Here is a 227,575-nt window from a genome sequence, read left to right on the forward strand (position 1 = left end):
GCGCACTACACGTTCGACGCGGCCTGAGCCCCGTAGGGCCCCTCAGGCCTCCGCGGTACGGCACTCCGGGTGACCCCAGCCCTGGGGGTTCTTGGCGATGGGCTCGCCCGCCGCATAGCCGCGTCCGCAGACGCAGCGGCCGGGGAACTTGGCCTTGATGGTGCGCGAGGAGCTGCCGTTCTTCCGGGGCGCCGCCGCCTTGCGGCGCGGGGCCTTGGCCGAGGGGGTGTCCGGGGAGGGCGGCGGCTGCGGGGAGCCGAGGCCGCTGCCCGCGGGCTCCTGCACGACGGCGGCCTGGCTGGCGGCGCGGTCGGCGAAGTCGTTGAGCGGGTCGCCGTCGACCTGATGGGCGGGGACGTAGCGGAACTCGACGGTGCGGCCGGCGAGCAGTTCATCGATGCGCACGACCAGGTCCTGGTTGGCGACCGGCTTGCCGGCCGACGTCTTCCAGCCGTTGCGCTTCCAGCCGGGCAGCCAGGTGGTGACGGCCTTCATGGCGTACTGCGAGTCCATGCGGATCTCCAGCGGTACGCCGGGGTCGGTCGCCGCCAGCAGGCGCTCCAGCGCGGTGAGTTCCGCGACGTTGTTGGTGGCCTTGCCGAGCGGTCCCGCCTCCCAGCGGGCCGGGGTCTCCGTCTCGTCGGCGATGACCCAGGCCCAGGCCGCGGGCCCGGGGTTTCCCTTCGAAGCCCCGTCGCACGCGGCCACAACACGTTCAAGCATGTGCCGATCATGCCATGGGCGGGCCGGGCGCCCGGCCGCGGTGTCGGTCAGGAGACGTCGGTGAGCTGCGGCATGTCGCCCTCGGTGGTGTTGGTGTCGATCACCGAGAAGTTGGCGCCCTGGGGGTCGCTCAGCGCGGCGAACCGGCCGAACGGGCTGCTCATCGGGCCGAAGCGCAGGACCGCGCCGAGCTTGGTGGCCTTGGCGACGGCGTCGTCGCAGTCGGGGACGTTGAAGTAGACGTTGATGTAGGGCGGGACCTCGGGCGGGAAGTCGTCGGTCATCCTCATCCGGCCCAGGGCCATGGTCTCGCCGCCGAGGGTGTAGAGCCGGAAGTCGATCGCGTCGTCCTGCATCTGCCGCTGGCCGTAGCCGAAGACGGCGGGGAAGAAGGTGTCGGACTTCTCCGGCGCGCGGGTGAAGATCTCCGCCCAGCAGAAGGCGCCTGGTTCCCGCATGTCCGCGTCGAAGCCCTCATGGGTGCCGCCCTGCCACACGCCGAAGACGACGCCGCCGGGGTCGCGGGCCAGGCACATGCTGCCGAAGTCGCCGACCGCCATCGGCTCCATCAGGATCTCGCCACCGTTCTCACGGATCCTGGTGGCGGTGGCGGCGGCGTCGGGGGAGGCGAAGTAGAGGCACCACTGCGAGTGGCCTTCCTGGCCCGGCATGGGCGGGACGACCGCGGCCGCCGCCTTGCCGCCCGCGTAGGCCTGCGTGTAGTTGCCGTATTCCGACGACTCCTCGCCGAACGTCCAGCCGAGGACGTCGCCGTAGAAGCTCTTGGCCCCCTCTAGGTCGGTGAACATCGCGTCGGCCCAGACGGGGGTTCCTTCAGGTTTCACGGCCATGGCTGCGGCCCTCTCCCGGCTCGGTGGGTTGTCCGGATTCTTACGCTAGTCACCAGGGAGTCGGGTCGCGCGCCGAATGCCCGGTTGCGTTCCTGGACTGGGGGTGGACGCGACCGGCCGGCGGACGGGACTCGGTATGGCGGGCGGGACGACGCGCGCGTGGTCGGTGGTCGAGCCGGGCCGGTCGGGGCGGGGCGGGGCCGCTGCGGCTGGCGGAGAAGCCGGTTCCGGTGCGGGGGGACGACGAGCTGCGGGTGCGGGTGCGGACGTGCGGGGTGTGCCGTACGGATCTGCGTGGCACCGAGGGTGATCTGCCGGTGCGGCGGGCGGGGGTGACGCCCGGGCACGAGGGCGTCGGCGTGGTCGCGGGGTACAGGTGGCCTCGCGGGCCCTCGACCGGGGCGGAACGCCGGCGGTCGCCGGCATCCATCTCACCGACGTCCCCGCGCTGCGCCACGAGAGCGAGCTCTTCTACGAGGAGCAGTTGCGCGGCGTCACCTCAAACACCCGCGAGGACGGCCGGGAGTTCCTGGCGCTCGCCGCCGAGCACGCCGTGCGGCAGGGCGTTTCGACGGGGCCGCCGTGCTGGTGACCGACCTGTCCTGAGGCTCGCGCGCGCCCCTCGCGCCCGCACGTCGAGGCGAACGCGACCGGCGTGCGGGCACGGGCGCGTGTGCCCTCTGCCTCCAGGGAGTGTTTGCACCACCCAGGTGATCAAACCGCCCCCTTCGCGCCGTACCGGGCCCACCACCTGCGCTGTTTGGCTTGTCCCTGCGGCGCGTACGGCTCACCCGTGCCAGAAGGCACACCCCGTCACGCGCCCGGAGGTAGTCGTCGTCATCACCCGTCAGTCCACTCGTCGTCATCGATCACTTTGCTCACTCCTGATCACCCTCCAGGGAGAGATACGTGTCCGTACCCGAGAGCGTCACCGGACCCGCAGCCGAGGACCCGGCCCCCGCAGCCGACGGACAACTCACCAGTCTCAGCACCCACGCGGCACGCCAGCTCACGACGACCACCAAGTCCGAACCGCAGATGCAGGCCATCTCCTCGCGATGGCTGCTCAAGATGCTGCCGTGGGTGGACGTCAAAGGCGGCACCTACCGGGTCAACCGACGTCTCCAGCTGCGCGTGGGACGCGGCCGGGTGCAGTTCGAGCAGAACGGCGCCTACGACATCAAGGTCATCCCGCAGACGCTCACCGAACTCCCGGTGCTGCGCGGCTACTCCGACCTCGACGTCCTGAAGGAGATCGCCACCCGGTTCCGGGTGCGTGAGGTCCGGGCCGGCCAGGTCCTCGTGGAGGCCGGGCAGCCAGTCACGGAGGCCTACCTCGTCGTGCACGGCCGGTTCACCCGCTTCGCCGAGGGCAAGTACGGCGAGGAGGAGATCCTCGGGGTCGTCACCGACGGCGACCAGCTCGGCGACGAGGGCATCGGCCAGCCGGACCCGCTGTGGCTCAGCTCGGTGCGGGCCGAGACGGCGGGCGTGCTCCTGGCCCTCCCCTGGGCCGTGGTCACGGAGTTCACCGACCGGGTGCCGTCCCTGGCAGCGCACCTGGAGGCGTACGCCGAACGCCAGAACCTGCCCATGAACCGCAAGGGCGAGGCCGACGTCCCGGTCCAGGCGGGCCATGTCGGTGAGCCGACCATCAACGGGGGCTATGTCGACTACGAACTCGCGCCGCGCGAGTACGAGTTGTCCCTCACCCAGACCGTGCTGCGGGTCCACACAAGGGTCGCCGACCTCTTCAACGACCCGATGAACCAGACCGAGCAACAGCTCCGTCTGATCGTCGAGGAGATCCGCGAACGCCAGGAGTGGGAGCTGGTCAACAACCGGGAGTTCGGGCTGCTGCACAACGCCGACTACGGGCAGCGCATCCCCACCTTCGCGGGCCCGCCGACCCCGGACGACATGGACGAACTGCTCTCCATGCGCCGCAAGACCAAGCTGTTCATCGCCCATCCGAAGGCCATCGCGGCCTTCTTCCGGCAGTGCAACCGGCGCGGTCTGGTGCCCGGCACCGCGAATGTCGACGGGCACGAGATCCCCGCCTGGCGCGGTGTCCCCATCTTCCCGTGCAACAAGATCCCGATCAGTGCGCAGCACACCAGCAGCATCATCGCGCTGCGCACCGGCGAGGGCGACCAGGGCGCCATCGGGCTGTACCAGACGGGGATCCCGGAGGAGTACCAGCCGGGCCTGAACGTGCGGTTCATGGGCATCGACACCAACTCGATCATCCGCTACCTCGTCACCGCCTACTACTCGATGGCGATCCTCGTCCCCGACGCGGTCGGGATCCTGGAGAACGCCCAGATCGGCCGGACGGCCGAGTGACCGCGTGGAGCACCCGATGAGCACGTCCTCCGCCGGCTTCACCATGCCGGGACCGCCGAACATCGCGAGCACGCTCCGCACCCAGCGGCGCGGCGGGGCGATCCCCGGCCTGCGGTACCGGCAGGTCGCGCCCGCCGACCCCGAGAAGGCCGCGGAGGTCGACCGCAGGCTGGAGGACTGGGCCCGGCGCCTCGATCTGTTCCCCGAGGCGTGGCAGGGCGACTTCTCGGGGTTCCAGTTCGGGCGGGCCGTGGTGCTGCAGCATCCTCAGGCACTGGATCTGGAGCGTCTGACGGTCGCCGGCGAGTTGCTGCTCGCCGAGAACGTCGTCGACTCCTGCTACTGCGAGGAGGACGAGGGCCGCGGCGGATCGCGCCGGGGCCTCGGGGGTCCGCTGATCCTGGCCCAGTCGGCGCTCGACCCGTTCCACGGGATCCCCGAGCTGGAGGAGGAGTGGCGGGAGGGCGTACGGGCCGACGGGCCCTTGCGTTCGTACCACTTCGCCCTCCAGGACTACGCCGCCTTCGCCACGCCGAGCCAGACCGACCGTTTCGTCCACGACATCGCCCGGCTGCATCTGGGCTATCTCGCGGAGGCGGCCTGGATGGAGACCCGATATCTCCCGCGGGTCTGGGAGTACCTGGTGATGCGGCAGTTCAACAACTTCCGGCCCTGTCTGTCGATCGTGGACTGCGTGGACGGCTACGAGCTGCCCGAGCCGGTGTACGCCCGCCCCGAGATCCAGCGGGTCACGGCACTCGCCTGCAACGCCACCACGATCGTCAACGACCTCTACTCCTTCACCAAGGAACTCGCGAGCGACCCCGACCATCTGAACCTGCCCCAGGTCATCGCCCGCAACGAGCGCTGCGGTCTCAAGGCGGCCTATCTGAAGGCCGTCGAGATCCACAACCAGATCATGGAGGCGTTCGAGGAGGAGTCGGCCGAGCTGTCGGCCACCTCGCCGCTCGTCGAACGCTACGTCCGCAGCCTGTCCGACTGGGTGGCCGGCAACCACGAGTGGCACGCCACCAACAGCCACCGCTACCACCTGCCCAACTACTGGTAAAGCGCGATCGAATGACAGAGCGTCACACGTACCAGCACGAGGAGTCACAGTTGACCATCGCCCCCGAAGCCGGCACCAAGGCGGTCCAGGTGCCGACCCAGTCGACGTACCAGACCCGTGTCGCGGACTACTGGAACGCCGAGGAGAACCCGGTCAACCTCGAACTCGGAAAGCTCGACGATCTCTACCACCATCACTACGGCATCGGCGCCGCCGACCGGTCCGTGCTCGACGAACCCGACCCCGAGCTGCGGCGGGAGCGCATCACCACCGAACTGCACCGGCTGGAGCACGCCCAGGCCGAGCTCCTCGCCGATCATCTCGGCCCCCTCTCCCCCGCCGACCGTGTCTTCGACGCCGGCTGCGGGCGCGGCGGCGGCAGTGTCACGGCGCATCTGCGGTACGGCTGCCACGCCGACGGCGTGACCATCTCGGAGAAGCAGGCCGAGTTCGCCAACGCGCAGGCCCGCAAGCGGGGCATCGACGGCCGGGTGCGCTACCACCACCGCAACATGCTGGACACCGGGCTGACGTCCGGGGCGTACGCGGCGTCCTGGAACAACGAGTCGACGATGTACGTCGAGCTCGACCTGCTCTTCGCCGAGCACGCCCGGCTGCTGCGCCGCGGGGGCCGCTATGTGACGATCACCGGCTGCTACAACGACACCTACGGGCAGGCCTCTCGCGAGGTGTCCCTCATCAACGCGCACTACATCTGCGACATCCACCCGCGCTCGGAGTACTTCCGCGCCATGGCCCGCAACCGGCTCGTCCCGGTCCATGTGGAGGACCTCACCGAAGCGACCATCCCCTACTGGGAGTTGCGCAGTGAGGCCGAGCACCTGGTGACGGGCATCGAGGAGACGTTCCTGAACGCGTACCGCAACGGCAGCTTCCAGTATCTGCTGATCGCGGCGGACCGCGTCTGAGCGACGGTCGAGCCGGCGTCGGCCACGGTCTTCCGTGGCCGACGCGTGTCTTCCCCCTTGGTCCCGGCTGTGCTTGCCTGGGGAACCGTTTTCCGGTGCCCGGGGCGGGAGTCGCCGTATGCGCAAGCCGTGGATCGTGGGAGTGGGAGCACTGCTTGCCGCCGTGCTGCTCGGCGCGTGCGGGGACCCGGCGTCGGGGCCCGAGGCCGCGCCGCCCCCGGAGGTGCCGCGGTCGGCGGTGACCACCCATCAGCGGGCGCCGGCCTCACCGGGCACAGGCGCCCGTACGAGCGCCCCTGCGAAGGCGCCCAGGGTGCTGTACCTGGGTGACTCGCTCGCCATGGAGGCGCAGAAGGTGCTCGGCCGGGAGCTGCGCCGCGACCTTCGGGCGACGTACACCAGCGCCCCGTACTCGGGCACCACCCTGTGCGACTACCTGGAGGGCACGGGCGAGCGATCCCTCGTGCCGGTCGCGGACAAGGCGGCCACCCTGGTGCGCCGGCTGCGGCCCGACTTCGTGGTGCTCCAGTTCTGGGGCAACGCTTGGGGCTATACGCCGTGCATGGACGGGATCACCTACGACGCCTCGCCCGAGAAGTACTTCGAGCGGTACGCGGCCGACATGGAGCGGCTCGCCGACCAGATCGCCGCCGCCGGTGACGCCAGGATCGTCTGGGTGCTCCAGGGTCCGGACCCGATCACTCCCGACCGGGTCCGGCGCGTCAACGCCCTCTACGAGAAGCGGGCCGCCGCCTCGGGCGGACTGGTCGCCGACGCGGGCAAGGCGGTGAGTGCGGCCGGGGCGCGCTACTCCTGGGTGCGGGACCTGCCGTGCACGGCGTACGAGCGCGCCCACGACGGGTACTGCACCCAGCCGGGCCGCGACCGTACGGCCCTGCACCGCGACGACGACTATCTGCACTTCTGTCTGGCGCCCACGACGTCCACGCCGAAGCCCTGCCCGGCCCGCTCCCCCGGGATCCTGCGGATCGCCCTGGAGATCACCCGGGCGATCCGCGAGAACCCGTAGGGCACGGGTCACTCGCCCGCGTAGGCCTTGTCCAGGGCGGCGATGTCGAACTTGTGCATCGCCATGAACGCCTTGGTCACGCGGGCCGCCTTCTGCGGGTCCGGGTCGGTGACCATCGCGTCGAGCCGGTCCGGGACGACCTGCCAGGAGACGCCGAACCGGTCCTTGAGCCAGCCGCACGGGCCCGGCTCGCCGCCGTTCTCGGTGAGCTTGGCCCAGTAGTAGTCGATCTCCTCCTGGTTCTCGCAGAAGATCATGAAGGAGGTCGCCTCGGTGAACTTGAACTGGGGACCGCCGTTGAGCCCGAGGAACTTGTGGCCGTTGGCCGTGAACTCGACGGTCATCACGCTGCCGGCGGGCTGCATCGCGCCCTCGGGGGTAGCGCGCCACCTTGCCCACGCTGGAGTTCTTGAAGATCGAGACGTAGAAATGGGCGGCCTCCTCCGCCTGGCCGTCGAACCAGAGACACGTGGTGAAACCGTCGGATGCCATGAGTACCTCCTGGGCGAGCGGAACGCTGTCACCACTGTCGACCGGTCCTCGCCCCGGAACTCATCGCTCTGCCCGTGGCGAATCTGCCACGGGCAGAGAAACCGTCTTTCGGCGGCGTCCGCGGTCAAGAGTGGAGTCGACGGCATCCCCGCCACGACGAGGAGAACCGATGACACCCCTGACCACGCTCGCTCCACGGGCGGAGGAGGGCGACACCCCGCCCACCCGCTTCGACGACCAGCTCGCGTCCCAGCTGCTGGCCCAGCGCATCGTCCTGCTGGGCACCCAGGTCGACGAGGTCTCCGCGAACCGGGTCTGCGCCCAGCTGCTGATCCTGTCCGCGGAGGACCCGCGCACCGACATCGCCCTGTACATCAACAGCCCCGGCGGCTCGGTGCACGCGGGGCTCGCCATCTACGACACGATGCGGCTGATCCCGAACGACGTCTCCACGCTCGCCATGGGCTTCGCGGCGAGCATGGGCCAGTTCCTGCTGAGCGTCGGCGCCGAGGGCAAGCGGTACGCGCTGCCGAACGCGCGGATCATGATGCACCAGCCGTCGGCGGGTATCGGCGGCACCACCGCGGACATCGAGATCCAGGCGGACAACCTGGAGTTCACGAAGCGGACCATCGAGCGGATCACCGCCGAGCACACCGGCCAGAGTACGGAGACCATCTCCCGGGACGGGGACCGCGACCGCTGGTTCACGGCCGAGGAGGCCAGGGAGTACGGCATGGTGGACCGGGTGGTGGAGTCCCTCACGGACGTCCGCCCGGCTTCCTCCCGGCGACGGATGGGGCTGTGACATGGGGACCTACACGATTCCGAACGTCGTCGAGCGCACCCCGCAGGGCGAGCGGTCCTACGACGTGTTCAGCCGGCTGCTGTCGGAGCGGATCATCTTCCTCGGCACGGAGATCGACGACGGCGTCGCCAACGTCGTCATCGCGCAACTGCTCCATCTGGAGTCGGCGTCACCGGAGAGCGAGGTCGCGATCTACATCAACTCCCCCGGCGGCTCGTTCACTTCGCTCATGGCGATCTACGACACCATGACGTACGTGCAGGCGCCGATCTCCACGTTCTGCGTGGGCCAGGCGGCGTCCACCGCGGCCGTACTGCTGGCCGGAGGGGATCCGGGGCGGCGGTTCGTGCTGGAGCACGCGCGCGTGCTGCTCGGTCAGCCGGCCAGCGGCGGGCGCCAGGGCACGGTCTCCGATCTCGCCCTCCAGGCCAAGGAGATGGTCCGGATCCGCTCCCAGGTCGAGGAGGTGCTGGCCCGGCACACGCAGCACGACATCGCGACGCTGCGCGCGGACATGGACCGCGACAAGGTGTTCACCGCACAGGAGGCGGTGGCGTACGGGCTGGCCGACGAGGTGGTGAGCCGGCGCCTCGCGCGGGTCTGAGGCGCCGGCGCGGCCTCACGCCGCCAGGCACATCCCGTCGTAGGACGAAACGGTCCTGGCGCGGCCGGTGCGCCCGGCGCCCGGCATCTGGCGGCTGGTGAGCCGGACCAACTCGCCCTGCGCCAGCGACAGCAGGTCGCCGAGGCCGAGGCCGAGAGCGTGGGCGGCGGCCGCGAGGACCTCCGAGGAGGCCTCCTTGCGGCCGCGCTCGACCTCCGAGAGGTACGGCATCGAGATCCGGGCGGCGTCGGCCACGTCCTTGAGGGTGCGTTCCTGGGCGAGCCGTTCACGGCGCAGGACGTCGCCGACGAGGTCGCGCCAGAGGGGTTCCCTGGCCGCGGGGCCCGGCGGTGGGACGGCGGGCGGCGCGGGCGTGGCCACGGGGGTGATCGGCGCGTGGGCGGCCGGTGGGCGGGCGGCCGGTGGGCGCAACGGAATGACGCGGGCTTCGTTCGGCGCTTGATTGCTCACTCGCCCAGCCTATGAGCGGGGGACGCGAGGGGAAGGGATCCGCGTTCCGCCCTGGGGGAAATCGCGGTCCCGCCCGGCCCGTCACGCGTCGGTCAGCGCCAGCACCGCGCGCACCAGCTTGCCGACCGGCACGCGCTCGACGACGACGTCGGCGGCGAGGGCGTGGACTATCTCCAGGCCGTGCCTGCCGACGCGTTCGGGATCCTTGGGGTAACGGCGGGGCAGGGCGGAGCTGCTGTCGTACACGCAGACCGTCACCGCGTCGTCGGTGCCCTCCAGGTCCAGGATGTACGGGCCGTTGCTGTGCCGGTCGGCGTTGGTGACCAGCTCGCTGACCACGAGGAGGACCTTGTCCTCGGCGGGCTGTGCGATCGTGGCGCACCATTCGGTCCTGAGCCTGCCGAGGAAGCGCGCGGCGAAGGACCGTGCCTCGGCGATGCATCCCGGTTCGCCGCTGTAGTGCGCCGCCCGCCGTAGCGGTTCCACGGGCACGTCGAAACCAGTCGGAATCACTGCCCCGTCCACGTGCTCGATCATGCGTTTCTCTCTCGGAAGCCGGACTGGCCGGACACTGCTGCACCAGTCCTCGTACCCAGAGCGGAGCCGCGCAGTCACCGTGCAGGTGGCGCCGTACGTCACAGCGGCGGGGAGGACTCCGGCGTACCGCCGGACGTCGACTGTGACTCCGTGGTCATCTCCTCGTCCGGCGGCTCCTGGGACGACGTGGTGGTCTCGGGCGACTCGGGCTCCGTCGTCGGCTCTTCGGACGTGGGTTCGTCGGTCGTGGGCTCGTCCTTGGTCGTCTCGTCCTTCGTCGTCTCGTCCTTGGTCGTCTCGTCCTTCGTGGTCTCGTCCTTCGTGGTCTCGTCCTTCGGCGTCTTGTCCTTCGGCGTCTTGTCCTTCGGCGTCTTGTCCTTCGTCGGTTCGTCCTTCGTCGACGGCGTGGTCGGGGTGGTCGACGTGGAGGAGCTCGGCGAGGTGGGCTTCGACACGCTCACCGACGGGGACGGCTTCACGGGGCGCTTGGTCTTCTTGTCCTTGTGGGCGTCGTCGCCGCGGTGCCGGGCGACCCACTCGTCGTGGTCGTGGTCGTAGATGACGAACTCTTTGACGACCTTCGGCGCGGGGGTGACCACCACGACGTTCGAGGGGCGGTACGCGGGCCAGGAGTCGCCCTTCTGCTTGAGGGTGCCCTGCCGGGCGACCGGCTCGGTCAGCGGGTTGCCGCAGGCGCAGCGCACCCGGGGCACGCCGTGGTCGTCCACGAGGACCGCAGTGCCGGTCTGGAGGACGGCCTGGTAGCCGTCGGCGGCGCCGTCGCGGTAGCCGTGGTTGGTGACGCGGGTGTCCATGCGGAGCTGCACGGGGGTGAGCGAGCGGAGATAGGAGGGGACGTCGGAGGCCTCGACGCCGGCGACCGACGCGAACGCCCTGTTCTTCTCCGGGGCCTGCTGGAGGTACTTGATCTGCTTCTCCACGTCGCAGCTGGCGACGTTGCGGGTACCGCCGTAGAGGCCCGGCGCGCCGCCGTCGACGCCGATCACCGCGTTCGAGGGGGCCGACTCGGTGGCCGGGGACGGGGTGACGGGCGGGGCGGAGCTGTCCGTGGCCGTGGACTCGGTGAACGGATCGGGGCCGGTGCTCCCCGCGGCCTGGAGGAAGACCTCACCCTGGGCGCTGTCGCCGGTGCCGCCGGTGCCGCGGGAGAGGACGACGGCGAGGACCACCGCGGCCACGACCACGGTGGAGAGGATGGCGATGCGGGGTACGGACTTCCACCAGGGCTGGTGGGGTTCGGGGCTCGGCGCGCCCGCGCCGCTGCCGGACGGGGGCGGCGCGGGCGGGCCCGAGGGCGGCTGGGAGGGGCCCGACAGGGGTCCCGAGGGCGGTCCTGAGGGCGGTCCTGAGGGACGGCCGGACGGCGGAGGTTCGACGCTCACGAGGCCTTCTTCCCGACGCAGGATCCGTGCGGGATGCCCGGCGTGGAATTCCTGCGACGCCTATGCCTTCTGCCATTTTCGTCTTGCCGCTTTTGCTACTTCTGTCATCTTTTGGCAGCTCTCCCATTCTGTGCTCCGGTGGCCGTCCGTACGCAAGCCGACGCGGACGGACCTCTCGGCGGGCGAGCGGCCGGGGCGCTGCTTAGCGTGGTCAGGGTGAGCGTGCTGACCCCGTCCCGTCCGGCCGTGGCCGCCCATGGCTGGGTGCGGGCCTTCGTCACGGTGCTGGCCGGGCTGGTCGCGATGGGCGTGGTCGCCGCGCTGGGGCTGTGGGCGGCGGGGGCGGCCGACCTCCCCGACAACGCCTTCCCGCGGGTCGTCGCGGCGACCGTGGTCACGGCGGTGGGCGGCACGATCGAGCTGTCGGGGGACGCCGGGGTGCTGGCCGATCCCGACGCCGGGCTGACCGTGATCCCGCTGTCCGTCACGCTCACCGGCGCGCTCGTCCTGGCCGCCGGGTTCCTGCGGCCGCTGCGGCACCGGGCGGTCGCGGGCGCCGGGGAGCTGGCCGGGTGGGCCGCCCGGATCGCCGTGCTGTGGCTGGCCGCGCTGCTGGGGCTGTCCTTCACCGCTCGCCAGAGCTTCTCCCTCTCCCTCGACGAGCTCGGGCAGGACGTGCTCGCCGACATCGGCGACCTGTTCGGCATCTCCCCGGAGGTCGGTTTCACCACGGACGTCGTGTCGAGCGTCCTGTTCGGACTGCTGTGGCTGGCGGGCGTGCTGGTCCTGGCCCTGCTGGTCTCGCGCGGGGCTCCGCTGCCGGGCCGGCTGCTGCGCTTCCAGGAGTCGGTGCGGCCGGCCGCGTACGCCATGGTGGCGCTGCTGCTGGCGTATGTCGTGCTCGGTGTGGTCATCGGCGTGATCGTCGCGGCGACCCGGGGGCATCCGGCCGAGACGTTCGCGGCGATGCTGCTCGGCCTGCCGAACCTGGTGTGGCTCGCCCTGACGATCGGGCTCGGCGCCACGTGGGACGGCAGGGTGGACGGGCCCTTCGGGCTGCCCATGCCGCATGCGCTCGACGAGGTGCTGCGCGGCGGCGAGGTCTCCGAGCTGAACCTGAGCACCCTCTCGGAGCACGACGGCCGGGTGTGGTGGCTGATCGCCGTCGACGCGGTCCTGCTGCTGGCCGCGGCCTTCGTCATGGCGCGGCGCTCACCGGCCCGGATCCGCCCCTGGCAGCACGCCGTGCACATGGCCGTGGCGCTGGCCCTCACGGTCCTGACGATCTGCCTCCTCGCCCGCACCTCCGCCCACTACGGCCTCTCGATCCTCGGCATCGGCGAACTGGGCGGCGACCTGGCCGGCGAACTCCTCCTGAGACCCCACATCTGGCCCGCCATCGGCCTGGCCCTGCTCTGGGGGCTGGTCACGGGGTTCCTCGGCGCGCTGCTGGCCCGGCCCCTACGGCATCGGGGCGAGGTCGCGGAGCGCGGGGAAGGCTGAGCGGCGCGGCGTTCACCGAAGGGCGAGGGGCCGCCGCGCGGCAGACCGGGCCGAGAGACGGCTGCGCCCAGCGCGTCGGGACTTCCGCACGTCCTTCGCTGACTCCTCCGGGGCTCCTGCGGCCCCGTGGCCCGTGGCCCGTGGCCGCGCAGTCGGCCGGCGCCCCCACAGCCGGGCCGGCCGCCCGGACGAGCGACCGAGGTTCACTGCCGGAATACCGGTTCCGCCCAGCGTGGCGGTGGCTTCGGCGGGTTCTTCGCGGGGGCTTCGGGGGCCGGTACGACCTTGTGGTCCACCGCCGTCGCCGGGCGGCCGCCCGCGGGGCCTCCGGTGACCGCGGCGCGCAGGTCGGTGACGAAGGCGAGGCAGGAGTCGTGGCGGTCGTCGGGGCTCTTGGCCAGGGCGTCGGCGAAGACGGCGTCCACGGGCGGGGCGAGGTCGGGGCGGGCCTCGGTCAGGGGCGGGGGGTCGTCGTACTGGTGGGCCCAGAGCAGGGCCATGTCCTCGTCCCGGCGGAACGGCGGGTGGCCCGTCAGGCACTCGTAGACCACGCAGGCGAAACCGTAGACGTCGCAGCGGGCGTCGACCGGCTTGCCCGAGATCTGCTCGGGGGCCACGTAGTCGAGGGTGCCGACGAACTGGCCGACGGTGGTGAAGCCGGTCAGGGACAGGGACTTCTTCGTCAGGCCGAAGTCGGTGAGGTAGGCGTGCTCGGGGTGGTCGCTGTCGGTGCCGCGGGCGACGAGGATGTTGCCGGGTTTCACGTCCCGGTGGACCAGGCCGTTCTCGTGCGCCGCGTCGAGCGCGGAGGCGATCTGCGCGGCGATCCGCAGGGCCGTCGCGGGCGTCAGCGGACCCTGGCTGTCGAGCAGATGACGCAGGTCGCTGCCGGAGACGTAGCGCATGGCGATGTAGAGGACGCCGTCCGTCTCGCCGGCCTCGAAGACGGGCACGATGTGCGGATGGTCGATCGCTGCGGCCGCCCGGGACTCGTGGGTGAAGCGGCGGCGGAAGGTGTCGTTGCGGGCGAGTTCGGGCGCGAGGAGCTTCAGCGCGACCGTGCGTTCCAGGCGCAGGTCCTTCGCGCGGTAGACCACGGCCATGCCGCCCCGGCCGATCTCGCGCTCGATGCGGTAGCCCGCGACCTGGCGGCCGATCAGCTCGGAGGGCCGGCCGGAGAAGAGGCTGGTGTCACGGGCCATCGGGTGTCACGACCCTGGTCGGGGCATGGCCGGGGTCGTCGGCGGCCGCGCGGGGGCCGTCGTCCGTGGCGTAGGTGGTCAGCCGGGCGCCGTCCACGTACTCCCACCGCCCCTCCTCGGCGTCGTACAGCCACATGGACTCCCCGTCGACGACCGCCCCGATCCGCAGCCCCGAGGTACGGGCGCGGAACGACTCGCCGTCCAGGCCGCCGGACACCAGGTCCTCCACCACGGACCGGTAGTCGGCCAGCACCCGCTCGACGCGGGTGAGCAGCGGGCGCGGATCGGCCGTCCGGGTGACCGGGCCTCCGTCGGCGGTGGGCGGGTCGCGGGGGACGGCGACCAGGAAGCGGCCGTCGACCCAGGCCGACCAGCCGTTGGCGCACAGGACGTGCCCCCAGTCGCCGCGCCGTTCGACGAGCTGGACCGGCAGGAACGCGTCGAGGGGCACGGTGGGCCGGGCGGGGTCGGGCTCCTCCCAGGCGGGCATGCCGCGCTGCGGGACGACGTGGGTGGGCCGGAAGCCGGGGGATGTCATCGTCCGCGCCTACTTCCGCATCACGACGGGTTCACGCCGGCGCAGCAGCCGGGAGACGAGGTAGCCGAAGAGGAGCGAGAGCACGACGAGCATGCCGACGTTGAGCAGCCACACCCCGGCCGAGTGCTCGAACAGCGGATCGCCGGTGAGGTCACCGGGCACGATCCGGGCCAGGTCGACGGTGCCGGCCATCGCGGCGAACGCCCACCGCGAGGGCACCAGCCAGGCCAGTTGCTCCAGCACGGGGACGCCGTCGAGCTTCAGCTGAGCGCCGCAGAAGACCACCTGGACGATGGCGAGCAGCACCAGCAGCGGCATGGTCACCTCCTCCTTGGACACCAGCGCGGAGACGACCAGGCCGAGCATCATCGCGGTGAAGGCAAGCAGCGCGACGACGATGGTGATCTCGACAAGGGGCGGCATCAGCACGCCTTCGCCACCGGGGGCGCCAAGGTCGACGCCGAGCAGCGCGACCAGGGTCAGCACGACCGCCTGCAGCACGGTGATCGTCCCCAGGACCACCACCTTGGACAGCACGTACGCCCATCTGGACAGGCCGACGGCCCGCTCGCGCTGGTAGATGACGCGTTCCTTGACGAGTTCGCGCACGGCGTTCGCCGCGCCCGTGAGGACGGCGCCGACGCACAGGACGAGCAGCGCGGCGGACGCCTTGTCCGCGGTCAGCCTGCCGCCCGCCAGGAGTCGGGTCATCACCCCCATCACGAAGGGCAGGGCGATCATGACGACGAGGAAGGTGCGGTCGGCGCTGAGCACCGAGGCGTAGCGCCGGATGAGGGTGCCGAGCTGGGCGCGCCTGCTGCGCGGCCGGGGCGGCCGGGTGATGAGGACCGGGCCGGTGCGCGGCTGCCGGGGCTGTGCGGTGGCGTCGGCGATGTACTGCCGGTGGTAGATCGAGGCGCGGTAGTCGCCCGCCCAGTCCCGTTCCTGGTCGCGTTCGAAGGCCTCGAAGGCCTCCGGCCAGTGCTCGAAGCCGAAGAAGAGCAGGGCCTCCTCGGGCGGGCCGTAGTAGGCGATCCGTCCGCCCGGCGCGAGGACGAGGAGGCGGTCGCAGATGTCGAGGCTGAGCACGCTGTGGGTGACGACGATGACGGTGCGGCCGTCGTCGGCCAGGCCGCGCAGCATGTGCATCACCGAGCGGTCCATGCCGGGGTCGAGGCCGGAGGTCGGTTCGTCGAGGAACAGCAGCGACGGCTTGGTCAGCAGCTCCAGGGCGACGCTGACGCGTTTGCGCTGGCCGCCCGACAGACTGTGCACGGGCTGGTCGGCGCGCTGCTCCAGGCCCAGCTCGTGGATGACCTCGTCGACCCGGGCCCGGCGCTCGGCCTTGGCGGTGTCCTGGGGGAAGCGCAGCTCGGCGGCGTAGGACAGGGCGCCGCGGACGGTGAGCTGGGCGTGCAGGATGTCGTCCTGCGGGACCAGGCCGATGCGCTGACGGAGCTCGGCGTAGTCGTGGTAGAGGTCGCGGCCGTCGTAGAGGACGGTGCCGTGGTCGGCGGGGCGCAGGCCGGTGAGGGCGTTGAGCAGGGTGGACTTGCCGGCGCCGCTCGGGCCTACGACGGCGAGCAGGCACTTCTCCCCGACCGGGAAGGAGACGTTGTCGAGGAGGAGCTTGCGGCCGTGGTCGACGGCGACCGCGAGGTCCTGCACCTCCAGGGAGACCTCCCCGGTGTCGACGTACTCCTGGAGTTCCTCCCCGACCAGGCAGAACGCGGAGTGGCCGATGCCGACGATGTCACCGACACCGACCGGGGCGCTGGTGACGGAACTGCCGTTGAGGTAGGTGCCGTTGTGGCTGCCCAGGTCGACGATCTCGTACGTGTCGTCGGGCAGTGCGCGCAGTTCGGCGTGGTGGCGGGAGACGATCAGGTCGTCGATGACCAGGTCGTTGTCGGTGGCGCGGCCGATGCGGACGGCGCGGGCGGGTAGCGGCCGGACGTTCGTGGGCCGGCGGAAGGTGCCCGTCAGGCTCGGCATGGAGACGGCCGAGGGTCGGTCCGCCGAGCCGACCGGCGGGGTGCGGTCGAGCAGGACCGCGCGGGGGCCATCGGACGGGTTGCCGAAGCGGATGACGGTGCCGGGGCCGACGTCCCACTCGCGGATGCGGTGGCCCTCGGTGTAGGTGCCGTTGGTGCTGTTCTCGTCGGCGAGGGTCCAGTGGTCGGCGTCGGGGCGCAGCACCGCGTGGTGCCACGAGACGCGGGCGTCGTCGATGAAGATGTCGCTGAGGGGGTCGCGTCCGACGTGGTAGTCGCGGCCCGGGGTCATCACGGTGGATCCCGACTCGGTCTCCAGGACGAGTACAGGCGCGGTCGGTGCGGCCGGTCGCTCCGCCATGCCATGATTCTATCGATCTGTTCGGATATGCGCCTGCTTGAGCGGGTTCCGCCCATCAGGGCTAGCCGACGGGGACGAACAGGGCCGGGATGGTCCGCTGCATCCGCAGGGCGTCCACCGACTCGGCGAGCAGTTCGTACTCGGTGGTCTCGTCGCTCACGGCGATCCGCACCAGCCGTCCGGCCGCCAACTCATCGGCCACCAGCTCCTGTTGACCCAGGTCACCGCACCAGGTCCGGAGCACGGCCGGCACGTCGGGCACATTGTCGGCGACCGGGACGAGGGCACTCGGCGGGAAGTGCTCGGCGTCCGGTCGCGGGTCTAATCGCTCGGCGATCCAGGAGGCCCGGTCCCGTAGCCACCACAGCGCGAGGGCCAGGGTGGGCGCCCGGTACGTTCCCAGGGGTACTCCGATGCGCCGGCCGCCGCAGACGCCGTATGCGGTGACATGGCACAGGAACTCGTCGTGCACGTGACCTCCCCCGTGTTGCCGTGTTCGCCTGTCGGCGGACCTCGCTTTCCCTGCGGCTCGTGAGCGGTGCGTAAGGGCGCCGTCGCCCCATGTGAGGCACCCTCGTAGTGAGTATGTTCACTACTGAAACACTGTCACCACGACTTTCCGGCCAGTCTCCTGGCATATTCACAGCCCGTGTTGGCTGAAATACGGCGGGTACACGTCAACAGGGGTCGTGACCGGGCATTACCTCGGGAGGACCGATGAGTTCCGTACGTCGCGGCGGTCTGACCGTTGAAGGCCTGGACCAGTGAAGGCCGCCGAGGGGACCGCCGCGAACGGAGCGCACCATGACCACGAACACGCGAGTGGACGCGGAATTCACCGCCGTCCTGCTCAAGAGCCCCAGCGAGGGCGGCTGGACCTATGTCGTCTGGCCGGAGTCCGCCGACTTCTTCGGTACCCGCGGACTGGTCAAGGTCCGTGGGACGGTCGACGGACATCCGTTCCGGAGTTCGTTCATGGCCCTCGGGGACGGCACCCACAAGCTTCCCGTGAAGGCCGAGGTGCGCGAGGCCATCGGGAAGCAGGAGGGCGACTCGGTGACCGTGCGCCTGACGGAGCGGATCAGCCCTTGAGGATCTCGTCGATCCGGGCCAGCTCCTCCGCGTCGAAGTCCAGGTTGCGGATGGCGGCGACGCTGTCCTCGATCTGCTGCGCGCTGCTGACGCCGACGAGCGCCGAGGTCACCCGGCCGCCGCGCAGGACCCAGGCCAGGGCCAGCTGGGCCAGCGTCTGGCCGCGGGACCCCGCGATCTCGTTCAGGGCACGCAGCTTGCCCAGCAGCTCCTCGGTGATCGCGTCGGCGTTCAGGAACGGGCTGCCGCTCGCGGCCCGCGAGTCCTTCGGGATGCCGTCGAGGTAGCGGGAGGTCAGCTGGCCCTGCGCCAGCGGGGAGAAGACGATCGAGCCGACCTGCAGCTCGTCCAGGGCGTCGAGGAGCCCCTCGTCCTCGGGGCGGCGGTTCAGCATCGAGTAGGCGGGCTGGTGGATGAGCAGCGGGGTGCCCAGCTCGCCCAGGATGCAGGCGGCCTCGCGGGTCTGCTCGGCCGAGTAGTTGGAGATGCCGACGTACAGCGCCTTGCCCTGCTGCACCGCCGAGTGCAGGGCGCCCATCGTCTCCTCCAGCGGAGTGTCCGGGTCGGGGCGGTGCGAGTAGAAGATGTCGACGTACTCCAGGCCCATCCGCTTCAGGCTCTGGTCGAGGGAGGACAGCAGGTACTTGCGGGAGCCCCACTCGCCGTACGGGCCGGGCCACATCAGATAGCCGGCCTTGGTCGAGATGATCAGCTCGTCGCGGTACGGCGCGAAGTCCGCCTTCAGCGCCTCGCCGAACGCCGACTCGGCGGCGCCGGGCGGCGGGCCGTAGTTGTTGGCCAGGTCGAAGTGGGTGACGCCGAGGTCGAAGGCGCGGCGCAGGATGGCCCGCTGGTGCTCGACCGAGCGGTCCGCCGGGCCGAAGTTGTGCCACAGGCCGAGGGACAGCGCGGGGAGCTTGAGGCCGCTGCGTCCGGTGCGCCGGTAGGGCATGTCCGCGTAGCGGTCGGTGTGTGCGGTGTACAACGCGACTCCAGAGGGGTTGGCACAGGGAGGCCGGCTTCGATGAGCCGGTGTTCCAGTCGCCCTCCACTCTGTCGTGACCTGCTGGCAGTGGTCCAACAGGTAAATCAGATGGGATTCAGCGGCTACGCTGCTCAATCATGGAACTGCGCCATCTCCAGCATTTCGTGGCGGTCGCCGAGGACCAGCACTTCACCCGGGCGGCCGAACGGCTCATGGTGTCCCAGTCGGGTCTGTCGGCCTCGATCCGGGCCCTGGAACGGGAGTTGCAGACCCCGCTGTTCGTGCGCACGACCCGCAGGGTGACCCTCACCCCGGCCGGGCGGGCGCTGCTGTGCGAGGCGGAACGGATCCTCGCGCAGGTGCGGGCCGCCCACGAGGCGGTGGCCGCGGTGCAGGGCGTGCTGCGCGGGATGCTGGCGCTCGGGTCCGAGCAGTGCATCGCCGGGGTGCATGTGGCCGGGCTGCTCGCGGCCTTCCGTCGGCAGCATCCGGACGTGGAGATCTGCCTGCGCCAGGCGGGCTCGGGCGCGCTCGCGGAGGAGGTCGCGGCCGGGCGCCTCGATCTGGCCTTCGCCGTGCGGGCCGCGCAGGAGGACACCGACCAGCTGCGGGTCGTACCGCTCACCGGCGAGCCGATGACCGTCCTGTGCCACCCCAGCCACCGGCTCGCGGAGGCCGGCGCCGCCGTCACCCCGGAGGAGCTGGGCGGGGAGGTCTTCGTCGACTTCCACCCGGACTGGGGGCCGCGCCGCACCACCGACGCCGTGTTCGCGGCGGCGGGCGTACGGCGGACCGTCGCCCTGGAGGTCAACGACGTGCACAGCCTCCTGGACCTGGTCGACGAGGACCTCGGCATCGCGGTCGTACCGCGCCACTTCCGGCACAAGCGCGGCTCACTGACCGCGCTGCCGGTGAAGGACACCGGCGAGACCGTCTACGAGACGGTCGCCCTGCTGCCGCCCCCGCAGGCCACGAGCCCGGCGGCGCGGGCGCTGATGGCGCTGCTGGAGACGGAGGGCAGCGCGTGACGGACGGCTCATGGGGCGCGCGGCGGACGACCACCGCCGACGCCCAGCGGGGCGGTCGGTCAGGTCCGCGCCGCCCATCAACACATCCGCGGTACGACGGCCGAGGGCGCGCGGGAACACATGCCGGACGGCCCAGGGGCGCGTGACGGACGGCTTTGCGCGATGGTGGAGCCATGCATGCGAAGGACATCCTCATCGACGGGTACAACCGCATCAAGGAAGAAGTCCACGCCGCGGTCGAGGGCCTGGACCCGGACGAACTCGTCGCCCGCCCCTCCCCCGACGCCAACTCCGTCGCCTGGCTGATCTGGCATCTCACCCGCGTCCAGGACGACCACATCGCCGACGCCTTCGATCTCGACCAGGTGTGGCTCACCCAGGACTTCCAGAAGACCTTCGGCCTCGACCTGCCCCGCCACGACACCGGCTACGGCCACACCGCGGCGAAGGTCGCCAAGGTGCGGGTCGACTCCGGCGACCTGCTGACCGGCTACTACGACGCCGTGCACGCCCAGACCCTGGGAGCGCTGCGCGAGGTGGCCGCCAAGGATCTGGAGCGGGTCGTGGACGACCGCTGGGATCCACCGGTCACCCTGGGCGTACGGCTGGTCAGCGTCCTGTCCGACGATCTTCAGCACGTCGGACAGGCCGCCTACGTGCGCGGGCTGCTTCAGAGCGCGTAGCCGGGGAGGACGACGTCCTCGATGAGGGCCTTGCGCTCGTCGAACGGGATGAACGCGCTCTTCAGGGCGTTCACGGTGACGGTGCGCAGGTCCTCGACGGTCCAGCCGGCCTCCTCGACCAGCAGGGACATCTCGCGCGTCATCGTCGTCCCCGACACCAGGCGGTTGTCGGTGTTGAGGGTGACACGGAAGCCGAGGTCCTTCAGCGCGGTGATCGGGTGCTCGGCGATGGAGGTGGCGGCGCCGGTCTGGAGGTTGGAGGTCGGGCACATCTCCAGTGCGACACGGCGGTCCCGCACCCAGCCCGCGAGGCGGCCGAGCTTGCCGTCCACGATGTCGTCGGTGATGCGCACGCCGTGGCCGATGCGCTGGGCGCCGCAGATCTGGAGGGCCTGGTGGATGCTGGACAGGCCGTCGGCCTCACCGGCGTGGATGGTGAACGGCACGCTCTCGCGGCGCAGGTGCTCGAAGGCGGCCAGGTGGTCGGCGGCGGGGAAGCCGGCCTCGGCACCGGCTATGTCGAAGCCGACGACACCGGCGTCCCGGAAGGCCACGGCGAGGTCGGCGGCCTCACGCACCCGGTCGAACATCCGCATCCCGCACAGCAGGGTGCCGACGCGCACCGGGGTACCGGCGGCCGCGGCCTTCGCCATACCGGCCGCGAGCCCCTCCTGGACCGTCTCGACGACCTCGGCGAGGCTCAGCCCGCCGTTGGTGTTCAGCTCGGGGGCGTACCGCACCTCGCCGTACACGACACCGTCGGCCGCCAGGTCGAGGACGTACTCCTCGGCGGTGCGCAGCAGGCCCTCGCGGGTCTGCATCACGGCGAGGGTGTGCTCGAAGGTGGCGATGTAGCGGACCAGGTCACCGGAGTTCGCGGCCTCGAAGTACCAGGCGGCGAGCTCGTCCGGGTCGGTGGTGGGCAGGGTGTGGCCGACCTCGGCCGCGAGCTCGACCACGGTGGCGGGGCGCAGGCCGCCGTCGAGGTGGTCGTGCAGGACGGCCTTGGGGAGGCGGCGGATCACATCGGCGTCTACGCGCGTAGCAGTCATGGCGGGGTCTTTCTTTGAGCCTTGAGCGGGGTGGTTCCGGGAGCGGGGGGAGGGTCAGTCGGCGGGCTGGAGCAGGTCCCAGCGATTGCCGTACAGGTCCTGGAAGACGGCGACCGAGCCGTACGCCTCGTGCCGGGGCTCCTCCAGGAAGGTCACGCCGGCGGCGAGCATCCGGGCATGGTCGCGGGCGAAGTCGTCGGTGTGCAGGAAGAACCCGACGCGCCCGCCGGTCTGGTCGCCGACCCGGGCGCGCTGCTCGTCACCCTTGGCCCGGGCCAGCAGCAGCGCGGTGCCCTGCTCGTCGGCCGCGACGACGACCCAGCGGGAACCGTCCGGACGCGGGGTGTCCTCGACGAGCCGGAAGCCGAGGGCTTCGGTGTAGAAGCGGATCGCCTCGTCGTAGTCGTCGACGACGAGGGTGACCAGGGCGATGCGTCTCATCGGGGCCTTCCGGGAGGTGCGATTGACGGGTGAGGTTATACGTAAAACGTCGTGGGCGCCAGTCGCGTGCGCGAGGGACCCTCGACCGCACCGGGGACGGGACCTAGGCCTCAAGCCCGAACCCGGGCGGGCCCTGGGCCCGATCCGTACCGCGGACTCCCCCGGTACGGTCCGGCCCATGAAGATCACCAAGCCGCCCCGTGCCCCCGAGCAGCGCAAGCGCGATCTCCTGGTCCGCCTGGAGGAGGAGATGGACGTCTGGGTGGCCACGGCCGACGCCGACGGGGTGCCGTGTCTGGTGCCGCTCTGGTTCGTGTGGCACGGCGAGTCCCTGTGGCTCGCGACCCGGCCGACCACCCCGACCGGCCGCAATCTGCGCGACGGCCGACGGGCCCGGCTGGCGCTCGGGGACACGCTGGACGTCGTCCTCGTCGACGGAGACGCGGAGATGTACGCCGCCGACGAGGTTCCGGCCGCGGCGGCCGGGGCGTTTCTCGCGAAGACGGGCTGGGATCCCCGGGCGGACGAGGCGCCGTACGTCTACTTCCGGGTGCGTCCGCGCGTGGTGCAGGCGCGCAACGGCGAGCACGAGATGCGCGGCCGGTATCTCCTGCGGGACGGGGCGTGGGTGGTCTGAGCCGGGAGTACAGCCGGGCGTACCGCCGGCCGACATTCTTTCCACGCACGGGAGTTACCTGGGAGTAATCGCCGGTGGTTTGATGTGCGGCGCCACTCAACCCCCCTCACCCTCAGGGAGATCCAGTGACGCTCTTCGCACCGCGCCGCACCCCGGGCGCAGCCGTGCTCGCCCTCGCGCTCGCCACCAGCGGGCTCGCGGGTGCGGCGCCCGCTGCCTCAGCGGCCTCGACCGCCTCGACCGCCGAGCAGGTAACGCCGCTGCGGGTGCTGTCGTACAACGTGTTTCTGTTCAGCAGGTCGCTGTACCCGAACTGGGGCCAGGCCCACCGGGCCGCTGAGATCGCGAAGGCGTCGTTCTTCCGCGGGAACGACGTCGTGGTGGTGCAGGAGGCGTTCGACAACGCGTCGTCGGACGCGCTGAAGGCCTCGGTGGCGGGCGAGTACCTCTACCAGACGCCGGTGGTGGGGCGGAGCAGGAGCGGCTGGGACGCCACCGGCGGCGCGTACTCGGCGACGACGCCCGAGGACGGCGGGGTCGCGGTCCTCAGCAAGTGGCCGGTGCTGCGCAAGGAGCAGTGGGTCTACAAGGACGCGTGCGGGGCGGACTGGTGGTCCAACAAGGGCTTCGCGTACGTGGTGTTGGACGTGAACGGCACGAAGGTGCACGTCGTCGGCACGCACGCGCAGTCCACCGACCCGGGCTGTGACGCCGGTGAGGCGGCCGCGATGCGCAGCCGGCAGTTCAAGGCGATCGACGCGTTCCTGGACGCCAAGAACATCCCGGCGGGCGAACAGGTCCTGGTCGCCGGTGACATGAACGTCGACTCGCGTACGTCCGAGTACGCCTCGATGCTCGCCGACGGCGGGCTGGTGGGCGCCGACGCGCGCGCCGGGCACGCGTACTCGTTCGACACCCAGGACAACTCCGTCGCCCGTGACCGCTACCCGGACGACCCGCGCGAGGACCTGGACTACGTCCTGCACCGCGCGGGTCACGTGCGTCCGGCGGTCTGGAAGAACGAGGTCGTCAAGGAGCAGAGCGCGCCCTGGACGGTGTCGAGCTGGGGGACGGACTACACGTACACGAACCTCTCCGACCACTATCCGGTGACCGGATACACGGGCTGAGCGAGACCGGCGAGGTGATCGGTTTGGCTCAACCGGCTTGCTGCCGCACCGAGTTGAGCCGAGCCAGCTCGTCGGCGGTCAGGCGGAGGGCGCCCGCGGCCACGTTCTCGGCCAGGTGGCCGGGGTTGCCGGTGCCGGGGATGGCGAGGACGTTCGGGCCCTGGTGCAGGGTCCAGGCGATGCGCACCTGGGCGGGGCTCGCGCCGTGCGCCCGGGCGACGGCGAGAACCTCGTCGTCGTGGGCGGTGGTCGCGCCCCGCTCCCCCGTGTCACCGGCCACGGCGTAGAACGGCACGAAGGCGATGCCCTGTTCGCCGCACCGGCGCAGGAGTTCGTCGGCCTGGGGATCGGGCCGGTCGAGCGCGTACCGGTTCTGCACGCTCACCACGGGCGCGATGGCCTGCGCCTCGGCGAGGTGCCGTGGCTCCACGCTGGAGACGCCGAGGTGGCGGACGAGGCCCGCTTCACGCAGCTCGGCCAGCGCGCCGAAGTGCTCGGCGATGGAGTCCTGCCCCATGCGGCGCAGGTACACGAGGTCCAGGTGGTCGCGGCCGAGCTGGCGCAGGTTCTCCTCGACGTGGCCACGGAGTTGGTCAGGGCGGGCCGAGGTGCCCCAGTCGCCGTCGTACTCGCGGTGGGGGCCGACCTTGGTGGCGATGACCAGGTCGTCGCCGTACGGCGCCAGCGCGGTGTTGATGAGTTCGTTGGCGGAACGCAGGGCGGAGAAGTAGAAGGCGGCCGTGTCGATGTGGTCGACGCCCAGGTCGACCGCCTCGCGCAGGACGGCGATCGAACGGTCCCGGTCGCTCGGCGTCCCGTGGTGGAAGGCGGCGCTGCCCGTGAGCCGCATCGCGCCGAAGCCGACGCGGCTCACGGACAGGTCGCCGAGAGTGAAGGTGCCCGAGGCCTTCGCGGTGATCGTTTCGGAGGTCATCGGCGGAGTCTCGCACACCTCCCGGACACCCGGGTGGCGTCAGCAGTAGAGGTTGCCGCCCGGGGAGACGCCGAGGACCTGTGTGAAGCGCTGGTAGGCGCTGACGCGGCTCTGCACCTGGGCCGGGTTCTTTCCGTCGCATTCCAGGGAGCCGTTGATGGAGCGGATCGTCTGGCCGAAGCCGGCCTGGTTGACCATGGCGTTGTGGGGGGTCATGGTGCCGGGGCCGCTCTGGGTGTTCCAGTACCACAGGCCGGTCTTCCAGGCGACGGCCGACTCGTTCTGCACCCGCCAGGGGTTGCCCAGCAGGTCGATGCCGAGGGCGTCACCGGCCGCCTTGTAGTTGAAGTTCCAGCTGAGCTGGATGGGGCCGCGTCCGTAGTAGGCGTCCTGGCCGGCGGGGCAGCCGTAGGGCTGGCTGCGGTCGCAGTAGTGGGGGTAGTTGGCGGTGTTCTGCTCGACGACGTGGACCAGGCCGCCGGTCTCGTGGTTGACGTTGGCGAGGAAGGCGGCCGCCTCCTGCTTCTTCACCGTGTCGCTGCCGGTGTTGGCGAAGCCGGGGTAGGCGCTGAGGGCGGCGGTGAGGCCGCTGTACGTGTAGAAGGGATTCCGGTTCGGGAACATCTGGTTGAACTGCGACTCGCTGACGACGAACCCGGCGGCGGACGCGGTGGGGGCCGGCTGGAGGAGCAGGGCGGCGCTGCCCAGGGCGAGGGAGGACAGCAGAGCGGCTATGCGGCGCCTCGACACAGGATCAACTCCTTTGCGGAGCACGGCCGCACCCGGCCAAGGGCAGGGCGAAGCAGAGCCTTGTGCGCACGCGCCGACGGGGTCGGCCACGGCGTGGGGGCGGCCGTGGTGGGGGGTATGGAGACACACTCAACCGCTTTGGTCTGTACCAGTCAATGGTGCAGACCAACCAAACTCCAAGTTGACTTCGGTGTGTTGGGAGCGGAGGGGGCTTCGGTTCACCGCGCCGCCCGGCCCGCGTACGCGCGGACATCGGCGTCGGCGTCGTCGACCGCGCTCGCCAGCGCCGTGCGGGCGTCGTCGTGCTCGGCATGGCGCAACAGACCGAGTACGGCGGCCTTGCGCACATCGGCGTTGGTGTCCTTCAGCAACTCGGCGAGAGCGGGGACGCCGGGGTCAGGCGCGGCGCCGCCGAGGGCGGTCGCGGCCCCCGTGCGGACCTGCCAGGCCGGGTCGGTGAGTGCCGCCGTGACGGTGGCGAGGAGTTGGCCGGGGACGCCGAGGACACCCAGGGCCTCCAGGCCGGCGGCGCGTACCAGGACGTCGACATCCAGGATCAGGCCGGTCAGGGCGACCGCCGCGCCCTCGCCCTGTGCCAGGGACCGCTCCAGGTCGATGTGCGGGGCCAGGGCCGCGAACCCGCGCGCCACGGCCACCCGTACCTCACGCGCGGTGTCCGCGGCCGCGGCCGACAGGGCGGCGACCGCGTCCACCGAGACCAGGGCGCGTACGGCGGCCAGGCGCACGTCGACGTCCGGGGCGGCCAGATGTCCGGCGAACAGGGCGGCGTCGCCGAGGCGCAGGGCACGCAGCAGGTCCAGGGCGGTGCTGCGAGCCGTCGGATCCGCGACCGTCAGGGCGGCCACCAGCGTGTCCCGCAACTCCGGTTCCGCCGGGAGGACTTCGGCCAGCTCACGCAGCGAGGAGGCGGCGGCGGCCCGTACGTGTCCGTCGCCGTCGGCCAGGGCGGTGGCGAGGGCCGGGCCCGCTCCGGGCGGGGCCGTCTCGGTCAGCACCCTGACGGCTTCCAGGCGTACGACGGCGTCCGGGTCCTTCAAGTAGGGCTCCAGCGCCCGGAGTTCGGGCTCCTCCTCGGTGAGAGCGACGAGTTCGAGGAGCCGTTCCCGGCTGGATTCCGAGGCACCGTACGTCGCGCCGACGGTCGGGGCGGCGCCGCCCTGCTCCGCTCCGGCCGCCGCCGGCGGTGCCTCCCGGCGCCCCGCCGTGGCCGTCGGCAGCGGATCCACCTCGCCGAGGTGGCGCGAGGGGCCGCCGACGGGGGTGAACTCCGTCACGGGCACCAGGTAGGGGGCGACGGGACGTGCCGTGAACTCCATGGCGCCGGTCGGACTCTTGCGCAGGTCCAGGTGGTGCAGCCAGTCCGAGTCGTCCCGCTGGGGGTGGTCCAGACGCTCGTGGTAGAGGCCCCAGCGGGACTCGGTGCGGGCGAGGGAGGAACGGGCCGCCATCTCCGCGCAGTCACGGATGAACGAGACCTCGGCGCAGCGCATCAGCTCGTGCGGCGTCCGCGCCCCCATCTCGGCGATCTCGTCCCGCATCCGCTCGAAGTGCTCCAGCGCCAGGGACAGCCGGGCGCCGCTCTTGGGCGGGGCGACATAGTCGTTGACGAAGCGGCGCAGCTTGTACTCCACCTGCGGCTGCGCGGGGCCGTCGGGGTTGCGCAGCGGGCGGTAGATCAACTCGTGGGCCTCGGCGAGCTGTTCGCGCGGCAGCTCGCCCTGGTACGCCGTGTACTGGGCGGCGTCCTCGCCCGCCAGGTCGCCGTAGACGAACGCCCCGATCATGTAGTTGTGCGGGACGCAGGCCAGGTCGCCGGCCGCGTACAGCCGGGGCACGGTGGTGCGGGCGTGGTCGTCGACCCGTACCCCCGAGGCGGAGTGACCGCCGCACAGGCCGATCTCGGAGATGTGCATCTCCACGTCGTGGGTGCGGTAGTCGTGGCCGCGTCCGGAGTGGAAGGTGCCGCGGGTGGGACGCTCGGTGGAGTGCAGGATGGACTCCAGGGCCGAGATCGACTCCTCGGGCAGATGGCTGAGCTTGAGGTAGACCGGGCCCCGGTCGGAGGCGACCTCGGCGGCGAACTCCGCCATCATCTGCCCGGACCAGTAGTCGGAGTCGACGAAGCGCTGCCCGTGCCGGTTGACCTGGTAGCCGCCGAACGGGTTGGCGACGTACGCGCAGGCCGGGCCGTTGTAGTCCTTGATGAGCGGGTTGATCTGGAAGCACTCGATGCCGGTGAGCTCGGCGCCCGCGTGGTACGCCATCGCGTAGCCGTCGCCCGCGTTGGTCGGGTTCTCGTACGTGCCGTACAGATAGCCGCTCGCTGGCAGCCCCAGCCGTCCGCAGGCACCCGTCGCGAGGATCACGGCCCCCGCGCGCACGGTCACGAATTCCCCGGTACGCGTGTTGAAGGCGGCGGCGCCGACCGCCTGGCCGTCGGCGGTCAGCACCCGCACCGGCATCAGCCGGTTCTCGATCCGGATCCGCTCGCGGTTCTCCCGCCTGCGCAACTGCCGGTAGAGGACCTTCTTGACGTCCTTGCCCTCCGGCATCGGCAGCACGTACGAGCCCGAACGGTGCACCTGGCGCACCGCGTACTCACCGTGCTCGTCCTTCTCGAACTTCACGCCGTACGACTCCAGGCGCCGCACCATCTCGAAGCCCCGGGTGGCGGTCTGACGGACCGTCGACTGGTCGACGATGCCGTCGTTGGCGCGGGTGATCTCGGCGACGTAGTCGTCCGGTTCGGCCCGGCCGGGGATGACGGCGTTGTTGACGCCGTCCATGCCCATGGCGAGTGCTCCGGAGTGCCGTACGTGTGCCTTCTCCAGCAGCAGCACCGACGCGCCGCGTCCGGCGGCGGTCAGCGCGGCCATGGTGCCCGCGGTACCGCCCCCGATCACGAGGACGTCGCAGGTCAGCTCCTCGGCAGAGTCGAGGGCGGGGATCTGAGTCAGGGTCGCGGGAGTCATGGTGGGTGGCCTTTCGGAGCTTGCGGGGGGGCGCGGGGCTGGGGCGTGGCGAAGAGGTGCGGGCCGAGTGTGGCTGGTCGCGCAGTTCCCCGCGCCCCTGGGTTGGCGGCCGCGAGGCCAACTCAGGGGCGCGGGGAACTGCGCGAACGGCCCCCACCGCCCCGCAGTCGCCGACAGATCCGAGCGCCCGAGCTCATGAGCGGTGACCAATCAGACGGGACTGACATGTCGTCAGAGCACCTTGGTACCGAGAGAATCCAGAACCTGACGGCGCAGGGCCGTCGTCGCGGGGTCGTCGTGGGCGGCGCGGTCGCGGGGCCGTGGCACCTGCCGGATCCCGGTGAGCCCGCCGTCGGCAAGCAGCGCGACCCGGTCGCCGAGGAACAGGGCCTCGTCCACGTCGTGGGTGACGAAGAGGACGGTGGCGCCCGTGCCCCGCAACACTTCCACGAGCAACTGCTGCATGCCGGCCCGGGTCTGGGCGTCCAGGGCGCCGAACGGTTCGTCCATGAGGACGGCGCGCGGCTGTCCGGCGAGGGCGCGGGCGAGCTGGACCCGTTGCCGTTGTCCTCCGGAGAGCCGGTGCGGCAACTGGCGCTCCAGGCCGGCCAGGCCGACCCGGTCCAGCCACTCCTTTGCCCGGGCCCTGCGTTCGGCGCGGCCCAGTCCTCTGATGGCCAGCGGCAGTTCGACGTTCGCGCGTGCCGTGCGCCAGGGCAGCAGCGCGTCCTCCTGGAAGACGAGGGCACGGTCCGCGCCGGGGCCCGTGACGGGCCGTCCGTCCTGGGTGACCTGCCCGGCGAGCGCGGGCAGCAGACCGGCCAGCGTCCGCAGCAGGGTGGACTTGCCGCACCCGGACGGGCCGACGACGGTGAGGATCTCGCCGGGGGCCGCTTCCAGGTCCACCCCGTGCAGCACGGCGGCACCCGGCCGTCCGAGTTCCGCGTCGGTGAGCCCGATCCGGGCGCCGGCGGCGGGGGCGTCGGCCCGGGAGCCGGTCGAAGCGACACGTGTGTGCGTGCTCATGATGTGGCACTCCCCTCGCGCCGCAGCAGCCAGTGCGTCAGCCGGCGTCCGAGAACCTCCACCAGGGTGGAGGTCAGCCAGCCCAGCAGGCCGATGCTGACGATGCCGGTGAAGACACCCGGGTAGTCGATGACGGTGTAGTCCTGCCAGGTGCGGTAGCCGATGCCGTACTCGCCGGAGATCATCTCCGCGGAGATCACACAGATCCACGAGACGCCGATCCCGACCGACAGCCCGCCGAAGATCCCCGGCAGGGCGCCCGGCAGCACCACGGAGGCGAGCACCCGCCACCGTCCGCCGCCCATGGTGAGCACCGCTTCCTCCCACACCGGGGCCAGTGCGCGCACCGCGTGCCGGGTGGCGACCAGCACCGGGAAGAACGCGGCGGTGAAGGTGATGAACACGATGCCCTGCTCGTTGCTGGGGAAGAGCAGGATCGCCACGGGGACGAGTGCGATGGCGGGGACGGGCCGCAGCACCTCCAGGACCGGGCCGATCAGGTCCGCGGTCCAGCGGGAGCGGCCCACGGCGACGCCCGCGGCGACGCCGAGCACCGCCGCGAGCAGGAAGCCGGTCACGATCCTGCGCAGACTGTCGCTCACGTCCTGCCAGTACGCGCCGTCGCCGAGCCGCTGCCCGAACTCCCGGGCCACGTCGGTGACGGACGGGAACTGGTCGAAACGCAGCCACAGTTGGACGTCGAGCGTGGTCAGCAGCTGCCACAGCGCGAGCGCGGCCAGCAGTGACAGGAGGCGTACCACCGGCCGGAACCCGGCGGTGCGCCGGCCCGCGGCGGGTGGCGGCCCCGCGGACGCCTTCTTCGGCGGGGCGGTCACCGCGGTCATGACGCCTGCTCCAGCGCGGTGGCGTAGGAGACGGTGCGGGCGCCGGGGTGCGCCTGGGTGTACGCGCGGGCGCCGGAGGGCGTGACGAAGGGCCGCAGTTCCTTGCCGTCCTGGACCCAGACGGCCCGGTCCGCGTACCAGCGGGTGCCGTTGCCGGCGTCCGGCACATAGGCGGCGCGTACGTCGCCCTTGTGTCCGGCGACGAACTTCAGCAGGGCGGTGGGCGAGTCGAAGGGACGGGTGCGCTCCTCGCCCTTGAGCCACACCTCGGCGCGCGAGGGCTCGGGGGTGGCGGCGAGCCGCTCGGCGTACTCCTTGCCGTACACCCTCTTGATGGGGCCGTCGTCGACGAAGGAGTCGACGTCCACGTCGCCGACGAGCTTCGCGGAGCGCAGCACCGGTACGTCCTTCTTCAGCGCGGCGACGAGCTGCGGCTTGAGAGCCGGGTCGAAGGTGGCGATGCCGCCGCTGCCGTTGTAGAGGTAGACGGCCTCCGGGGGCAGGTCGGTGGCCTCGGCGACCTTCTCGGCGGCCTGCACGGGGTGGTCGTTCAGATAGCGCGTCGCCTCGATCTGCGCGGTGAGGAAGGCGTCGAGGACCTTCGGCCGCTGCTCGGCGAAGTCCTCGCGGACCGTCACCCCGTGGAAGGTGGGCAGGTTGAGTTCCGCCCCGTCGTACAGGGCCTTCGCCTTGCCCTGGAAGGCGAGCAGTCCGGGCCAGGCCACGAACTGCGACAGGGCGTCGACGCTGCCCGCCTGGAGCGCCGAAGCGCCCACCGCCGGCTGCTGGTTGAGTTTGCGGATGTCCTTCTCCGGGTCGAGCCCGGCCTGCTGCAACGCCCGTACGAGGGTTCCGTCGGCGGCCGAACCGACGCTGGTGGAGACGTTCTTGCCCTTCAGGTCCCGCAGCGAGGCCAGCTTCGACTGCGGGGCGGTCACCACGGTGTTGAGGGCGCCGCGCAGGTTGTAGCCGGTGACCGACACGAGCCGGGTGGGGCGGTTCAGCTGCTTGCCGCGGGCGGCGTTGATGAGCAGCGGGAAGTCGCCCATCGACCCGATGTCGATCTTCCCCGCGGTCATCTGCGCGGTGATGGGCGCGCCCGTGGCGTAGTCCTGCCACTCGACCTTGTAGGAGATGCCGTCCCGTTTGCCCTGCGCGGCGAGTTCGCGCTCGAAGTAGCCGAGGGAGCGCAGCAGGGTGCCCGCGGTGACGGTGTTGATGGTCTTGGACTGGTAGCCGACGGTCACGGTGACGTGGGTGGCGTCGCCGGCCGACGCGTCGCCGCCGCAGCCGGTGACGAGGGTGCCGAGGAGGGCGGCCGCGAGCAGGGCTGCGGTCGTCGTGCCTTTGCGTTTCATCGGGAGTGGGCCTTTCACCGCAGCAGGTAGGGCATGTTGACCGTGACGGCCCCGGTGGGGCAGCGGGCGGCGCACGGGCCGCAGTACCAGCACTCGTCGACGTGCATGTACGCCTTGCCGCTGTCGGGGTTGATCGCCAGGGAGTCCAGCGGACACATGTCGACACAGAGCGTGCAGCCGTCGATGCACTTCGACTCGTCGACGGTCACGGGCACGTCGGCCCGCTGGGGCACCAAGGGCATGGCTGTCTCCAGGGAGGTACTGCACGGGGTGAAAGGAACGGCGCGCGGATCGCGGGCGTTGTCAGGGGGAGCGGCGCGGCGATGCGCTCATACGGAACGGCGCAGCAGCCCGCTCATCGCGATCCGGTCCCCGCGGAACCGGATGAACTCCAGGTCCACGGGCCTGCCGTCGCACAGGTGGGTGAGGCGCTCCAGCATCAGCACGGCGGTGCCGCGCGGCGCCTGGAGCACGGTGGCGGAGTGCGCGTCGGCGTTGACGGCCTCCAGGGTGATCTCGGCGTGTCCGAGCGGCTGCCCGGTGATCTGCTCCAGCAGCCGGAAGACGTCGGTGTTCTCCAGGTCGGCGCCGATCAGCTCGCTGCCGATGTCCATCGGTAGATAGGTGAGGTCGAGGGAGAGCGGCAGCCCGTTCAGCTTGCGGAGCCGCTCGACGTAGAGGACGTCGGTGCCGGTGGGCAGCCGCAGTCGCTCGGCCACGGGTGCGGGCGCGGCGACCGGCCCCATGGTGCGTACCTCGTTGGTGACCCGGCCGTGTTCCCGCAGGGTTTCCGCGAGTCCCATCAGCCGGTCGAGTCCGTGCGAGTACTTCTCGGCGACGACGACGGTGCCGACGCCGGGCAGCCGCTGGACGAGCTGCTCGGCGCGCAGCAGGTCGAGTGCGTGCCGGACGGTGTTGCGTGACACCTGGTACTCGGCCGCGAGGACGTCCTCGTGGGGCAGGGCGCCCCCGGGAAACCCTCTGGTCAGGACGAGGTGCCGCAGCAGGTCCGCGAGCTGCCGCGCCCGGTCGGCACGCAGGCGCCGGCGGCGGGCTGCGGCGAGCGGGGCGGTGTGCTCGCGGGTTCGTTCGGCTGGCATGCGGTGACCATACCGAGGGTTCCCGCTCAGTGGTGTTGCTGAATCATTGCGCCACCTGAGTCCCCTTCACCCGGCCGCTGACCTGCTGTTTCCAGGGGAGCCGAGCAGGTTTCGCCACTAGGCCCACAGCTGGCCCAGCCCTACACATAAAGAGAAAATAAGCGCAGAATGGGGCTAGGCGGCGCTTACCGCACACCGCACCAGACGCGGTCAGGCCTGCGAGTCAAAGGAGACGAGTCATGGCCAACGTCTCGCCCACCCGGGGTGACATAACCAGCCACCCCGATGCACCAGAAATGCGGGATCGCTACGCCCGCATGCTCGGCGGTCGTGATGTGGCGCTCGTGGACGGACCGGTGTTCCTGCTCGGTCTGTACTGCGCCGTATCCCCCTGGATACTCCACTACACGACGAGCCAGCCCGCCCTCGTGACCCACAACCTGATCATGGGCATCGCGATCGGCCTGCTGGCCCTCGGATTCACCCGGGCTCCGGACCGCATGTACGGCCTGAGCTGGGCCTTCTGCGCGATGGGTGTCTGGATGATCATCGCGCCGTGGATCGTCGGGGACAGCCCGGACGCCGGCGTCGTCGTGAACAACATCATCATCGGCGCGCTGGCCGTGTGCCTGGGGATGCTGTGCGCCGGTACGGCGGCGAAGAGCGCCCCGAGGCCGTAGCGGCACACCCGAGAGGAGACCCGTCGGCCGGTCCGCACGCGCGGGCCGGCCTTCCTCTGCGTCCGGCGCCACCCCGACGGGGCGGTTTTTCCCTTTTGGTTCATATGTGCCGAAAGGCTGTTACATGACGTACGGGAACCCTTGACGGGCGATCCGTAGCTTCGAAGCCGTCGGAACGAACCCCATCGAAGGAACGACTCACTGATGCCTGCCCCCCGCCTCCTGCGTACCGCCCTCGTAGCCGCCGTCGTCACCGCCGCGCTGGGCTCCTCGGCCGCCGGCGCCCTCGCCGTGGACGCCTCCGCCGCCACGACCGGCACGTCCACGGGCGGGCAGGGCCGTCAGTCCACCGCCGAGCGCGTCCATGTGCAGACGGTGGAGCTCGCTGACGACGTCAGCCGGGCGAAGGTCTACAAGGCCGGCAAGGACCGCTACGAGGCGGAGATCTGGGCCGAGGGCCGGCAATACGGGGCCCTGTACACCCAAGGCATGGCCGCGCACGCCCAGAACAACGGGCTGCACATCACCCTCCACCCGGACGGCAAGGTCACCTCCTGGGTCGAGCCGGCCAAGCCGCGGCCCAAGGCCGTCGTCAACCGCGTCCTGGTCGGCGCACCGACCCTCGCGGACGGGAGGACGACGGCGAAGCTCTACCGGGTGGCCGCCGACCACTACGAGGCCGACCTCCTCGCGGACGGCGTACGGTTCGACACCCTCGTCGCCGACGGCCACGCCGCGCACAGCGAGCACAACGGACTGCGCGTCGCCCTCCAGCCCGACGGCCGGTTGACGTCCTGGGTCGACGCGGCCGGGTGACCTGGCCGCCGGCCCGCCCGCCCGCACGCGTCAGCGCAGGAAGATCTCCAACCCGGCCCGGTGCTCGGCCACCCAGGCGTAGGCGCCGCGCACCTCGTCCACGACGCCGCGTTCCCGCAACCGCACCATGGCCGGCTCACCGCGCCCGGCGCCGGCCTCGATGCCGCGCAGGCACCGGTCCTGCCACCACAGGATCACGTCGACGAGCTCCGCACCGCCGACGACCGGCCCGTACGCGTCGCGGACGAGCGCGATCCGCCGGGCCGTCTCGAGCACATCGGTGACGCCCGGTCCCAGATCGAGGTACTGCCAGCAGACATGGGCGAGGTCGTGGACACGCTCGCCCGGTGCGGCCATGTCCCAGTCGATGAAGGCGGTCGCCCACCAGTCGGCGCCGTCGATCGCGTGGACGGTGTTCTTCGGCGCGAGATCGTTGTGGCACACGACGTCCTGGTCACCAGCCAACGGCGTGCCGTGCGTCAGGTCGTGGAAGGCGCGGACCATTTGGGCCACCCGCACGAGCCCCGCGTCCGTGCGCGCCGCGACCCGCTCCCGAGGGGTGACGGCCGCACGCCCCTCCAGGTATCCGAACACCTCGCGGCCCTGCTTGTCGTACCCGATGTACGTCGGAGCCCCTTCCCACCCCCGGCGCTCGAAGTGCGTGAGCAACTCCCGCACATACGCGGACCGTTCATGGGGCCTACGCCGAACGGTCGTCCCGACCCGCACGACCTCGTTGACGGCTCCGCCGCCGAGCACCTGCTCCTCCACCCGCACCTCCACGATCGATCGGCCCCCGCCGAAACCACTCGCCAAGCATGCCCCCACCCAGGCAGGCTTTCCGCATGGATCACGCGGAGGATCATGCGGAGGTACTGCTCATCGGAGGACGGGCCGGGGTCGGCAAGACCACCGTCGGCTGGGAGGTCTCGGCCCAACTGCGGGCCGTTCAGGTCACGCACGCGGTGATCGACGGCGACTTCATGGGCGCCGCCCATCCCGCACCGCCCGGCGATCCGCACCGAGCCGGCATCACGGAGCGAAACCTGACCGCCGTGTGGGGAAACTACGCCGCGCTCGGATACCGGCGCCTCGTCTACACCAACACCGTGAGCGTGCTCGACGACGCCGCCCCCATGTTCCGCCGGGCCATGGGGGACGGCGTCCGGCTCGTACGCGTCCTGCTCACCGCCACCGACGAGACGGCCGAGCAGCGCCTGACCGGGCGCGAGCTCGGCTCCGAGCTGGAGCAGGAGGTGCGCGGCAGTGCGCGCAAGGCGCGGCTCCTTGAGGAGCGGGCGCCCGCGAACGTGGTGCGCGTGGTGACCGACGGACGCAAGATGATCGACATCGCCAAGGAGGTGCTGTCCGCCACCGGGTGGGCCACAGATTGAACCGGAACGGACTGTCCCTCCCTCCAGGGGGAACTCGAACCTGTGCGGGGACAGGAGGAAGAGGGGCGAAATGGAGATCTCCGGCATCATCAGTGCCATAGTGATCGGCATCGTCATCGGTGTGCTCGGACGTCTCGTGGTTCCGGGTCGTCAGCGCATCGGCGTTCTGTGGACCATCCTCGTCGGCATCGTGGCCGCGCTCATCGGTTCGGCCATCGCCGCCGGGCTCGACGTGGGCGACACCGACGGCGTCGACTGGATCGAGTGGCTCATCCAGATCGGTCTCGCCGCGGTCGGCGTCGCCGCACTGGACCGGGCCAAGGCGCGTCGCTGACGCGTTGAAGTGAGGACATGAGAGGACGGCGCGACCATCAGGTGAGTCCCGCGGCGGCCCGCATCGCGGCGAGGCCGTCGCGGACCGTCGGGCGGGCGGGCGTCCAGCCGAGCTCCCGCTCCGCCTTCGCCGTGGAGACCCGCAGCGCCGACGTCATCATGGTGTGCGCGTACGACATGGGCCGCATCAGCCACAGCGGTACGGGCAGCGGCTTCGGCAGCCCGAACTCCTCGGCCACACAACGGAGATGGGCACCGAAGCCCATCGGGACGCGGTCGGCGACGTTGTACGCCTGACCGGGGCGCCCGCGTTCGACGGCGGCGACGACCGCGCGGGCCGCGTCGGTGAGCTCGATCCAGGGCAGGACCCGGCCGTGGTCGGCGGGGACGGGCAGCTGCCGCCTGCGCAGCATGAGCAGGATCGCGTCCGTGCCGCCAGGACCGTAGAACAGTCCGAAGCGCAGCGAGATCCCCTCCAACCCCGCGGTTCCCAGGGCGAGTTGTTCCTTGACGCGCATCCCGGCAAGGTGCCGCTCCAGCTCCGGGGTGCGGCCGCGCGGGCCGAAGGGGGCGTCCTCGGTGATCGCCCGGGTGCCGTGGTCGCCGTAGCCGTACCCGAAGACCATCGACTCGGCGACGAAGCGTCGGGCGCCGGTGGCCTGAGCGGCCTCGATCAAGTGAGCGGTGCCCTCGGTGCGCAGCGCGTCGGTGGCGTACATGTCGCGGTGGCGCATGGGTGCCTTGCGCAGGGCGGTCGCGGCGTGGATCACCGTGTCGAAGCGGTGCCCTTCGACGGCGCGCAGCAGGGCGTCCCGGTTCATCAGGTCGGCCCGGATGTCGTTGCGCGCGCCGCGCCCGAGCCCGGTGACCTTGTGCCCCGCCTCGGTCAGGGCACGGGCGATGTGCCCACCGAGGACGCCTCCGGCGCCCGCGAGGAGGACGCGGTGGCTCTGGCTGCTCTCATGACTCTGGTTCGTCGTCATACCCTTGCGACGAATCGGGAGGGCGCGGATGTGACATCGCGGTCGGGGTCCCTCGATTCTCGCCGCTCACCCGGCAAGCTGCGGCGTGAACACGTACGGCGTCGTCGTGGTCAGGGGCGCGAAGCCGAGGCGCTCCAGGATCGGACGGCTGGTGCTCATGGCGTCGACCTGGAGGTAGCGGTATCCGCGGTCCGCCGCGACGCGGGCGCGGTGGGCGACCAGGGCGCGGTAGATGCCCCGGCCGCGCCAGCCCTCGACGGTCCCGCCGCCCCACAGCCCGGCGAACCGCGTCCCCGGCACGAGTTCCATCCGGGCGGCGCTCACCGGAGTGTCACCGGCCATGGCGACGACCGCGACCACCGTGTCCGGGGCGGCCGTGAGCTGGGCCAGCAGCTGGTGCCGCCACCGGGTGCCGTCCGTGCCGAAGGCCTTCTCGTGCACCTCCGCCACGAGGTCGACGCCCGCCCTGTCGGTCACCGGGAGGATGCGGACACCGCCCGGAAGCTCGACGTCCAGGGTCAGGTCGGCCACCTCGCCGATCATGAGCGTCTCCTCGGGCTCGGCCGTGAAACCGGCGTCCCGGAGCCGCCGTCCGAGGTCCACCGGCAGGTCATGGCCGTACAGCTTCCACTCGAACTCGCGTCCCAGCCGCGAGAAATGGGCGATCTGCTCGGTGATCGCCGCGTCGGCGTCCGCCTCGTCCAGGCCGGACCACACGACGCCGTTCCAGCCGTGCGAGGAGGACACCTGGCGGACGACGCCGCCCACCCGCTCCACCCGCGCGCCGGGGCCGTCCGGCCGCGCGCCTTCACGTATGTCCCGGTCGAAGAGGTCGAGCACAGCGGCATGATCCATGGGAGCACCCCACCATCGCCCCACCCGCACGACAAGCTATTTACGACCGGCCCGCATCCTCCTCGCCCTCGGGGCGCACCGCCGCCAGATATCCGCGCAGCCGGTCGCGGTTGCGTGCCAGACAGTCGATGCGGGCCTGGATCCGGTCGATGTGGCCCTGGAGCAGGGCCGCCGTCTCCGGGGTGAGGTGCTCGGCGGGCAGGAGGAGCTCGTCGGGGCCGGACAGGTACGGCAGGATCGCGCGGATCATCTCCGTGGTCAGGCCGGAGTCGAGGAGTCCCCGGATCTGCTGGACGTCCTGCACGGCCGAGGGTTCGAGCATGGTCGCATGTCCACCACCTCCCTGGCCAAGGGCACAGCCCTGCCCACCGCCCTGCCGTGGTCCGGGCTGCTCGCCCTGTCCGCGGCCGCCTTCACGGCCGTCCTGACCGAGCTGCTCCCGGCCGGCCTACTGCCGCTCATGGCACGGGGGCCGGCGGTGTCCGAGGCGCGGGTCGGCTATCTGGTCACCGGGTACGCGATCGCGTCGTTCGCGGGCGCGATCCCGCTGACGGTCCTGCTGCGCGGTCTGCCCCACCGACCCGTGCTCATCGGCACCCTGACGAACTTGGCGGCGAGCAACGCGGTCGTCGCGCCTCGTCGTCGTACGGCCTGACCTTCGCCGCGCGTCTCGTGGCCGGGCTGATGGGCGGCACGCTGTGGGCGATGCTCGTCGGGTACGCGGCCCGGATGGTGCCGGCCGAGCGGCGTGGCCGGGCCATCGCGATCGTGCTCGCCGGGATCACGCTGGCGCTGTCCCTGGGTGTGCCCGCGGGGACAGCGCTCGCCGGGGCGGTCGGCTGGCGCTCGGCGTTCGGCGCGCTGAGCGGGCTGGCGGTGCTCCTGGTGGGCTGGGTGTGGTGGCGGGTGCCCGGCTTCCCGGGCGAACCGCCGGGTGCGGGACTGCCGCTCCGCGCCGTGGCCGTGCTGCCGGGGATCCCGGCCGTCCTGTCCGTGACGCTGTTCCTGCTGCTGGGCCACCAGGTGATGTACACGTACGTCGCCCCGTTCGCGGCGCAGGCCGGGTTCGGGCGTACGGATCTGCTCCTGCTGGTGTTCGGGGCCGCCACGGTCGCCGGGATCTGGCTGACCGGCGTGCTGGTGGACCGGCGGCGCCGGGCGACCCTGCTGGGCGCGCTCGCCCTGTGCGCGGCGGCCATGCCCGCCCTCGGCCTGGGCGCCGCAACGCACGCCGTACTGCTCGTCTCCGTCGCGCCGTGGGGCGTCGCCTTCGGCGGGGCGCCCACGCTGATCCAGACCGCGCTGGTCGACGCCTCGGGTCCCGCGCACGCGGGCCTGGCCACGTCCTTGCAGACCACGGTCTACAACGCCGGCATCGCGGCGGGCTCCCTCACCGGCGGTCTGGCGCTGGAACGCCTGGGCGCGGGGGCCCTGCCGTGGATCGCCCTCCCGCTCGTCGCGGCCGCGTTCGTCACCGTGGCCGTCGGCCGCGTCCACGCCTTTCCCGCCGTACGTCGGAGAACCTAGGGTGCGTGGGGAAGATCGCGCGCGAGGAGGGCCGTACGCCATGGTCGTGAAGGACGTCGAACTGCAATACCTGCGCCGCTGTGTCGCGCTCGCGGCCGAGGCGCTGGAGGCCGGGGACGAGCCGTTCGGGTCGGTGCTGGTGGGGGCGGACGGGGAGGTCCTCGCCGAGGACCACAACCGGGTGGCCTCGGGCGACCGCACCAGGCATCCCGAGTTCGAGCTGGCCCGCTGGTCGGCCGCCCGGCTGACGCCCGGGGAGCGGGCTGCCGCGACGGTGTACACCTCCGGAGAGCACTGCCCGATGTGCGCGGCCGCGCACGCCTGGGTGGGCCTCGGACGCGTCGTGTACGTCGCCTCGTCGGAGCAGCTGACCGGATGGCTGGCCGAGCTGGGCGTGCCGGCCGCGCCGGTGCGGCCGCTGCCGATCCAGGAGGTCGCGCCGGACGTGGTCGTGGAGGGCCCGGTGCCCGAGCTGACGCAGGAGGTCCGCGCGCTGCACTTCCGGTTCCACCGGCGCACGGACCGACCGGCCGGCCCGCAGGCGCTCGCTCCCCGCTAACCGAGTTCCAGCGTGGTGACGCCGAAGACCCGTTCCCGGGCGTACTGCCGCACCGGACCCGTGTACATACGGGCGGTTTCGAAGGAGGGGGTGAACCCGGCCTCCTCCGCGAGCGCGACGCCCGCCGGGTTGTTCTCCGGCACGTCGACGGCGACCTGGCGGCCGGCCGCGTCCGCGGTCAGGGCGGCGACCAGGGCCCGGGCGTCGTCGGCGGTGTCGGCGAAGAGCGGGCCGATGCGCGGGCAGTCATGGCCGGGGCGGATCACGCCGTAGCCGGTCACGCGGTCGCCGCTGCGGCGGACCACGGCGTGGTGTCCGGGGCCGGTGAGCCAGTGCGCGACGAAGCGGGGGCGGTCGGCGGGCGTGCAGATGGCGTCGTACGCGGTGATGTCCGCGACGTCCTCGGGCCGTACGACGCGGATGTCCCGCGGCGTCCCGGCGGCGGGCGCGGTTCCGGTGAACCGGACGGTCCGGTGGGCGGACTCGAAGCCTGAGCGGCGGTAGTTGTCCTGCTGGGCGACGACTCCGTCGAGGCCGACCGTGCGGTTCCCGGCGTGGGCCAGGACGGTCTTCCAGGTGGTGAGGCCGTGGCCGCGGCCGCGCAGGTCGGGGCGGACCAGGTAGTGGCCGAGGAAGGCGTAGTCGGTGCCGTGGTTGACGACCGAGATCGCCGAGACCACTTCGCCGTCGATCCGGCCGAGGAAGAACCCGTCGGGATCCTGCGCGAAGAACGGCCCGGCGTCGGCGAGCCCCGGGTTCCAGCCCTCGTCGGCAGCCCATCCCTTGACGACCGCCCAGTCGTCGAGGCCGGCGCGAGTGACGACGAGGTCTTCGGGGGCCGGAGAGGCCATGGGTGAGCTCCATTCCGTTGGGGGGGCCGCGTGCGCACGGTGATCGACCGTGCACGCAGCATCCTTTCGGATCACCGGGGCGGGCGTCACGGCGTGATCAAGCCGTTGGGGTCCTCGCCGGGTGAACGGGTGGACGGGTGGACGGGTGGACGGGTGGACGGGTGGACGGATGTCCGCATGCCGAAGGCCCCACCGGCCGGTCGATGGGGCCTTCCTACCGCGCGGAGCGCGGGTCAGCGCACCGCCTGAGGGCGGAAGCGCCGGTACAGGACGGCCCCGCCCAGCACGAGCACCGTGCCGCCCGCGGCGGCGACGAGGGCCTGGTCGGCCCCCGTATATGCGAGCGAGGCCTCGGGTCCGCCCTGCGGGACGAACGCGCGCGGCACCGGGCGGGGGTGTGCCCGGGGCGGCGTGGACGGCTTCGGCGCCGGCTTCGTGGTGTGGGAAGGGCCACCGGAGTCGTTGACCGACTCGTTGCCGGTCGCCGGGTTGCCGACACCGACGACGTTCACGCTGTTGCCGCTGACGTTCACCGGCAGGTGGACCGGTAGCTGTACGACGTTGCCGGACGCGAGGCCGGGCGAATCCTTTCCGCTCCCTTCGGCGGACGCCCCGCCGTGCGAGGCGGCGCCCGCCTTGTGGCCACCGTCCTCGTTGACGCAGCTGTTGCCCACCGCCGGGTTGAGCAGCCCCACCACGTTCACGGTGTTGCCGCACACGTTCACGGGGACGTGCACCGGGAGCTGAACAGTGTTGCCGGAGAGCAGCCCCGGCGAGTCGGCCGCGGCACCGTCCGCCGCGGAGTCGGCGAACACCGGCATCGTCACAGCCATCGCGCCCGAGGCGGCGACGGCGATCACACCGTATCGGGTAACCCGTCTCATAGGTTCCCTGCCTTCCAGACATGGTCGCGGGCACTCACCCGCACCGGATAAAACGCAGGCGAACCATCCGAGTTATGGCTTATCGGCCATTCACCCCATCGAGCGTCAGGGTTGTCGAACTAGCGGTAAAAACTTCCGACGGCGACGCGAGGGGCGAAGGGTAGGGCAGGCCGGGCGATTGCGCACGTCGGGCGGCCCGTGAGCTCCGGAGGCGTGCGTTCCGGGGCCCGCTTATCGTGAGCGGGAGCCGTATCCCGGTCCGCGACGGGCGTCCCTGGAGGCAACGATGCTGGCCCATCTGTCCACGCTGCCCACCCTGCGGCGCTGCGCCGTCGCCGGCGCGGTCGGACTGGCCGTGCTCGGCACCGGGCTCACGGCAGGCGAGGACAGCGCCGAGCCCGACCTGAGCCGCTTCTACCAGCAGAAGGTCAGCTGGGCGAAGTGCCCGGGCGAGGGCATGCCGAAGGATCTCCAGTGCGGCAAGGTCACCGTGCCCCTCGACTACTCCCACCCCCGGGCAGGGACGCTCGACCTGGCACTCGCCCGCTACCGGGCCACCGGCGACAAGCGGGGTTCGGTGCTGTTGAACTTCGGCGGGCCGGGCGGCGCAGGCGTCCCCCAATTCGCCACCGGGGGCAAGGAATTCATGGAGCTGACGGACGGCTACGACATCGTGACCTTCGATCCGCGCGGCGTCGGCAGGTCCTCGCCGGTCAGCTGCGGGGACGCCACCCTGCAGAACGACAGCACGGAGATCGACCGCGATCCGCAGTCCGTCCTCGCGGACTTCAAGAAGGCGGCCGACACCTGCGCCCGCAACTCCGGGCCGGTGCTCCCCCACATAGGCACGGTCAACGCCTCGCGCGACATGGACGTGATGCGCGCGGCCGTCGGCGACAAGAAGCTCAACTACCTGGGGTTCTCCTACGGGACGCGGCTCGGCGCCGTGTACGCCGCGCAGTTCCCCGACAAGGTCGGGCGGATGGTCCTCGACGGCGTGGACACCCTGACCGAGCCGCTGACGAAGCAGGAACTGGTGGGCGCCCAGGGGCAGCAGAAGGCGCTGGACGAGTTCGTCAACTGGTGCGTGAAGGACATCGGGTGCCCGTTCGGGCAGGACGCCCGCGAGGCCCGCAAGAATGTCGTACGACTGGTCGACTCGCTGGACGCGGATCCGGTGCCGTCGGCCTTCGGTGAGCCGTTCACCGGGCAGGACCTGGTCGGCGCCATCGGACAGGCCCTCTACAGCGAGGACTTGTGGCCCTCCCTGGAACGCGCCCTGGCCTCACTGGTCAACGACGGCGACACCCACGCCATCGAGGCCTTCGCCATGGGAGGGGCCTCCCCTTCGAGGCGCGACGAGACCGAGGACCCGGACGGCGGTCTCGTCGACGAGCAGGACATCCCGCTCGACAACCTCTCCGCGGCGCTGATGGCGATCAACTGCGCGGACGACCCCGACCGCCCCAGCGCGGGCCAGATCATCGGCGGCCTCGACCGGCTGCGCGCCCGGTACGAGGAGGCGTCGCCGATCTTCGGGCCCTACCGGCTCACCGGGGTGCTGCTGTGCTACGGCCGCCCCAAGGGCACGGACTTCATCCGTGACGAGGTGAAGGACGTGGACACGCCGAAGATGCTGCTGGTGGGCACGCGCGGCGACCCGGCGACGCCGTACCGCTGGACCGAGGAGACGGCGAAGCGGCTCGGCTCGTCGGCCGTGGTCCTCGACAACAAGGGCAGCGGGCACACCGGGTACGCCTCGTCCAAGTGCGTGCACCGCAAGGTCGACGCCTTCCTGCTGTACGGCACGCTCCCCGCCGACGGAAGCTCCTGCGGGCCCGAGGACGACCGCGCGTAGGGCCCGGACCATGAACGGGATTGCCCCTAATGCCCGATCGGTGAATCAGTCCTATCGTGCTGTTATGGAGCACGCACTCAGTCCCACCACCCTCACCGAGCTGCGGCGCCCGCGCCCCTATCCGGCCGTGTCCGTGCTGACGCCCACGCATCGCCGAGAGCCCTACCGGGCCCAGGACCAGGTCCGGCTGCGCAATGTCGTGGCCGAGGCCAAGAAGCAGCTGGAAGCCGATCCCTCTGTCACCCGCGAACGACGGGCGGACGTCGAGCGCCAGCTCGACCAGGCCCTCTCCGAGGTCGATCTCACCTACGCCGAGGACGGACTGGTGATCTTCGCCGCCCCTGGTGAACACCAGGTGTGGTCGCTCGCCCGGTCCGTGCCCGAGCGCGTGGTGCTCTCGGACACGTTCCTGACCCGCAACCTCGTCTCGGCGCAGGCCGCCGAGCGGCCCTACTGGGTGCTGTCGGTCTCGGCCGACCGCGTCACCCTGTGGAACGGCAGCCTGGACCGTGTCGCCGCGGCCCGCGTGGGCGGCTTCCCGCTGACCCGGGCCGCCGAGAACTTCGACCCGGAGCGCCGGGAACAGATCGGCGACAGTCCGAGCAAGTTCCGCGACGAGGACACCCGCCACTTCCTCAAGGACGCGGACTCCGCCATGAGCGCGATCCTGCGGGGCAATCCGCGGCCGCTGTACGTCACCGGCGAACCGGCGGCCCTGTCGCTGCTGGACGAGATCGGCGGTGTCACCAAGGACGCGGTGCACATCCCGCACGGCGGACTCGCGCACGGCACGCGTGAGGCGGTGTGGCAGGCGATCCAGCCGCTGATCACCGCCGAGGACCGCAGGAACACCGACGCCGTGGCACGGGAACTGGAATCCGCCCGTGGCCGCAAGGCGTTCGCGGCCGGCGTCGACGAGGTCTGGCGCAGCGCCCGTGAGGGCCGGGTACGGCTGCTGGCGGTGGAGGAGAACTACCGCATCGCCGTGCGCGGCGAGGACGGCGACCATCTGATCCCGGCCGAGAGCGGCGAGCTCGACGCCCGCGAGGACATCGTGGACGAGATCGTCGAACAGTGCCTGGAGACCGGCGCCGAGGTCCGCTTCGTACCGGACGGCACACTGAACGACGCCCAGGGCATCGCCGGAGTCCTGCGCTACTGAGGCCGGGAGCGACGAGGAGGCACAGCGGCGGCCCGCCCTGTCGCCTCCTCTCCTCACACGCCGCCGAACAGCGCGCTCAGCCCTCGCTCCACGACCGCGCCGAGGTCCTCCTCACCGGCCGCGACGACCGCGTACGTGCGCAGCAGGAAGCGGTGCAGACAGGCGGTGTCGAACTGGAGCAGGGCCATGCCGTGGGGCGAGTGCAGCTCCACGACCGTGCGCTCCTCGCCGCAGGGCCAGATGTGCACGTCCCCGTCCCCGGCCGGCCCGCGCAGGCCCGCCTCCAGCAGGGTGCGCGCGAAGGTCCAGGTGGCCCCTTCGCCGTCGAGGGAGACATCGCCCGGGAAGTCGATGTACACCGCCAGCGGGTCCGTTGAGGCATAGCGGAGCGTGGCGGGAACGGAGAGTTCACGCTCCTCCCCGGTGATGAGCCGGGCACTGGCGGGCTGCTCGAGGGCGATGTCCATGGGCGGTCTCTCCCCTGCGGGTCGACGGGCGGACGGATTTTTTGCCGCTGTGCCTTTACGAGCCCTCAGACGCCGATTGCATTACTCCGAAGCGGACATCATTTTTGTGATCTGCATCACTGTCGACGAACGAAACCCCGCGGGCACCGCCACCCGCCGCGCCACCCTTGGAACACCTGGCCGTCGAACACGCGAATGGCTGCCGCGCAACCGCCCCCACCGACCACCAAATCGCGTACGCCGCCTACGACTTGACCCGTTTTCCGACGTACGTCATTCGCACCGGACGCGCCCTCCGTGGAGACTCTGGCATATGCCGGACGCACCACCGTATCGGGTGTTGCCAAATCCCTTACAGGGAGTCGCGGGCTGTGCGACAGTCGTAACGGTCCTTCCGTCAGCCTTGGTCGTACCGTCCCCGCATCGGAGTGCGTCATGCCGCCCCATCTCTCTGCGGACCGCCCCGCCGCCCAGCCGCCCGGACGCGGCTCGGTCGACGCGCTCATCACGCAGACGCGACGGCTCAAAGGCGACGTCGACGCCGTACGGCAGGACACCCAGAGCGACGGTGCGGACCCTCGGGAACGGTGGCAGCGGGCGCTGTGCGACCTCGCGCTGCACCAGCTCAACGACCTTGACGAGCACCTGGCGCAGCTGCGGGACGGCCCGCCCGCCGCCGCCCCAAAACCGTCGGCCACACCCGCCGACCCAGCCGTGCCGCCCGCTCCCCGGCGCGGCTCGCTGCTCAGCCGGGTCGGCAGCGCCGAGTGGAACCTGCTGACGGACGAGGCCAGTTGGTCCGGCGAGCTCTTCGAGATCCTGGGGCGCGACCCCGCCACTCCCCCGCTCACCCTCGACGAGCTGCCGTCCCTGGTGCTCGACGACGACCGGCGGCAGCTGACGGCGATGGTCACCGACTGTCTCATCGACGCCAAGCCCATCGACGGCGAGTTCCGGATCGTACGGCCGGACGGCGAGGTCCGGACCGTGCACATGATGGGCGAGCCCGTGCTCGACACTGACGGCAGCACCGCCTCGATGTGGGCCGTGCTGCGCGACGTCAGCGAACTGCGCCGCAGCCAGCGCACCGTGAGCGAGACCCGTGACTCGCTCCAGCGCCACCGGCACCACGCGCAGAGCGAGCACCGGCTCGCGGTCGAGCTGCAGGAGGCCGTGCTGCCGCCGTGGCGCGGCTCCCTGCGGCTCCCACACCAGGGCCCGAAGACACTGGATCTCGCGGCCCACCGTCTGCCGTCGTCCACGAGCACGCTGATCGGCGGCGACTGGTACGACGCGCTGGAACTGACCGACGGCGCAACGCTGTTGAGCGTCGGCGACCTCACCGGTCACGGCGTCGCCGTGGCCTCGGGCATGGCGACCCTGCTGGGCGCCGTACGTGGCATGGCGATGGCCGGCACCCAGCCGGGGCAACTGATGTCCTGGCTCAACCAGTTGCTCGACGCCACCGTCCAGCCGGCCCTCGGCAGCGCCGTCTGCTGCCGCTACCTGCCCGAGACTCGCATGCTGACCTGGGCGCAGGCCGGACACCCCGCCCCGCTGCTGTTCCGCGACGGGACGGGGCGCAGGCTGAGCGCGCCGGACGGAGTCCTGCTCGGTGCCACCTCGGGTGCCGTCTACGCACAGGCCGAGGAGACCCTCGAAGTGGGCGACCTGCTCCTGCTGCACACCGACGGACTGGTGCCGGGGCACAGCGGAGCGGACTCCGCGAACCGTCTCCTCGACCTGGCCCCCCGCTTCGGCGGGGCACACAGCGCACAGGACTGCGTACGGCTGGTCGTGGAGGAGTTCGGTGAGAGCGAGCGCGAGGACAATGCCTGTGTGCTCGTGGCCAGGGTGACGTCCTAGTACTTCCGCGTATCGGTCAGGCGCACAGTCCCCCTATGCCTGCGCGCTGTTGCCGCCGCCCGACTTCCTCGGCTTGGGCAGCGCCGACCGGATCTCCTCCCGCAGTTCGTTGATCCTCGGGTAGCTGGAGTACTCGGCGGTGAGCCGGTACATCTGGCGCAGCCGGTCCCAGGTACGGCCGGACGAATTCGAGCCCATCGCCATCAGGGCCAGTCGCGCGTACCGGTCGGCCTGTTCGGGGTCGTCCGCGATGAAGCAGGCGGACGCCATGGACAGGTTGTCGAAGATCCTCGAGCGCTCCTGTGCGTCGACGCGCAGCGCGAGGGCCTTCTCCGCGTAGTGCTGGGCGTGGGCCGCCGCTCCCGGCTCGAACTCCGCCAGCGTCCGGTAGGACAGAGCCTGCATGCCGTACAGGTCCGCCTCGTTGAACAGTTGCATCCAGCTCGGCGGCGGGACGTCGCTCTTGTCGGAGACGAACAGGTCCTCCGCCTGTCCCAGGGTGCGGCGCATGGCCTGGCCCCTGCCCATCGACGCCTGTGCCCAGGCCTCGATCGTGTGGAACATGGCCCGGGTGCGCGGCAGCACCTCGTCACCGGAGCCCGACTGGGCGAGTTTCATGAGGTCGAGTGCGTCGTCGGGCCGGCCGAGGTGCACCATCTGGCGAGCCGCCCGGGAGAGCGCCTCCCCGGCGCGGGGCCGGTCGCCACCCTCTCGGGCCGCGTGGGCGGCGATGACGAAGTACTTCTGTGCCGTGGGTTCCAGGCCGACGTCGTGCGACATCCAGCCCGCGAGGACGGCGAGGTTGGCGGCGACGCCCCACAGGCGCCGCTGCAGATGTTCGGGGTGTCGGTAGGCGAGCATGCCGCCCACCTCGTTGAGTTGGCCTACGACGGCCTTGCGCTGCAGCCCGCCGCCGCGGGCCGCGTCCCAGGCCCGGAACACTTCTACCGAGCGCTCCAGTTCCTCAATCTCCTGCGACCCGATCGGGGCCGCCTCGTACCGGTCGAACCCGGCGGGGTCGGCGTGCAGAGGGTCGTCGAACTGGGGGGCGTCGGCCTTGAGGGCCGGGTCGGTGTGCAGCCAGTCGTGCATGGCGCTGCTGAGTGCGGATCCCGCGGCGAGCGCGGCACCCGCGCCCACCAAGCCGCGTCGGTTGAGCATGAGGTCCATTCCCGTGAATTCGGTGAGGACCGCGGCAGTCCGTTCGGGCGCCCACGGCACACCGTCGGGATGCTCCACACTCCCGGCGTCCTGCCGTTTCCCCGCACGCCCGTGCCGGACCAGACCGAGGTCCTCGATGGTCACGACACGGCCGAGACGCTCGGTGAACAGGGCTGCCAGCACCCGCGGCACCGGATCGCGCGGGATCTCTCCCATGTCGATCCACCGCCGCACCCGCGAGGTGTCGGTCGACAGCTGGGGGTGGCCCATGGCCGCCGCCTGCCGGTTGACCAGCCTCGCGAGCTCGCCCTTGGACCAGCCGGCCAGGCCGAACAGGTCCGCCAGGCGGGTGTTGGGTTCTCCGCTCACGTCAAGCCCCCAGGTTCTCGGCTGAGTTGACAGTAGCCCGGTGGGAGGTGCCTCGGGACTATTCGCCAGGGTTCGCCAGGGTGCGCCAGATGGTGTGCCACTGGGCATCGGGTGTCAGGTAGGAAAGCGCCACCCCGACCCGGTTCGCCGAGGGACATTCCCCAGGGTGCACCCGGGCGACCGGATCGGGCAGCGCTTTGTCGTCGCAGGCACACGAAGGGATCTGTCTCTCCCATGTACGCAGCATCGTCCTCCGTGTCCGCCCCGCCCCGGTCGCTGCGTGCCCGCCCGGCGGGCAGCGGCCCTTACCTCGACCCCGCGCGGCCGACGGCCGCCCCCGTGCTCGGCGCGGGCCGGCCGCTGCGCGCCGCGGGGCCCGGCACCCAACCGCTCAGCGGGAGACTCGACTTGTCCGGCCCTCAGGGCACCCAGCTGCGCACCGCCATCGCGTCGGTGCACCGGATCTGCCCGGAGTTCGCGCCGGTGCAGGTGCTGCGCCGCAGCGGGCGGTCCGTCCTTCTGGTCGGCACGACCGGGCGCAGCACGGCCGTCGCCAAGTGTTTACTGGACCACTCCCCAGTGTGGGCCGAGCGGATCCGGCACGAAATAGCGGCATACCGCTCGTTCGTCCGGCACCGCCCTCCGGTGCGCGTGCCGAGGCTGATCGCGGCGGATCCGGACAACTGCACACTCGTCATCGAGCGGATGCCCGGCCGGGTGGCGGCACTGCAGCGCCACCCGTTGGAGACGCCCCCGCGCGCGGACATCAGGGCGGCACTCGGCGCGATCTGCCGGCTCAACACCTGGCGGCCGCCGGCGGGCACGTTCGGCGCACCGCTGGACTACGCGACCCGGATCTCCCGGTACCACGAGCTGGGGTTGCTCACCGACCGGGACATGGGCGATCTCCAGAAGCTGCTGCACGGCATCGCGGCTTCCGCGGGCCGGCAGGGCATGGGCCAGTTCTGTCACGGCGACGCACTGCTCTCGAACATCCTGCTCTCACCGGCCGGTCCAGTGCTGGTGGACTGGGAGCACGCGGGCTGGTACCTGCCGGGTTACGACCTGGCGACGCTGTGGTCGGTGCTCGGGGACGCGCCGGTCGCCCGCCGCCAGATCAGTCAGATCGCCCAGTCGGCGGGCCCGGCTTCCCGGGACGCGTTCCTGGTGAACCTGATGCTCGTCCTGACCCGGGAGATCCGTACCTATGAGACGGCCGTGCAGCGTTCGATGCACGACACGACCCCGGCGGCACCGGGAGTGGCCCACCCGGGTGCTGCGCCGTCCGGCGAGGAACAGCGGCTGCTGCTGAGGCGGCTGCACGACGACTGCCAACTGGCCCGACGGGCCGTGCGCGCGGCGGTCGGCACTCGCTGACGGGGACGGTGGTCCGCGGTTCGCCCTGGAGACAGCGGCGTACCGCGGACCTTCGTGTGTCCGGCGGGGGTGAGGTCGCCCGCATGGGCGTACCGCATCCCATCGGTGTACGCCACTGACGCCCCGCAGGCCCGGAGGCCGTGGCCACGAAACTCCCGGGAACCCCGGTTGACAAGGGAATTAGCCTCGCCCTTGGCATGATTGACGGATCGTCGGACAGCGGGTACCACAGAGTCACGTCCGGCCCGCACGGCTCTGCGCGCACGACCGTCCCAGGAGGCTGCATTGCGAGGATCCGTCACCGCCCTGGCCGCCGCGGCTCTGCTGTTCCCGCTGCTGGGCGCGGCCCCGTCCGATGCCGGGGGCTCGGGGGGCGGCCTTCAGTCGGCCTTCGCCTCCGCGGCCGCCGAGTACCACGTGCCGCAGAGCGTCCTGCTGGGCGTCTCCTACCTCCAGTCCCGCTGGGACTCGCACGCCGGGGCGCCCAGCGTGACCGGCGGCTACGGCCCGATGCACCTCACGGATGCCCGCACCGCCCTCGCCGGGGCGGCGCCGCACCACAGCGACGGCTCGGAGGACCCGCGCGGCGACAGCGCCCGCCCGGCTCTGCTCCCCACGGCGAAACTGCCGCGGACCTCCGCGATCCCGGCCCGCCTGAGGACGTTGCCGAAGGCGGCCGGACTGACCGGGCTGAGCGCCAAGCGGCTGCGTACGGACCCGGCGGCGAACGTGGCCGGCGGTGCCGCCCTGCTCGCCGCCGCGCAGAAGGAGCTGGGCGAACCGCTCAGCTCGGATCCCGCAGACTGGTACGGCGCGGTGGCCCGCTTCTCCGGCGCCGACGACACCGCCACGGCGGCGGCGTACGCGAACGACGTCTACGACGTACTGCGCACCGGCCAGGAGCGGCACACGGACGCGGGCGAACTGGTCGCCCTGTCCGCCCAGCCGGGCCTGACCCCCGACACCGCGCAGTTGCGGCAGGCGGGGCTGCGCACGCTCAGGGCGAGCGAGACCGAGTGTCCGCCGACGGTGGCCTGCGAGTGGATCCCGGCGCCGTACAAGGAGTTCGGGGACAACGACTACGGCAACCACGACCTGGGCGACCGGCCGGCCTCCTCGGACATCGACTACATCGTCGTCCATGACACGGAGGGCGCCTGGGAGGGTGTCCTCACCATGGTGCAGGACCCCACCTATGTGTCGTGGCAGTACACCCTGCGCTCCACGGACGGGCACATCGCCCAGCATGTGAAGGCCAAGGACGTGGCCTGGCACGCGGGCAACTGGTACGTCAACGCCAAGTCGATCGGCTTGGAGCACGAGGGCTTCCTGGCGAAGCCGGACGCCTGGTACACGGAGGCGATGTACCGCTCCTCGGCCCGTCTGGTGACCTACCTCGCGAAGAAGCACGGCATCCCGCTGGACCGGCAGCACATCCTCGGCCATGACACCGTGCCGGGACCGACCGCGTCGACGATCGGCGGGATGCACACCGACCCCGGCCCGTACTGGGACTGGCGGCACTACTTCGAGCTGCTCGGCCGTCCCCTCGTGCCGAGCGCCGGGGCGAACGGCGGCCTGGTGACGATCCGGCCCGACTACGCGACCAACCGGCCCCGCTACACGGGCTGTGTCTCCGCGGGCCAGGCCTGCGCGGACCATGGATCGAGCGCGGTACGGCTGTACTCCGGGCCCGGTGAGTCGTATCCGCTGATCAAGGACATCGGCCTGGGTTCGGCCCCGACCACCGGTGTGAACGACCTCTCGTCGCGGGTCTCGACCGGCCAGCAGTACGCGGTCGCCGGCCGGGACGGTGACTGGACGGCGATCTGGTACCTGGGCCAGAAGGCGTGGTTCAAGAACCCGAAGAAGAGCCCGACGGCGGTGGACGCGGCCGGGCGGGTGGTCACGCCGAAGGACGGTCTGAAGAGCGTCCCGGTGTACGGGCGTGCCTACCCCGAGGCCTCCGCCTATCCGGCGGGCGTTCCCGCGCAGGCCGTGTCGCCGCTGCCGTACACCTTGCCGGCCGGCCAGCGGTACGTGGTCGGCGGCAAGGTGCCGGGCGAGTACTACTACGCGGTGGCCTTCGACGAGGCCTCGCACCGGGTCGTCGTCGGCAAGGACCAGTACTACGAGATCCAGTTCGGTCACCGGGTGGCGTATGTGCGGGCTGCCGATGTGCGGGAGCTGGCCTCGGGGTCGTAGCGCGTCAGCCCTGTCTGCTCCAGGTGTAGCGCCGCCCGGCGACCGCTCTGAAGGTCAGCTGCCCGTCCTCGAACAGGTCGCTGCGTACGGTGAGTTCACGTGTGCGTGCCGCCTTCAGGGCGATGCGGGTCGCCCGGCCCTGCGCCCACTCGACGTCGACGGTGGCGCCGCCGCGGGCGCGCAGGCCGCGCACCGCGCCGGTTTCCCAGGCGGCGGGGAGGGCGGGCAGTACCTCGACGACGTCGTACTGGCTCTGCAGGAGCATCTCCACGACGCCGGAGGTGGCGCCGAAGTTGCCGTCGATCTGGAACGGCGGGTGGGTGTCCCAGAGGTTGGGCAGGGTCGAGGACTTGAGCTGTTCGCCGAGCATCTTGTGGGCGTGGTCGCCGTCGCGCAGCCGCGCCCAGAAGTTGATCTTCCAGGCCTTGGACCAGCCCGTGCCGCCGTCGCCGCGTGCGGTGAGGGAGACCCTGGCGGCCTCGGCCCACTCGCTGCCGGGTTCGATCTGCCGGCCGGGGTGGAGGGCGAACAGGTGGGAGACGTGCCGGTGGGTGTCGGTCGGGTCGTCCAAGTCCTCCTTCCATTCCTGGAGTTGGCCCCAGGATCCGATGTGCAGGCCGGGGTCGAGCCGGTTCAGGACCTGCTCGACGCGGCGGCGGAAGTCGGGTGTGTCGCCCAGGATCCGGGCGGCTTCGAGGGTGTTGGTGAACAGGTCGTGGACGATCTGCTGCGACATGGCGGCGCCGGCGGTGAAGTCGCCGTGCTCGGGCGAGTAGCTGGGGGTGACGACGAGGGTGCCGTCGCGTGGGTCGGTGCGCAGGTTGTCGAGCCAGAACTCGGCGGCCTCCTTCATCGCGGGGTACGCGGTGGTGCGGAGGTAGTCGGTGGAGCCGCCGAATCTGTAGTGCTCGTACATCTGTTGGGTGAGCCAGGCCGCCGCCTCGGGGAACCAGAACGCGGTCGCCCAGTCGTGCACGCCGGTGAAGCCGTACGGGTTGGTCTCGTTGTGCACCACCCAGCCGCGCGAGCCGAACATCTCCTTCGCCGTACGGCGTCCGGGCGCGCGCAGCGCCTCGACGAAGCGGTCGTACGGTGCCGTCGTCTCGGCGAGGTTGGCAGCCTCGGTGGGCCAGTAGTTCATCTGGATGTTGATGTTGGTGTGGTAGTCCGCGGACCACGGCGGCGTGGTGCTGTTGTTCCAGACGCCCTGGAGGTTGGCGGGCAGGGAGCCCGGGCGTGAGGAGGCGATGAGCAGGTAGCGGCCGTACTGGAAGTAGAGGGCTTCCAGGGCGCGGTCCGCCGCGCTGGTGCCGTCGGTGTACGCGGCCAGCAGCCGGTCGGTGGGGATGTCGGCGGGCAGGGACTGGCCGATGTCGAGGGCGACGCGGCCGAACAGGGCCCGGTGGTCGCGGACGTGCCGGGCCAGCAGCGCCTCGTAGCGGTCACCGGCTCGCTCCACGGCGCGGCTGACGGCGGCGTGCGGGTCCGGGCCTCGGTAGTCAGGGTAGGTGTCGGCGTAGTCCGTGCCCGCGGCCAGGACGAACCAGGCGCTGTCGGCGCCGGTCACGGTGATGGTGCCGTCGGTGTGGGAGGTGACGGTGCCGCCTTGTGCGCGCACCCTGACCTGGGCTTCGAAGCGCAGTCCGTTGTCGGCGAGCGCGCCCCGTACGGTCAGGGTGGCGGCGGCCGCGGTGGCGGTGAAGTCGGCGCGGGGCGAGGTGTGGCGCAGGGTGAAGGTGACGCTGCCGGGGCGGTCGGCGCCGAGGCGTCCCACGATCACGCCGTCAGGGTGGGAGGCGAAGAACTCCCTTTGGTGGCGGACACCTTGGTGGGTGTAGGCGACCGAGGCGACGGCGTTGTCGAGGTCGAGTGCGCGCCGGTAGTCCGCCGGGGGCGTCGTCGGCGCGCCGGGCAGGTCGAGGTGGAGGTCGCCGAAGGTCTGGTGGGCGCCGTAGCCGGTCCGTGGCTGGCCGAGCCGGTCGGCGACGGACTCGGGGTCGAGGGTGGTGCGCGCGTCGAGGTCGTCCTGTACGGCGGTGATCGCGCCGGGGCGGGGTGCGCGCCAGTTGCCGTGGTCGTAGCCCTGGGCGGAGCCGGGGCCGCCGGTCCAGAGGGTCTTCTCGTTGAACTGCAGCCGTTCGGTGGCGAGGGTGCCGAAGACCATGGCGCCGAGTGCGCCATTGCCGATGGGCAGGGCCTCACGCTCCCAGTCGGCGGCGGGAGCGGCGTACCAGAGCACTGACAGCTCCCTCGATACATCGGAGGAATCGTCGGCGGCAGCCTCGGTGGCACCCTCACCGAGAACGAGTGCGCCGACCCCCGCACCGGCGGCTGCGGCCGCAGCCTTCAGCGTCGTCCTTCGAGTGATCTCATGCGGCTCATGCGACTCATACGACATGACCCCTGACGCTAGAGGTCCGATGACTCCGGCGACAAGGGTCATGACAACATGTACGGAACCCCGAACAAAACCGGGTTCCGGACGGGAGGACGAGGACTCAGCCCTGCTGGAAGAGCTCCGCGGGCAGCGGCTTGAGCAGGGCGTACAGATCGTCGGTGATGGGGCGGTCCCAGGCGGCGATGGTGACCAGGACGCTGTCGCTGCGGTCGAACTGCACGCAGGAGATCCGGCTCTCGGAGAGCTTCAGACGGCGCACGATCAGGAGGTTGTCGCCCTGCATCACAGGCACGTCCTCGCTGCCCACGACGGTGACCTCCTCGTCGTTCTCCAGGGCCAGCAGCAGCTGAGCGACCTCGAACGGGATCTCGCCCTCGTCGACCTCGCGGGCCGGGGAGCCCTCCGGCAGATTGCCGATGATCATCGCGGGGCCACGGCCGCCGAAGAGGTCGTAGCGCAGGAAGACACCCTGGCAGCTGCCGTCGGGGGCGGGCAGCAGCCCGGCGCCCAGATTGCCGGGCCAGTCGCCCGGGTCCATGGCCAGTACGTCGAAGTCGGGCCCGGCGGGCGTGGCGCTGCGGCGGCGGAGGAACGACATGTCGCCATGGTACGTGGCCGGGCGTGTTGCATGACGTGCGGGCATGGGTTCGAGAAGTGCTCCCCGGCGGCGGCGAAACTCCGTTGCCCTCCCGCGAAGGACCTCCTACGGTCCCGATCATGCTGCCCCCCGTGGAGACCGACGAGGAATGGGACGCCGTCGTTCCCGACGAGAGCGTGATGCGGCCCGGAGCGCACGACCTGTGTGCCCGCCTCGGTCTGAGCGGCCGCCCGCTGACCCGCTTCCCGGACGGGCTCAGCCGGTCTACGCCGTGGGTGACGAGCATGTCCTCAAGCTCTTCCCCGGCGCCGCGGCCCGGGACGGCGACGCCGAGGGCCGTGTCCTGTCCCATGTCCAGGGGCGCCTGCCCGTACCGACTCCGCGGATGCACGACGCCGGCGCGTACGAGAACGGCTGGCGGTACGTCCTGATGTCCCGGTTGCGCGGCGAGAACCTGGCCGGCACCTGGCCCCGCGTGCCACAGGCCGACCGTGAGCGGCTGGTCGAGGAGATCGGCGCGGCCCTCGCCGCGCTCCACTCGCTCAATCCCGGTCCGCTCGGGGACTTCCTCGGGCCCGGGGACTGGGGCGCTTTCGTGGACCGGCAGCGGGCCGGGGCGGTGGAGCGGCAGCGCGGGCACGAGTTGTCCGCCGGGTGGCTGGAGCAGGTCCCCGAGTTCCTCGACTCGGTGCCGCTGCCGCGCACGCCGCGCCCCGCCCTGCTGCACACCGAGGTCATGCGGCAGCACCTCCTCGTCGATCCCGACGGCTGGCGGCTGACCGGGCTCTTCGACTTCGAGCCGGCCATGACCGGCGACCGGGCGTACGAATTCGTCGGCGTGGGCCTGTTCGTCACCCGCGGCGACCCGCGCCTCCTGGCCCGCCTCACCGAGGCGTACGGCACCGCCTTCGACCCGGCGCAGCTCCTCGCGTACACACTGCTGCACGTCTACAGCAACATGCCTTGGTACCTACGGGAGTTGGGCGCGCCCGCCGAGGGCACGCTGCCGTCCCTGGCCGAGGCCTGGTTCGGCACCGTCTGACAGGGCTCGGACGCCTACTCCTCCATCGGCGTGGCCGGCACCACCGCCACCGGGCTCGCGGCATGCAGCAGCACGGCGTGGGTCACGGAACCCATCATCCGGGCGGGGGCCAGGAGACGGCGTCTGTGGCGGCCCACGACGACCAGGTGCGCGTCCCTGGAAGCGGCGACGAGATGACCGGCGGCGTCGCCCGGGGCCACGTAGGGATCGGCGCGCACGTCCGGGTGGCGCTCGCGGTGCGGGGCGAGGATGCCTTCCGCGAGGGTGCGGGTCTCGGCCTCGACGGCGTCCTGGTCGTGGGACGGCGGCACGATCTGGGCGGTGGCGGCCGTCCAGATGTGCAGGGGCCAGGTGTAGGCGGCGACGACCTGGAGCCGGGCGCCGCGCAGGGCGGCCTCGGCGAAGGCGAAGGACAGTGTGGCGTCGTCGGGGCTGTCGACCTGAAGGCCGACGACGACCCTCAGCCCCGGTTCGATCGGCGTGTCGTCGTGGACCTCGCGGCCGGGCTTGGGCACCACGACGACCGGGCACCCGGTGTCCCGTGCGACGGCCATGCCGGTGGAGCCGAGCAGGAGACTGGCGAAGCCGCCGCGGCCCCGGGAACCGAGCACCAACAGCTGGGCGCTGCTTCCCAGTTCGGGCAGTGCTGTGGAGGCCGCTCCCGCGAGGGCGGCGTACTCCGTCTGCGGCCGCTCGGCCCGCCCGTCCATGTAGCGCCGGACCCGGTCGAGCACCGGGTCGTCCTCCGGTACCGGCCGCCCGGCGGGCAGGACGTCGGGCTTGGCCCATGCGGCGTACTGCTGCACATGGACCACCCGCAGCGGCGCCTCGCGCACCAGGGCGGCGTCGAAGGCCCAGTCCAGCGCGACCAGGCTGTCGTCCGAACCGTCGACCGCCGCGATGACCGGCAGGGTGCTCATGGGTTCTCGCCTTTCCGGAATACGACCTTCCCCCCTCCCGGGGCCAGCCTGGCTCAGGCGTGGGCCCCAGGGGGGTTCTCAAGGTCGCGTGTCCGGAAAAACGGGCGGAACACACCCGGATCGGCCCGAAGGCGCGGTCAGGTCGGTCGCTGTCAGGTCGGGCGCTGTCAGGTCGGGCGCTGTCAGGTCGGGCGCTGTCAGGTCGGTCGCTGTCAGGTCAGGTCGAACTCGCCCTCCCTCGCGCCCGACACGAACGCCCCCCATTCGGCGGGTGTGAAGATCAGGGAGGGACTCTCCGGACTGCCGCTGTTGCGCATCGCGATGAACCCCTCGACAAAGGCGATCTGGACATCCCCCAGGCCACGGCTGCTCGAGTGCCAATCGGCGTTGCGGAGGTCCAGCTCCGGCTTCTCCCAGCCCGTGAACGGCTGCTGCTGGATGGTGCTCTCGGCCACGTCCGTGCTCCTCCCGATTCGTCGTCCGCGGGCCAGCCTAGCGATCGGTCCGGGGTGCCGACAGGCCACGTGAGGGGGACCTTTGCGGAGCCGTCTCCACCGGCGTACGGGAGTGCTCTCAGGCGTCCGGGGGCTCGGAGCCCACGAGCCACATCGAGAAGAACTGCGATCCGCCGCCGTAGGCGTGCCCGAGTGCCCTGCGGGCCCCGTCCACCTGGTGTTCCCCGGCCTGGCCGCGCACCTGGAGGGCCGCCTCCGCGAAGCGGATCATGCCGGAGGCGCCGATGGGGTTGGCGGACAGGACACCGCCCGACATGTTGACGGGCAGGTCGCCGTCCAGTTCGGTGACCCCGGCCTCGGTGAGCTTCCAGCCCTCGCCCTCGGCGGCGAAGCCGAGGTTCTCCAGCCACATGGGCTCGTACCAGGAGAACGGCACGTACATCTCGACGGCGTCGATGTCCCGGCGCGGATCGGCGATGCCGGCCTGCCGGTACACGTCGGCCGCGCAGTCCTTGCCGGCCTGCGGGGACACGGCGTCCTTGCCGGCGAAGAGGGTCGGCTCGCTGCGCATGGCGCCGCCCAGCATCCAGGCGGGCGGGCGGGGTGCCCGTGCGGCCCCGGCACGGTCGGTGAGGATCATCGCGCACGCGCCGTCGGAGGAGGGGCAGGTCTCCGAGTAGCGGATGGGGTCCCACAGCATGGGCGAGGCCTGGACCTTCTCCAGGGTGATGTCGTGCTCGTGGAGGTGGGCGTAGGGGTTCTTCAGCGCGTTGCGGCGGTCCTTGTACGCCACCAGCGAGCCGATCGTGTCGGGCGCGCCGCTGCGCCGCATGTACGCGCGCACGTGCGGGGCGAAGAAGCCGCCGGCTCCGGCGAGCAGGGGCTGCTGGAAGGGGATCGGCAGGGACAGGCCCCACATGGCGTTCGACTCGGACTGCTTTTCGAAGGCGAGCGTCAGGACGGTGCCGTGGACGCGGGCCGCGACCATGCCCGCGGCGACGAGGGCGGTGGATCCGCCGACCGAGCCGGCCGTGTGCACCCGGAGCATCGGCTTGCCCACGGCGCCGAGCGCGTCCGCGAGATAGAGCTCGGGCATCATCACGCCCTCGAAGAAGTCGGGCGCCTTGCCGATGACCACGGCGTCGACGTCCGCCCAGGTCAGCTCGGCGTCGTCGAGGGCCCTTCGGGCGGCCTCCCGGACGAGCCCCGCGATCGACACGTCCCGGCGCGCCGCGACGTGCTTGGTCTGGCCGATGCCTACGACGGCCACGGGCTCCTTGCTCATCGCGGATCCCCTTCGAGTACGGCGACCAGGTTCTGTTGGAGGCACGGGCCGGACGTGGCGTGTGCGAGCGCCCGGTCGGCCTCGCCCCGGTGGATGCGGGCGGCGGCCTCTCCGACGCGGATGAGCCCGGCGGCCATGACGGGGTTGGCGGCGAGCGCGCCGCCGGAGGGGTTGACGCGCACGCCGTCGTCGAGCTTCAGCGCCTTGCGCAGGACGACCTCCTGCGAGGTGAACGGCGCGTGCAACTCGGCGGTGTCAACGGGCCGTTGGAACGCGCCGGCCTTCTCGGCGGCGAGGCGGGTCGAGGGCGAGTCGGTCAGGTCGCGCACGCCGAGTCCGTGGGCCTCGATGCGGTGGTCGATACCGCGGATCCAGGCGGGCCGCTCGCACAGCTCGCGGGCCCGGTCCCCCGCCGCGAGGATCACGGCGGCGGCCCCGTCGCCGATGGGCGGGCAGTCACCGGTACGCAACGGACGTACGAGGTACTCGCCCTGCGGCACCGAACCGGTCAGCTGGGCGTGGGAGTTGGCGGTGGCGTCGGCGCGGCTGCGGGCGGCGACGGCGGCGAGCGCGGGTTCGTCCGTGTCGCCGGCGTCGACAAGGGCCTGGGCCTGGAGGGCGGCGAGGGCGACGGAGTCGGGCCAGAGGGGGGCGACGTAGTACGGGTCGAGCTGGCGGGTGAGGACGTCGCGCAGCGGCCCCGGTGAGGACTTGCCGTAGGAGTACACGAGCGCTGTGTCGGCGTCCCCGGTCAGCAGTTTGGTCCACGCCTCGTACAGGGCCCAGGCGCCGTCCATCTCGACGTGCGACTCGGAGATCGGCGGCCAGGCGCCCACGCCGTCGAGGGCGAGGGTGAAGGAGAAGGCGCGGCCGGCGAGGTAGTCGCTGGAGCCGGAGCAGGTGAAGCCGATGTCGGCGGTCTTGAGGCCGGTCCGGGCCAGCACTTCGTGGAGCACGGGCATCAGCATCTCCACCTCGGAGATGTCCTCGCTGGTGCGCCGGTGGTCGGTCTGTGCGAAGGCGACGACGGCGATCTCGCGGTTCACAGCAGCTCCCTGTAGGTGTCGTAGTCCGCGTCGGGCTCGCCCGTCGGCCGGTAGTGGTCGGGATAGCGGGCACCTGCCGTCCACACCGGTTCCACCCGCAGGCCCATCCGCACCTCGTCGTACGGGATGCCGCCGATCCGGCCGTGCAGGGCGAGGCCGGCGCCGTCGAGGGCGATGTGGGCGTAGACGTACGGCACTTCGATGTCGAGGTTCTTCGCCTTGATGTTGACGATGCAGAACGTGGTGACTGTGCCGTGGGGACCTACCTCGACCTGTTCCAATGTGGCCACCCCACATGTGGGGCACGCACCCCTCGGCGGGACGTACACCTTGCGACAGGACGGGCAGCGTTCGCCGACGTTGCGCTGTTCGGCCAGGGCGTTGATGTAGGCGGTCTGGGCGCGGCCCGGCGAGTAGGTGTAGTCGAGTCGGGCGGGAGCGACGATGCCGGTGACCGGGTCCTCGAACCCGCCGGTTCGGCCGGTGAGTTCGGCCTGCCCACCGGTGTACGGCTCGAAGCAGGCGATGTCCGTGATCGCGCCGGTGCGCTCCTCGGCCCAGCGGATGCGGACCCGCATGCCGGTGTGCACGGCGTCGGGCCCGGGCGCGTCGAGGGCGTGCAGCAGGGCGGTGTCGGCCCCGTCGAGACGTACCAGGACCCAGGCGAAGGGGGTGTCCAGGGGCTGGTCTCGGCGGGGGGCGTGGTTCCAGGCCCAGGTGGTCACCGTGCCGGTGGGGGCGACTTCGACCAGGTCCCGGATCTCCTCGGCGGTGACGGGGTCGTACTCGACAGGCGGGACGAGGGTGCGGCCGTCTCCGGTCCGGACGCCCAGCACGACACGCTCGCGCAGGCCGGTGAGAAAGGCGCTCTGGACGGGCCCGAGGGAACGGGTGAAGGGAAACTCGACGACGAGGGGAGCTTTGAGGACTTCGGGCATCGGGGGCGTACCTCCTTGGGAGATCGGGATGCGTGGGGGCACAGCAACTGACCAGGTTCGGTACGGCAGACGCCCCAGGGGCGCGGGGCTGTGCCATGTGCGGCTCCGCCGCGTGGGCGCGACCAGCCACATTCGGCCCGCAGCTGCCAACCGGTCCAAGCCGGCGCAGCGCCTACGTCCGCTTGAAGAGAGGCGGCCGCTTCTCCGCAAAGGCACGCGCCCCCTCCTTCGCATCCGCGGTGTCGAAGATCGGCCAGCCCCGCTTGAGTTCGGCGGCGAGCCCCTCCGTCTCGGTCAGCTCGGCGGTCTCGTACACCGACGCCTTCACGGCCTCGACGGCCAGCGGACCGCAGGCGTTGATCTGTTCGGCGATCTCCAGGGCCTTGGTCAGTGCCGTGCCGTCGGGGACGACATGCCCGATCAGGCCGATGCCGGCTGCCTCGCGAGCGCTGTACGGGCGGCCGGTGAGCAGCATCTCCAGGGCGTGGGTGCGCGGGATCTGCCGTTGCAGACGGACCGTGGAGCCGCCGATCGGGAACAGGCCGCGCTTCACCTCGAACAGCCCGAAGGTGGCCGACTCGCCCGCGACACGGATGTCCGTGCCCTGGAGCATCTCGGTGCCGCCGGCGACGCAGTACCCCTCGACGGCGGCGATCACCGGTTTGCGCGGGCGATGATGGCGGAGCATCGCCTTCCAGTGCAGGTCGGGATCGGCCTTGAGGCGGTCGCGGTAGTGCTCGCCCGCCATGCCGTTCCCGGCGAGGGCCTTGAGATCCATGCCGGCGCAGAAGCAGCCCCCCGCTCCCGTGAACACGATGGAGCGGATCGAGTCGTCGGCGTCGGCCTCGACCCAGCCGTCGTGGAGGCCGACCAGCATCGGCAACGAGAGCGCGTTCTTCGCCTCGGGCCTGTTGAGCGTGAGCACCAGTGTGGCGCCCTCGCGCCGCACGGCGAGGTGTTCGGTGCCACCCATGACCAGTCTCCCCTCTGACAGAACGAGAACAGGTTGCAGGAGGGGCGAAGGCACTTCAAGGGTTTTCTGACAGACAGTCAGATTCTTTTGCGCGCAGGCTTCACACTTGTGCCGCCCTTTGCTCTGATGACCGGCGAACCGTTGGTGAACCGTGCCCTGTCGAGGTCAGGAGGAACGGTGGAGTACAACCTTGCCGACCTGTTCGAGTCGGTCGTCGACGCGGTTCCCGACCGCGAGGCGCTCGTGTACATCGACCACCCGGGCACGGGCGCGGAGCGCCGTCTGACGTACGCGCAGCTGGACGCGGCCGCCAACCGGATCGCCCACCATCTGATCGACAGCGGGATCCGCCCCGGCGAACACCTCGGGCTCCACCTGTACAACGGCATCGAGTACCTCCAGACGGTGCTGGCCTGCCTGAAGGCGCGGATCGTGCCGGTCAACGTCAACTACCGCTATGTGGAAGAGGAGTTGGTGTATCTCTACCAGGACGCCGATCTGGCGGCCCTGGTCTTCGAGGCCGAGTTCACGGACCGGGTGGCGGCGGCGCTGCCGCGGGTGGCGGGGCTACGGCATCTGGTGCGCGTGGGCACCGTGAGCCCCGGTGCGGTGCACGCGCCGGTCGTGCCCGCCGTGGCCTTCGCCGACGCCGAGGCCACCGGGTCGCCCGAGCGCGGGTTTCCCGAGCGGTCGGGCGACGACCAGTTCATCATCTACACCGGCGGCACCACCGGGATGCCCAAGGGTGTGATGTGGCGCCAGGAGGATCTGTTCTTCTCGGGGCTGGGCGGGGGTGCGCCGACCGGTGAGCCGGTGAAGAAGCCGGAGGAGCTCGCTGAGCGGGTGGCCGCGGGCGGCGACGGGATCACCTTCTTCCCCACCGCCCCGCTGATGCACGGCACGTCCACCCTGACCGCCTTCATCGGCTTCAACTTCGGCCAACGCATCGTGATCCACCGCAAGTTCGCCCCGCAGGAGGTCCTGCGGACGATCGAGAAGGAGCGGGTCACCAGTGTGTCGCTGGTGGGGGACGCCATGCTGCGCCCGCTCGTCGACGCGCTGAACGGGCCGATGAAGGGCACCGACTGCTCGTCGATGTTCAGCGTGTCGTCGTCCGGGGCGATCATGTCCGACACGGTGCGCCGGCAGTTCCAGGAGCTGGTGCCGAACGTCATGCTGCTGAACAACTTCGGCTCCTCGGAGTCCGGCTTCAACGGCACGGCGACCGAGGACTCCGGCCCCGAACGCGGCTTCCGCATCCGCGTCAACTCCCGTACGCGGGTGGTGGATCCGGCGACCCACGAGGCGGTCGCCGTCGGCGAGGTGGGCCGTGTCGCGCAGTGCGGCCATGTGCCCCTCGGCTACTACAACGACCCGGGGAAAACCGCCGAGACCTTCTTCGAGAAGGACGGCCGGCGGTGGGTGCTGCTGGGCGACATGGCCACGGTCGACGAGGACGGCGTCGTCACGGTGCTGGGCCGTGGCTCGCAGTGCATCAACACCGGGGGCGAGAAGGTGTACCCGGAGGAGGTCGAGCAGGCGCTCAAGTCCCATCCCGACGTGTACGACGCGCTGGTGGCCGGGGTGCCGGACGCGAAGTGGGGACACCATGTGGCGGCCGTGGTGCAGTTGCGGGCGGGCGCGGTGCGGCCGTCGCTGGCGGACATCCAGACCCACTGCCGGTCCCACCTGGCGGGCTACAAGATCCCCCGCCAGCTGGTCATCACCGACTCGATCCGGCGTTCGCCCAGCGGCAAGGCGGACTACCGCTGGGCGCGTGAGGCGGCGACGACTGCGGACGGGGGAATTCCGGACAGGAACGATTGAACCTAAGGTGACGTGCGGACGTACTCGTGGTGGCAGGCTCGGTCATCGGGCGCTGTTTGCCATGCCATCGCAAGACCGCACGGGAGGACCTCCGGGTGTCGCAGGAGGCAGCAGAGCAGGTAACACCGGACACGACGGAAGAGACGGGGCCGGAAGAGACGGGGCCGGCAGAAACGGGGCCGGCAGAGACGGCCTCGGCGGCCGGAAAGTCCGAAGAGGCCGAGGCGGTCGAGGCAGCCGAGGCGACCGAAGGGAGTGCGACGGCGGCCGAGGATGCCGAGGCGGCCCGCCTCGCGGGGCCGTCCGACTCCTCCCCCTCCCTCGGCTGGTTCGGCTGGCGTCGCCGCTACCCCCGTACGGCACGCGGCGTCACCATCGGGACGTCCGTCCTGGCCGGAGCCCTCCTGCTCTTCGCGCTCCTCGTGCCGAACCAGTTGGAGCGGCTCACCCCCGAGGCGTTCTTCCGTCTCCCCGCCGAGGGGATCCTGCTCGCGGGCCTGCTGCTGGCACTGCCGCCGCGGTCACGCCGGCTGGCGGCCGTGGTCTCGGGTGCGCTGCTCGGGCTGCTCACCGTGCTGAAGTTCGTCGACATGGGCTTCTACCAGGTGCTGGCCCGGCCCTTCGACCTGGTCCTGGACTGGATCCTGCTCGACGACGCGGCGGAGTTCGTGCGGGAGTCCTTCGGCCGGACCGGTCAGGTGCTCGCGGTGGTCGGGGTGATCGTCCTGATCGTCGCCGTGCTCGTCCTCATCACGCTCGCGATGGTGCGGGTGACGAACCTGATGGTCAGCCACCGTGCCGTCGCCGCCCGTACGACGCTGATCCTCGGCACCACGTGGATCACCTGCATGACGCTGGGCATCCAGCTCACCGGCGTCCCGCTGGCCACCAAGGGCAACGCCGACCTGGTCAACAACCGGGTCGAGCAGGTACGGGCGGGCCTGGCGGACGGACGCGTCTTCCAGAAGCAGGCCGCCGTGGACGCCTTCGCGAAGACACCGCCGGACCAGTTGCTCACCGGGCTGCGCGGCAAGGACGTCCTGTTCACGTTCATCGAGAGCTACGGCCGTGTCGCGATCGACGACCCGGCGATGGCACCGCAGGTCGACGCGGCCCTCAGGGAAGGGACGAGCAGCCTCAAGGCGGCCGGGTTCCAGTCGCGCAGCGGCTGGCTGCGGTCGCCGGTGACGGGAGCCGGCAGCTGGCTGGCCCACTCCACCTTCCTCTCCGGGCTGTGGATCAAGAACCAGCAGCGGTACCGGAGCCTGACCACCAGCGACCGCGCGACGCTCAACAGCTACTTCCGCAAGACCGGCGCCTGGCGCACGGTCGGCGTCGTGCCCGGGGTACGGCGGGCCTGGCCGGAGGGCAAGTACTTCGCGCTCGACCACATCTACGACTCCGAGCACCTGGGCTACCAGGGCCCCTACTTCAGCTGGACGCCCGTGCCCGACCAGTTCAGTCTGGAGGCCTTCCAGCGTCTGGAGCACGGCAAGAAGGACCGCGAGCCGATCATGGCGGAGATCATCCTGGCCTCCAGCCACAACCCCTGGTCCCCCATCGCCCGCATGGTCGACTGGGACGACCTCGGCGACGGCTCCGTCTTCCATCAGATCAAGAAGGAGGGCACCGACCCCAAGGAGGTCTGGAAGGACCCCGAGCGCGTCCGCACCGAGTACCGCCGCGCCATCGAGTACTCGATCCACAGCCTCACCGCGTGGGTCGAGCGCTACGGCACGGACGACACGGTCCTCGTCTTCCTCGGCGACCACCAGCCCGTCCCCACGGTCACCGCGGGCAACACGAGCAAGGACGTCCCCGTCACGATCGTCGCCCGCGACCAGAAAATCCTCGACCGGATCGCCGACTGGCACTGGACGGACGGCCTCAAGCCCGCCGAGAACGCTCCGACCTGGGGCATGGACAAGTTCCGCGACCGCTTCCTGACGGCGTACGGGCCCGGGAAGGACTGAGACCGGCGGCGGTCGGGCTGTGCCGCCCCGGGAGACGCAGGGCGGGCAGAAAGTCCGGCCCGCCCCCTTGCCTGATCAATCCGTGCCTGGATTACTGATCCCGAACACCCGGACCGAATGATCGGTCGTCCGGATTGGCGCGGTTGGCGAGGGAGAAGTCCCCATGGCGGATGCGACGGAGCTGCTGGACTCGGGGGAACGGCTCGCGCCGGAGGCGCTGCGGGCGTTGCAACTGGAGCGGCTGCGGACCTCGCTGCGGCACGCCTACGACAACGTGCCCTTCTACCGTGACTCCTTCGACAAGGCCGGCGTACGGCCCGAGGACTGCCGCTCGCTCGCCGACCTGGCCCGTTTCCCGTTCACGACCAAGGCCGACCTTCGGGAGAACTACCCGTACGGGATGTTCGCCGTGCCCCAGGACCGGATCCGCCGTATCCACGCCTCCAGCGGCACCACCGGACGCCCCACGGTCGTCGGCTACACCGACGCCGACCTCTCCCTGTGGTCCGACATGGTGGCGAGATCCATCCGGGCGGCGGGCGGGCGGCCCGGCGACAAGGTACATGTGGCGTACGGCTATGGGTTGTTCACCGGTGGGCTGGGGGCGCACTACGGGGCCGAACGGCTGGGCTGTACGGTCATCCCCGCGTCCGGCGGCATGACGGCCCGCCAGGTCCAGCTGATCCAGGACCTCAGGCCCGAGATCATCATGGTGACGCCGTCCTACATGCTCACCCTCCTGGACGAGTTCGAACGGCAGGGCGTCGATCCCCGCGGCACCTCTCTGCGCGTGGGCGTCTTCGGCGCCGAACCCTGGACCGAGCGGATGCGCCAGGAGATCGAGGAGCGGTTCGCGATCGACGCCGTCGACATATACGGGTTGTCCGAGGTGATCGGGCCCGGGGTCGCGCAGGAGTGCGTGGAGACCAAGGACGGGCTGCACGTGTGGGAGGACCACTTCCTCCCCGAGATCGTCGACCCGATCACGGGCGAGGTGCTGCCCGCCGGCGAGGAGGGCGAACTGGTCTTCACCTCGCTCACCAAGGAGGCCATGCCCGTCATCCGGTACCGCACCCGGGACCTGACACGGCTGCTGCCGGGGACCGCCCGGGTGTTCCGGCGGATGGAGAAGATCACCGGGCGAAGTGACGACATGGTCATCCTGCGCGGGGTGAACCTCTTCCCCACCCAGATCGAGGAGATCGTGCTCCGGACCCCGGGCGTGGCACCCCACTTCCAGCTGCGTCTCACGAGGGAGGGCCGTCTCGACGCCCTCACCGTGCGCGCGGAGGCCCGCCCCGACGCGTCACCCGAGGTCCGGGACGCCGCGGCGCAGGCCATCGCCGCGGCCGTGAAGGACGGCATCGGGGTGTCGGTCGCCGTGGAGATCGTCGAGCCGGAGTCACTGGCACGGTCCGTGGGCAAGATCCGGCGGATCGAGGACCTACGGCCCCGTTAGCCCTGCCAGCCCTGCTAGCCCCGCTGACCTGCTGACCTGCTGACCGCTCACCTCCTCACCTCCTCACCTCCTCACCTCCTCACCTCCTCACCTCCTCACCTCCTCACCTACTCACCTACTCACCTACTCACCTACTCACCAGCGAACCGGTCCCGCAGCTCCCGCTTGAGGATCTTCCCGCTGGCGTTGCGCGGCAGCTCGGTCACGAACACCACCCGCTTCGGTGCCTTGAAGTGGGCGAGCTTTTCGCGGGCGTGCTCGATCAGTTCGGCCTCGCTCACCTCGCCGCGCGGCACGACGACCGCGGTGACGGCCTCGATCCACCGCTCGTCGGGCAGGCCGATCACAGCGACCTCGGCGACGCCCTCGTGCGTGTACAGCGCGTCCTCGACCGCGCGGGAGGCGATGAGTACGCCGCCGGAGTTGATGGCGTCCTTCACCCGGTCGACGATCGTGAAGTAGCCGTGCGCGTCGCGCACCGCGAGATCGCCTGAGCGGAACCAGCCGTCGCGGAAGGCCTCGGCGGTCTCCTCGGGCTTGTCCCAGTAGCCCTCGCACAGCTGCGGGGAGCGGTAGACGATCTCGCCGGAGGTGTCCTCGGGCACGTCCTCGCCGTTCTCGTCGACCACGCGCGCGTCGACGAAGAGGACGGGACGGCCGCAGGAGTCCATCCGGCCCTTGTGTTCGTCCGGGGCCAGCACCATGGCCAGCGGGCCGATCTCGCTCTGGCCGAAGCAGTTGTAGAAGGCCAGGCCGGGCCAGCGCTCACGCAGTCGTTCCAGGACGGGCACGGGCATGATCGAGGCGCCGTAGTACGCCTTGCGCAGTCCGTCGAGCTCGCGGGTCGCGAAGTCGGGGCGGTTGGCCAGGCCGATCCACACCGTGGGCGGGGCGAACAGGCTGTCCGCGCGTCCCGTCTCGATCAGCTCGAAGAGCCGGTCGCCGTCGGGCGACTCGAGGATGACGTTGGTGGCGCCGACGGCCAGGTACGGCATGAGGAACACGTGCATCTGCGCCGAGTGGTACAGCGGCAGTGAGTGGACGGGCCGGTCCCCGGCGCTCAGGTCGAGGGCGGCGATGGCGCTCAAGTACTCGTGGACCAAGGCGCGGTGGGTCATCATCGCGCCCTTCGGCAGGGCCGTGGTGCCGGAGGTGTAGAGCAGTTGCACCAGGTCCTCGCTGTGTGCCTCCGGGCCGTCGTACGGGGGTGCCGTGGCCTGCCGCGCCTGCAGGGAGTCGTCGGCGCCGCGCAGCGGCATCGTGGGGACGCCGTCGGGGAGCCGGCCGGTGAGGGCGGGGTCGGCGAGGACCAGGGAGCTGCCGGATTGGCCGAGGAGGTAGGAGAGGTCGTCGCCGGTGAGGTGGTGGTTGACGGGGACGTGGACGAGGCTCGCGCGGGCGCACGCCAGGAAGGCGATGAGGTACGCGCAGGAGTTGTGGCCGTAGGCGGCCACCCGGTCGCCGGGGGTAAGGCCCTGGTCGAGCAGGACGCTCGCCGCGCGGGAGACGGCGTCGTCGAGTTCCGCGTAGGTCCACGCGCGTTCGCGGTCCTCGACCGCGGTGCGTTCCGGGGTGCGTCTGGCGCTGCGGCGCAGTACTCCGTCAACCGTGCTGCCGTGTGCTGGCGTCATGACACATGATCCTCGGTGTCTCGCAGAGACGGGTCAAGGCGCCAGGCCTGAGGCCCGACCGGGGACCCGTACCCGATTGGCATGCCAACGGGTCCTTCCCTCAATGACGTTGGGAGGCACGATGCGCACCCGCCCCAGACGGCTCGTCGTCGCGGCCGTCGCCCTGCTCGCCACCACGGCCGGGCTGCCCGCGACCGCGGCCGAGCGGCAGGATTCACACGACCGGCACGAACAGCTCTCGCACGGTGGTCTGTCCGCCGTCGTCCGCTACACCGAGTACGGCATTCCGCACATCGTCGCCAAGGACTACAAGTCCCTGGGCTTCGGCACCGGTTGGGCGCAGGCCGCCGACCAGGTGTGCACGCTCGCCGACGGCTTCGTGACCGTGCGCGGCGAGCGTTCGCGGTTCTTCGGGCCGGACGCGGCGACCGACTTCTCCCTCTCCTCGGCGACCGGGAATCTCTCCAGCGACCTGTACTTCCGCGGGGTACGGCAGACCCGCACGGTGGAGAAGCTCCTCGCCCAGCCGGCACCGCGCGGCCCGAGCCGTCAGGTCAGGGACCTCATGCGGGGCTTCGCGTCCGGGTACAACACCTGGCTGAAGCAGAACCGGATCACCGACCCCGCCTGCGAGGGCGCCGCCTGGGTGCGCCCGGTCACCCAGTTGGACGTGGCCGCCCGCTTCTACGCCATCGCCGTACTCGGCGGCCAGGGCGGCTCGGTGGACGAGATCACCGGCGCCCAGCCGCCCACCGCCGGCTCCGCCCGCGCCGAGGGCAGCGGGCCGCCCCGGACGCGGGGGCGCTGATACGGGCGGTGCGCGAGCGGACCGCCGACGCGGACATGGGCTCGAACGCGGTCGCCTTCCACGGCGACACCACGGCCGACGGCCGCGGCCTGCTGCTGGGCAACCCGCACTACCCGTGGCACGGCGGACGCCGCTTCTGGCAGGCACAGCAGACGATCCCCGGTGAGCTGAACGTCGCCGGCGCCTCCCTGCTCGGCTCGCCGACGATCTCCATCGGCTACAACGCCCGTGTGGCGTGGAGCCACACCGTTTCGACCGGAGTCCCGTTCAGTCTGCACCGACTGACGCTGGACCCCGCCGACCCCACGGTCTACGTCGTGGACGGCGAGCGCGAGCGGATGAAGAAGCGGACGGTGACCGTCGCGGTCAAGGGCGGCGCCCCGGTGACCCGTACCCAGTGGTGGACCCGGTACGGCCCGGTCGTGGCCTCCACCGACGGAGAACTGCCGCTGCCCTGGACCAGCACCGCGGCGTACGCGCTCAACGACCCCAACGCGGCCAACCTGCGTTTCGCCGACACCTCCCTGGGCTTCAGCAAGGCGCGCGGCACGGCCGACGTCCTCGGATCCCTCGCCCGGTACCAGGGGCTCCCGTGGGTGAACACCGTCGCGGCTGACTCCTCGGGGCACTCGCTGTACACCCAGTCCCAGGTGCTGCCACGGGTCACCGACGACCTCGCGGCGCGCTGCTCCACGGACCTCGGCAAGGCCGTCTATCCGGCGGCGGGCCTCGCGGTCCTGGACGGCTCCCGCGGCGACTGCGCGTTCGGCCGCGACGCCGACGCCCTCCAGCCCGGGATCTTCGGGCCCGCACGCATGCCGACGCTGAGGGACGCGCCGTACGCGGAGAACTCCAACGACAGCGCCTGGCTGGCCAACGCGGACCGGCCGCTCACCGGGTACGAGCGGGTTTTCGGCACCATCGGCACCCAGCGCTCGCCGCGCACGCGAGGCGCGATCGAGGACGTGGCGGCGATGGCGCGGCGGGGCGATCTGACCGTCCGCGACCTGGAGCGCCGGCAGTTCACGAACCGGGCGCCCGTGGCCGACCTGGCGGCGGCCGACGCGGCGAAGGCCTGTGCCGCGCTGCCGGGTGGCACGGCGAAGGGCAGCGACGGCAAGGCTGTCGACGTGGCCGAGGCCTGCTCGGTGCTCGCGGCCTGGGACCGCACCATGGACACCGGCAGCCGGGGTGCCCTGCTGTTCGACCGGACCTGGCGGAAGCTGACGGCGAAGGTGCCGGCGGCCCAGCGGTGGAAGGTGCCGTTCTCGGCGTCGGACCCGGTGCGCACGCCGAACACCCTCGACACGGACGCCCCCGGCTTCGCCACGGCCCTGGCGGACGCGGTCGCCGAACTCCGGGCGACGGGCATCGCCCTCGACTCCCGGCTCGGCGAGCACCAGTTCGTCGTACGGAACGGTCAGCGCGTCCCCGTGCCGGGCGGCACGGAGGGGCTGGGCGTGTGGAACAAGATCGAGCCGGTGTGGAACACGCCGCAGGGCGGCTACACCGAGGTGACGACCGGCTCCAGCCACATCCAGGCGGTCGGCTGGGACGACAGCCGCTGCCCGGTGGCCCGAACACTGCTGACGTACTCCCAGTCCTCGAACCCGAACTCGCCCCACTTCGGTGACCAGACCCGGTTGTTCTCGGGTGAGAAGTGGGTGACGGCGCGGTTCTGCGAGAAGGACATCCTGGCGTCCCCGGTATTGAAGACCGTCCACATACGCGAACGCTGAGTCCATGTGGTCCCGTTCCACATGGGGCGGGACCACATATGAGTGCCCCATGGGATGCGCGGAGTATGCGCCACGCGTCAACGGTCATTCACCGAATGCTTCTTTTGCTTCCCCGTGCTCCCGTGCGCCCCTTTGGAGAAAGGTTTCGGGAAACCAAGAGCCACTGGGATTGGGCAGGACTTGTCTCAAGTGTTCAAGTCCGTGGCACGTTCACCAATTTCGCGTGCCGCGTAAGGCAGGAGGTTTTCATGAGCCGTGCCGTGCCCGAACAAAAGCGCACATGGCGGACAGGAACTGCTCCAGGCATATTCCCAATCCTCGGCCACGGTATCGCGTTATACCGACAACCGCTGGCGTTTCTGAATTCTTTGCCCGCGTACGGCGATCTGGTCGAGATACGGCTGGGCCCCCAGCGCGCCTGGATGGTGTGCCATCCCGAGCTGACCCACGAGGTGCTCATGGATCCGCACACCTTCGACAAGGGGGGCCCGCTGTACGACAGGCTCGGGAAGCTGATGGGCGACGGCCTCGTCACCTGCCGTCAGCCGACGCATCGGGACAAACGCAGGCTGTTGCAGCCTGCGTTCCGTCCTTCCCATGTCGCCGAGTACACGGACCTGGTCACCGAGGAGGCCGCGGCGGTGTGCCGCGCGTGGCCGGTCGGTCAGGACGTTGCCGTGACCGAGGCGATGATGGCCCTCACGACACGGGTGACCAGCCGTGTCCTCCTCTCCGATTCCCTGGACGACCGGACGACCGCAGAGGTGCGGGACTGTCTCGGCGCGGTCGTGCGCGGGCTGTTCGTCCGCACGGTCGTACCGATCGACGCCCTGTTCCGCCTCCCCACCCCCGCCAACCGCCGCTATCGCCGCGCGCTCTCCCGCCTGCACGAGATCATCGACGCGGCGATCAGGGAGCGTCGGCGGGGCGACGACCGCGACGACGTGCTGGGCACGCTGCTGAAGGCCGCCAAGGGCGACGCCTCGACGGCCGCCGACGGCGGACGCCCGACGGCCTTGGTCACCGACCAGGAGGTCCATGATCACCTGATCACGCTCCTGCTGACGGGCGTCGAGACCCAGGCACTGGCCCTGACGAGCGCCTTCAGCCTGCTGGCCCGCCATCCGCAGGCGGAGCGGCGTCTGCACGCCGAGCTCGACTCCGTCCTCGCCGGGGGTCGGCGGCCCACTCCCGAGGATCTGCCGCACCTCGTCTACACCCGGTGCGTCGTCTCCGAGACGCTGCGGCACTCGTCGCCCGGCTGGCTCTTCACCCGCGTCGCCACCAAGGAGACCGAGCTCGCCGGATGCCGGCTGCCCGAGGGGGCCACCGTCCTGTACAGCCCCCACCTCCTGCACCACGACCCCTCGTCGTTCCCCGACCCCGGGCGTTTCGACCCCGACCGCTGGTTGCCGGGGCGGCCCACCGCCGAAGAGCGCCGCGCGATGATGCCGTTCTCGGCGGGCAACCGCAAATGCCTCGGTGACGAGTTCGCGATGGTGGAGGCCACCCTGGCGCTCGCGACCATCGCCGGCCGCCGGCGCCTGCGTCATCTGCCCGGGTACGTCGACCGGAAACCGCGCCCCGGGATCACGATGGGGCCGCGTTCCCTGGTCATGACGTGCGCGCCCCGATCACCCATGCCCTCAGCCGCCTCGCTCGCGCACCGAACGACCGCCGCCCCGTGCACATCGGACAGCCGAACGGCAGGTGACCACGTTGTCGACGACGCATGAGGAAATCACCCTCGGCCTGCCGGACGGAATGCCGGCCGCCAACCTCCGGGACCTGATCGACACCAACCTCCACATGCCTTTCCCGTTCCAGCGGAACCCTCATGAAGCGGAAGCCGCCGTCGGCGTCGACGCATGGCTGACGGTGTGGGGACTGACCGACGAACCCGATGTGGCGGCGATGATCGCCCGCACCCGCCCCGCCGAACTCGCGAGCTACACCAGCCCCACCGTGGATCTCGGTGTCCTGCAGATCGTGGCCCACCAGATCGCCTACCAGTTCGTCTTCGACGACCTCGCCGAGGAGCTCGGCCGACATTCTCCGGGCAAGCTGCTGCCGATGCTGTGCGAGAGTGTCGCGATCCTGCGCGACGGCCGCCGGCCCAGCACTCCCCTCGGAGCCGCCCTGGCCGACCTCCACCGCCAGGTCCGGGAACAGTGCACACCCGCACAGGCCGCGCGATGGGCCTGGCAGAGCTGTGAGTACGTGCACGGCCTGTTGTACGAAGCCGTGGCCCAGACCCACCCGGTCCTCCTGCACACCGGGGACTGCACCTCCATCCGGTCGCTGACCGCGGGCGTCGAGCCGTTCTACCCGCTCTACGAGGGCGCCCGGGCACGGGAGCTGACCGCGGCCGAGGTGCATCATCCCGTCGTACGGCGACTTAGCCGGCTGTCGGCCGACGCGGCGGTGTGGACGGCCGACCTGTTCTCCGCGGTGAAGGAACAACGCGCCGGCGACATGATCAACCTGGCCCTGGCCCACCAGCGCGAACAACGGTGCTCGCTGCCGGCCGCCGTGCTGCTGGCCATCGAGGAGATCAACAGCACGATCGAGGAGTTCCAAAGGCTCCACGACGGGATCAAACCGGAGTTGAGCCCCGCGGGCATCCGCTATGTGGAGGGCATGATCGGCTGGATCCGCGGGTGCTACGACTGGGCCCGCGCCGTGCCTCGGTACGCGGATGTGACGTCGGTGCCCGCCGTGCCGTAGACGTCCTGGCGCGTACCGGCATCACCCCGCCCGGGAGACGTCCATCCGTGTCCACTACCCAGCGGATGGGCGTTCTCCCACGTACCGTTCACCATTCACCCTATGGTGCTCAATTCGTCCTGTCACATCGCCACGAGGCGTACGCTCGGCTTCCTCCGAGCCGAACGACAGAAGGCGGTACGGCACATGGCGATGGAGCCTCGGCACCCGGTCACGGAACAGCGGACGTTGATCGAGCGCCGACGGGAACTTCAGGCCCTCGATGCCGCGTTCAAGGAACTGCGAGGCACCACGGCCGGTGTGCCGCAAGCGAGGCGCAGGGGACTGCTCGCCTTCAGCGGACCGGCCGGACTGGGCAAGACGGCGCTCATCACCGAAGCACGTCAGCGGGCCACGGCCTCGGGATTCACCGTGCTGTCGGGGAGAGGCGGGGAGAACGAACAGGGGTCGGCGTTCCGCGTGGTCCGCCAGCTCGTGCAGCCCTTGCTGGCAAGGATGGGGGGAGCCGAACTCCGGGCTTTCCTGGGCAGCTGGTACGACGTCATGGCCGCTGTGCTCGGTCTCGAGGCGACAGGCCCCGCCCCCGCACCCGACCCGACCGGCGTCCGCGAAGGTCTCGACTGGGTCATGACCTGCCTGACCATCAAGAAGGCGCCCGTCGTCCTGCTCCTGGACGACCTGCACTGGGCGGACGCCGAGTCGTTGAGCTGGCTCGACTCCTTCGCGTCACGGGTCGATGACCTCCCCCTGCTGATCGTGGTCGCCTACCGGCCCGACGAACTGCCCTCCGAGGCGGGCGAACTGCGCACTCTCGTCGGACCCCACGGTGACCGCCCCCACGACCTCGCGTGCCTCACCGCCGACGGCGTAGCGCAGATCGTCAGAAGCCAGGTCGGTGACGGAGCCGAGGACGTGTTCTGCAAGGAATGCTGGTCGGCCACCGGTGGGAGCCCCTTCGAGACGGTGGAGCTCGCCATCGGCCTCGCCGAGCGGAAGGTGGGCGGCAGCGAGGACGACCTGCCCGCGATGCGTGAACTCGCCGCGGCCATCAAGGGCCCGGGACTGATCGCGCGTCTGGAAGGCCTCGACACCACGACCGTCCGCTTCGCGCACTCCGCCGCGGTGCTGGGTTCGCCCTTCTCACCTCAGCTCGCCGCGACCATCGCGGTGCTCGGCGACGAGACCGTCGCCGAGGCGACCCAGCAGCTTCGCGCGGCCCGCATCCTCACCGACGGCCACGGCCCGGAGGGTGAGCTGGAGTTCGTGCACCCGCTGATCGCGACGACGATCTACCGGTCCATCCGCTCCGGCTTCCGGGCCGGTCTGCACAACGCGGCCGCGAACGCCGTCCTGAACGCGGGCTACGGCCCCACCGCCGCCGCCCGGCATCTGCTGGAGGTGCCGTGCGAGGGCAACCCGGAGACGGTCGAGTGTCTGCGCGGGGCCGCGCGCGAGTACCTCGGCGCCGGGGCGACCGAGGCCGCCGGGCGACTGCTGGCCCGTGCGCTGCAGGAGCCGCCGCTGCCGGAGGAGCGCGCCGCGGTCCTGCACGAACTCGCGTGCGCCACGTTCCTGATCGAGCCCACGGCCACGGTGCGGCATCTCCGCCAGGCGCTGGCGGAGCCCGATGTCGAACCCGACCTGCGCGCCTCCATCGTCTATCGGCTGACGACAGCGCTCGCCCACACCGACCGGATGGACGAGGCCGTGGCCGTGGCCGCCGAGGAAGCCCGGCAGGCCGCGAATCCGCGCGTCAAACTGCGGATGCAGGCCGACCATTTCGTCTGGAGCACGATGCGCGCCGACGATCCCGACTCCCCCGCGCGTTCCCGGAGACTGGCGCGGCTGGCCGAGCAGTTGCCCGGCCGCAGCCTGGAGGAGCGCTACATCCTGGGGCTGCGGGCCTGGGACGCCGTGTTGCGCGGCGAACCACGGCAGACCGCGCTCGGTTACGCGGAGAGGTCCCTGCACGGCGGCATGAGCTGGACCGATGAGAACCGTGGCTTCGAGGTGCCCCTCTCGGTAGCCCTGGTGTTCATGTACGGCGACCAGCCGCGCCGGGCCGAGGAGTTGTTCGAGAAGGGGATCGCCGAGTGCGTGCGCAAGGGCTGGCACGGCTCCCACCTGGCCTTCGGGCAGACCATCGCCGGCTATGTCCGCTACCACCGGGGTTGTCTGGCCGAAGCCGAGGACCTGGTCCGGGAAGGCCTGCGCATCGCCGACAAGGTGGAAGGCATCGTGGCCGCCCAGTGGTACGGCGTCAGCGTCCTGATCCAGACCTTGCTGGCCCGTGGGCGCGTCACCGAGGCACGCGCGCTCGCCGACGACCACCACTTCGGTGAGATGGCTCCGAACGCCATCATCTATCCCGACCCGCGCACCGTGTACGCGGAACTGCTCCTGGCGGAGGGCCGGCACGCGGAAGCGGCGACGCTGCTTTCCGCGGTCGGGGACTGGCTGGACGGACGGGCCTGGCGCAACCCGGCCTGGTGCCCGTGGCAGCTGCTGCTCGCGACCGCGCTCGCCCCGACCGCCCCGGACGAGGCGGTCCATCACGCCCAGGACGCCGTCAAGCGGGCCCGGGACTTCGGCGCCGCGTCCACCGTCGGCCAGGCCCTGCACACCCTCGCCGAGGTGACCGGCGGGCCGGCCGCACTCGATCTGTACGCGGAGGCGATCGACTGCCTGGAACAGTCCCCGGCCTCGTACGAACTCGCTCGCGCCCAAGTCGGCCACGGCGCCGCGCTGTCCCGTCACGGGCAGCTCCAGGAGGCCGCCGACCGGCTCTACCAGGGTCTGGAAGGCGCCGTGCACTGTGGGGCCGAGGCGCTCGCCACCCGTGCCCGGGAGGAGCTCTCGACGGCCGGGCTGCGCCCGCTGCCCCTGCGCTATGTGCAGGCCGACGCGCTCACCGCGCGCGAACGCCGGACGGCCGAACTGACCGTCGAGGGAAGCCCGGTGGCGTCCATCGCAGCGGATCTGCACTTGACCGAACAGGGCGTACGGCAACTGCTGTCCAGTGTCTACCGCAAGATCGGCACCGACGCGGCAGGTCTCGCCAGAGCTCTGGAGGCTCCTCCGCGTATGCGTCCCTGACGTCACACGGGCCGTGTACGCCCCTCCCAGTACGGATCCCGAAGCCGCCGCTTGTACAGCTTCCCGTTGGGATCGCGCGGCATCTCGGAGACGAAGTCCACGCTCTTGGGCCGCTTGTACCCGGCGAGTCGCCCCGCGCAGTGGTCGAGGATCGTGGCGGCGAGGGCGGGGCCCGGCTCCTGGCCCGCGGCGGGTTCGACGACGGCCTTGACCTCCTCGCCCCAGTCGTCGTGGGGGATGCCGAAGGCGGCGGCGTCGGCGACGGCCGGGTGGGCGAGGAGGGCGGACTCGATCTCGGCGGGGTAGATGTTGACCCCACCGGAGATGATCATGTCGATCTTGCGGTCGCGGAGGAAGAGGTAGCCGTCCTCGTCGAGGTAGCCGAGGTCGCCGACGGTGAAGAAGTCGCCGATGCGGTTCTTCTTCGTCTTGGCCTCGTCCTTGTGGTAGGCGAAGCCGCCGGTGTTCATCTTGAGGTAGACGGTGCCGAGTTCGCCGGGGGGAAGCCGGTTGCCGTCGTCGTCGAAGATCGCGAGTTCGCTGATCGGCCAGGCCTTGCCGACCGTGCCGGGCTTCTTCAGCCAGTCCTCGGCGGTGGCGAAGGCGCCGCCGCCCTCGCTGGCGGCGTAGTACTCCTCCACACAGGGGCCCCACCAGTCGAGCATGGCCCGCTTCACGTGGTCGGGGCAGGGGGCCGCTCCGTGGATGGCGTGCCGCATGGAGGAGACGTCGTAGCGGGACCGTATGCCTTCCGGGAGCGCCAGCAGACGGTGGAACTGGGTGGGGACCATATGGGTGTGGGTGCAGTTGTGGGTGTCGATGAGGCGGAGCATCTCTTCCGGGGTCCATTTGTCCATCAGCACCAGGCGGTGGCCTATGTGCAGGGACGCGCCCGCGAACTGGAGTACGGCCGTGTGGTACAGCGGCGAGCAGATTAGGTGCACGTTGTCGTCGAACGGCATGATGCCGAAGATGCCGAGGAAGCCGCCGAGGTAGGACTCCTCGGGTGTCTTGCCGGACAGGGGGCGCCGGATGCCGCGCGGGCGGCCGGTGGTGCCCGAGGTGTAGTTCATGACCCAGCCGAGGGTGCGGTCGGCGGGCGCCGACTCGGGTTGTCCGTCGAGGAGTTCGGCGTACGGCCGGAAGCCCTCGATGGTGCCGATCGCGTACCGGTGGGTGCCGGGCAGGCCCGCCTCGTCGGCGGCGCGGCGGACGGGGTCGGCGAAGCGTTCGTGGGCGAGGAGCACCTTGGCGCCGGAGTCGGCGACGATCCAGGCGATCTCGGGGGCGACGAAGTGGTGGTTGACAGGGACCAGGTAGAAGCCGGCCTGGCTGGCGGCGAGGTAGGCGGTGAAGAACTCGGGGCTGTTGGGCAGGACGACGGCGAAGGCGTCACCGCGTCGCATCCCGGCCGCGCGCAGACCGTGGACGAGGCGGTTGGCGGCGGCGTGCAGCCGGGCGGCGGTCCACTGCTCGCCGTCAGCGGCGACGAGGACCGTGCGGTCGGGGTCGGCCGTGGCCTGGGCCCAGAAGCCGGTGGGGGGTGTGCTCGTCACTGGCTGCTCCTTCCGGCTATGCGGTTGATGCGGTCGACGGACCGCTCGAAGCCGCGGGTGAGGTCGTCGAAGACGGCCTGGACGCTGCGCTCGCTGTTCATCCGGCCGACGATCTGCCCGACGGGCGTGCCGAGCAGCGGCCCGACCTCGTACTTCTGGATCCGGGAGACGGCTTCGGCGACCAGGAGGCCCTGGAGCGGCATGGGGAGGGTGCCGGGCCCGTTCGGGTCGTCCCAGGCGTCGGTCCACTCGGTGCGCAGTTGGCGTGCGGGTTTGCCGGTGAGGGCGCGGGAGCGCACCGTGTCGCCGGAGCCGGCGGCGAGCAGCTTCTCGGTCAGCGCGGATGAATGCAGGTCCGCCTCCGTGGTGGTCAGCCATATGGAGCCCAGCCACACACCTTGGGCGCCGAGTGTGAGTGCGGCCGCCACCTGTGGGCCGCTTCCGATCCCGCCGGCCGCCAGCACGGGCAGGGGGTCGACCGCTTCCACCACCTCGGGGGTGAGCACCATGGAGGCGATGTCGCCGGTGTGGCCGCCCGCCTCGTAGCCCTGGGCCACCACGATGTCGATGCCCGCCTCCTGGTGCTTGCGGGCGTGCCGGGCGCTGCCCGCGAGGGCGGCGACGAGCACGCCCCGGTCGTGGGCGCGCGCCACGACGTCCGCGGGCGGCGAGCCGAGGGCGTTGGCGAGCAGCTTGATCGGGTAGTCGAAGGCGACGTCGAGCTGGGTGCGGGCGACCTGTTCCATCCATCCGGTGATGCGCCAGCCGGCCGCTTCCCCCTCGGCCAGCTCGGGTACGCCGTACTTGGCGAGGGTGTCCTTGACGAACTGCCGGTGGCCTTCCGGGATCATCGCCTCGACGTCGGCCTCCGTCAGTGTTTGATCGTTCGGGGCCTCGACCTTCTTCGCGGGCATGACGACGTCCAGGCCGTAGGGCCGGCCGTCGACATGCGCCTCGATCCAGTCGAGGTCGCGTTTGAGGTCGTCGGGTGCGGTGTAGCGGACCGCGCCGAGCACTCCGAAGCCGCCGGCCCGACTGATGGCCGCTGCGACGGCGGGGAACGGCGTGAAGCCGAAGATGGCGTGCTCGACTCCGAGTTTCTTGCTCAGCTCCGTCTGCATGGGCGCAGGATGCCGCAGTCCTCCGGACGACGGAAGGCCTTTCCTGATAGACCGTCAGATCTCTTGGGCGAACGCCCCGTTGACACACTCCTCGCCTGACACGAAAGTTTCACCACGCAAGGTGATCCCGGAAAGATACTTTCAGCCTGCGCGGCGGGAGGAACCTCGATGACCGAGGGCAGAAGAGGACTGACCAGGCGTCAACTCACCAAGGGAGCACTGGCTTTGGGCGGCGGATTGGCCTTCGCGCCCCTGCCGGCCGGACCCGCGGCGGCCGCCGCCTCCTCCGCTGGCCGCACCACCCTGCGCCACGGCTCCCCCGAACGCGCCGGTCTTCTCCCCGCGCCCCTCCGCCGCCTGGTCACCGACGCCGAGAGGTTCCTCGGCCCCTCCCCCGCGCACCCCTGGTACGCGGGCGCCGTCCTGCTCGCCGGGCGGGGCGGCACCGTGGCGCTGCACGAGCCCATCGGGATGGCGGTGCGGTATCGGGCGTACGACGAGAAGACCGACACCGGGGTCGAGTTCCCGGCCGAGCAGCAGATCCCGATGGCCGGGGACACCGTCTTCGACCTGGCCTCGGTGTCCAAGCTGTTCACCTCGGTCCTCGCGGTGCAGCAGATCGAGCGGGGCGCGCTGGCGCTGGAGGCGACCGTAGCCTCGTACCTCCCGGACTTCGGCCGCTCCGGCAAGCAGGACATCACGATCCGTCAGCTGCTCACGCACACCTCGGGGTTCCGCGCCTGGATCCCGCTGTACGCCGCGCCGACGTACGAGGGGAAGCTCGAACTCATCTGGAACGAGACACCGTTGAACCCTCCGGGCAGCACGTACCTCTACTCGGATCTGAACCTGATCTCCCTCCAGCTGGTCCTGGAGACGATCACCGGCCGCCGTCTCGACACCCTCCTGCACGACGAGATCACCGGCCCGCTCGGCATGCGCAGGACCCGCTACAACCCGCCGGCCGCCTGGAAGGAGAAGATCGCGGCCACCGAGGACGCCCGCAGGCCCTGGTCCGGCCTGGACCGGGGGCTCGTGTGGGGCGAGGTGCACGACGAGAACGCCTTCAGCCTCGGCGGAGTCGCCGGCCACGCGGGGGTGTTCTCGAACGCGTGGGACCTCGCGGTCCTCGGCCGGACGCTGCTCAACGGCGGGTCCTACGGCAGGCGTCGCATCCTGGAGCCGGAGTCGGTGGAGCTGATGTTCACCGACTTCAACACCGCCTTCCCGGGCGACGAGCACGGCCTCGGCTTCGAGCTCTACCAGCACTGGTACATGGGCGCCATGGCCACCCCGCGCACGGCCGGGCACACCGGCTTCACCGGCACCTCCCTGGTGCTGGACCCGACGACCGACTCGTTCCTCGTCGTGCTCGGCAACTCGGTTCACCCGGTGCGCGGTTGGCGGTCCGGTTCCGCGCCGCGGGTCGCGGCCGCCGACAACATGGCGCGCGCCGTACCGGTTCGCCCGCGCGACGGCCGTACCGCATGGTTCTCGGGCATGGCGACCGCCACCACCGCGGCCCTCGCGCTCCCCGCCCTCGACACGTCCGCAGGTGACGCGTGTCTGCACTGTGCCCTGTGGTGGGACACCGAACCCCGGGCGGACCTCCTCGCCCTGGAGTCCACGACGGACGGCGGAGCGACCTGGCAGCCGCTCCCCTTCACGACCACCCGCCACGGCGAGCGACCGCAGGACCACCCGGGCGGCACGGTCACCGGCTGGTCGGGCCGCGTCTGGCACCGACTCACGGCCCGGCTCCCGGCGCACCGGCAGCTGGCGCTCCGCTGGCGGTACGCCACCGACCGGCTGTACGTGGGCCGTGGTGCGTACGTGGACGGCCTGCGCGTCGAGGCGGCGGACCGCGTCCTCTTCGACGAGGCCCGGCCGGCGGACGCGGCCCGCATCACGCCGAGCGGCTGGGCTGCCTCCGCCGACTGACCGCCGTCCGACCGCCCGTCAGTCGGCGGGCCGCTCCAGCACCGCCATCGCCGCGTTGTGCCCCGGCACCCCGCTCACCCCTCCCCCGCGCACCGCGCCCGCCCCGCAGAGCAGCACGTTGGCGTGGGAGGTCTCCACGCCCCAGCGGCCGGTGTCCTCCTGGGCGTACGGCCAGGCCAGCTCGCGGTGGAAGATGTTGCCGCCGGGCAGGCGTAGGTCGCGGTCCAGGTCCAGCGGGGTCTTCGCCTCGACGCAGGGGCGGCCGTCGGCGTCGGTGGCCAGACAGTCGGCGATCGGCTCGGCGAGATGGGTGTCGAGCTGGGCCAGCGTCGACTTCAGCAGTTCGTCGCGTACGGCGTCGTTGTCGCGCTCGAAGAGCCGGGCCGGGGTGTGCAGGCCGAACAGGGTGAGGGTCTGGTAGCCCTGGGAGACGAGGTCGGGGCCGAGGATCGACGGGTCGGTCAGCGAGTGGCAGTAGATCTCGGACGGCGGCGCGGCGGGAAGTTCGCCGGCGGCGGCCTGGGCGTGGGCCGCGGCCAGCTGGTCGTAGCCCTCGGCGATGTGGAAGGTGCCGGCGAACGCCTCACGCGGGTCCACGGAGGTGTCGCGCAGCCGGGGCAGGCGCTTGAGCAGCATGTTCACCTTGAGCTGGGCGCCCTCGGCGGGGGCCGGGGGTGTGTCGCCGGTGAGGTCGGCCAGTTCCCGCGGGGAGGCGTTGACCAGGACGTGCCGGGCGGTGGCGACGCCCTCGCCGTCGGCCGTGCGGTAGGTGACCTCGGCCGTACGGCCGTCCGTGTCGATCCGTACCGCGTCGTGCCCGGTGACGAGGTCCGCGCCCGCCTGGCGGGCCGCCGCGGCCAGGGCGTCGGTGAGGGCGCCCATGCCGCCGACGGGGACGTCCCAGGCGCCGGTGCCGCCGCCGATCACGTGGTAGAGGAAGCAGCGGTTCTGCTTGAGCGAGGTGTCGTGGGCGTCGGCGAACGTGCCGATCAGGGCGTCCGTCAGGACCACGCCCCGCACCAGGTCGTCCGTGAACCGGTCCTCGATCGCGACGCCGATCGGCTCCTCGAAGAGGGTCCGCCAGGCGTCCTCGTCGTCCACCCGGCGGCGCAGTTCCGCGCGGCTCGGCAGCGGTTCGGTGAGCGTCGGGAAGACCCGCTGGGCGACCTCGCCGGTCATGGCGTAGAAGCGCTGCCAGGCCGCGTACTCGCGCTCGCCGCCGGTCAGTCGTTCGAAGGCCTCCCGGGTGCGCCGTTCGCCGCCGCCCACGAGCAGTCCGGTCGGGCGTCCGTCCCGCTCCACGGGGGTGTAGGAGGAGACGTCGCGCGTACGGACCCGGAAGTCCAGGCCCAGGTCCCGCACGATCTTCTTCGGCAGCAGGCTGACGAGGTACGAGTAGCGGGAGAGCCGGGCGTCGACGCCACTGAAGGGCCGCGTGGAGACGGCGGCGCCCCCCGTGTGGTCCAGCCGCTCCAGCACCAGCACGGACCGCCCGGCCCGCGCCAGATAGGCGGCGGCGACCAGGCCGTTGTGGCCTCCGCCGACGATGACGGCGTCGTACGTGCGGCTTGCGGGGCTTCCCTCGCGTGTAGGCATGGTTCTTCGTAACACGTGATGATCTAGGTCGGCCAGACGTGCGGGCGTCCGGAGTCAGGGCCCGCCGGCCGCCGCCCACTGCTGCCGCAGCACCGCCACCCTCCGGTACAGCTCGACCGCTTCCACCTCCCGCCCGAGCTGCTGGAGGCAGTGGGCCTCGTCGTTACGGCTGGCGAGGGTGTCGAGGTGGTCGGCGCCCAGGACGCGTTCGCGGGCGGCGGCGACCCTGCGGTACTCGGTGAGCGCGTCCGGCCAGCGGCCGAGCCAGCCGAGGCTCACGGCGACCTCGCGGCGGCTGACCAGGGTGTCCGGGTGGTCGGGGCCGAGCACGCGCTCGCGGATCGCGCACACGTCACGGGACTCGGCGAGGGCCTCCTCCCAGTGGCCGAGGCGGCCGAGGTTGACGCCGAGGCCGTGGCGGGCGCGGAGGGTCTCGGGGTGGGCGGGACCGTGGACGCGGGTGCGGTCGCCGATCAGGTCGCGGTAGAGCTGGAGCGCCTCCGCGCTGCAGCCGAGGCGGCCGAGGCTGATGCCGACCTCGTAGCGGGCGGCGAGGGTGTCGGGGTGGTCGGGACCGAGGGCCTGGACGCGGGCTTCGGCGACCTCGCGGTAGGTCTGCAGGGCCTCGGACCAGCGTCCCAACTGGCCCAGGGCATAGGCGACTTCGTAGCGGGTGACCAGCGTGTCGGGGTGCTGCGGACCGAGGACGCGGGCGCGGGCGGCGGCGACCTCGACGGCCATCCGGTACGAGTCCTCCAGCCGGCCGAGCCTGCTGAGGTTGAAGGCGAGGTTGTGACGGCAGCGCAGGGTGTCGGGGTGGTCGGCGCCCATCGCGCTCTCCCGTGCCGTCAGGACGGACGTGTAGACCTGGTGCGCGTCGAAGTGGCGGCCCAACTGGCCGAGGACGTACGCCATTTCCTGCCGGGCGGCGAGGGTGTCGGGGTGGTCGGGGCCGAGGGCGAGGCTGCGGACGCGGGCGACGTGTTTGTACTCGCGCAGGGCGTCGGCGGCGCGGCCCGTGCGGCTGAGGGTGAAGGCGAGTTCGTAGCGGCTGGCGAGGGTTTCCGGGTGGTCGGGGCCGAGGAGGTGTTCGCGTTCGGCGGCGACCGCGCGGTGCACCTCGCCGGCCTCGGTCCAGCGGCCCAGCCGGCCCAGGCTCAGCCCGGCGTTGTGCCGTCCGGCCAGCGCGGTGAGCCTCGCGGCGGACGGGGCGGGCGGCCCGTCGGGGGCGGCGGTCCCGTCGGGGCGGCCGGTGGTCGGGCGGGGGATCCACTCTCCGGTGAGGCCGGCCGCGGCGTCCGGCGGTGTGGTGCGCAGTCCGGTGCCGGTGGCCTTGTGGCCGGTGGTCATGCCACGGGTCCAGGACGGCAGGCGGGGCGTGCGGGCCACGGTCGCCGGGGGCGTGAGGTCGGGCAGGTCGGGCTGGGGGGTCACGACGGTCGGCACGTACGCCGGTGTCGTGCGGCCCAGACCGATCCGGCGGCCCAACTCGCGTCCGTCGTGCGGGCGTTCCTCGGGGCGTTTGGCGAGCAGGTCGAGGATGACCTGCTCGAAGTACTCGGGCAGCTCGGCGCGGTGGCTGCGCGGCGGGCGGGGCGGGGTGTCGCGGTGGCCGACGAGGATCGCCCAGGGGTCGTCGAGGTCGAACGGCGGTACCCCGGTGGCGATCTCGTAGAGCACGCAGCCCAGCGAGTACAGGTCGCTGCGCTGGTCCACCTCGTCCCCGCCGATCTGCTCCGGCGACATGTAGTGCGGGGTGCCCATGGCGATGCCGGTGCCGGTCAGCCGGGAGGTGAAGCCGATGTCGTGGGCGAGACGCGCTATGCCGAAGTCGCAGATCTTCACCGTGCCGTCGGCGAGCCGCATGATGTTCGCGGGCTTCAGGTCGCGGTGCACGATGCCCTGCTGGTGGGTGTAGGCGAGGGCGGCGGCGACCTGGTCGGCGATCTCGACGACGTCCGGGACGGGCAGCGGGTGGTGCTTGTTGTCCTCTAGGAGCTGGCTGAGGTTGCGGCCCTGGAGCAGCTCCATGACCAGGAACAGGACCCCGTCGGACTCCCCGAAGTCATGGACGACGGTCACGCCGCGGTGCTGGAGCGCCGCGGCCACCCGGGCCTCGCGGCGAAACCGTTCCCGCAGGACACGCGTGAACGAGTGGTCGTGCTGCGGTCCCAGCGGCTTGAGGCACTTCACGGCGACATGCCGGCCGAGCGACTCGTCGCGCGCACGCCACACCTCGCCCATACCGCCGCGCCCGATCGGATCGAGCAGCCGGTACCGGCCCTGGATCAGCCTGCTGTCCCCCATCTCCCGCGCCCGCCCCCCGTTGTGGTCCGCCCCACCCTCCCCGGCTCGTCCAGTATGGCGAGCTGTCGTCCGAGTTTGTACGGTGCCGGGCGGGAGCCCGGGCCGAGCCTCGCGATGGCGCGCAGGATGTGTTTGGGCGGGAGTTGCCAGCGCAGACGTGCGGGAACACAGCGCAGCAGGGTGCCTGTGGCACGCAATTGGCGGGTGACGGTGGCGGGTTTCGGGGCCGGTCTGCCGTACAGCTCGTGGGCGTACGGCGGCAGTGCGGCGTACGCCAGGTGGGCCACGCGCCGCCAGAGCACCTCGCGCGCCGGGACGAGCAGGGGGTGCGTCGGCGGGCGGAGCAGGAAGTCGTCCACCGCGCGTGCCTCGGGTCCGCACGCGAGCTCGGGGCGCACCTTCTCGAAGTACGCCGCCATCTCGTCCTGGTTCGCGGGTACGGCGTCGGGCTCCAGGCCCACCAGGCGTGCGCTGACCCGCTGTTCGGCGATGTAGCGGTCGGCGAGGGCATCGGTGAGGCGGAGGCCGGAGCGGCGCGCGACCTGCAGATAGGAGTCGATCTCGGCGCAGTGCACCCACAGCAGCAGTGCGGGTTCGTCGACGCCGTACCGTTCCCCCGTGTCCGGGTCGGTGGCGCCCAGCATGCTGTGGATCTTGCGGACGCGGGCGCCGGCCTTCTCGGCGGCCTCGGTGGTGCCGTAGGTGATGGTGCCGACGAAGTCGGCGGTGCGCAGCAGCCGGCCCCAGGCGTCCCGGCGGAAGTCGGAATTCTGCATCACGCCGCGTACCGCGCGCGGGTGCAAGGCCTGGAGGTGGAGCGCGCGGATTCCGGCGACCCACATCATGGGGTCGCCGTGCATCTGCCAGGTCACCGAGTTCGGGGTGAACAGCCCGGGATCTCCCATGCCCGCAGGCTAACGCCGGACCCTCGGCATCCCCAGGCCGATCCACGAGATGATCTCCCGCTGGATCTCGTTGTTGCCGCCCCCGAAGGTGAAGATGACGGCCGAGCGGTAGCCGCGCTCCAGCTCGCCGTGGAGCACCGCGCCCGCCGAGCCCTCCTTCAGCGCACCGGGGGCGGCGACGATCTCCATCAGCCAGGCGTACGCGTCGCGGCGCGCCTCGGAGCCGTAGACCTTCACGGCGGAGGCGTCCTGGGGGGTGAGCGTGCCGTCCTGGACGGCGCTGACCATCTTCCAGTTCAGCAGCTTGAGGGCGTCGAGCTTGGTGTGGGTCTGGGCGAGGCGGCGGCGCACCCAGGGCAGGTCGATCACCCGGCGGCCGTCGGCGAGTTTGGTCTCCATGGCCCAGCGCTGGACGTCGTGCAGGGCGCGGATGGCCATGGTGCCGTGGGCGGCGAGGGTGACGCGCTCGTGGTTGAGCTGGTTGGTGATCAGGCGCCAGCCCCGGTTCTCGGCGCCGACGCGGCGGGAGACGGGGACGCGGACGTTCTCGTAGTAGCTGGCCGTGGTGTCGTGCGAGGCGAGGGTGTTGATGAGGGTGCAGGAGTAGCCGGGGTCGGTGGTCGGGACGAGGAGCATGGTGATGCCCTTGTGCGGCGGGGCCTCGGGGTCCGTGCGGGTGGCAAGCCAGACCCAGTCGGCGGTGTCGCCGTTGGTGGTCCAGATCTTCTGCCCGTTGACGACGTAGCTGTCGCCGTCCCGTACCGCGCGCGTCCTGAGCGAGGCCAGGTCCGTGCCGGCGTCGGGCTCGCTGTAGCCGATCGCGAAGTCGATCTCGCCGGAGAGGATTTTCGGCAGGAAGTGGGCCTTCTGCTCGTCCGTGCCGTACTGCATGATCGTCGGGCCGACGGTGTTGAGCGCCATCAGGGGCAGCGGTACGCCGGCCTGGGCGGCCTCGTCGAAGAAGATGAACTGCTCGATCGCGGTCAGGCCGCGGCCGCCGTACTCCTTGGGCCAGCCGACGCCGAGCCAGCCGTCGGCGCCCAGCCGCCGGATGACGGTGCGGTAGTGGCGCTTCTGGGCGGCCGGGTCGGTGAACCGGGTGCCGGCGAGGTCCGGCGCCAACTCGGCGAAGTAGTCGCGCAGTTCGCCGCGCAGCCGCTGCTGCTCGGGCGTGTATTCGAGATGCACGGCGCCTCCAGGCTCCCCAAGGCCGGTCCTGACGGCGCACACCGTAGAACGCGTTCCAGAAATTGGGAATGGCGAGGAGCGGTCCGGTAAGGCCGCGATCCGATACGAGCTGTCAGTCGAGCGTGGCCATGAAGTCCGTGCAGGCCCGTGCGCAGTCGCGGCAGGCCTGTGCCGCGTCCTCGGCGCCCGGGTGCTTGTCGAAGACGTGGGCGCCCTCCAGGCAGACCGTGCGGGTCCACTCCAGCTGCATACGGAGGGCGCTCTCGGCGCCCTCGTCCATGCGGCCCTGCTCGGACAGCACACGGCAGGTCGCGTCGCACACCTCGGCGCACAGGATGCCCTTGCGGCGCACCAGTTCCTGTTCCGTCGTCCCGTCCGGGTCCACGAGGCTGGCCCGCAGGGCACAGGCGCGGGCGCACTCGGTGCAGGCCTGCGCACAGGCGAAGCGGTCCTCCAGGAACTGGACGAGCTCTTGCTGGGACGTTGTCGATGTCACACAGGGCGGGTAGCCGGAGCCGGAGGCACCAAACCCCGTGTTCATGAGAGGTCCGGGGGTACTCGCGAGCCATGGACACCACTTGGATGGACATCGCCGCAGCGAACGGCGCACTCGCCGTCGGACTGCTCGTCGCGGGCGTCGCCGTCGTCGCGCTGCTGATCGGCGCCTTCGTCGTGGGCGTCCGCGTCAGGCGCCGGGAACCGCGTCCGCCGCGCCCCGACGAGCAGCCGAGGCTGCCCGCCGACGGCCCGGTCCACGAGGTCCGGGAGAACAGGGAGCCGGCCGAGGTACCCAAGAGCGACAACCGGCTCACTGCGCACGACCTGCCGGGCCACGGCAACATCCCGTCCCGGCCGAGCCCGTCGAAGGAGCGGCCCCGCTGGACCGAGGGCGGCAGCGGATCGTTCGGCAGCGGCGGTACGTGACGCCGTCGGTCCTGCCGGAGGCGTCCCCGCGCGTCGCACCAGTCGTACCGAGGAAGTGAGAACCATGGCCGACCACGCCCGCGACCATCTGCCTCTGCCCGATTACGACCACCTGCCGATCGGCGGGCTGGAGAGCCGCGTACGGTCGCTGACCTCCGATGACGTCGAGGATCTGCTGGCGTACGAGCGGTCGCACGCCGACCGGCTGCCGGTGACCGAGCTGCTCGCCACCCGTCTGGAGCAGCTCCACTCCGGCGCCGAGCCGACGTCCGGTGACCCGGGCGCGCTGCGGCCCGAGAGCGGCGGCCGCCGCGCGGGCTCGGCGGTGTCGCCCGCGACCGCGTCGCCGCCGTTCAGTTCGCCGCCGCACGGCACCCCCGACCAGCGGGGGAAGCCGAAGGGTGATCGTACGTAACGGTCCGTTTCCGGGCGCGGACGCGAGGGCACTCGTGATCCGTGCTGTGGAGGAGGAGCAGGGCCCGCGCCGCCGCGCGGGCCCGCCGTGCGACCGCACACGCCGCGGACCATGCCGACGAGCGGCTTCCGCTGTACGAGGGCGGCGGGCTCCTGCGCAAGGCGTTCCCCGACCACTGGTCGTTCCTGCTGGGCGAGATCGCCCTCTACAGCTTCGTCGTCCTGTTGCTGACCGGCGTCTGGCTGACCCTCTTCTTCCACCCGTCGATGACGGAGGTCGTCTACCACGGCTCGTACCGGCCGCTGAACGGTGTGCGCATGTCGGAGGCGTACGAGTCGACGCTGGACATCAGCTTCGACGTACGCGGCGGTCTGCTGATCCGGCAACTGCACCACTGGGCGGCGCTGGTCTTCCTCGCCGCGATCGGGCTGCATCTGCTGCGGATCTTCTTCACCGGCGCGTTCCGCAGGCCCCGCGAGGTCAACTGGCTGATCGGCGTGACCCTGTTCCTGCTGGCGCTGGCCGAGGGCTTCGCCGGCTACTCGCTGCCGGACGACCTGCTGTCGGGCACGGGCCTGCGGATCGCGCAGGGCATCATGCTGTCGATCCCGCTGGTGGGGACGTATGTCAGCTTCTTCGCGTTCGGCGGCGAGTTCCCGGGCGAGGACCTGATCCCACGGCTGTACGCGCTGCACATCCTGCTTCTCCCGGGGCTGCTGCTCGCGCTGATCTCCGTGCACCTGATCCTGGTGTTCTACCTGAAGCACACCCAGTGGGCGGGCCGCGGCCGCACGAACCGCAACGCCGTGGGCAAACCCATGTTCCCGCAGTTCGCGGCGTCCTCGGGCGGTCTGACCTTCATGGTCTTCGGTGTGCTGACGCTGCTGTCGGGTCTCGCTCAGATCAACCCGATCTGGGCGTACGGCCCCTATCGCACGGACGTCGTCTCGACGGGCTCGCAACCGGACTGGTACGTCGGCTTCCTGGAGGGTTCGCTGCGTCTGGTGCCGCCCTGGGAGACCTCGGTGGCCGGCCACACGGTGATGTGGAACGTGCTGCTGCCCGCGGTCGTCCTGCCCGGGCTGCTGTTCGCGGTGCTGTACGCGTATCCGTTCGCCGAGCGGTGGGCGACCGGCGACTGCGCCGAGCACCATCTGTGCGACCGGCCGCGCGACAGGCCCGTGCGGACCGGGCTCGGGGTCGCGGCGCTCAGCTGTTACGGCGTCCTGCTGGCGGCCGGCGGAAACGACATCGTCGCCGACACCTTCAGGATCTCGGTGAACGCGCTGACCTGGGTGTTCCGCATCGCCTTCGTGCTGCTGCCGCCCCTGGCGTTCATGGTCACCCGCCGGGTGTGCGCGGCCCTGCGGGAGCGGGACCGGGAGCGGCTGGTGGAGGGTGAGGAGACCGGCGAGGTGCGGCAGACCGTCGCGGGCGGATATGTGGAGGGCCATGAGCCGCTCGACGGGGAGCGGCGGTATGTGCTGCGGGCCCACGGCTACGGGGTCGAGGAACCGGAGTCCTCGGGGGACGAGGTGGAACGCTGACCGTCGCCGTCCGCACCGTCCCGGTCCGCGTACTGGAAGACCATCCCGAATACGCCGTGCCCGAGCACCCCGAGCCCCAGCAGGAACAGCCACAGGCCGTAGACCACGCCGAGCGCCGCCAGGACGGAGCCCAGGGCGGTCGTGATCGGCCAGGGGCTGTACGGCGGGAAGAAGGCGAGCGGGCCCGCGGTGTCGACGACCTCGGCGTCGGCGCGGTCCTGGGCCCTCGGGCCTCGCCTGCGGTACTGCATGTGCAGGAAGAAGGCGACGAGGGCGGCCATCAGGAACGCCACGAGCAGGACGGCGGTGCCGGCCGGCTCCTGGGATCGCCAGCCGTAGCCGACGGCGGTGACGAGGAAGAACCCCGCCACGCCCATGAACAGCCGGGACTCGGTCTTCACTGCACATGCCTTTGGTCGAGGCGGGCCAGGTCGGGATGGTGCAGGTCGAACGCCGGGGACTCGGAGCGGATCCGGGGCAGCGCCGTGAAGTTGTGGCGCGGGGGCGGACAGGTGGTGGCCCATTCCAGGGAGCGGCCGTATCCCCAGGGGTCGTTGCGGGTGGCCGGTGTGCCGTGGTGGGTGGTGCGCCAGACGTTGTAGAGGAACGGCAGGGTGGACAGGCCGAGCAGGAAGGCGCCGACGGAGCTGACGGTGTTCAGCAGTGTGAAGCCGTCCGTGGCGAGGTAGTCGGCGTAGCGGCGGGGCATGCCCTGTTCGCCGAGCCAGTGCTGGACCAGGAAGGTGGTCTGGAAGCCGACGAACAGGGTCCAGAAGTGGATCCGACCGAGACGTTCGTCGAGCATCCTGCCGGTGAGCTTCGGCCACCAGAAGTAGAAGCCGCCGAACATCGCGAAGACGACCGTGCCGAACAGCACGTAGTGCAGATGGGCGACGATGAAGTACGAGTCGGTGAGGTGGAAGTCCAGCGGCGGGGAGGCGATGAGGACGCCGCTCATGCCGCCCAGCAGGAACGTCACCAGGAATCCGCACGCCCACAGCATGGGGGTCTCGAAGGACAGGGAACCCTTGATCATCGTGCCGATCCAGTTGAAGAACTTCACCCCGGTCGGCACCGCGATGAGAAACGACATCAGGGAGAAGAACGGCAGCAACACGGCCCCGGTGGCGAACATGTGGTGGGCCCACACCACCGCGGACAACATGGTGATGGCGATGGTGGCGCCGATGAGGCTGACGTAGCCGAAGACCGGTTTGCGGCTGAAGACGGGGATGATCTCGGAGACGATGCCGAAGAACGGCAGCGCGACGATGTAGACCTCGGGGTGGCCGAAGAACCAGAACAGGTGCTGCCACAGCAGTGCCCCGCCGCTCGCCGCGTCGTAGATGTGCGCCCCGAACCTGCGGTCCGCCTCCAGGGCGAACAGGGCGGCGGTGAGCACGGGGAACGCGGGCAGGACCAGGATCGACGTGAACAGCACGTTCCAGGTGAAGACCGGCATCCGGAACATCGTCATGCCGGGGGCGCGCAGGCACAGGATCGTGGTGATGAAGTTGACCGCGCCGAGCGTGGTCGACACGCCGGTCACCACCAGGCCCATGGTCCACAGGTCGCCGCCGGAGCCGGGGCTGCGGACCGCGCTGTTGAGGGGCGCGTAGGCGAACCAGCCGAAGCTCGCCGCTCCCCCGGGCACGACGAAGCCGCCGACGACCATCAGGCCGCCGAAGAGGTAGAGCCAGTACGACAGGGCGTTCAGCCGGGGGAACGCCACGTCCGGGGAACCGATCTGCAGCGGCATGATCGCGTTGGCGAACCCGGCGAACAGCGGGGTCGCGAACAGCAGCATCATGACCGTGCCGTGCACGGTGAACAGCTGGTTGTACTGGTCGTTGCTGAACAACTGGAGCCCGGGGCGGGCGAGTTCGGCCCGCATCAGCAGTGCGAGGACACCGCCGAGGAGGAAGAAGGCGAAGGAGGTCGTCAGATACAGGTTGCCGATCACCTTGTGGTCGGTCGTCGTCGTCCACCGCAGCAACGCCCGGCCGAAGCGCCCGCGCGGCCGGGACGGTGTTCCACGCGCCGGGTCGGTCCTGCTGTCCACCGCCATGGGCCGCTGGGTACCCGGGCTGCGGGGACGTCAGTCCTGCGGTCCCCGGCATTCACCCGTGCGCCGCAGGCGTCCTCGGGGTGCGAGGGCGCGTACGGGGTGCGCGGCGCGTCGGCGGTCAGTACGGTGCTGTTCTGGTGTTCGAGTTCGGCTGTGGGAGGCCGCATGGCCGGCGACAAGGCGGCGAAGCTGCCGCGCAAGACGTACGAGAAGGAACTGCTGCGCCTGCAGATGGAGCTGGCGAAGCTTCAGGAGTGGGTGCGGACGGAAGGCGCCCGGCTGGTCGTGGTCTTCGAGGGGCGGGACGCGGCGGGCAAGGGCGGCACCATCAAACGGGTCACCGAACATCTCAACCCGCGGATCGCGCGGATCGCGGCGCTGCCGACGCCCACCGAACGTGAGCGGAGCCAGTGGTACTTCCAGCGGTACATCCAGCACCTGCCGGCCGCCGGTGAGATCGTGCTGTTCGACCGCAGCTGGTACAACCGGGCCGGTGTCGAGCACGTCATGGGGTTCTGCACCCGGGAGGAGTACCAGCGCTTCCTGCATCAGTGCCCGATCTTCGAGCGGATGCTGGTGGAGGACGGGATCCTGCTGCGCAAGTACTGGTTCTCGGTGAGCGACGAGGAGCAGCAGGACCGCTTCAGGCGCCGTCTGGAGGACCCCCTGCGCCGCTGGAAGCTCTCCCCGATGGACCTGGAGTCGATCACCCGCTGGGAGGTGTACTCCCGGGCCAAGGACGAGATGATGGTGCACACCGACATCGCCGAGGCGCCGTGGCACGTCGTCGAGAGCGACGACAAGCGCCGGGCCCGGGTGAACATGATCGCGCATCTGCTGGACTCGGTGCCGTACCAGGACGTCCTCCCGCCGGTGCTGGACCTGCCCGAACGGCCGGAGTCGAGCGGCTACCAGCGACCGCCGCGCGACCTTCAGAAGTACGTCCCGGACCACGCGGCGAACCTCTGAGCCGCACCCGCCTCCCGCTCGGCCCGTTCACTCCTGCCCCGACCGCACGACGGCGACCGGGCAGTGGGCGTGGTGGAGCAGGGCCTGGCTGACCGAGCCCAGGAGCATCCCGGCGAATCCGCCCCGTCCGCGCGCCCCGACCACGACCAGTGCGGCTTCGGCGCTGGCCTCGATCAGGGTGTGCCGGACCCGGCCGCGCACCAGCCTGCGGTCCACGGCGACGTCGGGATACCGGTCGCGCAGCCCGCCCAGCGCCTCGGCCAGCACGCGTTCCTCCTCGTCGTGCAGCCGCTCCTCGTCGTACGTCACGAAGGGCGGGTCGGCGGGGCTGTCGTAGGCGCGCTCGGTCCGGGTGCTCCAGATGTGCAGCGCCACCAGGTCCGTGCCGTGCAGGGAGGCCCGGGAGAAGGCGAACTCGACGGCTCCCCGGGCCGCGGGCGAGCCGTCGACGGCCAGCAGGACCGGCCCGGCCGGGTTCGGCCTGCCGCGCGTCACCAGCACCGGGCAGGCGGCATGCGCGGCCAGATGGCCGGCGGTGGAGCCGAGCAGCAGGGCACCGAACCGGCTCAGGCCCCGGCTGCCGACCACGACCAGGGACGCGGTGCGCGACTCGATCTCCAGCACCGTCACCGGTTCGCCGACGACGATCTCGCGCATGACCTCGATGCCCGGCGCCGTCTCGTTTGCCCGCCGCTCGGCCTTGGCCAGCGTCCCGTCGATCAGCTCGCGCATCCCGGCGCCACTGGGCTCCCACGGCCGGCCACCATGCGGAATGTGCGCGGCCGGCCACCCGAAGGCATGCACCACCCGCAGCCCCACACCATGCAGCCCGGCCTCCCGCGCCGCAGCCTCCACCGCCTCCAGGCTCGACGCCGAACCGTCCACCCCCACGACAACCGGGCCGTTCATCACGCTCCCCTTTCCGGGCGCCGGCCGCGGGCTCGCACGCCGGGCCGACGGCCGTTGCCCTCCCAGCCTCTCCCCGCCGACGGCATTCCGCACCGGCCGGGCCGTCAGTCGTGGATGACCAGGCGGCCCGTCTGGCCCGGTTCCAGGGACACGCCGCGGCCCGGGAGGCGAACGTCGATGGGAGAGGCGTCGGAGGACGGGACCTCGATCTCCAGCAGGCCGCGTTCCAGACGCAGCCGCATGCCCCAGTGGCCCTGGTAGCGCAGCGGGAAGCCGTAGGAGGACAGCTCGGGCAGGGGTACGGGGTCCAGCCACAGGGCGCCGCCCCGGGTCTCCAGACCGGTCAGGCCGCGCTGGACGAGGTCGAGGGTGCCGGCCATGGCGCCCAGGTGGATGCCCTCGCCGGTGGTGCCGCCCTGTACGTCGGCGATGTCGCCCTGGAGAGCCTCCTGGCAGAACTTCCACGCCTCGCTGCGCCGGCACCGGGCGAGCACCCAGCCGTGGACCAGGCCGCTGAGGGTGGAGCCGTGGCTGGTGCGGTGCATGTAGTACTCAAGGGTGCGCCGCCAGGTGTCCTCGTCCAGCCGCACCCCCAACCGGTGGAACAGGCCTCCGAGTTCGGCTGGTGCGAAGAGGTATCCGAGCATCAGGACGTCGGCCTGTTTGGACGCCTTGTAGCGGTTGACGGTGTCGCCCTCCGCCTCCAGGATCCGGTCCAGTCGCCGGATGTCGCCGTAGCTCTCGCGGTAGCCGTTCCAGTCGAGTTCGGCGAGGTCTGCGTAGCCCGCGAACTGGCTGATGACGTCGTCGTGGAAGGGCACGTGGAGGGTGCGCGAGACGTCCTCCCACAGTTCGAGTTCACCCGCGTCGAGGCCGGTGCGCTCGGCGAGTTCGCGGCGGCGGGGCTCGGGCAGGGTGTCGAGCAGTTCCAGGGTGCGGGCCAGCACCCAGGCCGCGGTGACGTTGGTGTAGGCGTTGTCGTCCAGGCCGGGCACCGCCGCGTCCGGGTACGCCTCGTGGTACTCGTCCGGTCCCACCACGCCCTTGATGCGGTACCGGCCGAGGCTCCCGTCGTGCACGGCCTTGTCGGCCCAGAAGCGGGCGATCTGCAACAGCATCTCGGCGCCCTTGGTGTGCAGGAACTCCATGTCGCCGCTCGCCTCGCAGTACTGCCACACGTTGTACGCGACGGCCGAGCCGACATGGTGCTGAAGATGGGAGTGGTCCGGCAGCCAGCGTCCCGAACGCGGGTTGAGATGGAGCTGCTGGGTCTCCTCGCGTCCGTCGCTGCCGCTCTGCCAGGGGTACATCGCGCCCCGGTGGCCCGCCGCCCGGGCCGAGGTGCAGGCCTGTTCGAGGCGTCGGTGACGGTGGCGGAGCAGGGCCCGGGAGACCTCCGGGAAGTGCAGGTTCAGGTACGGCAGGACGAAGAGCTCGTCCCAGAAGACATGACCGCGATAGGCCTCGCCGTGCAGTCCCCGGGCCGGTACGCCGACGTCCAGGTCGGCGGTGTGCGGGGAGAGGGTCTGCAGGACGTGGAAGAGGTGCAGCCGCAGGATGCGGCCCGACTCGCCGGGCACGTCGAGTGCGGCGCGGCGCCAGAGCTGGTCCCAGGCCGTGAGGTGCGAGGCGACCAGCGCGTCGAAGCCGGGTGCCCGGCCCACCCGGTCGACGGCGGCGTGCAGCGGGTCGCTGATGGCCGGGTCGCGGGAGGTGTGCAGGGCCACGGTCTTGTCGACGGTGACGGTCTCGCCGGGGGCGAGGTCGACGGTCAGCTTCTGGAGGGCGTACGGCCGTTCATGGCGCGCCGTGACAGGTACGTCGGCGGTCAGCCGGGAGGCGATGCCGATCCGGATGTCGGAGGTACGGGTGCGGCAGCGCAGCCAGACCGTGTCCGGGGCGGCGGTGCCGGTGTGGACGTGGGTCAGATGGCGGCCGTCGAGGTCCCGGTAGCGCGCCACACCGGAGTTGGTGACACCACCGTCGAGGGCCGCCTCCACCTCCAGCGGGCCGGAGAGTTGCTCGGCGGTGAACTCGGTGCGCAGGGCGGCGAGATGGGGATCGGCCATGTGCGCCATCCGATGCTGGCGTACGGTCAGGACGCGGTCGTCGCCCAGGTCGTACCGCGTCCGGCGCTCCAGCAGGCCCGCGGCCAGGTGCAGCATCTGCCGGTGGTCGAGGACGTGCGCGGTGTCCGGCGTGATCCAGTGCCCGCCGGGGAGACGGAACCGCAGGGGCAGCCAGTTCGGGACATTGACCATGTCCTCGTTCTCCACACGGCGGCCGGCCACCTCGGAAGTGAGCCGGTTGTAGATGCCGGCCACATACGTCCCCGGGTAGTGGACGTCGTCGGCTGCGCACTCGGGCAGCGCGCCCCGGGTGGCGAAGTAGCCGTTGCCGAGCGTGCACAGCGACTCCCGGAGGCGTTCGTCGGCGGGCTTGTAGCCCTCGTACTCCCAGCTCCAGCCCGTACCCTCGGCCTCCCCGCTCCGGTCCGTCACGTCGGCGCTCCTCCCGCGCAGAGTTCTCCGAGGTCGTGTACGACGAGGTCGGCGCCGTGCCGCAGCAGCCGCGCCCCGGTGTCCGCGCCGGCGGCCCGGTCCACGCCGACCACCAGAGCGAACCCGCCGCGGCGCCCCGCCTCCACCCCGGCCAGGGCGTCCTCGACGACGGCTGCCCGGCCGGCGGGGACGCCGAGCCGCCGGGTCGCCTCCAGGAAGAGGTCGGGCTCGGGCTTGCCCGCGAGGCCCAGCCGGGCCGACTCGCCGCCGTCCACGAGGGCGTCGAACAGGTCGAGCACCCCGGCCCGGCTCAGCAGCTCACCGGCGTGCCGGGACGCGGACGCCGCCGCGCGGGGCACTCCTGCCGCGCGCAGGGCCTTCACCAGCCGTACGGTGCCCGGGTAGGCGTCGACGCCCTGCTCGCGCAGCCGCTGGGTGAAGAGGCGCTCCTTGTCCTCGGCGACGGACCGGACCGTGTCGGCCGACGCGTCGATGCCGCGGGCCGCGAGGAAGGCCGCGGCTCCGTCGAGGCGGGACCTGCCGTCCACGTGACGCAGATAGTCGTCCCGCACGTCGAAGGGGCGGCGCTGGTCGGGGTCCTCGGGCGGGTGGGCGCGCAGGAAGCCGTCGAAGGCCACCTTCCAGGCGGCGGCGTGGACCCTGGCCGAGTCGGTGATCACTCCGTCGGTGTCGAAGACGACGGCGCGCACGTCACGCAGGACGGGGGCGAGCGCGTCGTCGGACCTGCCAGGGGCGTCGGGCGTGCCGGATGCGTCGGGCGTGCCGGGCGTGTCGGGCGGGCGCATGGTCACGCTCGCCGCGGCGGGACGGCGCTTGGGCAGTGCGCGCGGCAGTGCCCGGCGGGTACGGCATCCAGGGGATGTCGGTGCAGGTCGGCAGCAGTGAACGCGAACCGCACGGCCTCTCACCTCCGCTCGACGGCTCACCCGCGCCCGGCGGGATCCGCTCATGGGTACCCGCCAGGCCCGCCTTGTCACCTCCGGCCCCGCCCGGAAGCCGCCGCCGCTTCGCCGTCCGTGCCCGGCGAGGGCCGGGCGGCCCTGGCGCATCAGCCGTGCGCATGGTGTGCTGGAGGTGACGGGAAGGACCCGGAACGGCGCGGGGAAGCGGATGACGGCCGCGCACCGCGCAATCAGGATCCGCGAGAAGTGGATAGGGCCCTTCCCGCCTTGTTCCTTACCTGCTCTCTTTACCTGCCCTCTTCACTTGCCCTCTTCACTTGCCCTCTTTACTTGCCCGCCCTGTCTTCCACCGTGCCGACCGCCCGCTCGACATGATCGAGAAACGCACGCAGGGCAGGGTGCGTCGCGGCCCTGGGCCACACCAGGCGGACGGTGACAGGGGGCACGTCCGCCAGTGGTCGGTAGCGGACTCCGGGGTGCGGATGGCTGTGCTCGGTGGCCTCCGCGGTGACGCCGACCGCCTCTCCGGTCGCGATCACGGTGAGCCATTCGTCGACGTTGGCCACTTCGAAGGTGTGGGGCCGCTGCCCGTCGGGCCAGAGGTCTGCCGTGGTGGCGGCGGTGGAGCAGAGGACGACCGGCCGACCGGCGAGGTCGGCCAGGCGCAGGGCCGAGCGCTCGGCGAGGGGATCCCCGTCGGGCACCGCGACCAGCCGCCGCTCCCGGTACAGCGAGCGGACCTCCAGTCCGGCATCCGCGGCCGGCGCCGTACGCAGGAACGCCGCGTCGATCTCCCCGCGCCGCAGGGCCGCCTCCGGATCGTCGCGGCGGTGCACCCGCAGGGGGGTCTGCGGGTGCTGTTCACGCCAGTCACGGAGCAGCGGTACGGTCCGGTCGCCGAGCGCCGCCCAGGCGAAGCCGATCCGCAGGGACCGTGCGCCTGCGGTGGCTTCGGTCAGCGCGTCGTCCAGCTGCCGGAGAATGGAGTGGGCCCGCTCGTGCAGTCGTCGGCCCGCGTCAGTGAGGGCGAGACGGCGCGTGGTGCGTTCCACGAGCCGGACGCCGACGCGGCTTTCCAGCTGGTCCAGGGTGCGCGAGAGCGCGGGCTGGCTGACGCGCAGCACGGCCGCGGCGTCCGTGATGGTGCCCTCGTCGCCGATCGCGAGGAGCGCGCGCAGATGCCGTAGCTCCACATTCATAACCCTGGAGCATAAATGCTGTCCGTGAGGTATTTCTCCCGTCCGGTGGATCGGGCATAGCGTCACGGCCATGAAGGCTCTGAAGATCCGGAAGATTCTGCTCGTCGGCGCCACCGGCACCCTCGGCACCGCCGTCCACAAGGCTTTGGCCGGCCGTGGACACGAGGTCCTGACCGTGGGACGCAACGCCGGCGACCTGCGTTACGACGTCACCGACCCGGCACAGATCCGCGAACTGTACGAGCGGGCCGGCCGTGTCGACGCGGTGGTCAGCGCGGCCGGCTCCACGCCGTTCAGGCCCATCACCGAGATGACAGCCGAGGACTACCTCGCCGCCTTCCACGGCAAGGCGCTCAGCCAGATCGAACTCGTGCGGCAAGGGATCTCCCGCATTTCGGAGCGCGGCTCGTTCACCCTGATCACGGGCGTGCTGGCACGGGAGCCCATACCCACGGGCACAGCCGCCTCCATGGCCAACGGCGCGGTGGAGTCGTTCGTGCGCGCCGCCGCCATCGAGATCGCCCCGCAGCGCGTCAACGCGGTCAGCCCCACGGTCTTCACGGAGAGTCTCGACACGTACGGGAACTTCTTCCCGGGCATGCCGCCGGTCCCCGTCGCCGACGCCGCGCAGGCGTACGTACGTTCCGTCGAGGGAGCGCAGACCGGGCAGGTCTACGCGCTGTAGAAGCCGCTGCCGCTCACGCGTCGTCCGGGAACTCACCCGCGAACGCGCCGGCCACGCGCAGCCAGGGCTCCGCCTCGTCGTCACGCCCCTGGCGTTGCAGGGTGCGCCCCAGCATCAGGTGGGCGTAGTGCTCCACCGGATCGCGCTCTACGATCTGGCGCAACTGTTCCTCCGCGCGCCCCAGTTGGGCGGAGTGGTAGTAGGCGCGGGCCAGCAGCAGCCGGGGTCCCGTCTGCTCCGGGGCCTCCTCGACCACGGCCGCGAGCAGCTTCGCCGCAGCGGTGTAGTCCCGCGCGTCGAACAGCAGCCGGGCCCGCTCCCAGCGCTCGATGATGCTCTCCTCGTGCGGCACTCCGGCCCCGCTGTCGAACAGGTGCAGGGCGCCGGCCCAGCGGTCGGGCGCCACTCCGCCGGTCGCCGCGTACGCGTTGAAGTTCTCGGTCATCGTCTCTCGGCTCCTCTCTTCGGTGTCACGCCACGGGTCCGGCCGGCTGTGCGCGCTCGGCGTCGCGGGCCGCGAGCAGGGAGGTGTGGGTGGGGGCGTCCGGTACGTCGGCCGGCCGGTTCCTGGCGAACTCCTCGCGCAGGACCGGGACGACCTCCTCGCCGAGCAGGTCGATCTGCTCCAGCGCGGTCTTCAGCGGGATTCCGCCGCCGTCCACCACGAACAGCTGGCGCTGGTAGTCGCCGGCGTACTCGCGGAAGGTGAGCGTCTTCTCGATGACCTGCTCGGGAGTGCCCACGGTCAGCGGGGTCTGCTCCATGTACTCCTCCATGGAGATCCCGCCGCCCATCAACGGCGAGTGGTCGAAGACGGGGCGGAACTCGCGGACGGCGTCCTGGGAGTTGGGCCGCATGAACACCTGGCCGCCCAGCCCGACGATCGCCTGCTCGGCCGTGCCGTGCCCGTAGTGCGCGTACCGCTCCCGGTACAGGTCGATCAGCTTCGCGGTGTGCTCCCTCGGCCAGAAGATGTTGTTGTGGAAGAACCCGTCGCCGTAGTACGCCGCCTGCTCGGCGATCTCCGGCGAGCGGATCGAGCCGTGCCAGACGAACGGCGGTACGCCGTCCAGCGGGCGGGGCGTGGACGTGAACCCTTGCAGGGGCGTACGGAACTTCCCCTCCCAGTTCACGACGTCCTCGCGCCAGAGCCGGTGCAGCAGGGCGTAGTTCTCGACGGCGAGGTTGATGCCCTGCCGGATGTCCTTCCCGAACCAGGGGTAGACCGGGCCGGTGTTGCCGCGCCCCATCATGAGATCCACGCGCCCGTCGGCCAGGTGCTGGAGCATGGCGTAGTCCTCGGCGATCTTCACCGGGTCGTTCGTGGTGATCAGCGTCGTGGAGGTCGACAGCACGATGCGCTCGGTGCGCGCGGCGACATGGCCGAGCAGGGTCGTCGGGGACGACGGCACGAACGGCGGGTTGTGGTGCTCCCCGGTCGCGAAGACGTCGAGGCCGACCTCCTCGGCCTTCAGCGCGATGGCCACCATCGCCTTGATCCGCTCGTGCTCGGTCGGCGTACGACCCGTGTGCGCGTCGGTGGCCACGTCACCGACGGTGAAGATGCCGAACTGCATCGCCCTCACCCCTCCTCACCCCCCCTTACGTTGATACATCAACTATGCCGCTGCAACGCGCCCTCGCGCCCCGCTATTCCCTTCAGCCCACGGGACGCCTCTCGCACGGAGGCCGGTGGCGCGGGTCAGCGGCGGGGCGGGTTTCCGCGTGGTGTGATGACGGCGTTCGGCAGGGCCGGTGCGGGGAGGCGGCGGCCCTGGTGGCCCTCGACCTCAGGGGCACGTCCCGCGTGGACAGCACGTCGACCCGGGGTTCCTCGGCCGGCCCGCCGGCGTCCACGGCCGCACGCACCCGACGGGCGTGCCCTGGCCGGACCAGAAGGAGACGCGAAGTGAGCGAGCAGACCAACGGATCCGCCGCCCGGAGGATCTACGTGTCTCCCAGCTGAACGGCTGCGCCTACTGCCTCGACCTGCACACCAGGAAGGCCCTGCGCGCGGGCGAGTCGCCGGAGCGGCTGGGGGTTCTGCCGGCCTGGCGGGACGCCGACGTGTTCACTCCGGTGGAGCGCGCGGCCCTGGAGCTGGCCGAGGCGACGAACGATCCGACGGATGCCGAGGCGCAGGCGTCCGCCTACGCCGCCGCCCGCAGGGCGCTCACCGAGGACCAGATCTCCGCCGCGATCTGGGTGGCGATCACATCGGGGCGTTCAACCGCGTATCGATCATGAGCAAGCACCCGGTGCGGGCAACCGGCCGGACCCGAGCCTCGTCGACACCCTCCTCGACCGATGGCAGTGCTTGACTCAGTCGCGTCAGGACCGGGTCTCGTCCAGCTTGCCGATGACCCGCTCGGAGATCTCGGTCAGTACCCGGAGTTCGGCCGGCGTGACATGGTCCATGAACAGTTCGCGCACCGCCTCGACATGACGTGGGGCGGCCGCCTCGACGGCGGCCCGCCCCACGTCCGTGATCACCACGAAGGCGCCGCGCCCGTCCTCGGGGCACTCCTCGCGCACCACCATGCCCCGACCGGCCATCCGGGCGATGTGGTGGGACATCCGGCTCTTCTCCCACTCCAGCGCCCGCGCCAGATCCTGGTACCGCTGCCGCCCGTCCGGTACGTCCGTGAGATTGACCAGCACCGCGAAGTCCGCGGGGGACACGTTCGACTCCGACTGGAGCATGCGGCCAAGACGCCCGCCGAGCCGCTCATGCAGCCGGACGAAGCCTCGCCACGCGCGCTGCTCGTCCGCCGTCAGCCATCGCACTGCCCCTTGCTCGCCCATGGAGAAAGTGTAAACGTAGTTGACAGTTCACCAAACTGTCCGAAGGGCGGGCGGCGGTGTCGCGTCAGCCCGCCTGGATGTCGGCGGCGTTCTCGGCCGGCAAGGGCGGAATGCTGCCTGTCACCGCCAGGTCCCGGTACCACAGCGCGCTGTCCTTCAACGTACGGCGCTGGGTCTCGTAGTCGACGTGGACGATGCCGAAGCGCTTCGAGTACCCGTAGCCCCACTCGAAGTTGTCCATCAGCGACCACACGAAGTACCCGCGCAGATCGACGCCGGAGGTCAGCGCACGGTGGGCGGCGGCGAGGTGACGGTGGAGGTAGTCGACCCGCTCGGGGTCGTGGACGGCGTACGAGCCGTCGGCGCGGGCGGTGACGCGGTCGTCGAAGGCAGCTCCGTTCTCGGTGACGACCAGCGGCTGGTCCGGGAACCGGGTGTGCAGGTCCAGGAGGAGTTCCTCGAGGCCGTCGGGGTCGATGTTCCAGCCCATGGCGGTGTGCGGGCCCGGCTGCTCGACGAACTCGACCTGGGGCGAGCCGGGCCAGGGCGAGCCGCCCATGTCCTTGTGCCCGTCATGGTTCTGACGCGACGTCGCACCGTCCCAGAGGCGGACGGCGGTGGTGGCGTAGTAGTTGACGCCGAGCAGGTCCAGGGGCTGGTGGATCTGGGCCAGGTCGCCGTCCTGGACGAACGCCCAGTCGGTGACCTCGGCCGTGTCCTCAAGCAGGTCCGCCGGGTAGTGGCCGCGCAGCAGCGGGTCTGTGAAGGAGCGGTTGGCCAGCGCGTCGATGCGGCGCACCGCCTCCTTCCCGCCGTCGCCGCGGCCCCGCAGGACGTGGAAGTTGAGGGTGACGGAGTACTGCGGATCGTTGGTGGTGACCGCCCTGAGCTGCTGCACCGCGAGACCGTGGGCGAGGTTCAGGTGGTGGACCGCGGTCAGCGCGGCGGCGCCGTCGGTGCGGCCGGGGGCGTGCGCTCCGGACCCGTAGCCGAGGTAGGCGGAGCACCACGGTTCGTTCAGGGTCGTCCAGATCGCGACGCGGTCGCCGAGGGACTGGCCGACGATACGGGCGTACTCGGCGAAGGCGTGGGCGGTGGCTCGGTTCGTCCAGCCACCGGCGTCCTCGAGGGCCTGGGGCAGGTCCCAGTGGTAGAGGGTCGCGACCGGCGCGATCCCCCGGTCGAGCAGGCCGTCGACCAGCCGGCTGTAGAAGTCCAGCCCCTTGGGGTTGGCCGGGCCCCGGCCGGTCGGCTGGATGCGCGGCCAGGCGATGGAGAAGCGGTACGCCCGCAGCCCCAGGGACGCCATGAGATCGAGGTCGGCTTCGAGCCGGTGGTAGTGGTCGGCGGCGACGTCACCGGTGTCGCCGTTCCACGTCTTGCCGGGGGTGCGGGAGAAGGTGTCCCAGATCGAAGGGCCGCGTCCGTCCTCGGCGGCGGCGCCTTCGATCTGGTAGGCCGCGGTCGCGGAACCGAGGACGAAGCCGGCGGGGAACGTCAGGGGCTGGGCGGGGTCGTTCGGGGCTGTCGGCATGTGGATCTCTCCGGAGGTCTCGGCTGAGGGCCGGGTCCTGACGGACCAGGCGGGTCGGTGGCCACGGGACGGGACCGTCGCTCGATCCTCGTCGGCCCGCCCACCCGGAACCACGGTGATGTTAACGTTAACAACTGTCAAGGTCTCCGCCCGTCGAATCCCCTCCCCGCCACCCTCTCGCCACCGCCCTCTCCCCTCCCCCTCCCCCTCCCCCTCCGTTCCGCCCCCTCCCTTCCGCCCTCTCCCGCCTCGGAGTGCGCCCGTGCCGACCTTCGCCAACCCCGTTCTCGCCGGCAGTCACCCGGACCCGTCGATCTGCCGGGCGGGAGAGGACTTCTACCTGGTCACGTCGTCGTTCGCGTACTATCCCGGGCTCCCGGTCTTCCACAGCCGCGACCTGGTGAACTGGCGGCCGCTGGGACATGTGGTGCACCGGCCGTCCCAGCTGTCGTTGAACGGGCTGGGCATCTCGGACGGGCTCTGGGCCGCCACCATCCGCCATCACGAGGGCACCTTCTACGTGGTCGTGACCCTCGCGAGCGGCCGCCGGGGCAGCACCACGCTCCTCTTCACGGCCCACGACCCGGCCGGACCCTGGTCTGAGCCGACCGTCCTGGACGCGGAGGGCATCGACCCGTCGCTCTTCTTCGACGACGACGGCCGCTGCTGGTTCACCGCCTGCCGCGACGCCGCCGAACCGGAGGTGACGGGACCCGGAGAGCTGTGGATGCGCGAACTCGACCTCGAGACCCTGGCGTTGACCGGTCCGACCCACGCCCTCTGGTACGGCGCGATGCGCGGCGCCTGGGTGGAGGCGCCGCACCTGTACAAGCGCGACGGGGTGTACCACCTGATCGCCGCCGAGGGCGGCACCGAACACCATCACGCCGTCACCGCGGCCCGCTCCGACACCGTGACCGGCCCCTACGCCACGGACCCCAGGAGCCCGCTGCTCACCCACCGCCACCGTGGAGCGGCGGAACCGATCCACAACGTCGGCCACGTCGACCTCGTCGACACCCCCGCCGGGGAGACCTGGGCCGTGGCCCTGGGTGTACGGCCGGTCGACGGTACCCACACCCTCGGCCGCGAGGTCTTTCTCGTGCCGGTGGAGTGGACCGCCCGGGGCCCCGTCTTCGCACCGGACACCGGGCGGGTACGACCGGCGGAGCGGCTGCCGGCGGGACTGACGCCACCGGCCAGGGTTACGCACCCGACCGCACCGGTGCGGGACGACTTCAGCGGCGCCGCGCTGGGCCCGGAGTGGAACAGCCTGCGCGGACCGGTCGACCACCTCGTCTCGCCGCGCCCCGGCGAGCAAGGCCTGACCGTCCGGCTGTCCCCCGAGCCCCTGACCTCGACGGGCACCCCCGCGTTCGTGGGGCGCCGTCAGCAGCACCTCCGCATGCGCGCACGCACCCGCATCCGCTTCACCGCCGCCACACCGGCACACGAGGCGGGACTGGCCGTGGTCCAGGACCACCACCACGCCACTCTCGCCCTGACCACCGACGCCTCCGGCACCCCGCACGTCGTCCTCACGGCCCGTCAGACGGACTCCGAGACCCGGCTCGCGGCGATACCCGTGACGAACGACGACGTCGTCCTCACGGTCGACAGCGACGAGTCCGGCTACACCTTCCACGTCGAGGACGGCACCGGCACGACGACCCTCGGCAGCATCGACCGCCCCTTCTTCAGCACGGAACTCGCGGGCGGGTTCGTCGGTGTCTACGTCGGCCTGTACGGCATCGGCGACGCCGAAGCGGGCGAGGCACACGTGCACTGGTTCGAGTACGGCCCCGCCTGCTGACCTCCCCGCGCCTTCGAGCCGGCGCCGCGCCTCAGGAATCCACGCGGGGCGCGGCGGTGCTGCGTCGTACGACGAGTTCCGGTGCGATCTTCTGGCGTTCGGCGGCGTCCCCGCCCAGCATCCGCACGAGCAGTTCGATGGCACTGCTGCCCAGGTGGGCGAAGTCCTGGCGGACGGTGGTCAGGGCGGGTACGAGGTAGCCCGAGCCCTTCATGTCGTCGAACCCGACGAGGGACACGTCCTGCGGCACCTTCACGCCTCGCTCGGCGAAGGCCGCCAGAACGCCCATCGCCATCTGGTCGTTGCCCGCGAAGACGGCGGTCGGCATCTCGGTGCCGGCCGCGCACAGCCGGTGGGCGAGACGGAATCCGCTCTCGGCGCTGAAGTCCCCTTCGAGCAGGGTGCCCTCCGCTCCCGCGGTGGCGAGCTCGGCCTGCCAGCCGTCGACACGGGCCCGGGCGTCGAAGATGCGCGGGGCGCCGGTCAGATGGGCGATGTGCCGGTGCCCGAGGTCGAGGAGGTGCCGGACCGCGAGCCGGGCGCCGAGTTCCTGGTCGACCTCGACGAAGCTCAGACCGGGGTTGGGCACGCTGCCGGACATCACCACGGCCACGGGTACTTCGAGGACGAGGCCGGACAGCGCCTCCACGGCGAGGGGGTGGTCGGCGACGATCGCAATCGCCTCGACCGACTGATCGGTGAGCCGTTGCAGTGTCTCCACGAGGTCACCGGTGGTGCTCTCGCCCTGCCGGCTCGCCAGACTCACCCAGTAGCCGGCCTGTTTGGCGGCCGTCTCCACGCCCAGGAGGATGCGGGGCAGCTCGAACAGCTCCGAACCGACGATCACCACGCCGATGGTCGAGGAGCGACGGCTCTTGAGGGCTCTGGCCACGCTGTTGCGGCGGTAGCCGAGCTTCTGGATCGCGGCCTCGACCCGGGCCCGGGTCTCCGGCCTGACCGACGGGTGGCCGTTGACGACCCTGGAGACGGTGATGTGCGAGACGCCGGCCTCCCGCGCCACGTCCATCATTCCCGGTGGCCGGTTCATCTCACCCGTCCCTCTGCTCTCGCCCCCAGCACACGGCCCCAGCACACGGCCCCTGCGTCCAACGCCGATACTGTCACAGGCCGCGGAGCCGCACCGGCCTCATTCTGTTGACGCATCATCTTCCCCCTCGCCCCATTCTGTGCACGTCCCCCTGTGGGCGACACCCGCGGCCGGGACCGGTCCCGGCCCACCAGTGGTCCGATGCGTCCAGTCAGGAGTGCCCGCCCGGTCAGTGGCGGGTCGACGCACACGTCACGGCACACGGAGAGCGGGGAGTGGGGAGTCGGATGAGAAGCCGGGTACGGGAAGGTGCCATCGCTCTGGCGGCAGTGGCTCTGGTGACATCGTGCAGCGCGGGTCCGACGGGAGACGGGGACGGTTCGGCGTCCAGCCGCTCGCCGTCGGTCAAGCCCAGCCGGAAGGTGCTCGACCTCACCGGCGATCCCCGGGCCGCGGCGCCCTTGGCGTTCGACAGCAAGGCGGCCCATGTCCTGCCGACCGGCCCGAAAGGCAACCCCACCATCGCCTTGTACGGCCGTGCGGCCTGGCTGTCGCACGCGTCCGGCGTGACGGTGTACGACCTCGCCACGGGCAGGGCCGTCAGCACCCTCACGACCCGGAACACGCCCATGTACGACCTTCCGGCGCCCGGTGAGCTGAGCAAGAAGCAGGCCGAGCTGGTACGGGAGCGCGTGTCGTTCCCTGTGCCGGTGCGGATCGGCGGCGTGCCTGCCGTGCTCACCGTCGTGCCGGTGCGGCTCGCCAAGACGGGCACCGGCAAGGCCCAGGCCGGGTTCGAGGTGATCGCGGCGCGTGCGGACGACGGCAAGCTGATCTGGCGGCTGCCCGTGGACATCTACGGTGACCCGGCCGGCAAGCTCGGCGCGCTTCAGGTGTCGGTGGGGGACGGCGTCGCCACCGTCACCTGGACGGAGGACGGCTATCCGACCGGCACCTTCGCACTCGCCCTGGACGAGCCCCGCACGCTGTGGCAGCGCGCCGGGTTCTGGAAGGTCGGCGGATCCGGCGACGCCGTGCTGGGCTTCCGCGAGGAGCCGGACGAGAACTACTCGTTGGCCGGTGTCGCCGCGGCCGACGGCCGTGACCTCTGGGTCAAGGAGGTGCCGGCCGGCGCCCTCTGGGCGATTGCCTCGAACGGCGCTCCCCTGGCCAAGCTCGACGACGACAGCGAGCAGTCGCGGCTGATCGAGATCGCGACCGGTGACTTCGCGCTGTCGAAGCGAGGCGGCCTGACCAAGGGCATGGACTGCGAACACGACGACGAGGGCACCGTTCAGCTGTGCGCCTCGAAGAAGGACGGGGCGGTCGCGGTGAACGACGCCGGCGAGGTGCTGTGGCGCCGGGCGGCCGGTGCGGGGCCGGGCGAGTGGAGCGGCACCTTGGAGGCCGAGTTCAAGGATCTGTTCTACGTCAAGGGCAAGGAGGGAGCGTTCGTCGTGGACGGGCGTACCGGGCGAACGGTCAGCGCCGACGCGGGGGTTGTCCCCGATCGCGTCAGCGCCTACGCCGCGCTCGTGTACACCGACAACGGCGCAGCGGTCCACCTGGCCGAGCGCTGAACGAGGGCCGTCGTCACGGCATGGACCGCAGGGGCGGATGCCGGGTCGTGATCCCTGGGGGCTGGAGCAGGGGCGGCGGTTCGGGTCCGGGGTCCTCGATGGCGACCACGCCGGCGGCCACGGGGTCGAACCCGTTCGGCCAGCGGGTGTGTTCGCTGGCCAGCGCGCCGGTCAGACGCGCCTGGAGCAGGTCGGCCGTGCTCAGGTCGGCGCCCCGCAGGTCGGCCAGCCGCAGGTCGGCGCGGTGGAAGACGGCGCCGCCCGCGTCGGCCTTGCGCAGGTTCGCCTCGCGCAGGTCGGCCTCGGTGAAGTCGGCGTCGCGCAGGTCGGTCTCGACCAGCCGGGCGCCCCGCAGGTCGGCCAGCACGCAGCGGGCCCGGCGCAGGATCGCGGTCGTGAGGTCGGCGTGCCGCAGGTTGACCGAGACGAGGGAGGACTGCCGCAGGTTGGCGTGGTAGAGGCCGGCCCCCTCCATGCAGGACCGGTCGAGGTTGACCTCGTGGAGCCACAGCCCGTCGCAGTCGGCCCGGCGCAGGTCCGTGACGCTGAGGTTGACCCAGGACTGCTCTCGGGGTTGCAGCAGCAGCACGCCGAGCCCGGTCAGCGCGACCTGGGCGTCGGCGGCCCGGACCTCCAGCGGCACGACGTCGTTGATGGACAGGTCCGCCGCCGGAGCCTCCGGGCGGACGGGCGGCCAGGGCAGGTGCGTCCGCAGGTAGGCCGCCTGGATCGAGACGACGGCCTCACGGTCGCGGGCGGAGTGCTCCGCGATGCGCCACAGCGCGTGGAGCCCGCCGATGCGTGTCTCCAGCTTGTCGCTGCCGAGCTGATCGACGGCCGTGCTGAACCGGTCGGTGACATGGCCCTCCTGGGTGGCGCGCAACGTGTCCTGGCTGACGCGCAGTTGACGCCAGGTGGCGTACGCGCCGAACAGCACGACCATGCCGCCCACGGCCTGGAGCAGAGTCGTTCGGACGTCAGCCACCGCTTTCAGCCGGTCCTGAGCAGCCACGCTCGCCCCACCGAGATCATGGTCGACCACCACACCCGGCACGACGACGAGCACCACCCCCAGAACGGCCAGCCCCACCGCCCCGGCCAGCACGACCGCGAGCGCGCGGCGCCCGGCCGGCCGTTCGCGCCGCGACCAGAGCCCGCGCCCGCGGTCCGACTCCCCCGTGTCCATGGGCTGGGAGCCTAGGCGCCACGCCAGGAACGATCAAGGTCGATGCGTGGGAGCGACGGTGTCCGCCCTCAGGTGCTTTGCTGAAACGGCAACGGGGTTCGGTCTGGCGGCGCTGCCCGCAGCAGGATCGGCAGCGAGCCTCGGGCGCGGCGGACCGTCGGCGGTCGTGGCTCACGCAGGCCGACCGGACTCGGAGGACTCATGCCACCGCACACCACGGACTTCACGCACCGCCTGGTCCCCACCTCGGCGGGCCGGACCCACCTGGTGGAACAGGGAACCGGGCCGCTGGTGCTGCTCGTGCACGGTTTCCCCGAGTCCTGGTACTCCTGGCGTCACCAACTGCCGGTCCTGGCCGCGGCCGGCCATCGCGCTGTCGCCGTCGACGTCCGCGGCTACGGCCGCTCCTCCCGGCCCGCCGACCCGGGCGCGTACCGGATGACCGAGCTGGTGGAGGACAACGCCGAGGTGGTGCGTGCCCTGGGCGAGGAGTCCGCGGTGATCGTCGGCCACGACTGGGGCGCGACGATCGCCGCCAACTCCGCGCTGCTCAGGCCGGACGTCTTCCGCGCGGTGGGGCTGCTGAGCGTCCCGTACACCCCACGCGGTGGGCCCCGGCCCAGCGAGGTCTTCGCGGGGATGGGCGGGGACGAGGAGTTCTACGTCTCCTACTTCCAGCGGCCGGGCCGCGCCGAGGCCGAGATCGAGCCCGATGTGCGCGGCTGGCTCGCGGGCTTCTACGCGGCCTTGTCCGGGGACACCATGCCCGGGCCGACGGCCCCGGACCCGCACTTCGTCAGCAGGGGCAGGGCGATGCGGGACCGGTTCCCCGAGGGCCGGCTTCCCGCCTGGCTCGGCGAGCGCGACCTGGACGTGTACGCCGGGGAGTTCGAGCGCACGGGTCTGACCGGGGCGCTGAACCGGTACCGGAACATGGACCGCGACTGGGAGGACCTGGCCGCCCTCGACGGCGTCCCTGTCGCCCAGCCGTCGCTGTTCGTCGGAGGCCGCCTGGACGCCTCCACCACTTGGCTCGCCGACGCGATCGACGCCTACCCCGTCACGCTGCCCGGGCTGGTCTCCTCCCACCTCCTCGACGGCTGCGGTCACTGGATCCAGCAGGAACGCCCGGCCGAGGTCAACCGGATCCTCACCGACTGGCTGGCGGCCCTGCCCAGTTGAAGCAGACGTCCGTCGGGCCGCCCGCCGTGCTCACCCGACCTGAAAGGTGATCCGCAACGACCGCAGGCCCTGCTGCCCCGGGGTGCGCAGTACCGCCTCGCCCTCTTTCGCGGCACGGACGTCCCAGGCCCGGAAGCCCGGATCGGTCTCGTAGTCGACCGGTACGAGGACGACCGCCGTGCCGTCGACGATGGGCGCGGTCTCTCGCCAACGGCCCGGGAGACGCAGTTGGGTGGTGTCGCCGAGGGCGAGGGTGACGGTGCGTCCGGTGTCGTCCGGGGTGAGGACGGCCGGGGCCGACGGCGCGGAGGGCTCGGGAGTGGCCGTTGTCGTCATGGGCGTGGAGGTGGGGGCCGCGGTGGGGGTGGGCGAAGTCGAAGCGGCTGGTGGGGAGTTGTCGGTGCAGGCGGCCGCCGCCGCCACCCCGAGGAGCAGGGTGACGGCGGCGCGCGGCAGGAGGGTCGTCCGTGTCATACGAGGGGGATGTTGACGCAGGTGAGGATGGCCGCCTGGGCCTTGAGCTGTCGCGTGGTGGCGTTGGGATCGAGGCGTACCTTCTCGGCGTTCTGGACGGCCTCCAGGAAGGGGGTGTCCGGCTTCAGGTCGCTGTCGGTGTCGACGAGTTCGTTCGGCTCGAAGGCGCCGTTCGCGAAGTTGAGCCAGGCGGCGAGCAGTTGGCGGTCGAGGGAACGTCTGGGGTCCAGGAGCAGGTTGAGGAAGAGGACGTCCGCGGCCTTGGCCTGGGTGGACACGTCGACCTTCTCGGAGAACACCGCGCTCGCGTGCTGGACGATCCTCAGATAGCAGTCCAGCGTCTTCTTGCCGAGCCCGGTGAGGTCGCCGGTCAGGTACTTGACGTACCAGACGTCGGCGAGCAGCGACAGCGGGGCGTTGCCCTGGACGATGACGGGCATCGCGTCGGTCCCCGATCCTCCGTCGTCGTCGCGTGCCGTGAAGGTCAGGTCGTACAGGCAGGGCTTGGCGTACGTATGGGCCTGGGCGTCCGTCAGGTCGCGGGGCTGGACGCTGGGGCTGCGGGCGGGGTCGGGGTCCGGCGGGTTGACGAGCGAGGTGGTCGTGGTGGCCGGTGTGCCGTCGCCCCACGCCCAGCTCATGGTCTCGTCGTCGCTGCCGGGGTCGGTGACCCGGGCGGTGTACCGCTTCTCCTCGCCGACGTGGACGACGAGTGTCTTCCCGCCCGCGAGCGGCACGGCGCCGGTCTTGTCGATGGCGGCGGTCGGGTCGACGTTGGCGACGGTGATCTCGGCGTCGCGGCAGGTGGTGGTGTCGTCGTCGCTGCCGCAGATCTTCACGGTGAAGGTGCCGTTGTCGCCGAAGACGACCTCGCGGCTGAAGGTGAGGGTGGCGTCGGGACGGCTGTTCTCCAACTGGCCGGGCAGGGAGACGGGTTCGCCGTCGCCGGGGTCGATGGTGGCGGTGAGCGGGTCGAGCCAGCCGGGGTCGGTGACCGTGCCGGAGACGGTGAGCCTGCCGCCCTCCTCGCGCGGACCCTGCACGGTGAAGGCCACGGCGGGCGCCACGTTGGTGACGGTCACGGTCGTCTGGTCGGTGTCGGCCCCGGCGGCGTTGCCGACGCGCAGCCCGACGGTGTACGTGCCGTCCTGGCCGACCCGGTCGAAGAGCGGGCTGACGCCGGTCGCGTCGTCGTAGGCGCCGTCGCCGTCGAAGTCCCAGCTGTAGCTGCCGCCGCCACCGGGGACGGTGGAGCCGCTCGCGTCGAGCCGTACGTCGGCGCCCTCCTTGGTGGTGTACGGGCCTCCGGCGTCGGCGGTGGGCCGGCAGCTCGCCGGGTAGTCGGTCGCCGGGTCGGCCTGCGTCTGGCTCGGTGAGGTGGCGCTCGCGCCCATGCCGCGGCCGGCGAACACGCCCCACAGCAGGCACTGGTCGGCGCCGCCGTGGTTGGCGCGGTCGGCGGCGAGGATGCCGTCGCGTGCGTCCAGGAAGTCGGGCGAGGACGGCGTCAGTTTCATGCCGTCGACCATCAGCTGCTCGTGCCGCTGCTTCCCGGTGGCGTAGCCGTACGCGCCGACGAGCGCGGTGCGCATGTCCCACATGGCCGTTGCCCAGATCTCGCCGTCGGAGTGCACCTGGCAGCCGCCGGAGCAGAGGTCGGCGTAGGTGAGGTCGCTGTCGTTGTACGCGACGCTGCGTACGCCGGTGGCCGAGCCGTTGTTGTACTCGCCGTACACCGGGTCGTTCCACAGCGAGGTGGCCACCGCGTCGCTCCAGCCCTCGCCGAGCGCGCCGGTCTGCTCGCCGTCGCCCATGTCGCCGCCGCCGACGAGGCGGTTGGACAGGCCGTGGCTGTACTCGTGGGCGATGGTGTCGCCGTTCATGGCCCGGTGCATGTCGTGGTTGCCGCAGGAGGAGCGTCCGACGAAGAGCCGCATGGTTCCGTTCTGGCCGTCGTCGGGGGTGCTGAAGTTGGCGTTGCAGGCGGAGCTTCCGTTGGCGTCGAAGTCGACGTACACGTCGACCCGGTCGCCGCCGGCACCGCCGTTGCCCAGGTTGTCCTCCTGGAAGTTGCCCGACGCCTCGTCGAAGCCGAGCCCGTAGAGGTGGTCGTGCATCCGGTTGGTGTAGTAGAAGGCCTGGGTGACGACCGCGTCCCGGTCGGTGGTGAGGTCGGTACCGCCGCTGGTGCGGAAGGCGTCGGTGAAGGTGTAGTCGAAGTGCTGGTACGCCGGGTCGCCGGCGGCCGGGGTCTGCGGCTGGTACCCGAGGGACTCGTCGCCGTCGGGGTCCTGGGAGACCTCGGCGTTGTTGCCGGTGGTGACCCGGCCGCCGACCCAGGAACGGCCCAGGCCGGTGAAGGGCACGGTCGTCGCGCTGCCGAGGGTGGGGTTCTGGACGGTGAAGACCCGGCCCTCGGGGCCCTCGTTGCTGGTGCGGTCGATACGCAGCAGGATCGTGCCGTTCCCGGCGTCGACGACGGTGTCGTACAGGTGGTGGTTGGCGGCCGTGAGGGTGGTCCGCCAGGCCGGGCGGGCGGTGCCGTCGGCGAGCGGGAAGGTGACCCTGGTGGCGGTGGCACCGTCGGGCGGGGTCTCGGTGCCGACGGAGGCCGCGGCCCGGTCCAGCGCGTCGCCCTTGTCGAGGGTGACCGCCCCGGAGGCGCGGGCGTCCGGGACGAGGCTGCCGGTGACGGTGAGGATGCGGCCGGCCTTGTCGACGGCGACCGAGAGGCGGGCGTCGTGGACGGGCACGCCGCCGTCGGTCTGGCCGATGAAGACATGCCGTACGCCGTTGTGTTCGGTGCGGTACGACTTGAGGACGGTGAGCGCGTCCAACTCGGGGGCGGAGAGGCCGTAGAGGGCCGCGTGGTCGCGTACGTGGTCCAGGGCGACGGTGCGCGGGTCGTCGGTGTCGGCGCCGGTGAGGGCGTTGCGGCCCTGCGGGGTGAGCCGCTTCGGCGTTCCGAACCGGCTCCAGCGGACCGCCGTACCGTCGAGTTCCCGCGCGGCGCGCAGCTGCCCGGCGGTGGGCGTGACGCGCTGGTCACCGCGGACGTCGACGTTCGGGTACGGCAGTTCGGACCGCTCCTGGGCCGGTCCCTTCCGCGTACCGGCGCGCTCGCCGACATCGGCGGCCTGCGCCGGTACGACCGTGACGGCCGGCAGTGCGAGCAGCACCGCGCCGACGAGCAGCGATCTTGCACGCTTCGATAAGCGTGTGGGTGGCATTCCCTCTCCCCCGTCCGTTGACTTCCTGAGTGCGGACCGAGCACACAGTACGTGCGCATGACAATTCGGCGGAAGAGTGCCGGGAATGTCGGGGACGGAGCGGGTGCCGGAAAACGTCATTGCGGCCACACAATGCCGCGCGTGACCTTCGGATCGGCAAGGCCGATACTGCCAACAGGGACCTCTCACCGGCCCACCACCGGGGTCACCATGATCGACAATTGACATCGCCCATCCTGACCTGCGAAGAACTGGGCGACACCCATCTACTAGCCTCAGTAGGAGGTAGACATGAAGATGTTGATCGATGTCGCGGAGACCGTGGTCGCGGACGCGCTGCGCGGGATGGCGGCCGCCCACCCCGAGCTGGTCGTCGACGTGGACAACCGGGTGATCGTACGGCGGGACGCCCCCGTGGCCGGGAAGGTCGGCCTGATCTCCGGTGGCGGGTCGGGGCACGAGCCGCTGCACGGTGGATTCGTGGGTCCGGGGATGTTGTCGGCGGCCTGTCCGGGCGAGGTGTTCACGTCGCCGGTGCCCGACCAGATGGTGCGGGCCGCGGCGGCCGTGGACAGCGGGGCGGGTGTGCTGTTCATCGTGAAGAACTACACGGGTGACGTCCTCAACTTCGACATGGCCGCCGAACTCGCCGAGGACGAGGGCATCCAGGTCGCGAAGGTGCTGGTCAACGATGACGTGGCGGTCACCGACAGCCTGTACACGGCCGGGCGGCGCGGCACGGGCGCCACGTTGTTCGTGGAGAAGATCGCCGGAGCGGCGGCGGACGAGGGGCAGCCGCTGGAGCGCGTGGAGGCGGTCGGGCGACAGGTCAACGAGAACTCCCGCAGCTTCGGCATCGCCCTCAGCGCCTGCACCACCCCGGCCAAGGGCAGCCCCACCTTCGATCTGCCCTCCGGCGAGCTGGAGTTGGGCATCGGCATCCACGGCGAGCCGGGCCGGGAGCGGCGCGCGATGATGACGTCGGGCGAGATCGCCGACTTCGCCGTGGGCGCCATCCTGGAGGACATGACCCCGCGCAACCCCGTGCTCGTCCTGGTCAACGGCATGGGCGGGACACCTCTGTTGGAGCTGTACGGCTTCAACGCCGAGGTGCAGCGGGTGCTCGCCGAGCGCGGTGTGGCCGTCGCCCACACCCTCGTCGGCAACTACGTCACCTCGCTCGACATGGCCGGCGCCTCCGTCACCCTCTGCCAGGTCGACGAGGAGTTGCTGCGGCTGTGGAACGCGCCGGTGAAGACGCCGGGGCTGCGGTGGGGTATGTGATCCAGGGGCTGCGCCCAGGGTCTGCGGTCAAGGACCTTGGCTAAGGTCTGTGATCAAGATCTGTGATCAGAATCTGCGATCACGGTCCGTGATCCGGAGCCGGACGCCCGCAACGCACCTGCCACGCAAGGAGATCCAGTGCTCGACGCCGACTTCTTCCGCCGTTGGATGACGGCGACCGCCGCCTCCGTCCACCATGAGGCGGAACGGCTCACCGCTCTCGACTCGCCCATCGGCGACGCCGACCACGGCAGCAACCTCCAGCGCGGCTTCCACGCCGTGACCGCGGCGCTGGAGAAGGAGGCCCCGCAGACGCCCGGTGCGGTCCTGACGCTCGCCGGGCGGCAGCTCATCTCCACGGTCGGCGGAGCGTCCGGCCCGTTGTACGGCACCCTGCTGCGCCGCACCGGCAAAGCCCTCGGGGAAGCGGGCGAGGTGAGCGAGGACCAGTTCGCCCAGGCGCTGCGCGCGGGGGTGGACGCGGTCATGACGCTCGGGGGCGCGGCACCGGGCGACAAGACCATGATCGACGCGCTGGTACCGGCCGTGGACGCGCTCGGCGACGGCTTCACCGCGGCCCGGGCCGCCGCGGAGGAGGGCGCCCTGGCGACGACTCCGCTGCAGGCCCGCAAGGGGCGGGCGAGCTACCTCGGGGAGCGCAGCATCGGGCACCAGGACCCCGGCGCCACGTCCTCGGCGCTGCTGATCGCGGGGCTGGTGGAGGCGCGCGGTGAGTGACGAGCAGGAGGGTGCGCGTTTCGTCGGGATCGTGCTCGTCTCGCACAGCGCGCAGGTCGCTGCTTCGGTGGCCGAGCTGGCGCGAGGTCTCGCGGGCGGCGGGACGGCGGTTCCGGTGGCCCCGGCGGGCGGCACCGAGGGCGGTGAGCTCGGCACCAGCGCCGAACTGATCGCCGCCGCGGCTGCCGCCGTGGACCGCGGCGCCGGGGTCGCGGTCCTCACCGACCTGGGCAGCGCGGTCCTCACCGTGAAGGCCCTGCTCGCCGAGGGCGACGAACTCCCGGACAACACACGCCTGGTGGACGCCCCGTTCGTCGAGGGGGCGGTCGCCGCGGTCGTCACGGCGGCAACAGGCGCCGACCTGGCGGCGGTCGAGGCCGCGGCCACGGAGGCGTACGCGTACCGGAAGGCGTGAGACGTCCGCGGCTGCCGACAGCCGGGCTCGGCTATCGACTACGGGCCATCGGCCATCGGCAGCCGTCGTGCGCGACGGCCGGTCGTCTCCCTTACCCCACCCCCTCCTCCGCGACCCCCAGCGCCACGCGCAGGGTCTCCGTCAGCTCCGTCTGTGCGGTCGTCCGGTCGGCGTGGGTGTCGGCGGTGCGCCAGGCGTAGTGCTCGACCGCCGCGCGCAGGGCCGCGTTGAACATCGCCGCCTGGATCGTCGGACGCAGGTCGTCGGCGGGGAGCCCGGCCCGTTCGGCGAGGGCGCGGGCGAACGCCGGTTCGGCCTCGTCGTACGTCTGGAGCCAGATCGCGCGCAGGCCGGGCTCGGTGCGGGTCAGGCGTACCAGCGCGCCGACGGTCGCGCGGTCGGGTCCGGCGAGCAGACCGTCCTCGTCGGCGAGTTCCGTGTCGAGGATCTCGTCGAGGGCCTGCCCGGGACCCCAGCGCCGCAGTGAGTCGGCGATCAGGTCGATGCCCGACGAGAACAGCGGCCGTACGCAGCTCTCCTTGCTCGGGAAGTAGCGCCACACGGTCCGCGAGGAGACCCCTACGGCCGCTCCGATCTGCTCGCCCGTGGTGGCCGCCACCCCCTGGGTGACGAACAGTTCCACCGCGGCACGCGCGATCTCCAGCCGGATCTCGGCCTTGCGCTCCTCGGTCAGGGGTGGGCGTCCCGTGGGCCGGTTCGCGGCCCGGCTCGTAGGTCGGCTCGTACGTCCACGGGCTGCGGTCATGTTCTCCTCCGGCCGGCGCTGATCGCTCTCCCGGAATTCTCCCCGACATCGCCCCCACGACTTTATGTCACTCAGCGACATTAAGTCGTAGGGTGAGGCCCCGGGCGCGTTCGACACGCCGCCTGTCGGACACACGGATCGGAGCACTTCATGAGCGGCGGACTGGACGGACGCGGCGTCATCGTCACCGGAGCCGGCTCGGGCATCGGGCGCGCGGCGGCCCTGGCCTTCGCCGAGGCGGGCGCCCGGGTGGTGGTGGCGGACCTGAACGCCGAGGGCGCGCAGGCGGTCGTCAAGGAGATCGAGGAGACCGGCGGCGACGCGGTCGCCGTCGTCGGCGACCTGAGCGAGCAGGGCGTCGTCGACCAGGTGGTGGAGACCGCCGTCGAGCGGTTCGGCGGCGTGGACGTCCTGGTCAACAACGCCGGGATCATGGACCGCATGTCGGCACTGTCGGACGTCACCGACGCCGAGTGGGAGCGGGTCGTACGGGTCAACCTCACCGCCCCGTTCCTGCTCACCCGGGCGGTGCTGCCGCACATGCTCCAGGCGGGCCGGGGTGCCATCGTGAACACGGCGTCCGAGGCCGGCCTGCGCGGCAGCGCGGCGGGCGCCGCGTACACGGCGTCCAAGCACGGCGTGGTGGGACTCACCAAGTCCCTGGCGGTGATGTACCGCAAGCAGGGAATCCGCGCGAACGCCATAGCCCCGGGCGGCACTCAGACCGGCATCGTCGTGGACGCCGCGCCGGACGCGCACGGACCGGCCGCTCTCGGCCCGCACTTCGTCAACCTCGGCAGGGTGGCCCGGCCGGAGGAACAGGCGGCCGCCATCGTGTTCCTCGCCTCGGACGCGGCGAGCAACATCAACGGCGCGATCCTGCCGGTGGACGACGGCTGGTCGGCGGTCTGACGCCCCTCCTTACCGGCCGTACGACTGGTCGTGCCGCTTGCCATATGACCCTTCGGATGAGTTTTCGTACGGTTCACCGTCCACGAACTCCCTGGCCAGCCGCTCCCCGACCCGCGTGGCGGCCGCCGCGTCCTCGACGGGCGTCACCCGCGAGTCCCTGAAGACGATGTAGGTGACGCCGGAGGCCGTGCCGCCGCTGCGTGGATCGGGCGGAATGCCAAGGGCTTTGGCGGTGGCGTACGACGCCTCGCCGATGATGTCGCGCGGGCCGACGTCGCCGACGACCGCGTACCGCACCCGGCCCCGGTAGACGACGGCCGCGACCGCGCCGCCGTGTACGCCGTCGGCCTCGTGGTCCCAGATACCGCTCGGGGTGGGTACGACGATGTACGGGAGGCGCTCGGCGTTCAAGTGGCGGCCGTCGGACTGCTGATAGGCCGTCACGGGGGAGAAGTAGGGATCCGTACGGCGGTTGCAGTGGTCGGAGGGCCGCCCGTCGCAGTCGATGTCCATGTCCGCCTTCCAGAACACCGCGCCCCGCGCCCCGCAGATCGGGATCCGCGCGGGCGCTCGGCCGTCGCTCCGGTAGCGACCCCGGGAAACCGGGGTGCAGTTGCGCACCTTTGACAGCAGGTCGGCGGCGCTGAGGTCGACGTCGGCCGCGCGCCGCACCTCGGGCCCTTCGTCCGCCGCGGGTGGTGTGGGTGGTGCGGTGGGCGTCGTCGGGGCGAGCAGAGCGGCGCCCGCCGCGACCAACGTCAGCGACTGGAAACGCACGATATGGAACCCTCTCGGCGGGGACACTGACGGACACCGAGCGGGACGTTGTCGAAAATCATCCCAAACTGGTGTCATTCCGATCATGTTGCCACCAGTGGGCCGCTACGGTGTGCACCCGGGCGACACGCGAGGTCCCTGAACTTCCGCCAGGGGCCGGGGGTCTGGGTCCGTGGCGGCCCCGACTCCCCCGGCCACCCGCGTCGGCGCGGGTTCAGCGACGACAGCGGGCCCGCGCACGTGGCATGAACTCCCTGGAACTCAAGGAGAGTTCAGCCGTGAGGAGCTTCAGCATACGTAACGCTCCGGACGGCTCACCAACAACCGCCCTCTTGATGTGGTCGCGCCAGCCACGCCATATTGGTCCGGACCATTGCCGCGAGGCCGCCCCCGGGAGGCAGAGTCGTGCGACGCGTTCTCGTACTCGTTTCCGCCCTCTGCACAGCGCTCGCCCTGCTCTCGTCCTGCACATGGGGCGGCCCGGACGGGGACGGCGGCCGGCCGCCCGGGGCGCCCACGGGTGTGACGGCCGAGGCGGGCAGCGCGACCAGCGTGCACGTCATGTGGAACGCGGTCGCCACGGACCGAGGCGTCCATGTCTACGAGGTGTATCGGGGCCCCACAAAGGTCAAGGAAGTGCCGGGTGCGGCGCACATGGTGGATGTCACCATGCTGAAGCCCTCCACCGCCTACGTCTTCACCGTGCGGGCCCGTGACGAGGACGGGCGGCTCGGGCCGCCGAGCCGGCAGGTCCGGGCCACGACCCCGGCTGCGGTGGCCGCCGACCGCTCGGCTCCGACGCGCCCGGGGAAGGTCACCGGCCGCGCGGTGGGCAGCCGGGCGGTCCAGCTGTCGTGGTCGAAGGCCACGGACGACCGGGACGTGGTGTCGTACGACATCCATCAGGGCGACACGAAGATCCACAGTGTGGGCGGCAACCAGACGGCGACCGTGGTCACCGGACTCCGTCCGGGCACTCGCTACGCGTTCACCGTCCGGGCCCGGGACGCGGCCGACAACGTCTCCCCCGCCACGGCGGCGGTCCGCGTCACCACGCCCGGCACCGACGACGGCCGCGGCACCGCACCGACCGGCTTCCGGGCGACGACCCGTCGGGCGGACGGGGCGTACTACCTCGACCTGAGCTGGGTGCCGCCGCAGACGGACGGCGTCGTCACGGAGTACGAGGTCCGCCTGGACGGCCGTACGGCCACCTCGCTGGTGTACGGCGGAAGCGCGCCGCGCGGGCGGGCCACGTACAGCTTCTACCTGGGCCCGGACTCCGGGGTCGGCCACCGGGTCCGGATCCGGGGCAGGCTACCGGACGGCACCTGGGGCGGCTTCTCGGCGGAGCGGACGGTGACGACCGGCGGGCGGGGCTGACGAGCGGTCCGGTGTCCCCCGGATGCAGCAACGTGTCACCTGACCGGGTCCGTCCGCATGCGGGCCGGACCCCGGGCGCGTTGGCTGCCCCTGAGGCAGCACGGGCGTTCCCGACCCTCGGCGGCGCAACGGACGTACCGCCAACCGTGCCGCCGGAGGGCATTCCATGCGCAATTCATCGCTATTCCTCCGCTCGGGCCTGACCGTGGCAGCCGCCTCTCTTCCCTTCGTCGTGGTCGCGGGTTCGGCCGCCGCGGTCTCGGGGATCTCCGTGAGCACCACCGGGTCCACGGTCTCCGTCACCACCAGCGCGTGCAGCAACGTCAACGGCAGTTGGGGCACGGCTTCCCTGCTGACCAGCCGGCAGGCGAACTTCGCCCAGGGCCGCCAGGTCTCCCTGTCGGGGACGGACGCCCTTCAGTCGGCGGCCTGGTCCGGCGTGAGCCCGGGCACGTACACCGTCATCGTCCAGTGCTCCAACGGCACGACGGCGGGAACCCAGTCCGTCATCGTCTCGGGTCCCTCCCCCACCCGCACGATCTCCACCACGGCCTCGCCGTCGCGCGGTGTCATGGGCGGCATGGGCGGAGGCACGAAGGACTACGGCACGCTCACGCTGGTGGGCGGCGGAGTCCTGGTGGGCGCGGGCGTCGCGGCCACGGCCTGGTTCCTGCGCCGCAAGTCGAAGCCGTACCGGCTCTGAGGCCCCCTCAGAGTCACATCGCCCCGCAGGACCCTCGGCTCACGCCGTCTCGTGTCCCGGCAGTTCGGCGAACTCCTCCAGGGCGCGCGTGAGCCACTGCGTCCAGAAGGTCTCCAGGTCGATGCCGGCGCGCAGCACCAGGTGCCGCAAGCGGTCCTGGGAGCCGTCCCTGCCGGGCGGGAAGTCGCGCTTCTCGATCTCCTCGTACTCGGCCAACTGCCGCCGGTGGAGGTCGAGATGGCGGCGGAGGTCGGCCTCGATGCCGTCGGTGCCGACCACGGCCGCGGCACGCATCCGCAGCAGCAGGGTGTCACGGTGGGGCTTCGGGTCCTGGGACGCGGCGGTCCAGCGGGCCAGTTCGGCACGGCCCGCGGGCAGGACCTCGTAGCTCTTCTTCTGCCCACGGGCCGGCTGTTCGCTCGGCAGGGTGCGGATGAACCCCTCGGCCTCCAGTTTTCCCAGCTCCCGATAGATCTGCTGGTGCGTCGCCGACCAGAAGTACCCGATCGACCGGTCGAAGCGACGGGTCAGCTCCAGCCCCGAGGACGGCCTTTCGACCAGGGCGGTGAGGATCGCGTGCGGGAGTGACATGGGCCCATCCTAGGGACGCGTCCGGGTGCCCCTACAGGCTCGCCGCCAGCTCCGTGCCCTGCTTGATGGCACGCTTGGCGTCCAGTTCGGCGGCCACGTCGGCACCGCCGATGAGGTGCGCGCTGTGGCCCGCGGCGAGCAGTGCCTCGTACAGGTCACGGCGCGGCTCCTGCCCGGTGCACAGCACGATGGTGTCGACCGGCAGGACGGTGCTCTCCTCCCCGACGGTGACATGGAGTCCGGCGTCGTCGATCCGGTCGTAGCGCACACCGGGGACCATGGTGACGCCGCGGTGCTTCAGCTCGGTGCGGTGGATCCAGCCGGTGGTCTTGCCGAGGCCGGCGCCGACCTTGGTGGTCTTGCGCTGGAGCAGGTGGACGGTGCGCGGCGGGGCGGGGCGCTCGGGGGCGGCCAGGCCTCCGGGGCCGGTGTAGTCCATGTCGACGCCCCACTGGCGGAAGTACGTGGCCGGGTCCTCGCTCGCCTTGTCGCCGCCGTCGGTGAGGAACTCGGCGACGTCGAAGCCGATGCCGCCGGCGCCGAGGACGGCGACGCGGTCGCCGACGGGGGCGCCGTCGCGCAGGACGTCGAGGTAGCCGACCACGCTCGGGTGGTCGATGCCGGGGATGTCCGGGGTGCGCGGGGAGACGCCGGTGGCGACCACCACCTCGTCGTAGGCGGCGAGGTCCTCCGCCGACACCCAGGTGTTCAGCCGTACGTCCACGCCCTGCCAGTCGAGCTGGTGGCGGAAGTAGCGCAGGGTCTCGTCGAACTCCTGCTTGCCGGGGACCTTGCGGGCGACGTTGAGCTGACCGCCGATCTCGCCGGCGGCGTCGAACAGGGTGACGTCGTGGCCGCGTTCGGCGGCGCTGACGGCGCAGGCCATCCCGGCCGGTCCGGCGCCCACGACGGCGACACGCTTACGCAGTCGGGTCGGGGACAGCGTCAGCTCGGTCTCGTGGCAGGCACGCGGGTTGACCAGGCAGGAGGTGATCTTGCCGCTGAAGGTGTGGTCGAGGCAGGCCTGGTTGCAGCCGATGCAGGTGTTGATGGCCTCCGGTTTCCCGGCGGCTGCCTTGGCGACGAAGTCGGGGTCGGCGAGCATCGGACGGGCCATCGACACCATGTCCGCGGAGCCGCCCGCCAGCAACTCCTCGGCCAGCTCGGGGGTGTTGATGCGGTTGGTGGTGACGAGCGGGACCGACACCTCGCCCATCAGCCGCTTGGTGACCCAGGTGTAGGCGCCGCGCGGCACGGAGGTGGCGATGGTCGGGATGCGTGCCTCGTGCCAGCCGATGCCGGTGTTGATGATCGTCGCCCCTGCGGCCTCGACGGCCTTGGCCAGCGTGATCACCTCGTCGAGCGTGGAGCCGCCCGGGACGAGGTCCAGCATCGACAGCCGGTAGACGATGATGAAGTCCTCGCCGACGGCCTCGCGGACCCGGCGCACGATCTCGACCGGGAAGCGCATGCGGTTCTCGTACGAGCCGCCCCACCGGTCGCTGCGGTGGTTGGTCTGCGCGGCGATGAACTCGTTGATCAGGTAGCCCTCGGAACCCATGATCTCCACGCCGTCGTAGCCGGCCTGGCGGGCGAGGCGGGCGGCGCGGGCGTAGTCGTCGATGGTCCGCTCGACCTCGGCGTCGGTCAGCTCGCGGGGCGGGAAGGGGCTGATCGGCGCCTGGAGCGGGCTCGGGGCGACGAGGTCCTGGTGGTAGGCGTACCGGCCGAAGTGCAGGATCTGCATCGCGATCCGGCCGCCCTCGCGGTGCACGGCGTCGGTGATGACCCGGTGCTGTCCGGCCTCCGCCTCGGTGGTGAGCTTGGCGCCGCCCTCGTAGGGCCGCCCCTCGTCGTTGGGCGCGATACCACCGGTGACGATGAGCCCCACTCCCCCGCGGGCCCGCTCCGCGTAGAAGGCGGCCATGCGCTCGAAGCCACGCTCGGCCTCCTCCAGGCCCACGTGCATGGAGCCCATCAGGACGCGGTTGGGCAGCGTGGTGAAGCCCAGGTCGAGCGGGCTCAGCAGGTGCGGGTAACGGCTCATCGGGGGCCCTCCGTGCGGTGTCGTGCCTGACGTAGTTGTAGAGGACCCGAGAGCCTTTATGCAACTAGTTGCACAACCGGGGGAGGGTGAGACGGGCCACTGACGCCTTGGGTGAGTGGGCGGCTGCGGGTGCGTGGGGGCTGGTCGCGCAGTTCCCCGCGCCCCTTAGGGACGTCACCTGCACGCCCTTCAGGGGCGCGGGGAACTGCGCGAGCAACCACCCACGCACCCGCAGCCGCCACGCATCCCGCCGACGGCGAGTCACATCGGGCCGGGGCGACTCTCCAGAACCACGTGCAGCTCGCGCTCCTGGTCACCCGAGGCGGAGGCGAGATCGTGCACCGTGAACAGGGAGTCCAGCGTCGTACGGAGCCGTTCGATGGCCCAGTAGCCGCCCTGCGCGTCGGCCTCGACGGAGGACGACAGCCGAGCGGGAGGCGGGCACTCCTGCGCGTCGGTGACCTCGAACGTGCCGAGCCACACCATCGGCCGCGTCTCGTGGAGCTGCTGCGGCACGTCCTCGGGGCCCCGGTCGGACTCGAAGCACGCGCACAGCGCGTCGAACACGATCCGGGCGTCTTCCTTGTTGCATCCGCTGATCTCGACGGAGACGGGTTCCTCGTGCATTCGTTCACGGTCCATCGTGATCGCTCCTCTCGTGGCCGCACCGCGGTACCACGGGTAGCCCGCGGAACCGGACCCCAACCCAAGAAAAGCACCACCCGCCGCCGAGCACTACCGGCGGCGCCGTGCCGTCAGCCGCGCGTGAACCGGTAGGTCTTGCTGTCCGTCAGCACACAGAAGCCGGGCGAAATCACGATCACGCGCAGCGTGCCGGTACGGCGGTCGTAGTCGATGCCCTCCGTCTCGAACTCGCCCGAGCAGGAGCTGCGCAGCGGCAGCTGACGAAGGGCGGTGACACGGCCGGTGACGTCGGAGGTGCCGGGCTCGGCGGACAGGTCGATCCGGAGCAGCGGCTTGGTCATGCCGAAGAGGGTTCCCGCGGGGTCGTCGGAGGAGCACAGCAGGGTCGTGGCGTCGAGGAAGTCGCAGCCCTGGACGTCGCGTACGGCGTGGTCCAGCCGGATGCTGGAGGTCCAGGGGAGGTTCGCCGACGGCGAGGTGGCGGGGTTCACTCCCGGTGTCGGGTGGACCAGCAGCCGGGTCATGGTGCCCCACTCGCCCGAGACCATCCACTGGCCGCCGGGCGTGACGGCGGCGAAGGAGTTGTTCAGGGCCTCCCCGGAACCCAGCGTGTGGACGTACTCCGACCAGGTCCCGTCCGGTGCCTGGACCCGGAACATCTTCGCGGTGCCCGAGTCCGCCTGGTACGGCTCGATGTAGTAGCCGTCGTAGGAGGCGTCGGGGTCACCCACGTGGTTCCAGCCGCGGCTGCTGACCGAGACGGGGATGGTACCGATGCCCGTGTACCGGTTGGGGCTGTTCGCCGGGACCTCGACCGAGGCCAGGCCCTGGCTCTCGGTCAGCGGGTCGGCGCGGTCGGAGCCCACCTCCGTCCAGGTGTCGGCGGCCTGCGCGGGCGTCGCGGTGGACAGCACGGCGGCGGAGGCGAGGGCGACGAGGCTGGTGAGAGCGGCGTGACAACGTTGCCGGGCGCGCAGGGCCATGGGGTGACTCCTTGGGGGGTGGGTGCGTGTCGGCGGACAGTTTGGCGGAGCCGCGATGGTCATGTACAGGCCAATCGAAGGAATGCGTGCTGTCTGTTCGGCCACAGTCGTCCGCCGTCGTGATGACTTCGGCGTACGCCCGCACTCGTGTTGAGGGATGGTGGAGGAGAACGACCGAGGGGGCCCGGAGAGGGTTGAACGCGGTAGAACAAGGGGAGTCGGCACGGGGGAACGGCGTGCCGCGAAACTGGGCGAAGGCGGTGCGTGGGATGTCTGCAGCCGAACCTCCCGTTGCCGAGGGCGACGAGCCCGTGCGCGGGCCGGTAGGGCCGAGCGGGCTGCTCGACGTGCTGGGCGTGGCCTCGGTGGTACTGGACACCGAGGGGCGCATCGTGCTGTGGAGCCCCCAGGCGGAGGAGCTGTTCGGCTACTCGGCGCAGGAGGCGCTCGGCGAGTACGCGGCCCGGATCATGGTCCACGAGCAGTACCTGGACCTGGTCGTCAAGCTCTTCGCCGACGTCATGGAGACCGGCGAGGGCTGGGCCGGGGCGTTCCCGATCCGGCGCAAGGACGGCAGTACACGGCTGGTGGAGTTCCGCAACATGCGGCTGCTCGACGACGAGGGGGACGTGTACGCGCTGGGCCTGTGCGCCGACCAGACGACGGTCCGCCAGGTGGAGCGGGACGTGGCGCTGTCGACGCGGACGATCGCGCAGGCGCCCATCGGCCTGGCCGTACTGGACACCGAGCTGCGGTACGTCTCGGTCAACGAGGCGCTGACACAGCTCAACGGCATCTCCGCCGAGGACCATCTCGGCCGTACGCCGCGTGAGCTGCTGCCGGACGCCGACGCCGACGCCGTCGAAGGGGCCCTGCGCGAGGTGCTGCGGACCGGTGATCCGCTCATCAACCAGCGCATCGTGGGCCGCACCCCGGCCGATCCGGACCGGGAGCACTTCTGGTCCATCTCGCTCTACCGGCTGGAGGACACGACGGGCACGGTGCTCGGCGTCGCCGGGATGGCCGTCGACATCACCGAGCAGCACCAGGCCGCCGTGGAGGCCGAGACGGCACGCCGGCGCCTGGCGCTCATCGCCGACGCCTCCGCCCGGATCGGCACCACCCTGGAGCTGGACCGCACGGCACGCGAGCTGGCCGAAGTCGCCGTGCCGGAGCTCGCCGACGTGGCGGCCGTGGATCTGCTGGAGGCCGTGGTGGACGGCAGACGCAGCAGCCTCGGGCCCGCGGAGTCGGCGGTGATCCGCGCCTTGGCCGTGCGCGCGGCACACGACACGGCAGCCCTCGACGCCGCCGACCAGCCGGGCCAGGTCGCCCGCTACGGCCCGGACCGCCTGGTCACCGAGTGTGTGCGCACCGCCAGTCCGGTGATGGTGACGCACGTCGAGGAGAAGGACCTGCCGCGTATCGCCCGCTCCCCCGAGGCCGCCGTCCAGCTGGGCCACGCGGGCGTGCACTCCTATCTGGCGGTGCCGCTGATCGCGCGCGGCGAGGTGCTCGGCGCCCTCGACCTCAAGCGCACCCGCAATCCGCTGCCGTTCAGCGAGGACGACCTGCTGCTCGCCCGTGAGCTGGCGGCCCGCGCGGCCGTGCAGATCGACAACGCGCGCTGGTACCAGAACGCCCGCGACACCGCCCTCACCCTCCAGCGCAGTCTGCTGCCCAGCCATCCGCCGGTGACCGGCGGCCTGGAGGTCGCCTCCCGCTACCAGCCCGCTGGCGCCAGCGCCGAGGTCGGCGGCGACTGGTTCGACGTGATCCCGTTGGAGGGCGGCGAGACGGCGCTCGTCGTCGGCGACGTGATGGGCAGCGGCATCGACGCCGCCACCACCATGGGTCGGCTGCGCACCGCCACGCACACGCTGGCCTCCCTGGACCTCGAACCGGCCCGCCTCCTGGAGCACCTCGACAAGATCACCGAGGGCCTCGACCACTCCATCGCCACCTGCGTCTACGCCATCCACGACCCCCGGCTGCGGCAGTGCCGGATCGCCAACGCCGGCCACCTGCCGCCCGTCCGCCTCCGCCCCGGCCACCCTCCGGAACTCCTCGAACTGCCCACCGGGGTACCGCTGGGCGTCGGCGGCGTCCCGTTCTCCACGACGGCGATCGACCTCGAACCCGGTGACCGCCTCGTCTTCTACACCGACGGACTCGTCGAGACCCGCCAGCACCCGCTCGACGAACGCCTGGCCGCGCTGCTGGAACTCCTCGACGGCCCCGACCGCCCGCTGGAGGAGGTCTGCGACCTCCTGCTGCGCACCCTGCACCGGCCCGAGAACGCCGACGACGTGGCGCTGCTCATCGCCCGCGTGCTGCCGCCCGACTGACCGGCCCGGGCGGGCGGGTGCGGCCGGAGCGCTGCGGCGGCCTCCTAGCCTGCGCCCTGGTTGAGGCCGACCACGACATTCGCGTACAGCTCGTCGGAGGCGATCAGACGCGCCGACAGGCCGCTGCGCGTGAAGGCGTCCAGGGCCGTCGGCGCCTGGCGTTCGCTCGTCTCGACCAGGAGACAGCCGCCGGGTGCCAGCCAGCGGGGTGCCTCGGCGGCGACGCGGCGCAGGACGTCGAGGCCGTCCGGGCCGCCGTCGAGGGCTACGCGCGGTTCGTGGTCGCGGGCCTCCGCGGGCAGGAGCCCGACTTCGTCGCTGGGTACATACGGCACGTTCGCCGCGAGGATGCCGATGCGGCCGCGCAGACTGCCGGGCAGTGCCTCGAACAGATCGCCCTCGTGCACCTGGCCGCCGAAGGGCGCCACGTTACGGCGGGCGCAGCGCACCGCCGCGGTGTCGATGTCGGCGGAGTGCAGCTCGACGCGGCCGAGTGCGGCGGCCAGTGCGGCACCGACAGCGCCCGAGCCGCAGCACAGGTCCACGATCACGGCGGCGTCCGGGGCATGGGCGAGGGCCTGCTCGACCAGGAACTCGGTGCGGCGGCGGGGAACGAAGACGCCGGGTTCCACGGCGATGCGCAGCCCGCGGAACTCGGCCCAGCCGAGGACGAGTTCGAGGGGCAGCCCGGTGACGCGCCGGTCCACCATCGCGGCGAGTTCGTCCGGGGTGTCGGCGGCGGCCAGGATCAACCGGGCCTCGTCCTCGGCGAAGACACAGCCGGCGGCACGCAGCGCGGACACGACGGCGTCGGGCGTGAACGGCGAGGAGGCAGAGGACGAGGAAGGGGAAGGGGAGGGGGAAGAAGACGGGGAGGAGAGAGGGGGCATGGAAGCCGAGAGCCTTTCGGAAGCCGAAGGGTGCTCCCGCGGTCGCCTACTGGCGGTGACCCGCGCCGACTCGAGGTGAGAGCACCCGACCTGACACAGCGGTAATGGGTCTCACCTCCTTGGACTCCAACAGGGGTCGGGACGGCCCCGACCGGACGGCAACCCTACCCCAACCGACCCGGCTCCGAGCGGGTCCGTGGAGCGCGTACGGTTGAATGAACAAACACTGATCACGCTCGACCCGCGGGCCGTCGCCTACGGCGGCCTGGAGGCACTCCCCGTATGAACGTCACCCGAGGCTTCACCGGACGCCCACGCGTCCAGAACGCCGCGCTGCCGCCCGGTCAGTACGACGCGGGCGACGACTGGCCCGTCCTGTCCGCCGAGGTCACCCCCGAGCTGACGCCCGCCGAATGGACCTTCCGCGTCGACGGCCTGGTCGAGGAGCCGCGCACCTGGAGCTGGGAGCAGGCCCACGAGCTGCCGGCGTCGGTGTACGAGGGCGACATCCACTGCGTGACGAGCTGGTCGAAGTTCGGGGTGCGGTTCGGGGGTGTCTCGCTGGACAGCTTCCTTGATGTGGTCCGGCCCCATGGGTCCGCCACCCATGCCGTCGCCTACTCGCACACCGGGTACACCACCAATCTGCCGCTCGCCGACCTGACCGGTGGACGGGCCTGGATCGCCTGGGAGTACGGCGGCGAGCCGCTCGCCCCGGAGCACGGCGGCCCGGCACGGCTGCTGGTGCCGCACCTGTACTTCTGGAAGAGCGCCAAGTGGATCGCGGGCCTGCGGATCCTCGACCGCGACGAGCCGGGGTTCTGGGAGCAGAACGGCTACCACGCCCGGGGCAACCCCTGGGAGGAGCAGCGGTACTCCGGTGACTGACGTGACTGCGACGGACGTGACTGCGACGGACGTGACTGCGACTGGCGTGCCGGTGACTGGCGTGACCGCGACCGACGTGACCGTGACCGATGTGACCGTGACTGAGGCGGCTGTGACAGAGACGTTCGCTCCCTCGACCCGTTTCGCCGTGCCCGGGCGGATCGCCGTCAGCAACCGGGCCGCCGCGCTGTGGCAGACCGCGACGATCACCGAGATCCGCCGCGAGACCCCGCACGCCGCCACCTTCCGGTTCGCGGTGCCGGCCTGGGCGGGTCACCTGCCGGGCCAGCACCTGATGCTGCGGCTGACCGCGCGGGACGGCTATGTGGCCCAGCGCCACTACTCGATCGCGTCCGCACCGGACGACTCCGGCCACATCGAGCTGACCCTGGACCATGTCGAGGGCGGTGAGGTGTCCGGCTGGTTCCACTCGGTGGCCGAGCCCGGCGACACGGTCGAGGTGCGCGGCCCGCTCAGCGGCTTCTTCGCCTGGCCCGGCGACCGGCCCGCGCTGCTGGTCAGCGCCGGCTCGGGTGTCGTACCGCTGATGTCGATGGTGCGCCACCACCGGGCACGTGGCCTGGACGTGCCGCTGCGGCTGCTGGTGTCGGCGCGCAGCCCCGAGGAGCTGATCTACGCGCGGGAGTACGGCGCGGAGACGACGCCCGTGTTCACCCGGAGTGCGCCGCAGGGTGTGGCCGTGGGACGTATGGCCGCCGCACATGTGGCGTCCCTCCTGGCCGAGCGGCCTCCCGGTGGGTGGGAGGCCTATGTGTGCGGGTCCAACGGCTTCGCCGAGCACGCGTCCCGGCTGCTGGTGGCGGCCGGTCAGCCTGTGGACCGAATCCGGATCGAACGCTTCGGCTGAACGGCGGTGCCAGCGGCCCGGCGGTCCGCACCGGGGCCGCGTGTTCGTCCGGGATCGTCAGGAACGATGTCCGGCGTACGGGGTACCTGGACGTCATGCGAGATCTGGTGCGGGACCGGTACCGACGGCGCAGTTCGCTGCGGCGCCGGTCGGATGTCGTCGAGGCGTGGACGTTGGCGGTGGTGGCCGTCCTGCTCCTCGTGCTGGCGCCCCTGGTCGGGGTGTTGACGGCCTGGTGGGCCCATGACAGCGCCCGGGTGACGGCCCAGGAACAGCGCGCCGAACGCCGGCAGGTCCGGGCCGAGGTCGTCGGCAGGCCCTCCGACACGCTGCCCATGGCACATGGCGGACGGCAGCCGTCCGCGAGGACGGCCGTGCGCTGGGCGGAGCCGGACGGCACCGCGCGCACGGCCACGGCGCGCGTCCCGGCGGGCGCGCGGAACGGCGAGACGGTCGACGTGTGGCTGGACTCCCAGGGTCGGAGCGTGGCCCCGCCTGCGGACGGCAGGGCGATCCTGCAGCACGCCATCACCATCGGTGTCTGCGCCACGGGCGGCACGGTCGGCGTGATCCTCCTGGGCCACATGGTCGTACGCCACACAGCGATGCGCCGCCGTCTGGCCGAATGGGAACAGGAGTGGGCCGCGACGGAGCCGGAGTGGACGGGCCGTCGGGCATGACCCGGCATGGCATGGACTGGTATGCCCCGGGCCCATAGGCCCTACGCGGTCTCTTGCATACGGCGGGCGATGCCGTCGTGCGTCCGTAGGGCATCGGCCAGTCCCGGCAGCCGGGGCTCGCCGCGGTCGACCAGGATCCGGCCGCCGACCACCGTGGTCCAGGCCCGGGCGGGGCCGCAGCGCAGCCAGGCCTCGACCGGATCGCTGACCGCACCGGCCAGGGCGACCTCGTGCAGGTCCCAGACGACCAGGTCGGCGCAGGCGCCGGGGCGCAGATGGCCCAGTTCGTCGGCCCGGCCCAGGCAGCGCGCCGAGCCACGGGTGGCGACGTCGAGGGCATCGCGGGCGGTCATCGCGCCGGGTCCGCCGCGGTAGCGGCCCAGCAGCAGCGCGGCCCGGGTCTCCATCCAGAGGGAGGCGTGGTCCGTGGAGGCCGAGCCGTCGCAGCCGAGGCCGACGGGCAGACCAAGCTCACGCATCTCCTTCACGCGCGCGGTGCCGCAGCCGATGAGCATGTTGGAGCTGGGGCAGTGCGCGACGCCGACGCCCGCCGCCGCGAGACGGCGCAGCTCGGTGTCGTTCGGGTAGATGCAGTGCGCGACCCAGCTGCGGTCGCTCATCCACCCCGTCTCCTCGAAGTACTCGACGGGGCGGCAGCCGTAGGTCTCCAGGCAGTAGGTGTCCTCGTCGTGGTCCTCGGCGAGGTGGGTGTGCAGCCGTACGTCGTGGCGCTCGGCGAGTTCGGCGGTCGCGGTCATCAGGGACTTGGTCACCGAGAACGGTGAACAGGGCGCGAGCGCGACCCGGACCAGTGCGCCGGGTCCGGGGTCGTGGTAGCTCCGGATCAGGCGCTCGCTGTCGGCCAGCACCTCGTCCTCGGTCTGGGTGACGCTCCTCGGCGGCAGCCCTCCGTCGTCGACGGAGCGGGTCATCGAGCCGCGGGTGGCGTGGAAGCGGAAGCCGATGTCGCGGGCGGCGCGGATCTCGGCGTCGACGAGGCGTGGCCGGGGGTGGACGTACAAATGGTCGGAGGACGTGGTGCAGCCGCCCATCAGCAGTTCGGCCATGCCGACGTACGCCGACACGTACGCGGCCTCCTCGTCGAAGCCCGCCCAGAGGGGGTAGAGGGTGGTCAGCCAGTCGAACAGGGAGCCGTTCACGGCGGGCGCGTAGGAGCGGGTGAGGTTCTGGTAGATGTGGTGGTGCGTGTTGACGAGACCGGGGGTGACGAGTCGTCCGGCCGCCGAGACCGTCGTGCGGGCCTCGGGCTCGCTCCCGGCCGTGCCGACGGCGGTGACCCGATCACCGGTGACGGCCAGCCAGCCTCCCGGGATCTCCCGCTCTCCGTCCACGACCAGCAGTGCGGCGTCCCTGATCAGCAGTTCCACTGCCTGGACCGGAGCTTCGACGGCAGACGTCATGGCGTCATGGTAGGCGGTTGACCGGGAGAGATCTGGCGAGTCCTCCGACCTCACCCGTACGGTGTGGTCGCCCGCAGTCACTCTTCGAAAAGGCGGTCCTCCATGGCCCTGTTCGACCTTCCGCTGGACGAACTGCGCGAGTACCGCAGCAGGTCCGTCGAGCCCGGGGACTTCGACTCCTTCTGGTCCAAGACCCTTGAGGAGGCACGCGGACACGATCTGGACGCCCGCTTCGAGCCGGTCGACACGGGGCTGGCCACGGTGCGGGTGTACGACGTGACGTTCGCCGGGTTCGGCGGTCACCCGGTGAAGGGCTGGTTGCGGCTGCCCGCCGCGGCCACCGAGCCGTTGCCGCTGGTCGTGGAGTTCATCGGGTACGGCGGTGGGCGTGGGCTGCCGCACGAGAACCTGCTGTGGGCCTCGTCGGGCCGGGCGCACTTCATGATGGACACGCGCGGCCAGGGCAGCGCCTGGGGTGCCGGCGGCGGGACGCCGGACCCGGTGGGGGCGGCACCGGCGTTTCCCGGGTTCATGACACGGGGCGTCGACGCGCCCGAGAACTACTACTACCGCCGGGTGTTCACGGACGCGGTCCGTGCCGTCGAGGCCGCCCGCTCGCATCCGCTGACCGACGCCTCGCGCACGGTCGCGATCGGTGCGAGCCAGGGCGGCGGCATCACGATCGCCGTGGGCGGCCTGGTGCCGGACCTGACGGCCGTCGCGCCGGACGTGCCGTTCCTGTGCGACTACCCGCGCGCGACGACGCTCACGGACCGCCACCCGTACCGCGAGATCGGCCTCTACCTGAAGACGCACCGGGGCCGTTCCGAGGACGTCCTGCGCACCCTGTCCTACTTCGACGGCGTGCACTTCGCGGCGCGCGGCCGGGCGCCCGCCCTGTTCTCGGCGGCCCTGGAGGACCAGACCTGCCCGCCGTCGACCGTGTTCGCGGCCTTCAACGCCTGGGCTCACGACACCAAGGACATCGAGGTGTACGACTTCAACGACCACGAGGGCGGCGGCCCCTTCCACGAGGCGGCCAAGCTGGACTGGCTGCGCGCGCACGCCTGAGGGACGCCCGGTGCTCAGGGTGCGCGGGGTGCGCCGGCCTCGGGTGAGGTCGGCGCGTTCGGCACCTTCCATCCAGTCCGACCAGTCGGTATGTTCAGGGAGCCCGGGCCTCGCTGTCGCGGCCCGGGCTTCCGGCGGAGGACGAGGGGTGGGCTCATGAGGGAGCACGAGACAGAGGTGCACGGGCACTGCGATCCGCGGTTCGCGGCGGTGCGGACGGTGTTCGAGGCGAACTTCCGGGAGCGCGGGGAACTGGGCGCGGCCCTCGCGGTCACGGTCGGCGGTGAGACCGTGGTGGACCTGTGGGGCGGGTGGGCGGACGCGGCGCGCAGCCGCCCTTGGCAGCGGGACACGCTGGTCAACGTGTGGTCGACGACCAAAGGTCCGACAGCCCTGTGCGCGCACATCCTCGCCGACCGTGGGCTGCTCGACCTGGACGCGCCGGTGGCCGCGTACTGGCCGGAGTTCGCCGCGGCGGGCAAGGAGGAGATCCTCGTACGGCATCTGCTGTCGCATCGCGCCGGTCTGTCCGGTCTGCGGGAGCCGCACTCGCTCCAGCAGCTCTGCGACTGGGAGTTGACGACCCAGCGGCTCGCGGCCATGGAGCCGTGGTGGGCGCCGGGGACGCGGTCCGGGTATCACGCGTTCACGTACGGGTTCCTGGTCGGGGAGGTCGTGCGGCGGGTGTCGGGGCTGCTGCCCGGGGCCTTCCTGGAGCGGGAGGTGACCGGGCCGCTCGGGATCGACTTCGCGATCGGGTTGCCGCAGAAGGAGTCCGGGCGGGCGGCCGAGCTGGTGCAGCCGCCGGCCATGTCGAGCAGTGAACAGGCGGAGATTTTCAGCCAGTTGGCGCCCGCCGCCCTGGCCGCGATGGTCAACCCGGCGGTGGGGGCGGAGCAGGCCAACTCGCCCGAGTGGCGGGCCGCCGAGATCCCCGCCGCGAACGGACACGGCACCGCACGGGCCATCGCCGCGCTGTACGGGATCTTCGCTGGTGGCGGGACGTACGACGGCCACCGCGTCCTGTCGCCCGAGGCCGCCGAGCGGGTGCGCGAGGGGCAGGGCAGCTGCCGCGATCTGGTGGTCGGGGCCGGGTTCGAGAACGAGACCGAGGTCGGTCTCGGCCTCTGGCTGAGCGGGGAGAACGGCTCGTACGGACCCAATCCACGGGCTTTCGGACACGACGGCTTCGGCGGCTCGTGCGGTCTGGCCGATCCGGAGGCGGGAGTGTCGCTGGGCTACGTGATGAACCGGATGGGGCCTCATATCGCGGACGACCCGAGGAAGATGGCGCTGATCGACGCCGTGTACGGCGCTCTGTGAGCGACGGTTCACGCGGGTCGTTTCGGCCGAAGTGACAGGCCGCCCTTTCTTTCTGGTTTAGACCAATGCTTGGATCTGGTGGCGCAACGAACCCGCACGGCTACGACACGTCACCAACAGGAGGCGCGGCATGGTCCGCACCACCCCGCACGACCGCCCGCTCACCGAAGCGCAGCCGCTGTACTGGAGGATCGCCACCCGACTGCTCGGCGAGCTGCGCGACGGCACCATACCCCCCGGTGAACGGCTCCCGGCGGAACGGCAGTTGGCGCTGCACTTCGGGGTCAGCCGGGAGACCGTACGGCAGGCCCTGGAGGTGCTGCGCCACAGCGGTCTGGTCACCACCGACCGGCGGGGCAGCCATGCCACCCTGTCCGGTCCGCCGGTCGAGACCCCCTCGACGCTCACCTTCCCGGTGGGCGCCCGGTCCACGGCCCCGGGCGCGGTGGACCGGGCGACGGTCGCCTGGGAGACTCCCCCGCCGGAACACGCCGAGGCGCTGGGGCTCGCCCCGCACCGGCCGACCTTGGTGCACCGCTACGAGTCCGCGGGCGCCGACGGCCACGGCCGACGCACCGCCGTGACGTCGTTCTCCGCGGTGGCGCTCGCCGAGGTGGCGGAGCTGGCCCGCTGCCGCGACCGGGCCGACGGCACCGGGTCGGCCGAGCTGCGCCGCGCCTACGACTGGATGCGTCGGGCGGGCCTCACGCTGCACCACCACGACGCCATCACCCGCCTCCCGGGCGCGCCTTCGGTGCGGGTGACCCGGCGCGTGCACGATCAGTACGCCCGCCCCCTGGAGATCACTGACCTCGTCATGGACGCCCAACAGGACGCCCTGGTCTACGAGTTCACGCTGCCGGCGGCGGGCTGAGCGCGCAGCCCCTCGCCTGCCGGGCCGGCGTCGGCAACCGGCCGTCAGCTCGGCCTTGTCACGTCCGGCGAGCTGGAGGTCGTCGGTGGCGGGACGGATTACAGAATCTAGTCCGCATTTCCAACTCTCCTAGTCAGGACGGCGCGCCACCACCATCCGCACCCGCGGGCTCCCGTCCGCTCGCCGCCCGAACTCCGGCAGGGCCGCGAGTTCCACCCGGAGGCCGGCCCGTTCCAGCTCGGCGCGCACCTCGCCGAGCCGGAAGGCCCGGTAGTACATGACGAAGGGCGGCCGCCACACGGCGTTGCGCACCCGCATCACCGCGTCGAAGCCGAGCAGCATCCAGTACGCGGGGGACGTGGCGCGGGGTGGGGCCACGACCGGGAAGGCGAAGGTTCCGCCGGGTCGCAGCACGGAGTGGACCTGGGCGAACAGGCCCGGCAGCTCATGGGGGAGGAAGTGGCCGAACGCCCCGAAGCTCACCACGAGGTCGAAGGCCGAGGTGAACGGCAGGGCACGGGCGTCCGCACGCACCCAGGCGACGCGCGCACCCCCGGCCCCCACCTGGCGTCGGGCGACATCGAGCATGCCGGCGCTGAAATCGACCCCGGTGACGCTGCGTCGGCACACCTCGGCCAGCACGTCAGCGCCGGCGCCCGTCCCACAGCACAGGTCGAGGCCGTCGTCGTACGGGCCGATCCGGTCGAGCGCCGTCGCGACGGCCGCGAGTACCGACTCCGGCGTACGGAACGGGGTGTGGTCGAACTTCGGGGCGAGCAGGTCGTAGCCGCGCTCGACGGACGACAGGGCCTGGACGGCGAGTTCACGCAGGGAGGGGCCTTCGGGGCTGAACATCCGCGTCACCCCGCGGCGACGCGCTGCTGAAGGACGGCGAGCACGCGCTCGCACCAGCGCAGGTTCTCCTCCTCGAAGGAAATACCGCGCAACAGCGTCAGATACGGTCCGACGCGGTCGGACTCGCGCAGGAACTCGTCCTCGGTACGTCCGTCGAGGAGGCGGTCGCGGACCCGGGCGTAGCGGTCGAGTTTGCCGCGTGCCCACGACATGCGCTCCTCGATCAGGGCCCTGGTGGTCTCGGGGTCCTCCATGGCCTGGAGCTTGATCAGGAGTTCGTCACGGACGGCCGTGGGGCGCCGGGGCGGCTCGGCGGCGAAGGCCCGCAGGTCCTCCCGGCCGGCCTCGGTGAGGGTGAACATCCGCTTGTTCGGCCGGCGCTCCTGCTGTACGAACCGGGCCTCGACCAGGCCGTCCTGTGCGAGGCGTTCCAGCTCCCGGTAGAGCTGCTGCGGGGTCGCGGGCCAGAAGTTGGCGAACGACACGTCGAAGCTCTTCGAGAGTTCGTAGCCCGAGGCCTCGCCCTCCAGGAGGGCGGCGAGGACGGCGTACCTGAGGGACATATGGACACGGTAACAGCAGGTGATTATTCTCATCGACACCTACTCAACTAATTGACTATAAGGTGAGCCGATGCACGCGTTCCGCGAGGCGGTCGAGGCAGGCGACTTCGAGGCCGTGGAGGCCCTGCTGGCCGAGGACGTCGTCTTCACCAGCCCGGTCGTGTTCAAGCCGTACCCCGGCAAGGCCATCACGGCGGCCATCCTGCGCGGTGTGGTGCGGGTCTTCGAGGACTTCCGCTATGTGCGGGAGATCAACGACCCGGGCGGCCGCGACCACGCGCTGGTCTTCACCGCGCGCGTGGGCGGCCGGGAGATCACCGGCTGCGACTTCCTCCGGGTGAACGAGGACGGGCTGATCGACGACTTCATGGTCATGGTCCGCCCGCTGTCCGGCGCGCAGGCGTTGGCCGAGGCGATGGGGGCACAGTTCGAGCAGATCGCGAAGGAGGCGGAGGCGCGCTCGGCGTGACGGCCCCGTCCGGCCGGAAGGTGCGCGTGTCCGGAATTCCTGCCGCCGCGCGTGACCCGTTCGCGGTTGGATGTCCTCATGAGCACCGACGAGCACGCGCGGATGATGTCGGCCAACCAGGCCAACTGGGACGCCCGCACACCCGTCCATCTCGCGAGCCGGTTCTACGGCCTCGACCAGGATCTCGATCCCGCGCGCTGGTTCGCCTCCTTCGAGTGGGACGACCTCGGTGAGCTGGCCGGTCGCGATGTGCTCCATCTCCAGTGCCACCTCGGCACCGAGACGATCGCCTTCGCGCAGCGCGGGGCGCGGGCCGTCGGCCTGGACTTCTCCGAGGCGTCCGTGGCCGCGGCGAACGGGATCGCCGAGAAGGCGGGGCTCGACGTCACGTACGTACGGGCCAATGTGTACGACGCGGTGACGGCCCTGGGCGGGCGGCGGTTCGACGTGGTCTACACCGGCAAGGGCGCGCTGTGCTATCTGCCGGACCTCGACCGCTGGGCCGACGTCGTGTCCCGACTCCTGCGTCCCGGTGGCCGGTTGTACCTCGTCGAGTTCCATCCGCTGCTCAACTCCCTCGGCCCGAAACCCGGTCCGGGCGAGGGACCCGAGCTGCTGCTGCGCCACGACTACCTGGGCGGCGGTGGCCCCGTGCACCGGGACGCGACGCACACCTACACCGACGGTCCGGCCGTCGAGGGCGCCACGGACAGCTATGAGTGGATGCACGGAATAAGCGAGGTCGTCAACGCGTTGGTACGTGCGGGACTGACCATCCGGCGCCTCACGGAGAGCGACGAGCTCCCCTGGCCCCGCTGGCCTCAGATGGTGCGTACGGCGTCCGGTTGGTGGCGGCTCCCCGAGCCGCGCATCCCCCTGCTGTACGGACTGCTCGCCACACGCTGAACCACCGTGGTACCGTCCAGACAGCACTTGTGTACGCCCGGTCCTGGGCGCCAGTGCTGTCTCACCTTCAGTTCGCCGGTCGTACCGGCATCACCTCACCACCTCGTGACCAGTGGTTCCGCCGTATCCGAGGTGCTGTTCTCCCGCCGCCCGAAGGCGATCTGACCGCCTTCCCGCAGTCCGCGGCACTCCCTTCCCTCCGCATGTCCCATGCCTTCCGTCCGTGAAAGGACCGACCCACATGACCACCACACTCGAACACCCCCCGGTCCAGCAGCAGCCCCCGGCCCGGGCCGTCACCGGTGTCCTCGACATCGACGCGAGCGGGAAGGGCCACCTGCGCGCCGAGAACCTGCTGCCCTCCCCCTCCGACCCGCACGTCTCCCCCGCTCTGATCCGCCGCCACGGCCTGCGCAAGGGCGACCTGGTCGACGGCGTGCACGGCGACCGGCACGCGCTCACGGAAGTCGCCCGCGTCAACGGCCGTGCTTCCGGCAGGAACCGCCGCGCTTTCGGCGAGCTGACGCCGCTTCACCCGCGTGAGCGGATCCGTCTCGAACACCCGGCGTCCGGCCTGACCGGGCGGGTCGCCGATCTGATCGCGCCCGTCGGCAAGGGCCAGCGCGGGCTGATCGTGGCCCCGCCCAAGACCGGCAAGACCGTGCTGCTCCAGCAGATCGCGGCGGCCGTCGCCGACAACCACCCGGAGTGCCGGCTGATGGTGGTGCTCCTCGACGAGCGCCCCGAGGAAGTCACCGACATGCGGCGCTCGGTGCGCGGCGAGGTGTACGCCTCGACCTTCGACCGGGCGCCCAAGCAGCACATCGCGCTCGCCGAGCTCGTCATCGAACGGGCCAAGCGGCTCGTGGAGGCGGGCGAGGACGTCGTCATCCTGCTCGACTCCCTGACCCGGCTGTGCCGGGCGCACAACAACGCGGCCGCGTCCGGTGGCCGCACCCTGAGCGGCGGCGTCGACGCGACCGCGCTGCACGGGCCGAAGCGGTTCTTCGGCGCCGCGCGCCTGGCCGAGGAGGGCGGCTCGCTCACCGTCCTCGCGACGGCCCTGGTGGAGACCGGTTCCCGGGCCGACGACTTCTACTTCGAGGAGCTCAAGAGCACCGGCAACATGGAGCTGCGGCTGAGCCGCGACCTCGCCTCCCGCCGAGTGTTCCCCGCCGTCGACATCAACCCCTCCGGCACCCGCCGCGAGGAACTCCTCCTGCCCCCGGCCGAGTTGACCGCCGTACGCGGTCTGCGCCGGGCGCTGCAGACCCGGGACGGCCAGTCCCACCTGGAGACCCTCCTGGAGCGGATGCGCGAGACACCCGACAACGCCACGTTCCTGCGGCGGATCCAGCCGACGCTGCCGGGCGCGTGACACGCCCCTGAGGGATCGCCCGTACGGGTGCAGGCGCACCCCGACCGGCCCGGGCAGCGCGCTGTACGGCGGGACCCTTCCTACGTTGGCGGTATGAAGATCGGATTTACCACCCGGGCTCTCGTGTCCACCTGCGCGCTGTGCGCGGCCGGCCTGCTGGCGCTCGCCCCGGCCACCGCGGTCGCCCGCACCGGGCAGGACGCCGACCCGCCCGGCGGACACCGGGCCGTGACACCGCAGCCCGCGCTGCTGTACCGGTCCGGCCCGCATGTGCGGCCCCACGCCGAGGCGCCCCGGCTTCCGCGCCCCTCCGCGCTGTCGTGGCTGGTGGCCGACGCCGATTCCGGCGAGGTGCTCGCCGCGTACAACGCGCACCGCAGGATGCCGCCCGCCAGCACCCTGAAGACGCTGTTCGCCCTCACCGTGCTGCCGACCCTGCCCGGCGGCATCCGGCACACGGTGCGCGAGGAGGAACTCGCCGGGATCGGGCCGGGCAGCAGTCTGGTCGGGGTCGCCGAGGGACACACGTACCGGATCGCCGATCTGTGGCGCGGCGTGTTCCTGAGCTCCGGGAACGACGCCGTGCGGGTGCTGGCCGCACTGAACGGCGGCTGGCGCGAGACCGCCGCCCGGATGCAGACCAAGGCCCGTGCGCTGGGTGCGCTCGACACGCGCGTGATGTCACCGGACGGCTATGACACACCGGGTCAGGTGTCGTCGGCGTACGACCTGGCGGTGTTCGGCCGGGCGGGGCTGCGCAACGCCGAGTTCACGCGGTACTGCGGCACGGCGGTGGCCAGGTTTCCGGGCAGGGGCGGCGGCTGGTCGTACGAGATCCGGAACACCAACCGGCTGTTGACCGGCGCGGACGGCGTGGGCCGGTATCCGGGCCTGATCGGCATCAAGAACGGCTACACCAGCCGCGCGGGCAACACGCTCGTCGCCGCCGCCCGCCGGGGCGAGCGCACGCTCGTCGTCACGGTGATGAACCCCCGGGCGGGCGGGTTCGCCGTCTACGAAGAGGCGGGTGAGCTGCTCGACTGGGGGTTCGGGGCGGCGGGGCGGGTCGAGCCGGTGGGGTCGCTGGACGCCTTGCGGGCCAGGCCGAGGCCCGGGCCGGTGACGTTGCCGGTGGTCGCCGCGGTGCAACCCGAGGGCAGGGCCGGCTGGCCGGAGGCCTTCGCGATCGTGGGCGCCGCCGGGGTGGGGGCGGGGGCCGTGTCGCTGGTGACGCGCGGCAGGGTCGAGCCGTCGGCGCCGGACTGACCGACGGGCAGCCACAGCAGCAGGCCGAGCGTGATCCAGGCGTAGGTGTTGCTGCCGAGGAAGCCGTCGACGCCGGACGCGTCGTCGAACCACAGCCACACCACGCTGGTGCACAGCACGGCGTACAGCGCGGCGGCGATCCGCGGGCGCCCGGCGCGGACCAGGACGGCGAAGGACGGCAGCAGCCAGACCAGGTGGTGGACCCAGGTGATCGGGCTGACCAGGCAGGCGGTCAGCCCGGTCAGGGCGAACGCCGCCGTCCAGTCCCCCGCCACGACCGCCCGGCGCGCACGCGCCACCCACACGGCCAGCACCAGCACGACCACCACCGCCCAGACCGCGCGGCTCGACACGTCCAGGCGGGCCAGGATGCCCTGCAACGACTGGTTGGAGACGTAGTCGAGACGGCCCACCCGGGTGGTGTCCCACATCGCGTGCGTCCAGTAGAAGCGGGACGCGTCGGGGGCCACCCAGGCCGCCAGTGCCGTGGCGGCCGCGGCGACGGCCGTGGCCACGGCGGCCGCTCGCCCGCGCCGGGCCACCAGCAGCAGACCGATGAACGCGGCCGGCGTCAGCTTGATCGCCGCCGCGAGGCCGATGCCCACGCCCGCCCAGCGCTCCCGGCCGGTCGCCAGCAACCAGCAGTCGAGCAGCACGAGGGCCAGCAGCAGGATGTTCACCTGGCCGAAGCTGAAGGTGTCGCGCAGCGGTTCGAACAGGGCGAGCCCGCACACCGCCAGCGCACCGCCGTACCAGCCGTACCGCCGCCAGGCCCGCCCCGCCAGCACCCGCAGCGCGAACGCCAGGGCCGCCACATTGAGCAACAGCGCCACCGCTATCGCGACATGCAGATCGACCAGCGCCATGGGCAGCATGACGACGGCCGCGAACGGCGGGTAGGTGAAGCCGTACGTGGTGCCGGGCACCCGGTAGTCGTAGATACGGCCGCCGTGGTGGATCCAGCTGTCGACGGTGCCGTAGTAGACACGCAGGTCGAACCAGTCGCGCAGCAGCGGCACGGTCGCGGTGAAGACGGTCACGGCGGCGGCGAGGACCAGGACCAGGGCGAGCCGGCCGCGTTCGGTGCGGGGCAGCTTCATGCGGTGCGCTCCAACGCCGGGGCCTGCGCCGCGAGATGCGCCTGCCACAGGACGACCACGGCGAGTACGCCCCCGGAGACCGCCAGCACCAGCTGGCCGGCGTCCGCGGAGCCGCCGCTGGGCAGCACGGCCAGCGCGAGCACGCCCGTCACGGCGGCCACCCGGTGCCGTACCGACGTACTCGGTGCCGCGGCGGCGATGAGGAACAGGCCCCACAGGGCGTACCAGGGGCGGATCGCGGGTCCGAACGCGGCCACGGCCGCCAGGCTCAGACCGAGCGCGTACACCGGGCGTGGACGCCAGCGCCACCATATGAGGAGCACCAGGACCGCCGTGAGTACGAGTCCGAAGACGTGCCACACCGGCACGGCCAGCGGTGCCAGATCGCTGCCGACCCTGGTCAGCAGCGACTCGGTGGCCCGGCCCAGAAGGCTGGTGAGGGCCCAGTTCTGCGGGGAGACCGGGGTGTCCAGGGCGCCTATCCAGCCGTAGCCCGTGCCCGCGACGGCCGTCGCGGCGACCGTGGTGGCGGCGGACGCGGCCGCCGTGCTCAGGACGGCCTTCGCCGGGTGGCGGCCGGAGCGTATCTGGAGCAGGACGACCGCGGCGAGGCCCAGCGCGGCGGGTGCCTTGACGAGCGCGGCGAGTGTGACGAGTACGGCGCCCAGGACCGGCCACCGGCCGAGCGCCGCGACCAGGCCGGCGCCGAGCAGGCCGAGCATGATCGCGTCGTTGTGGGCGCCCGCGACCAGGTGCAGCAGCACGAGCGGGTTCAGGGCGCCCAGCCACAGCGCGGCGGCCGGGTCGGCGCCGCTGTGGCGGGCGAGGCGCGGCAGGGCGGCCGCCATCAGCGCCACCCCGAGGAGTGCTATCAGGCGCATGCCGAGGAGCCCGGCGGGGAGTTCACCGCGGGTCAGCGCGGACAGGGCCGAGGCTACGCCGAGGAACACCGGGCCGTACGGGGCGCCCGTGTGCCGCCACAGCGGGGCGACCTCGTCCGCGAGCGGGCCGCCGAGGTGGGCGGGACCGTACGCGTACACGTCGATGTGCGCGTCGACCATGGCCCCTTGCGCCAGGTAGCTGTACACGTCCCGGCTGAACAGCGGCGGTGCGATCAGCAGCGGGGTGGCCCACACGGCCAGCACCAGCAGCAGGGCGCGCGGGGTCGGTGGGTCGGCGCTGCGCACGAGGCGGCCGAGGAGCAGCCACGCCGCTATCAGCAGGACGACGCCGAAGTACACGCCGACCAGGCCCAGGGCGGCGTGCACCGAGCTCGGGGCCAGGAGTTCCCGGACCGGCAGGGCGCCGGCCGTCTCACCGCCCAGGGCGAGGAAGGCGGTGCCTGCCAGACCTAGGATCTGGCAGCGGCGGAGATCGATGGGGAAAGCCATGGCCAACACTCGGTCAGCGTGTCAACGCCGGGTGGCTTTGAGTTGACGGGGGGCCCTCCGGGGGGCAGCCGGACTGTGACTGGCCGGTGATCTCATGCGAGGGCGTTGCAGGCTGGTACCCGTCTGCCTGGTGCGGTGGTTCGCAGGGTGCGGGCCGGTGGGGGCTTGTCGCGCAGTTCCCCGCGCCCCTCAGGGAAATCGCCGCGGCCCCAGCCCGAGAAGTTCTGTCAGAACACTGACAGGCCTGTCAGTGTCGTGAAGCGGTCGAGTGCCGCTACTCCTGCTACCGAATTGCCGCGTTCGTCCAGGCCGGGACTCCATACGCACAGCGTGCAGCGGCCCGGTACGACCGCGATGACGCCGCCGCCGACGCCGCTCTTTCCGGGCAGGCCCACCCGGTACGCGAAGTCGCCTGCCGCGTCGTAGGTGCCGCAGGTCAGCATGACCGCGTTGACCTGTTTGGCCTGGCTGCGGGTGAGGAGGCGGGTGTCGTCGGAGCGGACGCCGTGGCGGGCGAGGAAGGTGGTGGCGAGGGCGAGGTCGGCGCAGGAGGCCTTGATCGAGCACTGCCGGAAGTACTGGTCGAGCAGGACCGGTACCGGGTTGTCGATGTTGCCGTAGGACGCCATGAAATGGGCGAGGGCGGCGTTGCGGTCGCCGTGTGTGGACTCGGAGGCGGCGACGTCCTGGTCGAAGTCGAGGGCCGGGTTGCCGCTCTCGGCGCGGAGGAAGGACAGGAGTTCGCCCGCGGCGTCTCCGGTACGGGTCTGCAGGCGGTCGGTGACGACGAGGGCGCCCGCGTTGATGAACGGGTTGCGGGGGATGCCGTTCTCGTACTCCAGCTGGACCAGGGAGTTGAAGGGGTTGCCGGAGGGCTCGCGGCCCACGTGTTCCCAGAGGGCGTCGCCCTCGCGGGCCAGGTCGAGCGCGAGGGTGAAGACCTTGGTGATGGACTGCGTGGAGAACGGCTCGCGCCAGTCCCCCACGCCGTACACCGTGCCGTCGAGTTCCGCGACGGCCATGCCGAAGCGGCGCGGGTCGCAGGCCGCGAGTGCCGGGATGTAGTCGGCGGGGCGGCCGCGGCCGGGGGTCCGCTCGATCTCCTCCGCGATGCGCTCCAGGATCGGCTGGAAGGTCAGTGACGACGTCGACGCTGCCATGATCACCATTGTGCCTTCCCGCCGCTCCCGGCGCGCATCCCGGAGTGAGGGGGTGTTCCTGCTGGTCAGGCCAGGGCCTGGCCGCTGCCCGCGACGACCTCCGGACGGAGCAGGTCGGCGAGGGTCTCGGCCGGCAACAGGCCCTTCTCCAGGACGAGTTCGGCCACGCCACGGCCGCTGACGAGGGCCTCCTTGGCGATGTCGGTGGCCGCCGTGTACCCGATGTGCGGGTTCAGCGCGGTGACCAGGCCGATGGAGTTCTCCACGGTCCGGCGCAGCGCCTCGGTGTTGGCGGTGATGCCGTCCACGCAGCGCTCGGCGAGGGTCAGACAGGCGGCCCGCAGGTGGGTGATCGACTCCGACAGGCTGTGCAGGATGATCGGCTCGAAGGCGTTGAGCTGGAGCTGTCCGGCCTCGGCGGCCATGGTGATGGCGACGTCGTTGCCGATCACCTCGAAGGCGACCTGGTTGACGACCTCGGGGATCACCGGGTTGACCTTGCCGGGCATGATCGACGAACCGGCCTGCACCGGCGGCAGGTTGATCTCGCCCAGGCCCGCGCGCGGCCCGGACGACAGCAGTCGCAGGTCGTTGCAGCTCTTGCTGAGCTTGACGGCGATCCGCTTGAGCACGCCGGACATCTGGACGAACGCCCCGCAGTCCTGGGTCGCCTCGACCAGGTTGGCGGCGGTGACCAGCTGGAGCCCGGTGATGTCGGCGAGATGGCGGCGGGCCGACTCGGCGTATCCGGCGGGGGCGTTGAGGCCGGTGCCGATGGCTGTGGCGCCCAGGTTGATCTCATGGATCAACTCGACCGCCTCGGCCAGCCGGGACCGGTCCTCGTCGATCATGACGGCGTACGCGGAGAACTCCTGACCGAGGGTCATCGGCACCGCGTCCTGCAACTGCGTGCGGCCCATCTTGAGCACGTCGCGGAACTCGACGGCCTTGCGCGCGAAGGAGTCCTGAAGCACGGACATCGCCTTGAGCAGCCCGCGCACCGCGAACACCGTCGCGACCTTGACGGCGGTCGGGTAGACGTCGTTCGTCGACTGCCCGAGATTGACGTCCTCGTTGGGGTGCAGGTACTCGTACTGGCCCTTCTGGTGGCCCAGCAGCTCCAACGCCCGGTTGGCGACGACCTCGTTGGCGTTCATGTTGGTCGACGTCCCGGCGCCGCCCTGGATGACGTCGACGACGAACTGGTCGTGCAGCTTCCCGGCCCGGATCTCGCGGCAGGCGGCGGCGATGGCGTCGGCCTTGGTCGCCTCCAGCAGACCGAGCTCCTGGTTGGCGAGAGCGGCGGCCTCCTTGACGGCCGCGAGGGCGTCGATGAGATGCGGGTAGGCGGAGATCGGCGTCCCGGTGATCGGGAAGTTCTCCGTGGCCCGCAGGGTGTGAACACCCCAGTAGGCATCGACGGGGACATCCCGATCGCCCAGCAGATCATGCTCGCTACGGGTGACGACGTTCATGAGGGAACGGTTCCTCTTTCAAAGGCATTGAGGGTGGGCGCGCCCCATAGGGGCGCGGGGAACTGCGCGACAAGCCACAACGGACCCGCAGCCGCTGAACTACAAGCCCGGCACATCCTCAGGCGCAGGCCGTAACAACAACAGGCTCCAGCGAACGAACGACCCGCACACGCCCGACCTCCTGGCCGCCCCCAAGCAGCGCCTCGCCCTGGAACTCGGTGAGCAGCCCGGGATCAACCCCGGCCCACGCAAGCGCCGCCGCCGCCACAGGGACTCGCGCCCGATTCGCCCCGTCGGCGATCTTCACAGCCACGGCCCGCCCGTCCGGCAGCGCGGCGACCTGAACGCCCTCGAACCCGTCCTTGGCGAGCAGCCCCGGCACGGCCCGCATCAGCGCGGCCACATCCCGCCCGGTGCCGGACGCCATCTCCGCATGCTCCCGCATCGCGTCCGCGACCCGGGCCTCGGGCGTACCCGGCGCCGCGGTGGCGATGCGAGCAGCGGCGCGGGCGAGCCCGTGCAGCGAGACGGAGAACAACGGTGCCCCACACCCGTCGACGGTGGCGCGAGCGATCCGCTGACCGGTCAGGTCCTCGACGATCTCCGCGACGGCCTGCTGGAGCGGGTGCCCGGGATCGAGGTAGTCGTCCAGGGACCAGCCGTTCAGGGCACAGGTGTACAGCATGGCGGCGTGCTTGCCGGAGCAGTTCTGGGCGAGCCGGGAGGGCAGGCGACCGTCCCGGATCCAGGCGTCCCGGACGACCGGGTCGAACGGCATGTCCGGGACATTGCGCAAGTGGTCCTCGGTGAGCGCGGCGAGTTCGAGGATGCGCCGGGTGCCGCCGAGGTGGCGTTCCTCGCCGGAGTGGCTGGCCGCGGTGAGCGAGAGCAGCTCACCGTCGAGCGGGAGCCCGGCCCGCGCCATGGCGACGGCCTGGACGGGCTTGAGCGCCGAGCGCGGGTAGAAGGCGGCCTCGATGTCACCGAGCTGGAACTGGACCTCGCCGTCGGCACCGAGGACGACGACGGAGCCGTAGTGGATGCCTTCGATCATTCCGCCGCGTATGAGGTGGGCGACGGGGGCGTGGAGGGGTTCGCGGACAAGGGGTGCGTCCGCTATGGAGCTGCTGTACATCACTACCTGGTTGTGGTGAGTGGTCGATGAGGGGTCGTCGACCGACACGAGGGTCACGCGTCGGTCTTGCTCGCGGTGCGCGCGGCCCGTCGGCGGATGCCGAACCAGCCCGCGACCAGCGCCAGGACGATCAGCGGCAGGCACAGCACGGTGGTGCGGCCGGCGCCTCCGTCGGCGTACATGAGGACCAGGACGGAGGCGAGGAAGGCCAGCGTCACGACTTCGGTCCAGGGGGAGCCCGGCAGTCGGTAGCTCGGGCGGTCGAGCTCGCCCTTCTGGGTCTTCTGCCAGAAGAGCAGGTGACAGATCATGATCATGCCCCAGGTGGCGAGGATGCCGATCGCCGCGAAGTTCAGCACGATCTCGAACGCGTCCGCGGGGACGACGAAGTTGAGGCCGACGCCGAGGACACAGATTCCGCTGGTGAGCAGGATGCCGCCGTACGGGACCTGGCTGCGGCTCATGACCGAGGTGAACTTCGGGGCGGAGCCGGACATCGCCATGGAGCGCAGGATGCGGCCGGTGGAGTACAGGCCGGAGTTGAGCGAGGACATGGCCGCGGTCATCACGACGAGGTTCATGACGCCGCCGGCGGCCGGGATGCCGATGTTGGACAGCACGGTGACGAAGGGGCTCTCCCCCGCCTTGTACGACGACCAGGGCAGCAGCATCGACAGCAGGAGGACCGAGCCGACGTAGAACAGGCCGACGCGCCACATGATCGAGTTGATCGCCTTCGGCATGATCTTCTCGGGGTTCTCGGTCTCACCGGCGGCGACGCCGACCAGCTCGACGGAGGCGTAGGCGAAGACGACGCCCTGGACGATCAGCAGCATCGGCAGCAGGCCGTTGGGGAAGAGGCCGCCGTGGTCGGTGATCAGGGAGGGGCCGGGGGTGGTGCCGTCTACGGGGTGCTGGGTGACCAGCAGGAAGATGCCGATGCACATGAAGACGACGAGCGCGCCGACCTTGACGATGGCGAACCAGAACTCCAGTTCGCCGAAGATCTTCACCGAGATCAGGTTCACGGTGAGGACGATGGCCAGGGCTATCAGCGCGATCACCCACTGCGGGATGTCGGAGAACATGCCCCAGTAGTGGGTGTACGTGGCCACCGCGGTGATGTCGGCGATGCCGGTGGTGGCCCAGTTGAGGAAGTACATCCAGCCCGCGGTGTACGCGCCCTTCTCGCCCATGAACTCCCGGGCGTAGGACACGAAGGCGCCGGAGGACGGGCGGTACAGGACGAGTTCGCCGAGGGCGCGCACGACGAGGAAGGCGAAGATTCCGCAGACCGCGTAGGCGATGAACAGGGAGGGGCCGGCGTCGGCGAGCCGACCGCCCGCGCCGAGGAACAGGCCGGTGCCGATGGCTCCGCCGATGGCGATCATGTTGACGTGCCGGGACTTCAGCGACTTGCTGTAGCCGAGGTCTCCGGCGTCTACGTGACCGGACTGGGGGCGCGTCTCTTCTTTGAACTGCTGCTCGCTCACGCCTCGGGTCCGCCTTCCGTGGGGCTGTTCGTGCGCGCGGGGCGCACGATGTCGGTGAGGGTGGTCTCGACGCGGTCGAGGTGGTGGGCCATGGCGTCGGTCGCGTCGAGTTCGGAACCGTCGATCAGCGCCTCGACGATGGCCCGGTGCTCGCGGTTGGACTGTTCGCGGCGGCCGCCCAGCTCGTTGAGGAAGGCCGACTGACGCGCCAGCGCGTCGCGGATCTCCTCGATGACCCGGCGGAACACCGGGTTCTGGGCGGCTTCGGCCACGGCCAGGTGGAAGAGGGTGTCCATCGCGACCCACGCGGTGGTGTCCGTCTCCCGTTCCATCCGGTCGAGCAGATGGGCCAGGTGGTCGAGGTTCTCCGGGGTGCGGCGCAGGGCCGCGTACCCGGCGACCGGGATCTCGACGTGCCGGCGGACCTCCAGCAGGTCGCTGGCCGCGTAGTCGCCGAAGGTGGGGTCCTCGACGGCGTTGGCGACGACGAAGGTGCCCTTGCCGGTCTTGGAGACGGTCAGGCCCATGGTCTGCAGGGCCCTGAGGGCCTCGCGCAGGACGGGGCGGCTGATCTCCAGGGTGCGGCAGAGCTCCGCCTCGGAGGGCAGCTTGTCGCCGATGGCGTACTCGCCGCGCTCGATGGCGCTACGGAGGTGTGCCAGGACCGCTTCCATGGCGCTGACGCGTCGCGGCGGCTGTCCGGCTGTCCGGCTGTCTGACAGGTTCACGGGAGAGATACTCCGGGTGAGCCGCGGGTGGTGTCAAGGGAGCCGAAAGGAAAAATTCACCGGGTGCGACGCCTGAAAACCGACTTCACACCCGGCCGGGTCCCCGGTACGGTCCACGGTTGTCCGTCGGTCGCGGGTCAGCTGTTGATCACGCCGGTCCCCAAGAGCCCGAACAGCAGCACGCCGACCACGATCCGGTAGATCACGAACGCGTTGAACGAGTGCTTGGCGACGAACTTCAGCAGCCAGGCGATGGAGGCGTAGGCGACGACGAAGGAGACGGCGGTCCCGACCGCCAGCGGCAGCGCGCCCGCGCCGGTCGTGCCGAGGGCGTCCTTCAGCTCGTAGATGCCGGCGCCGGTGAGGGCCGGGATGCCGAGGAAGAAGGACAGGCGGGTGGCGGCGACCCGGTCCAGGTCGAGCATCAGCGCCGTGGACATCGTGGCGCCGGAGCGCGAGAAGCCAGGGAAGAGCAGGGCGAGGATCTGCGAGCTGCCGACGAGCATCGCGTCCTTGAAGGAGGTGTCGTCCTCACCGCGCTTGTGCCGCCCCATCTGGTCCGCCGCCCACATCACCCCGCTGCCCACGATCAGCGACCCCGCGACGACCCACAGCGAGGCGAGCGGCCCCTTGATCAGCGGCTTGGCGGCCAGGCCCACGGCGATGATCGGGATCGTCGCGTAGATCACCCACCAGGCGAACTTGTAGTCGTGGTGGTACCGCTCCTCCTTGTCCCGCAGCCCGCGCAGCCACGCGGAGACGATCCGCACGATGTCCTTGAAGAAGTACACGAGCACGGCGGCGATGGCGCCGACCTGGATGACGGCCGAGAACCCGACGACCGCGTCGTCGTCGACCGGGATGTCCATGAGCCCCTCGGCGATCTTCAGATGCCCGGTCGAGGACACCGGCAGGAACTCGGTCACCCCCTCGACGGCTCCGAGGACGACGGCCTGACCGACGCTGATGACGCTCATGGGATCCAGTTCCGGGGGTTCGGCGGGACAGTGGCGCGCTCTGTCCTACCAGGTGCGGGTGTGATCCCCGCGCCGACAGCGCCACGCGGCGGCCTAGGACCACACCCCCTGGGCGACCGACACCCCCACGAACGCCGCACCGAGTCCCGCGGTCACGCTCCCCGCGATGTTGGCGACGGCGTAGAGCCCGGCGCCCGTCTCGGCGAGCCGGAGGGTCTCGTAGGAGAAGGTCGAGTAGGTGGTCAGGGCGCCGCACAGGCCGGTGCCGAGCAGCAGCTGGAGGTGGGAGCTGGCGGCGCCCTGGGCCGCCGCGCCGGTGATCAGGCCGAGGATCAGACAGCCGCTGACGTTGACCAGGAAGGTGCCCCAGGGGAACACCGAGTCGTGCCGGGACTGCACCGCACGGTCGGTGAGATAGCGCAGGGGCGCGCCGACGACGGCGCCCGCGATCACCAGGAGCCAGTTCACGGCGCCCTCTTACCTTCCGTGTTCTTACCTCCGGCGTCCTCTTCGGGCGGTTCCGGCGGGGTGTGGCCACGGCCGGTGTACCGGATGACCTCGCAGTCGTCGAGGGTGACCAGACCCTCGGTGACGAGTTCGTCGAGCTGTGGCAGGAAGGCCCGTACGCGTTCCTCGGTGTCGACGATCACGATCGCGACCGGCAGGTCCTCGCTCAGGGACAGCAGTCGTGAGGTGTGGATCAGGGAGGAGGCGCCGAAGCCCTCGATGCCGCGGAAGACGCTCGCCCCCGCGAGGCCGGCGGCGTGGGCGCGGTGCACGATCTCCGCGTACAGGGGCTTGTGGTGCCGGGTGTCGTGCTCGCCGACGAAGACGGTCAGGCGCAGCGCCCTGCCGGTCAGCCTGGTCATGGCTGCCTCGCTTTCAGGATGCGGCGGGTGGCCGTCGCCGCGAGCCAGACGGCCGTGAGCGCCGCGACGAGGGTGGCGGCGAGGTAGGCCAGGCCCACGCGCGGGTGACCGGCGTCCAGCTGCTTCTGGATGTCGACGGCGTACGTGGAGAAGGTCGTGAAGCCGCCGAGCACGCCGGTGCCGAAGAAGGGACGGACGAGGCGGTGGGCCGCCCCCACCTCGGTGACGACCACCATGAACACGCCGATCACTGCGCAGCCCACGACATTGATCCAGAACGTCGCCCAGGGGAAGCCGCCGGGCCCGGCCGGCCACCACAGGGACGCCGCGTACCGGGCGGTGGCGCCGATCGCCCCGCCGAGCGCGACGACCGCGACGACGGGCGCCTGGGCCCGCCACGCGGGTGGCCGCGGCGCACGGACGGGGGCGCGCAGGCTCTCGGTGTCCGGGGCTGTCATGGTCGTACGTCTCCTGCCTGGACCGCCTCACCGCACCTGGCGTGGTGATCGCGGCCGGTCAACAGCGTACGCCGGGCTCATTTCGGTACGGGTGCCTCGCACACCGCGACGCCCCGCTCCCACAGGCTGCCCAGGATCAGCCGGTCGCCGCTCTCGCACACGCTGGTGACCATCCGGAAGCGGGAGTGCCGGCGGGCCAGGTGGTGCACGACCTGACCGGTGTCGTCGACCGCGAGGACGCCGATCGTGCCCGTGGGGCGGAAGGGCGCGCGCACGGCGACGCGTGCGGCGGTGCGGCGTACGGCGGGGGCGGCGCGGTGCAGGAGGTCGAGCGGGGGGACGCGCGGGCCGGCCAGCGCCACCCAGATCGGGCCGTCCGGGGCGCCGCGCCAGAGGTTGTCCGGCATGCCCGGCAGGTTCTCGACGAAGGGCTCGCTCCGGCCGGCGCGAGGGCCGGTGAGCCAGTAGCGGGTGAGGCGGCACGCGCCCGTCTCGGCGACGACCAGGAAGGAACCGTCGGCGCTCAGGGCGAGGCCGTTGGCGAACTGGAGGCCGTCCAGGAGGACTTCGGGGGTGTCGCTGCCGGGGGCCAGGCGCAGGAGCCGGCCGGTCGCCGTGTGTTCGACGAGGTCGCCGATCCAGTGGTCCAGGGGGTGGCGGCGGCTGCTCACGGTGAAGCAGACGCTGCCGTCGGGCAGGGCCACCGCGTTGCTGCAGAACCGCAGCGGCTCTCCCGCCACCGAGTCGGCGAGGACGCGTACGGTGCCGTCGGTGAGGTCGACGCGGAGCAGTCCTCGTTCCGCGTCGCACACCAACAGGGCGTCGTCCGCAAGGAGTTCGAGGCCGAGCGGTCGCCCGCCGGTCTCGGCGAGCACCTCGACCCGGGCCCCGGCGGAGTCCGTCAGGCCGTCGAGGCGCAGGATGCGGCCGTCCTCGACGCCGGTGAGCACCCGGCCCCGGGCATCGGCGACCACGTCCTCCGGGCCGCGGGCGCCGATCGCCACGTACCGGCGCGGGACGAGCTCGGTGGGACGGTCCATGAAAGGCCTCTCCTTCGGTGCGCGACAACCGCTCCTGCCAGGCACGCACCGTAGTGCGCATGTCACGGCGACGCGCGCCCGGGTACCCGGACCGTGCCGTGTCATCCGCCCGGGTACGCGAGCGGTGTGTCACGGTTTACGAGGAACGTCCCCTGGCCACTCGGCCAGGCGCGCACAACAGGCGAGAGAGGGTGGTCGTATGTCACGTCCGCCCCGGTGGTGTGTGGACCGGCGCCCCGGTAGAGGGGCCCGTGACCTACGGCGGCCGAGTTGAACGTCCGGCACTTCTGGCCGCACACGGCCTGGCACCGGGTGGGGCTCGCGGAGCTCTACCGGCGCGGCAAGGAGCTGGAGTTGCTGCACCGGGCCATGGGGTTCGCCGCGCTCTCCCTGGTCACGCTGGCTCCGCTGCTGATCGTGGTGGCGGCCGTCGATCCCCTGGGGCGCGGCGGGTTCGCCCTGTGGCTGGTGGACGGCATGGACCTGTCCGGAAGGTCGGCCCGCGCCCTCTCGCAGGTCTTCACTCCGCCCCGCAAGGTGGTCAGCACGACCAGTGCGCTGAGCGTGGCCCTGCTCGCGGTGTTCGGTGTGGCCTTCGGCGCCAGCGTCCAGAACGGCTACGAGCGGATCTGGCGGCTGCCCGCCGGACCCTGGCACCGGGTGTGGCGGCAGACGGTCTGGCTGATCATGCTCATGGCGTATGTGTACGCGCAGGTGCAGACCCGGACCCTGCTGCACGGCACACCCCGCATCCTGCTGAGCACGGCGGTGGGCGTGCTGTTCTTCTGGTGGGGGCCGCACTTCCTGCTCTGTGAGGTGCGCTGGCGGTATCTGCTGCCCGGTGCGATTGCCACCATGGCGGGGCTGGTCGGGCTGCGCTGGTTCTCGTACCTGGTGTTCACCCCGTTGCTCGTCACCAACGCGATCAGCTACGGCCCCGTCGGGACCGTCCTGGTGGTGGAGTCCTGGCTGGTCGGGGTGGGGTTCGTGGTCTACGGCGGGGCGCTGCTGGGCCGGCTGCTGTGCGAGCGGTTCGGGGATGTCGACGACCGGGACCGCACGGACGCCGGGAAGCCGGACCGCGCGGACGCCGGGAAGCCGGACCGCGCGGCCCCCGGACGACGGCAGCGCGGGCGAGGGTCGTCGGGCGCTTCCGCGGATCCTGCGCAGCCCGGTGTGTCCGAGTAGAGGCGACTGCGGGACCCCGTCCGGGCAGCGCCGCTACCAGCCCTTCTCAAACACGCGGGCGACCTCGGCGATCCGCATGTCGTCGCGGCGGTAGTGCAGGCGCCGCCTGATCCGCTTGGTGCGCAGCAGGCCGAGGTTCACGAGGAGGGTGAGGTGGGTCTCGGCGACCTTGCGCGGTACGCCGAGCTTCGCGGCCACGGCGGACGCGGGGACGCCGTCCTCGGCCGGGTCGCCGTGCCGCTGCTTCGGGAAGTGCGCGACCGGGTCCTTCAGCCATTGAAGGATGTCCAGGCGGGCTGTGCCGGCGGGAGTCCTCAGCATGTCGTCCCCCCCTTCGTCGGGCCGCGTCGTCACGCGTCCTCCCACTGTCCCGCAGCCGAGGCAGCCCTGTCCGGGACTCTTCGAGCCTTGTCCGGTACCGAACGGCCGTACGACATGGGGTCGTTCGCCCCGGACGCGGCGAGGCCCGGTCGCAGGCGTGCGACCGGGCCCCTTGTTCACCGACTCGGCGGATTCGGCGGACTCACCGGTGGCTGAACCACGCCATCGACGAGAGCGCCTTGTCGTCGTAGCCGAACAGCGCCTGGTTCTCCCAGCCGTTGCCGGAGGCGGCGTCGGTCGGGTCCCAGCCGTTGCCGGAGACGGCGGTCCAGGTCGCCTCCCAGTAGAAGACGCCGAGGCCGCGGCCGTTCGGGACGGCCTCCACGATGCTCGTCACGTCGTTCATCCAGCGGCGCTGCCCGGCCGTGTTCGCCGGGTAGCCCGAGACCAGCTCACCCGTGGTGTTGATGATCTCCTCGTGCGCGTCCTCGCTGTCCAGCCGGAACGGGTAGGCCGTCTCGGCGACGAAGACGGGCTTGCCGTAGCGGGAGGCCGCGTCGTCCAGGGTCGTCTGGAAGTCGTAGAGCGAGCCGTGCCAGTAGCCGTAGTACGACAGGCCGATCGCGTCGAACTTCACGCCGTTCGAGACGGCGCTGTCGAACCACCAGCGGGTGCCGGACAGGTCACCGCCCTTGGCGAGGTGCAGGGCGACCGTGGTGGACGAGTTGACCGCCTTGACCGCGTCGTAGCCCGAGTTGAGCAGTCCGGCGAGCTGCGAGAAGTTGCTCGTGGAGCCCTCGTTCCACAGCATGCCGCCGTTGATCTCGTTGCCCACCTGGACCATGTCGGCGGTGGTGCCCTGAGCCTTCAGCGCGTTCAGCACGTCGTACGTGTGGTCGTACACGTCGGTCCTGAGCTGACTGTACGAGTGCCCCGCCCACGCGGCCGGCTTGCTCTGGGCGCCCGGGTCGGCCCAGATGTCCGAGTAGTGGAAGTCGACCAGCAGCTTCATGCCGGACGCCTTGATCCGCTTGGCCATGGCGAGGACGCGCGTCTTGTTGTTGTAGCCGTCGGCCGGGTTGACCCAGACCTTCAGACGCGCGTAGTTCATGCCGGCGTTCTTCAGGATGGTGACCGCGTCACCGGTCGTGCCGGAGCTGTTCTTGTAGACGCCGCCCTTGGCCTCGCTCTTGGCGAGGGAGGAGATGTCGGCGCCGTGGATGGAGGTGCCGCCCGTGCCGGACGCGAAGGTCAGGTCGTCGACATTGATCCAGTTGCCGGCGTTCGCGTCACTGTTGACGCTGATCGTGCACTGGTTGTTGGTCACGTTGACCGGCACGACGATACGGATCCAGCCGCTCGCCGAGACCGGAAAGTCGGTGCGCTGCTCCGCGCCACCGCAGTTCTTCAGGGCTATGTACGCCGAGTTCTGGCCGCCGCCGGAGCGGACCCAGGCGGTGAGTTTGTAGTTGCCGTTGGTCAGCCCGGACAGGTACTGGAACGTCTCCACCTTGTAGGCGGAGGACGCGTAGTGGGTCAGGCGGTAACTTCCGGCGTGGCCACCGGCCTCGGTGAAGGAGGCGGAGTTCTGCCCGGCCGCCGAGTACGTCGACCAGCCGGCCGGCGTCGCGGTGCCGGTGCCGTCGGACTCGAAACCGCCGTTGGTCAGCGTGCTCGCCGCCGAGGCGGTCTGCGCGGGCAGGGCGGTCAGGGCGAGACCGGCTGCGAGCGGCAGCAGCAGGGCTCGGAGGGTGCGTCTGGGATGGAACATCGTCGTCCGTCGTCCCTTCGACATAAGTGGGTTGGGGACTTCCCTCACCTGGGCCGGTGAGGAGCCCCTCCGCCCGCGGCTCGTGGCACGCGCGGGCGGAGGGGAGTCGGCTCAGCCGTCGAGTCGGACGACCCGGACGGCTCCCGCGGGAACCTCGATACGGCCCGCGGCGCGTTCGCCGGTCAGCAGCTCGGTGCCGGGTGCCTCCAGCGGCACCTTGGCGTGCGTCCCGGTGTGGTTGAGGGCGAACAGGTAGCTGCCCGACTCGCCGGCACGGCGCACCACCTCGACGTCACGGGGCAGGTCGACACGCGGGGCGACCTGCGCGTCCTCGATCGCCCAGCCCAGCAGCGCGTCGAGGCCCTCGGCGCCGAGCCGGGTGGAGACGTACCAGGCGGTGCCCTCGCCGAGGCGGTGCCGGGTGACGGCGGGGTGGCCGGCGGTCAGGCCGTCGGCGTACGTCCAGACGGTCTCGGCGCCGCGCGGGACGACGAACTCGGTCCACACGTCGCCGCTGAGCTCGGAGCCGTCCGGGCCGGTGATGCGCACCAACTGGTCCTTCAGCAGCGGCGCGAACTCCTCGACCGTCAGACCGAGGGCGTCCCGCAGCGGTCCGGGGTAGGCGCCCTCGTGCACGGCGTCGTGCTCGTCGACGATGCCGGAGAAGTACGACACGACGAGGGTGCCGCCGTTCTCCACGTACCGGCGCAGGTTGTGGCCGGCCGCGTCCGTCATCAGGTACAGCGCGGGAACCACGACCAGGGGATAAGCCGACAAGTCGGCTTCCGGGTGGGCGAAGTCGACCGTGAGGTGGCGGTCGTAGAGCACCTCGTAGAAGGCGTCGGCGCGCTCGCGCGGGTCGTGGTCCTCGCTGGGCCGCCAGTCGAGGTTCTGCGCCCACCAGGAGTGCCAGTCCCACAGCATCGCGACGTCGGCCTGGGTGCGGGTGCCGAGGACCGTGCTCAACGAGTCGAGAGCGGCGCCGAGTTCGACGACCTCACGCCACACGCGGGTGTCGGTGCCGCCGTGCGGGACCATCGCCGAGTGGAACTTCTCGGCGCCGCGCCGGGACTGCCGCCACTGGAAGAACAGGGCGCCCTCGGAGCCGCGCGCCACATGGGCGAGGGAGTTGCGGGCCATCTGGCCGGGGGCCTTGGCCGGGTTGCGGGCCTGCCAGTTGACGCCGGAGGTGGAGTGCTCCAGGAGGATCCAGGGCGCTCCCCCGGCGACGGACCGCGTGAGGTCGGCGGCCATCGCGAGGTTGACGTGGGTGCGGCGGCCGTCGGTGATCAGGTAGTGGTCGTTGGTGACGATGTCGACCTCACGGCCCCAGGCCCAGTAGTCGACGGAGTCGCACTGGCTGAGGGCCGTCATGAAGTTGGTGGTGACCGGGACGCCGGGCGAGAGGCGGTGGAGGATGTCCCGCTCCATGCGGAAGTTCTCGCGCATGGTGGCGTCGGCGAACCGCTTGTAGTCCAGCGCCTGGGACGGGTTGACGGCCGTCGGGGTCGCGCGCGGCGGGTTGATCTGCTCGAAGTCGGTGTAGCGCTGACCCCAGAACGCGGTGCCCCAGGCCTCGTTGAGCGCGTCGACGGTGCCGTAGGTGTCCGCCAGCCAGCGGCGGAAGTGCGCGGCGCAGGAGTCGCAGTAGCAGGCGGAGACGGGGACGCCGTACTCGTTGTGCACGTGCCACATCGCGAGCGCCGGGTGGTCGCCGTAGCGTTCGGCGAGCCGGGTGGTGATGCTCGCGGCGGCCGCGCGGTAGTCGGTGTTGCTGTGGCAGATGGCGGCGCGGGAGCCGAACTCGTAGCGCACGCCCTCCGCCGTCACGGGCAGCGCCTCGGGGTGGGCGCGGTAGAACCAGACCGGCGGGCAGACGGTGGGCGTACCCAGGTCGACGCGGACGCCGTTCTCGTGCAGCAGGTCGAACAGGCGGTCCAGCCAGCCGAAGTCGTATACGCCGGGTGAGGGCTCCAGCAGGGCCCAGGAGAAGATCCCGACACTCACCATCGTGACGCCGGCCTCCCGCATCAGCCGGACGTCTTCCTGCCAGACGCTTTCCGGCCACTGCTCGGGGTTGTAGTCCCCGCCGAAGGCGAGCCTGGTGAGGCCCCTGGGCGTGGTCTCCGGCATGGATCTCTCCCGTTTGGTTTCGATCATTTGGGAACGTGCACACATCGAATCGGCGGTGCGAGCCCAACATAACCGCACAGCAACAACCATTGACAAGTGGCCGGGATGTTTCTCTACTGTGAACGCTCACAGAAGCATGGCGGGCCCTCGCAGCAGGCGGAGGCCCCAGGTCAGGGGAGAGATCCATGCCCATCACGAAGCGTCGGCGACTCGCTTTCAGAACTGCGGCCACCTGTGTCGCCGCCGCCCTCGGCGCCACCGCCCTCGCCGCCTGCGGCTCCGAAGACGCCGGGGAGGACTCGTCGGGTCCGGTCTCGCTGACGTACTGGACCTGGACGCCGGGCATGGACAAGGTCGTCGACCTGTGGAACAAGGGCCCGGGCAAGAAGGACCAGATCACCGTCACGGTGAAGAAGCAGGCGTCCGGCGACACGCTGGTCACCAAGATCCTCACCGCGCACAAGGCCGGCAAGGCCCCGGACCTGGTCCAGGCCGAGTACCAGGCGCTGCCGACGCTGGTCAGCAATGACGCCGTCGCGGACATAGCCGACGAGGTCGGCGACGCGAAGGGCAAGTTCGCCGAGGGGGTCTGGCAGCAGACCACGCTGGGCACGGACTCGGTCTACGCGGTCCCGCAGGACATCGGGCCGATGATGTTCTACTACCGCCAGGACCTCTTCAAGAAGTACGGCCTGACGGTCCCGAGCACCTGGGAGCAGTTCGCCGAGACCGCCCGCGCACTGAAGAAGAAGTCCCCCGACACGGACCTGACCACGTTCTCCGCCAACGACTCCGGCCTCTTCGCGGGTCTGGCCCAGCAGGCCGGCGCCAAGTGGTGGACGACGTCCGGCGACAAGTGGAAGGTCGGCATCGACGACGCCGCCTCCCGGAAGGTCGCGAAGTTCTGGGGTGACCTCGTCAAGGAGGGCGCCGTCGACGACCAGCCGATGTACACGCCGGCCTGGAACAAGGCACTCAACACGGGCAAGCAGATCGCCTGGGTCAGCGCCGTGTGGGCGCCGGGCACGCTGACCACGGCCGCGCCCGACACCAAGGGCAAGTGGGCCATGGCCCCGCTGCCGCAGTGGTCGCAGTCGGAGAACGTCACCGGCAGTTGGGGCGGTTCCTCCACCGCCGTGACGACGGACTCCAAGAACAAGGCGGCCGCCGCCAAGTTCGCCGCCTGGCTGAACACCGACGGCGACGCTCTCAACGCGCTGGCCAAGGAGAGCGGTATCTACCCGGCCTCCACGTCGGCCCAGCTCAGCGGCGCCTTCACCACGCCGCCGGACTACTTCTCCAACCAGCCGGACTTCTACACGAAGGCCGCCGAGATCGCCGAGTCCACGGCCCCGTCGGCCTGGGGCCCGAACGTGAACGTCGCCTACACGACCTTCAAGGACGCCTTCGGCAAGGCCGCCAAGGACAAGTCGGACTTCGTCGCCGCCCTGAAGGCCATGCAGGACGACACGGTCGCCGACCTCAAGAAGCAGGGCTTCGAGGTCTCCGAGTGACCAGCACCAGCCGGAGGGCGCACGGGGTGAAGGGGGCCCCGTACGCCCACCCGTCTCCCACCACCACCCTCAAACGAGCGCGAAGCGCCCCCTATTTTTTCCTCCTCCCCGCAACAGTCCTCTTCCTGCTCTTCTTCGCACTGCCCATCGGCTACGCGGTCTGGCTCAGCTTCCACAAGGTGAAGGTCTCCGGGCTCGGGCTCGGCTCCGGCGCCCGCAAGGAGGTCTGGGCCGGCCTGGAGAACTACACCGACGCCCTGACCGACAGCGAGCTGGTCGGCGGCGCGCTGCGCGTCCTCGGCTACGGCTGCATCGTCGTGCCGGTGATGCTCGGGCTCGCCCTGCTCTTCGCCCTGATGCTCGACTCCGACAAGGTGCGGCTCGCGCCCTTCACCCGGCTCGCTATCTTCCTGCCGTACGCCATCCCCGGCGTGGTGGCCGCGCTGCTGTGGGGTTTCCTGTACCTGCCGGACGTCAGCCCCTTCTACTACGTGCTGGAGAGGCTGGGTCTGCCGCAGCCGGACCTGCTGGACGGCGGGCCGCTGTATCTCGCCCTGTCCAACATCGCGGTCTGGGGCGGCACCGGCTTCAACATGATCGTCATATACACCTCGTTGCAGGCGATCCCGGCCGAGGTGTACGAGGCGGCCAAGCTGGACGGCGCCACGCCGCTCCAGATCGCGTTGAAGATCAAGATCCCGATGGTGGCGCCCTCGCTGGTGCTGACGTTCTTCTTCTCGATCATCGCCACGCTCCAGGTGTTCAGCGAGCCGACCACCCTGAAGCCGCTCACCAACTCCGTGTCCACGACCTGGAGTCCGCTGATGAAGGTGTACCAGGACGCCTTCGGCAAGGGCGACATCTACGCGGCGGCCGCCCAGGCCACGATCATCGCCGTGGCGACGCTGCTGCTGTCCTTCGGCTTCCTGCGGGCCGCGAACCGTCGCAACAAGCGGGACGTCAGTCAAGAAGGTGCACGATGAGTTCTCTTGCCGTCGGCAAGGCCGACACCGCCGCCGGCGCCGCACCCGGCACCGTCCAGAACCGCCCTCCGCTGCGCCGCCGGATCGCACTGATCCCGACGGTCACCCTGCTGCTCGGCGCGCTGTACTGCCTGCTCCCCGTGGCCTGGGTGGTGATCGCGGCGACCAAGTCCGGCAGCGAGCTGTTCTCGACGTTCACCTTCCTGCCGGGCACGGGCTTCGCCGACAACTTCTCGGACCTGAGCGCCTACCGCGACGGCGTGTACTGGGAGTGGATGGGCAACTCCGCCCTGTACGCCGGTCTCGGCGCGCTGCTGTCGACGGCCGTCTCGGCGTTCAGCGGCTACGCGCTGGCGATCTACCGCTTCCCCGGCCGCGAGACGCTCTTCAACGTGCTGCTGGCGGGTGTGCTGATGCCGCCGGTGATCCTCGCCATCCCGCAGTACCTGCTGCTGGCGAAGGTGGACCTCACGGACTCCTACCTGGGCGTGCTGCTGCCGCAGCTCCTGTCGCCGTACGGCGTCTACCTCTCGCGGATCTACGCGGCCGCCGCCGTCCCCGCCGATGTGGTGGAGGCCGGGCGGATGGACGGGGCGAGCGAGTGGCGGATCTTCTCGCGGGTCGCGCTGCCGATGATGGTGCCCGGCATGGTGACGGTGTTCCTGTTCCAGTTCGTGGCGATCTGGAACAACTTCCTGCTGCCGTACATCATGCTCAGCGACGACGAGAAGTTCCCGATCACGCTGGGTCTGTTCACTCTTCTCGAACAGGGTGCCAACACTCCCGCGCTGTACACGCTGGTGATCACCGGCGCGTTCCTCGCGGTCATCCCGCTGGTCGTGCTGTTCCTGGTCATCCAGCGGTTCTGGAGCCTGGATCTGCTCTCCGGGGCCGTAAAGTCATGACCATGAGCAACACGGGGGGCCGACGCAAGCCGCCGACGATCCACGACGTGGCGCGCGAGGCCGGAGTCTCACGGGGCACGGTCTCGCGGGTGCTCAACGGCGGGCACTACGTCAGCCCGACCGCCCAGGAGGCGGTCAACGCGGCGATCCGCAGGACGGGTTACGTCGTCAACCGGCACGCCCGCTCGCTGATCACGGGGCGTTCGGACTCGATCGGCTTCCTGCTGACCGAGCCGCAGGAGCGGTTCTTCGAGGACCCCAACTTCAATGTCCTGCTGAGCGGCTGCACACAGGCGCTCGCGGCGCACGACATCCCGCTGCTGCTGATGCTGGCGGGCACGCGGGACGAACGACGGCGGATAACGCGGTACATCACGGCGGGGCACGTCGACGGGGTGCTGCTGGTGTCCAGCCACTCCGGGGACCCGGTGGCCGAGGAGTTGCGTGAGGCGGGGGTGCCCCTCGTCCAGTGCGGCAAGCCCATGGGGCTCGGTGCCAAGGTGAGTTACGTGGCCGCCGACGACCGGGACGGTGCCCGTGACATGGTGCGCCACCTGCTGTCGCTGGGCCGCCGCCGGATCGGCATGGTGAGCGGTCCGCTGGACACTCCGGGCGGTGTCGACCGCCTCGCCGGCTACAAGGAGGTCCTCACGGAAGCGGGCGTCGAGATCGACGAGCGGCTCGTCGTCTCCGGCGACTACAGCCGCGCCAGCGGCGAGGCGGGCACCGAGCGGCTGCTCGCGCGGGCCCCGGACATGGACGCCCTGTTCGTGGCCTCCGACCTGATGGCGCAGGGCGCCCTGACCGCGCTGCGCCGGGCGGGCCGCCGGGTGCCCGAGGACGTGTCCGTGGGCGGCTTCGACGACTCCAGCGCGGCGACGGAGGCCACGCCCGCCCTGACGACGGTTCGCCAGCCCTACGACCGCATCAGCGCCGAGATGGTGCGGCTGCTGCTCGCGCAGATCGGCGGTGAGGACCCGGCGGCGGTGATCCTGCCGACGGAACTGGTGAAGCGGGAGTCGACGTAACGACGCGTACGGACCGCGAGGGCGCGCTCCACGGTGATCCGGCCGTGGGCGCGCCCTCGTCGTGCGACCGGTCAGGAATCGAGAAGCCCGCCACCGCTCCCCCGCCCTAGCGTGAAACCACCGACGAGAACCCGTCGGCACACACGTCACGTCAGGAGTACGTCATGACCGCCGGAGTCACCACGATCATCTACCCCGTCAAGGACCTCGACCGGACGAAGGCCCTGTTCAGGGCCCTGCTGGGCACGGAACCGTATGCGGACGAGCCGTACTACGTCGGCTTCAAGGACGCCGGACAGGACGTCGGTCTCGACCCCAACGGCCACGCGAAGGGCATGACCGGCCCGGTCCCCTACTGGCACGTCGACGACATCAGGACGACCCTCGCGGCCCTGCTGGAAGCGGGCGCCGAGACGCTCCAGGACGTGCACGACGTCGGCGGCGGCCGGCTCATCGCGTCCGTGAAGGACGGGGACGGCAACCTCGTGGGGCTGCTCCAGGACCCGACCGGCTGAGGGCCCGTGCCGAACTGGTTGCGCACGCACTAGTTGCACAGTCAATAAATGGCTGAATCGGTGCTACCGTGCCGGTATGGCAGTGAAGACGGCCGACGCCGGACTCGAGGACCGCTGGCGGGACATCCTCTCCGTACACGCGCGCACGATGACCGAGATCGACCGTGTACTGCACCCGCACGGGCTCGGCGCGAGCGACTTCGAGGTGCTCGACATCCTCGCGTCGGCGACGCCCGAGGAGGGCGGGCAGTGCCGGGTGCAGAACCTGGTCGGACGGGTCCATCTCAGCCAGAGCGCGCTGTCCCGCCTCATCGGGCGGCTGGAGAAGGACGGCCTGGTGGAGCGCTCCGTCTGCGCGGAGGACCGGCGCGGTGTCTACGTCGCCCTCACCCGCAAGGGGCGTGATCTGCACGCGGAGGTCCTGCCGCTCCAGCGCGCCGTCCTCGCCCGGATGCTGAACGGCTGATGCCGGGCTGCTGGGGCCTGTTGCGAAAGTGGCCCTAGAGCACGAATCCGGCCCCGTCCGGCAGCACTTCGACACCCGCCTCGGCCACCCGTGCGCAGGCCGCCGAGGCGGGGTCGAGCAGCGGGTTGGTGTCGGCCAGGTGGGTGTAGATCCGACGGGCGTGCGGGTGCCGGGTCAGGGCGGCGAGGCTGCCGGCCGACCCCGAAACAGACAGATGGCGGCCGTCCCGCGCCGACGCGTCCGTGGCGAAGTGCGTGCCGTCCAGGACCACGCAGTCCGCCGTCTCGATCAGGTCGTCCAGTACCGGGGTCCAGGCGCCCACGCGGGGCGCGTACACGAGGACACCCCCCGTCGCCAGATCCTCGATCCGGTACGCCGTCACCCAACGGTCGTCCGACGCCTTGGCCGGCACGTACGCCGGCGCCTCGCCCGCCATGGGGTGGGCCGTCACGACCAGCCCGCCGGCCAGCACGAACCCGCCCTCCGCGAGGCTGTCCGCCCACTCCCACGGGGCATGGCGATGCAGGGCCACCCGTGCCGGGGTCAGGGCGGTGAGCACCGGTGGGGCTGCGTAGGTCTTCAGCCCCGGCGTCTCGCGCAGCACGGCCAGGCCCGCCACGTGATCGGGCTCGGCGTCGGTCAGCAGCACGCCCCGTACCGGGGTGCGCCGGGCGCGGGGCCACAGGGCGGGGGCGGCGGTGAGCTGGACGCGGATGTCCGGCGAGGCGTTCAGCAGCCACCAGTCACGGGAGTTCCCGGTGACGGCCGCGCATTCCGGGGCGCGGGCGGGCAGCTTGCCGTCCCGGGCGGCCGCGCAGCGCGGACAGGCGCAGTTCCATCGCGGGATTCCGCCTCCGGCGGCGGTGCCGAGCAGGACGACCCTCACCACGACCCCCCACCCTCTCGCGCCGGCCTCCCGGTGGGATCTTCCCTCTCCGTACGGCCGAACCACCTGTGGCAGGGAGCAGTTCCGGCCGACCTTCGCCGGGCGGTGGCGGGGGGCGGGGGTGTCGCGCCGGACCGGGCCTAGGGGCGGGCCAGCAGTGTCCGTACGCCCTCCGATGTCAGGGTCAGCGGGTGCGAGGAGCCGGCGTCTATGGTCAGCGCCAGGTCGTCGGCCGGCCACTGGGAGGCGAGGGCGCCCAGTGGGACCAGGCGGTAGCGGGAGACGAAGGGCAGCAGTTCCGCCATCGCGGGTTCGGAGGTGAAGACGGGGACGACGGGCTCCCCGCCCGGGCGTTCGATGACCGGCAGCGCCACGGCGCCGGGGTCGGTGGCGTCCTGTTCGGTGACGTCGTCGGGCACGGGGACGAGGACGTCACTGCTGGCGAGCGTGTCCATCGCCGCCGAGTCCTCGCTGTTCCCGGCCAGCGCGTCCAGCGCACGCCGGGCCGGCGTGGCGGTGTTGTCGTTCGCTGGTGTCTCCATGGCAGATCCCCTGGTAGCGGCGTTGGTGCGGTCCTGCTCACGTACCCGATCCGGAGCAGGGCATTCCTGTGACTGTCCAGGGGATCCCGGCGTCTCTCAGGGCAACGACGGGTGGGGTACCGACCGGATGTCGCCGAGCCCCGGGGCCACGGCGAACAGTCGTAGCCTGAAGGGAAGGGACAGGCTCCCGTCCTCGTGGGCGCGGGAGGCGTGTATGCGTTACGACGACCGCAGGGCGGCCGGTGAGCTGCTGGCCGAGGGGCTGGCGGAGCTGCGCGGCCCGGATGTGGTGGTGCTGGGGCTGCCGCGGGGCGGGGTGCCGGTGGCGGCCGAGGTGGCGCGGCGGCTGGGCGCCCCGCTGGATGTGCTGGTGGTGCGCAAGTTGGGGGTGCCGCGGCAGCCGGAGTGGGGATTCGGGGCGATCGGTGAGGGCGGGGTCCGCGTTCTCAACCGTGACGTGATCGCGGAGGCCAGGGTGGAGGCGGCGGAGCAGGAGGCCGTCGAGGCGGCCGAGCGGGCCGAGCTGGACCGGCGGGTGCGGAGCTACCGGCAGGGACGGCCGGCGCTGCCGGTAGCCGGGCGCACGGCGGTCGTGGTGGACGACGGTCTCGCCACCGGTGCCACGGCCGAGGCGGCCTGTCGGGTCGTACGGGGTCAGGGCGCGGCCCGGATCGTGCTGGCGGTGCCCGTCGGACCTGCCCACAGCGTGGCCCGGCTGGCGCGGGTGGCCGACGAGGTGGTGTGCCCGCGGACGCCGGAGGTGCTCGGCTCGGTGGGGGCCTGGTACCGGCACTTCGCCCAGGTCCCGGACGACGAGGTGACGTCCCTGCTCGCGGCGGCCGCCCGGTCCCCCTCCCCCACGGCGGCCGAGCCCCCGAACCGCGAGGTGCTGATCCCGGCCGCCGGAGCCCAGCTGGGCGCGCGTCTGGTCGTGCCCGACGGCGCCCCGGCCGCGGTGGCGTTCGCGCACGGCAGTGGCAGCGGCCGGCACAGCCCGCGCAACCGGTACGTCGCGACCGCCCTCAACCGCGCCGGTCTGGCCACCCTGCTGCTCGACCTGCTCACCGACGACGAGGCGCACGACCGGCACAACGTCTTCGACATCTTCCTGCTGGCCCGCCGACTGCACGCCGCGTCGCTGTGGCTGCGTCGTGAAACCGGGCTGCCCGTCGCCTACTTCGGCGCCAGTACCGGGGCCGCCGCCGCGCTGGAGGCGGCCGCGCTGTCCGGTTCCGGGATCGGCTCGGTCGTCTCCCGCGGCGGCCGCCCCGACCTGGCGACTCCGGCCGCGCTGACCCAGCTCCGGGCTCCGACCCTGCTCATCGTCGGCAGCCGCGACACCCAGGTCCTCAGCCTCAACCGGCTCGCCGCCGACCGGATGCACTGCGAGCACCGCATCGCCGTCGTCCCCGGCGCCACCCACCTCTTCGAGGAGCCCGGCACCCTCACCACGGTCGCCGAACTGGCCCGCGACTGGTTCACCGCCCATGTCGAGCGGCCGGCCACCACGGGGACACCGGGTACGCCACCGCGCCGGTCGGCCTGAGGCGGCTTGTTCCGCACGGTCCGCGGGCCCCGCTTCCACCGACATCCGGGGGGCATGGAGAATATGTGCGGAACATATGCCCAAACTCTGGATCCCGTACGGAGAGGGACCCTTACGTGAGTCGACCGAACGGCCCCGTCTGCCCGGAGTGCGGTACGCCCCGGGCTTCGGACGGGACTCCCGCCTGCTCCTGCGCCCACCGTGCGTCCGAGGCCCGTCGCGACGCACGCACGGCGGAGGCCGCGGCCGCGGAGGACTTCGATCCGGTACGGATACGACCGTTCGTGGAGCTCGGTGACGACGCCGGGACACCGCGGCCGTCCGGGGAGGAACTCCCGCAGAAGCCAAGGGAGTTGGTGGACACGGACGACGCTCCCACACCCCGGCGCCGGCAGATCCGACGTCCGCCCCCGACCCGGACGGCCCCCGGGAGGGCCCCCGGCGCAGGCGCCGCGCTCTCCTCGCCACCGGCGCGGGAGCCACCCTGGCCGTCCTGCTGACGGGCGCCTTCCTGGGCGGGCTGTTCCGCTACGACGGCCCCTCGCGGGACCGGGCGGCCTCCGACGACGTACGGGCACCCGTCCCGGACGCCTCCACCCAGGACGGCACCTCACCCGAGGGACAGTCAGCGGGTACGGCCCCCGCGTCACCGTCCCAGAGCCCGCCCCCCTCCCGCAGTGCGGCTCCTTCCGACACCCCCGCCCCGCCGACCGCCCCCACCGCCACCCCGACCGCACCGCCCTCCGGTCCGGGCGCGACCACCGGCCCCGCCCCCGCCCCGACCGACGCGGAGGGCCGGCCTCCGGTCCTGCGCCGCGGCGACCAGGGCCCGGAAGTCACCGAACTCCAGCTCCGCCTGCGCCAGGCCGGCCTCTACGGAGGCGGCGTCGACGGCGACTTCGACCGCGAGGTCGAGAACGCGGTCCGCACCTACCAGCTCACCCGAGTCGTCCTCGGCGACGAGTCCGGGGTGTACGGCGCGGCGACTCGTACGTCGCTCGAATCGGAGACGTCGCAGCCGTGAGGCCGGCCGGGTGTCAGCCCTGCAACACCTCGGCGACCGTGGTCACCCGGATCAACGGCCGGTACAGGTCCAGCACATGCAGCGCCTTGGCGTGCGAGTCGTCGTCCGCTCCCGCGCAGGCGTCGGCGGGGACCAGGACCTCGATACCGGCGTCGGCGGCCGCCAGGGCCGTGGAGAGGACGCAGCAGTCGGTGCTGACGCCGGTGAGGACCAGGCGGCCCTCGGTGGTGGCGTGCCGGGCGAGTTCGGGGGTCCACTTGCCGAAGGTGGGGGCGTCCAGTACGTGCCGGGCGTGGGGCGCGAACTCGTCCGTCAGTTCCCAGAGTTGGGCTGAGGGCGGTTGCAGGGCGAAGGGGTGGCGCTCGTAGTACGCCCGCCAGGCGCCTTCCGGTGTGCCCGGTGCCACGAAGCGGGTGAACGTGACCCGGTTTCCGAAGGCCGGCAGGAGGCGTCGTACGCCCGCGGCCGCTTCGGCGAATCGTGGGGTGGCCCATGGGCTGTCGGGGTCGGCGAAGACGCGTTGCATGTCGATGACGGTGAGCCACCCGGGTGTCATGGCGTCGCCCCTTCGGTTGCCGCGGGGCTGCGTGGGCTCGGTGCCTGCGCCTCCTGTGCGCGGACGCGTCCGCGCCGCAGCAGCAGGGTGCCGAGGAAGCCGAGCGCTAGGGCCGCCAGGACGCCGAGGTTGGCGTACGCCCAGGCGCCGGACCGGCCGCCCAGGCCCAGGGGGCCGAGGAGATAGCCCTGCCAGTCCAGCCAGTTCGCCGTCGAGTTGGTGACCAGGCCCCAGCCGAGCACGGTGGCCGTGAGGGTCAGGAGCAGCGGGGTGAGCGGGACGTCGCCGTAGCGGCCGGTCGGGCGGTAGAGGTCGGGCTCGTCGTAGTCGCGGCGGCGCAGTGCCACGTCGGCGAGCATGATGCCGCACCAGGCGGCGATGGGGACGCCGAGGGTGGTGAGGAAGCCCATGAACGGGCCGAGGAAGTCGTCGGCGACGAACACGATGTAGACGGAGCCCGCGATCATCAGGACGCCGTCGAGCAGCGCGGCCACGTAGCGGGGCACGCGCAGGCCCGCCGAGAGCAGGGCGAGACCGGAGGAGTAGATGTCGAGGACGGCGCCGCCGACGAGGCCGAGGACGGCGACGACGGCGAAGGGGACCAGGAACCAGGTCGGCAGGATCGTCGTCAGCGCGCCGATCGGGTCGGCGGCGACGGCCGTGTTGAGGTCGGTGGCGGAAGCGGCCAGCAGCAGGCCGAAGACCAGCAGGAGCAGCGGGGCCAGGGAGGCGCCGAACGTGGTCCAGGCGATCACGCCCCGGCCGGACGCGGTGCGCGGCAGGTAGCGGGAGTAGTCGGCGGCCGCGTTGACCCAGCCGAGGCCGAAGCCGGTCATCATGAAGACGAGCGCCCCGATGAACTCCTGTGCGGAGCCCGCCGGCACGGCGCTGACGGTGGACCAGTGGACGTGGTCGGCCACGAGGGCGACGTAGACGAGCGTGAGCGCGCCCGTGACCACGGTGATCACGGTCTGGAGCCGCATGATCAGGTCGAAGCCCATGACTCCGACGACGACGGTCAGCGCCCCGACCAGGACGAGCGCGACCACCTTGGTCCCGGTGCCGCCGCCCCAGCCGAGTCGCCCGAACACGGTCGCCGTGGCCATGGTGGCCAGGGCGCAGAGCACCGTCTCCCAGCCGACGGTGAGGACCCAGGAGATCACCGACGGCAGCCGGTTGCCGCGCACCCCGTACGCGGCGCGGCCGAGCACCATCGTCGGCGCCGAGCCCCGCTTTCCGGCCACCGCGACGCACCCGCACAGCAGGAACGAGAAGACGATGCCGAGGACGCCGGCGACGAGCGCCTGCCAGAAGGAGATCCCGAATCCGAGCGCGAAGGCTCCGTAACTCAGGCCCAGGATCGACACGTTGGCGCCGAACCAGGGCCAGAACAGGGTGCGCGCAGTGCCTTTGCGCTCGGTGTCGGCGATCACGTCGAGGCCATGGGTCTCGACCTGGAGCTTTCGGCCCGGGGGACGGTCGTCGCGTGGGTCCGGCGGTGTGATCATCCCGGCATCGTCGCACCGCTGGCCCGGCCGGGGAAGACGGAGGCCGCTCAGCCCAGCTTCTTCAGCAGTTCGACGGCGAGCGGGCCGGCGGAGGCGGGGTTCTGGCCGGTGACCAAGTTGCCGTCGACGACGATGCACGGCGCCCACGGCTCGCCCACCTGGACCTGCACGCCGGCTTCGGTGAGCCGGTCCTGCAGCAGCCACTTGGCCCGGTCGGCGAAGCCGGACTGGGTCTCCTCGGCGTTGGTGAACGCGGCCACCCTGGAGCCTGCGAAGGCGTTGGTGCCGTCGGCCCTGGTGGCGGCGAGCAGGGCCGCGGGGCCGTGGCAGACGACGCCCAGGAGCTTGCCGGCCTCCAGGGCCTCGGTCAGCAGCTTTCCGGAGTCGGCGTTGACGGCCAGGTCCTCCATCGGTCCGTGGCCGCCGGGGTAGAAGACGGCGGCGTAGTCGTCGAGGTCCACGTCCGCCAGGCGGACCGGCTGCCGCAGCTCGGTCATCGAATCGAGTACGGCGGCCACCCGGTCGGCGTTCTCCTGGCCGTCGTTGAACTCGGGCGCGAGGCTGCCCTGGTCGACGGGCGGTACGACGCCGCCCGGCGTGGCCACGACGACCTCGTGACCGGCGGCCTTGAACGCCTCGTAGGGGGCGACGGCCTCCTCGGCCCAGAAGCCGGTGGGGTGCTTGGTGCCGTCGGCCAGGGTCCAGTGGTCGGAGCCGGTCATCACGAACAGGATCTTCGACATGGGGTGCTCTTTCGGGAGGAGGGGTGGTGTTCCGACCGTACGCGCGTCCTGCCATTGGAATCCAATAGGCTCACACATATGAGACATAGGGATTCCAATGGGGAGCCGGCGGGAGGCGAGGCGGAGAGAGCCCGGCCGGGCGGTACGGCGCAGGTCGACCTGAATCTGCTGCGCACGTTCCTCGCCGTGTACCGCACGGGCTCCTTCACCGCCGCCGCGCGTCTGCTGGGTCTGTCCCAGCCTACGGTCACCACCCAGATCCGGGCGCTGGAGCGGCAGCTGGACCGCGAGCTGTTCCAGCGTCTGGCGCGCGGTGTCGCCCCGGTTCCCTACGCGGACGAGCTCGCCGCGAGGATCGTCGAGCCGCTGGACGCCCTCGCCGTCGTCACGGGGCGGCCGGGCGGCCCCGCCGAGGTCCACCCCGCGGAACCGGTGCATCTCGGCGGTCCGGCCGAGCTGCTCACCCACCGTGTCATGCCCGGCCTCGCTGCCCTGGTCGACCGGGGCGTACGGCTGCGCGTCACGCCCGGACTGACCGAGCCGCTGCTGGAGGAGCTGCGGGCGGGCCGTTACGACCTGGTGGTCGCCACCTACCGGCCGCGTGGCCGTGCCCTGGCCTCGGTGCCGCTGGCGGACGAGGAGTTCGTGCTGGTCGCGGCCCCCTCGTGGGCGGAGCGTGTCGGCGGGCCGGCGCGGATCGCCGCCGAGGGGGCCGCCGCGCTGCACGGCGTGCCGCTGGTCGCCTACGCCGAGGACGTGCCGATCGTGCGCCGTTACTGGCGTCATGTCTTCGGCAAGCGGCTGGTGTGCCACCCGGCGGTCACCATGCCCGACCTGAACGCGGTGAAGGCGGCGGTGGCGGGCGGTACGGGGTTCAGCGTGCTCCCCCGCTACCTGTGCGCCGCCGAGCTGGCCTCGGGCGCGCTGGTCCTGCTGCACGACCCGGACGATCCGCCCATCAACACCGCATTCCTCGTCCAGCGCCCGGGCTCGTCCGGGAACCCGCATGTCGCCCTGGTCCGGGACCACTTGCTGGAGGTCCTGCGCGACGGGTGAGGCACCAGGCACGCGCGTGGCCGCGTGGGGCATCCCGCGCGGCCGCACACGTCGGCTCAGAAGCCGCCCTTGCGGAACTCGGTGACCGAGGCGGTGGAGGTGGCGGTCACGTTGTAGCGGTCGGCGCCCGCCGAACGGATGCCCTTGTCGTGGTTGTACTGGAACTTGAGGACATAGGTGCCGGGGTCCAGCGTGATGCCGGCATTCAGCGTCACCAGGTAGTCCAGCTCGCCGCTGGTCCCCCCGGTGTGCACCGTCACCTTGTCGCCCAGGGAGGTCCAGGCGCCCGTGCTGGCGACGCCGCCGGTCTGGCTGATCTTGACGACCACCTTGAGGCTGCTGAGGGCCTTGGTGGACTTCACGGTGACGACGCTCTCGTCCCAGTAGCCGTTGTCATCCGCCGAGTTCACGCTGCCGTCGGACCAGAGGTACGGGGCCGACTGCTGGGGCGAGGAGTCCGTCGACCGCGGGGAGCCCTGCGTACCGCCGCTGTTCGAGCTCGTGCCGCCGCTCGTACCGGAACCCCCGGTGCCGGATCCGCCGCCGGAACCGCCGCCGCTCCCGGAGTCGCCGGGCGGGGGAAGGTAGACGACGTCGGGGCCCCCGTCGGAGTCCTTCTCGTCCGGCGCGGCCGACGACCGGGGCTTGGCGGCCGGGTCGGTGCCGGTCCGTTCCTTCGCCGTGTCCTTCTTCTCGGCGGCGGTGACCACCTGGTCCGCGTCGCCGCTGCTCCAGTCGATACGAGAGACCAAGACCTCAACGCCCTCGTCGCGGCAGTGCGCGAGGCGACGGAGCTCGTCGGCTGCGCCCCGCAGCCCAGCCCCTGGCTGCCCGCGCTCGACCAGCACGTGCTGATCGACGACCTCCCGCAACCCGAACCCGCCGAAGGCGCCCGGCTCGCCTCGGTGTCCTGGGCCCTGTCGGACCTGCCGGCCGCCCAGGCACAACTGCCGGTCCCGCTGGACCTCGACACCTTCGGGCACCTGTACGTCATCGGCATCCCGCGCTCCGGGCGGTCGCAGGTGCTGCGGACCATGGCCGGGGCGCTGGCCCGCGGCCACTCCGCCGCGGACGTGCACCTGTACGGCATCGACTTCGGGGGCGGCGCGCTCTCCGCCCTGGGCGTGCTGCCGCACTGCGGAGCCGTGGTGCCGCGCGGCGACACCGAGCAGTTGGAGCGGCTGTTCGCCCGGCTCGACGCGGAACTGGATCGCCGCCAGGAGCAGTTGACGCAGCATCACGCCGCGAACCTGACGGAGCTGCGCGAGATCGTCCCCGCGGCCTCCCGCCCGGCACACGTCCTGCTGCTCGTCGACGGCTGGGACGCGCTCGTCGACCTCATCGGTGAGCACAACGGCGGCCGGCAGATGGACCAGCTCACCCGCCTGCTGCGGGAGGGCGCCGCCTCGGGTCTCCATGTCGTGGCCACCTCGGAGCGCTCCCTGCTGGCCGGCCGGATCGCCTCGCTCAACGACAACAGGCTGGTGCTGCGGCTGAACGAACGCACCGACTACCACGCCGTGGGCAAGCGCTGGCAGGAACTGCCGGACGTCATCCGGCCCGGCCAGGGCTGGACCTCCGACGGCACCGAGATCCAGGTGGCGCTGCTCGGCCCCGGGGGATCCGGCCAGGAGCAGGCGGAGGCGCTGCGGGCGATCGGCGCCGAGGCCACCCTCCGCGACGCGGGACTGCCTGCCGCCCGTCGGCCCCTCCGCATCGGCTCGCTGCCCGCGAAGGTGGCCTTCACGGAGGCGTACGCGAAGGTGTCCGAGGAGTTCCGTCGGCCCATGTGGGCCCTGCTGGGGCTGGGCGGTGACGATGTCGCACCGGTGGGCGTGGACTTCGCGGACTCAGCGACGTTCGCGGTCGCCGGGACGCCCAGGTCCGGCCGTAGTACCACGCTGGCGAGCCTGGCGGTCTCCCTGCTCGCCTCCGGTACCCGGCTCGTCGTCCTCACCCCCCGCGATTCGCCGCTGCGCGCCCTGGACGGGCATCCGGGGGTACGGCAGCTCACGTCCCGGACGCCCACGGAGGCGGAGTTCACCGCCGCTCTGGGGACGGACGGCGAGCGCCGCGTGGTCGTCGTCGACGACGCCGATCTGCTGACCCTGCCGGACATCGACCAGGAACTGCGGGCCCTGGTCGAGTCCGGCAAGGAGCGGGGCATCGGAGTGGTCGCCGCGGCCACGGGCGACACCATGGCCGGAGCGATGGGTTGGCTGGGCGCCCTGAAGCGGCAGCGCAAGGGCGTCCTGCTGGATCCCCAGAGCCTGATGGAGGGCGACATCGTGGGCGTCCGTCTGACCCACGCCCAGCTGCGCAACCGCAGACCCGGCCGCGGTCTGACCGTCGACCCGAGCTCCGGGGAACTGATCAGCGTGCAGATCCCACGGACCGACCTGAGCTGACGGCGGGGGTCGCGGAGCCGGCCCCGGCGGCGCACTCCGTCAGCCACTGGTCGAAGTCGGCGTCGTAACGGGTGCCGATCTCGGAGGCGTAGACGGCGTGTCCGCCCGCGTAGTCACCGACGCGGAAGCGGGCCAGCATGCGGTGGATGTCGGCCGGATGCCGCTCGAACATGTAGCGGACGGCGAGGTAGCCCCACGGGTAGGTGCGGGTCACGTCGCTGTTGGCGTACGTGTTCTGGAAGAGCGTGCTCAGCCGGTACGTGTGCTTGCCCGCCTCCGTGACGGCCTGGTCGTAGGTGATGCCGCGGTAGCCGTAGGAGACGTACTCGGCCACGCCCTCGATCCACCAGACGTCCGGCACCGAGGTCTGCTGGGCGAAGTCGCCCTTCATGTCGTAGCGGGCGTCGAGGTAGTGCGCGTACTCGTGGTTGAGGTTCCAGATCCGGGCCGCGTGTCCGGTGTCCCGAGCCTTCTGGTACATGACCGAGAGAGGTTTGTTGGCGGGGTCCGACGGGTCGCCTATCAGCGTCATGCCGCCGTTGTCGGTGCTGATTCCGTAGATCGCGCCGGCGTAGGTCCGGTAGTCCGTGGCACTGGCGAAGACGGAGAGGTCGATGGTCGACAGGTACTGGCCGGGTATGGCTCCGTCGTCCTTGACCAGGTCGTGGACGTACGCGTCCTGGCCGAGCACACTCGCGCAGGCCGCGTCCAGGTCGGCCGCGGTGAGCGACTGGGCGCGGATGGTGTGGGTGGCGTCGCAGGGGTGGGTGATCGGCAGGGCGGCCCTGGTCAGCTGTCCGGGCAGGTCGCAGACGCCGTAGTACGAGCAGTTGGCGCGGTCGTAGTACTCGGCCTGTGTCGCCACCGCCACCCACAGTCCGGCCGTGGGCCCGGTGATCCGCGAGGCGTTCAGCAGCTGCCTGGCCGGCGGCCGGGCGGTGTCCCGCAGGGCCGGGTGTTCGACGTAACGGGCCAGGTTCATCCCGGCGTTGGACACCAGGTACGCCCGGTCGGTGGGCAGCAGGTCGAGGTGGTCGAGGGCGAACCGGCGGAGGGTGCGGACGAGGTACGGGTCCGCGGCGACGGCGTTCACGTAGGCCGGGTTCCAGTTGCCGCGCCAGAGCGGGGTGTAGACCGCGTTGACGGCCGCGAGCATGCTGGGGACGGCGTCGTAGGAGCTGTCGTACGCGCTCAACACCCGTCGGTAGACCCTGAGATAGCGGGCCTGCTGGTCGGCGCTGTCGGTGAGGACGACGACCTCGCCGAGCACGTCGCCGTTGGCCGCGGTGACGTCGCCGGAGGAGGAGCGGGCGAAGAACGCGTCCAGGCCCCGGGTGGTGGCGCGGGTCAGGCGAGTGCCGTAGGGGCCGGTGTCGGCGGGGTTGTTGAACTGGACGTAGTAGCCGGCGCGCAGGAAGAGGACGAGCTGCAGGATGCGGGCCGTGTTGTCGCCGCGGTACCGCTGTGCCGTGCGGGTGAACTCCTGTGCCACCGTGGCCATTTGGGACTCGCGGAAGACGGCTCGGGCGTCGGTTCCGGTCACCGCGAAGAGAGTGTTGACGCAGTCCGTGGTCGAGGCCTTGACGTAGGCCACGAGCGCGGCTCCGGTCCGGCTGCCGAAGTCGGCGGGACCGCACGCGGCCGCCGTCGGGACGGCCCGTGCGTCGGGGCGGGTGGGGCGGGGTGTGGGCGCCAGGGGCGGGAGGTGGGCCGGGGTGCGTGCCCGGTCCCGCAGAGGCGTGTGCGCGGTGGAGCCGCTCGGGGGCGGCGGGGGTGCTGTCCGTCGGTCGGCGGTGACGGGGGACGGGGCGGTGGCGTCCGGGGGTGCCGCGAGCGCGGGCGTCGACAGTAGGCCGGCGAGGGTGACGCATGCGGCGAACGCGGCGGCCAGGTATCGGGGCAGCACGAAGCGGTAGCGCATCTGGATTCCTCCACGGATGGATGCGCCTCGATACGGGTGCTGAGGCGTGTGTGGACTGTCTCAGCGCTTGAACGCCCCAACAATGCCGTGTGACATAGCACATTGCGCCGCTCGGCCATAACGCCCGGAGGCCCGGACCTGGAACGTGACCAGGCCCCGGTTACGCCCCGCTCACGTTCCAGGTCCGGGCCGCCCATGTCCTCAAGTGCGGTGACTGGGCGACGAGTTCGCGGTACGCGGCGGTGGCGGACTGCACCAGGGCGTCGGCCGTCGCCTCGGTGACGACGTCCCGCCGCCAGGCCAGCACATAGCGGCACCACAGCGGCGTCCCGATCAGCGGTTTGACGACGACCTGCGGGATGGGCCGGGTCGTGGCCTGGACGACGGCCACGCCGAGCCCGTCGGCGATCATTCCCTGCAACTCCTGCCGGTCGCCCAGGAATTCGTGCACCGCAGAGGGGGTGAAGCCGGCCGCCGCGCAGGCCGTGTGGAAGACGCCGGGCCATCCGGCCCCGTCGTCCGGCGTCAGGAACCAGGCCTCCTCGGCCAGCTCCGCGAGGCCGATCTGAGCGCGGTGCGCGAGGGGGTGGCGAGAGGGCAGCGCCACGAAGTTCGGCTCGGTGACGATCCCGCGATGGGCCACCGCGTCCGAGTGCTCCAGCTCCCTGCCGGGGTAGTCCGCGGCGATGGCCGCGTCCACCGAGCCCTCCTCCAGCAGTTCGACGATCCGTGAGGAGGCGTACACGCTGCTCACCGCGAGCGAGACGTCCGGCAGCCGGGCCCGCAGCCCGGTCATCATGCCCACGAGCATCGGCGAGTTCGTCGCCGCCACCCGGAGGGTGCGCCGCTCCGACGTCGCGCCGGGGGCCGGGCGGCGTCCGATCGCGGCGGCACGGGCCAGGACGTCACGGGCCTGGGCGACCACCTCCACGCCGTACGACGTGGGCCGCACCCCGGTCGGCCCGCGCTCGAACAGCGGCTGGCCGAAGTGCCCCTCGATGCGCCGGAGTTGAGTGCTCACGGCGGGCTGCGAGTACCCGAGGTCCGCCGCGGCCCGGCCCACGCTCCCCGCGTCGGCGACCGCGCACAGCACCCGCAGATGGCGCAGCTCCAGCTCCACCGCTCACTCCCCCGTTCCACACGTCAGACAAATGACGTCAATACCGTACATCCGACCCCACGTGTGACCCCCCTGTGAAGGCCCGTCGGACCGCATGGTTAGCATATGAGCGCCACCTAGCTCGAAAGATAGGCCCGTGACTGTCAACGACGACTCGTTCACCAACTGGAAGATCCGCGAGGAGATCGCGGAGTCGATGATCCCGCTCATCGGGAAGCTGCACCGGGAGCGGGACGTCACCGTCCTCCTCCACAGCCGCTCCTTGGTGAACAAGTCGGTGGTCAGCATCCTGAAGACGCACCGGTTCGCCCGGCAGATCGCCGGTGAGGAGCTCTCGGTCACCGAGACGCTGCCGTTCCTCCAGGCGCTCACCGCGCTGGACCTCGGCCCGTCGCAGATCGACATCGGCATGCTGGCCGCGACGTACAAGAGCGACGACCGCGGTCTGTCCGTGGAGGCGTTCACCGCCGAGGCGGTCGCCGAGGCCACCGGCGCGAACAAGATCGAGGGCGGCGAGGGACGCGACGTCGTCCTCTACGGCTTCGGCCGCATCGGCCGTCTCGTGGCCCGGCTGCTGATCGAGAAGTCCGGCTCGGGCAACGGCCTGCGGCTGCGTGCCATCGTCGTCCGCGGCGGCGGCGACCAGGACATCGTCAAGCGCGCCTCGCTGCTGCGCCGCGACTCGATCCACGGCCAGTTCCAGGGCACGATCACGGTCGACGAGGCCAACAGCACGATCAACGCCAACGGCAACGCGATCAAGGTGATCTACGCCAACGACCCCTCCGAGGTCGACTACACGGCGTACGGCATCAAGAACGCCATCCTGATCGACAACACCGGCAAGTGGCGCGACCGCGAGGGCCTGTCCACGCACCTGCGCCCCGGCATCGACAAGGTCGTCCTGACCGCGCCGGGCAAGGGCGACGTCCCGAACATCGTGCACGGCGTCAACCACGACACCCTCAAGCCGGACGAGCAGATCCTGTCCTGCGCGTCCTGCACCACGAACGCCATAGTGCCGCCGCTGAAGGCGATGGAGGACGAGTACGGCGTCCTGCGCGGCCACGTGGAGACCGTCCACTCGTTCACCAACGACCAGAACCTGCTGGACAACTACCACAAGTCCGAGCGCCGCGGCCGGAGCGCGCCGCTGAACATGGTCATCACCGAGACCGGCGCCGCCTCGGCCGTCGCCAAGGCGCTGCCGGACCTCAAGGCCCGGATCACCGGCAGCTCGATCCGCGTCCCGGTCCCGGACGTCTCCATCGCGATCCTCAACCTCCAGCTGGCCCGCGAGACCACCCGCGAGGAGGTCCTCGACCACCTGCGCGACGTGTCGCTGACCTCGCCGCTGCGCCGCCAGATCGACTTCATCACGGCGCCCGACGCGGTCTCCAGCGACTTCATCGGCTCGCGTCACGCCTCGATCGTGGACGCCGGCGCGCTGAAGGTGGAGGGCGACAACGCGATCCTCTACCTCTGGTACGACAACGAGTTCGGCTACTCCTGCCAGGTCATCCGCGTCGTCCAGCACGTCTCCGGGGTGGAGTACCCGACCTTCCCGGCACCGGCGGTCTGATCCCGCCCGGCCAACGCCGACCCGTCTGCCGGCAATGCGGTGCCGACAGCCGGGTCGGCGTTCGGTCTGTCACGCGGGGACGCCGAGCGGCGGGTGCTCCAGCACGCGGGGCTTGTACTCGACCAGCTGGATGCGGCCGTCGAAGGTGCGGTGCTCGATCATCTCGAGGGCCACGTCCGGATAGCCGTCGTAGATGCGTTCCTCGCCCGTGGCCCCGGTGATCACCGGGAACATCACGACCCGGAAGCGGTCGACGAGTCCGGCACGCAGCAGGGACCGGCACAGACTGAGGCTGCCGATCGTGCTGAGGAGCCCCGAGCCGCTCGACTTCATGGCGCGGACCGCCTCGACGGCGTCGTCACGGACGAGCGTGGAGTTGGCCCACTTCAGTGGCTCCTCGAGGGAGGAGGAGAACACCACCTTGGACGCCTGCGTGAGCTCGTCGACGGACGCCTCTTCTTCGGGCCTGAACTCGTCCTGGCCCTTCGGGACCTCGCCTGCGGCGAAGCCCGACATCAGGCGGTAGGTGTTCGACCCCATCAGGTAGGTGACCTCGGGCTGCTCCCCGAGCCATGCGAGGTACTCCGGGCCCTCCAGGCCCCAGAACCCGGGCCATCCCTCTCCCGACGCGCAGCCGTCGAGGGAGGTGATGAAGTCGACGAGAAGCTCCGACATGGCGGTGTCCTTTCGTAGGGTGTCACGAGCTAGGACCGGCCCGGAGCCACAAACTCATCGGCCGGGCACTGCGGACGTGCCGCTGCGGCATGGCCCCTTCGGCATCAGGTTCTCAGTGACCGCGGAACGCCTCCTCCAGCCACCAGGATCCGTGATCCGGTACCAGGCGGGACCCCGGTCGTCGTAGCGGCTGATCTCCTCCAGTTCGAAGACGGCGCTCTGCCCGAACCGGGTCGAAAGCTGGATCACCGGTGTCGAGGACGACAGGGGCGAGGTCAGGTCGACGACTTCGATCGATCCACCTCGCAACGCGGACACCAGCGCGGCAAGGACGGACGGCTCGGACATGGATGCCTCCTCGAACGGACCGTGTCCGGACTGACAGCATCTCAGTCCTGCCTCCCACCTCTTGACGCGTCAATGACAACAATGGCTTCATGTTCCATGGGAGCGCTCCCACCCCCCGTGGAGCGCGCCGACGGATGCGCCAGGGAAGGGACCATGGAAGGGAACACCGCGCGCGGCACCCGCCACTTACCCTCGCGGATCATTCCGCTGCTCGCCCTGCTGGCCGCCTTCCTGACGCCCGTCGGCCTGTCGCTCGCGCCCCGCGCGGCAGCGGCTGCCGCTGCGACGGCGTCGGCCGCCCCCGTCCGCGTCATGCCGCTGGGCGACTCGATCACCGGCTCGCCCGGCTGCTGGCGGGCGCTGCTCTGGAACCGGCTCCAGAGCGCCGGGCACACGGACGTCGACTTCGTCGGCACCCTCAGCCACCAGGGCTGCGCGCAGGCGCACGACGGTGACAACGAGGGCCACGGCGGCGAGTTGGTGACCAATGCGGCCGACCAGAACCTGCTTCCGGGCCGGCTGGCCGCCACCCTCCCGGATATCGTTGTCATGCACTTCGGCACGAACGACGTGTGGAGCGGCATCTCCCCCGACCGCATCCTCGCCGCCTACACCAAGCTCGTGGAGCAGATGCGGACGAGCAACCCGGACATGAAGGTCCTGGTCGCGCAGCTCATCCCCATGAACCCGAGCCAGTGCGCGGCCTGCGCCCAGCGGGTCGTCGACTTCAACGCGCGGATCCCGGACTGGGCCGGGGCCACGAGCACCGCCCGTTCCCCGGTCACCGTGGTCGACCAGTGGACGGGTTTCGACACGGCCGCCGACACCTACGACGGGGTGCATCCGAGCGCCTCGGGCGACGAGAAGATCGCCGCCCGGTGGTATCCGGCACTGGCCGCGCTGCTCGACGCGGACCCGGGGGATCCCGGCGACCCCGGCGACCCCGGCGACCCGGGTGACCCGCCCGCCTGCACCGCGTCCTTCCGTGCCGTGTCCTCCTGGCAGGGCGGCTACCAGGGCGAGGTGACGGTGACCAACACGTCCGCCGCTTCCGTCCCGGGCTGGACCGCGACGGTCGTACCGGCGGACGGGGCCCGCCTCACCCAGGTCTGGAACGGCACCCTCGGCACCGGCGCCGACGGCACCGTGAGCGTCGCCAACGCGGCGTGGAACGGCACGTTGGCACCCGGCGCGAGCGCGAGCTTCGGATTCGTCGCCAGTACCCCGGCAACGGCCGGCGCCCCGACGGCGACTGTCACCTGCACGGCGCGCACCGCGTCCTCCTGACGCACCGTCATCCCCTCTCACCCCACGGAGCCGCCATGAGATCCCGCACCGGCATCACCCCACGAACCGCCCCTCGGTCCGCCCGACGGATGGCCGCGGTCGTGGCCGCCGTCCTGGGCCTGCTCGTCCCCCTGCTCTCCTTCGCCACGCCCGCCCAGGCAGCGGCGACCGGCCTGCACATCCAGAACGGGCGCCTGCTGGAGGCGTCCGGGAACGACTTCGTGATGCGGGGCGTCAACCACGCCCACACCTGGTACCCGGGCGAGACCCAGTCGCTGGCCGACGTCAAGGCGCTGGGCGCCAACACCGTCCGCGTGGTGCTCTCCGACGGCCACCGCTGGGCCAGGAACAGCCCCGAGGACGTGGCCGCCGTCATCGCGCAGTGCAAGGCCAACCGGCTGATCTGTGTGCTGGAGGTGCACGACACCACCGGCTACGGGGAGGAGGCCGCGGCCGGGACGCTCGACCACGCGGCCGACTACTGGATCAGCCTGAAGGACGTGCTCGCCGGTGAAGAGGACTACGTCATCGTCAACATCGGCAACGAGCCCTGGGGCAACACCAACCCGGCCGGCTGGACCGAGCCCACGATCGCGGCGGTGAAGAAGCTGCGCGCCGCCGGGTTCGCCCACACGATCATGGTGGACGCGCCCAACTGGGGCCAGGACTGGCAGGGCGTCATGCGCGCCAACGCCCAGACCGTGTACGACGCCGACCCCACCGGCAACCTGATCTTCTCGATCCACATGTACAGCGTCTACGACACCGCGCAGGAGATCACGGACTATCTGAACGCCTTCGTCAACGCCCGACTGCCGCTCCTCATCGGCGAGTTCGGCGGCCCTGGCGACCAGTACGGCGACCCGGACGAGGACACCATGATGGCCGCCGCCCAGCAGCTCCGGCTCGGTTACCTGGCCTGGTCCTGGAGCGGCAACACCGACCCGGTCCTCGACCTGTCGATCGGCTTCGACCCGACGCGGCTCAGCTCCTGGGGCCAGCGCATCTTCCACGGCGCGAACGGCATCGCCGCCACGTCCGAGGAGGCCGACGTCTACTCCTCCTCCGGCGGCGACACCACTGCCCCGACCGCGCCCGGGACGCCGACGGCCTCCGCCGTGACGTCCTCGTCCGTCACCCTGGACTGGGCCGCCGCCACCGACGCGAACGGCGTCACCGGCTACGACGTCGTCCGCGTCGCCGGCACGACCGAGACCGCGGCCACCACGACGACCCGCACCTCGGCCACCGTGACCGGCCTCGCCCCGGAGACCTCGTACACCTTCGCCGTCTACGCGCGCGACGCCGCCGGCAACCGCTCCCAGCGCTCCGGCACGGTGGCGGTGACCACGTCGTCCGGTGGGTCGTCGGCTTCGTGCGCGGTGGCGTACCGGGTCTCGAACGAGTGGCCCGGCGGCTTCCAGGGCGAGGTCGTCATCCGTAACACCGGCGACTCGGCGATCAACAGCTGGACGCTGCGCTGGACCTTCCCGGACAGTCAGCGCGTCAGCAACCTGTGGGGCGGCACCGCGACGCAGAGCGGCGCCGACGTGAGCGTCGCCTCCGCGTCGTACACGGCGACGATCGCCCCGGCGGGGTCGGTCACCCTGGGCTTCACGGCCACGAAGGGCAGCACGAACCCGAGCCCCGCGGCCTTCACGCTCAACGAGTCGGCCTGCTCGGCGGCCTGACGTACACCCAGCCCTCCTCGGCGTCCTGGCAGGTCAGGGCACCGAGGAGGGCGCGCTTGCGCGCACAGGACCGTGACAGGAACCACACAGACCCCGTGTACGAGGCAAGGAGAAGCTCTGGATAAGGGAGGCTGGCCTAACGGCTGACCACCGCACCTCCGCGACCGCCAGAGCGAGCCCCCGGTGAAACTGGCGCCGGCCGGGACGGCGAAGTCGTCGCGCGGACCTGGCCGTTCGTGCTGGTGGGGGCTGTTGCTGGTCGCCGTGACGGCGCGAGGTCTGGACGCGCTGGCTCTCGGCGACGACGTGGCGCGGGGGCTCGGCCACCGGGTCGGGCTGCTGCGGGCCGTCGGCGCGCTCGCCGCGACCGTCCTGACCGGGGTCGCCGTCGCGGTGGCCGGTCCGATCGCCTTCACCGGCCTGGCCGTTCCGCACATCGCGCGGGCGCTGGTGGGTGCCGACCACCGGTGGGTGCTCGCCCTGGCCGCGCTGCTGGGTCCCGTGGTGATCCTGGTGTCCGACGTGCTCGGCCGGGTCGTCTTCGCGCCCTCGGAAGTGCCGGTGGCCGTGATGACCGCGTTGCTCGGCGTGCCGTTCCTGGTCGCGCTGGTACGGAGGCAGGCGACGGTGCCGGCATGACCCAGCCCCTGGAGCGAACCGTCCCGGCCCCCCGGCGTCTTCGCCCGGCCGGCTACACCGTCGTCCGCGTACGGGACGGCAGTTTCCTGCTGCACCGCCGGGCCCGTGCCGTGGCCGTGCTCCTGGCCGCCGTGCTCGCGGTGACGGTCGTGGTCTCCCTGTGCGTCGGCGAGTCGTACGTCGTACACCCTTCTGCCGTACGTGTCGGTCGTGGGCGGGCTGTCGGCCGCCGCGCTGGTCTACGTGTTCGCCTGGCGGGGCGGGCTGCATGCCACGCGTTTCGTCCTCGTCGGGATCGGGTGTCTCGATCGCGCTCGGTTCGCTGACCCGGCTGTTCCTCACCAAGGGCGACTATCTGGTGGCCCAGCAGGCCAAGGTGTGGCTGACGGGCTCGCTCAACGGCCGGGGTTACGACCAGGCCGCGCCGCTCGCGCTGGTCCTCGCGGTCCTGGTCCCGGCGCTGCTGTGGGCGGCCCACGCGCAGCGCATGGTGTCCCTGGACGACAGCACGGCGACCGCGCTGGGGGTGCGGCTGGGTGCGGTACGGCTGGGTCTCACCGCGACCCGGCCGGACCGACGCCCGGTCAACGACGAAGGCGTGTGCGGGCGATCAGCCAGCTCCTCAGCCGGGTCTCCTCAGCCGGAGCGCCGGGCCAGGTCCTCCAGGGCCGCGACGGCCCGGTCGGCGTGCTCGTGCGGCACGAAGAGGTGGTCGTGGTGGTATCCGGCCACGACGTTGCAGCTCAGGCCGGCGTCGGCGAGTTCCCGTGCGAACGCCGCGGTCAGGCCGACCGCGTGGAGCGCGGATTCGACGCGCAGGGTGATCCAGCCGGCGACATAGTCGTACGCGAGTCCGGCCGCGTCCGCCTCCTCCTGTCGCACCACCAGGGTCAGGCCCTCCGGTTCGGCGACCGTGACGGCCGGGGTGGTGCCGGAGGGCACGTCCCCCTTGACCGTGGTGAACACATAGCGGCCCGGGTTCAGCTGCGGACGCATTCCGCTCAGCAGTTTGCTCAGGTCACTCTCACCGGCCATGGGCCACACATTACGGCGGAGGGAACCCGCGGGCGCGTGGCGGCGTTCTCCTCTGGTGACGGGGTGCGTCGGCCGGCCCGCCGACGACAGGAACGAGGATGACACGATGAGTGACAAGGCCCGCAAGCTGTTCGAGGCGCTCGACCTCGACGAGAACGGGACCCTGACCCGCGCGGAGGTGATCATCGCGCTGCGGACGAAGGGGCCGTCTCTGGCCGCCTCGGGAGACCTGCCGTTCTGGGGCCTGGGCGACGAGGACGCCTCCTCCGCGCTGTTCGACGCCGCCGACCAGAACGGCGACGAGGTGCTGACCCTGGAGGAGTTCACGGCGGTGGTGGACCGCCGTTTCGGCTGGCGGTGACCGGCCTGACGCCTGCCGGGTAGGCCGTCTGCGGCCACATCCTTCCCTCCCCTTCAGCCTTTTGACGACCCCTCATGACGCCGTCGAGCGCGATCTGATGTTGTGCACTTTCTTGACGGCAGTCACCAGAGAGCCTACCTTCACGGTGTCCTTCCCCCGCTCAAGGGAGACCGCGATGCCCCCGTCCCCCATCGCACCACCGTCACCGGCCGGCCCCGAAAGCACCCGGCAACTCCGCCGGGTCGCGCTCTCCGGGCTGCTCGGTACGGCCGTGGAGTTCTACGACTTCCTCGTCTACGGCACCGTCGCCGCCCTCGTCTTCGGCGAACTGTTCTTCCCCGGCGCCGACCCGGCCGTCGGCACCATCGCCGCGTTCGGCACCTTCGCCGCCGGCTATGTCGCCCGCCCGCTCGGCGGCATCGTCTTCGGCCACTTCGGCGACCGGCTCGGCCGCAAGTCGATGCTGCTGCTCACCATGGGCCTGATGGGCGGCGCCAGCTTCCTGATCGGCCTGCTTCCCACGTACGACACGATCGGCGTCTGGGCTCCGGTCCTGCTGATCACCCTGCGCGTCGTCCAGGGCATCGCCATCGGCGGTGAGTGGGGCGGCGCCACCCTGATGGTCGTCGAGCACGCCGGGGAGCGGCGCCGCGGCCTGTGGTCTAGCTTCACGCAGATGGGAGCCCCGCTCGGCTCCCTGCTCTCCTCGCTCGTCGTCACCCTCGTGGTCGCCATGCCCCGGGACCAGTTCGCCGCCTGGGGCTGGCGGGTGCCGTTCCTGCTGAGCGTGGTGCTGCTCGGCGTCGGCCTCTTCGTCCGGCTCAAGGTCGTCGAGAGCCCGCTGTTCGCCGAGGTGAAGAAGGACCGCGGCGAGGCCCGGCTGCCCATCGTCGACGTGCTGCGCCGCCCCCGGCCGCTGCTGCTGGCCTGCTGTGTCGGCATCGGCGCCTTCACCGCCCAGTCCCTGCTGACCAGTTACCTCATCGCCTACGCCACCGGCATCGGATACGCCCGCCCGCAGGTGCTCACCGCGCTCACCGTCTCCGCCTGCGTCGCCCTGGTCGTCCTGCCCTGCGCGTCCGCGCTGTCCGACCGCGTCGGCCGCCGCCCGGTCGTCCTCGCCGGAGCCCTCACCTCGGCCGCGCTGGCCTTCCCCGTCCTCGCGCTGGTCGACTCCAGGTCACCCGGACTGCTGATCCTCGCCGTCGTCCTCGGCCACGGCATCGCCCAGTCCGCTATGTACGGCCCGCTCGGCGCCCTGCTCACCGAGATGTTCGGCACCCGGGTCCGCTACACCGGCGCCTCCCTCGGCTACCAGGGCGCCACTCTCATCGGCGCCGGCTTCTCCCCCATGATCGCCGGAAGCCTGGTGGCCGGCAGCGGCAACGGCACTCCCGTCGCCCTGCTGATCTGCGGCGGCTCCCTCATCACCGCGCTGACCGTCTGGTTCGTGCGCGAGACCAGCAACACCTCGCTCTCCGGCTCCGCGACCGAGCGCTCCGACTCCCCCCACACACAGGAGATCTCCGCATGACGACCGACTCCGCGACCCCGGCGGCGCACACGCGCCGGACCCGTACCCGCCGCCGTACCCGCACCGCCTGTGCGGCGGCCTTCCTCCTCGCCGTCACCGCGCTGCCCGCCTCGACCGCCGCCGCCGCGGACACGACCCATGTGGACGGCCGGCTCCCCTCGGGCGCCACGTACATGATGGACGTGCCGGCCCAGTGGAACGGCACCGTCCTGCTCTTCAGCCACGGCTACGCGTCCGGCCCGGCCAACCCCGCGCAGAACGCCCCGGACGACGCCACCAAGGCCCTGCTCCTGCGCGGCGGATACGCCCTCGTCGGCTCCTCCTACGCCACCACCGGCTGGGCGGTGACGGACGCGGTGCCCGATCAGCTCGCCACGCTGAGCGCCTTCACCGAACGCTTCGGGACGGCCTCCCGCACCATCGCCTGGGGACGGTCGTACGGCGGACTCGTCACCACCGCCATCGCCGAGCGCAGTCCGGACCGGATCGACGGGTCGCTCTCGCTGTGCGGCCTGGTCCACGGCGGCGTCGCCAACTGGAACAACACCCTCGACCCGGTCTTCGCCCTCAAGACGCTCCTCGCGCCCGGTTCCGACGTCCCGCTGGTGGACATCGCCGACCAGGCGGCCGCCGACGACGCGGCCGACGAGCTGACGTCGGTGGTCGACTCGGCGCAGACCACCGCCGAGGGGCGGGCGCGTATCGCCCTCGCCGCCGCCCTGCACAACATCCCCGTCTGGAACCAGCCCACGCAGACCCGGCCCGCCCCGAGCGACTGGGACGCCCAGCAGGCCAACCAGTACGAGGCCGTCAAGGGTCTGCTCCAGATCGCCGCCTTCAACCGGCGTCAGGAGTCAGAGGCCCGGGCGGGCGGCAACATGTCCTGGAACACCGGCGTCGACTACGCCCGTCTGCTGGGCATGTCCTCCGTCTACAAGGAGGTCACCGAGCTGTACAAGAAGGCCGGTCTCTCCCTGCGCGCCGACCTCGCCGCCCTCAACCGTGCCCCGCGCATCGGCGCCGACCCGGACGCCGTGGCCTGGATGAGCCGCACCAGCTCCTTCACGGGCGAGCTGACCAAGCCGCAGCTCTCCGTCCACACCGTCGGCGACGCCCTGGTCCCCGTGCAGACGGAGAGCGCCCTGAAGCGCGCCGTCACCGCCGCCGGGTCGGCGTCCCTGCTGCGGCAGGCGTACACGGACAACGCCGGGCACTGCACCTTCAGCCCCGCCGAACAGCTCGCGGCCCTGCACACCCTGGAGGACCGCCTCACCACCGGAAAGTGGACCGGCACCGATCCGGAGTCCCTCAACTCCCGTGCCACGAAGGCAGATCCGACGACACCCACGCGCTATGCCCCGTACCGCCCCACCCCGTACCTACGGCCGTACGACCTTGCCCACCCCGCCGACGGCCGGTGAAGCCGTGCGACCGCCCGCCGCGCCCTCGGTGGGCGGTCGTACGCTGTGCTCCGTGGAGGACGACGACATCCTGGACGGTCAGGGCAGCTCAGAGGGGCCGCAGCAGCGCCCGCAGTCCCTCATGCTGACCTTCTTCGGCAACCACGTCCTGGAGGAAGGCGACCTGTGCGTCTACTCGGGCAGCATCATCGACGTGCTCGGCCGGGTCGGGGTCGGTGAGCAGGCCGTGCGCTCGACCCTCACCCGGATGGTCAACCGCGGTCTGCTGCGGCGCCAGCGCGAGGGCCGCAAGATGTTCTTCGGCCTGACCCCGCAGGCGACCCGCGTCCTTCAGGACGGCCGCACCCGCATCTGGCGGCAGGGCGCGGTCAACGACGACTGGGACGGCTCCTGGACCCTGCTCGGCTTCTCCCTCCCCGACTCCTGGAAACGCCAGCGCCACGACCTGCGCTCCCGGCTCACCTGGTCCGGGTTCGGGGCGCTGTACAGCGGGCTGTGGATCGCGCCGGGGAAGGTCGACGTCGGCGCCGTCGTCGCGGAGCTGGGCCTGGCGGACCACGTCAAGATCTTCCACGCCCAGGCGGACGACGCCACCGACATCGCGCAGATGATCCACGGCACCTGGGACCTGGAGAGCATCGCCGCGCGTTACGTCACCTTCGACAAGCGATGGACGGCCCGGCTGGACGCGGGAGCGGGAGACGACCCGATCGGCACCCGGCTGCGGCTGGTCAGCGAATGGCTCTGGACCATCCGCACGGACCCGCGGCTCCCCGCCCGGCACCTTCCCCCCGACTGGCCGGCCCGCGCCGCCCAGGAGACGTTCCGCCGCGTCGCCCAGCACACCGAACGGCCCGCACGGCTGATGGCGCGGGATCTGCTGGAGACGACACAGTTGAGGTAGCAAGCGGCGCCGTCCGACGCGGAGGAGTGGCTCCATGCCCGACCCTGTGCTGCCCGTCCCCGTGCCGTCCGGCCGTGTGAACGGCCCCCGGATCGCCGTCGTCGGGGGCGGCATCGGCGGCCTGGCAGCCGCCGCCTTCCTGCACCGCGCCGGGCTCACCGCCACCGTCCACGAGCAGGCGCCCGCCCTCACCGAGGTCGGCGCCGGACTGGTCGCCGCCCCGAACGCCGTACGGCTGCTGCGACGGCTCGGCGTCATGGAGCGGTTTCTGCGGCGGGCCGTACCGCTGGACCGGGCGTGGGAGTTCCGCCGCTGGGCCGATGGGAGGGTGCTTTCGGTGGAGCGACTGAGCGGTGTGTGCGAGGAGTTGTACGGCGAGCGCACCTACACCGTGCACCGGGCCGATCTGCTGGACGCCGTCAGGTCGGCCGTGCCCGAGGGCTGGATCCGGCTCGGCGCCCGCTGCACGGCGGTCGCGCCGGGCCCGGACGGTGTGTCGCTGCGTTTCGCCGACGGCAGCGAGGCCGAGGCGGACGTCGTCGTCGGCGCCGACGGGGTGCACTCCGTCGTCCGCGGCGCGGTGACCGAACCCGCGCCGCCGGAGTACTCCGGGATGTGCGCCTTCCGCACCACCGTCCCCGCCCACGCCGCGCCCGCCTTCGCCCTTCGGCCCGCCCAGACCCTCTGGCTCGGACCCGGCCGGCACTTCGTGCACTACCCGATCGCGGGCGGGCAGGCCGTCAATGTCGTCGCCGTCGCCCCCGCCGGGGACTTCACCGATGAGTCCTGGAGCGCCACGGCCACGGTCGAGGAGTTCCACGCCGAGTTCGCGGGCTGGGATCCCCGGGTGACGGACCTCATCGCCGCCGGCGGGGTCCCCGGACGCTGGGCGCTGCTGGACCGGACGCCCCTGCGGCGCTGGAGCCGGGGCGGGGTGACACTGCTCGGGGACGCCGCGCACCCCATGTTCCCGTTCTTCGCGCAGGGCGCGGCCCAGTCCCTGGAGGACGCCGCGGTGCTGGCCCGCTGCCTGGCCGCGTGCCCGGGCGACCCGGCCGGTGCCCTGCGGCGGTACGAGTCGGCGCGCCTCGGACGCACCACCCGCCTCCAGCGGGTCAGTCACGCCCGGCGGGACGTCAACCACCTGCCCGACGGGCCCGAGCAGCGGGCCCGGGACACGGCACTGGCGGGGGCCGACCCCTTGGTGGCCAACGGCTGGATCTACGGATACGACGCCGAGGGCACGCCCGTTTCCTGATCCAGTGTCAGTTTCCTGATCCAGTGTCAGTTTCCTGAGCAAGTGTCACCCGGTGGGCGCAAGGAGCACGACGACGGCGCGCGAAACGCCGCCCGTGGTCCTTCTCGGCCCTCCCCCGACCAGCGAACATGCGATGTCATGGACATCTTGCTCGTCGCCAGCGCGTTCAACAGCCTGTCCCAGCGTCTGTACGCCGAACTGTCGGACGTGGGTCACCGGGTGGACGTCGTCCTCGCCTCGCACGGCCCCGAAGCGGTCCGGGACGCCGTACGCGAGGCGCGTCCGGAACTGGTCGTCGCCCCGATGCTGAAGACGGCGTTGCCGGAGGACGTGTGGCAGGAGCGCACCTGCCTGATCGTGCACCCCGGGCCACCCGGTGACCGCGGCCCGTCCTCCCTGGACTGGGCGATCAGCGAGGAGGCGCCGCAGTGGGGGGTGACGGTGCTTCAGGCCGAGGGGGCGATGGACGCGGGCGACGTGTGGGCGGACGGGTCCTTCCCGGTGGCCCCGGTCGGCAAGAGCGACCTGTACCGGAGCGAGGTCTCCGACGCCGCCACGGCCGCCGTCCTGCTGGCCGTGCGACGGTTCGCCGAGGGCTCGTTCAAGCCGAAGCCGCAGAGCGATCCGGCGATCCAGGTGGTGTGGCGCGACGTCGTCCGCCAGCCGAAGCGCCGGATCGACTGGGAGAACGACAGCACGGCCACGGTGCTGCGCAAGCTGCGCGGCGCCGACTCGCAGCCCGGCGTGCTGGACGAGGTCTGCGGCCGGGAGGTGTTCCTGCACGGCGGGCATCCGGAAGACGTGTTGCGCGGGGACCCGGGCGAGTTCCTCGCGACGCGGTCCGGAGCGGTGTGCCGGGCCACCCGGGACGGCGCCGTGTGGATCCCGGAGCTTCGCCCCCGTAAGAGCTCCGGCGACCCGGCCCCGTTCCGCCGGCCGGCCGCCGCCGTCCTCGCCGGGTTCCCGGCTCCGCCCGGCACCCGGGGCCTGCCGAGTTCGAGCGAGCGCCCGCACTGGCTGCCGGAGATCGCCGCCCCGCTCAGCCTGGCCCCGGGCCGCACCACCTGGACCGACATCCGCTACCGGCAGCACGGTGACGTCGGCTTCCTGACCTTCTCGTTCCCCGGTGGGGCGATGAGCACCAACCACTGCCGCAGGATGCTCGCCGCCTACCGGTACGCGCTCACCCGCCCCACCTCGGTGCTGGTGCTCGGCGGCGCCCGGGACTTCTTCTCCAACGGCATCCACCTCAACGTCATCGAGGCGTCGAGCGACCCGGCGGGTGAGTCCTGGTCCAATCTCAACGCCATGAACGACCTGGTCGAGGCGGTGCTGCGGACCACCGACCGGCTGGTGGTCGCGGCCCTCGGCGGCAACGCGGCGGCCGGCGGCGTCATGCTCGCCCTGGCCGCCGACGAGGTCTGGTGCCGCACGGGCGCCGTCCTCAACCCGCACTATCGGCGCATGGGCCTGTTCGGGTCGGAGTACTGGACCTACTCGCTGCCGCGCCGCGTGGGAGCCGAGACGGCCGAGCGGCTGACGACCGAGGCGCTGCCGCTGAGCGCCGCGACCGCCCAGCGGCTCGGGCTGGTGGACCGTCTGGTGCCGGTTCCGGCCCAGCAGTTCACCTCCGAGGTCGAGCGCCTGAGCGCCGACGTGGCCGCGGATCCGCACCTGACACGCCGTATCACCGCCAAGGCCACGGCACGGCACGCGGACGAGCTCCAGCGGCCGCTGGCCGAGTACCGACGGGACGAACTCACCCGGATGCGCGCCGTCTTCTTCGACCCGCGCGCCCCGTATCACGCCCTGCGCTCGGCCTTCGTCCGCAAGCAGCCGAGCGGTTCGTCGAACCCGCTGGCCACCGGGGGTGCGTGTTGAGTGCCCGGCTGCTGGTGGCCGGCGTCGGCAACATCTTCCTCGCGGACGACGCCTTCGGCCCCGAGGTGATCCGCGCCCTGGACCGCCGTCCGCTGCCGCCGGAGGTGCGGGTGCGGGACTTCGGCATCCGCGGGATGGACCTCGCGTACGAACTGCTCGACGGCTACGACACGGCCGTCCTGGTCGACGCGGCGGCGCGGGGCCACCGGCCCGGCACTCTGTCGCTGATCGAGCCGGAGCTCCCGGACGGCACCACGGGCGCCGCCCCGCCCGAGGCGCACGGCATGGACCCGGCGAAGGTGCTGGCCCTGGCCACGCACCTGGGCGACGAGCCGCTCCCGCGGGTGCTGGTCCTGGCCTGCGAGCCCGAGCTGCGGCCCCGCGGCGACGAGGACATCGCCCCGGGTGTCAGCGCGACCGTGCGGGACGCGGTCGAGCGGGCCGTCGCGGCCCTGCACACGATGGTGCCCGTGCTGCTCGCCGATCCGACGGCCACCCCTCTGTTGAGCCGCCCGGAGGAATCCACGAACCCGTCCGAGGAATCCCGGGGCGCTTCCACGGCCGGTCTCCCGCGTCTCGTGGCCGAGGGCGCCGAGGATCGATAGCGGTCCGACACCCCGATCCCCGCTGGGAGCAGCGCCGATGTGCGATTCCGTGGACGAGGTCACCCAGGCCGTCCTGGCCAAGAACGACGGTCTGGCCGCGGGCCTGCGGGACGAACTGTCCCGGCGCGGTGTGGTCGTGGTCAATCTGCTGTCCAGCCCGGGCAGCGGCAAGACGGAACTGCTCGGGCGCGTGCTGGCCCGTGCGGTGGAGCGGGGCGTCCCCGTCGCCGCGCTCACCGCCGACCTGGCCACCGAGAACGACGCCGACCGGCTCGCCCGCTCCGGAGCGCCCGTCAAGCAGCTCCTGACCGACGGGCTGTGCCATCTGGAGGCCCGGCAGCTCCGCCGCCATGTGGAGAGCTGGCTGCCCGGGGACACCTCGCTGCTGTTCGTGGAGAACGTCGGCAATCTCGTCTGTCCGGCGTCGTACGACCTCGGTGAGAGTCTGCGGATCGTGCTGATGGCGGTGACGGAGGGCGAGGACAAACCGCTGAAGTACCCCACGGCCTTCGGCTCCGCCCATCTGGTGGTGCTCACCAAGACCGACCTGGCCGGTCCGGCCTGCTTCGACGAGGCCGCCTTCGCCGCCCATGTGCGGCGGGTCAACCCCGGCGTGGAGATCCTCCACTCCTGCGCGCGGACCGGCGACGGTGTGGACACGCTCCTTCAGCGGGTGCTCGCCGTGCGGGACGGCGCCGCCGTCCACCGGCCGCCGCTGGCGCCCCGCCCCCACAGTCACAGTCACAGCCACACGCACGCGGGTTCGCACTCCCATGAGGGCGCCGGGTCCGGCCTCGCGGCCGGCCGCGTCTCGTGACGGCGCCCGCCGCACAAGCCGTACGCCGCCGCGTCCTCGTGCGCGGCACGGTGCAGGGCGTGGGATTCCGCCCGTACGTGCACCGGCTGGCCACCGACCTCGCGCTGGCGGGGTTCGTCAGCAACACGGCGAGCGGCGTGCTCATCGAGGTGGAGGGTCCGCCGGTCGGAGTCGCCGACTTCTGCGACCGGCTGGCCACCCAGCCCCCGCCGCTGGCCTCCGTCACCGGGGTCGGCTTCGAGGACCTGCCCGTCACCGGCGCCGACGCCGCCTTCGCCATCCGCTCCACCGACCGCTCCCCCGGCCGCACCCAGCTCCCGCCCGACACGGCGACGTGCGGCGACTGTCTGCGTGAGCTGGCCGACCCGACGGACCGCCGCCACCGGCACCCGTTCGTCACCTGCACCCACTGCGGGCCCCGCTTCACCATCGCCACGGGCATGCCGTACGACCGCGCGGTCACGACCATGGCCGGCTTCCCGATGTGTCCCGACTGCGCCCGGGAGTACGGCGATCCCGGGGACCGCCGTTTCCACGCCCAGCCCGTGGCCTGCCCGGACTGCGGTCCTCGGCTGCGACTGGTGCCCGCCGCCGGGAGCGGGGTGCGCCCCGCGCGGGACGCCGACGCCCTGGCGACGGCACGGGCCCTGCTGGCGGCCGGGCGGATCGTCGCCGTCAAGGGCCTCGGCGGCTACCACCTCGCCTGCGACGCCACCGACGCACGCGCCGTGGACACCCTGCGCGCCCGCAAGGCACGCGGCGGGAAACCGTTCGCCGTGATGTGCGCGAACCTCGACACCGTACGGCGGATCGCCGAGCCGTCCGCGTCCGAGGTGGCCGCCCTCACCGGCCCCCGGCGCCCCATCGTCCTGCTGCCCCGCCGCGCGGACCAGCGGATCCTCGCGCCCGGCGTCTGCCCCGGCAGCCCCCACCTGGGCGTGATGCTGCCGTACACGCCGCTACACGCCCTGCTGTTGGGTCTGCCCGGCGATCCACCGGGTCCCCGCGCACTGGTCATGACGAGCGGCAACCGCTCCGGGGAGCCGATCGTCACGGACGACGACGAGGCGTTGACCCGGCTGGCCGGGCTGGCCGACGCCTGGGTCGCGCACGACCGGCCCATCGCCTCGCCCTGCGACGACTCGCTGTTGCGTGTGCGCCCCGACGGCACCGAGCAGGTGCTGCGCCGGTCACGGGGGTATGTGCCCCGGCCGCTGCGATTGCCGGTCGCGGTGCGGCCCGCGCTCGCCGTGGGCGGGGACCTGAAGAACGCCCTGTGCCTGGGCGAGGGCGACCAGGCCTGGTTCGGCCCGCACATCGGCGACATGGGCGAGCTCACCACCCTGGAGACGGCCATGCGGGCGGAGTCACGGCTGCGGCGCCTGACCGGCGTCAGCCCCGAGCTGGTCGCCGCCGACCGGCACCCTGGGTACCACTCGGCCCGGTGGGCACGTCGGCGTACCGCCCAACTACCGGGCTCCGCCCCCGTGTTCGTCCAGCACCATCACGCGCACATCGCCTCGGCCATGGCCGAGCACGGCCTCGACGGCACCACACCCGTGATCGGTGTCGCCTTCGACGGCACGGGCTACGGCGACGACGGCACCGTGTGGGGCGGTGAGATCCTGCTCGCCGACTACACCGGCTACCGGCGTTTCGCCCACCTGGCCGCCGCCCCGCTGCCCGGCGGCGACGCGGGCGTGGCCAACCCGTGCCGTCTCGCGCTGGCCCGGCTGTGGGCGGCGGGCCTGCCCTGGGACCCGGACCTGCCCAGCGTGACCGCCTGCGCCGATGATGAACTCGCCCTGCTGCTACGGCAGTTGACCCGCGACCTGGCCTGCGTGGCGACCTCCAGCATGGGCCGTCTCTTCGACGCCGTGTCGTCCCTCGTCGGCGTGTGTCATCGCGCGGAGTACGAGGCGCAGGCGGCCCTGGAACTGGAGGCCGCCGCCGTCGCGGCCTGGGACGCCGACACCTCGGCGTACACCTTCGGCTTCGCCCCCGGCGTCTACGATCCGGCGCCCGTGCTCGCCGCGCTCATCGCCGACATGCGGCACGGCATCCCGGTCCCCGTGCTCGCCGCCCGCTTCCACCGGGGCGTGGCGCGGGCCGTCGCGGAGGGCTGTCGCCGGGCGCGCCGGGAGACCGGTCTGACCACCGTGGCGCTCAGCGGCGGGGTGTTCGCCAACGCGCTGCTGGAGGAGGAGTGCGCGCGGCTGCTGACCGAGGACGGTCTCGCGGTACTCCGGCATGGCGAAGTTCCGCCGAACGACGGCGGGTTGGCCCTAGGCCAGCTGGTGGTCGCGGCGCACGGACGACAGGAGGAGTGACCCATGTGCTTGGCAGTGCCCGGCAAGGTCGTGGCCATCGACGACACCGCGGATCCGCTCACCGGGCTGATCGACTTCGGCGGAGTGCAGAAGAAGGCGTGTCTGGAGTACGTGTCCGACGTGCGGGTCGGTGAGTACGTCATCGTGCACGTCGGCTTCGCGCTCCAGCGCCTGGACGAGGAGTCGGCTCTGGCCTCGCTGAAGCTCTTCGAGGAGCTGGGGCTGCTGGAGGAGGAGTTCGGCGACGCCTGGGAGCAGGCGGCGAAGGAGGCGGGAACCCCGTGAAGTACATCGACGAGTTCAACGACCCCGAGCTGGCCCGGCGGCTGCTGGACGAGATCCGGGCCATCGCCACCCGGCCCTGGGCGCTGATGGAGGTGTGCGGCGGCCAGACCCACTCGATCATCCGGCACGGCATCGACCAACTCCTGCCCGAACAGGTCGAGTTGATCCACGGTCCCGGCTGCCCGGTCTGTGTCACGCCGCTGGAGGTCATCGACAAGGCGCTGGAGATCGCCGCACGGCCGGGCGTGATCTTCTGCTCCTTCGGCGACATGCTCCGGGTGCCCGGCACCGACCGCGACCTGTTCCGGGTCAAGGGCGAGGGCGGGGACGTACGCGTCGTCTACTCGCCGCTGGACGCCCTGGAGCTGGCCCGCCGCAACCCGGACCGGGAGGTGGTGTTCTTCGCGATCGGCTTCGAGACCACGGCCCCCGCCAACGCGATGGCCGTGCACCAGGCGCGGCGCCTGGGCCTGTCCAACTTCAGCCTGCTGGTGTCGCACGTGCGGGTGCCCCCGGCCGTCGAGGCGATCATGACGGCGCCCGAGTGCCGGGTGCAGGGCTTCCTGGCCGCCGGGCACGTGTGCAGCGTGATGGGCATGGCCGAGTACCCCGGGCTCGCCGAGCGGTTCCGGGTGCCGATGGTGGTGACCGGCTTCGAGCCGCTGGACATCCTGGAGGGCATCCGCCGGGCGGTGCGCCAGTTGGAGCGCGGCGAGCACCGCGTGGAGAACGCCTACCCGCGCGCCGTGCGCGAGGAGGGCAATCCGGCCGCGGTGCGCATGATCGAGGAGGTGTTCGAGGTCACCGACCGCAACTGGCGCGGTATCGGACGGATCCCGCTGAGCGGCTGGCGGCTGACCGAGGCCTTCCGGGCGTACGACGCGGAGCACCGTTTCGACGTCACGGGCATCCGGACCGAGGAACCCGCCGAGTGCCGCAGCGGTGAGGTGCTCCAGGGCCTGATCAAGCCGACCGAGTGCGCCGCGTTCGGCACGACGTGCACTCCGCGCACCCCGCTCGGCGCCACGATGGTCTCCAGCGAGGGGGCGTGTGCCGCCTACTACCTCTACCGCCGGATGAACGCCCCGACGCCGCGCTCCGGCGGGGCCACGCAGGAGGAGGTGGCTCCCGTTGCCTGAGCGAGTAGCCGAGGTGGTCGACCCGGCCGACTGGACCTGCCCGGCCCCGCTGCGCGACCAGGGTGTGGTGGTGATGGGGCACGGCGGAGGCGGTGCGCTGTCGGCGGAGCTGATGGAGCAGGTCTTCGCCCCTGCCTACGGCAACGCCGTCCTCGCCGGGCTCGGCGACTCCGCCGTGCTCGAACTGGGCGGTGCGCGGCTGGCGTTCTCCACCGACTCCTACGTCGTCAGGCCGCTGTTCTTCCCGGGTGGGTGTCTGGGTGACCTCGCGGTCAACGGCACGGTCAACGACCTGGCGATGAGCGGTGCCAGGCCGGCGTATCTCTCCGCCGCCTTCGTGCTGGAGGAGGGGGTGGAGCTGACCGTGGTCTCGCGGATCGCGCGTGCGATGGGCGCGGCGGCCGAGGCGGCCGGGGTCGCCGTCGCCACGGGTGACACCAAGGTGGTGGAGTCCGGGCACGGTGACGGGGTGTACGTCACCACGGCGGGCATGGGGCTGGTGCCCGACGGGGTGGACATCCGGCCGCAGCGGGCGCGGCCCGGGGACGCGGTCATCGTCAGCGGGCCGATCGGGCTGCACGGGGTGGCGATCATGAGCGTGCGGGAGGGGCTGGAGTTCGGGGTGGAGGTGGCCAGCGACACCGCGCCGCTGGCGGATCTGGTGGCGGCCATGCTGGCGGTCACCCCGGACCTCCATGTGCTGCGCGACCCCACCCGGGGCGGTCTGGCGGCGTCCCTCAACGAGATCGCCCGCGCGTCCGGGACCGGGGTCCGGCTGCGGGAGCGGGCGATTCCGGTGCCGGACGCGGTGGCGAACGCCTGCGGTTTCCTGGGGCTCGACCCGCTCTACGTCGCCAACGAGGGCCGGCTGGTCGCCTTCGTCCCTCCGTCGGCGGCGGAGGAGGTCCTCGCGGCGATGCGCGCCCATCCGCAGGGCGCCGGGGCCACGCTGATCGGCGAGTGCGTCGCCGACCATCCCGGCATGGTCGTGGTCGCCACCGGGCTCGGCGGGACGCGGGTGGTGGATCTGCCGCTGGGCGAGCAGTTGCCGCGCATCTGCTGATCGGGGCCGGACGTGTGATCCGGTCCTGACGTGTGATCCGGCCCGGACGTGTGATCCGGTCCAACGAGCCGTGGGCCCCGCCGACGTGTTCGGCGGGGCCCACGCACATGACGCGCTGCGTGCTAGGCCGGGGCCGGTGACGGCTCGATCCCGGTGATCTCCAGTTCCCGGCCGCTGCGCAGGTCGGTGGAGGGGTGGTCGCAGCGCGGGCACCAGAAGAACGGGGGCGTGCCCACCGCGAACTCCTCGGCGCACGGGCCGCACCAGGCCTGCGCGGGGATCCGCTCGACCACGAGCCGGGCGCCGGCGAGGGCGGTGCCGTCGCGGGCCACCTCGAAGGCGAAGTCGAGGGCGTCGGGGACGACGCCCGCCAGTTCGCCGACCCGGACGGTCACCGCCGATACGGCTTCCGCCCCGTCGGCCCGGGCCAGCTCGCCGGCCCGCTCGATGATCGCGGTCGCGATCGACAACTCGTGCACGGCCGGCTCACGGGTAGCGGCGACCGGCGCGGAAACCGCCGGCCATCCGCCAGATCCGCGCCTCGCGCCGCAGGCTGGGCAACTCCCAGAGCAGCAGCGCCAGGACCAGGCCGCCCGCCAGGGCGGCCTCGGCCATCAGCACCCGCTGTCCGCTGGTCCCGGTGCGTCGACCCGTGGCGGCCGACCGTCGTGCTCGTTGGACCTTCATTCCGGCGACTCCCTGCTCTCTGTCATCCCGGCGGGATGTTCGGCATGGTCTCCGCGAGAACGTCATGCCGTTTCCAATGGATCCCGGTGGAGCGGCGCGCGTCGGCGGTGCCGTCCTCGTGGTGGCCCTTCTGGTCCTTGTACCGCCCGTGGTTGCCCTGGTGCATACCGGACACGTGCGCGGGCGTGTCGGGCTTCGCCTGCGCCCGGCCCACTCTGATGTTGCCCATGGGGTGATCTCCTTCCTCGCCTCCGACCTGCGGAGTACGTGCTCAGGACCGCTCGGTGAGGTCCTCGAAGAACCGCTCGACGGCCGGCCAGACCCGGCCGCCCCCGGACAGGCCGCGCCACTCCCGGCGGACGACGGCGATCATCCGGTAGCAGTCGTCGACCGGCACGATCCAGTGGTGGTCGAGGCCGTGGACGGTGTTCACCAACAAAGCCTCCACCTCGGGTTCCATGGTCGCGAGCGGTGGACACGTCCCGGCCAGCCGCCGCCAGGCCGCCGCGTCCACCTCCCATCGCATGGCCCCGGCCGGGCTCGGCCCCTCCGCGGTGACGGTGCCGTCCGCCCGGGGCACGAAGAAGACCAGGCCGACGGGTACGCCGAGCGCCGCCGTGTCGACCTCGGGCAGCCGGATCCGGCGCCGGGGTACGAGCCGGTAGTGGCCGTCGCCCGCCCCGGTCTCGGCGAACAGCACCGAGCAGGGGCCGCAGACGCAGCGCACCTCCTCGTGCCCGGTGTCGTACAGGTGGGCGTGCTCGTCGGGCACCGGCGCGGCGCACAGGTCGCAGGTCTCCGCCCCGGCCGTCGCCGTACGATCGGCCGAGGAGCGGATGAGGCGGGCCAGCGCTCCGTCGGTGGTCACCGTGCGCCCCGGTGGGTGAGCGTGGTCAGGGGTACGAACGCGGGGGCCGGCGCCGGGGCCGCGGCGGTCAGCGGTTCCACCGCCGTCAGTTCGGGCGCCGCGGCGAGCACCGCGGCACGGACCGCCTCGGTGACGTCCGTCGCCCCGGAACCGCACCCCGATCCGCACCCGCCGCCGCCCGACGTCAGCCGCACCCGGGCCACCTGCCCCTCCACTCCGGCCCACTCCACGTCGCCACCGCGTTCCCGTACGGCCGGACGCAGTCGCTCGACCGCGCGGGCCGCCCGGAGTTCGGCGGACTCGGGGTGGATGTCGTGCAGGACCAGCAGGTGGCCCAGCAGCTCGTCGCCGGCGAGCAGCTCGGCCAGCCGGCCGTCGGCGTGGTCCATGACGCGGGCCAGCGCCTCGCCGTAGACCTCGGTCAGCAGGCCGACGGCCTCGGTGGCGGAGCGCGTGGTGGGGCCGGGAGCGGACGCCAGGCCCTCCAGGAGGTCGTCGAGCCGGGCGAGCCGGGCCTCGACGTCCGGATCGGCCAGCCGTGTGGTGGCGGCCTCAGCCATGGTTCGCCCCGTACGTGGGCGAGTGCAGGGTGGTGAGCGTCTTGCCCTTGCCCACGTACATGTGGACGCCGCACGGCAGACAGGGGTCGAAGCTGCGGACCGTGCGCATGATGTCGACGCCCTTGAAGTCGTCCGGGCCGTTCTCCTCGAAGATGGGCTGGCCCTGGACGGCGTCCTCGTACGGGCCGGGGGTGCCGTACATGTCGCGGGGGCTGGCGTTCCACGGGGTGGGCGGGTACGGGTGGTAGTTGGCGATCTTCTTGTCCTTGATCACCAGGTGGTGGGAGAGGACGCCGCGCACCGCCTCGTGGAAGCCGCAGCCGATCGCCTCGTCGGGCACCTCGTAGTTCTCGAACACCTTGGTCTCGCCCGCGCGCACCATGCCCATGGCCTCTTCGAGGAACTGCAGGGCCATGGCGGCGGCGTAGGCGACGAAGTACGGCCGGGCGCGGTCGCGTTCGATGGTGTTGCTCCACTGCGGGATGCGCCACTCCAAGGTGGTCTCCGGCAGGGTCTCGCCCTTGGGCAGGGAGATGCGCACGCTGTGGCCGGTGGACTTGACGTACGGGGTGTCGACGATGCCGCTGAGCGCGGTCGACCACAGCCGGGCGAGCGGGCCGCCGCCGGTGTCGAGGGCGAGGTGCGAGTCGGTCCGCTTGTCGTACCAGCGCGGGCTCATCACCCAGCTGTACTTGTCGTCGAAGTCGCGCTTCTGCGGCACCGGGACGGTGGTCTGGTTCCAGGGGTGGCGCATGTCGACGGGGTTGCCGAGCGGGTCGTGCGTGACGAAGGGCGACTCGTTGACCCAGTCCTCGTAGTAGGAGCTGCCCAGCATGATGCGCAGGCCGAGGTTGATGTCGACGAGGTTGTTGGTGACCAGTTCGCCGTCGACGATGATGCCCGGGGTGACGTACATGTCCTTGCCCCAGGAGTTCATGTTCTCGTAGCGGTAGTCGACGGTCTGGGGGTTCTGGAAGGCGCCCCAGCAGCCCAGCAGGACGCGGCGGCGGCCGACCTCCTCGTAGCCGGGCAGCGCCTCGTAGAAGAAGTCGAAGACGTCGTCGTTCATGGCGACGGCCTTCTTCACGAAGTCGATGACCCGCATCAGACGGGCGAGGTAGTCGGTGAACGCGGTCGGCTGCGGCATCGTGCCGACGCCGCCCGGGTACAGCGTGGACGGGTGGACGTGCCGCCCCTCCATCAGGCAGAACATCTCGCGGGTGACCCGGCTGACCTTCAGGGCCTCCTTGTAGACCTCGCCCTCGAAGGGGTTGAAGGCCCGCATGATGTCGGCGATCGTGCGGTAGCCGTGGATCTCGCCCCGGGGCGACTCGGTGCGTTCGGCGCGGGCCAGCACACCGGGGTTGGTGGCCTTGACCATCGCCTCGCAGAAGTCCACGAAGACCAGGTTGTCCTGGAAGATCGTGTGGTCGAACATGTACTCGGCGGCCTCGCCGAGGTTGACGATGTGCTCGGCCAGCGGGGGCGGTTTGACGCCGTACGCCATCTGCTGGGCGTAGTCGGAGCAGGTGGTGTGGTTGTCGCCGCAGATGCCGCAGATCCGGGACGTGATGAAGCCCGCGTCGCGCGGGTCCTTGCCCTTCATGAACACCGAGTAGCCGCGGAAGAGCGACGAGGTGCTGTGGCATTCCACGACTTCCCGGTTGGCGAAGTCGATCTTCGTGTAGATGCCCAGGTTCCCGATGATCCGGGTGATCGGATCCCAGGACATGTCCACGAGCTGTGGCGGCTTGCGCTCGGTGGGCCGGGCCTCGGTGGTGGTCATCTGCGGTACTGCCCCTCGTGGTCGGTGGTGGGTGGGGTGACGGTCTTCGTCAGGGGCGCCAGCGCGGGTCGTAGCCGCTGGTCAGCTTGCGCTTGTTGTGGCGCCATCTGGGCTCGTGGTTGACGAGTTCGTTCGTCATGCCGCGCAGCCGGCGGATGACGGCGCCGTACGGCTTGATGGCCAGGGACGACAGGGTGCCGCCCGGGGGCTCGTCCATGAACGGCATGAACGCGTCGGGGAAGCCGGGCATCGTGCAGCCGATGCAGATGCCGCCGACGTTCGGGCAGCCGCCGATGCCGGCCATCCAGCCCCGCTTGGGCACGTTGCAGTTGACGACCGGCCCCCAACAGCCCGTCTTCACCAGGCACTTGGGCGAGTTGTAGTCCTTGGCGAAGCTGGCTTGCTCGTAGTACGAGCCGCGGTCGCAGCCCTCGTGGACCGTCTTCCCGAACAGCCACTGCGGGCGCAGCATGTGGTCCAGCGGGGGCGGCGGCGCGGAGCCGGCCGCGTGGTAGAGGACCCAGACGAGGGTCTCCATGAAGTTCTCGGGCTGGATCGGGCAGCCGGGCACGTTGACGACCGGCAGGTCGCCCGTGGAGCGGTAGTCCCAGCCGAGGTAGTCGGCGAGGCCCATGCAGCCGGTCGGGTTGCCGGACATGGCGTGGATGCCGCCGAAGGTGGCGCAGGTGCCGGCGGCGACCACCGCCCAGGCCTTGGGGGCCAGTTGGTCGATCCACCAGTTCAGGGTCTGCGGCTCGCCGGTCTCGGGGTCGTTGCCGAAGGACGTCCAGTAGCCGTCGCCCTCGATGATGTTCTGGTTGGGGATCGAGCCCTCGATGACGAGGATGAACGGGGCCAGCTCGCCGCGTACGGCCGCCCGGTAGGGGGCGAGGAAGTCCTCGCCGCCCAGGCTGGGCGAGAGCACCTTGTTGACCAGGTTCACCTTCGGCAGGCCGGGGATGAGTCCGAGCACCAGGTCCTCGATGGAGGGCTGGTCGGCGGCGGTGAGGGAGACGGTGTCGCCGTCGCAGCTCATGCCCTCGGAGATCCAGAGGATGGTGATCTCGTCGAAGCCTTCCCGTTCCTCGGCGCGAGCGGGTTCTTCGCTGACCTCGGCGGTGCTGCTGTGCGTTGTCATGTCATCGGCCTCCGCTGCATGGGTCGAGTGGCTCGAGCTCGTCGGGCCGGAAGTAGTGGAAACGGCCGTACCAGGAGTGCAGTTCGGCCGCTGGATCGTCGTCGAGGGTGACGGCGAGGTGCACGCTGCCGTCGACGTCGTGGAAGACGGCCGCCACCTCGGCGGTCCGCCCGGCCAGGAACATGTCCTGGGCGTCCGCGCCCCGTCCTCGCGGCCGGAGCCGTACACGGCTGCCGCCGCCGAGGGGTACGCCGTCGACGAGCACCGTGTCGGTGGACGGGGAGAGCCCGTCGTCGGCGCCCTCCTGCCACCAGGCCGGGCGTCCGACGGGAGCCGGCGTCGCCGGGGCGGTGACCGGCGTCAGGGAGCGGACGGCGCCGTGCAGCCGTTCGAAGACCTCCTGGGGCATGGTGTCGACCCGGTCGAGGATCGCGGCGGCGCGCGGATCGGTGGCCCGGGCCTCCTGCTTCTCCTCGTCGGTCAGCAGCATCGTGCGCAGCGTGAGGATCTCGTCGATCTCCGCCGCGTCGTGCAGGTCGCCGGGGCTCTCCGGGGCCACCTGGGGGTGGTCGGGGAGGATGATCGGGGCAGACAGCAGGATGCGTCCGGTCGTGTCCTCGGGTTCGCCGGGCTCCCCGGGCTCGGCAGGTTCGCCGCCGAGGACGGGGAAGGTGAACTCGTTGCGGCAGGCGGCCGCATGGGCCCGTAGCTCCGGGGGCGGGTCGGTCAGCGACACGAACCGCACGCCGTCGCCGCCGTCCCCGCCGTCCCCGCCGATGAGGGTGTGCGTGGCGATGAGCGCTCCGCGCAGCGCCTCGTCGCGTGTGGTGCGGGGATCCGGTGCCGGGCCGGTGTTCGTGGTGCGCACGCGGAGGCGGCAGAGGTCCGGCGCGAGCCGCTCGGCGACTACGGTGACGCTCGCGCGCACCTCCTCACGGCTGCGCACCACCCGTCCGGCGCCGGCCGGCAGGGGTTCGACGTCCGCACCGGCCGGCGCTCTCACCGCCACGGTGCGCTCGCCCTGCAGCAGGTCGTCCAGCGCGAACTCGGCGTCGAACTCGCGCGGTACCGCCTCGTCGAAGGTCAGATGCGTCGTGCCGTCGTCGGTCCGCAGCGACGCGACGGGGCGCGGGGCGCCGTCCGGGGCGGCTTCCTCCACCTGCTTGCGCTGCATCTGCAGACAGCGCACCCGCAGTCGTACGGTCGCCCCGGGCCGCCGCACCCGTACCAGGCACTCGGTGCGCTGGTACCAGGAGTCGGCGGAGCCGGACACGCCGGGGACGACGGGGCCGTCCGCCTCGACCCAGTCCCGGGGGAAGAGCACCCCGAACTGCCATCGGACGCGGTTCTTGGCCGAGGAGCGCCGGTAGGGATAGAGGAGGTAGCCCTCGTAGAGGACGGCGTCGGCGACGGCGCTCAGCTGCTCGAAGCCGCCCTCGGGGTCAGCGCATGCGGTGCCGCCCTCTGCCCGTACCACCGACATCGTGCCTCCTCGTCGCCCTGTGCACGCGCATCCCTTCCACCACGCTCACATCACTCACCCACGCTCGCCTCCTCCGGCGCAGCGTCACTGGGCCATTCGGGGAAGGGAGCGTGGATGCGAGTGGGTGTGGGTGGAGGTGCGGGCAGGAACCAGGAGCAGGCTCGGGCTCGGTCGACGAGGTCGTGGGCCTCAGTCCGACGGCACCGACTCCGGCAGGCCGAGCGCGGCGGACACATGGCGCCAGATGGAGGTGAGGGCCTTGTCGAGGGTGACCGTCGGGTCGCGCAGCATGAGGCGGATGCCGTAGCCGTCGCTGAGGGACAGGACGAGGGTGGCGAGGTCGTCCACGTCGGTCGGCGTGAACTCGCCGGACGCGATCCCGCGCCGTACGGCGTCCCCCACCCAGGCGTGCAGCTGCGCGTACAGGTCCACGGCGAAGACCCGGGTGGTCTCGTCGCGCAGCGCCCGCACCCACAGCTCCTGCCACAGCCGCCAGTCCTGGTGGAGCTCGGGGTCGGTCGGCAGCAGGTTGCGCACGATGCGGGCCAGGATGACCGCCGCCGGGGCCGTCTCCGCGTCGCGCTCGACGTCGACCGCCGTGTTGGCGAAGGAGTGGGTCATCGCCTCGGTGAACAGCTTCTCGCGCGTGTCGAAGTGGTAGTGCAGCAGCGCCGTCGACACCCCGGCCCGCTCGGCGACCATGCGCATGCGGATCTTCTCGAAGCCGATCTCGGCGATGACCTCGCACGCCGCGGCCAGGATGCGCTCACGTGTGTCTGCCGTGCGCACCTTGGTGGACATGCGGCTCCCCTCGCTGGACGGTCGTTCGCCGTGACCATTTTCCCTCACGGCCGCCTCGCCGGTACCGGTGTCTCGCGCCGCGGCTGTCCGTCGTACACGTGGAAGCCCCGCCCGGACTTCCGGCCCAGCAGTCCGGCCTCCACCATCCGGGACAGCAGCGGGGGCGGCGAGTACTGCGGCTCGCGGAACTCGGCGTACAGCGACTCGGCGATGGCCCGGGTGGTGTCCAGGCCGATCAGGTCGGTCAGGGCCAGCGGGCCGAGCGGGTGGGCGCAGCCGAGGACCATGCCGCGGTCGACGTCCTCGACACTCGCGCTGCCCGACTCCACCATGCGGACGGCGGCGAGCAGATAGGGCACGAGCAGCGCGTTGACGACGAACCCGGCCTTGTCGCGGGTGCGGACCACCTCCTTGCCGGCGTGATCCGCGAGACCGTCTACAGCGGTCCGACCACGACCTATCTGATCGAACTCGCCCCGGGCGTCACGCTGTCGGTGCTGGAGCAGAACACGGCCCGTGCGCGCATGGAGGACCGGTGGTGCGGCGGGGAGACGGTGGAGTTCGGGTGGCGGCCGGAGCACTGCCTGGTCCTGGCCTGAACACCCCCGACATCTCTGACGAAAGCGAAGTCATGCATCACGACGTGATCGTGCTGGGCGCCGGGCTGGCGGGGCTCTCCGCCGCCCGGGACCTGGCCGCCGCCGCCACCGACGTGCTCGTCCTGGAAGCCCGCGACCGGGCCGGCGGCCGGGTCGAGCAGACCCGCACACCCGACGGCCGTACCGTCCAGCTGGGCAGCGAGGTCGTCGGCCACGGGCACACCGCCTATCTCCGACTCGCCAAGGAACTGGGCCTTGAGCTGGTCCCCAGCTATGTCGCCGAACCCGGCCGGATGACCCGGGCCACGCCGGAAGGCCGCTCGGCCGGCGAGCCACCGCACTGGTTCGGCCCCGGGGACGCGGGCCTGCACGAGCGCCTCGGCGCGGAGTTCTCCGCCCTGGCCGCCACAGTCGACCCCGCCGACCCCTGGTCGAATCCGGACGCGACCGCCCTGGACTGGCTGTCGGTGGCCGACTGGCTGCGCTCCCGGCAGGCCACGCCCGCCGTAGTCCGCCTCTGGGACATCGGCCAACTCGCCCTGGCCGGCGGCTCCTACGAGCGGATCTCCCTGCTGGCAGCGCTCCGCAAGAGCGCGGCCGTGCCCGGCTCGGGCCTGGGCGACTACGACTACGAGGACTGGGAGGGCCTGCGGCTCGCGGAGGGATCGGCGACGCTCGCCGAGGTCATGGGCCGCGAACTCGGCCCGCGCATCCGGCTCGGCTCCCCCGTCGCCGCCCTGGACGTCCGCCCCGACTGGTGCACCGGTGCTGCGGCGCAAGCCGGTCGGTGTGTGCGCCCAGATCACCCCGTGGAACTACCCGCTGATGATGGCCGTGTGGAAGGTCGCGCCCGCGCTGGCCGCCGGGAACACGGTCGTCCTGAAACCGTCCGACACCACTCCGTCGTCGGCCGCGCTGCTGGCCCGGCTGGCCGGCGAGCATCTGCCGGCCGGCGTGCTCAACGTCGTGTGCGGCGAGCGCGACACCGGGCGGGCCCTGGTCGCCCACCCGGACGTCCGGCTGGTGGCCGTCACCGGAAGTGTCCGTGCGGGACAGGAGATCGCCGCCGCGGCGGCCGCCGACCTCAAGCGACTGCACCTGGAACTCGGCGGCAACGCACCGGTGTTGGTCCACGCGGACGCCGATCTCGACGACGCCGTCGAGCAGTTGTCGTCGCTGTCCTTCTACAACGCGGGCCAGGACTGCACGGCCGCGACCCGGATCCTGGTCGACCGGCGGATCCACGACAGGTTCCTGGAGCTCTTCGCCGACCGGGCTGCGCGACTGCGGCCCGGCTCCCCGGACGACGAGCACGCCGACTTCGGACCGCTCGCCAACGCCGCCCAACTCGCCAACGTGTGCGGGCTGTTGGAGCGGCTCCCGGATCACGCCGAGGTCGTCACCGGCGGTGCGGCCCTGGACCGCCCCGGCTACTTCCACCGGGCCACGGTGGTCGCCGGGGCGCGGCAGGAGGACGAGATCGTACGGTGCGAGGTGTTCGGACCGGTCCTCACCGTCCAGCCGTTCGGCGACGAGTCCGAGGCCTTCCGGCTGGCCAACGGGGTCACCCAGGGTCTCGCCGCGAGCGTGTGGACCCGCGATCACGACCGGGCGATGCGGGCGAGCCGCGCACTGCGCACCGGCATCGTCTGGGTCAACACGCACGGCACGACGGTGTCGGAGATGCCGCACGGGGGCGTACGCCACTCCGGCTACGGCAGTGACCTCTCCCTCACCGGGCTGCTCGACTACACGCAGGTCAAGCACGTCATGCTGTGATGGCTGAGGCCCCCGAGGCGCTTACCGGGTTCACTGCTTGGCGCCGAAGTTCTGGGTCCACCAGGGGCCGCCGGCGCCCTTGTGGATGCCGACGCCGATGTCCTTGAACGCGCAGTTGAGGATGTTGGCGCGGTGGCCGGGGCTGTTCATCCAGGCCTCCATCACGGCCTCCGGGGTCTGCTGGCCCTGGGCGATGTTCTCCCCGTACGTCGACCAGGTGTAGCCCGCGGCGGTGATGCGCTGCCCGGGGTCCGCGCCGTCCGGGTTGGTGTGGTCGAAGAAGTCGCGGGCGTCCATGTCCTCGGAGTGGCCCAGCGCGGCCTTGTTGAGCAGCGGGTCCTCCTGGAGCGGGCCGCAGCCGGCGGCCGACCGCTCCTTGTTCACCAGGGCGACGACCTGGGCGACCTCGCCCGTGGGGGCCGCCTGTGTCCGGGGCGTACTGGACGCGGTCCGGGTCGGGCGAGGAGACGGCCGGGAAGTCGGCACGCTCTTCCTGGTCGGGCTCGGGGACTTGGACGGCTTCGCCTTCTTGGCGGGCGAGGCGGACGGCGACGGGGACTTCGAGGCCGAGGGAGAGGTCTCGAGGGGCTCGCGTTCCGGCATGTCCACGACGGGGGCGCCGGCGGTCCGCGAGGCGGTGGCCTCCTCGGTGCCACCGGTCCCGGGCTCCGTGTCGAAGTACCACAGGCCACCGCCCGCCACGCAGGCCGCGACCACGGCACCGCCGACGACTCGGCGGCGGATCCGCCGGCGTCGGCGGGCCTCGGTGCGGGAGGTCCCACGCCCGCGCCCGCCACGGTGTCCTGATCCGGGGCCCGAACCGCCGGACCCCGCGGACGAGGGCAGCCGGGACGCGGACCCGGCCAGAGCCATTCCACCCGCGGCGGACAGCACACTGTCCAGAAGGGCGGGCGTCGCGGCGACCAGCGCCAGACCGGCCAGCAACCCCTCGGCAGGCATCAGCCCGGTCCACAATCCGGAGCAATGACCACAACCATGGGCATGCCGGGCTATTCGCTTGCGCCACAGCGCCGACGGCCGGCCGTCCCAGGAGGCCAGCGCGCCCTGGAGTTCCTGGCAGCGCGGCCGCGCGTCGAGCGCGCGCACCACCACACGGGCCGCCTCCAGCTGCGCCTTCATCCGCTGCACCCGCACCGCCGTGTGCTGCGGCGACAGTTCCAGGGCCGCGGCGACCTCCGGCCGCGTCAGCTCACCGGCGCACTCCAGCCACCAGAGCGACAGCAGACCCCGGTCGTCCGGCTCCAGCCAGCGCGTCGCGCGTGCGGTCTCCTGCCGCTGGCCGGACAGCTGGAGCCGCACCAGGGTCAGGTCCACGAAGTCGGCGCCCGGGTCGGCGAGGTCCTCGGCCTCCTCGACCGCGCCCGGGGCGGACTGCCGGTCGTGCCAGTGCGCCCGGACCTGGTTCATCGCGATGGCCACGAGCCAGGACCGGAAGTTCTCGGGGGAACGCAGACCGCCCAGCGCGTCGAGGGCCCGGAGCATGGTGTCCTGCACGACGTCGTCGACGTCGACCGAGCCGTTCAGCGCCCGTCCCACGATGTTGTAGACCAGCGGGAGAAAAGCGCTGACCAGGGCGTCCTGAGCCTCCGGATCGCCGCTTCGGGCAGCGGTCACCAGTGCCGCCGACTCCCTCGTGCGCTCTGTACCACTCATCAAAACTTCCCTGTCCTCGACGCCGAACGATGCTGTCCGATGCCTGGGAGATCGATCGGTGGGCTCGGGATAACAGTTCTTCGGACGCATGTTCCACGAGAGACTCGTGGGGCCCGCCGAGCGGCGCAATGGGGAACGTCACATCGAGGGGGACGGACCGCTGCCGAGCAGGCAGGGAGGCGCGGAATGCAGGGCAATGCCGCATAGATGAGGGGCAGTTATGGTACGTGCACGTTCAGAGCTTTTGCTCTGGAATCGTCGCTGTTGACCTTATTGCCCCTCATCTGGCGTCGGCGAACTCAGCGTCGCACGAGCCGGATCCGGTACGTCCGCGACTGCGACCCGTCCTCACTGGTCACGGTGACGACGGACACCGCCCCGCCGGGCTCGTCGAGACGGTCGACGGCGACGGTCGCGTAGGGATCGCGTGCCGTCGCCGTGACCCGGCTGCGGCTCGGGGTCTCGGTGACGACGCGGTAGGTGGTCGTGTCCGGGTCGAACGACGGGACGGGCTTCCCCGACACCTCGACGGACCGGGCGGCGGCGTCGGAGGAGACGCCGGGGGCCTTGGCGTAGACCTCGATCTCGCTCATGGTGAGGTAGCCGCCCTGGCGTGCGGTCATGACGACACGCACCTCGGACGCCGGCCCCGCCTTCAACGGGACGTCGACCATCGGTGTGCCGTCCGTCCCCACCGGCACGGGGCCGCTCGCGTCGGCCCAGGTTCCGGTGCCGGCCTCCCGGACCTGCACCTTCAGACTCTCGGGCAAGGATGCGCTGCTCCCGTCCCGGTAGAAGTGCGCGACGACGCGGCTCAGGTCGCGCGCCTTCGGCAGGGTGAAGGTGACCGTGTCGGAGGGGTTCTTGGTGTTCCCCGGCTTCCAGTTGGACCAGGCCTTCTCGGTCAGGTCGCCGTTGCGCAGGCGCTCCGCGGAGTAGCCGCTCTCGGTGAAGGTGGCGGCGACCGAGACACCCGGGTCCGCCGCGACGTTGGTCTGCGCGGGCTCCGTGATCTGCACACGGGCGGACGCCTCGACGGTGTCGCCGCCGACGATCCGGGCGACGCCGCGCACCGTCACGACACCGGTCGCGTCGTACGCCCCCTCGGGGGCCGGGTCCCAGGTCACCGGGAGGTCGGCCCGGCCGCCGTTGCGGCCGATGCCCACGACCGTCGCCGGAAGGTCGGGGGTGCCGCCCAGGTAGGTCTTGGCGCGTCCCGGAAGCGTCGAGGCGATCGTGTCGACGGTGACGACCGCCTGCGCGGGGATCCGCCGCCCGAGCGGATCGGTCGCCTCGCCCCTGACCCGCACCGTCCCGGGGTCGCGCCACTTCCGGTCCGGCGGGAGGTTCCACACGACGGGGAGAGCGCCCCGCGCGCCGTCCCGGAACACCGGCGTCGCCGTCGTCGGCAGCTCCGGCCGCAGCCCGGGGACGGTGAACACCTCGGCCGGTTCGGTCCGCAGCACGGTCTCGTCGGTCACGGTCCAGCGCTGGTTCGCCGCCGAGGTCGGGGTGTACGTGGAGACCTTGGCGCCGTCCGCCGTCGACTGTCCTGTGACGTCGGCCAGGCGGCCGGTGGCGGCGTTGACGAGCGTCCATGTGCCGTCACCGGTCGTCGACATGATCCACTGCGCCGCCTCGGCGACCTGTCCGCCGTCGCCGGCCGGTTCCTCCAGGACGGCTTGGTTGTCGCGTACGGCGAGCTGCCTGCCGGTCTCGGCGTGGGTGAGGGCGTAGCGCTCGCGGTTGTCCGTGCCGCGCGTCAACTTCCTCACCGACCAGAGCTGTTGGGCATTCGCGGGGTCGGTCGTGCGGATGACGGCACCGCTGACGTCGTCCGACGGCGTCAGCGACTTGCCGCTCTGCGCGCCCTGGAGCCGGTAGACATGCCCGGGCTGCACGAGCGCGGCGTCCCGTGCCACGCCGCCGACGCCGTCGACCAGGAAGGTGGTGACCGACTTGGCGGGGACGGTGAGGGTGGCGGACCGGTCGGTCACCCGGACCGGGGTGCCGCGCACCAGGGCGCCGTCGCCGCTCGTGACCACGGGAGTGACGGTGGCCCGCGGGGCGACCTTGCCGAAGCGGGAGAGGTCGAGGGTCACCGAGCGTGCGGTGGTGCCGCCGTTGACGTGCACCACGGTCGCCGCACGGCCGTTCTGCCGGACCGCGGCGACGCTGGACGGGTCGTCGACCTTCACGAAGTGGTCGCCGGGACGGATGTAGTGGGTGAAGTTCCGGATGGTGTGGAACTTGGAGTTGGTCCGGATCGGGCAGCTCTCCAGGGTGTCCTCGGCCGTGCAGTTGAACGGCACATGGATGCTGCCCCAGTTCTTGCCGGCCGCGGCCTGCGGGATGGCGTCCTCGACCGGCTGCCAGAACACCCAGGCCGAGGGCTCCAGTTCACGCATGTCGTCGACCATCCGGGTGGCGATGCCGAGCCCCGGTTCCATGCTGGTGAAGTCGGTGCCGGTGCCCCAGGTGCCCTCGACCTCGCTCATCCACAGCTTCTTGTCCGCGCCCTTGGCGATGTCCCGGGCGCTGGTGCGCTGACCGGTGCCGTAGGTGTGCACGTTGAGCTGATCGACGGCGGTTCGGGCGGGGGTGCCGTAGGCGTTCCAGTTCTGGGTGAAGATGCCGGGGTTGGTCTCGTCCATCGCGGAGATCTCGGCGTCGGTGTGTGCGCCCTTGAGGGCCTTCTCGAGTGCGAGGATCACCTTCTGCTGGAGCTCGGGGCCCGCGTGCGCGCCCTCCTGTCGCCCGCCCGTGGGCTGTCCGTCCGCGCCGATCTGGGTGCCCCAGTACGGGGTGTTGGGTTCGTTGAGCGGGTCGATGGTGTCGAACTCGATGCCGTGCGCCTGCTCGATGCGCTCGGTGACCCGGGTGAGGTACGTGGCGAAGTCGTCGACGCGGTCCGCGCGGATCTGGTCGGTGCTCGCGTCGAAGCCGCCGGAGACGTAGCCGCTGACGGTCTGGAACCAGGGCGGCGAGTTGCTGAACGCCTCCCAGCGGCTGACCTTGCCCTTGACCTGGTCCACCCACCAGCGCTGCCCGGCGTCTGCGTCCCAGTCCCAGTGGTCCGGGTCGTTCGGGTCCCACCAGTCCATGTCCTTCTGGGTCGTCCCCTCGGGGGCCTTCCAGAAGCCTTCCATGGTGGCGCCGGGCTTCATGTAGTCCGTGCGGACGTCGGGGGCGTTGCCGCCGCCGATGTTGTAGCGGGCGATGTTGAGGCGGAGGCCGTCCGCACCGAACAGCATGTCGACGAGCCGTCTTCGGATCGGGTCCGGATAGCCGCCGGTGGCGTTGGCGAACCAGACGAGGCTCGTGCCCCACCCCTCGAACTCCTGCTGCTGGTAGGAGGGGTCGATCCGGACGGTGACCGCGCTCCGGGGAGACGAGTCCGCCGCGCTCGCCACGGGCGGGGCCATGAGACTCGCGCCGAGCGCGAGGGGGACCGTCGGCGCCAAGGCCCGGACCATGCGACGCCGAACTATGCGATGCCGGACTATGCGATGCCGATGAGGCACGGCACTCCCTTCCACAACACAGAGCTGAACAGAACCGAACAGAAGGAATCGCGCTCAGGGAATGCTGAGGGACGGTAATGAACTCGTCAAGGTGGCGGACGAGTTGGGTCCTCACATGAGGGTTCGCCGAGTTCATTGACATGCACAAGGAGGGTCATTACTCTCCGGAGCCCTGGGAAAGCGCTTTCCCGAGCTCGGTCCAACTGCCGTGCCAGCACTGGCATTTAGCGCGACTTTCGCACGATCGAACAAGATCCCCCTCGTCTTCGCCCTGCTGCCCTGCTGCCCTGCTGCCCTGCTGCCGCCGGTGTCGGGAAGCGCGGCGCCTGAACTTCCGTCGCCCCCCCCAAGAAGAGGCAGAACCGCCTGCGCGACGGACACCCCCCCCACCCCCCACAGGAGGCCCCCTCCATGAATTCACGCCACATCCCGATGCCCTCGCGGCACACGCCCATACCCTTGCGCTCCAAGGCGGTCATGGCAGCCCTGGCAGCCGCCCTGCTGACCGGCCCGGGCATCGCGCAGGCCACCCCCCAGGCCGCCTCGCAGTCCGCTCCGGCCGCGCGGGAGCAGGTGTCGGCGGCTGCGACCATCACTTGGACGCTCGAACGCGCCGGCAACCCCACCGAGGACCAGCGCACGGCCTACGACCTCATCACCAGGGCCATGAACGCGGCGGTGGCCCGCTACAACAACCTCAGCGACCTGGGCAAGAGCATCACCGTCCGGTACGACCCGGGCGTGCCCACCGCCGACGGCAACATCAACGGCACCATCCGCTTCGGCAACCGCGCCTACATGAACGAGCGGACCGCGCTGCACGAGATCGCCCACACCATCGGCGTGGGGACGAGCTCGGGCTGGTCGCGCCTCGGCGGCAGCGGCACCTGGACCGGTGCGCAGGCCACGGCGCTGGTCAGGCAGTTCGACGGAGCGAGCGCCAAGATCTCGACCGGGGGTGGCCACTTCTGGCCGTACGGCCTGAACTACGACAACGAGTTCTCGAACACGGCGGCCGACCGCCACGTGCAGATCGTCGCCGCGATGGTGCGCGACGGGCTGTGATCCGACGGTTGTGGTCCGAAGGGCTGTGATCCGACGGGGGCTTTGATCCGACGGGCGGTGACCCAACGGGCTGATGTCCGGGAGCCGTTCGCGCTCCCGGACATCTCCGTACGGTGTTGCGCGCGTCCTGCGTCCTACTGTGTGGAGGGGCGCCAGGCACTGGCCAGGCACTGCCCTCCGTCCGAGCCTCAAGGAGCAGCTGGCCGTGAACGTCGAGATCCCTCCCTTCCTGCGCGAGACCGCCGTCGGGCTCGGGGCCGGCGTTCCGTACGCACTGAAGGTCCTGGCCGGCCGCCTGGCGGACGACCCGGACATGGGCAGCCCCTCCCAACTGCCCGGCATCCTCACCGTGATGGTCGACGGCGACCCGTTCGAGGACTGCCCCGACCTGGCCGTCGGCTACATCCGGGAGCCCGACCGGATCCAGATCCGGTACGTGAGCCCGGTCGCCGTCGCCGAGCCCGCCGCGGACGAGGAAAACGCACAGCAGCAGGCACACGCACAGGCGCAGGCGCAGGCGCAGGCTGCCGACCCTGCCGCCGACGCGGTGGCCGTCCGGCAGGTCGCCGACGCCTGGCAGCGCGTCACGGGCTGGCTCCAGCGGAACGCGCCCGACTCCGCCGCCGCACTGCGCGCGGGTGCGGGGCCCGCCGCCATCGCCGCCGTGGAAGAGGAACTCGGTGTTCGGATACCCGTCGAGCTGTGTGTCCTTTGGCTGTTGACGGCGGGCGACGACGGGGTGGACGGCGGAGGGTGTCTGCCGGGCAACAACGCCCTCATGCCACTCGACGCCGTGGTCGCCGAGCACCGCCGCGAGATGGATGCCCAGACCCGCCAGGACGCCCTCGACGCCGACCGTCCCGAAGACGAGCGGATCACCTTCTGGAGGCCCACCTGGATCCCGGTCGTCTCCCACAGCGTGAACGACAGCACCTCGGGGCTGTACCTGGACACCGAGACGGGCTTCCTGGGCCACTGGTCCCGCTACAACGACCACTCCGACGACGAACTCGACACGCTGGTCACCTACTTGGAAGAAGCCGCCGACATGCTGGAGGCGCCCGCCCTCGCCACACGGGACAAGCCCGGCCTGGCCGGCCGGGCACTGGTGTGGCGCAGGGGGCTTGATGCCGCGCAGGCGGACCGGTGGCGACCCCTGGCATGAGCGCGTCCGGGGAGAGGGAGCTTGTCGAACGGGTCGACGAGCACGACGAGGTCGTGGCCGTCGTCAGTCGCGACGAAGCGATTCGCCACCGGTGGCTGCATCGGATCGCGACGGTCGTGTGCCGCGACCCGGCCGGACGGACTCTGGTGCACCGCCGCCCCGACCACGCCGCCCGTTTCCCGGGCCGGTTCAACTGGATGCTCGGCGGGGCCGTAGAGGTCGGTGAGTCCTACGAGGAGGCCGCCGCACGGGAGTTGGCCGAGGAACTGGGTGTCCGGGTGATCCCGAGGTTCGTGCTCAAGTTCCCCTGCGCGGGCGCGATCAGCCCGTACTGGCTCGGCCTGCACGAGGCGGTCGTCACCGGACCCGTCTCACCCGACCCCGAGGAGATCGCCTGGCACGACTGGTTGACTGATCCCGAACTCGCCGAACTGGTCCGCCATGAGGCGTTCGTGCCCGATGCCCGCGAGGCATTCCACCGCTATCTCGCCGAGCGCCGGCCCGGAAATACGAGGTGAGACCAGCTTCGCCGCAAGGGTCAAAGTGCGCGCCAGTGCTATATGACATGATGCCGACATGACTCAGTCGACCTCTCGTCCCGATGTCCTGGTCATCGGGGCAGGCATCGTGGGTGCAGCGTGTGCGTACTACTGCACGGCCGTCGGGCTGCGGGTGGTGGTGGTCGACCGGGGTGGCATCGGCGGTGGCACCACCAGTGCGTGTGAAGGCAACATCCTGGTCTCCGACAAGGAGCCCGGACCCGAACTCGACCTGGCGCTGCTGTCGTCCCGTCTGTGGCAGGAGATCGGCGAGGATCTGGGCAGGAGCGCGATCGAGTACGAGGCCAAGGGCGGCGTGGTCGTCGCGGGATCGCGGGAGACGGCCGAGGGGCTGCGTCAGCTGACGGCGGGACAGCGGACGACCGGGGTCGACGCGGTCGACATCGGGGCGGACGAACTGTTCGAGCTGGAACCCAACGTAACCCGGGAGGCGGCCGGCGGGGCGTTCTACGCCCAGGACGCACAGGTCCAACCGACGCTGGCCGCGGCCCAACTGCTGCGCCGGGCCCGGCTGCGCGGGGCGACGGTGCATGTCGGCACGGGCGTCACCGGCTTCGTGCGCGACAGGCGGGGCGCGGTCACGGGCGTGCGGACCGACTCCGCCGACGTCCCGGTCCTGCACGCGCGGTGGGTGGTCAACGCGGCGGGCACCTGGGCCGGGCAGCTGTCCGAACTCGCCGGGGCCCCGGTGCCGGTCCTGCCGCGCAAGGGCTTCATCCTGGTGACCGAACCGCTGCCGCGCGTCGTACGGCACAAGGTCTACACCGCGGAGTACGTGGCCAACGTCGCCAGCGGTGACGCGGGCCTGGAGACCTCGGTCGTCGTCGAGGGAACCCGGGCCGGGACCGTCCTGATCGGCGCCAGCCGTGAGCGGGTCGGCTTCGACCGCAGTATGTCCCTGCCGGTGCTGCGCAGGCTGGCGGCCCAGGCCATCGGGCTCTTCCCGTTCCTCGCCGACATCTCCCTGCTGCGCTGCTACCTCGGGTTCCGCCCCTACTGTCCGGACCATCTGCCCGTCATCGGCCCCGACCCGCGCGCACCCGGCCTGCTGCACGCCTGCGGTCACGAAGGAGCCGGGATCGGGCTGGCCGCCGCCACCGGTCGTCTGCTGGCCCAGCATCTGTCCGGCGACAAGCCCGATCTGGACCTGACGCCGTTCCGCCCGGACCGCTTCGAGGAGGCGACCCCTTGACCACCGCGCCGCTCAGCTTCACCTTCACCTTCGACGGCGAGCCCGTGCAGGCACAGTCCGGGCAGAGCGTGGCCGCCGCTCTCATCGCCTCCGGGCGGCGCTCCTGGCGGCACACCCGCGTCGAAGGCCGCCCGCGCGGTGTGTTCTGCGGCATCGGCGTGTGCTTCGACTGCCTGGTGACCATCAACGGCCGCCCCAACCACCGCGCCTGCCTCGTCGAGGCCCGGCCCGGCGACACGGTCACCACCCAGGAAGGAGCGGGGCATGACGACCTCGCGTGCTGAGCAGCCGGTCGCCCGGTACGACATCGCCGTCCTCGGTGCCGGACCGGCCGGCCTGTCAGCGGCCGTGGCCGCCGCGGCACAGGGCAGCCGTACCGTGCTGATCGACGCGGGAGCGCGGCCGGGCGGCCAGTACTGGCGTCACCGGGACGGCGACGACGGCGCCCGTCACCACGGCTGGAGCCAGTTCCGGCGCCTCCAGCGGGAGTCGGCCGCACACCATCTGCTCGACCACCGCTTCGGCCACTCGATCTGGCACGTGGAACGCACCGAAGAAGGTTTCACCACCCATACCACCTGCGACGACGCACCCCGCGCCCTCCGCAGCCGGACCGTGATCGTGGCGACCGGCGCCTACGACCGCCAACTGCCCTTCCCCGGCTGGACGATCCCGGGGGTCTTCACGGCCGGAGCGGTCCAGGCGCTCCTCAAGGGACAGGGGGTGCCGGCCGGGAAGCGTATCGCCGTCGCGGGCACCGGACCCTTCCTGCTCCCGGTGGCCACGGGCCTGGCCGAGGCCGGCGCCACGGTCGTAGGAGTCTTCGAGGCCGGACTGCCCACCGCCTTCGCCAGACACCCGCTCGCCGCCCTGCGCAGCCTGCCCAAACTGGCGGAGGGCGCCGGGTACTTGAGCACCCTCCGCAAGCACCGCGTCCCCTACCGCACCCGCACCACCGTCATCGCCGCCCACGGCACCGACGCCGTCACCGGCGCCACCGTCGCCCGGCTGGACGACCGGTGGCGGATCGTGCCCGGCAGCGCCCGCCAGATCGACTGCGACACGGTCGCGGTCGGCTACGGCTTCACCCCGCAGACCGAAATCCCCCTGCAACTCGGCTGCGAGATGGCACGGGACGCCGACGGCAGCCTCGTCGCCCGCGTCGACTCACGGCAGCGCGGTACCGCCGACGGCGTCTACGTCGCGGGCGAGGCGTGCGGTGTGGGCGGCTCCCAACTCGCCGTGATCGAGGGAGAGTTGGCAGGACTGCATGCCTCGTACGCGACCAACGGTTCCCTCGTCGACCGTCGGCGCCTGACCCGGCTGCTGCGGCGGCGTGCCGCCCAGCGGTCCTTCGCCGCTGCCATGCACCAGGCGTATCCGGTGCCGGACGGCTGGCAGAGCTGGCTGGACGAGGACACCACGGTCTGCCGCTGCGAGGAGGTCACGGCCGGAACCGTCCGCCGGGCCGTGAGCGACCTCGGGGCGACCGACCCGCGCGCGGTCAAGCTCTACGCCCGCCCCGGCATGGGCCTGTGCCAGGGCCGTGTCTGCGGCTACGCCACCGCCTGTCTGGTCGCCCGCGCCAACGGCCGGCAGCCCACCGCCGACGACCTGCGCGGCATGGCCGCACGCCCGGTCGCACAGCCCCTCACCCTGGGCGCCCTCGCCGCCGGCGGCGACGACAACAGCCTCTGATCACCGCGGGTTTGCCCACGTCACCAGTGACAGGGACTCACGGCCTATGTAATGTGATATTGCACTGTTCCCGCTGGCTCCCGCTGGCTCCCGCTGGCTCCTGATAGCCCCTGCTGGCTCCCGATGGTGGGATCACCGACACGTGGAGGACTCATGACCCGGGCGAAGCCCTGGCACGGCATGCTCGTCGCCACCGCACTCCCCCTGCGCGAGACCCCGAACGGCGACCTGGCCGTCGACTTCGACACCTACGCCGACCATGTCGCCTGGCTCGCCGCCAACGGCTGCGACGGTGTCACGCCGAACGGCTCCCTCGGCGAGTACCAGAACCTGTCCGCCGAGGAGCGCGCGCGGGTGGTCACCACCGCCGTGGCCGCCGCGCCCGACGGCTTCACCGTGATGCCCGGGGTGGCCGCCTACGGCGCGGACGAGGCCCGCCGCTGGGCCGAACAGGCCGGCGAGGCGGGCGCCTCCGCGGTGATGCTGCTCCCGCCGAACTCCTACCGCGCCGACGACCGCGCGGTCGTGGCGCACTACCGTGAGGTCGCCAAGGCCGGTGTGCCGGTGGTCGCCTACAACAACCCGCACGACACCAAGGTCGACCTGGTCCCCGAGCTCCTGGCCGAGCTGTTCGACGAGGGGCTGATCGTCGCGGTCAAGGAGTTCTCCGGCGACATCCGCCGCTACTACCGGATCACCGAACTCGCCCCGGGCCTGGATGTCCTGGCCGGCACCGACGACCTGGCCCTGGAGATGGCCGTCGCCGGGTCGCCGGGCTGGATCTCCGGCTACCCCAACGCCCTGCCGCGCGCCTGCGCCACCCTGTGGGAGGCGGCCGGAAAGGGCGACCTCGCCACCGCGCTCCCCCTGTACCGCATCCTGCACCCGCTGCTGCGCTGGGACTCGCGTACCGAGTTCGTGCAGGCCATCAAGCTCAGCATGGACCTCGTCGGCCGCTACGGCGGTCCCTGCCGCCGGCCCCGCCTGCCGCTCACCCCGGAGCACGAGGCGGTCGTGCGCACCGCGACCGAGAAGGCCATCGCGGAAGGACTCGCCTGACCATGCGCAGCAACCGGGTCTTCCACGCCGTCGACTCCCACACCGAGGGGATGCCGACCCGGGTGGTCACCGGTGGCGTCGGAGTCGTCCCCGGGGCCACCATGTTCGACCGGCGCCGGTACTTCATCGACCACCTCGACCACATCCGCCGGCTGCTGATGAACGAGCCGCGCGGCCACTCGGCGATGAGCGGCGCGATCCTCCAGCCGCCCACCCGGCCGGACGCGGACTTCGGCGTCCTCTACATCGAGACCTCCGGCTGTCTGCCCATGTGCGGACACGGCACGATCGGCGTCGCCACGGTCCTGGTGGAGACCGGCATGGTCGAGGTCGCCGAGCCGGTCACGACGATCCGGCTGGACACCCCGGCCGGGCTCGTCGTCGTCGACGTCCGCGTGGAGGACGGCTCCGCCAAGGCCGTCACCCTGCGCAACGTCCCCTCGTTCGCCCTCGCGCTGGACCGGACCGTCAAGGTCGGCCCGTGGGGAGAGGTCGCCTACGACATGGCCTTCGGCGGCAACTTCTACGCCGTCGTCGAACTGGACGACCTCCAGATCCCCTTCGAACGGGCCCACAAGAACCGGCTGATGGAGGCGGGCCTGGCCATCATGGCGGCCATCAACGAACAGGACCGCCCCGTCCATCCCGGCAACCCCGAGATCAACGGCGTCCACCACGTCTACCTGGCCGCCCCGGGTTCGACCGCCGCCCACTCCCGGCACGCGATGGTCATCCACCCGGGCATGTTCGACCGCTCCCCGTGCGGCACCGGCACCAGTGCCCGCATGGCCCAGCTGCACGGGCGCGGACTGCTGCCGCTGAACACGGAGTTCCGCAACGAGTCGTTCATCGGCACGCACTTCATCGGCGAACTCGTCGAGGAGACGGAGGTGGCCGGCCACCGTGCGGTCATCCCCACGGTCACCGGCCGCGCCTGGATCACCGGCACCGCCCAGTACATGTACGACCCGGACGACCCCTTCCCGCAGGGGTTCGAGCTGTGACCGTCCCGCGCGTGCCCCGCCATCAGGCATGTCGGCGGCATGCGCGGAACCATGCGATACATCACATAGTGCGGGCCCGGTTAGCATGAACGAGCCACCGCTCAGGTCGAAGTCGAGCGTGGAACGATCCCGCCGCCGACAGTGAGGACCAGCCATGAGCGCGGACGACGGCACGACCGTGAAGCTGCCTTCGTTCCGTGGGCGCCGGAACCTCCGTCAGGAGATCACCGAGACGCTGCGCGGAGCCGTCATCGCGGGCGAGATGACACCGGGCGCCGTCTACTCCGCCCCCAGCCTCGCCGAGCAGTTCGGCGTCTCCCCCACCCCCGTGCGCGAGGCGCTGCTCGACCTCGCCAAGGAGGGCCTCGTCGAAGTCGTCCGCAACAAGGGCTTCCGGGTCACGGCCCTCTCGCCCAAGGAACTCGACGACATCACCGAGCTCCGGGCGCTCATCGAGCCGCCCACGGTCCGCCGTATCACCGAACAGGGCGTGTCCGCGAAGGCCATCAAGCAGCTGCGTCCCCTCGCCGCCGGCATCGAGAAGGCGGCGGCGCGCCGGGACTTCATCGCGCACGTCACCATCGACATGCAGTTCCACCTCGCCCTGCTGGAACTGGCGGACAACCCCCGCCTGCTGGAGACCGTGCGGTCCCTGCGGACCAGCTCCCGCATCTACGGTCTGCGCGAACTCCCGGACGGAGACGCGCTGTTCGACTCCTCCCACGAGCACGCCGAGCTGCTCGACCTCGTCGAGGCCGGCGACGCGGACGGCGCGGAAGCCCTGATGCGCCGCCACATCGGCCACGTACGGGGCATCTGGAGCGAGAAGAACCTCACCGAGGACCCCAGCTGACCTCCGTCGAGGCCGGAAATCGACGAATGCCCGAGAACCTCCGCACCCGGTGACGCGCCCTGACTCCCGGCACATCCGGGATCACGCCAATATCGGCACGCGGCAACGAGCGGGCGACGGGCACCTGGCGGCTCGCACCGGCCGCTCCCGCCCACCGCGTGCCTGCACAAACGCGGCCTCACCGGCGACTTCACATGCCCGTCACAGGTCCATCACATCTGGCACACATTCGGCCGTTCGTCGGCCCGGGCCCTCCTGATGAGGCAGACGGCGGACGCGTCGCCTGCCTAACGTCCCGGGCCATGCGATCACCACGTATGAGACGCCTGGGTCTCACCACCGTTCTCGGTCTGTTCCTCGCGTTCTTCGGCCTGGCCCCCAGCGCGAGCGCGGCCGACCCCGCGCCGGCCGGCCTCACGTTCGCCACCGACGCCGCCACCACGACGCCCGGCGGCACGGTGCAGCTGTCCATGACGCTGACCAACAACAAGACGTACGACGTCCTGTTCGTCTACCAGACGATCGAGCCCACCTGGCTCACCACCCAGCGCCCGGACCTGAAGTACAGCTTCACCGGCTGCACCCTCGCCACGGCCGCGGGCAGCACCCCGTGCGCCGGGACCGGCCCGAGCAACCTCGGCACGAATTACGGGGCCACCATCCCGCCCGGGCAGAGCCGGACCGTCACGCTGACCCTCCAGGTCGCCGCCGACTCGGGCTGCAACGGCAACATCGGCTTCTACTCGTACTACTACGCCGAGTTCAGCGACACGACCAACACCAGCGGCGGCCCGGTCTTCACGCCGGAGACCCGGGTGCTCTGCGCCTGACACCGCTCGGCCCGCCGGTCAACCCGTCGACGCCCCGCGCAGGTTCCACACCTGCGCGGGGCAACACGAACTCGGCTCAGGCGAGTTCCACCAACAGATCGCCGCCCTCGACCTGCTGGATGGGGTTGATGGCCAGGCGAGCGACGCGGCCGGACTTCGCGGCGGTGATCGAGGCCTCCATCTTCATCGCCTCGATGGTGGCCACCGTGGCGCCGGCCTCCACCTCCTCGCCCTCGGACACCGTCAGGGTGACCACACCGGCGAAGGGCGCCGCGACATGGCCGGGGTTGGCCCGGTCGGCCTTCTCCGTCACCGGGACGTCCGAGGCGGCCGCCCGGTCGCGGACCTGGATCGGACGCAACTGGCCGTTCAGGGACGACATGACGGTGCGCATGCCGCGCTCGTCCGCGTCACCGACGGCCTGGAGCTCGATCAGCAGCCGCACCCCGCGCTCCAGGTCGACGGCGTACTCCTTGCCCGGGCGCAGCCCGTAGAAGAAGTCCTTGCTGTCGAGCACGCTGGTGTCGCCGTAGGTGTCACGGTGGGTGTCGAACTCGCGTGTCGGCGCCGGGAACAGCAGCCGGTTCAGCGTCTCGCGCCGGTCCTTCGCCAGCCCCTCGCGGTCGTCGGCGGTCAGTTCCTGCATCGGCTTGGCCTCGGCGCGGCCCTTCAGCGCCTTGCTGCGGAACGGCTCGGGCCAGCCGCCGGGCGGGGTGCCCAGCTCGCCGCGCAGGAAGCCGATGACGGAGTCGGGGATGTCGAAGCGGTCCGGATCCGACTCGAAGTCCGCCGGGGAGACCCCTGCGCCCACCAGGTGCAGCGCCAGGTCGCCGACCACCTTGGAGGAGGGAGTGACCTTCACCAGACGGCCGAGCATCCGGTCGGCTGCGCCGTACATCGCCTCGATGTCCTCGAAGCGGTCGCCCAGGCCCAGCGCGACCGCCTGGGTGCGCAGGTTGGAGAGCTGTCCGCCGGGGATCTCGTGGTGGTAGACGCGGCCGGTCGGCGAGGCCAGGCCCGCCTCGAAGGGGGCGTAGACCTTGCGGACGCTCTCCCAGTACGGCTCCAGGTCGCCGACGGCCTGGAGGTCGAGGCCGGTGGGCCGTTCGGAGTGGTCGGTCGCGGCGACGATCGCGGAGAGCGACGGCTGCGAGGTCGTACCGGCCATGGACGCCACGGCCCCGTCCACCGCGTCCGCGCCGGCCTGGATGGCGGCGAGGTAGGTGGCGAGCTGGCCGCCCGCGGTGTCGTGGGTGTGGATGTGGACCGGCAGGTCGAACTCCCGGCGCAGGGCCGACACCAGCTTCGCGGCGGCCGGTGCGCGCAGCAGACCAGCCATGTCCTTGACGGCCAGGACGTGGGCGCCGGCGTCGACGATCCGCTCGGCCAGCCGCAGGTAGTAGTCCAGGGTGTACAGCTTCTCCGACGGGTCGGACAGGTCGGAGGTGTAGCACAGGGCCACCTCGGCGACGGCCGTGCCCGTCTCCCGTACGGCCTCGATGGCGGGCCGCATCTGGTCGACGTCGTTGAGGGCGTCGAAGATGCGGAAGATGTCGATGCCGGTTGCGGCCGCCTCCTGCACGAAGGCGTCGGTCACCTCGGTGGGATACGGCGTGTAGCCCACGGTGTTGCGGCCGCGCAGCAGCATCTGGAGGCAGATGTTGGGCGCGGCCTCCCGCAGGGCGGCGAGGCGCTCCCACGGGTCCTCGGCGAGGAAGCGCAGGGCCACGTCGTAGGTCGCGCCGCCCCAGCACTCCAGGGACAGCAGCTGGGGCAGGGTGCGGGCCACCACGGGGGCGACGGCGAGCATGTCCTTGGTGCGTACCCGGGTGGCCAGCAGGGACTGGTGGGCGTCGCGGAACGTGGTGTCGGTGACGCCGATGGTGGGCGAGGCGCGCAGCCAGCTCGCGAAGCCCTCCGGGCCGAGCTCGGCGAGCCGCTGCCGGGACCCGGCCGGCGGCTCACCGGCCGGGAGCGCGGGCACCTTGGTCAACGGGTCGATCAGGTCGGGCCGTTCGCCGTGCGGCTTGTTGACGGTGACGTCGGCGAGGTAGGTGAGCAGCTTGGTGCCGCGGTCGGCGGAGTGGCGGGCGGTGAGCAGGTGCGGGCGCTGCTCGATGAACGACGTGGTGACCCGGCCGGCCTGGAAGTCGGCGTCGTCCAACACGGCTTGCAGGAAGGGGATGTTGGTGGCCACGCCGCGGATGCGGAACTCGGCGACGGCGCGCCGGGCACGTCCGACCGCGGTGGTGAAGTCCCGGCCCCGGCAGGTGAGCTTCACCAGCATGGAGTCGAAGTGCGCGCTGATCTCCGTACCGGCGTGGGTGGTGCCGCCGTCGAGACGGATGCCCGAGCCGCCCGGCGAGCGGTAGGCGCTGATCCGGCCGGTGTCCGGGCGGAAGCCGTTGGCGGGGTCCTCGGTGGTGATCCGGCACTGGAGCGCGGCACCGCGCAGGGTGATCTTCTCCTGTGCGAGGCCGAGGTCGGCGAGGGTCTCGCCGGCGGCGATGCGCAGCTGCGACTGGACCAGGTCGACGTCGGTGACCTCCTCCGTCACCGTGTGCTCGACCTGGATGCGCGGGTTCATCTCGATGAAGACGTGGTTGCCCTCGCGGTCGAGGAGGAACTCCACGGTGCCGGCGTTGCGGTAGCCGATCTGCTGGGCGAAGCGCACGGCGTCGGCGCAGATGCGGTCGCGCAGGCCGGGGTCGAGGTTCGGGGCGGGGGCGAGTTCGATCACCTTCTGGTGGCGGCGCTGCACGGAACAGTCGCGCTCGAAGAGGTGGATGACGTTGCCCTGGCCGTCGGCGAGGATCTGCACCTCGATGTGGCGGGGCTCGACGACGGCCTTCTCCAGGAAGACCGTGGGGTCGCCGAACGCGGACGCCGCCTCGCGCGATGCCGCCTCGATGGACTCGCGCAGCTGGGCGGGGTCCTCGACGCGGCGCATGCCGCGTCCGCCGCCGCCCGCGACCGCCTTGACGAAGACGGGGAAGCCGATCTCCCCGGCGGCGGCGACGAGCTCGTCCACGTCGTTGGACGGCTGCGAGGAACCCAGCACCGGCACACCGGCCGCGCGGGCCGCGGCCACCGCGCGCGCCTTGTTGCCGGTCAGCTCCAGGATGTCCGCGCTCGGTCCGACGAACGTGATGCCCGCCTCTTCGCACGCCCGGGCCAGATCGGGGTTCTCGGACAGGAAGCCGTACCCCGGGTAGACGGCGTCGGCTCCCGCGCGGCGGGCCGCGCGGACGATCTCCTCCACGGAGAGGTAGGCCCGCACCGGGTGCCCCGGCTCACCGATCTCGTAGGCCTCGTCGGCTTTCAGCCGGTGCAGGGAGTTGCGGTCCTCGTGCGGGAAGACGGCGACGGTGCGCGCCCCCAGCTCGTAGCCTGCGCGGAACGCACGAATCGCGATCTCGCCGCGGTTGGCTACCAGCACCTTGCGGAACATCCTTGATCCCTTCAGCCTGCCGGTGACGGATCACCCAATGGTGTCGGCGGTGCCTCGCTCACGCCATGTGAGCCGGGCCACTTGCGGCCTACGCTGTCCTTGAGCCTCCCGTGGTCAAGGGTGGTGAAGCGAGGTGCCCTGATGACCAGCGCGAGTCACCGCGGTGCACGTGCCCCCGATGCGATCGGCGAAACGCCTGATCGGAGCACGTACGCCATCGGGCATGCCGGGGTGTTCCAGGATCTGCTTCCGCTCGCGCTCTGGGTGGCCGATGCCGATGGGGGCCTGGTGCAGTGGTCGCTCGCCGCACAGGACCTCCTCGGTCACACACCGGAGCAGATGGTGGGCCAGGACGCCGACCGCATGCTCGTGCCCGAGGAGAACCGGGAGCTGGCCGACCGGCTGACCCGGATGGTGCGGGCGGGTGCGGCGGTGGTCGCACGGCTGCCGGTCCGGCATCGCGACGGGGGCCTGGTCGAGATGGAGATGTGGCTCTGTCCGATCGCGGACGCGCGGGGGCGTACGGGGGTGCTGGCCATCGCGGCGGAGACCTCCGCCGTGGAGCGGATGCGGGACGCGCTGGCCGCGCTGGAGGGCCTGTTCACCCAGTCACCGATCGGCCTGGCCATGCTCGGCCCCGACCTGCGTTTCCTCCGGGTCAACGAGGCGCTGTCCCAGATCGACGGCGTGCCCGTGGCCGAGCACGTCGGGAAACGCGTGACCGAGATCGCCCCCGGCGCCGGCGCGCTGGAGTCGGTGATGCGGCAGGTCCTGGACCGGGGTGAGTCGGTGGTCGACTTCCGTTACACCTCCGGCGTCTCGGACCCGCGACGGACCCGGACCTGGTCCTGCTCCTACGCCCCCTTGCTCGGCGGAACCGGACAGCGGGTGGGTGTGATCGCTTCGCTCATCGACGTCACGGAGGGGCAGCGGGCCCATCTGGAGGCGGAGCGGGCCCGGCAGCGTCTCGCGCTGCTGGCGGAGGCGGGCACCCAGATGGGCTCCACGCTGGATCTCACACAGACGGCGCAGGAAGTGGTCCGCGTCCTGGTGCCCCGGCTGGCCGACTCGGCCGACGTGCAGCTGCTGGAGGAGGCGATGGCCCCGGACGAGACCGCCGCGTCGGCGCACGGGGTGGTCCGCCGCGTCGCGGCGAC

At 71.5% G+C, this 227,575-nt stretch carries 200 protein-coding genes and 11 pseudogenes (2 of these 211 running past the window's edge); 103 read left to right on the forward strand and 108 right to left on the reverse strand.

All coding sequences use genetic code 11. The features are described from left to right. Positions 1-27, forward strand: partial view of a tyrosinase MelC2 gene (gene melC2 / locus AQJ67_RS06220; protein ID WP_062717032.1) — the 3' end only. Its footprint begins 798 nt before the window's first position; 27 of the gene's 825 nt are visible here — the last part of the coding sequence; its start codon lies beyond the left edge, outside the window; the stop codon is at positions 25-27. 15 nt (positions 28-42) lie between these two features. Here melC2 and AQJ67_RS06225 read toward each other — a convergent pair whose 3' ends face one another. Further along, positions 43-723: a ribonuclease H family protein gene (locus tag AQJ67_RS06225; RefSeq protein ID WP_062717033.1), complete on the reverse strand. Its 681-nt coding sequence runs from the start codon at positions 721-723 to the stop codon at positions 43-45. A 47-nt stretch (positions 724-770) separates the two neighbouring features. After that, on the reverse strand, positions 771-1,574 hold the full coding sequence (locus tag AQJ67_RS06230; RefSeq protein ID WP_062717034.1) for a VOC family protein: 804 nt from the start codon (positions 1,572-1,574) through the stop codon (positions 771-773). A 376-nt stretch (positions 1,575-1,950) separates the two neighbouring features. On the opposite strand from AQJ67_RS06230, the gene AQJ67_RS49020 reads away from it, so the two are divergent. From AQJ67_RS49020 to AQJ67_RS06255, 5 genes are all read left to right on the forward strand, one after another. Then, on the forward strand, positions 1,951-2,166 hold the full coding sequence (locus tag AQJ67_RS49020; protein ID WP_062717035.1) for a hypothetical protein: 216 nt from the start codon (positions 1,951-1,953) through the stop codon (positions 2,164-2,166). 317 nt (positions 2,167-2,483) lie between these two features. Next, entirely contained in the window at positions 2,484-3,920 is a 1,437-nt protein-coding gene (locus tag AQJ67_RS06240) for a family 2B encapsulin nanocompartment shell protein (protein ID WP_062717036.1), read from the forward strand. 16 nt (positions 3,921-3,936) lie between these two features. After that, positions 3,937-4,989, forward strand: coding sequence for a family 2 encapsulin nanocompartment cargo protein terpene cyclase (locus AQJ67_RS06245; RefSeq protein WP_062717489.1), 1,053 nt, complete (start codon positions 3,937-3,939; stop codon positions 4,987-4,989). A gap of 50 nt (positions 4,990-5,039) precedes the next feature. Beyond that, on the forward strand, positions 5,040-5,918 hold the full coding sequence (locus AQJ67_RS06250; protein WP_062717490.1) for a geranyl diphosphate 2-C-methyltransferase: 879 nt from the start codon (positions 5,040-5,042) through the stop codon (positions 5,916-5,918). A gap of 118 nt (positions 5,919-6,036) precedes the next feature. Continuing rightward, on the forward strand, positions 6,037-6,948 hold the full coding sequence (locus AQJ67_RS06255; RefSeq protein WP_062717037.1) for an SGNH/GDSL hydrolase family protein: 912 nt from the start codon (positions 6,037-6,039) through the stop codon (positions 6,946-6,948). A gap of 8 nt (positions 6,949-6,956) precedes the next feature. Here AQJ67_RS06255 and AQJ67_RS06260 read toward each other — a convergent pair. Beyond that, positions 6,957-7,440, reverse strand: a pseudogene (locus AQJ67_RS06260) (VOC family protein). 169 nt (positions 7,441-7,609) lie between these two features. Between AQJ67_RS06260 and AQJ67_RS06265 the strand changes: the two are divergent. Next, positions 7,610-8,248, forward strand: a complete 639-nt coding sequence (locus AQJ67_RS06265; RefSeq protein WP_062717038.1) for an ATP-dependent Clp protease proteolytic subunit — start codon at positions 7,610-7,612, stop codon at positions 8,246-8,248. Position 8,249: 1 nt separating this feature from the next. Further along, positions 8,250-8,852 carry a ClpP family protease gene (locus AQJ67_RS06270; protein ID WP_062717039.1) on the forward strand — a complete coding sequence of 201 codons (603 nt, stop codon included), beginning with the start codon at positions 8,250-8,252 and terminating at the stop codon, positions 8,850-8,852. A gap of 15 nt (positions 8,853-8,867) precedes the next feature. On the opposite strand, the gene AQJ67_RS06275 is transcribed toward AQJ67_RS06270, so the two are convergent. From AQJ67_RS06275 to AQJ67_RS06285, 3 genes are all read right to left on the reverse strand, one after another. Further along, positions 8,868-9,323: a helix-turn-helix domain-containing protein gene (locus AQJ67_RS06275; protein WP_062717040.1), complete on the reverse strand. Its 456-nt coding sequence runs from the start codon at positions 9,321-9,323 to the stop codon at positions 8,868-8,870. An 81-nt stretch (positions 9,324-9,404) separates the two neighbouring features. Further along, positions 9,405-9,860 (reverse strand): ATP-binding protein, encoded by a 456-nt coding sequence (locus tag AQJ67_RS06280; RefSeq protein WP_062717041.1) that lies wholly within the window; start codon positions 9,858-9,860, stop codon positions 9,405-9,407. Positions 9,861-9,958: 98 nt separating this feature from the next. Next, entirely contained in the window at positions 9,959-11,263 is a 1,305-nt protein-coding gene (locus AQJ67_RS06285; protein WP_063807289.1) for a DUF6777 domain-containing protein, read from the reverse strand. A gap of 216 nt (positions 11,264-11,479) precedes the next feature. Between AQJ67_RS06285 and AQJ67_RS06290 the strand changes: the two genes are divergently transcribed. Next, entirely contained in the window at positions 11,480-12,766 is a 1,287-nt protein-coding gene (locus AQJ67_RS06290) for a streptophobe family protein (protein ID WP_062717492.1), read from the forward strand. Positions 12,767-12,969: 203 nt separating this feature from the next. Here AQJ67_RS06290 and AQJ67_RS06295 read toward each other — a convergent pair whose 3' ends face one another. The 4 genes from AQJ67_RS06295 to AQJ67_RS06310 all read right to left on the reverse strand — a co-directional run bounded on the left by AQJ67_RS06295 (position 12,970) and on the right by AQJ67_RS06310 (position 17,333). Then, entirely contained in the window at positions 12,970-13,968 is a 999-nt protein-coding gene (locus tag AQJ67_RS06295) for a serine/threonine-protein kinase (RefSeq protein WP_062717042.1), read from the reverse strand. Beyond that, positions 13,958-14,506: a hypothetical protein gene (locus AQJ67_RS06300; RefSeq protein ID WP_062717043.1), complete on the reverse strand. Its 549-nt coding sequence runs from the start codon at positions 14,504-14,506 to the stop codon at positions 13,958-13,960. The genes AQJ67_RS06295 and AQJ67_RS06300 overlap by 11 nt, the downstream gene beginning before the upstream one ends. A gap of 9 nt (positions 14,507-14,515) precedes the next feature. Beyond that, on the reverse strand, positions 14,516-16,861 hold the full coding sequence (locus AQJ67_RS06305; RefSeq protein ID WP_062717044.1) for an ABC transporter ATP-binding protein/permease: 2,346 nt from the start codon (positions 16,859-16,861) through the stop codon (positions 14,516-14,518). A gap of 61 nt (positions 16,862-16,922) precedes the next feature. Then, entirely contained in the window at positions 16,923-17,333 is a 411-nt protein-coding gene (locus AQJ67_RS06310; RefSeq protein WP_062717045.1) for a hypothetical protein, read from the reverse strand. A gap of 332 nt (positions 17,334-17,665) precedes the next feature. On the opposite strand from AQJ67_RS06310, the gene AQJ67_RS06315 reads away from it, so the two are divergent. Then, entirely contained in the window at positions 17,666-17,953 is a 288-nt protein-coding gene (locus tag AQJ67_RS06315; protein WP_062717046.1) for a DUF1905 domain-containing protein, read from the forward strand. On the opposite strand, the gene mgrA is transcribed toward AQJ67_RS06315, so the two are convergent. Beyond that, complete coding sequence (mgrA, locus tag AQJ67_RS06320) at positions 17,943-18,938, reverse strand: L-glyceraldehyde 3-phosphate reductase (RefSeq protein ID WP_062717047.1); 996 nt, start codon at positions 18,936-18,938, stop codon at positions 17,943-17,945. The genes AQJ67_RS06315 and mgrA overlap by 11 nt on opposite strands. 137 nt (positions 18,939-19,075) lie before the next feature. Here mgrA and AQJ67_RS06325 point away from each other — a divergent pair, with 137 nt between their 5' ends. Beyond that, positions 19,076-19,966: a LysR family transcriptional regulator gene (locus AQJ67_RS06325; RefSeq protein ID WP_062717048.1), complete on the forward strand. Its 891-nt coding sequence runs from the start codon at positions 19,076-19,078 to the stop codon at positions 19,964-19,966. Between the two features lie 173 nt (positions 19,967-20,139). Beyond that, on the forward strand, positions 20,140-20,649 hold the full coding sequence (locus AQJ67_RS06330) for a mycothiol transferase (RefSeq protein WP_062717049.1): 510 nt from the start codon (positions 20,140-20,142) through the stop codon (positions 20,647-20,649). Here the strand turns inward: AQJ67_RS06330 and AQJ67_RS06335 are convergent. Next, the gene (locus tag AQJ67_RS06335) at positions 20,637-21,701 is read right to left on the reverse strand and encodes an adenosine deaminase (RefSeq protein WP_062717050.1); all 1,065 of its coding nucleotides are present in this window, start codon (positions 21,699-21,701) and stop codon (positions 20,637-20,639) included. The two genes, AQJ67_RS06330 and AQJ67_RS06335, sit on opposite strands and share 13 nt — an antisense overlap. Positions 21,702-21,755: 54 nt before the next feature. Next, entirely contained in the window at positions 21,756-22,142 is a 387-nt protein-coding gene (locus AQJ67_RS06340; RefSeq protein WP_062717051.1) for a VOC family protein, read from the reverse strand. 178 nt (positions 22,143-22,320) lie between these two features. Here AQJ67_RS06340 and AQJ67_RS06345 point away from each other — a divergent pair, with 178 nt between their 5' ends. Further along, positions 22,321-22,779, forward strand: a complete 459-nt coding sequence (locus tag AQJ67_RS06345) for a pyridoxamine 5'-phosphate oxidase family protein (RefSeq protein WP_062717052.1) — start codon at positions 22,321-22,323, stop codon at positions 22,777-22,779. A 125-nt stretch (positions 22,780-22,904) separates the two neighbouring features. Further along, positions 22,905-23,909 carry a sphingomyelin phosphodiesterase gene (gene sph, locus AQJ67_RS06350; protein WP_062717053.1) on the forward strand — a complete coding sequence of 335 codons (1,005 nt, stop codon included), beginning with the start codon at positions 22,905-22,907 and terminating at the stop codon, positions 23,907-23,909. A gap of 28 nt (positions 23,910-23,937) precedes the next feature. Here the strand turns inward: sph and AQJ67_RS06355 are convergent, their stop codons facing one another. From AQJ67_RS06355 to AQJ67_RS06390, 8 genes are all read right to left on the reverse strand, one after another. Continuing rightward, entirely contained in the window at positions 23,938-24,843 is a 906-nt protein-coding gene (locus AQJ67_RS06355; RefSeq protein ID WP_062717054.1) for an oxidoreductase, read from the reverse strand. A gap of 39 nt (positions 24,844-24,882) precedes the next feature. Further along, entirely contained in the window at positions 24,883-25,593 is a 711-nt protein-coding gene (locus AQJ67_RS06360; protein WP_062717055.1) for a chitinase, read from the reverse strand. 218 nt (positions 25,594-25,811) lie between these two features. Continuing rightward, complete coding sequence (locus AQJ67_RS06365) at positions 25,812-28,586, reverse strand: fumarate reductase/succinate dehydrogenase flavoprotein subunit (protein WP_062717056.1); 2,775 nt, start codon at positions 28,584-28,586, stop codon at positions 25,812-25,814. 231 nt (positions 28,587-28,817) lie between these two features. Then, entirely contained in the window at positions 28,818-29,612 is a 795-nt protein-coding gene (locus AQJ67_RS06370) for an ABC transporter ATP-binding protein (RefSeq protein ID WP_062717057.1), read from the reverse strand. Next, the gene (locus AQJ67_RS06375) at positions 29,609-30,457 is read right to left on the reverse strand and encodes an ABC transporter permease (protein WP_079055804.1); all 849 of its coding nucleotides are present in this window, start codon (positions 30,455-30,457) and stop codon (positions 29,609-29,611) included. Before AQJ67_RS06375 ends, AQJ67_RS06370 begins: the two co-directional genes overlap by 4 nt. Beyond that, positions 30,454-31,815, reverse strand: a complete 1,362-nt coding sequence (locus tag AQJ67_RS06380; protein WP_062717058.1) for an ABC transporter substrate-binding protein — start codon at positions 31,813-31,815, stop codon at positions 30,454-30,456. Before AQJ67_RS06380 ends, AQJ67_RS06375 begins: the two co-directional genes overlap by 4 nt. Before the next feature lie 14 nt (positions 31,816-31,829). Further along, complete coding sequence (locus AQJ67_RS06385) at positions 31,830-32,057, reverse strand: 4Fe-4S dicluster domain-containing protein (protein WP_031480193.1); 228 nt, start codon at positions 32,055-32,057, stop codon at positions 31,830-31,832. Between the two features lie 87 nt (positions 32,058-32,144). Then, a complete protein-coding gene (locus AQJ67_RS06390) occupies positions 32,145-32,915 on the reverse strand; it encodes a GntR family transcriptional regulator (RefSeq protein ID WP_062717059.1) in 771 nt (256 codons plus the stop codon). Between the two features lie 239 nt (positions 32,916-33,154). Between AQJ67_RS06390 and AQJ67_RS06395 the strand changes: the two genes are divergently transcribed. Both AQJ67_RS06395 and AQJ67_RS06400 read left to right on the forward strand, forming a co-directional pair. Continuing rightward, on the forward strand, positions 33,155-33,595 hold the full coding sequence (locus AQJ67_RS06395) for an SPW repeat protein (RefSeq protein WP_079055805.1): 441 nt from the start codon (positions 33,155-33,157) through the stop codon (positions 33,593-33,595). Between the two features lie 204 nt (positions 33,596-33,799). Continuing rightward, positions 33,800-34,411 (forward strand): hypothetical protein, encoded by a 612-nt coding sequence (locus AQJ67_RS06400; protein WP_062717061.1) that lies wholly within the window; start codon positions 33,800-33,802, stop codon positions 34,409-34,411. Positions 34,412-34,441: 30 nt separating this feature from the next. On the opposite strand, the gene AQJ67_RS06405 is transcribed toward AQJ67_RS06400, so the two are convergent. After that, positions 34,442-35,182, reverse strand: a complete 741-nt coding sequence (locus AQJ67_RS06405; RefSeq protein WP_062717062.1) for a phosphotransferase — start codon at positions 35,180-35,182, stop codon at positions 34,442-34,444. A 74-nt stretch (positions 35,183-35,256) separates the two neighbouring features. On the opposite strand from AQJ67_RS06405, the gene AQJ67_RS06410 reads away from it, so the two are divergent. Both AQJ67_RS06410 and AQJ67_RS06415 read left to right on the forward strand, forming a co-directional pair. After that, complete coding sequence (locus AQJ67_RS06410) at positions 35,257-35,805, forward strand: nucleoside/nucleotide kinase family protein (protein ID WP_062717063.1); 549 nt, start codon at positions 35,257-35,259, stop codon at positions 35,803-35,805. Positions 35,806-35,875: 70 nt separating this feature from the next. Further along, positions 35,876-36,139 (forward strand): GlsB/YeaQ/YmgE family stress response membrane protein, encoded by a 264-nt coding sequence (locus AQJ67_RS06415; protein ID WP_062717064.1) that lies wholly within the window; start codon positions 35,876-35,878, stop codon positions 36,137-36,139. Positions 36,140-36,176: 37 nt separating this feature from the next. On the opposite strand, the gene AQJ67_RS06420 is transcribed toward AQJ67_RS06415, so the two are convergent. From AQJ67_RS06420 to AQJ67_RS06430, 3 genes are all read right to left on the reverse strand, one after another. Next, positions 36,177-37,121, reverse strand: coding sequence for an NAD-dependent epimerase/dehydratase family protein (locus tag AQJ67_RS06420; protein ID WP_062717065.1), 945 nt, complete (start codon positions 37,119-37,121; stop codon positions 36,177-36,179). Positions 37,122-37,187: 66 nt separating this feature from the next. Then, positions 37,188-37,976 (reverse strand): GNAT family N-acetyltransferase, encoded by a 789-nt coding sequence (locus tag AQJ67_RS06425; protein WP_062717066.1) that lies wholly within the window; start codon positions 37,974-37,976, stop codon positions 37,188-37,190. A gap of 40 nt (positions 37,977-38,016) precedes the next feature. After that, positions 38,017-38,298: a MerR family transcriptional regulator gene (locus tag AQJ67_RS06430; RefSeq protein ID WP_107122800.1), complete on the reverse strand. Its 282-nt coding sequence runs from the start codon at positions 38,296-38,298 to the stop codon at positions 38,017-38,019. Positions 38,299-38,304: 6 nt separating this feature from the next. On the opposite strand from AQJ67_RS06430, the gene AQJ67_RS50150 reads away from it, so the two are divergent. Genes AQJ67_RS50150 through AQJ67_RS06440 form a run of 3 tightly spaced genes read left to right on the forward strand, consistent with a single transcriptional unit; the run spans position 38,305 to position 40,062 of the window. Then, a complete protein-coding gene (locus AQJ67_RS50150) occupies positions 38,305-38,631 on the forward strand; it encodes an MFS transporter (protein WP_279616874.1) in 327 nt (108 codons plus the stop codon). 29 nt (positions 38,632-38,660) lie between these two features. Then, positions 38,661-39,503, forward strand: coding sequence for an MFS transporter (locus tag AQJ67_RS06435; protein ID WP_279616875.1), 843 nt, complete (start codon positions 38,661-38,663; stop codon positions 39,501-39,503). Between the two features lie 40 nt (positions 39,504-39,543). After that, positions 39,544-40,062, forward strand: a complete 519-nt coding sequence (locus AQJ67_RS06440) for a nucleoside deaminase (protein ID WP_062717067.1) — start codon at positions 39,544-39,546, stop codon at positions 40,060-40,062. Here the strand turns inward: AQJ67_RS06440 and AQJ67_RS06445 are convergent. Both AQJ67_RS06445 and AQJ67_RS06450 read right to left on the reverse strand, forming a co-directional pair. Beyond that, on the reverse strand, positions 40,059-40,913 hold the full coding sequence (locus tag AQJ67_RS06445; RefSeq protein ID WP_062717068.1) for a GNAT family N-acetyltransferase: 855 nt from the start codon (positions 40,911-40,913) through the stop codon (positions 40,059-40,061). The genes AQJ67_RS06440 and AQJ67_RS06445 overlap by 4 nt on opposite strands. A gap of 233 nt (positions 40,914-41,146) precedes the next feature. Then, positions 41,147-41,797: a chaplin gene (locus AQJ67_RS06450; protein ID WP_079055806.1), complete on the reverse strand. Its 651-nt coding sequence runs from the start codon at positions 41,795-41,797 to the stop codon at positions 41,147-41,149. Positions 41,798-42,083: 286 nt separating this feature from the next. Between AQJ67_RS06450 and AQJ67_RS06455 the strand changes: the two genes are divergently transcribed. Together AQJ67_RS06455 and AQJ67_RS06460 are read left to right on the forward strand one after the other, a co-directional pair. Further along, on the forward strand, positions 42,084-43,655 hold the full coding sequence (locus tag AQJ67_RS06455) for an alpha/beta hydrolase (RefSeq protein WP_062717070.1): 1,572 nt from the start codon (positions 42,084-42,086) through the stop codon (positions 43,653-43,655). A 64-nt stretch (positions 43,656-43,719) separates the two neighbouring features. After that, positions 43,720-44,817, forward strand: coding sequence for a baeRF3 domain-containing protein (locus tag AQJ67_RS06460; RefSeq protein ID WP_062717071.1), 1,098 nt, complete (start codon positions 43,720-43,722; stop codon positions 44,815-44,817). Positions 44,818-44,870: 53 nt separating this feature from the next. Here AQJ67_RS06460 and AQJ67_RS06465 read toward each other — a convergent pair whose 3' ends face one another. After that, positions 44,871-45,284 (reverse strand): SsgA family sporulation/cell division regulator, encoded by a 414-nt coding sequence (locus AQJ67_RS06465; protein ID WP_062717072.1) that lies wholly within the window; start codon positions 45,282-45,284, stop codon positions 44,871-44,873. Between the two features lie 435 nt (positions 45,285-45,719). Here AQJ67_RS06465 and AQJ67_RS06470 point away from each other — a divergent pair, with 435 nt between their 5' ends. Beyond that, positions 45,720-47,150: a PP2C family protein-serine/threonine phosphatase gene (locus AQJ67_RS06470; protein ID WP_062717073.1), complete on the forward strand. Its 1,431-nt coding sequence runs from the start codon at positions 45,720-45,722 to the stop codon at positions 47,148-47,150. A 33-nt stretch (positions 47,151-47,183) separates the two neighbouring features. On the opposite strand, the gene AQJ67_RS06475 is transcribed toward AQJ67_RS06470, so the two are convergent. Further along, positions 47,184-48,680 carry a DNA-binding protein NsdB gene (locus AQJ67_RS06475; RefSeq protein WP_062717074.1) on the reverse strand — a complete coding sequence of 499 codons (1,497 nt, stop codon included), beginning with the start codon at positions 48,678-48,680 and terminating at the stop codon, positions 47,184-47,186. A 234-nt stretch (positions 48,681-48,914) separates the two neighbouring features. Here AQJ67_RS06475 and AQJ67_RS06480 point away from each other — a divergent pair, with 234 nt between their 5' ends. Together AQJ67_RS06480 and AQJ67_RS06485 are read left to right on the forward strand one after the other, a co-directional pair. Then, entirely contained in the window at positions 48,915-50,057 is a 1,143-nt protein-coding gene (locus AQJ67_RS06480; protein WP_062717075.1) for an aminoglycoside phosphotransferase family protein, read from the forward strand. A gap of 285 nt (positions 50,058-50,342) precedes the next feature. After that, on the forward strand, positions 50,343-52,262 hold the full coding sequence (locus tag AQJ67_RS06485; protein WP_107122801.1) for an N-acetylmuramoyl-L-alanine amidase: 1,920 nt from the start codon (positions 50,343-50,345) through the stop codon (positions 52,260-52,262). A gap of 4 nt (positions 52,263-52,266) precedes the next feature. Here the strand turns inward: AQJ67_RS06485 and AQJ67_RS06490 are convergent, their stop codons facing one another. Further along, complete coding sequence (locus tag AQJ67_RS06490) at positions 52,267-54,501, reverse strand: glycoside hydrolase family 95 protein (RefSeq protein ID WP_062717076.1); 2,235 nt, start codon at positions 54,499-54,501, stop codon at positions 52,267-52,269. Between the two features lie 259 nt (positions 54,502-54,760). Then, a complete protein-coding gene (locus AQJ67_RS06495) occupies positions 54,761-55,258 on the reverse strand; it encodes a hypothetical protein (RefSeq protein ID WP_062717077.1) in 498 nt (165 codons plus the stop codon). 119 nt (positions 55,259-55,377) lie between these two features. Here AQJ67_RS06495 and AQJ67_RS06500 point away from each other — a divergent pair. Then, a pseudogene (locus AQJ67_RS06500) lies at positions 55,378-56,300 on the forward strand (phosphotransferase family protein). 14 nt (positions 56,301-56,314) lie between these two features. Here the strand turns inward: AQJ67_RS06500 and AQJ67_RS06505 are convergent. The 6 genes from AQJ67_RS06505 to AQJ67_RS06530 all read right to left on the reverse strand — a co-directional run bounded on the left by AQJ67_RS06505 (position 56,315) and on the right by AQJ67_RS06530 (position 61,917). After that, complete coding sequence (locus AQJ67_RS06505; RefSeq protein WP_062717078.1) at positions 56,315-57,220, reverse strand: universal stress protein; 906 nt, start codon at positions 57,218-57,220, stop codon at positions 56,315-56,317. 212 nt (positions 57,221-57,432) lie between these two features. Beyond that, positions 57,433-57,675, reverse strand: a complete 243-nt coding sequence (locus AQJ67_RS06510; RefSeq protein WP_062717079.1) for a DUF397 domain-containing protein — start codon at positions 57,673-57,675, stop codon at positions 57,433-57,435. 118 nt (positions 57,676-57,793) lie between these two features. Continuing rightward, positions 57,794-58,960 (reverse strand): thiolase domain-containing protein, encoded by a 1,167-nt coding sequence (locus tag AQJ67_RS06515; protein WP_062717080.1) that lies wholly within the window; start codon positions 58,958-58,960, stop codon positions 57,794-57,796. After that, positions 58,957-60,006 carry a thiolase domain-containing protein gene (locus tag AQJ67_RS06520; protein WP_062717081.1) on the reverse strand — a complete coding sequence of 350 codons (1,050 nt, stop codon included), beginning with the start codon at positions 60,004-60,006 and terminating at the stop codon, positions 58,957-58,959. The genes AQJ67_RS06515 and AQJ67_RS06520 overlap by 4 nt, the downstream gene beginning before the upstream one ends. Then, complete coding sequence (locus tag AQJ67_RS06525) at positions 60,003-60,944, reverse strand: Zn-ribbon domain-containing OB-fold protein (protein WP_062717082.1); 942 nt, start codon at positions 60,942-60,944, stop codon at positions 60,003-60,005. Before AQJ67_RS06525 ends, AQJ67_RS06520 begins: the two co-directional genes overlap by 4 nt. 172 nt (positions 60,945-61,116) lie before the next feature. Next, positions 61,117-61,917 (reverse strand): crotonase/enoyl-CoA hydratase family protein, encoded by an 801-nt coding sequence (locus AQJ67_RS06530; RefSeq protein ID WP_062717083.1) that lies wholly within the window; start codon positions 61,915-61,917, stop codon positions 61,117-61,119. Positions 61,918-62,094: 177 nt separating this feature from the next. Here AQJ67_RS06530 and AQJ67_RS06535 point away from each other — a divergent pair, with 177 nt between their 5' ends. The 3 genes from AQJ67_RS06535 (at position 62,095) to paaK (ending at position 67,176) form a co-directional block, all read left to right on the forward strand. Further along, positions 62,095-63,744, forward strand: a complete 1,650-nt coding sequence (locus AQJ67_RS06535; RefSeq protein ID WP_062717084.1) for an acyl-CoA synthetase — start codon at positions 62,095-62,097, stop codon at positions 63,742-63,744. Between the two features lie 95 nt (positions 63,745-63,839). Next, on the forward strand, positions 63,840-65,717 hold the full coding sequence (locus tag AQJ67_RS06540; protein WP_079055807.1) for an alkaline phosphatase family protein: 1,878 nt from the start codon (positions 63,840-63,842) through the stop codon (positions 65,715-65,717). Positions 65,718-65,880: 163 nt separating this feature from the next. Next, entirely contained in the window at positions 65,881-67,176 is a 1,296-nt protein-coding gene (paaK, locus tag AQJ67_RS06545; RefSeq protein WP_062717086.1) for a phenylacetate--CoA ligase PaaK, read from the forward strand. A gap of 131 nt (positions 67,177-67,307) precedes the next feature. On the opposite strand, the gene AQJ67_RS06550 is transcribed toward paaK, so the two are convergent. After that, positions 67,308-68,807 carry an acyl-CoA synthetase gene (locus AQJ67_RS06550; RefSeq protein ID WP_062717087.1) on the reverse strand — a complete coding sequence of 500 codons (1,500 nt, stop codon included), beginning with the start codon at positions 68,805-68,807 and terminating at the stop codon, positions 67,308-67,310. Positions 68,808-68,928: 121 nt separating this feature from the next. Between AQJ67_RS06550 and AQJ67_RS06555 the strand changes: the two are divergent. From AQJ67_RS06555 to AQJ67_RS06570, 4 genes and pseudogenes are all read left to right on the forward strand, one after another. Next, positions 68,929-71,354 (forward strand): annotated as a pseudogene (locus tag AQJ67_RS06555) (penicillin acylase family protein). A 248-nt stretch (positions 71,355-71,602) separates the two neighbouring features. Further along, positions 71,603-73,090: a cytochrome P450 gene (locus AQJ67_RS06560; RefSeq protein WP_079055808.1), complete on the forward strand. Its 1,488-nt coding sequence runs from the start codon at positions 71,603-71,605 to the stop codon at positions 73,088-73,090. Beyond that, entirely contained in the window at positions 73,065-74,081 is a 1,017-nt protein-coding gene (locus AQJ67_RS06565) for a (-)-alpha-amorphene synthase (RefSeq protein ID WP_244190375.1), read from the forward strand. The genes AQJ67_RS06560 and AQJ67_RS06565 overlap by 26 nt, the downstream gene beginning before the upstream one ends. A gap of 186 nt (positions 74,082-74,267) precedes the next feature. Beyond that, positions 74,268-77,177, forward strand: a complete 2,910-nt coding sequence (locus AQJ67_RS06570) for an ATP-binding protein (RefSeq protein WP_062717496.1) — start codon at positions 74,268-74,270, stop codon at positions 77,175-77,177. 2 nt (positions 77,178-77,179) lie between these two features. Here the strand turns inward: AQJ67_RS06570 and AQJ67_RS06575 are convergent, their stop codons facing one another. Both AQJ67_RS06575 and AQJ67_RS06580 read right to left on the reverse strand, forming a co-directional pair. Further along, a complete protein-coding gene (locus tag AQJ67_RS06575) occupies positions 77,180-78,733 on the reverse strand; it encodes an acyl-CoA synthetase (protein WP_062717089.1) in 1,554 nt (517 codons plus the stop codon). Next, positions 78,730-79,854 carry an NAD(P)H-dependent flavin oxidoreductase gene (locus tag AQJ67_RS06580; protein ID WP_062717090.1) on the reverse strand — a complete coding sequence of 375 codons (1,125 nt, stop codon included), beginning with the start codon at positions 79,852-79,854 and terminating at the stop codon, positions 78,730-78,732. Before AQJ67_RS06580 ends, AQJ67_RS06575 begins: the two co-directional genes overlap by 4 nt. Before the next feature lie 168 nt (positions 79,855-80,022). Here AQJ67_RS06580 and AQJ67_RS06585 point away from each other — a divergent pair, with 168 nt between their 5' ends. Next, positions 80,023-81,795 (forward strand): serine hydrolase domain-containing protein, encoded by a 1,773-nt coding sequence (locus tag AQJ67_RS06585; RefSeq protein ID WP_062717091.1) that lies wholly within the window; start codon positions 80,023-80,025, stop codon positions 81,793-81,795. Positions 81,796-81,813: 18 nt separating this feature from the next. Here AQJ67_RS06585 and AQJ67_RS06590 read toward each other — a convergent pair whose 3' ends face one another. The 5 genes from AQJ67_RS06590 to AQJ67_RS06610 form a co-directional block, all read right to left on the reverse strand. After that, on the reverse strand, positions 81,814-83,391 hold the full coding sequence (locus AQJ67_RS06590; protein ID WP_062717092.1) for a phytoene desaturase family protein: 1,578 nt from the start codon (positions 83,389-83,391) through the stop codon (positions 81,814-81,816). 54 nt (positions 83,392-83,445) lie between these two features. After that, positions 83,446-85,698 (reverse strand): serine/threonine-protein kinase, encoded by a 2,253-nt coding sequence (locus AQJ67_RS06595; protein WP_062717093.1) that lies wholly within the window; start codon positions 85,696-85,698, stop codon positions 83,446-83,448. Further along, positions 85,680-86,603, reverse strand: a complete 924-nt coding sequence (locus AQJ67_RS06600; protein ID WP_062717094.1) for an oxygenase MpaB family protein — start codon at positions 86,601-86,603, stop codon at positions 85,680-85,682. Before AQJ67_RS06600 ends, AQJ67_RS06595 begins: the two co-directional genes overlap by 19 nt. 9 nt (positions 86,604-86,612) lie before the next feature. Further along, a complete protein-coding gene (locus AQJ67_RS06605; RefSeq protein WP_062717095.1) occupies positions 86,613-87,791 on the reverse strand; it encodes an acyl-CoA dehydrogenase family protein in 1,179 nt (392 codons plus the stop codon). 112 nt (positions 87,792-87,903) lie between these two features. Then, the gene (locus AQJ67_RS06610; RefSeq protein WP_062717096.1) at positions 87,904-88,332 is read right to left on the reverse strand and encodes a four-helix bundle copper-binding protein; all 429 of its coding nucleotides are present in this window, start codon (positions 88,330-88,332) and stop codon (positions 87,904-87,906) included. A 26-nt stretch (positions 88,333-88,358) separates the two neighbouring features. Between AQJ67_RS06610 and AQJ67_RS06615 the strand changes: the two genes are divergently transcribed. The 3 genes from AQJ67_RS06615 (at position 88,359) to qcrB (ending at position 90,677) form a co-directional block, all read left to right on the forward strand. Next, positions 88,359-88,715 carry a DUF6479 family protein gene (locus AQJ67_RS06615; protein ID WP_062717097.1) on the forward strand — a complete coding sequence of 119 codons (357 nt, stop codon included), beginning with the start codon at positions 88,359-88,361 and terminating at the stop codon, positions 88,713-88,715. Positions 88,716-88,779: 64 nt separating this feature from the next. Further along, positions 88,780-89,130 (forward strand): DUF8129 domain-containing protein, encoded by a 351-nt coding sequence (locus AQJ67_RS06620; protein WP_062717098.1) that lies wholly within the window; start codon positions 88,780-88,782, stop codon positions 89,128-89,130. A gap of 41 nt (positions 89,131-89,171) precedes the next feature. Further along, positions 89,172-90,677 (forward strand): cytochrome bc1 complex cytochrome b subunit, encoded by a 1,506-nt coding sequence (qcrB, locus tag AQJ67_RS06625; RefSeq protein ID WP_079055810.1) that lies wholly within the window; start codon positions 89,172-89,174, stop codon positions 90,675-90,677. On the opposite strand, the gene ctaF is transcribed toward qcrB, so the two are convergent. Continuing rightward, positions 90,629-91,078 (reverse strand): aa3-type cytochrome oxidase subunit IV, encoded by a 450-nt coding sequence (gene ctaF / locus AQJ67_RS06630; protein WP_062717099.1) that lies wholly within the window; start codon positions 91,076-91,078, stop codon positions 90,629-90,631. The genes qcrB and ctaF overlap by 49 nt on opposite strands. Continuing rightward, the gene (gene ctaD / locus AQJ67_RS06635) at positions 91,075-92,745 is read right to left on the reverse strand and encodes an aa3-type cytochrome oxidase subunit I (protein ID WP_062717100.1); all 1,671 of its coding nucleotides are present in this window, start codon (positions 92,743-92,745) and stop codon (positions 91,075-91,077) included. Before ctaD ends, ctaF begins: the two co-directional genes overlap by 4 nt. A gap of 165 nt (positions 92,746-92,910) precedes the next feature. Here ctaD and ppk2 point away from each other — a divergent pair, with 165 nt between their 5' ends. Then, positions 92,911-93,714: a polyphosphate kinase 2 gene (gene ppk2 / locus AQJ67_RS06640; RefSeq protein ID WP_062717101.1), complete on the forward strand. Its 804-nt coding sequence runs from the start codon at positions 92,911-92,913 to the stop codon at positions 93,712-93,714. A gap of 27 nt (positions 93,715-93,741) precedes the next feature. Here the strand turns inward: ppk2 and AQJ67_RS06645 are convergent, their stop codons facing one another. The 4 genes from AQJ67_RS06645 to AQJ67_RS06660 form a co-directional block, all read right to left on the reverse strand. After that, entirely contained in the window at positions 93,742-94,623 is an 882-nt protein-coding gene (locus AQJ67_RS06645; protein ID WP_062717102.1) for a universal stress protein, read from the reverse strand. Between the two features lie 104 nt (positions 94,624-94,727). Beyond that, positions 94,728-97,124, reverse strand: coding sequence for a glycoside hydrolase family 65 protein (locus AQJ67_RS06650; protein ID WP_062717103.1), 2,397 nt, complete (start codon positions 97,122-97,124; stop codon positions 94,728-94,730). Continuing rightward, positions 97,121-97,930: an HAD family hydrolase gene (locus AQJ67_RS06655; protein WP_062717104.1), complete on the reverse strand. Its 810-nt coding sequence runs from the start codon at positions 97,928-97,930 to the stop codon at positions 97,121-97,123. The genes AQJ67_RS06650 and AQJ67_RS06655 overlap by 4 nt, the downstream gene beginning before the upstream one ends. A gap of 443 nt (positions 97,931-98,373) precedes the next feature. Beyond that, positions 98,374-99,246 (reverse strand): LysR family transcriptional regulator, encoded by an 873-nt coding sequence (locus tag AQJ67_RS06660; RefSeq protein ID WP_062717105.1) that lies wholly within the window; start codon positions 99,244-99,246, stop codon positions 98,374-98,376. 70 nt (positions 99,247-99,316) lie between these two features. Here AQJ67_RS06660 and AQJ67_RS06665 point away from each other — a divergent pair, with 70 nt between their 5' ends. Continuing rightward, the gene (locus AQJ67_RS06665; protein ID WP_062717106.1) at positions 99,317-99,931 is read left to right on the forward strand and encodes a short chain dehydrogenase; all 615 of its coding nucleotides are present in this window, start codon (positions 99,317-99,319) and stop codon (positions 99,929-99,931) included. Positions 99,932-99,944: 13 nt separating this feature from the next. On the opposite strand, the gene AQJ67_RS06670 is transcribed toward AQJ67_RS06665, so the two are convergent. Further along, on the reverse strand, positions 99,945-100,376 hold the full coding sequence (locus AQJ67_RS06670; RefSeq protein WP_062717107.1) for a tetratricopeptide repeat protein: 432 nt from the start codon (positions 100,374-100,376) through the stop codon (positions 99,945-99,947). A gap of 25 nt (positions 100,377-100,401) precedes the next feature. Further along, on the reverse strand, positions 100,402-101,508 hold the full coding sequence (locus AQJ67_RS06675; protein WP_062717108.1) for an LLM class flavin-dependent oxidoreductase: 1,107 nt from the start codon (positions 101,506-101,508) through the stop codon (positions 100,402-100,404). Between the two features lie 367 nt (positions 101,509-101,875). On the opposite strand from AQJ67_RS06675, the pseudogene AQJ67_RS06680 reads away from it, so the two are divergent. Next, a pseudogene (locus AQJ67_RS06680) lies at positions 101,876-102,252 on the forward strand (carboxymuconolactone decarboxylase family protein); the annotation flags it as partial. A 10-nt stretch (positions 102,253-102,262) separates the two neighbouring features. Here AQJ67_RS06680 and AQJ67_RS06685 read toward each other — a convergent pair. After that, positions 102,263-102,736 carry a MarR family winged helix-turn-helix transcriptional regulator gene (locus tag AQJ67_RS06685; protein WP_062717109.1) on the reverse strand — a complete coding sequence of 158 codons (474 nt, stop codon included), beginning with the start codon at positions 102,734-102,736 and terminating at the stop codon, positions 102,263-102,265. Between the two features lie 64 nt (positions 102,737-102,800). Beyond that, on the reverse strand, positions 102,801-104,270 hold the full coding sequence (locus AQJ67_RS06690) for a GH1 family beta-glucosidase (RefSeq protein ID WP_062717110.1): 1,470 nt from the start codon (positions 104,268-104,270) through the stop codon (positions 102,801-102,803). A gap of 262 nt (positions 104,271-104,532) precedes the next feature. Here AQJ67_RS06690 and AQJ67_RS06695 point away from each other — a divergent pair, with 262 nt between their 5' ends. Further along, a complete protein-coding gene (locus AQJ67_RS06695) occupies positions 104,533-106,083 on the forward strand; it encodes a glycoside hydrolase family 43 protein (protein WP_062717111.1) in 1,551 nt (516 codons plus the stop codon). Between the two features lie 31 nt (positions 106,084-106,114). On the opposite strand, the gene AQJ67_RS06700 is transcribed toward AQJ67_RS06695, so the two are convergent. Beyond that, entirely contained in the window at positions 106,115-107,131 is a 1,017-nt protein-coding gene (locus AQJ67_RS06700) for a LacI family DNA-binding transcriptional regulator (protein ID WP_062717112.1), read from the reverse strand. A 338-nt stretch (positions 107,132-107,469) separates the two neighbouring features. On the opposite strand from AQJ67_RS06700, the gene AQJ67_RS06705 reads away from it, so the two are divergent. Further along, a complete protein-coding gene (locus AQJ67_RS06705) occupies positions 107,470-108,711 on the forward strand; it encodes a hypothetical protein (RefSeq protein WP_159058727.1) in 1,242 nt (413 codons plus the stop codon). Positions 108,712-108,724: 13 nt separating this feature from the next. Here the strand turns inward: AQJ67_RS06705 and AQJ67_RS50155 are convergent, their stop codons facing one another. Then, the gene (locus tag AQJ67_RS50155; RefSeq protein WP_079055811.1) at positions 108,725-109,897 is read right to left on the reverse strand and encodes a pentapeptide repeat-containing protein; all 1,173 of its coding nucleotides are present in this window, start codon (positions 109,895-109,897) and stop codon (positions 108,725-108,727) included. 201 nt (positions 109,898-110,098) lie between these two features. Between AQJ67_RS50155 and AQJ67_RS06715 the strand changes: the two genes are divergently transcribed. Continuing rightward, positions 110,099-111,079 carry an alpha/beta fold hydrolase gene (locus AQJ67_RS06715; RefSeq protein ID WP_062717114.1) on the forward strand — a complete coding sequence of 327 codons (981 nt, stop codon included), beginning with the start codon at positions 110,099-110,101 and terminating at the stop codon, positions 111,077-111,079. Between the two features lie 30 nt (positions 111,080-111,109). Here AQJ67_RS06715 and AQJ67_RS06720 read toward each other — a convergent pair whose 3' ends face one another. Beyond that, a complete protein-coding gene (locus tag AQJ67_RS06720) occupies positions 111,110-111,553 on the reverse strand; it encodes a hypothetical protein (protein WP_062717115.1) in 444 nt (147 codons plus the stop codon). After that, positions 111,550-114,783: a M36 family metallopeptidase gene (locus AQJ67_RS06725; protein WP_159058728.1), complete on the reverse strand. Its 3,234-nt coding sequence runs from the start codon at positions 114,781-114,783 to the stop codon at positions 111,550-111,552. Before AQJ67_RS06725 ends, AQJ67_RS06720 begins: the two co-directional genes overlap by 4 nt. A gap of 291 nt (positions 114,784-115,074) precedes the next feature. Between AQJ67_RS06725 and dhaK the strand changes: the two genes are divergently transcribed. The 3 genes from dhaK to AQJ67_RS06740 all read left to right on the forward strand — a co-directional run bounded on the left by dhaK (position 115,075) and on the right by AQJ67_RS06740 (position 117,220). Further along, complete coding sequence (gene dhaK / locus AQJ67_RS06730) at positions 115,075-116,067, forward strand: dihydroxyacetone kinase subunit DhaK (protein ID WP_062717117.1); 993 nt, start codon at positions 115,075-115,077, stop codon at positions 116,065-116,067. 138 nt (positions 116,068-116,205) lie between these two features. Then, the gene (gene dhaL, locus AQJ67_RS06735) at positions 116,206-116,805 is read left to right on the forward strand and encodes a dihydroxyacetone kinase subunit DhaL (protein WP_062717118.1); all 600 of its coding nucleotides are present in this window, start codon (positions 116,206-116,208) and stop codon (positions 116,803-116,805) included. Continuing rightward, positions 116,798-117,220 (forward strand): PTS-dependent dihydroxyacetone kinase phosphotransferase subunit DhaM, encoded by a 423-nt coding sequence (locus AQJ67_RS06740; protein WP_062717119.1) that lies wholly within the window; start codon positions 116,798-116,800, stop codon positions 117,218-117,220. The genes dhaL and AQJ67_RS06740 overlap by 8 nt, the downstream gene beginning before the upstream one ends. A 91-nt stretch (positions 117,221-117,311) precedes the next feature. Here the strand turns inward: AQJ67_RS06740 and AQJ67_RS06745 are convergent, their stop codons facing one another. Next, positions 117,312-117,986: a TetR/AcrR family transcriptional regulator gene (locus AQJ67_RS06745; protein ID WP_062717120.1), complete on the reverse strand. Its 675-nt coding sequence runs from the start codon at positions 117,984-117,986 to the stop codon at positions 117,312-117,314. A 150-nt stretch (positions 117,987-118,136) separates the two neighbouring features. On the opposite strand from AQJ67_RS06745, the gene AQJ67_RS06750 reads away from it, so the two are divergent. Continuing rightward, the gene (locus tag AQJ67_RS06750; protein WP_062717121.1) at positions 118,137-118,898 is read left to right on the forward strand and encodes an SDR family NAD(P)-dependent oxidoreductase; all 762 of its coding nucleotides are present in this window, start codon (positions 118,137-118,139) and stop codon (positions 118,896-118,898) included. 9 nt (positions 118,899-118,907) lie between these two features. On the opposite strand, the gene AQJ67_RS06755 is transcribed toward AQJ67_RS06750, so the two are convergent. Then, the gene (locus AQJ67_RS06755; RefSeq protein WP_062717122.1) at positions 118,908-119,675 is read right to left on the reverse strand and encodes a glycoside hydrolase family 75 protein; all 768 of its coding nucleotides are present in this window, start codon (positions 119,673-119,675) and stop codon (positions 118,908-118,910) included. Positions 119,676-120,080: 405 nt separating this feature from the next. Between AQJ67_RS06755 and AQJ67_RS06760 the strand changes: the two genes are divergently transcribed. Both AQJ67_RS06760 and AQJ67_RS06765 read left to right on the forward strand, forming a co-directional pair. Further along, on the forward strand, positions 120,081-121,058 hold the full coding sequence (locus tag AQJ67_RS06760; protein WP_062717123.1) for a fibronectin type III domain-containing protein: 978 nt from the start codon (positions 120,081-120,083) through the stop codon (positions 121,056-121,058). Positions 121,059-121,224: 166 nt separating this feature from the next. Beyond that, positions 121,225-121,761: a hypothetical protein gene (locus tag AQJ67_RS06765; RefSeq protein WP_062717124.1), complete on the forward strand. Its 537-nt coding sequence runs from the start codon at positions 121,225-121,227 to the stop codon at positions 121,759-121,761. 39 nt (positions 121,762-121,800) lie between these two features. Here AQJ67_RS06765 and AQJ67_RS06770 read toward each other — a convergent pair whose 3' ends face one another. The 4 genes from AQJ67_RS06770 to AQJ67_RS06785 form a co-directional block, all read right to left on the reverse strand. Further along, positions 121,801-122,352, reverse strand: coding sequence for a PadR family transcriptional regulator (locus AQJ67_RS06770; RefSeq protein WP_062717125.1), 552 nt, complete (start codon positions 122,350-122,352; stop codon positions 121,801-121,803). A 31-nt stretch (positions 122,353-122,383) separates the two neighbouring features. After that, positions 122,384-124,399 carry an NADPH-dependent 2,4-dienoyl-CoA reductase gene (locus AQJ67_RS06775; protein ID WP_062717126.1) on the reverse strand — a complete coding sequence of 672 codons (2,016 nt, stop codon included), beginning with the start codon at positions 124,397-124,399 and terminating at the stop codon, positions 122,384-122,386. Positions 124,400-124,660: 261 nt separating this feature from the next. Next, positions 124,661-125,041 carry a hypothetical protein gene (locus AQJ67_RS06780; RefSeq protein WP_062717127.1) on the reverse strand — a complete coding sequence of 127 codons (381 nt, stop codon included), beginning with the start codon at positions 125,039-125,041 and terminating at the stop codon, positions 124,661-124,663. Between the two features lie 113 nt (positions 125,042-125,154). Next, positions 125,155-126,027, reverse strand: coding sequence for a hypothetical protein (locus AQJ67_RS06785; RefSeq protein ID WP_062717128.1), 873 nt, complete (start codon positions 126,025-126,027; stop codon positions 125,155-125,157). A gap of 269 nt (positions 126,028-126,296) precedes the next feature. Between AQJ67_RS06785 and AQJ67_RS06790 the strand changes: the two genes are divergently transcribed. Next, positions 126,297-128,375, forward strand: coding sequence for a SpoIIE family protein phosphatase (locus tag AQJ67_RS06790; protein WP_062717129.1), 2,079 nt, complete (start codon positions 126,297-126,299; stop codon positions 128,373-128,375). A gap of 44 nt (positions 128,376-128,419) precedes the next feature. On the opposite strand, the gene AQJ67_RS06795 is transcribed toward AQJ67_RS06790, so the two are convergent. After that, the gene (locus AQJ67_RS06795) at positions 128,420-129,265 is read right to left on the reverse strand and encodes a putative protein N(5)-glutamine methyltransferase (RefSeq protein WP_079055813.1); all 846 of its coding nucleotides are present in this window, start codon (positions 129,263-129,265) and stop codon (positions 128,420-128,422) included. Positions 129,266-129,547: 282 nt separating this feature from the next. On the opposite strand from AQJ67_RS06795, the gene AQJ67_RS06800 reads away from it, so the two are divergent. The 3 genes from AQJ67_RS06800 to AQJ67_RS06810 all read left to right on the forward strand — a co-directional run bounded on the left by AQJ67_RS06800 (position 129,548) and on the right by AQJ67_RS06810 (position 131,701). Continuing rightward, positions 129,548-130,153, forward strand: coding sequence for a sulfite oxidase-like oxidoreductase (locus AQJ67_RS06800; protein WP_062717131.1), 606 nt, complete (start codon positions 129,548-129,550; stop codon positions 130,151-130,153). Between the two features lie 112 nt (positions 130,154-130,265). After that, positions 130,266-131,021, forward strand: coding sequence for a ferredoxin reductase (locus AQJ67_RS06805; RefSeq protein ID WP_062717498.1), 756 nt, complete (start codon positions 130,266-130,268; stop codon positions 131,019-131,021). A gap of 95 nt (positions 131,022-131,116) precedes the next feature. After that, on the forward strand, positions 131,117-131,701 hold the full coding sequence (locus AQJ67_RS06810) for an Rv1733c family protein (protein ID WP_062717132.1): 585 nt from the start codon (positions 131,117-131,119) through the stop codon (positions 131,699-131,701). A 41-nt stretch (positions 131,702-131,742) separates the two neighbouring features. Here AQJ67_RS06810 and AQJ67_RS06815 read toward each other — a convergent pair whose 3' ends face one another. Further along, on the reverse strand, positions 131,743-133,122 hold the full coding sequence (locus AQJ67_RS06815; RefSeq protein WP_062717133.1) for an 8-oxoguanine deaminase: 1,380 nt from the start codon (positions 133,120-133,122) through the stop codon (positions 131,743-131,745). Positions 133,123-133,224: 102 nt separating this feature from the next. Between AQJ67_RS06815 and AQJ67_RS06820 the strand changes: the two genes are divergently transcribed. From AQJ67_RS06820 to AQJ67_RS06830, 3 genes are all read left to right on the forward strand, one after another. Beyond that, a complete protein-coding gene (locus tag AQJ67_RS06820; protein WP_062717134.1) occupies positions 133,225-134,193 on the forward strand; it encodes an acetylxylan esterase in 969 nt (322 codons plus the stop codon). Between the two features lie 156 nt (positions 134,194-134,349). Next, on the forward strand, positions 134,350-135,516 hold the full coding sequence (locus tag AQJ67_RS06825) for a serine hydrolase domain-containing protein (protein ID WP_062717135.1): 1,167 nt from the start codon (positions 134,350-134,352) through the stop codon (positions 135,514-135,516). A 130-nt stretch (positions 135,517-135,646) separates the two neighbouring features. Beyond that, the gene (locus tag AQJ67_RS06830) at positions 135,647-136,390 is read left to right on the forward strand and encodes a GntR family transcriptional regulator (protein WP_062717136.1); all 744 of its coding nucleotides are present in this window, start codon (positions 135,647-135,649) and stop codon (positions 136,388-136,390) included. A 129-nt stretch (positions 136,391-136,519) separates the two neighbouring features. Here the strand turns inward: AQJ67_RS06830 and AQJ67_RS06835 are convergent, their stop codons facing one another. Together AQJ67_RS06835 and AQJ67_RS06840 are read right to left on the reverse strand one after the other, a co-directional pair. Next, on the reverse strand, positions 136,520-137,245 hold the full coding sequence (locus AQJ67_RS06835; RefSeq protein WP_062717137.1) for a class I SAM-dependent methyltransferase: 726 nt from the start codon (positions 137,243-137,245) through the stop codon (positions 136,520-136,522). A gap of 5 nt (positions 137,246-137,250) precedes the next feature. Continuing rightward, positions 137,251-137,808 carry a PadR family transcriptional regulator gene (locus tag AQJ67_RS06840; protein WP_062717138.1) on the reverse strand — a complete coding sequence of 186 codons (558 nt, stop codon included), beginning with the start codon at positions 137,806-137,808 and terminating at the stop codon, positions 137,251-137,253. A 70-nt stretch (positions 137,809-137,878) separates the two neighbouring features. Here AQJ67_RS06840 and AQJ67_RS06845 point away from each other — a divergent pair, with 70 nt between their 5' ends. The 4 genes and pseudogenes from AQJ67_RS06845 to AQJ67_RS44800 all read left to right on the forward strand — a co-directional run. Next, positions 137,879-138,277 (forward strand): nuclear transport factor 2 family protein, encoded by a 399-nt coding sequence (locus AQJ67_RS06845; protein WP_062717139.1) that lies wholly within the window; start codon positions 137,879-137,881, stop codon positions 138,275-138,277. Positions 138,278-138,355: 78 nt separating this feature from the next. Continuing rightward, positions 138,356-139,183 carry a class I SAM-dependent methyltransferase gene (locus tag AQJ67_RS06850; RefSeq protein WP_062717140.1) on the forward strand — a complete coding sequence of 276 codons (828 nt, stop codon included), beginning with the start codon at positions 138,356-138,358 and terminating at the stop codon, positions 139,181-139,183. Positions 139,184-139,424: 241 nt separating this feature from the next. Continuing rightward, complete coding sequence (rho, locus tag AQJ67_RS06855) at positions 139,425-140,561, forward strand: transcription termination factor Rho (protein WP_062717141.1); 1,137 nt, start codon at positions 139,425-139,427, stop codon at positions 140,559-140,561. Positions 140,562-140,654: 93 nt separating this feature from the next. Continuing rightward, positions 140,655-141,494: pseudogene (locus AQJ67_RS44800) on the forward strand (D-alanyl-D-alanine carboxypeptidase family protein); the annotation flags it as partial. Positions 141,495-141,574: 80 nt separating this feature from the next. Here the strand turns inward: AQJ67_RS44800 and AQJ67_RS50385 are convergent. The 12 genes from AQJ67_RS50385 to AQJ67_RS06915 all read right to left on the reverse strand — a co-directional run bounded on the left by AQJ67_RS50385 (position 141,575) and on the right by AQJ67_RS06915 (position 153,653). After that, positions 141,575-142,927 (reverse strand): glycosyltransferase 87 family protein, encoded by a 1,353-nt coding sequence (locus AQJ67_RS50385; protein ID WP_062717142.1) that lies wholly within the window; start codon positions 142,925-142,927, stop codon positions 141,575-141,577. Then, positions 142,924-144,318 carry a polyprenol phosphomannose-dependent alpha 1,6 mannosyltransferase MptB gene (mptB, locus tag AQJ67_RS06865; RefSeq protein ID WP_062717143.1) on the reverse strand — a complete coding sequence of 465 codons (1,395 nt, stop codon included), beginning with the start codon at positions 144,316-144,318 and terminating at the stop codon, positions 142,924-142,926. The genes AQJ67_RS50385 and mptB overlap by 4 nt, the downstream gene beginning before the upstream one ends. A 227-nt stretch (positions 144,319-144,545) precedes the next feature. Continuing rightward, entirely contained in the window at positions 144,546-145,487 is a 942-nt protein-coding gene (locus tag AQJ67_RS06870) for a glutaminase (protein ID WP_062717144.1), read from the reverse strand. 56 nt (positions 145,488-145,543) lie between these two features. Continuing rightward, on the reverse strand, positions 145,544-146,953 hold the full coding sequence (gene aspA / locus AQJ67_RS06875) for an aspartate ammonia-lyase (protein ID WP_062717145.1): 1,410 nt from the start codon (positions 146,951-146,953) through the stop codon (positions 145,544-145,546). A 118-nt stretch (positions 146,954-147,071) separates the two neighbouring features. Further along, positions 147,072-148,088: an asparaginase gene (locus tag AQJ67_RS06880; RefSeq protein ID WP_062717499.1), complete on the reverse strand. Its 1,017-nt coding sequence runs from the start codon at positions 148,086-148,088 to the stop codon at positions 147,072-147,074. A gap of 53 nt (positions 148,089-148,141) precedes the next feature. Beyond that, complete coding sequence (locus AQJ67_RS06885; protein WP_062717146.1) at positions 148,142-149,581, reverse strand: amino acid permease; 1,440 nt, start codon at positions 149,579-149,581, stop codon at positions 148,142-148,144. Next, positions 149,578-150,255 (reverse strand): FadR/GntR family transcriptional regulator, encoded by a 678-nt coding sequence (locus tag AQJ67_RS06890; protein ID WP_062717147.1) that lies wholly within the window; start codon positions 150,253-150,255, stop codon positions 149,578-149,580. The genes AQJ67_RS06885 and AQJ67_RS06890 overlap by 4 nt, the downstream gene beginning before the upstream one ends. Before the next feature lie 191 nt (positions 150,256-150,446). Next, positions 150,447-151,286, reverse strand: coding sequence for an undecaprenyl-diphosphate phosphatase (locus tag AQJ67_RS06895; protein WP_062717148.1), 840 nt, complete (start codon positions 151,284-151,286; stop codon positions 150,447-150,449). A gap of 93 nt (positions 151,287-151,379) precedes the next feature. Beyond that, positions 151,380-151,754, reverse strand: coding sequence for a fluoride efflux transporter CrcB (crcB, locus tag AQJ67_RS06900; protein WP_062717149.1), 375 nt, complete (start codon positions 151,752-151,754; stop codon positions 151,380-151,382). Next, positions 151,751-152,155 carry a DUF190 domain-containing protein gene (locus AQJ67_RS06905; RefSeq protein WP_062717150.1) on the reverse strand — a complete coding sequence of 135 codons (405 nt, stop codon included), beginning with the start codon at positions 152,153-152,155 and terminating at the stop codon, positions 151,751-151,753. Before AQJ67_RS06905 ends, crcB (AQJ67_RS06900) begins: the two co-directional genes overlap by 4 nt. After that, a complete protein-coding gene (crcB, locus tag AQJ67_RS06910; protein ID WP_062717151.1) occupies positions 152,152-152,613 on the reverse strand; it encodes a fluoride efflux transporter CrcB in 462 nt (153 codons plus the stop codon). Before crcB (AQJ67_RS06910) ends, AQJ67_RS06905 begins: the two co-directional genes overlap by 4 nt. A gap of 77 nt (positions 152,614-152,690) precedes the next feature. Continuing rightward, positions 152,691-153,653, reverse strand: a complete 963-nt coding sequence (locus tag AQJ67_RS06915) for an SMP-30/gluconolactonase/LRE family protein (protein WP_062717152.1) — start codon at positions 153,651-153,653, stop codon at positions 152,691-152,693. A 270-nt stretch (positions 153,654-153,923) separates the two neighbouring features. Between AQJ67_RS06915 and AQJ67_RS06920 the strand changes: the two genes are divergently transcribed. Further along, the gene (locus tag AQJ67_RS06920; protein ID WP_079055815.1) at positions 153,924-154,841 is read left to right on the forward strand and encodes a ribonuclease BN; all 918 of its coding nucleotides are present in this window, start codon (positions 153,924-153,926) and stop codon (positions 154,839-154,841) included. A 33-nt stretch (positions 154,842-154,874) separates the two neighbouring features. On the opposite strand, the gene AQJ67_RS06925 is transcribed toward AQJ67_RS06920, so the two are convergent. From AQJ67_RS06925 to AQJ67_RS06935, 3 genes are all read right to left on the reverse strand, one after another. Further along, positions 154,875-155,162 carry a helix-turn-helix domain-containing protein gene (locus AQJ67_RS06925; protein WP_062717500.1) on the reverse strand — a complete coding sequence of 96 codons (288 nt, stop codon included), beginning with the start codon at positions 155,160-155,162 and terminating at the stop codon, positions 154,875-154,877. Between the two features lie 202 nt (positions 155,163-155,364). After that, positions 155,365-156,933, reverse strand: coding sequence for a glycoside hydrolase family 53 protein (locus AQJ67_RS06930; RefSeq protein WP_062717153.1), 1,569 nt, complete (start codon positions 156,931-156,933; stop codon positions 155,365-155,367). A gap of 111 nt (positions 156,934-157,044) precedes the next feature. Beyond that, complete coding sequence (locus AQJ67_RS06935) at positions 157,045-159,066, reverse strand: beta-galactosidase (RefSeq protein ID WP_062717154.1); 2,022 nt, start codon at positions 159,064-159,066, stop codon at positions 157,045-157,047. 185 nt (positions 159,067-159,251) lie between these two features. Between AQJ67_RS06935 and AQJ67_RS06940 the strand changes: the two genes are divergently transcribed. The 6 genes from AQJ67_RS06940 to AQJ67_RS06965 all read left to right on the forward strand — a co-directional run bounded on the left by AQJ67_RS06940 (position 159,252) and on the right by AQJ67_RS06965 (position 164,477). Continuing rightward, the gene (locus AQJ67_RS06940) at positions 159,252-160,580 is read left to right on the forward strand and encodes an extracellular solute-binding protein (protein ID WP_062717155.1); all 1,329 of its coding nucleotides are present in this window, start codon (positions 159,252-159,254) and stop codon (positions 160,578-160,580) included. Next, entirely contained in the window at positions 160,577-161,563 is a 987-nt protein-coding gene (locus tag AQJ67_RS06945) for a carbohydrate ABC transporter permease (RefSeq protein ID WP_208614913.1), read from the forward strand. The genes AQJ67_RS06940 and AQJ67_RS06945 overlap by 4 nt, the downstream gene beginning before the upstream one ends. Beyond that, positions 161,560-162,468, forward strand: coding sequence for a carbohydrate ABC transporter permease (locus AQJ67_RS06950; protein ID WP_062717157.1), 909 nt, complete (start codon positions 161,560-161,562; stop codon positions 162,466-162,468). The genes AQJ67_RS06945 and AQJ67_RS06950 overlap by 4 nt, the downstream gene beginning before the upstream one ends. Beyond that, the gene (locus AQJ67_RS06955) at positions 162,465-163,496 is read left to right on the forward strand and encodes a LacI family DNA-binding transcriptional regulator (RefSeq protein WP_062717158.1); all 1,032 of its coding nucleotides are present in this window, start codon (positions 162,465-162,467) and stop codon (positions 163,494-163,496) included. Before AQJ67_RS06950 ends, AQJ67_RS06955 begins: the two co-directional genes overlap by 4 nt. A gap of 164 nt (positions 163,497-163,660) precedes the next feature. Next, positions 163,661-164,011: a VOC family protein gene (locus tag AQJ67_RS06960; RefSeq protein ID WP_062717159.1), complete on the forward strand. Its 351-nt coding sequence runs from the start codon at positions 163,661-163,663 to the stop codon at positions 164,009-164,011. A gap of 76 nt (positions 164,012-164,087) precedes the next feature. Beyond that, the gene (locus AQJ67_RS06965; protein ID WP_062717160.1) at positions 164,088-164,477 is read left to right on the forward strand and encodes a MarR family winged helix-turn-helix transcriptional regulator; all 390 of its coding nucleotides are present in this window, start codon (positions 164,088-164,090) and stop codon (positions 164,475-164,477) included. Positions 164,478-164,511: 34 nt separating this feature from the next. Here the strand turns inward: AQJ67_RS06965 and pqqB are convergent, their stop codons facing one another. Together pqqB and AQJ67_RS06975 are read right to left on the reverse strand one after the other, a co-directional pair. Then, positions 164,512-165,366, reverse strand: a complete 855-nt coding sequence (gene pqqB / locus AQJ67_RS06970; RefSeq protein ID WP_244190376.1) for a pyrroloquinoline quinone biosynthesis protein PqqB — start codon at positions 165,364-165,366, stop codon at positions 164,512-164,514. Between the two features lie 137 nt (positions 165,367-165,503). Then, complete coding sequence (locus tag AQJ67_RS06975; RefSeq protein WP_062717161.1) at positions 165,504-165,905, reverse strand: SseB family protein; 402 nt, start codon at positions 165,903-165,905, stop codon at positions 165,504-165,506. Positions 165,906-166,119: 214 nt separating this feature from the next. On the opposite strand from AQJ67_RS06975, the gene AQJ67_RS06980 reads away from it, so the two are divergent. Beyond that, positions 166,120-167,451, forward strand: coding sequence for a phosphoribosyltransferase family protein (locus AQJ67_RS06980; RefSeq protein ID WP_062717162.1), 1,332 nt, complete (start codon positions 166,120-166,122; stop codon positions 167,449-167,451). 856 nt (positions 167,452-168,307) lie between these two features. Further along, entirely contained in the window at positions 168,308-168,475 is a 168-nt protein-coding gene (locus AQJ67_RS49040) for a peptidoglycan-binding domain-containing protein (protein ID WP_244190396.1), read from the forward strand. Positions 168,476-168,488: 13 nt separating this feature from the next. On the opposite strand, the gene AQJ67_RS06985 is transcribed toward AQJ67_RS49040, so the two are convergent. Genes AQJ67_RS06985 through AQJ67_RS06995 form a run of 3 tightly spaced genes read right to left on the reverse strand, consistent with a single transcriptional unit; the run spans position 168,489 to position 171,282 of the window. Continuing rightward, on the reverse strand, positions 168,489-169,031 hold the full coding sequence (locus tag AQJ67_RS06985; protein WP_062717163.1) for a cysteine hydrolase family protein: 543 nt from the start codon (positions 169,029-169,031) through the stop codon (positions 168,489-168,491). Further along, entirely contained in the window at positions 169,028-170,539 is a 1,512-nt protein-coding gene (locus tag AQJ67_RS06990; protein ID WP_062717164.1) for a purine-cytosine permease family protein, read from the reverse strand. Before AQJ67_RS06990 ends, AQJ67_RS06985 begins: the two co-directional genes overlap by 4 nt. Positions 170,540-170,586: 47 nt before the next feature. Next, a complete protein-coding gene (locus tag AQJ67_RS06995; RefSeq protein WP_062717165.1) occupies positions 170,587-171,282 on the reverse strand; it encodes a type 1 glutamine amidotransferase domain-containing protein in 696 nt (231 codons plus the stop codon). A 78-nt stretch (positions 171,283-171,360) separates the two neighbouring features. On the opposite strand from AQJ67_RS06995, the gene AQJ67_RS07000 reads away from it, so the two are divergent. Beyond that, on the forward strand, positions 171,361-172,338 hold the full coding sequence (locus AQJ67_RS07000) for a LysR family transcriptional regulator (RefSeq protein WP_062717166.1): 978 nt from the start codon (positions 171,361-171,363) through the stop codon (positions 172,336-172,338). Between the two features lie 56 nt (positions 172,339-172,394). Here AQJ67_RS07000 and AQJ67_RS49045 read toward each other — a convergent pair whose 3' ends face one another. Then, positions 172,395-173,090, reverse strand: a complete 696-nt coding sequence (locus AQJ67_RS49045; RefSeq protein ID WP_062717167.1) for a hypothetical protein — start codon at positions 173,088-173,090, stop codon at positions 172,395-172,397. 24 nt (positions 173,091-173,114) lie between these two features. Here AQJ67_RS49045 and AQJ67_RS07010 point away from each other — a divergent pair, with 24 nt between their 5' ends. Beyond that, positions 173,115-174,746 carry an FtsK/SpoIIIE domain-containing protein gene (locus tag AQJ67_RS07010; protein ID WP_062717168.1) on the forward strand — a complete coding sequence of 544 codons (1,632 nt, stop codon included), beginning with the start codon at positions 173,115-173,117 and terminating at the stop codon, positions 174,744-174,746. Here AQJ67_RS07010 and AQJ67_RS07015 read toward each other — a convergent pair. Next, complete coding sequence (locus AQJ67_RS07015) at positions 174,712-176,667, reverse strand: collagenase (protein ID WP_062717169.1); 1,956 nt, start codon at positions 176,665-176,667, stop codon at positions 174,712-174,714. The two genes, AQJ67_RS07010 and AQJ67_RS07015, sit on opposite strands and share 35 nt — an antisense overlap. 160 nt (positions 176,668-176,827) lie before the next feature. Further along, entirely contained in the window at positions 176,828-177,787 is a 960-nt protein-coding gene (locus AQJ67_RS07020; protein WP_062717170.1) for a LysR family transcriptional regulator, read from the reverse strand. A 136-nt stretch (positions 177,788-177,923) separates the two neighbouring features. Here AQJ67_RS07020 and AQJ67_RS07025 point away from each other — a divergent pair, with 136 nt between their 5' ends. Next, on the forward strand, positions 177,924-179,369 hold the full coding sequence (locus AQJ67_RS07025) for a glyceraldehyde-3-phosphate dehydrogenase (protein ID WP_062717171.1): 1,446 nt from the start codon (positions 177,924-177,926) through the stop codon (positions 179,367-179,369). 69 nt (positions 179,370-179,438) lie between these two features. Here the strand turns inward: AQJ67_RS07025 and AQJ67_RS07030 are convergent, their stop codons facing one another. Further along, positions 179,439-180,044 (reverse strand): dihydrofolate reductase family protein, encoded by a 606-nt coding sequence (locus AQJ67_RS07030; RefSeq protein WP_062717172.1) that lies wholly within the window; start codon positions 180,042-180,044, stop codon positions 179,439-179,441. Between the two features lie 159 nt (positions 180,045-180,203). Then, positions 180,204-180,392: pseudogene (locus tag AQJ67_RS44810) on the reverse strand (cyclase family protein); the annotation flags it as partial. A 153-nt stretch (positions 180,393-180,545) separates the two neighbouring features. On the opposite strand from AQJ67_RS44810, the gene AQJ67_RS07040 reads away from it, so the two are divergent. From AQJ67_RS07040 to AQJ67_RS44815, 4 genes and pseudogenes are all read left to right on the forward strand, one after another. Further along, positions 180,546-181,679: a GDSL-type esterase/lipase family protein gene (locus AQJ67_RS07040; RefSeq protein ID WP_062717174.1), complete on the forward strand. Its 1,134-nt coding sequence runs from the start codon at positions 180,546-180,548 to the stop codon at positions 181,677-181,679. Between the two features lie 35 nt (positions 181,680-181,714). After that, positions 181,715-183,370 carry a cellulase family glycosylhydrolase gene (locus AQJ67_RS07045; RefSeq protein ID WP_062717175.1) on the forward strand — a complete coding sequence of 552 codons (1,656 nt, stop codon included), beginning with the start codon at positions 181,715-181,717 and terminating at the stop codon, positions 183,368-183,370. Positions 183,371-183,564: 194 nt separating this feature from the next. After that, positions 183,565-184,009: pseudogene (locus AQJ67_RS07050) on the forward strand (FecCD family ABC transporter permease); the annotation flags it as partial. Beyond that, positions 184,006-184,571 (forward strand): annotated as a pseudogene (locus tag AQJ67_RS44815) (iron chelate uptake ABC transporter family permease subunit); the annotation flags it as partial. The pseudogenes AQJ67_RS07050 and AQJ67_RS44815, both read left to right, overlap by 4 nt. Before the next feature lie 74 nt (positions 184,572-184,645). Here the strand turns inward: AQJ67_RS44815 and AQJ67_RS07055 are convergent. Then, on the reverse strand, positions 184,646-185,044 hold the full coding sequence (locus AQJ67_RS07055) for an ACT domain-containing protein (RefSeq protein ID WP_062717176.1): 399 nt from the start codon (positions 185,042-185,044) through the stop codon (positions 184,646-184,648). Between the two features lie 106 nt (positions 185,045-185,150). Here AQJ67_RS07055 and AQJ67_RS07060 point away from each other — a divergent pair, with 106 nt between their 5' ends. The 12 genes from AQJ67_RS07060 (at position 185,151) to hypE (ending at position 198,642) form a co-directional block, all read left to right on the forward strand. Continuing rightward, positions 185,151-185,405: an EF-hand domain-containing protein gene (locus AQJ67_RS07060; RefSeq protein WP_062717502.1), complete on the forward strand. Its 255-nt coding sequence runs from the start codon at positions 185,151-185,153 to the stop codon at positions 185,403-185,405. 175 nt (positions 185,406-185,580) lie between these two features. Beyond that, positions 185,581-186,939 (forward strand): MFS transporter, encoded by a 1,359-nt coding sequence (locus AQJ67_RS07065; RefSeq protein ID WP_062717177.1) that lies wholly within the window; start codon positions 185,581-185,583, stop codon positions 186,937-186,939. Then, positions 186,936-188,360 (forward strand): alpha/beta hydrolase family protein, encoded by a 1,425-nt coding sequence (locus tag AQJ67_RS07070; protein WP_062717178.1) that lies wholly within the window; start codon positions 186,936-186,938, stop codon positions 188,358-188,360. Before AQJ67_RS07065 ends, AQJ67_RS07070 begins: the two co-directional genes overlap by 4 nt. A gap of 52 nt (positions 188,361-188,412) precedes the next feature. Further along, positions 188,413-189,264, forward strand: coding sequence for a PaaX family transcriptional regulator (locus tag AQJ67_RS07075; protein ID WP_062717503.1), 852 nt, complete (start codon positions 188,413-188,415; stop codon positions 189,262-189,264). 34 nt (positions 189,265-189,298) lie between these two features. After that, a complete protein-coding gene (locus tag AQJ67_RS07080) occupies positions 189,299-190,522 on the forward strand; it encodes an FAD-dependent monooxygenase (protein ID WP_062717179.1) in 1,224 nt (407 codons plus the stop codon). Between the two features lie 138 nt (positions 190,523-190,660). After that, positions 190,661-192,403, forward strand: coding sequence for an enoyl-CoA hydratase-related protein (locus AQJ67_RS07085; RefSeq protein WP_062717180.1), 1,743 nt, complete (start codon positions 190,661-190,663; stop codon positions 192,401-192,403). Further along, a complete protein-coding gene (locus tag AQJ67_RS07090; protein WP_062717504.1) occupies positions 192,400-193,008 on the forward strand; it encodes a hydrogenase maturation protease in 609 nt (202 codons plus the stop codon). Before AQJ67_RS07085 ends, AQJ67_RS07090 begins: the two co-directional genes overlap by 4 nt. 37 nt (positions 193,009-193,045) lie before the next feature. After that, positions 193,046-193,825 (forward strand): hydrogenase nickel incorporation protein HypB, encoded by a 780-nt coding sequence (hypB, locus tag AQJ67_RS07095; protein ID WP_062717181.1) that lies wholly within the window; start codon positions 193,046-193,048, stop codon positions 193,823-193,825. Further along, entirely contained in the window at positions 193,822-196,155 is a 2,334-nt protein-coding gene (gene hypF / locus AQJ67_RS07100) for a carbamoyltransferase HypF (protein WP_062717182.1), read from the forward strand. The genes hypB and hypF overlap by 4 nt, the downstream gene beginning before the upstream one ends. A gap of 3 nt (positions 196,156-196,158) precedes the next feature. Continuing rightward, a complete protein-coding gene (locus AQJ67_RS07105) occupies positions 196,159-196,440 on the forward strand; it encodes a HypC/HybG/HupF family hydrogenase formation chaperone (protein WP_062717183.1) in 282 nt (93 codons plus the stop codon). Continuing rightward, positions 196,437-197,579: a hydrogenase formation protein HypD gene (gene hypD / locus AQJ67_RS07110; RefSeq protein ID WP_062717184.1), complete on the forward strand. Its 1,143-nt coding sequence runs from the start codon at positions 196,437-196,439 to the stop codon at positions 197,577-197,579. Before AQJ67_RS07105 ends, hypD begins: the two co-directional genes overlap by 4 nt. Continuing rightward, positions 197,572-198,642 (forward strand): hydrogenase expression/formation protein HypE, encoded by a 1,071-nt coding sequence (gene hypE / locus AQJ67_RS07115; RefSeq protein WP_062717185.1) that lies wholly within the window; start codon positions 197,572-197,574, stop codon positions 198,640-198,642. The genes hypD and hypE overlap by 8 nt, the downstream gene beginning before the upstream one ends. Before the next feature lie 122 nt (positions 198,643-198,764). Here the strand turns inward: hypE and hypA are convergent, their stop codons facing one another. From hypA to AQJ67_RS07165, 10 genes and pseudogenes are all read right to left on the reverse strand, one after another. After that, the gene (gene hypA / locus AQJ67_RS07120; RefSeq protein WP_062717186.1) at positions 198,765-199,121 is read right to left on the reverse strand and encodes a hydrogenase maturation nickel metallochaperone HypA; all 357 of its coding nucleotides are present in this window, start codon (positions 199,119-199,121) and stop codon (positions 198,765-198,767) included. 7 nt (positions 199,122-199,128) lie between these two features. Next, the gene (locus AQJ67_RS07125) at positions 199,129-199,329 is read right to left on the reverse strand and encodes a hypothetical protein (protein WP_062717187.1); all 201 of its coding nucleotides are present in this window, start codon (positions 199,327-199,329) and stop codon (positions 199,129-199,131) included. A gap of 22 nt (positions 199,330-199,351) precedes the next feature. Then, positions 199,352-199,558, reverse strand: a complete 207-nt coding sequence (locus AQJ67_RS07130; RefSeq protein ID WP_062717188.1) for a hypothetical protein — start codon at positions 199,556-199,558, stop codon at positions 199,352-199,354. Between the two features lie 42 nt (positions 199,559-199,600). Then, entirely contained in the window at positions 199,601-200,197 is a 597-nt protein-coding gene (locus AQJ67_RS07135) for a DUF5947 family protein (protein WP_062717189.1), read from the reverse strand. Continuing rightward, positions 200,194-200,757, reverse strand: coding sequence for a NifU family protein (locus tag AQJ67_RS07140; protein ID WP_062717190.1), 564 nt, complete (start codon positions 200,755-200,757; stop codon positions 200,194-200,196). Before AQJ67_RS07140 ends, AQJ67_RS07135 begins: the two co-directional genes overlap by 4 nt. Beyond that, the gene (locus tag AQJ67_RS07145) at positions 200,750-202,543 is read right to left on the reverse strand and encodes a nickel-dependent hydrogenase large subunit (protein WP_062717191.1); all 1,794 of its coding nucleotides are present in this window, start codon (positions 202,541-202,543) and stop codon (positions 200,750-200,752) included. Before AQJ67_RS07145 ends, AQJ67_RS07140 begins: the two co-directional genes overlap by 8 nt. A gap of 49 nt (positions 202,544-202,592) precedes the next feature. Further along, a complete protein-coding gene (locus tag AQJ67_RS07150) occupies positions 202,593-203,681 on the reverse strand; it encodes an NADH-quinone oxidoreductase subunit B family protein (protein WP_062717192.1) in 1,089 nt (362 codons plus the stop codon). 1 nt (position 203,682) lies between these two features. Then, positions 203,683-205,164: a hypothetical protein gene (locus AQJ67_RS07155; RefSeq protein WP_062717193.1), complete on the reverse strand. Its 1,482-nt coding sequence runs from the start codon at positions 205,162-205,164 to the stop codon at positions 203,683-203,685. Between the two features lie 189 nt (positions 205,165-205,353). After that, on the reverse strand, positions 205,354-205,965 hold the full coding sequence (locus AQJ67_RS07160; protein ID WP_062717194.1) for a TetR/AcrR family transcriptional regulator: 612 nt from the start codon (positions 205,963-205,965) through the stop codon (positions 205,354-205,356). A 44-nt stretch (positions 205,966-206,009) separates the two neighbouring features. Next, positions 206,010-206,381: pseudogene (locus AQJ67_RS07165) on the reverse strand (3-hydroxyacyl-CoA dehydrogenase family protein); the annotation flags it as partial. A 3-nt stretch (positions 206,382-206,384) separates the two neighbouring features. On the opposite strand from AQJ67_RS07165, the gene AQJ67_RS44820 reads away from it, so the two are divergent. The 3 genes and pseudogenes from AQJ67_RS44820 to AQJ67_RS49055 form a co-directional block, all read left to right on the forward strand. Continuing rightward, positions 206,385-206,564 carry a TOBE domain-containing protein gene (locus AQJ67_RS44820; RefSeq protein ID WP_244190398.1) on the forward strand — a complete coding sequence of 60 codons (180 nt, stop codon included), beginning with the start codon at positions 206,385-206,387 and terminating at the stop codon, positions 206,562-206,564. A gap of 32 nt (positions 206,565-206,596) precedes the next feature. Then, a pseudogene (locus tag AQJ67_RS49050) lies at positions 206,597-207,307 on the forward strand (flavin monoamine oxidase family protein); the annotation flags it as partial. Positions 207,308-207,329: 22 nt separating this feature from the next. Continuing rightward, positions 207,330-208,343 (forward strand): annotated as a pseudogene (locus tag AQJ67_RS49055) (aldehyde dehydrogenase family protein); the annotation flags it as partial. A 30-nt stretch (positions 208,344-208,373) separates the two neighbouring features. Here AQJ67_RS49055 and AQJ67_RS07180 read toward each other — a convergent pair. Both AQJ67_RS07180 and AQJ67_RS07185 read right to left on the reverse strand, forming a co-directional pair. Then, positions 208,374-210,017, reverse strand: coding sequence for a sigma-70 family RNA polymerase sigma factor (locus AQJ67_RS07180; RefSeq protein WP_062717196.1), 1,644 nt, complete (start codon positions 210,015-210,017; stop codon positions 208,374-208,376). A gap of 299 nt (positions 210,018-210,316) precedes the next feature. Next, a complete protein-coding gene (locus AQJ67_RS07185; RefSeq protein WP_062717197.1) occupies positions 210,317-213,493 on the reverse strand; it encodes a glycoside hydrolase in 3,177 nt (1,058 codons plus the stop codon). 525 nt (positions 213,494-214,018) lie between these two features. Between AQJ67_RS07185 and AQJ67_RS07190 the strand changes: the two genes are divergently transcribed. The 10 genes from AQJ67_RS07190 to AQJ67_RS07235 all read left to right on the forward strand — a co-directional run bounded on the left by AQJ67_RS07190 (position 214,019) and on the right by AQJ67_RS07235 (position 222,967). After that, the gene (locus AQJ67_RS07190) at positions 214,019-214,606 is read left to right on the forward strand and encodes a hypothetical protein (protein WP_208614927.1); all 588 of its coding nucleotides are present in this window, start codon (positions 214,019-214,021) and stop codon (positions 214,604-214,606) included. Between the two features lie 205 nt (positions 214,607-214,811). Beyond that, complete coding sequence (locus tag AQJ67_RS44830) at positions 214,812-215,771, forward strand: SMI1/KNR4 family protein (protein ID WP_062717199.1); 960 nt, start codon at positions 214,812-214,814, stop codon at positions 215,769-215,771. After that, on the forward strand, positions 215,768-216,289 hold the full coding sequence (locus AQJ67_RS07200) for an NUDIX hydrolase (RefSeq protein ID WP_062717200.1): 522 nt from the start codon (positions 215,768-215,770) through the stop codon (positions 216,287-216,289). Before AQJ67_RS44830 ends, AQJ67_RS07200 begins: the two co-directional genes overlap by 4 nt. A 58-nt stretch (positions 216,290-216,347) precedes the next feature. Continuing rightward, positions 216,348-217,523 (forward strand): NAD(P)/FAD-dependent oxidoreductase, encoded by a 1,176-nt coding sequence (locus tag AQJ67_RS07205; protein ID WP_062717201.1) that lies wholly within the window; start codon positions 216,348-216,350, stop codon positions 217,521-217,523. Further along, entirely contained in the window at positions 217,520-217,807 is a 288-nt protein-coding gene (locus AQJ67_RS07210; RefSeq protein WP_062717202.1) for a (2Fe-2S)-binding protein, read from the forward strand. Before AQJ67_RS07205 ends, AQJ67_RS07210 begins: the two co-directional genes overlap by 4 nt. Beyond that, positions 217,788-219,221 (forward strand): NAD(P)/FAD-dependent oxidoreductase, encoded by a 1,434-nt coding sequence (locus AQJ67_RS07215; protein ID WP_062717203.1) that lies wholly within the window; start codon positions 217,788-217,790, stop codon positions 219,219-219,221. Before AQJ67_RS07210 ends, AQJ67_RS07215 begins: the two co-directional genes overlap by 20 nt. A gap of 153 nt (positions 219,222-219,374) precedes the next feature. After that, positions 219,375-220,280, forward strand: coding sequence for a dihydrodipicolinate synthase family protein (locus AQJ67_RS07220; RefSeq protein ID WP_062717204.1), 906 nt, complete (start codon positions 219,375-219,377; stop codon positions 220,278-220,280). A gap of 2 nt (positions 220,281-220,282) precedes the next feature. After that, on the forward strand, positions 220,283-221,284 hold the full coding sequence (locus tag AQJ67_RS07225; RefSeq protein WP_062717205.1) for a proline racemase family protein: 1,002 nt from the start codon (positions 220,283-220,285) through the stop codon (positions 221,282-221,284). 154 nt (positions 221,285-221,438) lie between these two features. Beyond that, positions 221,439-222,137: a GntR family transcriptional regulator gene (locus AQJ67_RS07230; RefSeq protein ID WP_062717206.1), complete on the forward strand. Its 699-nt coding sequence runs from the start codon at positions 221,439-221,441 to the stop codon at positions 222,135-222,137. Between the two features lie 317 nt (positions 222,138-222,454). Further along, positions 222,455-222,967: a COG1361 family protein gene (locus tag AQJ67_RS07235; protein WP_244190377.1), complete on the forward strand. Its 513-nt coding sequence runs from the start codon at positions 222,455-222,457 to the stop codon at positions 222,965-222,967. A 76-nt stretch (positions 222,968-223,043) separates the two neighbouring features. Here the strand turns inward: AQJ67_RS07235 and AQJ67_RS07240 are convergent, their stop codons facing one another. Next, positions 223,044-226,418 carry a pyruvate carboxylase gene (locus AQJ67_RS07240; protein WP_062717208.1) on the reverse strand — a complete coding sequence of 1,125 codons (3,375 nt, stop codon included), beginning with the start codon at positions 226,416-226,418 and terminating at the stop codon, positions 223,044-223,046. Positions 226,419-226,559: 141 nt separating this feature from the next. Between AQJ67_RS07240 and AQJ67_RS07245 the strand changes: the two genes are divergently transcribed. Further along, a protein-coding gene (locus AQJ67_RS07245; protein ID WP_167366191.1) for a SpoIIE family protein phosphatase crosses the window boundary here: on the forward strand, positions 226,560-227,575 show its beginning. The gene runs 1,060 nt beyond the window's last position; the window shows 1,016 of its 2,076 coding nt (coding positions 1-1,016); it begins with the start codon at positions 226,560-226,562; its stop codon lies beyond the right edge, outside the window.

The organism is Streptomyces caeruleatus (assembly GCF_001514235.1).
Classification (GTDB): domain Bacteria; phylum Actinomycetota; class Actinomycetes; order Streptomycetales; family Streptomycetaceae; genus Streptomyces; species Streptomyces caeruleatus.

Bases quoted from the DNA above. Each gene is read 5' to 3' on its own strand.
- AQJ67_RS06225 (WP_062717033.1), bottom strand. From the start codon at position 723: ATGCTTGAACGTGTTGTGGCCGCGTGCGACGGGGCTTCGAAGGGAAAC.
- AQJ67_RS06230 (WP_062717034.1), bottom strand. From the start codon at position 1,574: ATGGCCGTGAAACCTGAAGGAACCCCCGTCTGGGCCGACGCGATGTTC.
- AQJ67_RS06245 (WP_062717489.1), top strand. From the start codon at position 3,937: ATGAGCACGTCCTCCGCCGGCTTCACCATGCCGGGACCGCCGAACATC.
- AQJ67_RS06255 (WP_062717037.1), top strand. From the start codon at position 6,037: ATGCGCAAGCCGTGGATCGTGGGAGTGGGAGCACTGCTTGCCGCCGTG.
- AQJ67_RS06265 (WP_062717038.1), top strand. From the start codon at position 7,610: ATGACACCCCTGACCACGCTCGCTCCACGGGCGGAGGAGGGCGACACC.
- AQJ67_RS06270 (WP_062717039.1), top strand. From the start codon at position 8,250: ATGGGGACCTACACGATTCCGAACGTCGTCGAGCGCACCCCGCAGGGC.
- AQJ67_RS06280 (WP_062717041.1), bottom strand. From the start codon at position 9,860: ATGATCGAGCACGTGGACGGGGCAGTGATTCCGACTGGTTTCGACGTG.
- AQJ67_RS06295 (WP_062717042.1), bottom strand. From the start codon at position 13,968: ATGGCCCGTGACACCAGCCTCTTCTCCGGCCGGCCCTCCGAGCTGATC.
- AQJ67_RS06300 (WP_062717043.1), bottom strand. From the start codon at position 14,506: ATGACATCCCCCGGCTTCCGGCCCACCCACGTCGTCCCGCAGCGCGGC.
- AQJ67_RS06305 (WP_062717044.1), bottom strand. From the start codon at position 16,861: ATGGCGGAGCGACCGGCCGCACCGACCGCGCCTGTACTCGTCCTGGAG.
- AQJ67_RS06315 (WP_062717046.1), top strand. From the start codon at position 17,666: ATGACCACGAACACGCGAGTGGACGCGGAATTCACCGCCGTCCTGCTC.
- AQJ67_RS06325 (WP_062717048.1), top strand. From the start codon at position 19,076: ATGGAACTGCGCCATCTCCAGCATTTCGTGGCGGTCGCCGAGGACCAG.
- AQJ67_RS06330 (WP_062717049.1), top strand. From the start codon at position 20,140: ATGCATGCGAAGGACATCCTCATCGACGGGTACAACCGCATCAAGGAA.
- AQJ67_RS06335 (WP_062717050.1), bottom strand. From the start codon at position 21,701: ATGACTGCTACGCGCGTAGACGCCGATGTGATCCGCCGCCTCCCCAAG.
- AQJ67_RS06340 (WP_062717051.1), bottom strand. From the start codon at position 22,142: ATGAGACGCATCGCCCTGGTCACCCTCGTCGTCGACGACTACGACGAG.
- AQJ67_RS06345 (WP_062717052.1), top strand. From the start codon at position 22,321: ATGAAGATCACCAAGCCGCCCCGTGCCCCCGAGCAGCGCAAGCGCGAT.
- AQJ67_RS06355 (WP_062717054.1), bottom strand. From the start codon at position 24,843: ATGACCTCCGAAACGATCACCGCGAAGGCCTCGGGCACCTTCACTCTC.
- AQJ67_RS06365 (WP_062717056.1), bottom strand. From the start codon at position 28,586: ATGACTCCCGCGACCCTGACTCAGATCCCCGCCCTCGACTCTGCCGAG.
- AQJ67_RS06370 (WP_062717057.1), bottom strand. From the start codon at position 29,612: ATGAGCACGCACACACGTGTCGCTTCGACCGGCTCCCGGGCCGACGCC.
- AQJ67_RS06375 (WP_079055804.1), bottom strand. From the start codon at position 30,457: ATGACCGCGGTGACCGCCCCGCCGAAGAAGGCGTCCGCGGGGCCGCCA.
- AQJ67_RS06380 (WP_062717058.1), bottom strand. From the start codon at position 31,815: ATGAAACGCAAAGGCACGACGACCGCAGCCCTGCTCGCGGCCGCCCTC.
- AQJ67_RS06385 (WP_031480193.1), bottom strand. From the start codon at position 32,057: ATGCCCTTGGTGCCCCAGCGGGCCGACGTGCCCGTGACCGTCGACGAG.
- AQJ67_RS06390 (WP_062717059.1), bottom strand. From the start codon at position 32,915: ATGCCAGCCGAACGAACCCGCGAGCACACCGCCCCGCTCGCCGCAGCC.
- AQJ67_RS06395 (WP_079055805.1), top strand. From the start codon at position 33,155: ATGGCCAACGTCTCGCCCACCCGGGGTGACATAACCAGCCACCCCGAT.
- AQJ67_RS06400 (WP_062717061.1), top strand. From the start codon at position 33,800: ATGCCTGCCCCCCGCCTCCTGCGTACCGCCCTCGTAGCCGCCGTCGTC.
- AQJ67_RS06410 (WP_062717063.1), top strand. From the start codon at position 35,257: ATGGATCACGCGGAGGATCATGCGGAGGTACTGCTCATCGGAGGACGG.
- AQJ67_RS06415 (WP_062717064.1), top strand. From the start codon at position 35,876: ATGGAGATCTCCGGCATCATCAGTGCCATAGTGATCGGCATCGTCATC.
- AQJ67_RS06420 (WP_062717065.1), bottom strand. From the start codon at position 37,121: ATGACGACGAACCAGAGTCATGAGAGCAGCCAGAGCCACCGCGTCCTC.
- AQJ67_RS06425 (WP_062717066.1), bottom strand. From the start codon at position 37,976: ATGGATCATGCCGCTGTGCTCGACCTCTTCGACCGGGACATACGTGAA.
- AQJ67_RS06430 (WP_107122800.1), bottom strand. From the start codon at position 38,298: ATGCTCGAACCCTCGGCCGTGCAGGACGTCCAGCAGATCCGGGGACTC.
- AQJ67_RS50150 (WP_279616874.1), top strand. From the start codon at position 38,305: ATGTCCACCACCTCCCTGGCCAAGGGCACAGCCCTGCCCACCGCCCTG.
- AQJ67_RS06435 (WP_279616875.1), top strand. From the start codon at position 38,661: ATGGGCGGCACGCTGTGGGCGATGCTCGTCGGGTACGCGGCCCGGATG.
- AQJ67_RS06440 (WP_062717067.1), top strand. From the start codon at position 39,544: ATGGTCGTGAAGGACGTCGAACTGCAATACCTGCGCCGCTGTGTCGCG.
- AQJ67_RS06445 (WP_062717068.1), bottom strand. From the start codon at position 40,913: ATGGCCTCTCCGGCCCCCGAAGACCTCGTCGTCACTCGCGCCGGCCTC.
- AQJ67_RS06450 (WP_079055806.1), bottom strand. From the start codon at position 41,797: ATGAGACGGGTTACCCGATACGGTGTGATCGCCGTCGCCGCCTCGGGC.
- AQJ67_RS06455 (WP_062717070.1), top strand. From the start codon at position 42,084: ATGCTGGCCCATCTGTCCACGCTGCCCACCCTGCGGCGCTGCGCCGTC.
- AQJ67_RS06460 (WP_062717071.1), top strand. From the start codon at position 43,720: ATGGAGCACGCACTCAGTCCCACCACCCTCACCGAGCTGCGGCGCCCG.
- AQJ67_RS06465 (WP_062717072.1), bottom strand. From the start codon at position 45,284: ATGGACATCGCCCTCGAGCAGCCCGCCAGTGCCCGGCTCATCACCGGG.
- AQJ67_RS06470 (WP_062717073.1), top strand. From the start codon at position 45,720: ATGCCGCCCCATCTCTCTGCGGACCGCCCCGCCGCCCAGCCGCCCGGA.
- AQJ67_RS06480 (WP_062717075.1), top strand. From the start codon at position 48,915: ATGTACGCAGCATCGTCCTCCGTGTCCGCCCCGCCCCGGTCGCTGCGT.
- AQJ67_RS06495 (WP_062717077.1), bottom strand. From the start codon at position 55,258: ATGTCGTTCCTCCGCCGCCGCAGCGCCACGCCCGCCGGGCCCGACTTC.
- AQJ67_RS06505 (WP_062717078.1), bottom strand. From the start codon at position 57,220: ATGAGCACCCTGCCGGTCATCGCGGCGGTCGACGGTTCGGACGACAGC.
- AQJ67_RS06515 (WP_062717080.1), bottom strand. From the start codon at position 58,960: ATGAGCAAGGAGCCCGTGGCCGTCGTAGGCATCGGCCAGACCAAGCAC.
- AQJ67_RS06525 (WP_062717082.1), bottom strand. From the start codon at position 60,944: ATGCCCGAAGTCCTCAAAGCTCCCCTCGTCGTCGAGTTTCCCTTCACC.
- AQJ67_RS06530 (WP_062717083.1), bottom strand. From the start codon at position 61,917: ATGGGTGGCACCGAACACCTCGCCGTGCGGCGCGAGGGCGCCACACTG.
- paaK (WP_062717086.1), top strand. From the start codon at position 65,881: ATGGCGGATGCGACGGAGCTGCTGGACTCGGGGGAACGGCTCGCGCCG.
- AQJ67_RS06550 (WP_062717087.1), bottom strand. From the start codon at position 68,807: ATGACGCCAGCACACGGCAGCACGGTTGACGGAGTACTGCGCCGCAGC.
- AQJ67_RS06560 (WP_079055808.1), top strand. From the start codon at position 71,603: ATGAGCCGTGCCGTGCCCGAACAAAAGCGCACATGGCGGACAGGAACT.
- AQJ67_RS06570 (WP_062717496.1), top strand. From the start codon at position 74,268: ATGGCGATGGAGCCTCGGCACCCGGTCACGGAACAGCGGACGTTGATC.
- AQJ67_RS06580 (WP_062717090.1), bottom strand. From the start codon at position 79,854: ATGCAGACGGAGCTGAGCAAGAAACTCGGAGTCGAGCACGCCATCTTC.
- AQJ67_RS06585 (WP_062717091.1), top strand. From the start codon at position 80,023: ATGACCGAGGGCAGAAGAGGACTGACCAGGCGTCAACTCACCAAGGGA.
- AQJ67_RS06590 (WP_062717092.1), bottom strand. From the start codon at position 83,391: ATGCCTACACGCGAGGGAAGCCCCGCAAGCCGCACGTACGACGCCGTC.
- AQJ67_RS06595 (WP_062717093.1), bottom strand. From the start codon at position 85,698: ATGGGGGACAGCAGGCTGATCCAGGGCCGGTACCGGCTGCTCGATCCG.
- AQJ67_RS06600 (WP_062717094.1), bottom strand. From the start codon at position 86,603: ATGGGAGATCCCGGGCTGTTCACCCCGAACTCGGTGACCTGGCAGATG.
- AQJ67_RS06610 (WP_062717096.1), bottom strand. From the start codon at position 88,332: ATGAACACGGGGTTTGGTGCCTCCGGCTCCGGCTACCCGCCCTGTGTG.
- AQJ67_RS06615 (WP_062717097.1), top strand. From the start codon at position 88,359: ATGGACACCACTTGGATGGACATCGCCGCAGCGAACGGCGCACTCGCC.
- AQJ67_RS06620 (WP_062717098.1), top strand. From the start codon at position 88,780: ATGGCCGACCACGCCCGCGACCATCTGCCTCTGCCCGATTACGACCAC.
- ctaD (WP_062717100.1), bottom strand. From the start codon at position 92,745: ATGGCGGTGGACAGCAGGACCGACCCGGCGCGTGGAACACCGTCCCGG.
- ppk2 (WP_062717101.1), top strand. From the start codon at position 92,911: ATGGCCGGCGACAAGGCGGCGAAGCTGCCGCGCAAGACGTACGAGAAG.
- AQJ67_RS06645 (WP_062717102.1), bottom strand. From the start codon at position 94,623: ATGAACGGCCCGGTTGTCGTGGGGGTGGACGGTTCGGCGTCGAGCCTG.
- AQJ67_RS06655 (WP_062717104.1), bottom strand. From the start codon at position 97,930: ATGCGCCCGCCCGACACGCCCGGCACGCCCGACGCATCCGGCACGCCC.
- AQJ67_RS06660 (WP_062717105.1), bottom strand. From the start codon at position 99,246: ATGAATGTGGAGCTACGGCATCTGCGCGCGCTCCTCGCGATCGGCGAC.
- AQJ67_RS06665 (WP_062717106.1), top strand. From the start codon at position 99,317: ATGAAGGCTCTGAAGATCCGGAAGATTCTGCTCGTCGGCGCCACCGGC.
- AQJ67_RS06670 (WP_062717107.1), bottom strand. From the start codon at position 100,376: ATGACCGAGAACTTCAACGCGTACGCGGCGACCGGCGGAGTGGCGCCC.
- AQJ67_RS06675 (WP_062717108.1), bottom strand. From the start codon at position 101,508: ATGCAGTTCGGCATCTTCACCGTCGGTGACGTGGCCACCGACGCGCAC.
- AQJ67_RS06685 (WP_062717109.1), bottom strand. From the start codon at position 102,736: ATGGGCGAGCAAGGGGCAGTGCGATGGCTGACGGCGGACGAGCAGCGC.
- AQJ67_RS06690 (WP_062717110.1), bottom strand. From the start codon at position 104,270: ATGCCGACAGCCCCGAACGACCCCGCCCAGCCCCTGACGTTCCCCGCC.
- AQJ67_RS06700 (WP_062717112.1), bottom strand. From the start codon at position 107,131: ATGAACCGGCCACCGGGAATGATGGACGTGGCGCGGGAGGCCGGCGTC.
- AQJ67_RS50155 (WP_079055811.1), bottom strand. From the start codon at position 109,897: ATGGACACGGGGGAGTCGGACCGCGGGCGCGGGCTCTGGTCGCGGCGC.
- AQJ67_RS06715 (WP_062717114.1), top strand. From the start codon at position 110,099: ATGCCACCGCACACCACGGACTTCACGCACCGCCTGGTCCCCACCTCG.
- AQJ67_RS06720 (WP_062717115.1), bottom strand. From the start codon at position 111,553: ATGACACGGACGACCCTCCTGCCGCGCGCCGCCGTCACCCTGCTCCTC.
- AQJ67_RS06725 (WP_159058728.1), bottom strand. From the start codon at position 114,783: ATGCCACCCACACGCTTATCGAAGCGTGCAAGATCGCTGCTCGTCGGC.
- dhaK (WP_062717117.1), top strand. From the start codon at position 115,075: ATGAAGATGTTGATCGATGTCGCGGAGACCGTGGTCGCGGACGCGCTG.
- AQJ67_RS06745 (WP_062717120.1), bottom strand. From the start codon at position 117,986: ATGACCGCAGCCCGTGGACGTACGAGCCGACCTACGAGCCGGGCCGCG.
- AQJ67_RS06750 (WP_062717121.1), top strand. From the start codon at position 118,137: ATGAGCGGCGGACTGGACGGACGCGGCGTCATCGTCACCGGAGCCGGC.
- AQJ67_RS06765 (WP_062717124.1), top strand. From the start codon at position 121,225: ATGCGCAATTCATCGCTATTCCTCCGCTCGGGCCTGACCGTGGCAGCC.
- AQJ67_RS06770 (WP_062717125.1), bottom strand. From the start codon at position 122,352: ATGTCACTCCCGCACGCGATCCTCACCGCCCTGGTCGAAAGGCCGTCC.
- AQJ67_RS06775 (WP_062717126.1), bottom strand. From the start codon at position 124,399: ATGAGCCGTTACCCGCACCTGCTGAGCCCGCTCGACCTGGGCTTCACC.
- AQJ67_RS06780 (WP_062717127.1), bottom strand. From the start codon at position 125,041: ATGGACCGTGAACGAATGCACGAGGAACCCGTCTCCGTCGAGATCAGC.
- AQJ67_RS06785 (WP_062717128.1), bottom strand. From the start codon at position 126,027: ATGGCCCTGCGCGCCCGGCAACGTTGTCACGCCGCTCTCACCAGCCTC.
- AQJ67_RS06790 (WP_062717129.1), top strand. From the start codon at position 126,297: ATGTCTGCAGCCGAACCTCCCGTTGCCGAGGGCGACGAGCCCGTGCGC.
- AQJ67_RS06795 (WP_079055813.1), bottom strand. From the start codon at position 129,265: ATGCCCCCTCTCTCCTCCCCGTCTTCTTCCCCCTCCCCTTCCCCTTCC.
- AQJ67_RS06800 (WP_062717131.1), top strand. From the start codon at position 129,548: ATGAACGTCACCCGAGGCTTCACCGGACGCCCACGCGTCCAGAACGCC.
- AQJ67_RS06810 (WP_062717132.1), top strand. From the start codon at position 131,117: ATGCGAGATCTGGTGCGGGACCGGTACCGACGGCGCAGTTCGCTGCGG.
- AQJ67_RS06815 (WP_062717133.1), bottom strand. From the start codon at position 133,122: ATGACGTCTGCCGTCGAAGCTCCGGTCCAGGCAGTGGAACTGCTGATC.
- AQJ67_RS06820 (WP_062717134.1), top strand. From the start codon at position 133,225: ATGGCCCTGTTCGACCTTCCGCTGGACGAACTGCGCGAGTACCGCAGC.
- AQJ67_RS06825 (WP_062717135.1), top strand. From the start codon at position 134,350: ATGAGGGAGCACGAGACAGAGGTGCACGGGCACTGCGATCCGCGGTTC.
- AQJ67_RS06830 (WP_062717136.1), top strand. From the start codon at position 135,647: ATGGTCCGCACCACCCCGCACGACCGCCCGCTCACCGAAGCGCAGCCG.
- AQJ67_RS06835 (WP_062717137.1), bottom strand. From the start codon at position 137,245: ATGTTCAGCCCCGAAGGCCCCTCCCTGCGTGAACTCGCCGTCCAGGCC.
- AQJ67_RS06840 (WP_062717138.1), bottom strand. From the start codon at position 137,808: ATGTCCCTCAGGTACGCCGTCCTCGCCGCCCTCCTGGAGGGCGAGGCC.
- AQJ67_RS06845 (WP_062717139.1), top strand. From the start codon at position 137,879: ATGCACGCGTTCCGCGAGGCGGTCGAGGCAGGCGACTTCGAGGCCGTG.
- AQJ67_RS06850 (WP_062717140.1), top strand. From the start codon at position 138,356: ATGAGCACCGACGAGCACGCGCGGATGATGTCGGCCAACCAGGCCAAC.
- rho (WP_062717141.1), top strand. From the start codon at position 139,425: ATGACCACCACACTCGAACACCCCCCGGTCCAGCAGCAGCCCCCGGCC.
- AQJ67_RS50385 (WP_062717142.1), bottom strand. From the start codon at position 142,927: ATGAAGCTGCCCCGCACCGAACGCGGCCGGCTCGCCCTGGTCCTGGTC.
- mptB (WP_062717143.1), bottom strand. From the start codon at position 144,318: ATGGCTTTCCCCATCGATCTCCGCCGCTGCCAGATCCTAGGTCTGGCA.
- AQJ67_RS06870 (WP_062717144.1), bottom strand. From the start codon at position 145,487: ATGGTGATCATGGCAGCGTCGACGTCGTCACTGACCTTCCAGCCGATC.
- aspA (WP_062717145.1), bottom strand. From the start codon at position 146,953: ATGAACGTCGTCACCCGTAGCGAGCATGATCTGCTGGGCGATCGGGAT.
- AQJ67_RS06880 (WP_062717499.1), bottom strand. From the start codon at position 148,088: ATGTACAGCAGCTCCATAGCGGACGCACCCCTTGTCCGCGAACCCCTC.
- AQJ67_RS06890 (WP_062717147.1), bottom strand. From the start codon at position 150,255: ATGGAAGCGGTCCTGGCACACCTCCGTAGCGCCATCGAGCGCGGCGAG.
- AQJ67_RS06895 (WP_062717148.1), bottom strand. From the start codon at position 151,286: ATGAGCGTCATCAGCGTCGGTCAGGCCGTCGTCCTCGGAGCCGTCGAG.
- AQJ67_RS06905 (WP_062717150.1), bottom strand. From the start codon at position 152,155: ATGACCAGGCTGACCGGCAGGGCGCTGCGCCTGACCGTCTTCGTCGGC.
- crcB (WP_062717151.1), bottom strand. From the start codon at position 152,613: ATGACAGCCCCGGACACCGAGAGCCTGCGCGCCCCCGTCCGTGCGCCG.
- AQJ67_RS06915 (WP_062717152.1), bottom strand. From the start codon at position 153,653: ATGGACCGTCCCACCGAGCTCGTCCCGCGCCGGTACGTGGCGATCGGC.
- AQJ67_RS06925 (WP_062717500.1), bottom strand. From the start codon at position 155,162: ATGCTGAGGACTCCCGCCGGCACAGCCCGCCTGGACATCCTTCAATGG.
- AQJ67_RS06930 (WP_062717153.1), bottom strand. From the start codon at position 156,933: ATGTTCCATCCCAGACGCACCCTCCGAGCCCTGCTGCTGCCGCTCGCA.
- AQJ67_RS06935 (WP_062717154.1), bottom strand. From the start codon at position 159,066: ATGCCGGAGACCACGCCCAGGGGCCTCACCAGGCTCGCCTTCGGCGGG.
- AQJ67_RS06940 (WP_062717155.1), top strand. From the start codon at position 159,252: ATGCCCATCACGAAGCGTCGGCGACTCGCTTTCAGAACTGCGGCCACC.
- AQJ67_RS06950 (WP_062717157.1), top strand. From the start codon at position 161,560: ATGAGTTCTCTTGCCGTCGGCAAGGCCGACACCGCCGCCGGCGCCGCA.
- AQJ67_RS06955 (WP_062717158.1), top strand. From the start codon at position 162,465: ATGACCATGAGCAACACGGGGGGCCGACGCAAGCCGCCGACGATCCAC.
- AQJ67_RS06960 (WP_062717159.1), top strand. From the start codon at position 163,661: ATGACCGCCGGAGTCACCACGATCATCTACCCCGTCAAGGACCTCGAC.
- AQJ67_RS06965 (WP_062717160.1), top strand. From the start codon at position 164,088: ATGGCAGTGAAGACGGCCGACGCCGGACTCGAGGACCGCTGGCGGGAC.
- AQJ67_RS06975 (WP_062717161.1), bottom strand. From the start codon at position 165,905: ATGGAGACACCAGCGAACGACAACACCGCCACGCCGGCCCGGCGTGCG.
- AQJ67_RS06980 (WP_062717162.1), top strand. From the start codon at position 166,120: ATGCGTTACGACGACCGCAGGGCGGCCGGTGAGCTGCTGGCCGAGGGG.
- AQJ67_RS06985 (WP_062717163.1), bottom strand. From the start codon at position 169,031: ATGACACCCGGGTGGCTCACCGTCATCGACATGCAACGCGTCTTCGCC.
- AQJ67_RS06990 (WP_062717164.1), bottom strand. From the start codon at position 170,539: ATGATCACACCGCCGGACCCACGCGACGACCGTCCCCCGGGCCGAAAG.
- AQJ67_RS06995 (WP_062717165.1), bottom strand. From the start codon at position 171,282: ATGTCGAAGATCCTGTTCGTGATGACCGGCTCCGACCACTGGACCCTG.
- AQJ67_RS07000 (WP_062717166.1), top strand. From the start codon at position 171,361: ATGAGACATAGGGATTCCAATGGGGAGCCGGCGGGAGGCGAGGCGGAG.
- AQJ67_RS07015 (WP_062717169.1), bottom strand. From the start codon at position 176,667: ATGCGCTACCGCTTCGTGCTGCCCCGATACCTGGCCGCCGCGTTCGCC.
- AQJ67_RS07030 (WP_062717172.1), bottom strand. From the start codon at position 180,044: ATGTCGGAGCTTCTCGTCGACTTCATCACCTCCCTCGACGGCTGCGCG.
- AQJ67_RS07040 (WP_062717174.1), top strand. From the start codon at position 180,546: ATGGAAGGGAACACCGCGCGCGGCACCCGCCACTTACCCTCGCGGATC.
- AQJ67_RS07045 (WP_062717175.1), top strand. From the start codon at position 181,715: ATGAGATCCCGCACCGGCATCACCCCACGAACCGCCCCTCGGTCCGCC.
- AQJ67_RS07055 (WP_062717176.1), bottom strand. From the start codon at position 185,044: ATGGCCGGTGAGAGTGACCTGAGCAAACTGCTGAGCGGAATGCGTCCG.
- AQJ67_RS07060 (WP_062717502.1), top strand. From the start codon at position 185,151: ATGAGTGACAAGGCCCGCAAGCTGTTCGAGGCGCTCGACCTCGACGAG.
- AQJ67_RS07065 (WP_062717177.1), top strand. From the start codon at position 185,581: ATGCCCCCGTCCCCCATCGCACCACCGTCACCGGCCGGCCCCGAAAGC.
- AQJ67_RS07070 (WP_062717178.1), top strand. From the start codon at position 186,936: ATGACGACCGACTCCGCGACCCCGGCGGCGCACACGCGCCGGACCCGT.
- AQJ67_RS07080 (WP_062717179.1), top strand. From the start codon at position 189,299: ATGCCCGACCCTGTGCTGCCCGTCCCCGTGCCGTCCGGCCGTGTGAAC.
- AQJ67_RS07085 (WP_062717180.1), top strand. From the start codon at position 190,661: ATGGACATCTTGCTCGTCGCCAGCGCGTTCAACAGCCTGTCCCAGCGT.
- hypB (WP_062717181.1), top strand. From the start codon at position 193,046: ATGTGCGATTCCGTGGACGAGGTCACCCAGGCCGTCCTGGCCAAGAAC.
- AQJ67_RS07105 (WP_062717183.1), top strand. From the start codon at position 196,159: ATGTGCTTGGCAGTGCCCGGCAAGGTCGTGGCCATCGACGACACCGCG.
- AQJ67_RS07125 (WP_062717187.1), bottom strand. From the start codon at position 199,329: ATGAAGGTCCAACGAGCACGACGGTCGGCCGCCACGGGTCGACGCACC.
- AQJ67_RS07130 (WP_062717188.1), bottom strand. From the start codon at position 199,558: ATGGGCAACATCAGAGTGGGCCGGGCGCAGGCGAAGCCCGACACGCCC.
- AQJ67_RS07140 (WP_062717190.1), bottom strand. From the start codon at position 200,757: ATGGCTGAGGCCGCCACCACACGGCTGGCCGATCCGGACGTCGAGGCC.
- AQJ67_RS07145 (WP_062717191.1), bottom strand. From the start codon at position 202,543: ATGACCACCACCGAGGCCCGGCCCACCGAGCGCAAGCCGCCACAGCTC.
- AQJ67_RS07150 (WP_062717192.1), bottom strand. From the start codon at position 203,681: ATGACAACGCACAGCAGCACCGCCGAGGTCAGCGAAGAACCCGCTCGC.
- AQJ67_RS07155 (WP_062717193.1), bottom strand. From the start codon at position 205,164: ATGTCGGTGGTACGGGCAGAGGGCGGCACCGCATGCGCTGACCCCGAG.
- AQJ67_RS07160 (WP_062717194.1), bottom strand. From the start codon at position 205,965: ATGTCCACCAAGGTGCGCACGGCAGACACACGTGAGCGCATCCTGGCC.
- AQJ67_RS07180 (WP_062717196.1), bottom strand. From the start codon at position 210,017: ATGAGTGGTACAGAGCGCACGAGGGAGTCGGCGGCACTGGTGACCGCT.
- AQJ67_RS07185 (WP_062717197.1), bottom strand. From the start codon at position 213,493: ATGGTCCGGGCCTTGGCGCCGACGGTCCCCCTCGCGCTCGGCGCGAGT.
- AQJ67_RS07190 (WP_208614927.1), top strand. From the start codon at position 214,019: ATGGCAGCCCTGGCAGCCGCCCTGCTGACCGGCCCGGGCATCGCGCAG.
- AQJ67_RS07200 (WP_062717200.1), top strand. From the start codon at position 215,768: ATGAGCGCGTCCGGGGAGAGGGAGCTTGTCGAACGGGTCGACGAGCAC.
- AQJ67_RS07205 (WP_062717201.1), top strand. From the start codon at position 216,348: ATGACTCAGTCGACCTCTCGTCCCGATGTCCTGGTCATCGGGGCAGGC.
- AQJ67_RS07215 (WP_062717203.1), top strand. From the start codon at position 217,788: ATGACGACCTCGCGTGCTGAGCAGCCGGTCGCCCGGTACGACATCGCC.
- AQJ67_RS07220 (WP_062717204.1), top strand. From the start codon at position 219,375: ATGACCCGGGCGAAGCCCTGGCACGGCATGCTCGTCGCCACCGCACTC.
- AQJ67_RS07225 (WP_062717205.1), top strand. From the start codon at position 220,283: ATGCGCAGCAACCGGGTCTTCCACGCCGTCGACTCCCACACCGAGGGG.
- AQJ67_RS07230 (WP_062717206.1), top strand. From the start codon at position 221,439: ATGAGCGCGGACGACGGCACGACCGTGAAGCTGCCTTCGTTCCGTGGG.
- AQJ67_RS07235 (WP_244190377.1), top strand. From the start codon at position 222,455: ATGAGACGCCTGGGTCTCACCACCGTTCTCGGTCTGTTCCTCGCGTTC.
- AQJ67_RS07240 (WP_062717208.1), bottom strand. From the start codon at position 226,418: ATGTTCCGCAAGGTGCTGGTAGCCAACCGCGGCGAGATCGCGATTCGT.